The sequence below is a fragment of the Actinomadura sp. ATCC 39365 genome (assembly GCF_054392275.1).
In genome coordinates this window covers 2,867,458-3,098,143 of sequence record NZ_CP184335.1, presented here as the reverse complement: position 1 = coordinate 3,098,143, position 230,686 = coordinate 2,867,458, and the positions used below count along the sequence as shown (strand labels likewise).

The following is a 230,686-nucleotide window of genomic DNA, read 5'->3' as shown; positions in this document are numbered from 1 at the left end:
CCGGCGAGGGCCTCGGTGATCTGACGGGTGGTCTGCGCGGCGACCCTCGGGCTGACGGCGGCGTAGGCGGTGTACGCGTTCAGGCCGGTGGCAAGGGCCCAGCCGCGGCCCCTGGTCCAGGTGGCCTCGTCCACGCCGAGCGCGGCACGGAAGGCGGCCCGGCTGCCGGCCGACATCAGGGTGAAGGCGATCATCAGGTCGGCGGCCGGGTCGCCGATGCCGAGCCCGCCGAAGTCGATGACCGCGCTGACGCGGCCGTCGACGGTCAGCACGTTGCCGGTGTGGAAGTCGCCGTGGAACCAGACCGGCGCGCGGTCCCAGCCGGGGGCGCTCATGGCCGCGTCCCACAGCCCGGTCATGGCGGCGCGGTCGAACACGCCGCCGAGCGCCGCGATGGCGGCCCGCGTCGCGCGGTCACGGCCCGCCAGCGGCTGCCCGGCGAGCTCCGGGCGGGTCTGCAGCGACGGGACGGACCCGGGCGCGAACCGCTGCAGGGCGACCAGGAACTCCGCCAGCCGCTCGGCGGCCACGGACGAGTCGGCCAGCACCTCGACGGTGGCCACCTCGCCCTCCAGCCAGCGGGACACCGCCCACCGCCACGGGTAGCCGAAGCCGGGCTCGCCCACTTCCACCGGCACCGGGACGGCCAGGGGCAGCCTCGGCGCGAGCCTGGGCAGCCACTCGAGTTCCTTGTCGGCCTGCCCGACGGCGTCGGCGTGGCGGGGCAGCCGGACGGACAGCTCCTCCCCCAGCCGGTAGATCACGTGGTCGGAGCCCGCCGGGTCGAGCAGCCGCAGCGGCAACGCGGCCCACTGCGGGAACTGCGTGTCGACCAGCCTCCTGACCAGGGCGGCGTCGATCGTGGGGCGGGCGTGCGCGGTTCCCGGGACTGCCAAGGACGACTCCAGCGACGGGCCCGCTCCGTGCGGCGGGCGGCCGGACCATCACAGTGCACCGCGCGCCCGCCTGTCGACCCGATTAAGACGAGGACCGCCGGGGACGGCGGGCCGGTGGTCCGGCCCGCCGCGACCTCCGGAGCTGTCCTGTACGCGTTCCCCGGGCGGACCCGCCGGGGTCAGCCGGGGCGGTTGCCGGTCGGGATCACGATCTTGGTCTGCGCGCCCTTGGTCAGGTAGAACGTGGTCCACTTCTTGATCATCTCATCGAGGAGCCAGGCCGCGGCGGGCACCAGCGGCAACCCGATCACGCCCTCCCTGAACGCCACCAGCAGCGGCCAGGCGGTTTTGACGACCGGGTCCCACAGCGGCTCGCGCGGGATGCCGTTCCAGTCGGCGGCCTGGTTGCCGGTGAGGTACCTGGAGAACGCGTTGACGAGCGGCTTGTCGATGCTGCCGGGGCTGGTCAGCTCCGCGAGCATGTCGCGCAGGATGTCGTTCAGCTCCACGCCCTCCGGCGTCGGCCCCATGTTCCTGGGCAGGACGATGTCCGACTGGGCGTAGGAGGTGTCCCAGGTGGCGGGGATGAACTCGTCCCTGATGCCCAGCATGTGCGCCAGCAACTGCAACGAGTGCAGGTACGCCGCGGACTCGGCGGCGGAGATGCGCACCTTCCACTCGCGCATCCCGCGCATGGAGTAGGTCGCCAGGGTGTGCCAGGTGACCAGCATGTCCTCCTGGCTGATCGGGATGGGCCCCGGCCAGTGGGGGGACGACTTGAGCAGGTGCCGCACCGCCGCGTGCACCAGCCGGGTCTTGACGGCCTCGACCACGGCCGTCCCGCCGGGCCCCCAGGCGTTCTGGGGCCTGACCGCGTACGCCAGGACGTTCGTCTTGGCGACCCGGTCCTTCAGGTCGGCGCCGCCCGCGGAGTAGTAGACCGCGCGGGCCTCCTTGGGGATGGCGGTGGCCAGCATGCCGGCCCCGACGATGGTGAGGACGACGATGTAGTTGCCCTTGAGCGCGTGGAACCGCGACGCGGCGTCCAGCTTGGCCTGGTCGGCCCACGACGGGAGCCGGCGCGCCTGCTCGATGAAGGCCCGCAGGTCGGCCGGCAGCCCGGCGGGCAGGGGCTGGTCGTTGCGGTTCCAGTCGTAGAGCAGCCGGTTGACCTCGGGGATGAGCCCGCGGTCGAACAGCGAGGCGAGGAGGGGGTCGGCGACGTCGTCCCACACCCAGCGAGGGTCGGCGCCGGTGCCGGAGCCCGCGACCGAGCCGGATGAGGGCCACTCCCAGCCGTCGGCGAGGGTCTTGGCCTGGGCCGGGGAGGTGATCCCCAGCGCGCCGAGGGCTCCGAGGGCGCCGCCCGAGATCAGTATCTCGCGCCTGCTCAGCTCTGCCATGCTCTGCACTCCTTCGAGATGGGGGGTCCCGCTCAGGGCAGTCTCGATCGGCTCGCCGGAGATCCACCGAACAGGGAGCGCGTGTCGGCGCCGTCGCCGGAATCACGCCTGCTGAGTTCTCCCACGCCGCTTCCTCCTTCTCGTCCGGGGCCGAGAAGTGGGTGATACTGAGAAACAAACCATGAGTCTGTGTATCATCATGAGAGCACGTTGTGATGGACATCACAAGACCCGCCCCTGAGGCAGAATCGATCCAGGAGGTGATCGTGGAATCCGTGCTGTCCGGCTTCATGGCGCCGTCGGGCTCGGAGTCGTTGCTGGAGCGCGCCTTCGTCGACGCCGTCGAACGCGTCGGCGACCCCGACGAGTTGAGGGCACGCATCCTCGACGCGGCCTACGAGCAGTTCTGCCGGATGGGCATCAGGCGCTCCACCATGGAGGACGTCGCACGCCTGGCCAAGGTGTCGCGGATCACCGTCTACCGGCGCTTCGACACCAAGGACACGCTGGTCGAGCATGTGGTGCGCCGGGAGTTCCGCCGTTACTTCGACCAGTTCCTCATCGACATAGAGCAGGCCCACACCCCGGCCGACCGGGTGGTCCTCGGCTTCGTCAGCTCGTTGCGGGCCATCCGCGGCAACCCGCTGATCGGCGGTCTCATCGCCACCGAGCCCGACCTGCTCGTGCCGTCCATGATGACCGACGGCGGCCAGACCCTCGCCACGGTGCGGCAGTTCGTCGCCGGCCAGCTCCGCCGGGAGCAACGCGCGGGCAACGTGTCCGACGGCCTCGACGCCGACCTGGTGGCGGAGATGATGGTGCGCATCTCCACCTCCTTCCTGGCGATCCCCAGCGCCGTCATCGACCTCGACGACGACGGGCAGCTCGCCGAGGTGGCCAGGCGCTTCCTCGTGCCCATGCTCCAGCCGCCCGCCTGACCCGCGGGGCCCGGGGCCTCACCTCCCGCCGGGGAAGGCGGCGCGCAGCGCGGCGCCGCGGGTGATGACGGCGACGCCGGCCAGGGCCAGCGCCGACAGGCCCTGGAGCACGGCGTACCAGGCCGGGCAGAGTCCGGGGATCAGGTCCACTCCGATGATCGCGATCGGCACAACGGTGGACAGGGTGCGCACCCGGTCGAACGCCTTGTACGACCCCTCCGCGGCGCGGCCGGTCATCCGGTGGATCAGCGGAGCCATCGCGACCAGCACGACCCCCGGACCCACATGAAACCGGACGCCTCGCCGCCGGTGAACGCCATCACCGCGACCACGCCGAGAACGATGACACCGATGGCCCCGAAGAGCGCGACGCACTTCTTCACCGTGGCGAGGGCCTGCTGGGCACGGGGGTCGCCGAGGGCCGACGTCGCGGTCGTGGTGTCGCCGGTGTTCGTCATGATCTGTCTCCTCCGTGTCGTTGTGGCAGCGAGCTTAGGAAGCACCCACCGGGCCGGAACATGGGGTTGGCCGTACGGGTGGGTGGGGCTGGCCCCACTTCTGCCGGCGATCCCGTCCCGCCCGTCCCTCTTGACTTATTCTTTTGACCGACATATCTACTTTCCTGAAGGCATATTCCAGCCACGCAATGTTGGCCGAGCAGATGAACTCCGAGGCGATCAGGCAATTCGTCTGGGACCATGAATCGCGCGTCGTCACGTTCAGCCTTTCGCCGACCATCTGAACAGTGGAATGGAAATTCGTGATGTCCCACGCACCGGTTCCCTCCGACGCCTCCGCCTCCCCGTCCGGATCGATGTCAGGGCCGTCCCGGCGGGCCGTCCTGGCGGGTGGCGGCGCCGCGCTCGCCGCCGTGCTGGCCCCGGCCGCACCGGCGCGGGCCCGTGCGGCGCGGGACGCCGGCCGGACGGCCGTCACCTCCGGCACCGACTTCGCCGTCGCGCCCTCGCCCGACGGCCGCCTGCTCGCCCTCGACCTGCTCGGCGTCCTGTGGGTCTGCTCGTCCTCCGGCGGCGCCGCCCGCAGGCTCACCAGCGACCTGTACGACATCGCCCAGCCCGACTGGTCCCCCGACGGCGAGACGATCGTGTTCCAGTCGTACCGCGACGGCGTCTTCGACCTGTGGACGATCCGGCCCGACGGATCCGCGATCAGGAAGCTGACCACCGGCCCGTTCGACCACCGCGAGCCCCGCCACAGCCCGGACGGCCGCACCATCGCCTACTCCTCCGACGCGGGCGGCAGCTACGGCATCCACCTGCTCGACGTCGCCACCGGAGCGAGCCGCGTGCTGACCGACGGCTCGGCCGAGGAGTACGAGCCGGCCTGGTCGCCGGACGGGAGCAGGATCGCCTTCGTCGTCGCCGACACCAGGATCGACGTCGTCGAGGTCGCCACCGGCACGCGCGCCACCGCGGTCACGGTGCCCGCCGGGCAGGTCGTCCACCAGCCGTCCTGGCTGCCGAACGGCACCGACCTCGCCTATCACCACTTCCACGCGGGCGCCAACGACCTGGCCGGCACCGCGGGCGCCCTGGTCACCGGCGAGGAGGTGTTCCCGTTCCGCGCCCGGTTCGCCGCGGACGGACGCTATTACTACACCTCCGCGGGCACCATCAAGGTCCGCCGCCTCGGCTCTCCCACCGCCGGCACGGTCGGCTTCACCGCCGCGCTGACGACGACCACTCCGAAGTACCGGAAAAAAGTCCGGGTATTCGACGAGCCGGGCTCGTTCCCGGTCGTCGGAATCGGCAGTCCGGCCGTTTCACCGGACGGCTCGGCCATCGCCTTCCGCGCGCTCAACGACATCTATCTCGTGCGCGGCGACGGAACGCCCGAACCGCTTTTCCGGGACCGCTGGTGGAAAGCCGACCCGGATTTCTCCCCGGACGGGCGGCGGCTGGCATTCGTCACCGACCGCACCGGCACGCTCAACGTCTGGGTCCGCGACCTGGACACCGGCGCCGACCGGCAGGTGACCCGGCTGACCGACTCCGCCGCCCTGTCGGTCCGCTGGTCACCGGACGGGAACGAGATCGCCTACTTGGACCAGGACGGCGCCCTGTGGGTCGTGGAGGTCTCCACCGGCGACCGCCAGAAGATCTACGACGCGACCTTCGAGCCGGGCCGCCCGACCTGGTCACCCGACGGCAGGACCCTGGCGATGGCCGCGGTGGTGCCGTACTCGCGGCGTTACCGGGAGGGGCTGTCCAAGATCCTGCTCGTGGACCGGGCCACGGGCGCCGGCACGTACGTCGACCCCGCGTCCCACCGGTCCCTGCAGACCCGTGGCGACGACGGCCCCGTCTGGTCGCCCGACGGCACGATGCTCGCCTTCGCCATGGAGTCGCTGCTGTGGGTGCTGCCCGTCGACCGGACCGGCCGGCCCACCGGCGCGGCCCGTCAGGTCACCCGCGAGGTCTCCGACGCCCCCGTCTGGGCCGGCGACTCGGCCACCCTCCTCTACCTGAACGAGGGCCGTCTCAAGAGGGCGAGCCTCGACGGGAGACCCGCCCGGCCGGTCCCGGTGCGGCTGACCTGGCGCAACGACCCCGGCCCCGACCAGGTCGTCATTCACGCGGGCCGCATGTGGGACGGCGTCTCGGGCCGCGTCGTCCGTGACGTCGACATCGTCGTACGGGGCCAGCGCATCGCCGCGATCGAGCCGCACCGGGAGGGACGGCCCGGCGACCTGATCGACGCCCGCGACAGGTTCGTCATGCCCGGCCTGATCGACATCCACCACCACCGCGAGATGCAGGGCTACGCCTACGGGTCGCGGCAGGGGCCGCTGTGGCTGGCCCTGGGCGTCACCACCACGCGCTCGCCGGGCTCGCCCGCGTACCACATGGTCGAGGAACGGGAGTCGGTGCAGTCCGGCGCCCGGCTCGCGCCGCGCTACCTGGGCACCGGCGAGGCCATCGACGGGGCGCGCATCTACTACAACTTCATGCGCCCGACGTACTCGCACGAGCAGCTGCGGCTCGAACTGCGGCGGGCCGCCGCCCTCGACTACGACCTGCTGAAGTGCTACGTGCGGCTGCCGGTCGGCTGGCACCGGGAGGTCATCGACTGGGCCCACCGCCAGGGCAAGCCGGTCAGCTCGCATTACCACTATCCGGCGATCGCCATGGGCGGCGACCAGACCGAGCACGTCGGCGCCACCAACCGGTTCGGCTACTCGCGCACCGTCACGAACGTCGGCTCGGCCTACTCCGACGTCATCTCCATGTTCAACGCCTCGAAGATGGCCAGGACCCCCACCCTGTTCAACTCCTCGACCCTGTACCGGGAGGACACCTCGCTGGTCACCGACGAACGGGTGCGCCGGCTCTACCCGAACTGGCGGATGGCCGCGCTCCGGGCGACGGTCACCGCGGCGCAGACCGCCGACCCGGCGACGGTCCAGGTGGTCCGGACGAACCTCGCCAACCAGGTCGCGCAGCTCACGGCGATGATCCGGGGCGGTGGCGTGGTCACCGCCGGCACCGACGCGCCGATCGACCACCTCGGGCTCAGCCTGCACATGAACCTGCGGGCCATGGTCCGCTACGGCCTGACCCCGCGCGAGACGCTCACCGCCGCGACCAGCACGTCCGGTGCGTACCTGGGTCTCCCGCTGGGCCGGATCGCCAAGGGCATGTACGCCGACCTGGCCATCGTCGACGGCGACCCGCTGTCCCGCATCGAGGACGCGGCCAACGTCACCGCCGCCGTCGTCGGCGGCAGGCATCACACCGTCGAGCGGCTTCTCGCGCCCTACCCGTCCGCCACCGCCACCGACCAGGCGGCGTCCGCGGCCTCCGCGCCTGCCGGCGGGGTCAAGGCCCGCGTCCCCGTCCATCCGAGCACGGCGGGCCACTGGTGGAACGACCCCGCCCACCTCGACAAGGCCCGCACCGCCTGCTGCGACGGCCACTGAACGGGTCCCGCCCGCGCTGTGCCGGGGCGGCGTAGTCGCGCACGGCGTCCTCGGCCGGAGCGTGCGGTGGCTGCGGAGGCGGCCGTCTCGCCAGGTGAAGGCCGCCCGGACCAGGACAGCGGAATGTCCGTACGGCCGATCCCGGTCGGCCGTTCGGCCGATCAAGATCAACCGCACGGCCCCCTAGCGTCGGTGCCGACATCATCAGAAGAGGGGGCTTTCTGTGCGTGCACGAAAGATCGTCACAGCCGTCGCCGCGAGCGCGACCCTGGTGGCGGGGATGGCGATCACCGGGCAGGCGTCGGCGGACGTCATGCGTGCCAACGGGACCGACGGCGTGACGAGGTTCCACCGCCAGGCGCTCGCCTGGCACCGCTGCGCGACCGGTCCGGGCGACGACGCCGGCGCGGCTCTGGACGCGGCGGGCGCGCAGTGCGCCGAGGTCACCGTCCCGCTGGACTACCGCAGGCCCCGGGGGCGGACCGTGTCGGTGGCGATCTCACGGATCAAGGCGGCCGATCCCGGCGCGCGCCGGGGCGTCCTGCTGATCAATCCCGGCGGTCCGGGCGGGAGCGGGCTGCGGCAGCCGCTGCTCGGCGGGCTCATGCCCGCCGTCGCGGCCCGCTACGACCTGATCGGGATGGATCCGCGCTTCGTCGGCCGCAGCACGCCGATCCGCTGCCGGTGGACGACCGACACCCCCACCCGGTCGGCCGGCCCGACCCGCCGCACGTTCGACGAGAGCGCGACCCTCATGAAGGAGCTGGCCGCCGGATGCGTCCCGGGCAACCGTGACCTGCTGCCGCACGCCTCCACCCGCAACACCGCCCGCGACATGGACGTCATCCGCGCCGCGCTCGGCGAGCCCAGACTGTCCTACCTCGGCTACTCCTACGGCACCTACCTGGGCGCCGTCTACACGCAGCTGTTCGGTGGCCGCGCCGACCGGTTCGTGCTGGACAGCGCGGTGGACCCGGACGTCTACGGCCCCGACCTGCTGTCCGCGAACGGCCCGGCGATCGACGCCGCGCTGGGGCACTGGGCCTCCTGGGCCGCCGCCCGCGACTCCGAGTACGGCCTGGGCGCCACCGAGGCCGACGTCCTGGCCACCGTGGAGCGGGTGAACCGGGCCGCGTCCCGTCGTCCGCTGCGCGTCGGCGCGTACCGGATCGACGCCCACCACGTCCCCTACCTGCTGTTCATCCGCCTTTACGACGACAGTGCCAAGGCGTACGGCGGCCTTGCCGCGGAGGTGCGGACGCTGGCCGGCGCCGCCCGCGGCGACGCGGTCACCGTCCCGGCGTCGCTGAAGGAGACGCTCGACGGCCTGTTCACCGGGTCGGGGTCGGCCGAGGACCGGTCGGGCACCCCGATCCTCTGCGCGGACCGGGCCGCCTCCCGCGACCTGGAGTCCTACTACCGCGACATCCAGGCCCACCGCGCGGACGAGCCGCTGTTCGGGCCGATGACCCGCAACCTCGGCCCCTGCTCCTTCTGGCCGGCCGCACCGGTGGAGGCGCCCACCGAGCTCGGCAACGACGTCCCGCTGCTGGTCGTCGGGGCCGACGGCGACCCCGTCACGCCCTTCGCCGGCCAGCGGTCCATGCACCGGGCGCTGGCCGGCTCGCGCATGATCACCCTGCGCGGCGCCTTCCGCCACGGCGCCTACCTCGCCGCGGGCGACACCTGCGTGGACGCCACCGTCAACCGGTACCTGGTGGACGGCGTCCTGCCCGGCGGGGACACCACCTGCGACGAGGCCGGCCGGGGGTGATCCCGGCCGGGGATCGAGCGGCGGGGTGAGCCCCGCCGCTGGTCAGCCGGATCGGGCGCGTCGGCAGCGGGCCAGCTCGGCGCGCAGGTCGCGGCGGAGCGCCCGGTCCAGGCCGGGCTGGGCGAGCGCGTCGGCGAAGTCGCGGGCCGCCTCCTCCCAGCGGCCGAGCCGGGCCAGCGCGGTGCCCCGGTTGTAGCGCGGCTCGGGCGCGGGCGACAGGGCCACCGCCCGGTCCAGGTCGGCCACGGCGGCGCTCACCTCACCGCGTTCGAAGCGCACCGCGGCACGATTGGTCCACGCCTCGACCAGCGTCTCGTCGCCCTCCAGCGCCTGGGTGAACAGGTCTTCGGCCGGTTCGCCGCGCTCGGAGCGGATCAGGCCGAGCGTGCACAGCAGCGCGGGGTCCTTGGGGGCCAGCGCGAGGCCGGCCAGCGCGTCCCGTTCGGCGGCGTCGAGCGCGCCGCGCTCCAGGTGGGCGTTGACCAGGGCGATCCGGGCGTCCAGGTGGCCTGGGTCGATGGCGAGCGCGTGCTCCAGGTCCTCGCGGGCCCGGTCGTCACGGCCGCGTTCCAGGTGGAGCACGGCGCGGTTGTAGTAGGCCTCGGGCAGGTGCGGCCCCAGGCTGATGGCGGTGCCGTAGTCCTTGATCGCGGGCTGGACGCGACCGGCCGCGCGGTGCAGGGCGGCCCGGTCCACGTAGTACTCGCTGTTGTCCGGATCGTGGGCGATCACGCTGTCCAGGTCGGCCAGGGCCCGCTCCGGGTCGCCGAGTGCCAGGTGCACCTGGGCGCGGTTGTGCCGCAGGCGGGCCAGGTGCTGCGGGTGCTCGCCCGGCGCGAGCACCGCGGTCAGCCTGGCCAGCCCGTCGTCGACCAGCCGCAGCGCCTGGTCGGGCGCGCCTGCCTTGGCGTCCAGCAATGCCAGGCCCTGCTCGTAGAAGACGGTGGAGATCACCTGGTGGCGCGGGTCGTCCACGTCCTGTGCCAGTTCGAGCGCCTGTTCCAGCCAGTGCCGGGCCCGAGCGGGGTCCTGGCGGGCGGCCGGGAGGTGGCGGGCGTACAACATGGCGGTGGCGTACGCGGCGGACATGTTGATCTTCGGGTCGCCGGTGGCGGCGCGGGCCTCGTCGTAGAGGTCGAGCGCCTCCTCGGCGCGCTCCAGCGCCGCCAGTGCGGTGGCCAGGCCGGTGGTGCAGGCCCACCATTGCCGCAGGTCGCCGTCCGGGGTGACGAGGGCGCGTCCGTGGGCGGCGACGCGGGCCGCGTGGTGGTAGAAGCCGCGGGCCAGGCTGTCGCCGAGGGCGGCGCGGACGGCGTCCGGGGCCGTGGGGAGCGGCGGCGGCTCGGCGGGGCCGTCGTCACGCAGGTCCAGGACCAGCGGGGTGGCGGCGGTCCGCGGGACCAGGGTGTCCAGCAGTTCGGCGGTGGTCTCGTCGGCGTTCGCGACGTGGTCGAAGGTGACGGTGACCGGGCGGCGGAGGGTGCCGGCCCAGGCGGCGGCGAACTCGGCGGCGCCGTACGCCAGGCAGGCGGTGCGGCGGGCGGGGTGGAACCTGATCGGCTCCTCCTCGGCGGCCGGCCGCGCCGTGCGGTCGAGCCAGGGGGCGATCGCGTACAGCTCGACCCGATGGCGGGCGGCCAGGCGGGGACGGTCGGCGGCGATCGTGGCGAGGAATCCGGCGACCCCGGCGTAGGGCCCGTGGCCGCGATGGCAGTCGAAGCGGTTCACGGCCGCACCGGCGACCGCAGGGGCGGGCACCCGAGAGCGCCCGCCGTCTCGGCACCTACCAGCACCACTCGATCCAGAGCCGGCGGGCACCGGACATCAGGCGCTGCGTGCTCTTGCGGCGGATGGTCATCTTCTTCATGGGCGCCTCCCGGGGAGTGATCCACTTCAAGATGCCCAGAGCATAAACCGGTGTGTCCGAAATGAGTAGACCATCCGGAATTAAAGATGATCTGGCCTCAAGATTGGCGGACGGCGACACGAAGATCTTGTCGGTGGCGCGATCTATCGTCCCGGCCATGACTTCAGCGACGCAGGCGTACACGTACGCCGCGCCCTCCTCCCTCATCGACGGTCGCCTCGGGCTCGCGACCTCCGGCGGCCGTGCCCTGTCCGGCCCCGCCGTGGCCCCCCGCTTCTTCAGCGGCGTGGTGACCCAGGCCGCCCCCGCCGCGGCGGCCCTGCTCGGCGTCGCCGACGTGGCGCTGGCCCGCTACCACCAGCCGCAGGAGCGGCCCGGCTGGGTGCGCGACCCGGTGGTGACGTGCAACGGCGACCGCCTGCGGTTCGAGTCCTTCTCGGCCTGCGGCGGCGTGTACGCCCGGCTCGACCTGCTGAACGGCGCCCTCGACGGCGAGGTGTTCGACCGGGGCACCACCAACGTCGACGTGAACGCCCCGCTGCGGGAGGCGCTGGCGCGCATCGGCGCGCGCGACCCGCTGCACCTGGGAGTGGGCCTCGACGAGCTGGTCGTGACCACGACGGACGGCGCGGTGGTGGAGAAGAAGGTGCCGCTGCCCGAGCGCTGGCTGCGCGGGTTCGCCGAGGTGCAGGTCATCGCCTCGGGCATGGACCAGCGCGGCGAGCTGGCCGGCATGGCGGCGGTGCGCTTCCTGCGCGGGCTGCCCAGGAAGGGCACGGTGTGGGTGGCGCAGGCGGGGCGCGACCTGAAGGTCTCCGACCGCCGGGTGCCCGGATCCGTCCAGCTCGCCGGCCCCAACCGGCTCGCCACCCTGCTGCCGCTGCTCCGCTTCGCCAAGGCCCTGCGGGTGTACGGCCCGTCCGACGCCGCTTCCAGCGCCTGGGAGCTGGAGCTGCCGGGCATGCGCTACACGCTCACCCTGTCGCCCGAGCGCTGGCGCGGCTTCTCCGGCGAGGGCGCGGTGCTCGACGACCTGGCCACCGACGAGGCCGAGAACGACGCCGACCTGGTCGGCATGCTGCTCAACTTCGAGCCCGAGGTCGAGATCGGCCTGCTGGCCGACCGCGCCGGCATCCCCGCCGACCGGGTCCGGGCCGCGCTGACGCAGCTCGGCGTCGCCGGCCGGGTCGGCTACGACCTGGCGGAGGCCGCCCACTTCCACCGTGAGCTGCCCTACGACAAGGACAACGTGATCGTGCTCAACCCGCGGCTGGCCAAGGCGCGCAGCCTCGTCGAGGCGGGCGCCGTGCGGCTCGACGGCGAGTCGGCCACCGTCCGCACCTCGGGCGGCACGCGTCAGGTCACGCTGGCCGACGGCTCCTGCACCTGCGAGTGGTGGTGGGACCACCGCGGCTCCCGTGGCCCGTGCAAACACGTACTGGCCGCCCGGATCGTCGCCCGCGCCGCCGTGGAGGTCTCCCGATGACCGTCTGGACGGAGATCCGCGACCTCGTCGTCCGCAAGGAGGTCGGCCGCCTGGCCGACCTCCTGGTCAGGCTCACCGAGCAGGAGCGCGCCGAGCAGGCCGGGCAGCTGCCCGGCCTGCTCAAGGAGGTGCGCCGGGTCCGCACCGAGCAGGTGCGCGCCGAGCACCCCGGCGACTTCGAGGAGCTGGTCTCCTGGGAGGTCGGCGAGCTGCTCGACGGCATGGCCGGGGCGCTGCTGCTGGCCGGCGTCGGCCTCATCACCGGCCCGGCCGCCGCGGTGACGTGGATGACCGGCCGCGACGTCAACCGCCGCTGGGCGCCGGCCGTCAACGCCGGTCAGGTGTGCCGGGTGGCGGCCGCCCGTCCGCCGGAATGGCGCCGGGACGTCGCGGTCCGGCTGGCCCGGCGGGTGCGCCGTCCCGCCGACCGCATCGCGCCGCTGGCCGTGGAGCTGCTGCGCCAGTCCGGCGCGGTGCCGCCCGACCACGACCCGCTGGTGGCCGCCTGGCTGTCCCTGCCGACCGTGCCCGGTGACCCGCTGGCCCCCGTGCTGCTGCCCCGGGTCTTCGACGCCGACGGCGCCGGCCGCGTCCTGCGGGAGGAGTCGCTGCAGCCCCGGCCCTCCCGCTGGCTGGCCGCCGTCGTCCGCACGCTGCCCAGGGAGCAGGCGCTCGACGGCTGCGTGAGCCGGTTCCTGCGCGGCGGCGAGCAGCAGGACCTGCGGTTCTTCGTCCGGCTGCACACGCTGCTCGATCCCACGCCCGCGGAGTCGGCTCCCCGCCTGCGCGACTACCTGCGGTTGTTGCCGTCGGCGCCGGGCACGGTCGCCGAGCTGGCCGCCGCGCAGGTGCGCGCCGCGATGCCGCTCGACCACGCCGACCTGGTCGAGGCGGTCGACGCGCTCACCTTCCGGGCCGAGGCCAAGCTCGCCGCCACCGGCCTGCGCTGGCTCGACCAGGCGATCCGGGCCACGCCGGAGACCGCCGCCGACTTCGTCACCGCGCTGGCCACGGCGTACGCGCACACGTCCTTCGACGTGCGCAACCGCGCGGTCGAGCTGACCCTCAAACACGCCGGCCTGCTCACCGAGCACGCCGAGGCGATCCTCGACGCCGTCCGCGGCCTCCCCGCGGACCTGGGTGCGAAGCTGGCCGCGCGGTTCGGCGGGGAGATCCCGGTCGAGGAGCTGCTGGAGCCCAAGGAGTTCCCGCCGCTGCCCGAACCTGCGCAGGCGCGGCCCTTCCCCGAGCCGTCGATCTCCCCTGGCACGCACGAGCCGTGGATCGAGCAGGAGCGCTGGCTGGCGGCCTTCGTCACCGGCGTCGCCGACGACCGCGCGGAGCTGCGCAGCACGCTCGCGTTCCACGTCGAACAGGCCCACGGCCACTGGCGGCCCAGCGACGTGTGCCTCCATCCCGGCGACTGGCAGTCGGCGCTGGCCGCCGAGCTCGTCACCCCCGGCAGCGTGCCGGAGCTCCCGCCGATCCAGCCGGAGAGGTTCTGGGACCGCGCCGGCCACTCCATGGGAGTGCACGCCGTCACGCGCGGGCAGGAGCCCGAACCGGAGCCGTCGACCAGGCGGATCGTGATGGGCGGCGCCTACCGGCCCGGCCGTTTCCTCGACGACGACGCCCCGCTGCGCGCCTTCGTCATCACCTGGACCAGCGACGAGGGCCCGGCCAAGGCGGTGGCCCGCGAGGGCGACCAGGAGATCCCCTTCGCCGGAGGCCGGATCCGGCTGAACGAGGCCGATGATCCCCGCCCGGTGCGGAAGAGGCCCGGCGTCCGGTACGACGACTCCGTGGAGGCCATGCCGTACCACGTCCTCGACCACGCCTACGACCAGATGCTCGAGCTGGGCGTCGACCCCGTCCGGATCGCGGCGATGCGACTGGGGGAACCGGTGCCCCCGCCGGGCCCGGACGAGCCGCTCGCGCAGGTGACCGTCGTGTTCGTCCCGCCGCGGCGGCGTTCGTACCTGCCCGGGGCGCTGTCCGAGCAGGACGAGTGGCGGCGGCGCAACCGGCTGCCCCTCCTCGGCCGGGTCGCCCCGCCCCACGACTTCCTGCTGCACCGCTACGCGGAGCTCGCCGCGGCCCTGCGCGAGGGCACTCTCCCGCCGGTGCTGCTGGCCACGCCGACCTGGACGAGCGGCCACCTCGACCCCGACGTGCTGGTCGGCCGGCTGGAGACGTGCGCCGCCGCCGGGGTGGAGCCGCTCCCGGCCGACCTGGCGCAGGCGTTGCTGCGGCTGCCGCGGGGCCGCCATCCGGCGGCGGCCGAGCGGGCCGCCAAGGTCGAGTCGGAGGCGGCGCGGTCGGCCGCCCGCTGGCTCGCCGGTGACGGCATGGCCGACCCCGAGTGCGGCCACGTGTGGCGTCACATGGTCAACGCGTCCATGGTCGAGTTCGGCGACGGTGAGCCGGAACACTTCACCGAGGTCAGGCTGCGGCCCGTGCTGCGGGTGACGGCGCCGACCGGTCATCGGCTGATCGACGAGGTGCTGCTGCGCGAACCGCCCGACTGGATGGGCAGCGAGTCCGGCCACACGCTGTGGGCGTGGCCCGCCGTCCTGCCCTCCCACCGCGAGGTCGTGGCCGTCAACTTCCTGCCCTACCTGCTGCACGGCCACTGGGGCACCTGGCGCGCTCCGGCGGAGATCACCGGCCTGGAGATCGCCCAGGGGCCGATGGGCGAGTCCACCGCGGTGATCCTCGCCTTCCTCCTGGCCGGCGAGGTGCCCGAGATGATCCCGCTGGTCCTGCGCATGGCCGCCAGGGGCGAGCTGCCCGCCGAGGCGATCGGCCGCCAGCTCGCGCTGGTGCTGCGCCGCACCTGGCAGGAGACCACCCTCGCCATCGCGGTCCTGACCCGGCTGGCCGAGGCCGGTGGCCACCACGAGGTGTGGCGCGTCATGCGGGCCCTGCTGCCCGTGATGTTGCCCGGCGAGGGGCGGCGGGTCACCGTGAGCCACACCCGGCTCGTCGCCTTCGCCACCGACGTGGCGCTCTGGACCGGCGCGCGCGGGGAGATCCCGGTCGTCGCCGAGTTCGCGCGCAGCCGCCGGACGACCCGCTTCGCCCACGCGTGCCGGCGCCTCCACGCCCAGCTCACCGGAGCCACCTCATGACCACCGACGACATCCGCGCCGAGGTCAGGCGCCTCGTGCTCGCCCATGACACCGAGCGGCTGGCCTCGCGGTTGCCGAACCTCACCGGCGACGAGCGGGCCGCCGTCGCCGCCGAGCTGCCGGGCCTGCTCGCCGAGCTGCGCCCGCGGCTGCTCACCGCCCGCTGGGGCGCCTTCGACCAGCTCACCGGTCCCGCCGAGGCGCTGATGATGGTGGGCGCGGCGACCGTTCCCGGCCCGGCCGGCGCGGCCACGTGGCTGATGAAGCGCGACCTCGATCCGGGAACGTCCGGCGCGCCGAGCCCGCACCGGCTGGTCAGAGCGGTCTCCGGCCGCTCGGCGGCCTGGCGGGCCGATCTGGCGGTCCGGCTCGCGCGCCGCGTCCGCCGTCCCGACGACCGGGCCGCGCCGTTGGCCCTGGCGCTGCTGCGCGACGGCGCGGTCACCCCGCCCGACCACGAGCCGCTGGTGGCGGCCTGGTTGTCGGCGGCGGCCGTGGCCGACGACCCGCTGACGCCCCACCTGCTTCCGCGGATCTTCGAGGCGGCCGGCGCGGGCCGGGCGCTGGCCGACGAGAGGCTCACCCCCGAGCCGTCCCACTGGCTGGCCCTGACCGGCCGCGCGCTGCCGCGCGAGCAGGCCATCGCGGGCTGCGTGCGCCGTTTCCTGCTCGGCGGCGACACGCGTGACCTGCGCTTCTTCGTCCGGCTGCACACGCTCGTGGCGCCCACGCCGGCGGAGACGGCCGGGCGGGTGCGCGACTACCTGCGGCTGCTGGCCACCGCGCCGGGCCCGGTGGCCGAGCTGGCCTGGCGGCAGGTGCGCGGGGCCCGGCTCGACCCGGCGGACGTCGCCGAGGCCGTCGAGTCGATGACCTTCCGCCCGGAGGCCAAGCTCGCGGTGAAGGGCCTGACCTGGCTCGACCGCGACCTCGGCCCCCACCCGGAACGGGTGAACGACCACGTCACGGCGCTGACCAACGCGTACGCGCACGCCTCCCACGAGGTGCGCGACCGCGCGGTCGCCCTCACCCTCAAGTACGCCGGCCACCTCACCGACACCGCCGCGCTCCTGGAGGGGGCCGAGCTGCTGCCCCCGGCCGCGGCCCGGCGGCTCCACGAGCGCTTCGGCGCGGGCGGGACCGGCGACTTCACCCCTGGCCGACTGCCCGATGTCACCGTCCCCGGCCCGTTCCCCGTCCGCGGCCCGGAGGCCGGACCGCCGGCGGAGGCCGGCTGGATCGCCGTCGAGGCGTGGCTGGCGGCGGTCGTGCGGGAGGCCCACGCGAACCCCGGCCCGCTCCGGGAGACGCTGGCCCGGCGGTTCGGCGAGGAGCTGCGGCCGGTGCTCTACGACATGCCGGTGTGGGAGTCGCCGCGCGACTGGTGCACCGCGCTGGCCAGGGAGCTCGTCAACCCGGGCGAGGACCCGGGGCCGCCCGGCTCGCGTCCGCCGCGGCGGTGGCCGCCGTACCGGAGCGGGCCCGGCTCGCCCGACGACTTCGGGCAGGCCCTGTACGACGGCATGGTGAACCTCGCGGCCACGGCCTTCCGGCTGCTCCCCGGCCTGCGCACGATGCTCCCGCTGCACGACCTGCCCGACGACGTGCAGGAGGAGCTGCTGCGGACGGACGACGTCGAGACCGATCCCTACGACCCCGCCGCCCGACCGGCGCCCGCCGACTGGAACCGCCTCCCCCACCGGGAGGGATGCGCCGGCCCCCACGCCTTCCTGCTGTCCCGCCTCGACGAGCTGCTGCGCGCCGCGAAGGCCGGAGCCCTGCCCCCGGTCCTGCTGGCCACGCCCACCCGCACCGACGGTCACCTCGACCCCGAGACCCTGCTCAGCCGCCTGGCCGGGTGCGCGCGCTCCGGCCGCGAACCGCTGCCGTTCGACCTGGCACAGGCCCTGCTGCGCCTGCCGCCCGATCCCGCCCCCGACCTGGCCGAACGGGCGAAGGGCATCGGCTCGGCGGCCGCCGCCACGGTGGCCCGCCGGCTCGGCCGGGGCGCGCCTTCTCCCCCGCGGGTCGAGGTGACCTGGACCACCGATCCGGGCTCCGTGCCCCACGACCATGTCCTCGACCGGCGCGGGATCACCGGCGTGAGCTGGCCGCCTGCCGAGCCCACCGGCCTCGCCCACGTCGACGCCCTGCTGGCCGCGCCCTCCGGGAGGCGTGACTTCCGGCGCGGGGCACGTGACTTCTGGCCGGGCATGACGCCCCACCACCGGGAGCTCACGGCGGCCCACCTGGCGCTCGGCCTGCTCGACCACGCGGTTCCGCCCGGCATCGACGACCTGCGCGGCCTGGCGCTGGCCGAAGGCGGATCCGGCCCGGCCACGGCCCTGGTCCTGGCCTACCTGCTCACCGTGAAGGGCGACGACGCGGTGCCCCCGCTGCTCGAACTGGCGGCCAGGGGCGCGCTCCCCGCCGCTGAGACGGGCCGCCTGCTGGGCATGCTGAGCCGCCGCAACGGCTCCGGGGCCGGCCTCGCCCTGCCGTCACTGGAACTGGCCGCCCGACAGGGCGCGCACGCCGAGGTGTGGACGATCCTGCGCCACTTCCTGGCCGTCCTCCTCCCGCGCGAGGGCGAGCGGGCCCGGGGTGCGCACACCAACGCCGTCGTGCTGGCCACGGAGGTCGCCATGTGGGCCGGCGCGCGCGGCGGGATCCCGGAGGTGGCCGCCCACGCGGGCAGACGCGGCTCGACCTCGCTCACCCGGGCCTGCCGGGGCCTCCACCAGGTGCTGACCCGCGAGCCCTGAACCGGCCCGGCGCCGATCCCGCCGACCAAGCCGAACCGCCGGCGGGATCAGCCCCGGACATGCCGAAGCGGCGCCGGGGTCGGCCCGGCGCCGCTTCGGTGGTCTCGCCGGCTCAGCCGGCCACCAGCTCGTAGCCCGCCTCTTCGACGACGTCCCTGATCTTCGCGTCGTCGAGGGCGTCGGTCGAGGTGACGGTCACCTGCCCCGTGGCCAGCTCGACGTCGACCGAGGAGACCCCGGCGACCTTGCCGATCTCGGTCTTGACGGTGCCCGCGCAGCCGCCGCAGGTCATTCCGGACACCGTGTAGGTCTTCGTGCTCATCGCCTCGCTCCTCTCGTAATACCCCGGCCGGGTATGTCGAAGAGAACGTACGCCCGATCTTCCGGAAAGGCAAGCCATACGGCGGTGGGGTATATGAGACGCGCGTCACATTGCCTCACCTATACCCCCACCCGGTATCGTTGTCCCGCATGAGAACCCTTGACAAGATCGTTGTGGTCGGCGCCTCGCTGGCGGGGCTGCGGGCCGTCCAGACCCTGCGCCGGGAGGGCTTCGACGGCGTGCTCACGCTGGTCGGCGCGGAGGCGCACGTGCCGTACAACCGGCCGCCGCTGTCCAAGAGTGTCCTGCGCGGCGACGAGGACGTCACGCTCCCCGGCGCGGAGGAGCTCGGTGACGACTGGCTGCGCGGCAGGCAGGCCGTCCGCCTGGACGCCACGAGCCGCACGGTCGTCCTCGACGACGGCGCCGAGCTCGGCTACGACGGCCTGGTCGTCGCGAGCGGCGCCCGTCCCAGGCGGCTCGACGGCGTGCACACCCTGCGCACCCTCGAGGACGCCCTGGCCCTGCGCGCCGAACTGGAGTCCGGCCACGAGCACGTGCTGGTCATCGGCGGCGGGTTCATCGGGGGCGAGGTGGCGACCACGGCCAGGCAGCTCGGCCGCAAGGTCACCCTGGTCGACTCCGGCCCGCACCCCATGCACGCGGGCCTCGGCGCCGAGGCGGCGCGCTGGCTGGCCGGGCACCACGAGCGCAACGGCGTCGAACTCGTCACCGGCGTCCGTGTCACCGAGGTGACCGGCGGTCAGGTGCGGCTCGGCGACGGCCGCGTTCTCTCCGCCGACCTGGTCGTCGGCGGCATGGGCGTGACGCCCAACACCGAATGGCTGGCGGGCAGCGGCCTGGCCGTGGACGACGGCGTGCTGTGCGAGCCGACGCTGTACGCCGCCGGCTCGGTGAACGTCGTCGCGGCGGGCGACGTGGCCCGCTGGCCGCACCGTCTGTACGGCGACGCCCTGATCCGCGTCGAGCACTGGTCCAACGCCAACGAGCAGGGCGCGGTGGCCGCCCGCAACCTGCTGGCCGGGCCCGACGAGGCGCAGCCGTTCGCGGACGTGCCCAACTTCGCCACCCACGTGCACGGCGCCCGCATCCAGACGGCCGGGCTGCCCCATCTGGCCGACGAGGCGCGCGTCGTCGCCGGCGACCCGGAGGAGGACCGCTTCGCCGTGGCCTTCGCCCGTGAGGGCGTGCTGGTGGGCGCGGTCGCCGTCAACGCGCCGAAGGACCTGATCAGGCTCAAGCGGTCCATCGCCGCGGGCGAGGCGCTCTGACTACGACCGCGGGTAGCATGACCGGCATGATGCGTGGCCTTGGCGAGCTCGAATCCACGATCATGGACTGGATGTGGGCCAGGCGGCGTCCCGCCTCCGTCCGCGACGTCTTCGAAGACCTCAAGCAGCGGCGGACCATCGCCTACACCACGGTCATGACCGTGATGGACAAGCTGCACACCAAGGGCATGCTCCGGCGCGAGGCCGTCGGCCGCGCCTACGTCTACGAACCGGTCGCCTCCAAGGAGGCCTACACCGCCGACCTGATGCGCCGCGCGCTCGCGGGCAGCGGCAACCAGGCCGCCACCCTCGTGCACTTCCTCGAACGGCTCACCCCCGAGGAGGCCGCGGCGCTGGAGGCGGCCCTGCAGGTCTACCCGCACCGGGGCCGGCCCGCATGATCGCCGCCGTCGTCCTGGCCTGTTACACGGTGGTGGCGGCCCTCTGGCTGCCCGTGCTGGGGCAGCGGGCCGCGAAATGGTCCGACCGGGCGCCGCGGCTGGCGATCGCGCTGTGGCAGGCGGGGGCGGCGTCCGTGGTCGCCTCGGCCGTGCTGGCCGCGCTGGCCTTCGCCGTGCCGGCCGAGATCGTGGGCCACGGGCTGGCGGGGTTGTTCGAGGCGTGCGCCGACATGCTGGGCGACGGCTCGGGCGTGTCCCGGGTGGGGTTCGCGGCCATGCTGGCGGCCGGCGCGGTCCTGGCCAGGGTGCTCTGGTGCGGCGGGACGGTGCTGGTGAAAGCCGCCGTGGAGCGTCGCCGGCACGCCGCCATGTTGCGGCTGCTCGGGCGGCGCGACGCCGAGCTGGGCGTGGTGGTGATCGACTACGACGAGCGGCTGGCGTACTGCGTGCCGGGCCGGCGCGCGCAGACGGTCATCACCACGAGCGCGCTGCGGGCCCTGACCCCGGAGCAGATCGCCGCCGTGCTGGAGCACGAGCGGGCGCACCTGCGCGGCCGTCATCATCTGGTGCTGGCCGGGGCCGAGGCCCTGGTGCGGGCCTTCCCCAGGGTGCCGCTGTTCGAGCGGGCCAGGACCGAGATCGCCCGGCTGGTCGAGCTGCTCGCCGACGACGTCGCGGCCCGCCGCCACCCGCGCGCCCAGATCGCCGCGGCGCTGGTGAGCCTGGCCACCGGGCGCGCGCCCGCGTTCACGCTCGGGGCGGGCGGGGAGACGGCGCTCAGCCGCGTACGCCGGCTGCTCGGCCCCGAGGAACCGCTCGGCCGCCGCGAACGGCTGACCGGGCTGCTGGCGGTCAGCGCGCTGCTCGGCGGGCCCGCGGCGGTGGCGCTGGCGCCGGGGGTCGGCTCGTTCCTGGCCCACCACTGCCACTCACTGCTGTCCCTCTGACCTACTACTTTCCTTAGTTTCGGACGGCCGTCAGGCGACGCCCCACCGCGGCCAGTGCTGCACGGCACCCGCGAACGGTCGCACCGCCATGGCCGCGGCGGTGGCGGCCTTTCTCCATGCAGAGCATCGTCGCCGCGACGGCCCCCGGCCCGGCCGACCGCGTCGAGCAGCGTGACGAATGCCTGGACGAACAGCTCCGTGGAGCCACAGGGCACGGTCCAGCGCAGCCACCACGCCACCGTGCCCTCGACTGTTCATGCCCGCCCGAACGGGGGCGGGCTGTTCCTGAGACGGATCCGCGCAGGCCGTGAGGATCGGACGGCGTCGGGGCCATGCCCGCGCCCTGCACGCCAACAGGGATAGCTACTATGCAGAATAGTAGGATGGTCCGTCCGTGCGAAGCCGATTCCCGACCTCTCTCTTCGCCTACACGCCGCCGGCAGGAGGCTCACCTCCCTCTTTACCGGCATACCCCATACCCCTAAACTCGGTCACCCCACCTAAGGAGTATCACCATGGACCATAGTGGACATCACCCTCCCTCCTCCTCGTCCGAGCAACATCACGCCGCTCCGCCCGCCGCCACGTGGGCCATGGCCGCCCAGGCGACCCTGCACTGCCTGACCGGGTGCGCGATCGGCGAAGTGCTCGGCATGGTGATCGGCACCGCGGTCGGCCTGTCCAACCTCGCCACCGTGATCCTCTCGGTGGCGCTGGCCTTCGTGTTCGGTTACGCGCTGACCATGCGCGGCGTCCTGCGCGCCGGGCTGGACTTCAAGGCGGCGCTGAAGGTGGCGCTGGCCGCCGACACCATCTCGATCGCGGTGATGGAGGTGCTGGACAACACCGTGATGGTGACCGTGCCGGGCGCCATGGACGCCGGGCTGGCCAACTGGCTGTTCTGGGTGGCGCTGGCCGGGTCGCTGCTGGTGGCGTTCCTGCTGACGACGCCGGTGAACAAGTGGCTGATCTCCCGCGGCAAGGGCCACGCCGTGATCCACCAGTACCACCAGGGCCACGGCGACCACGGCGACCACGGCGGCCACGGCGGCCACGGCGGCCACGGCGGCCACCAAGGTCATGAGGACCACCAAGGTCACCAGGGCCACCACGGCCACTGACCGGCCGTCGCCCCAGGCACGACATGAGCCGACCCGCCGCCGTCCGCGATCACCCAGGGATCCCGGACGAGAGGCGGGCCCGCTCGCGGACACCCGTCCCGCCGCCATGAGCGGGCCTCTCCCGCCACCGCAAGGGCCGCCTCTCGACGCCGAGCCCGCAGAACACAACGCCCCCGGCTCGCCCGGCTCGCGGCCATGAGCCGGATTTCCTGGCGCCACCACGGGCGGTCCCCGTCCCCGACCAGGAGAGCGCGACATCCCGCCCCTCGCGACACGCAGCCCACACACCCGGCTTCCCGGCACTCAAAGCCCCCAGCCCCCCTGGACGCTTCTCCGCATACCCCTCGCCCGCACACCCCGCCCCCTGACCCGTCCCACATACCCCCACCCCGCATACTGCGCGCATACCCACGCCATCCGACACGCCCAAGGCCGCGGCCCCGTACTGCGTCCCGCACACCTGGCCCTCTTGCGCGTCACGCACCCCCCACACCGCATACGGCGCGACCTGCCCTGCACACCCCCGCGTCCCGACACGCCCCGCACACAGCCGACCGGTGACGTGTCCCACATACCCCCGCCCCGCATGCCGCGCGACTAGTCCCGCGCAACCCCGCCCCGACACGCCCCCCGCCGCGGCTCCGTGACGCGTCACCCCGCCCTCCGACGCGTCGCCATAGAGCCCCGGAGCTGCGGGTATGCGACAGTCGCCCGGCCGCCGGGAGGAATCGGCAGCGCACGTGGACCGGCCGTTCCGCGGTGTCGCTGATGCGATCTTCGGCGCGCGGACTTGACAGATACCCCCCGGTGTATGTATGTTCATCGCCAGATACCCCCTACCGGTATTTCCGAGGAACCCAAAGACCCGCCCGCATCCCCCACCGGGGTACGGCGTAGTGCTGGAGAATGCTCATGTCCGCACCATCCCCCCGGCGATGGACCGCCCTGGCCCTGATCGCCACGGCCCAGTTCATCGTCATCATGGACACGTCGATCATCGGCGTGGCCCTCCCCCGCATCCAGGAAGACCTCGGCTTCTCGCAGGAGAACCTGTCGTGGGTCTTCAACGCCTACGTCGTCGCCTTCGGCGGGCTCCTGCTGCTCGGCGGCCGGCTCTCGGACCTGTTCGGCGCACGCAAGCTGTTCAGCGCCGGCTGGCTCATCCTGCTCGCCGGCTCGCTCGTCGCCGGCATCGCCCCCGAGGTGTGGGTCGAGCTCACCGGACGTGCCGTCCAGGGCGTCGGCGCGGCCCTGATCGCCCCGTCCGCGCTGACCCTGCTGATGATGCTGTTCGGCCACGACCCCAAGGAGCTCACCAAGGCCCTCGCCCTGTACGGCGCGGCCGCCCCGGCGGGCGGCACCGCGGGCGTGTTCCTCGGCGGCGTCATCACCGAGTACCTGAGCTGGCCCTGGGTCTTCTACATCAACATCCCGATCGCGCTCGTCGCACTCTTCGCCACCCGCCCGCTGATGCCCGCCGGCCAGTCCCAGCGCGGCTCCATCGACATCCTCGGCGCGCTGACCGTCACCGCCGGTCTGGGCGCGGCCGTCTACGCCATCGTCCGGGCACCCGAGGTCGGCTGGGGCTCCGCCCAGACCTGGGGCGTGCTGGCCGCCGCGATCGCGCTGCTCATCGCCTTCCTCGCGATCCAGGCCCGCCGCCGCGAGCCGCTGATGAGGCTGTCGATCTTCCGTACGCCGAACCTCGCCGCCGCCAACCTGACCCAGCTCCTGCTCGGCGGGGCCTGGATCCCGATGTGGTTCTTCCTGAACCTGTACCTGCAGCAGGTCCTCGGCTACAGCGCCTTCCCCAGCGGCGCGGCCCTGGTGCCGATGACCGTCCTCATCATGCTCGGCATGATCGTCCTGGCGCCGCGCGCCATCAACCGGTTCGGCCCCAAGGCCGTCACGGTGGCCGGCCTCGTCCTGCTCGCCGTCGGGATGGGCTGGCTGTCGCTGATCAGCCCCGAGGGCAGCTTCGCGGTCGACGTCCTGCCCGCCAGCCTGGTGGCCGCGCTCGGCATGTCGCTGGCCTTCATTCCCTCGCTCGGCACCGCCATCTCCTCCGCCCGTCCCGAGGAGGGCGGCCTGGCCTCCGGCATCGTCAACACCAGCTACCAGGTCGGCTCGGCACTCGGACTGGCCGCCATGACGGCCGTCGCCGCCGCCAACGGCGCCGCCCAGCTCGGGAACCTGCCCGCGCTGACCGACGGCTTCTCCTCGGCCTTCGTGGGAGCCGCCGGGATCGCGGTCGCCGGCGCCCTGATCGCCGCGCTGACGCTCCGCTCGCGGGGCGCCGCACCCGCCGAGGCCGCCGACACCGCCGAGACCGCCGCCACCCGCGGCTGACCTCGACGCTCACAGCTCCGAAGGAGATCCCCATGTCCATCCTCATCGCCTACGACGGTTCACCCGACGCCCGCCACGCCGTCGAGGAGGCCGCCCGGCTGTTCCCCGGCGCGTCCGCGGTGGTGCTGTACGCCCGTCAGCCACTGGAGAGCCTCGCCGCCCACCTCGAAGGGCATCCCGCCCTGGAGGACCTGCGGGACATCGACGCCAGGACCATGGACGCCTCGGAACGGCTGGCCGCCGAGGGCGCCGACCTCGCCCGCTCCCTCGGGCTGCGGGCCGAGCCGCGGGTCGCCTCGGTCCCGGAGGAGGTCGTCGCCGCTGCCATCGTCGACGCCGCCGAGGAGGTCGACGCCTCGCTGATCGTCCTGGGCTCCCGCGGGCGGCAAGGGCTGCGGGCGCTGCTGTCGGGCAGCACGTCCACCCACGTCATGCACGCCACCGCGCGGCCCACGCTGATCGTCCCGTCCAAGCCGCTGGCCGACGCCCGTCGCGCCGCCGAGCACCGCGCGGCCCGCTGAGGTCGTCGAGAAACGCCCGGCTCCCACCGGAGCCGGGCGTTTCGGCGTTCCGGTGAACGCGCCGAACGCGGCGTGCGTATCCCCCAACGAGCCGGAACGACGGCCTGTTACGCCGGATAGTACCGGCGAAATGCCAACAAGCAGGGCGAACTTCTGTAATATTCCGCCTCAGGCATGGAGGCGTACGAGGAGGCATCGTAGTGGTCGTGGCGACGAGGCTGAGGCGAGCGGCAGTGGCCGTGACACTTGCGGCGGTCGCGGCGGTCTCCATCCCGGGCGTCGCCTCGGCCGATCCGTCGCCCGCCAAGGCCAGGGCCAGGCTGGTGAAGCTGAACGAACGCGCCGACGAGGTGGTCGAGCAGTACAACCAGGCCACCGAGGCGCACAAGAAGGCCAAGCAGAAGTACGACGCGCTCAACGCCGAGGTCGCGCGCAAGAACGCCCAGGCGGACGGGTTACGCAAAGACCTCGTCTCGGCGGTGGTCAGCGACTACCAGTCGGGCCCGCTCACGACTTGGGGCCGCTTCGTCGCCGACGGCACCCCCGACGAGGTCCTGAGCGGCATGGCCGCCCTGGAACAGATCTCCCGGGCCAGGGCGGCGAAACTGGCCGCGTTCCAGGCGACGACCAAGGACCTGCGCGCCCGGCGCGACGAGGCCCGGACCGTCCTCGCCGAGGCCGACGCGGCGCGCGACAAGGTGCGGGCGGAGAAGGCGAAGGTCGACAAGCTGGTCGAGGCGCAGACGAAGCTCCTGCGCAGGCTGGGCGCCTTCCGGGCCGGCGATCCGAACAGCGCCGGCATCAGGTACACCGGCTCGGCCTCCGGAAACGCCCGCCAGGCGTTGCAGTTCGCCTTCGCCCAGGTCGGCAAGCCCTACCAGTACGGCGCCGAGGGCCCGAACTCCTTCGACTGCTCCGGCCTCACCCAGGCCGCCTGGCGCACCGCCGGGGTCGAGCTGCCCCGCACCACCTGGACGCAATGGGCCTGGGGCGCGAGCAGACGCGTTTCGCTCGACGCGTTGCAGCCCGGCGACCTGCTCTTCAGCAAGGGGCTCGGGCACATGGGCATGTACGCCGGCAACGGAAAGATGGTCCACGCGCCCCAGACCGGGGACGTCGTCAAGGTGGTCGACCTCGACGACTACTGGCGCACCCGGCTGCTCGGGGCGGTCCGCCCCTGACCGGCGACGGCGGCGGCCATCCGCTCGACGGCCTCGGCGACCCGGGCCGGTGAGGTGGCGAAGTTGAGCCGGACGAACCCGCACCCCTCCGGCCCGAACCGCAGCCCGGACGACAGGCCGACCCTGCCCTCGTCGAGGAACACCTGGGCGGGGTCGTCGCCCAGGCCCAGCGACCGGCAGTCGAGCCAGGCGACATAGCCGCCCTGCGGCGGGTGGTGGCCGACGCCGGGCAGCAGGACGGCCAGCCGGTCGACGAGCAGCCGCCGGTTGCCGTCGAGGGCGGTGATCACGTGCTCGAGCCAGGGAAGGCCGTGGGTGAAGGCGGCCTCGGAGGCGAGCACGCCGAACAGCCCGGCCCCTTCGCTGACCGTCTCGTGGATCGCCGCCACGTCGGCGCGGGCGTCCGGCCCTGGGACCGCCAGCGCGGCCTTGAGCCCGGCCACGTTCCAGGCCTTGGACGCCGAGACGAAGGCGACGGAACGCGCCGCCGCCGGGTGGTCCAGGGACGGGAACGGCACGTGCCGGTGGCCCGGATAGGTGAGGGGCGCAAGGATCTCGTCGGTGACGACGCGTACGTCATGGCGGTCGGCCAGCACGGCGACCTGGGTCAGCTCCTCGCGGCTGAGCACCAGGCCGGTGGGGTTGTGCGGGTTGCACAGCAGGTACGCCCGCGCGCCCGAGGCGAAGCCGTGCTCCAGCCGGTCCAGGTCGAGGCGGTGCCCGCCGGGCCCGTGGGCCAGCGGGCTGGTGACCACCCGGCGGCCGATGCGTTCGAGCCAGGAGAAGGCGGGCGGGTGGCCGGGGGTGTTGACGACGACGCGGTCCCCGGGTTCGGTGACGATCCGGAGGACCTCCACGATGCCGGACATGATGTCCGGGACCAGTCGTGCCGTGGAGGGGTCGGGGCGCCAGCCGTAGCGGCGCGCCGCGAACCCGGCGAAGGCCGCGGGGAGGCGGCCGGGGAGCGCGTATCCGGTGTCGCCGCGGGTGACGGCCGTCGTCAGCGCGTCGACGACGGGCCCGGCGAGCGGGGTGTCCATCTCGGCGATGCGCATGGGCAGGACGTCCGGCGGGTGTCGCTCCTTTCGGGTGCCGGAGCGGCGGCGCTCCGGCCGGGGACGCGAAAGGGGCTCCGAGCGTCGCGCTCGGAGCCCTCTTCGCGGATGTTCAACTGTGGCGGTTGTTCACTTGAAGCGGCGCAGCCGCAGGCTGTTGCTGACCACGAACACGCTGGAGAAGGCCATCGCGGCCCCCGCGATCATCGGGTTGAGCAGGCCGAGCGCGGCCAGCGGCAGGGCGGCCACGTTGTAGGCGAAGGCCCAGAACAGGTTGCCCTTGATCGTGCCGAGCGTCCGGCGGGAGAGCCTGATCGCGTCGGCGGCCACCCTCAGGTCGCCGCGCACCAGGGTCAGGTCGGACGCCTCGATCGCGGCGTCGGTGCCGGTGCCCATGGCCAGGCCCAGGTCGGCCTGGGCGAGCGCGGCCGCGTCGTTGACGCCGTCGCCGACCATCGCCACGACCTTGCCCTCGCCCTGGAGCTCCTTGACGACGTCGACCTTGTCGGCGGGCAGCACCTCGGCGATCACCTCCTCGATGCCGACCTCGGCGGCCACCGTCTTCGCCACGGCCTCGTTGTCGCCGGTCAGCAGGACCGGGGTGAGACCGAGCGCCCGGAGCTGCTGGATGGCCTCCTTGCTGGTGGGCTTGATCACGTCGGCGACCACCAGCACCGCGCGGGCCTTGCCGTCCCAGCCGACCGCCACGGCGGTCCTGCCGCCCGCCTGGGCGGCGTGCAGAGCGCGTTCCAGGTCGGACGACAGGTGCTGGGACCACTCCTCCAGCAGCCTCGGCCGGCCGACCAGGACCGCGTGCCCCTCGACGATGCCCTGGACGCCGAGACCCTCGACGTTCGCGAAGTCCTCGGGGGTGGGCAGGTCGCCGACGCGGGCGGCGGCGCCCTTGGCGATGGCCTGGGCGATCGGGTGCTCGGAGGCGTGCTCCAGAGCGCCCGCCAGGCGCAGCACCTCGGCCTCGTCCTCGCCCTCGGCCGGTGCACGCCGGTGAGCGTCATCCTGCCCTCGGTGACGGTGCCCGTCTTGTCGAGCACCACCGTGTCGATGCGGCGGGTGGACTCCAGCACCTCCGGGCCCTTGATCAGGATGCCGAGCTGCGCGCCCCGGCCGGTGCCGACCAGCAGCGCCGTCGGGGTGGCCAGGCCGAGCGCGCACGGGCAGGCGATGATCAGCACGGCCACGGCGGCGGTGAAGGCCGCGCCGACGCCGTCGCCGGTGCCGAGCCAGAAGCCCAGCGTGCCCAGGGCCAGCGCGATCACGATCGGGACGAAGATGCCCGACACGCGGTCGGCCAGCCGCTGCACCTGCGCCTTGCCCGTCTGGGCGTCCTCGACCAGCTTGGCCATCTGGGCGAGCTGCGTGTCGGCCCCGACCCGGGTGGCGCGGACGACCAGCCGGCCGCCCGCGTTCACGGTCGCGCCGGTGACGGTGTCGCCGGGACGCACCTCGACGGGCACGGACTCGCCGGTCAGCATCGAGGCGTCGACCGCGGAGGTGCCCTCCTCGATCACGCCGTCCGTGGCGATCTTCTCGCCGGGCCGCACGACGAACCGGTCGCCCACGGCCAGCCGGTCGCTGGGGATGCGGGTCTCCACGCCGTCGCGCAGCACCGCGACGTCCTTGGCGCCCAGTTCGAGCAGGGCGCGCAGGGCGGCGCCCGCCCGCCGCTTGGAGCGGGCCTCGAAGTAGCGACCGGCCAGGATGAACGCGGTCACCCCCGCCGCGGCCTCCAGGTAGATGTTGCCCGACCCGTCGGTACGCTCGATCGTGAACGCGAAGGGGTGGGTCATGCCCGGCGTGCCCGCCGTGCCGAAGAACAGCGCCCACAGCGACCAGCCGAGCGCGGCGATGGTGCCGACCGAGATCAGCGTGTCCATCGTGGCGGCGCCGTGGCGCAGGTTCGTCCAGGCGGCCTTGTGGAAGGGCCAGCCGGCGTAGACCACGACCGGCGCGGTGAGCACCAGCGACATCCACTGCCAGTTCGTGAACTGCAACGGCGGGATCATCGCCATCGCGATCACCGGCACCGCCAGCACCACCGAAGTGATCAGCCGGCTGCGCAACGGCCGCAGCTCGTCCTCCGGCTCCTGCTCGCCCGGCTCGCCCTCGGTCCTGGGCGGCGCGGGCAGGGCGGCGGTGTAGCCGGCCGCCTCCACCTGGGCGATCAGCTGCTGCGGATCGACGCCTTCGGGGAAGGTGACCTTCGCCTTCTCGGTGGCGTAGTTGACCGTGGCGGTCACGCCGTCCATCTTGTTGAGCTTGCGCTCGATGCGGTTGGCGCACGAGGCGCAGGTCATGCCGCCGATCGAGAGTTCGACCGCGTTCTGCCGGTCATCGGTGACAGAGGTCATCACCGTTCCCCTTTCCCAGTGGCTTTCTCAGTGGCTGTGGTTGCCGTGCCCGGCGGGCGTCGGCGACGCGTCGGGGGTGGCGGGCCTCGGCCCGGCGGCAAGCGTGAAGTCGGCGGTACGGACCTCGCCCTCGTGCTGGAAGTCCAGGAACAGGCGGTAGTCGCCGCCGCTCGGCACCTCGGCGTAGAAGACGATCTCGGGGCCCGGCTGCGTCCTGCCGTCGCCCGGCTCGCCGTCGGGGTGGACGTGCAGGTAGGCCAGGTCACGGGCGCGGAGGGCGACCAGGTGGCCGAAGGCGCCGAGGTAGGGCTGCAGGTCGGTGACCGGCTTGCCGTCCTTGCTGACCTTGAGGGTGAGCTTGCTGGCCTGGCCCGGCGTCAGGTCGCCGTCGAGGGTGACCTCGTAGCCGTCGACCTTCGATGTGCGGCCGGTCTCCGGCAGCGGCTTGGGCTGGTAGTCGCCCGCCACGGCCAAGTCGGCGCCCAGCGTCAGGGCCTCGCCGCCGGTCGGCGCGAAGTCGGCGAAGGCCCGGTAGCCGCCCGCCTCGGGGAAGGTGACCTTGACCGACCAGATGCCGTCGGCCGACATCTCCGGATGGACGTGCTGGAAGCTGCCCAGGTCTCGGGAGACCACGATGAAGTGCAGCTTCTTGTCGTGCTGGACCTGGTAGTCGGTGACCGGGCGGCCGTCGGGGCCGGTCACGGAGAAGCGGAAGTCGGCGGGCTCACCGGGCTTGATCGACGTGGTGAGCGGGTTGAGGGTGTAACCGTTCTCGGACACTTGGAGCCCCCCGGGGGTATCGTTCGTCTTCGTCGTCGTCTGCTGGGCTGTGTGCTGGTTGTGGCCCGCGCTCTGCGTGGTCTCCGTGGTCTCCGTGGTGGCCGTCATGGCGCTGTGGTCGGCGGCGGGAGCGGCCCCGACCGGGCCCACGGCCTTGCCGACGCCCAGGGCGCCGCCGAAGACGACGGCCAGCCCCAGGGCGTAGGAGCCGAGCTTGGCTACGGTGTTCACGACTGGTTCGCCACTTCGTACCCGGCCTCCTCGACGGCGGCGACGATCTTCGCCGCCTCGATCGGGCTGTCACTCTCGACGGTCAGCAGGCCGGAGGCCAGATCGACCTCGACGCCGGTCACTCCGGCGACCTCGCCGACCTCTTCCTTGACCGAACTGACGCAGTGGCCGCAGGTCATGCCCTTGACGGTGTAGGTGGTGGTGCTCATATCGGTCTCTCCTTCAATCCGGTCAGGAACGAACAAGTCTGGCGATGGCGTCGGAGGCTTCCTTGACCTTGGCCTCGGCCTCCGGGCCGCCCTTCGAGGTGGCCTCGGCGACGCAGTGGGCCAGATGGTCCTCCAGCAACGACAGGGAGAACGACTTCAAGGCGCTGGTCGCGGCCGACACCTGGGTCAGGATGTCGATGCAGTACTTGTCGTCCTCGACCATGCGCTGCAGGCCCCGGACCTGCCCCTCGATGCGGCGCAACCGCATCCCTTGGTCCTGCTTGTTACTGCCGTGTCCAGCCATGCCAGCCCTCCCTCGGCTCGTTGCCGTTGAAGACACTATACCCCCCTATGGTATCCAGAAGGCAAGTGGCGGCCCCTGCGACGAGATCCGGCGGCCGGATGAGAGGCTGGCGGCATGTTCCCGGAGACTCCCGCCGCCGCGGCGGCGCTGTCGGTGGCCGGCCGTTACTGCTCGCCCGCGCTGCTCAACCACTGCGTCCGCGCCTACCTGTGGGGAGCGATGTACGGCGCGGCCCACGGCATCGCCTTCGACGACGAGCTCTACTACGTCTCGGCGCTGCTCCACGACATGGGGCTGACCGAGCCCTTCGACAGCCACCGGCTGCCGTTCGAGGAGGCGGGCGGGCAGCTCGCCTGGGTGTTCGGCACGGCGGCCGGCTGGCCGGCGGAGCGGGCCGAGCGGGCCACCGAGATCATCAGGCTGCACATGCGCGCCGACGTGTCCGCCGCCGCCGACCCCGAGGCCCACCTGCTGCAGGTCGCCACGAGCTGGGACGTGGTCGGGCGGCGGCCCGAGGAGTTCGCGCCGGACGCCAGGGCGGAGCTGCTCGCCCGCTACCCCAGGCTGGGCTTCGGCGCCGAGTTTCTGGCGTGTTTCCAGGATCAGGCCAGGCGCAAGCCGGACAGCGCCGCCGCGGCGTCGGTCCGTAACGACGCCGCGGGGCGGATCGCCGCCAACCCTCTGGACGCCGTCTGACCCGAGCCCCGGCGACTGGCCCGAGCCGCGCCGACTGACCCGAACCCCGGCGACTGATCCGAACCCCGGCGACGCCGCAGGTCAGGAACCGGGCCGCAACGAGTTCCGGTACGGCGGCATGAACCGCGTCCTCGGCATCTGGTCGGCCAGCACGCCGCCGTCCACGACCAGGGTGGCGCCGGTGACGTAGCGGGCCGAATCCGAGGCCAGGTACGCGACCGCGCCGGCCACGTCGTCCGGCCTGCCGTACCCGCCGCGCAGCGGATGCGCTCCTCCCACGCCGCCTCGAAGGCCGCGCGGTCGAAGGGGAAGTCGCCGTCGATCGGGGTGGCGATCATGCCGGGCGCCACGGCGTTGACGGTGATGCCGTGGGCGCCCAGCTCGGCGGCGAGCGAGCGGGTGATCAGCTCCAGGGCGCCCTTGGAGGCGTTGTAGTGGGCCAGCCCGGCTTCGGCCATGAGCCCGTTCTTGGAGGAGACGTTGACGATCCGCCCCCGCACGCCGTCGGCGATCATGTGCTCGGCCACCCGCTGCGCCAGGAAGAACGGCGCGTCGCAGTTGACCCGCATGACGGCCTGCCAGCCGGCCACGGTGATCTCGTTGAAGTGTTCGAGCCGGGCCACCCCGGCGTTGTTGACCAGGACGTGGATCGGCCCGTGGTCGCGGCGGACCGCGTCGGCCAGCCCGGCCAGGCCCTCGGTGTCGGCCAGGTCGAAGCCGTAGTCGCAGCCCGCACCCGGCCGGTCGACGGTGATCACCCGGTAGCCGTCGTCCGTCAGGCGCGCGGCGATGGCCTGGCCGAGGCCCCTGGCGGCCCCGGTGACCACGGCCAGTCCGGTCATGACAGCCCCAGCAGGTCGAGCGACGGGCGGTGGATCAGCTTCTCGATCTCCTCCCGGTCCAGGGGCGGCAGGCCGGGGATGCCGGGGACGGCGCCGACGGCCCGCAGCCCCGCCACCGAGGCGTCCACCGTGGTGAAGGGGTAGTCGCTGCCGAACAGGAGCTTGCCCCACACCCCGTAGTCCTGGGCCAGGCGCAGGCTGTGCCAGAGCTGGAAGGGGCGGTAGTGCAGGGCGGAGACGTCGGCGTAGACGTGGCGGTGCTTGCGGATCACCGCGATGCACTCGCCCTCGTACGGGTGGCCGAGGTGGGCCAGGACCATGCGCAGCTCCGGATGCCTGATGGCGACCTCGTCCAGGTGCACCGGCAGCGCGTAGCGCAGGGGCGCGGCCGAGACGAACGTGGTCCCGGTGTGCACGAGCAGCGGCAGGCCGTGGCGGGCGGCGTAGGCGTACAGGTCGTCCAGCTCGGGCGCGGCCGGGTCGAAACCGGCGTACATCGGCATCAGCTTGATGCCGCGCAACCCCAGGTCACGGTGGCCGTGTTCCAGCTCGTCGCGCCAGCCGGGCTGGGTGGGGTCGAGCGACAGGTAGCCGATGAGCCGGTCGGGGTGCTCGCCGGCGTAGGCGGCCACGGCGGCGTCGTCCACCCACAGGCCCGAGCGCCTGGCCTTGCCGCCCACCACGACGGTACGGGTGCCGGCGGGCGAGGTGGCGGCGTAGTCCGCCCAGCGCACGGTCAGGTCGACGTGACCGCCGTGCGCGCGGGCGGACTCGGCCGCGAACGGGTCGCCGACGTCGTCCGGGCAGGTGAACAGATGGGAGTGGACGTCAACGATCACGCTTCTCCCAGCCCTCCTTGAACATGTTCCAGAACCGGTGGGACGGCGGGTGCTCGGCGAAGACCTCGTCGGCCAGCTCGACGCCGAGGCCGGGCCGCTCCGGCAGGCCGACGTGGCCGTCGATCACCGGCAGGGCGCCCTTCAGCGCGTCGAAGACGTACGGCTCCAGCATGCCGTCGAACGTCTCCAGGACGAGCAGGTTCGGCATGCCGAGCACTGCGTGCACGGAGGCAGTGGTGCACAGCGGGGAGTTGGAGTTGTGCGGGGCGACGAGCATGGCGTGCACGTCGGCCTGCGCGGCCAGCTTCCTGATCTCGGTGAACCCGCCGGCCATCGACAGGTCGGGCTGGATGATGTCGACCGCGCCGGTGGCGAACAGCCGGGCGTACTCGTAGCGGTTGTGGAAGTGCTCGCCGCCGGAGATGGGCATGGCGGCGCGGGCCCGCAGCTCGGCGTAGCGCTCGATGTGCGTCCACGGCAGCGGCTCCTCGAACCAGCCGAGGTCGAACGGCTCCAGCTCGCGCACGAGCCGGACGGCGGTCGGCATCGCGAACCGGGCGTGCCCCTCGACGAACAGGTCGAGGTCGGGCACGGCCTCGCGGACCGCCGCGACGATGTCGACCGAGAGCCGCAGCTCGGCCCGGGACAACTCGCCCAGCCCCGCGCCGAACGGGTCGAACTTCAGCCCGGTGTAGCCGCGGGCGGCGACCTCCTTGGCCTTGGCCGCGAACACCTGCGGGTCGCGCTCGCCGGTGTACCAGCCGTTGGCGTAGACCCGCACCCGGTCGCGGCAGGCGCCGCCGGTCAGCCGGTAGACGGGCACGCCCAGCGCCTTGCCCATGATGTCGTGGAGCGCCTGGTCGACGCCGGAGACGACGATGCCGCCGACGTCGCCGCCGCGCAGGAAGTCGCCCTGGTACATCCGCAGCCAGATCTCCTCGACGTCGAAGGGATCGGCGCCGATCAGGTGGCGCTGCGCCATGGCCTCGGTCAGCGAGCAGGTCTCCCGGCCCCGGTAGGGGTGGGTGATCTCGCCGATGCCGCTCAGCCCCTCGTCGGTGTGGATGCGCACGTAGGAGAAGTCGCGCCAGGCGGTGCCCAGCGAGAGGGTCTCGACGCGGCTGATCCGGCCGGCGGGACCGGCCGGGCGGCTGGTGTCAACGGTGAGCATCGGCGCCGCCCATGGTGCTGACGTCGGTCAGGTCGAGCACGTCGCCGCGGGCGAGCCTGGCCGCGGTGGCGGCCGCCTCCAGCAGGTGGTCGGCGTCGGCGTCGGTGTGGGCGTAGGAGACGTGGCTGCGCTTGAGGTTCAGTGGCAACTCGAAGATGCCGTGCTCCAGCAGCCGGCGGCGGTACCCGATGAACATGTTGGCATCATTGCGCAGCAGGTCGTCGTAGGTGCGGGCGGGTCCGGTCATGAAGTAGCCGACGAAGACCGAGCCGTACCCGCTGACCAGCGCCGGGATGTCCAGCGAGGCGAAGACCTCGGCCAGGCCGGTCCTGATCCGCTCGCCGAGGCGGAAGACGTGCTCGTGCACCGGCTCCTCGCGCAGCTTGCGCAGCGTGGCCAGGGCGGCCGCCACGACGGCGGGGTGGCCGTTGTAGGTGCCGGCGAAGAAGGCGGGGCCGCCGGGCCGCGAGCTGAACAGCTCCATGAGATCGGCGCGGCCTCCGAGCGCGCCCACCGGGTAGCCGTTCGCGATCGCCTTGCCCATGGTGGTGAGGTCGGGGGTGATCCCGGAGATCGCCTGCCAGCCGCCCAGGTGGTGGCGGAAGCCGGTGATGACCTCGTCGAAGATCAGCACGCTGCCCGCCCTGGTGCACTCATCTCGCAGCGTCTGCAGGAACTCCTGCTCGGGCAGCAGGCAGCCGACGTTGTGCGGCACCGGCTCCAGGATGACGGCGGCGATGTCGTCGCCGTGCTCGGCGAACGCCCGGCGTACCGCCTCGGGGTCGTTGAACGGCAGGACCAGCGTGGCCTGCAGCACCTCGGGCAGGATGCCGGTCGAGATCGGGTCGTGCGTGCCGACCTTCTCCGGCGCGGAGATCACGTTGAGGCTGACCGCGTCGTGCCAGCCGTGGTAGCAACCCTGGAACTTGACCACGAGCCGGCGGCCGGTCGCGGCCCTGGCCACGCGCAGGGCGTGGAAGGTGGCCTCGCTGCCGGTGCTGGTCAGGAGCACCTTCTCCACGCTCGGCACGAGCTCGGCCAGCGTCTCGGCGAGCTCGACCTCGCCGGCGGTGACGCCGACGCCGCACAGGTCCACCGTACGGCCGGCCTCGGCGACGGCCGCGGCGACGTCGGGGTCGTTGTGGCCGAGCAGCGGCGGGCCGAAGGCGGCGTGGTAGTCGACGAACTCCCGCCCTTGCGAGTCGCGGAAGCGGGCGCCGGCGGCATGGGTGATCACCAGGTCGGTGAGCCCGGGGATGCTGCGCTGCCCGCTGTTCACGCCGCCGGGGATGACCTGGCGTGCGCGCTCGGCTAGGTGCTTCAAATCTCTCTCCTCCGACGCGCCTCCCGGCCCGGCCCGGCCAGGAAGCGCTGATCATCCGCCACAAATTCCGAACAGTGTTTGGCAATACCGAACAGACGAGGGAGATTGAAACACGAGAACGGGTGGGGGTCAACGATGAATTCCGCTAAGCTGTTCGGCTGTGACGAACACTGCTGCTGAGGAATCGCGATATTGGGTCCGCAGCGTCGCCCGCGCCGCCGAAGTGCTGGAGGTCCTGTCCCGCGTGGGGCCGGGGGGCGGCATGAGCGTGACCGAGGTCGCCGCGGCCTGCGGGCTGAGCAAGAGCGCCGCCTTCGCCACCCTCTACACGCTGCGCGGCTACAGCCTGGTCGCCGACGACGGCGAGGGCATGAACCGCCGCTACCGGCTGGGCATGGCGCTGGCCAGGCTGGGCGCCAGGGCCCAGGAGCAGCTCTCGCTGCGCGACGTGGCCCGCCCCGCGCTGGTCGAGCTCACCGAACGCACCGGGATGAACTCCCGGCTCGCGGTGCCCGAGGCCGGCCAGGCCGTCGTCGTCGACCAGGTGAGCAACGGCGAGCGCATCCAGGTCGACCTGCGGATGGGCACCAGGGAGCTGCCCCACTGCACCGGGCTGGGCAAGGCGCTGCTGGCCGAGATGGGCGACGAGGAGGTCGCCAGGGTCGTCGGCCACGTCGGCCTGCCGCGCCGGACCGGCAACACGATCACCGAGCTGCCGCTGCTGCTGGCCCACCTGAAGACGGTCAGGGAGCTCGGCTACGCGGTCGACGACGAGGAGGACGCCGACGGCATCTTCTGCATCGGCAGCGCGCTGCGCGACCACACCGGCGCCTGCGTGGGCGCGATCAGCATCACCTCGCTCAAGCGCGACCTGCCCGCCTGGCGCTACCAGGAGCTCGGCCGGGAGGTGAGAGAGACGGCGGCGATGATCTCCCAGCAGCTCGGGCATGCCACGTGACGGCTTGACATATCCCTCACCACTGTCTAGCGTCCTCGCCAATCGTTTCGGGCGAAGATCCGACTCCGAGCGCCGCGGCCCCCGGCGCCGGACGTCTGGGCCGCAGCACCGCCGCCTGCCCGCCTTCGCACGTCGCCCGGCCTTCCCATCACCCCGTTCCCGAAGGCCTCCCCCCATGAACCATGTAGCCGACGTCGCGCGCCTTCTCGCGCTCGACGCCTCCCGACTCGCCGACGGCACGCTGCTGCGTGTCGCGGGCTATCACCGCGCCGGTGACGGCGGCGGCAAGCTCGTCCGCTGGGACGCCGCCTCGACCACGCCCGCCAACGGCGGCACCGTGCTCGGCTCCGCGCCCAAGGGCCGCTGGATCCAGCTGCACGACGGCTGCCTCGACTTCCGCGCCTTCGGCGTCTTCGACACCAAGACGCCCGCCGACGCCGCGCTGGAGGCCATGGTCGGCGACCCGGCCGTCTCCAGGATCGAGGCCCACACCGACCTCAACTTCGTCAAGCGCCACACCTTCCGGCGCTCCGACCTGGTGCTCGACTTCGGCGGCCACACCATGACCACCGCCGGCATCGAGAAGAACTCCCACGACACCCCCTTCGGCGCGGTCCTGTTCTTCCAGGGCGAGCGGACCGGGACCACCGTCACCGGCACGCTCACGGCCACGATCCCCGACCTGGCCGACGTCTTCGAGGTCGATTCCGGGCGGTTCCGGGTCGGCCAGTGGTGGGCCGTGGAGGTCAATGCGCTGGCCGGCACGTACGAACGCGAGCTCCAGCGCCTGGTCCAGATCACCCAGGTCGTCGACGGCCGGCACGTCCGGGTCAACTACAAGAACGGCTGGGAGCTGGCCGCCGGCCGTACGCTGACCTGGACGCTGGTCGACCCGGTCGAGCGCGTCGACGTGCGCGACCTGCGCTTCGAGGCGGCCCCCGGCGGCGACGAGTACACCGGCTCGCACCCCGTCGCCTACGAGTACGCCGTCCACTGCGACGTCGAGGACGTGCACGCCACCGGCAGCTTCTGGCCGGTGATCATGCGACGCTGGTGCACCCACTTCCGCACCGAGCGCTGCAGCCTGAAGAACCCCCCGACCGTCATGTACGGCGGAGCCGGCTACCTGACCCAGCAGATCTACTGCCTGTACGGCCACGTCGCCGACTGCACCACCTCCAACGTCCGCCATCTCAACGACTTCACCGCCAGCGCCTACTGCACGGTCGAGAACTGCCACGGCGACGGCGACGACGAGGGCGGCAACCCCTTCACCACCCACGGCCAGTACGAGCACGACCTGGTCTTCACCGGCAACTCCGGCCTCATGGACATCGCCAACAGCGGCACCCTCTGGGGCACCAGCGCCAAGCGGATCACCGTGCGCAAGCACCTGTGCTCGTGGTTCGTCGCCGGAACGAAGATCACCGACCTGACGCTGGAGGACGTCCGGGTGATCCCGCGCTCGACGTTCGACCCGGCGGGAACGCTCCAGGTGAACGCCGACGGCCTGCACATGCGCGGCTGCTCGGCGAAGACCGTCGCGATCGGCCAGCGATCCAACCGCTCCGGACGGCCCAACGTCATCGAGGGCTGCTCCTTCGACCTGCCGAAGGACCAGGTGCTGGTGCAGACGCCGGTGAGCAACACGCTGCACTTCAAGGAGTGCGCCGTCACCGGTCTCGACGGCGCCACCCTGCGCGGCTCCGGCGCCCTGCGTTTCACCGGCTGCGTCCTGAGCGGGTCGGGCAAGGTCTCGGTGGGCTCGGCCGACGTCGTGATCAGCGGCGGCCGGCTCGACGGCGTGCAGCTCGAGCTGAGTGCCGTACGCGACCAGCGGCTGCGTCTGGAGGGCGTCGCGCTGGAGAACTCCACCGTCGGCCGGGCCGCCGGTCCGGGCGTCCTGACCTGGGAACTGGCCGCCTGCACGGCCACCGCCACCCGCGTCGAGCTGGCCACCGGCGCCAACCGCTTTCGCGCCACCGGCTCCCGGTTCACCGGCGGCCGGCTCGACCTGACCGCCGCCACCGTCCTGGTGCACACCGGCTGCACCGAGGAGGGCGTCGAGCGCGCCTTCCCGCCCGCCGGCCCCCGCGTCCTCATCGCCGACACCCTCGCACTGTAAGGAACCACCCCCATGGAACGTCGTGACATCCTGCGCGTCACCGGTTTAGCGGCTGTCGGCACCGTCCTGATGGCCAAGCCCGCGCTCGCCGAGCCGGACAAGAAGCCCAAGGACGAGGTGCACGCGGTCGCCACCGTCGCCGAGCTGCTCGCCTTCGAGGCCGCCAAACTGGCGGACGGCACGCTGGCGCAGGTCGCGGGCTATCTCAAGCCGGGCGACGGCGGCGGCAAGCTCGTCCGCTGGGACGCCGCCTCGACCACTCCCGCCAACGGCGGCACCGTGCTCGGCTCCGCGCCCAAGGGCCGCTGGATCCAGCTGCACGACGGCTGCCTCGACTTCCGCGCCTTCGGCGTCTTCGACGACAAGACGCCCGCCGACGCCGCGCTGGAGGCCATGGTCGGCGACCCGGCCGTCTCCAGGATCGAGGCCCACACCGACCTCAACTTCGTCAAGCGCCACAAGTTCCAGCGCTCCGGCCTGGTGCTGGACTTCGGCGGCCACACGATGCGCACCGTCGGCATCGAGAAGGCGGGCCAGGACGACCCGTTCGCGGCGGTCATGTTCTTCCGCGGCAAGGTCACCGCCACCACGGTCAGCCACAAGCTGAGCGCCGCGGTGCCCGACCTGTCGGACGTCTTCGAGGTCGCCGACTCCGCCGCCTTCAAGGTCGGGCAGTGGTGGAGCGCCGAGGTCAACGCGCTGTCCGGCCGCTGGGAGCGGGAGCTGCAGAAGCTGGTCGAGGTCACCCAGATCGTCGACGGCACGCACATCCGGGTCAACTACAAGAACGGCTGGGAGCTGGCCGCCGGCCGCACGATCACCTGGACCCTCGTCGAGCCGGTCGAGCGCGTGCACGTGCGCAACCTGCGCTTCGAGGGCGTCGCGGACGGCGACCAGTACACCGGCTCGCACCCGCTGGCCTACGAGTACGCCGTCCACTGCGACGTCGAGGGCATCCACGGCACGGGCACGTTCTGGCCGCTGGTCATGCGGCGCTGGGCCACCCACTTCCGCACCGAGCGCTGCACCCTGAAGAACCCCGCCAGCGTGACCTGGGGCGGGGCCGGCTACCTGACCCAGCAGATCTACTGCCTGTACGGCCACGTCCGCGACTGCCACACGGCCAACGCCCGCCACCTGAACGACTTCACCGCCAGCGCCTACTGCTACGTGGAGAACTGCCACGGCGACGGCGACGACCAGGGCCCGTTCGTCACCCACGGCCAGTACGAGCACGACCTGACCTACACCGGCAACTCCGGCCTGATGACCTTCGCCAACTCCGGCGCGGCCTGGGGCTCGGCGGCCAAGCGGATCACGGTGCGCAAGCACGTCTGCTCGTGGTTCGTGGCCCGGGTGAAGGTCACCGACCTGACGCTGGAGGACCTCCAGGTCATCGGCAAGCCGTCGCTGGAGGGCTCGGGCATGATCTGGGTCAACGCCGACGGCGTGCAGATGCGCGGCTGCTCGGCCAGCCACACGCTGATCGTCTCCCAGCAGTCGAAGTTGTCGCGCCGGCCCAACCTGATCGAGGGCTGCGTCTTCACCGTCCCGGCCAAGAGCGAGATCGTCCAGGCGAACGTGACCGCGCCGCTGCACGTCAGCCGCACCACGTTCCACGGCCTGAACGGCAACGCCTTCAACGGCGCCGACCTGCGCCTGTCCGGCTCGACGCTGAACGGCGCCGAGGGCGCGGCCCCGCTGGTCCTGGCCGGTTCGGTGTCGCTGACCGGCTGCACGGTCAAGAACGTGGGCCTGGCCGCCGCCGGCAAGGCCGACCAGCGCATCCGCCTCGACGGCGGCACCGAGCTGGCCGAGGCCGGGCTGTCGCGGGTGGCGGCCGCCGGGCTCGTCTCCTGGCAGCTGGCCGGGGTCCGCAGCCAGAACGCCGGGGCCCACGTCCAGCTCGACGCCGGCAGGAACCGCTACGCGGCGACCGGCTGCCAGTTCGGCGGCGGCCGTCTGTCGATCAAGGCCTTCGAGGTGGTCCAGCACACGGGCAACGTCGAGGAGGGCGTCGCCAGGGAGCTGCCGGCCGACGGCCCGAAGGTCCTCACATCAGGAAATCTGGTGATTTAGGTGCGAAAGATAACGCTGGCGGTCGCGGGAGCGGGCAACCGGGGGCAGACCTACGCCTCCTGGATCGCCGCGCACCCCGATCGCGCGGAGCTGGTCGCCGTGGCCGACCCCGACCCCGCCCGCCGGGCCAGGCTGGCCGGCCCCGGCGTGCGCGAGTTCGGCGACTGGCGCGACCTGCTGCGCGAGCGGGTGGCCGACGCCGTCGTCCTGGCCACCCAGGACCGCCTGCACGTCGAGCCCGCCATAGCCCTGGCGCGGGCGGGCTACGCGCTGCTCGTCGAGAAGCCCATGGCGCCGACCGAGGAGGAGTGCCGCGAGATCGTGGCGGCCGTCGGCGAGACCGGCGTGCTCCTCGCCGTCTGCCACGTGCTGCGCTACACGCCCTACACCGCGCTGGTGAAGCAGACCGTCGACAGCGGCGTGCTCGGCGAGGTCATGAGCGTCGAGCACCTGGAGCCGGTCGGCTGGTGGCACCACGCGCACTCCTACGTGCGCGGCCCCTGGCGCAGCGAGCGCCTGGCCAGCCCGATGCTGCTGGCCAAGTCCTCCCACGACCTCGACTGGCTGACCTACGTCACCGGGCTCAGGATCGAGCAGGTCGCCAGCTTCGGCTCGCTCGGCCACTTCAGGCCCGAGCGGCGCCCGGAGCAGGCCGCCGACCGCTGCCTCGACTGCGTCCTGGAGCCCGGGTGCCCGTACTCGGCTCCCCGCCTCTACCTGAACCGCGGCTACGACTGGCCGACCAGCGTCCTCGGCGAGAACGAGGAGCAGGTCATGGACGCCCTGCGCACCGGCCCGTACGGCAGGTGCGTCTACGCCTGCGACAACGACGTGGTCGACCACCAGGTGCTCGCCATGCAGCTGACCGGCGGCGCGACCGCGACGTTCACCATGACCGCCTTCACCGAGCAGACCCACCGCCAGACCAGGATCTTCGGCACCCACGGGCGGCTGATCGGCGACGGCGAGTCGGTCGAGGTCCTCGACTTCCGCGACGGCCGCAGCAGCCGGCGCAGCGTCGCCGAGACCGGCTCGAACGCCGGCGACGGCCACGGCGGCGGCGACGACGGCGTGATGGACGCCTTCGTCACCGCGCTGGCCACCGGCGACCCCGCACACGTGCGCTCGGGCCCCACCGAGTCGCTCCACAGCCACCTCGCGGTCTTCGCCGCCGAGAAGGCCCGGCACAGCGGCACGGTCGTCACCGTGCCCGCATCCTAGGAAGGAACCATCATGCGACTGCGCGCGCTGGCCGCCGCTGCGGCCGCCCTCGGCACGCTGACCGCCTGCGGCGGCGGCTCCGGAGGCGACGAGAAGCAGACCGTGACCATGTGGATCTACCCGAACATCGCCGACCAGCCCAAGCACCAGGCGTTCTGGGACGAGCAGACCAAGGCGTTCGAGGCGGCCAACCCGAACATCGACGTCAAGGTCGAGATCTACCCGTGGGCCAAGCGCGACGAGGCGCTGTCCACGGCGATCGCCGGCAACAAGGCGCCCGACGTGGTCTACCTCATCCCCGACCAGCTCCCCAAGTACGCCAGGACGCTGGAGCCGGTGGACGCCTACCTCGCCGACAAGGCCGACTACCGGGACAACGCCCTGAAGTCGGTCACCATCGACGGCAAGGTCATGGGCGCGCCGATCCTCATGTCGGCCAACCCGCTGGTCTGCAACCAGAAGGCGTTCGACGCCGCCGGCGTCACCGAGTTCCCCAAGACCTGGGACGACGTGCTCGCCCCGGCCCCGAAGTTCAAGGCCAAGGACGTCGACGTCACCAACTACTGGGCCGACCCCGCCGCCACCCTCAACCAGTCGTTCTACCCGCTGCTGTGGCAGGCGGGCGGCGACGTGTTCAGCCCCGACGGCAAGTCGGCGGCCTTCGGCGGCGCCGAGGGCGTCAAGGCGCTGACCTTCCTGAAGAAGCTGGCCGACGGCGGCTACGTGGAGAAGGACCTGCTGACCGGGCTGCCCAAGTTCGAGCAGACCAGGACCGCGCAGAACAAGGTGGCCTGCACCTGGCAGCAGCTGCCCGCCGACGTCGAGTCGTTCTGGGGCAAGGAGAACATCAAGGTCCTGCCTCCGCTGACCGACGCCAAGCAGGTCGCCTACGGCACGGTCGGCTCGCTGGCCCTGCTCAAGGCGTCCGACCACAAGGAGGCGGCGGGCAAGTGGATCGGCTTCGCCACCGGCGCCGCCCCGAGCAAGGCCTACGACCTGGCCTCCGGCTACTTCTCCCCGCGCAAGTCCACCGGCTCGCTGTACGCGGCCGACCCGGTGCAGGCCGAGGTGGAGAAGGCGCTCGACCTGACCACGGCCGGGCCGCTGCACGAGAAGGCGCGTGACGTGATGGGCGTCCTGGCTCCCGAGATCCAGGCCGCGCTGATCGGCAAGAAGACGCCCGAGCAGGCGCTCGCCGACGCGGCCAAGGCCGCGGACGCGCTGCTGGGTGGCTGATGGCGGCGATCGACGTCAGGCGGTGGGAGGCGCGGACCGGACTGCTGTTCGTCCTGCCGTGCCTCCTGCTCTTCCTGCTGTTCCGGTTCGGCCCGTCCGTCGCCGGGGTGCTGCTGGGGTTCTTCGACTCCTCCATCGGCGCCAGCCCGGAGTGGACCGGCGTGGACAACTACCGGCGGATGGCCGCCGACCCCGTCTTCTGGGAGTCGCTGCGCATCACGCTGATCTACACGATCCTGTACGTTCCGGCGTCGATGGCCGCCTCGGTGGGCATGGCGCTGCTGGTGCGCCGCGCCTTCCGCGGGGCCGCCTTCTTCCGCTCGGTCTTCTTCCTGCCCGTCGTCACCAGCCTGGTCCTGGCCGGGACGGTCTTCACCTGGCTGTTCTCCTCCGAGGGGCCGATCACCAAGCTCACCGGGCAGTCCTGGCTGGCCTCCACCACGCTGGTCATCCCGGCCCTGGTGATCGTCTCGGTCTGGTCCAGGTTCGGCTACGGCATGCTGATCGTCCTGGCCCGGCTGCAGGACCTGCCGCGGGAGCTGGAGGAGGCCGCGCTCACCGACGGCGCCTCCACCTGGCAGCGGTTCCGCTACATCGTGGCCCCGCAGCTGCGCCCGGCGCTGTTCTTCGTCGCCGTGATCGAGACGACGAGCTCCTTCCAGGTGTTCGACCTGGTCTACGTGATGACCGGCGGCGGCCCGGCGCACGGCAGCTTCACGCTGGTCATGGCCCTGTACGAGCAGGCGTTCAAGAACTTCGACTTCGGCTACGCCAGCGCCATCGGCGTCGCGCTGTTCGTCATGACCCTCGTGGTCGCGCTGATCCAGCGCCTGATGATCGGGAGGTCGAAGTGACGACATACCGCCCGTACAAGGCGCTGGAACCGACCAGGGCCGGGAAGGTCGCCAGGTTCGTCCTGCTGGCCGTCGCCACGCCGGTCACGCTGTTCCCGTTCTACGCGATGGTCGTCCTGTCGCTGAAGCCGGGCACGGCCGTGACGTTCCCGGAGAGCATGCTGCCCTGGCCGGTCGACTTCAGCGCCTACGGCGAGGTGCTGGGCGGCCGCGACCTGGTCACCTGGACGGTCAACACGCTGATCTACTCCGTGGTCAGCGTGGTGGCCGTGCTGCTGCTGGCCTCGCTGGCCGGATACGCCTTCGCCAAGAAACGTTTCCCCGGCCGCGAGCCCATGTTCTGGTCGTTCCTGGCCATGGTCATGGTGCCCTACCACGTGACGCTCATCCCGACCTTCATGCTCATCGCCGAGCTGGGCGGGGTGGACACGTACTGGGGGCTGATCCTGCCGACGCTCGCCAACGCGCAGGCGGTCTTCCTCATGCGGCAGTTCATCATGGGCCTGCCGGACGAGCTGTTCGAGGCGGCCCGGCTCGACGGCGCCTCCGAATGGCGGATCTTCATCAGGATCGTCCTGCCGCTGTGCAAGCCGATCCTGGCCACGCTGGGCGTCTTCGTCTTCCTGTGGCACTGGAACGACCTGCTCTGGCCGCTCATCATCGGCGGCGGCGCCGACATGCGCACCCTCACCGTGGGCATCGCCTCCCTGCAGACGGAGAACGTCCCGCTCAGCGTCGTGCTGGCCGGGGCCACGGTCGCGTTCGTACCGATCTTCGCCGCCTACCTGGTCGGCCAGCGTTATTTCACCGAAGGAGTCACGATGTCGGGGATCAAGGGTTGATGTTCACCTCCGTCGACGATCTGGAAGAGCACCTCACCCGCCCGTCCGAGTCGCTCGTCGCCGACCTTGCCGCCGGCTCCGGCGACCTGGTCGTGCTGGGCGCCGGGGGCAAGATGGGGCCCACGCTGTGCCGCCTGGCCCGGCGCGGCCTGGACGCCGCCGGGCGCGGCGCGGACCGCGTCTTCGCCGTCTCGCGCTGGTCCGACCGCGCGGCGGCCGGCGCGCTGGCCGGGCACGGCGTGGACGTCGTCCCCTTCGACCTGCTCGACGGCGACCTGGGCACGCTGCCCGACGCCGCGGACGTGGTCTTCATGGTCGGGGCGAAGTTCGGCACGTCCGCCGCGCCGTACCTGGCCTGGGTCGTCAACGCGGCCCTGCCCGCCCGCGTCGCCGAGCGGTACGGCGGGGCGCGCATCGCCGCGCTGTCCACGGGCAACGTCTACCCGCTGGTGCCCCTGTCGTCCGGCGGGAGCGTCGAGGGCGACCCGGTCGGGCCGGTGGGCGAGTACGCGATGAGCTGCCTCGGCCGCGAGCGCGTCTTCGAGCACGCGGCCGCCACCCGCGGCACGGCCGTGACGATCGTCCGCCTCAACTACGCCGTGGACCTGCGGTACGGCGTGCTGGCCGACATCGGGCAGCGGGTGCTGTCCGGCGCCGCGGTGGACGTGACGACCGGGCACGTCAACGTGGTGTGGCAGGGCTACGCCAACGAGGTCGTGCTGCGCTCGCTGGCCCACGCGACGGCGGGCACGCCGTTCACGCTGAACCTGACCGGCCCCGAGACCGCCTCGGTGCGCCGGGTGGCCGCCGCCTTCGGCGCGCGCCTCGGCACACCGGTGTCCTTCGAGGGTTCGGAGGCCGGCACGGCGCTGCTGAACGACGCCACGCTCTGCCACCGCCTCTTCGGCTACCCGCACGTGCCGCTGGGCACGCTGGTCGACTGGCAGGCCGACTGGCTGACCGCCGGGCTGCCGACGTCGGGCAAGCCCACCAAGTTCGCCGTACGAGACGGGAGATTCTGATGCCCACGCCGAACCCCGCGCTGTCGCGCCTGCGGGCGGGGACCGTCATCCCCGCCCACCCGCTGGCGCTGACCGCGGACCGGACGCTGGACGAGCGCCGCCAGGCCGCGCTCACCCGGTACTACCTGGCGGCGGGGGCCGGCGGCCTGGCCGTGGGCGTGCACACGACCCAGTTCGAGATCCGCGGGGCCGGGCTGCTGGAGCCGGTCCTCCGGCTGGCCGCCGACGTCGCACGGGAGTCCGCCCGTGAGTCCGCCAGTGAGTCCGCCGGGGAGCGGCCGGTGCTGGTCGCCGGGGCGTGCGGGCCGACCGCGCAGGCGGTGGCCGAGGCCGAGCTGGCCGCCTCGCTCGGGTACGACGCCGTGCTGCTCTCGCCGGTCGTGCCGGGCGCCTCCGAGGACGACCTGCTGGCGCGGGCGCGGGCCGTGGGCGAGGTGCTGCCGGTCGTCGGCTTCTACCTGCAGGCGGCGATCGGCGGGCCGGTGTTGTCGCGCGGCTTCTGGCGGGCCCTGGCCGACCAGCCCTCCACGGTCGCGGTGAAGGTGGCGGCGTTCGACCGCTACCGCTCGCTGGACGTGGCGCACGGCGTGGCCGCCTCCGACCGGGCCGACCAGGTCACGCTCTACACGGGCAACGACGACCACATCATCGGCGACCTGCTGGCCGAGCTGCCCGGCGGCCTGCGCTTCGCCGGCGGGCTGCTCGGCCAGTGGGCGGTGTGGACCCGGGCGGCGGTGGAGATGGTCGACGCCCTGCGTGACGACCCGGCGCCGTGGTGGGGCCGGGCCACGGCGCTCACCGACGCCAACGCCGCCGTCTTCGACAGCGCCAACGGCTTCGCCGGCTGCATCGCCGGCGTGCACGAGGTGCTGCGCAGGCAGGGCCTGCTGGCGGGCACCTGGTGCCTCGACCCGGACGAGGGCCTCTCCCCCGGCCAGGCCGAGGAGCTGACCCGCGTCAGCGCCGCCTACCCGTGGCTGACCGACGACGACTTCGTGGCGGAGCACCGCGATGCCTGGCTCGGCTGACTCCGCCGTGCGCGTCCTGGTCAGCGTTCCGCCGCCGCTGCGTGCGCAGTTCTTCCCCGACCCCGCCGCCCTGCTGGCCCTGGGGGACGTGCGGCTGCTCGACGACCACCGCGCGCTGCCCGAGGCGCTGCCCGGCACCGAGGTGCTGGTGACCTCGTGGGGGGTGCCGCCGCTGACCGCCGAGCTGCTCGACCGGGCGCCGGGGCTGCGGCTGGTCGCGCACACCGGAGCGACGGTCAAGCCGTTCGTCACCGGCGAGCTGTGGGCGCGGGGCGTCCGGGTGACGCAGGCGGGCGCGGCCATGGCCCGGTCGGTCGCCGAGGTGGCGCTGACGTTCACGCTGGCGCTGCTGCACCAGGTGCACCGCTTCGACCACGCCCTGCGCGGCGGCCGGCCGTGGGAGGCGGCCGAGCGGGCGCCGGCCAGGCGGGAGATCCTCGGCTGCCCGATCGGCGTCATCGGCGCCTCCAGGACCGGCCGGGCCTACCTCGACCTCGTCCGCGCGCTCGGCGCCGAGGTCACCGTCGCCGACCCGTACCACGAGGGCGCCGTGGAGCTGGACGAGCTGCTGTCCACCAGCCGGATCGTGGCCGTGCACGCGCCGGCGCTGCCGGAGACGCGCCACCTGCTGGGGGCGCGGGAGCTGGCGCTGATGCCCGACGGCGCCGGGCTGGTCAACACCGCCAGGTCGTGGCTGGTGGACGAGGCCGCCCTGCTGGCCGAGCTGGGCACGGGACGGCTGGACGCGGCGATCGACGTCTTCGACGAGGAGCCGCTGCCGGTCGGGCACCCGTTCCGCGCGCTGCCGAACGTGCTGCTCACCCCGCACCAGGCGGCCGGCACCGATTCGGGCCGGGCCCGTCAGGGCCGGCTGGTGGTCGAGGAGATCGCCCGGTACGCCGGCGGCGTCCCGCTGGCGCACGAGGTGACCCCGGAGCTGCTGGGGAGGATGGGATGACGTCCCTGCGCACCGCACGTCCCGGCGACCGGGAGGCGCTCTACGCGCTGTGGGCCGCCTGCTTCGACGCCCCGCACGTGGTGCCCCTGTACGAGACCGACCCCGGCCGGTACGGCAGGACGTTCGTCACCGGCGACGTGTCGGCCTGCGTGTACTACCTGCCGCGCCGGCTGCACGATGGCCAGGGCGGCGAGGTGCGGGCGGGCGGCGTGGCCAACGTCGCCGCCCATCCGTCGGTCCGCGGGCGCGGGCACGTCCGGCGGCTGCTGGCGATGGCGGCCGAGGCGATGGCGGCCGACGGCTGCGCCTGGTCCCTGCTGTTCACCGGCACGCCGGGGGTCTACAAGGAGTGGACCGGCTTCGAGCTGCGGACGGTGTCCGGCCCGTTGCGCCGTACCGGCCCGGCCGGGCGCGGGCTGCGCCGGATCCCCGTGGGCGAGGCGGCGATCCTGCGGGAGGTGTACGAGCGGCACAACGCGCGGCGTCCGCTGACCGCCGTGCGCGACGAGGCGCACTGGCGGGACCGGCTGCCGATCTGGTACGGCGACCCAGTCGAGCTGCTGGCCGGGGACGCCGGGTACGCCGCCGTGCGATGGGACGGCGGCGTACTCGACGTGCTGGAGGTGGCCGGAGACCTGCCCGAGGTGCTCTCCGCGCTGGCCGCCGAGGCGGCGGCCAGGGGCGTCCGCACCGGCAGGGCCAGGCTGACCTGGGCCGAGCCGGCCCTGCCGCACCTGTTCGCGAGCGTCGTCCGGGAGCGGGACCGCGCCGGGATGGCCCGCGCGATCCTGGGCGACCCGGTCCCCGTGACCGGCGCGGCGAACGCCGCCCACTGGCCGGCGGACTACTTCTAGCCGGGTTCGGACATGCGGAAGTCGTACCGGGGCGGGACGGGTTCGCCGGGGTGGACGGCCAGCCAGAGGCGGTCGAGCGAGACCTCCCCCTCTCTCAGGTCGTCCACGCGGATCCCGTCCGCCAGCAGACGGCGCAGGCGGCCGAGGTCGCCGGTCGCGTGCGCGGCCCTGGCCTCGGCCAGCCGGACGCGACCGTGGTCGCGGTACGGCAGCGCCTCGATCAGGGCGAGCGCCGCCGCGGACCGCCCGGCCACGAGCAGCGCGTCAAGGGTCTCGACGGCCAGTTCCCGCAGGTCCGGGCGCAGCCGGTGCGCCTCGATCATGAGGTCGGCCGCCTCGTCCGGCGACGCGGAGAGGAAGGCCAGGACGCGCAGCGCCCACGGGGTCCTGCGCGCCCCGACCGACCGCTCGCAGGCGTCGCGGGCCGCGTCGTCCTCGCCGTCCGCCAGGCGCATCAGAGCCAGGTGGTAGTACGCGTGCCAGTCGTCCGCGCTCCTCTCCAGCGACTCCCGCCAGCGCCGTCCGGTGATCGGGGACGCGGGCGGGTCGCAGACCGGCAGGCGGCCGGTGGCTCGCAACTCCTGCCAGGGCGACTGTTCGGGGCCCGGCGGCGGGAAGCCGGCGAGCCCTTCCAGGCCGCCCCAGCCGGAGCCTTCGGCCAGCCAATCCTCCTTCGGCCCGAACGCCGCCGCCTCCCCCAGCGCCTCCTCCAGCCGCGCCGGAGTGACGAGCCGTTCCAGGGCCTCGGCCGTCGCCGCGCACGCCTCCCGCCAGCTCCCGTGCACGGCCGCCGCGTCGACGTCGAGCCGGCCGTACGCCTCGACCCAGGACCAGGTCGCGCCGCCGGGCATCGGCAGGTGTTCCAGCTGGGTCCTGGCGAGCCCGGCCTGGATCTCCAGGTAGGGCGCGCCGGGGCCGGACAGCCACTCCTGCCACTGCCGGCCGCCGGTCGTGGTCCCCCAGCAGAACAGCTTGCGGCCGCGCAGCCTGCCGGTGGAGGTCTGGACGAGCCCCGACCCGGCCTCGTCCAGGGCCGCGATCCAGCGGCGCGCCCCCTCGGGCAGGTCCAGGAAGTAGTCGGCCGCCCGGACGGCCCGCGCCGGGTAGCTGCGGTCGGCGCCGTCCGTCCCGGGGAAGTCCACGTGCCGCAGATCGCTCACGTAGTCGAAGTGGAAGGCGTGCTCGGCCGGGGAGAGCACCCGGACCTTCTCACTCTCCGGCACGGCGATGTTGGACCACCAGTAGACCGGCGTCACCTGGTCGGCGGGGTTGTGCAGGGAGACGTGCACGTAGAGCACCGGCGACCCGGCGGGCAGCCAGGCGTCGATCCGCACGACCAGCCGCCGGAGCCGCTCGAACTCGAACATGCGCAGCACCGGCGTCCCGTCGGCGGCGGTCGCCCGGACCGCGTGCAGCGGCTCGCAGGTCAGCGGCCAGTGCCCGGTCGTGCCCAGGTTCCACTCCACCCCGCCGGCGACCCACGCGTCCCGCAGCGCGAGGTTGGCGGGCTGCAGGATCGGGTTGCGGTGCAGCAGTTCCCGGCCGCTGGGCCGGTGCACGAGTGACCACAGGCGGCCGCCGTAGCCCGGCAGGAACGTCGCTGTGAGCACGTCGTTCTCCAGGACCGCCGTGGGCAGCTCGCGTTCGGCGCGGTCGCGGCCGTACCCCCACTGCCGGGTGTACGGCAGGAGTGAGCGCGGCCGGCCGTAGACCAGGTTCCGGCGCATCTCGTCGTCCACGCCCACGCCGTCGCCGGTGGCCGGGCGCACGCCGGACAGGATCGGCAGCGTCCCGGAGACCGGGTCGGCGGCCCCCTCGACGCGGAGCCTTCCCTCGCGCAGGATCGTCATGGCGTGACCTCGACCGTCAGCCCGAACGACAGCACCGTGCCCCCCGGCAGGACGGGCCGCACCGTGAACGTGTGGGCCGAGCCCGGCACGAGTGGGCCGATCTTCGCCTTGGTCCGGTTCGCCGGGACGCGGGCGACCTCGGTGTCACCGTCGAAGACGGCGTAGCCGGTCGCGATCAGCGACCTGGGCCAGGCCAGCCGCACCGACGTCTTCTTCGTCTCGGCGGTCAGCTGGGCGCCGTCGGCCCACGGGCGCGGCACCTCCACGACGAAGGCGTCCACGATGGCGATCCGTCCGGTGTCGGCGGCGCTCTGCCGGTTCACGACGCGGATCGTGTGCTCGCCCAGTTTCAGGCCGCTCGCCCGGAACACCCGCTGCTGTCCCTGACGGACGGGGCCGTAGCAGTCGGCCGAGGCGCGCAGCTCGCCGTCCACGTAGAGGTCGACGACCCCCATGTCGGTGTAGCGCTCGGTGAGGAAGCTGATGCCGGTGCCGGTGAAGGTGAGCTCGGCGTAGTCCCCCTTCTCGGTGGAGTAGTGCACGTCGTCGCCGTAGTCGCCGAGACCGCGGTTCCGGTCCACGCCGAAGGCGCCGGAGTATTTCACCCGCTGGTCGTCGTCGTTGACGTGGGTGAGGATCAGCGCGGGATCGGTGACGGTCAGCGGGTAGCCGTCCGACAGGCCGTCGTGGATCGCCGTGATGGTCGTCGAGCCCCAGGACACCGCCTTCACCACGCCGTGCGCGTCCACCGTCGCGACCGACGGGTCCGAGCTGAGGTAGGTGACGCCGTCGGAGACCGGGACGCGGCTGCCGTCGGCGCGCACGGCCTCGACGGTGAGCGTGGCGCTCTCGCCCGCCTTGAGCGCGGTGGCGCCGGTCACGACGAGCGCCTTGGTCGCGGCGGTGCCCGCGGTGACGGTGAACGCGTCGAGCAGCAGGCCGCTCCCCTCGGCGACGATCCGGAACGTGTGCGCGCCCGCGGTGAGCTTCACCCAGGTGCCGACGGTCGTGAAGTGGCCGTCGCCGCCGGTGTCCGGCACGTGTACCGGGTACCGGTCGCCGTCCACCTCGAAGCGGAAGGAGGTGTCCTTGCCGGACGCGGCGGTGAACCCGACCCGGTAGAGCCCGGTGTGCGGCGCGAAGACGTTCTCGTATCGCAGGTAGTCACCCTCGTCCACGTGGCCGACCGCCCGCACGGGGCCGTCGGCGCCCTGGTACGGGCCCACGACCACGCCGGTGTCGGCCCCCTTCCAGGCCCATTCCTGGCCCAGGTTCCACTGCATGGTGTAGTGCTCCGCCTCGATCGTCTGCGCGGCGGCGCCCTCGAGGTCGAAGCGCATCCGGTTCCACACGATGTTGGAGTGGGCCTCCGTCCACACCACCTTGATCGCATGCCTGCCGGCGGTCAGCCTGACGACGAAGTCCTCGGTCCTGATCCGGTTGACCCCGCCCGTGTCGCGCAGGCTCAGCACGCCCGAGACGTCGGCCCCGTCGACCTCGACCCGGAATCTCAGCGGGTCGGCGTTGACCGTCGAGTACTGGAACTGCAGCAGGTAGTCGCCGTTCGCGGGGATCTCGACGTCGTCGTACCGCAGCCAGTCGCCGGTGTCGACGACGGAGACGCCGGGGGTTCCGTCGTCGCTGACCGCGTCCTCGGCGGCGAGCCAGACGCCCTCCTGCGCGGTGGGCTTCTCGGCCTGGATCGTGATCGACTCGGGCCGCTCGCGGGTGAACCGCATCCAGTTCATGAAGAACCAGCGGCCGTCCTCGCGGATGATCCGGATCGTGTGGCGGCCCTCGGAGAGGGCGAGGTCGCGCTCGACCGTCCGGTACACGTTGTAGCCGCCGGAGTCCGGCACGGTGACCGTCCCCAGCGCGTCCCGGCCGTCCACCTCGACCCGGAACCGGTTGCCCTGCTCGGACGACACCCGGAACTCGGCCCGGTAGGTCCCGCTCGCGGGCACCACGACGTTGTCGTACTCGGCCCACTCGCCGGCCTCGTCCAGGTAGACCGAGCCGAAGCCGCCCTCGGGCGGCGCCTCGACGCCGTACGCGCCCCTGGCCTCGGTGTAGTCCTCGTTCTCGACCTTGAACTGGACGAGCGGCGCCGCGAGCGCGGCCGGCGGCGTGACCCCGGGCACGACCTCGACCGTGCCGATCGGGTACACCTTGCCGGCGCCGTCCGGCATGGCCAGCTCGATGCGCGGCCTGCCGTCGGCGCCGAGCATGGCCACCGCGACGTCGTAGGTCCCGGCCGGGACGCCGGCGGGCAGCGTGAACTCCGACCGCAGCTCGCGCACGTCCCCCTTGAACCACTTCGTCTGGTCGAGCGAGTCGTCGGTGCCGCGCCACACCACCTCGCCCGTGGCGCGGTCGGTGAAGCGCACCTCCAGCGGGTACTTGCGCGGGCTGAAGCCGACGCCGTTGTTGGTCCAGGTGTGGGCGAGCGTGAACCGGCCACCGGGCGTGACCCGCGAGTCGTACGTCGCCCGCGGCATGAGGAAGCGGTAGCCGGAGTAGCGCCCGAGCGTCGTGAACCACTCGCCGTAGGCGTCCTTCATCGCCTGCCACTGCGCGAAGCTCGTGTTGTTGATGCCCTGGAGGTTCGAGTGGTAGCCCTCCAGCGCGTTCTTGACCACGAGCCGCGGGTTGTTCAGCATGATCCCGCTGTCCCAGCCCGCTCCCTCCGAGACCTGGATGAGGTCACGGCGGAGCTTGCGGTTGATCCACACGTTCTCGCTGCCGGTGCCGTACTGCATCCACGGGAACGCGCTGTTCACGGTGTCGGACCGCAGGCCCCAGTTCTCGTTGCGGGCGGCCTGCTCGTAGCCGAACGCGACGTACCGCTTGGCCTGCGTGTCGGCGTCGGGGTCGGACGCGATCACGTCGGCGCCGGGGTTCGGCATCATGACCATCGTTTCGGTGAAGGCGTCGGCGTAGATGTCGATGATCGCGCGCAGCGTCGCCGAGCGGGTGGCGTTGTCGGGCCACGGGAAGTTCATCGCGTCGTTCCAGCCCGACCATTCGCCGAACAGCGCGAAGGCGCGCAGGTCGACCCAGGCCATCCCCGGGTTCTTGTCGTAGCGGGCGGCGAAGGCGCCGACCGCCTCCTTGAGCTCGGCGAGGTAGATCGGGTCGTGGTAGATGGGCTGCCGCGACTTGTAGACCGTGTTGTACGGCGCGAGCCGGAACCCCGCGCCGAGCTCGTCGAAGAGCCAGGCGGGCGGGTACTCGTAGGCGAAGACGCTGGGGTCGTTCTCGATGTCGGGCGCCTCGGACATGAGGAGCTGGAACTCGACGGTCTTGCCCTGCTCGACGACGCGCTTCATGAACGCGTCCAGGCGGTCCCAGGTGAAGGCGTCGTCCTCGGGCTCGAAGTCGGCCCACGCGATCTGCAGCCGGACGATGTCCGCGTCGTCGGGGATCTTCTCCTTGCCGTCGACGAACGCGGTGATCGCGGGATCGTCGGTGAAGACGTAGCCGCGCCGGCCCGCGGGCTTGGGCGAGTTGATGTCGAAGGCGGTGCCGGTGTACGGGTTGCCGTGCAGCACCTCGTGCGTGTCGGTGAAGGTCACCGTCGTGCGGGGAGCCGGTGTCTCGGCGGCAGTGGCGGCAGTGGCGGCGTGGCCCGGGACGACGGCCAGGGCCGCGGCGACCGCGACGGACAGGGCGACGCCGAGCAGGCCGCGGCTCATCGGTTCCCCATCTCGAGACGCACGGGGACGGCCCCGGTCAGCGACCGGTACGCCGCCTCGACCAGCGCGACGGTGCGGTAGCCCGCCCGCGCGTCGGGCTGGCGGGCCTCGCCGGTGCGTACCGCGTCGAGGAAGGCGCGGATCAGCAGGTCGTCCAGCGGCGCGCCGTAACCGGCGGCGACCGCGCCCTTGCTGTTCCAGCCGGTGAGGACGCCGGCGAAGGGCGCGATCTCGGCCACGCCCTCGGTGCCGACGACGGTCAGCGTGACCAGGTCGCCGGCGTTGGGCCGGCCGGGCGGCCGCGACCAGGAACAGTCGATCGAGGCGATGGCGCCGTCGTGATAACGCAGCGAGACGAGCCCGGCCGTCTCGACCGGTGCGGCGGCGCCGTCGCGGCCCGGGTTCGGGATCGTGTTGGCGATCGCGTACACCTCGACGGGGTCCTCGTCCAGGAGGTCGGCGAGCAGGTCGGCCACGTGCACGACGTGGTCGGTCAGGGCGCCTCCGCCGCTGAGCGCCGGGTCGACGAACCAGCCCCGGGTGGTGGGCACGCCGCCGCAGTTCGTGGCCGCGACGGAGACGATCCGGCCGAGGTCTCCGCGCCGTACCGCCGCGCGCAGTTCGGCGTAGGCGGGGGCGAACCTGACCGGGAACGCCGTCATCAGCACGGTGCCCGCGGCCCGCGCGGCGTCGAGCATCTCGGCCGCGTCCGCGAGCGACGTGGCCAGCGGCTTCTCGCACAGCACGGCCACGCCCTCGGAAGCCGCGCGCACCGCCAGCTCGCGGTGCCGGACGTTCTCGGCGCAGATCACCACGCCGTCCGGCCGCCACGCCCAGAGGTCCTCCTCGGTCTCGAAGTAGCCGACGCCGAGCGCGTCGGCGAGCGCCCGGCCGCCGAGCTCACCGGTGGGGCGGTCGGCGTGGCCGGGGTCGCACGCCGCGATCTCGATGTCGCCGGCACGTCGCAGGGCGGCGGCGTACTCGGTCGCGTGCAGGTGGGCGAAGGAGAGGAGTCCGATCCTCATGCGGCAGAAACCTCTTCCGTGGCGGGCTGAAGGTCGACGGGCAGGCCACTGGCGGCCGAGCGGGCCACGGCGTCCGCGATGCGCATGGCCTCGAGGCCGTCGAGGGCGGTGACCCTCGGCGCGGCACCGCTCGCGATGGAGTGCAGGAAATCCGCCAGCTCGGCGCGATAGGGGCTGGTCAGCGGGGAGAAGTCAGGCAGGAGGTCCCCGCCGGGCTCGGCGCTTCCCTCGTAGCGGAAGGCGCGGCGCTCGGCGGAGTCGCCGTGCACGACGCCGTCGGAGCCCGCGACCTCGAACTGCGTGCGGAACTCGATCGGAGCCGTGGTCCAGGTCGCGGTGAGCAGCGAGATCGCGCCGCCGGCATGCGTCAGGAACGCCTGGGTGCTCTGGCTGCCGTCCACGACGTTCGTCCGGGCGAACACCCGCTCGACGTCGCCGCCGATCCAGCGGGCGATGTCGATGTCGTGGATCATGAGGTCGAGCAGCACGCCGCCGGAGCGGTGCTCGTCCAGGTACCAGCCGCTGCGCGGGCTGCGTCCCTGCCGGGTGTGGCGTTGCACGCCGACCCGGCCCACGTCGCCGCGCCGCACCGCGTGCCACAGCTCCTCGTACTCGGCGAAGTACCGGACGACGTGCGCCGGGAAGAGCGGCACCCCGGCCTCGGCGAACCGCGCGACGAGATCCTCCGCCTCCGCGAGGGTGCGGGTCAGGGGTTTCTCGCACACGGTCGGGAGGCGGTGCTCCAGGGCGGCGAGGGCCAGCTCGCGGTGGGTGTGCGTGGGCGTGCAGATGTCGACGACGTCGGCCGCGCCGAACAGCGCCGCCAGATCGGCCACGGGCCGGCCGCCGCCGTGCCGGGCGATGAGCTGCTCCGCGTCGTCGGCGACGGAGCAGACCACGACGTCGTAGCCGAGGTCGAGCCAGGCCGGTAGATGCGCGTTGGCGATGCCGCCCGCGCCGATGAGTCCGACCGTTCCGTGCATGTGGTGACCATCCGTTTCCGCGTGATTGCCGGTCATTTGCCGATGCCTTGCGTCATGCCGTTGACGATGCGGCGGCCGAACCAGAGGTAGATCGCGATCATGGGGAGCACGACGATGACGACGCCGGCGAAGAGCCCGCCCCAGTTCGAGGTGTATTGCATGTTGGAGTAGAAGTTGAGCAGCGCGACGTTCAGCGTCTGCATGCGCTGGTCGGGCACCAGCATCAGCACGATCACGGTCTCGTTCCACAGGCTGAGCACGTTCAGCACGGCCACGGTCGTGATGCCGGGCCTGGCGAGCGGGACCATGATCTGCCAGAACGTCCTGAACGGCGTAGCGCCGTCCAGGGCCGCGGCCTCCTCCAGTTCGCCGGGCAGCGACCGGAAGTAGCCGATGAGCACGAAGACGCTGAACGGCAGGCTCAGCACGACGTAGAAGAGCGCCACGGTGATGCGCGGATCCCAGGCCCCCGTGATCCAGTCGATCATGAACCGCGACAGGCCGGCGCTGATCAGCACCATCGGAACGGCGAACGCCTGGAACGGGATGCTCATGCCGACGGCGAAGAACGTCGCGACCGGCCCGCTCGACCGCCCGCCCAGCCGGGCCACCGCGTACGCGGCCGGGATGCCGAGCCCCATGATGAACGCGACCGAGACGGCCACCAGGACCACCGAGTTGAGCGTGGCGGCCCCGAGCCCCGAGGTCGACCAGGCGGTGGCGAAGTTCTCCCACATCCAGGTGCCGGGCAGCCCCACGGGGTCGGCGAAGATCGACCGCGAGGTCTTGACCGAGTTCAGCATGACCCACAGGACCATGGCCAGGTTGAGCAGCACCCAGAGCCAGAATCCGGCCCTGACCAGGAGGATCGCCGCGGAGCCGAAGGCGTCGGCCGGGCGTCGGCCCGCGGGGCCGGTCATGACCACTCCAGCCGGTCGCGCCGCTGGATGCGGCGGGACAGCACGATCAGCCCGACGGTGACGACCGTCATGACCACCCCGATGGCGGCCGCCTCACCGAGCTGGGCCAGGCCGCCGACGCGTCCGCCCGTGACCCGCAGGTACTGCTCGACGGCCAGGGTCCCGGCCTCCGGCGGCGGGGTGCCGGCCGTGCCGACGAAGGCGATGACGATCTCGAACGTCTTGATGCCGGCGATCGCCCAGAGGGCCGCGGCGGTCGCGATCATGTCGCGGGTCAGTGGCAGGGTGACGTACCTGAACTGCTGGATCAGGCCGGCGCCCTCGATGCGGGCCACCTCGTACAGGCTCGGGGGGATCCCGTCCACCGCGGACATCACCAGGACGACGTAGAAGCCGGCGGCGCTCCACACGACCCCGGCCGTGATCACCCGGAAGATGAGCTCGGGTCCGAGCCACGGCTGGCGCAGCGCGTCCAGCCCGGCCAGCCCGAGGACGCTGTTGACCATGCCGTTCGGGTTGAACAGGAACGAGACCGCGAGACCGACGGCGATCGGTGAGATCATGAACGGCAGGAAGACGGCCGACCGGATGAAGGCGCCGGCGCGGGCGGTGCGCAGCGCGACCATCGCGGCGACCGCGATCAGGAAGAGCGCCACCCCGACGACCAGCGTCAGCAGGACGGTGTTCAGGAACGACGACAGGAACATCCGGCTCGACAGGAGTTCGGCGTAATTGGCGAGGCCGGCCCAGGAGAACTCGGTGCCCAGCCCCGACCATTCGGCGAAACTGAGCACGACACCGAAGATCGACGGCACGACGAAGAAGATCAGGTAGGCGACCAGTGCCGGCAGCAGCAACGGCAGGTACAGCCGGCGGCGCTCGACGTGCAGGGCGCCACCGGCGGCCCGCACCCGCCCCCGCCGTGCCGCGGGCCGCGCCACGGTGTCCGCGACCATCAGTCGCCCAGCTCGGCGGTCTGCGCCTTGCCCTCGGCCAGGAACTTCCCGGCGTCGATCGACCCGCCGACGAGCTTGTCGTCGAGCGGGAGGAAGACGTCGTTGAACCACTTGGGCGCCACCGTGGCGACGCCGTCGAAGTCGAGGCTGACCGCCGTCGCGGTGCGGATCGACTCCTGGATCGAGGTGAGCTCCTCGGGGGCCGGGGAGTCGGAGCGCGAGGGGATGTTGTCGGCGTCGGTCGCGATCCGGTCGATGTACTTCTTCTGCATCGCGAACGCCAGGAAGTCGGAGACCGCCCGCCGGTTCGCCGACTTCGGGTTCACGCCCCAGCCGAGCGCGCCGATCGTGACCGCCGCGCCTTTCGAGGCGTCGACCGGCGGCAACGCGATGATCCGCGCCTTGACCGCCGGGGCGCGCAGCGAGGCCGTCTCGCTGCCGAGCCAGGTGCCGTTGAGGTTGAAGGTGTGGTCGCCGGCCGCCCAGGCGTTCTGCGCGTCGGGGAACTTCGTGGCCATGTGGTCGGGCTGGAAGAGCCCGGCCTTGACCAGCGATTCGAGCTCCGTCACGGCCCGCTTCACGTCGGGACGGTCCCAGGCGGCGGGGTCCTCGGCGAGCTGACGCAGCGTGCCGGGGCCCGCCGTCGAGAGCAGCAGCTGGTAGAGCCAGAACGCGTTGTAGGAGTTGACCGTGCCGTCGAGGGCGATCGGCCGGCGTCCCGCGGCCTTCTCCTTGCCCGCGAGGGCGAGGAAGTCCGCGAAGGTCCTGGGCGGCGTGGTGGCGAAGTCCGGGTGGCGGGCGGCGTCGTACCACAGGCCCACGGAGAAGACGCTGTGGGGCACGAACCCGTACCCCTTGTCGTCGCTGATCGCCTTCAGCACGCTCTTGGGCAGGACCTCCTCGATCGTGGCGTTCTCGCCGGGGATCCTGGTCCGGAAGACGTCCGACATGTCGCCGAGCGCGCCGGCGGCGCGGAACTCGGCGGTGTGGTCGATCGCCGTGTCGAAGAAGTCGGGCCCCTCGCCGGTCGCGATCGCGTTCTTGATCTGCTCTTCCTGGGCCTTGCCGAGCCACTGCACGTCGACCTTGACGCCGGTCTGCTTGGCGTAGTCGGCGATGACGCTCTCGAAGAGCGTGGCCTGCGGGGTGCCCTTGGCCCACTTCCCCCAGTAGACCAGGGGTTTCGCGGCCGAACCGGACGGGGCGGCGGAGGACTCGCCGCCTTGGAGCTTCGTGCCGCACGCGCTCAGGACGAGGAGCGCGCCGACGACGGCCGTGACACGGATGCCGTTGCGCATTGCTGTTCCCTTCTGGGGGCAGGCGTCTACGGAGTGCCGTGCGACGCGAGACGGGGCTGCGCTGCGCAATAATAAAGACAGTTTCTGTATTAATGGAAGAGCCTTGACCGTACTTCGTGCGTCATCCGGCGCCACGGGAATCGAGAGGGTTGTGGATGAGTGTGCTGATCGGACGTGAGCAGGGCCCGCTGCGCCGCGCCGGAGACCAGTCGCGGCTGCGGCGCCTGAACTCCCTGGCCGTGATCGAGGCGATCCGGCGGGAGCCGCTCACCATCCAGATGGTCGCCCAGGCCACGGGGCTCTCGAAGACCGCCGCGGACTCCGTCGTCGCCAACCTCGTCACGCTCGGCTGGGCCGCCCCGGTGGAGCCGCTGGCCCCGACCGGCGCCGGGCGGCCGGCCAGCCGCTACCGCTTCCGCGCCGAGGCGGCGGTGGTGGTCGGCATCGACATCGGCCAGCACACCACCAGGGCCGAGATCGCCGACCTGAACGGCGAGGTGCTGACCGCCGGGTCGGTCGCCTCGTCCGTCTCCGAGGCCCCCGGCGACCTCGTCGCCGCCGCCGTGCAGGTCGTCGACCGGCTGCTGGCCGAGCAGGGCCGCGGGCGGGCCGAGGCGTGGGCGATCGGCGTGGCCGTGCCCGCCGTGGTCTACCAGGACGTCATCACCAAGGGCGCGCACGGCTGGGCCGGCTTCAGCGTGCGCGCGGCGCTGGAACCGCACTTCGAGTGCCCGATCGCGGTGGAGAACGACTCGAACCTCGCCGCGTTCGCCGAGGCGTGGAAGGGCAGCGCCACCGACGCGACGTCGATGATCTACGTGCACTCGGGCAACCGCACGGGGGCGGGGCTCGTGCTGAACGGCATGGTTGTCCGCGGCGCGAACGGCGCGGCCGGCGAGATCGGCGCGCTGCCGCACGTCGGCTGGGAGCACGCCCAGGAGTTCCTGCACGACGTGCGGCTCGCCGACGGGCGGCGGCTCAACCGCGAGGAGGTGTTCGCCGCCGCGGCCGACGGCGAGGCGGCGGCCGTACAGGCGGTCGACCGGTTCAGCGGGGAGATCGCGATCGGCATCGCCGCGCTCGTGCTCGCGATCGACCCCGAGATCGTGGTGGTCGGCGGCGGCAACGCGCGCGCCGGCGACACCTTCCTGGAGCCGCTCCGCCGGCACGTCGAGGCCCTGTGCACGGTACGCCCGGCGCCGCCGATCGTCACCTCGGCGCTGAAGGAACGCGGATCGATCACCGGCGCGGCCGGGCTCGCCGCCAACACCGTCCTGGAGCAGCTCTACGCGGCGGCCTCCGGCGGGCAGACCCTGTCCAGCACCGACGTCCCGCCGTGGCGCTGGAGCGCGGCGGCGGGTGGGGCCCAGGCGTAGCGCCTTCCCGCCCTTCCGGAACAGACATCGGATGAATCGTCGCACAACCCTTGCCGACGGAACAGAGATCGGGCTACCTTTCGTCCAATCTCTCCCCCGCCTTGGAGTGGACATGGCTCGCTTACGTCGCCTTCTTGCCGTCTCCCTGCTCAGTGTCATCGGATGTCTTCCCGCTCCCGCTCAGGCCGCGACGGACGGCCCCTACGAGCCGACCGTCGAATCCCTGAACAGTCACCCGACCCCTAAGTGGTTCAACAACGACAAGTTCGGCATCTTCCTCCATTGGGGGGCGTACTCCGTCCCGGCCTGGGGCCCGCGCGGCAGTTACGCCGAGTGGTACTGGTACTACATGAACTCCCCCGGTAACGCGACCAACAGCTACCACCGGGACACCTACGGGCCGGACTTCGCCTACGACCGCTTCGCCGAGCAGTGGAAGGCCGAGAAGTTCGACGCCGCCGACTGGGTCAAGCTCTTCAACGACGCCGGGGCCAAGTACTTCGTCCTCACCTCCAAGCACCACGAGGGCGTCGCCCTGTGGGACAGCAAGGTGAGCGAGCGCGACACCATGGCGCTGGGTCCGAAGCGTGACCTGGCCAAGGAGCTGTTCACCGCGGCCCGCGCCGACGGGAAGCTGCGCGCGGGCTTCTACTACTCGCTCATGGAGTGGTACAACCCGCTGTTCACCGGCCGCCCGGCGACCAACCCGTACACCGGTCAGCCGGTGCCCTACACCGGGGCTCCGCAGAGCGGCGACTACGTCAAGGACTACATGCTCCCGCAGATGCGCGAGCTGATCGACGGCTACGACCCCGACATCCTGTGGTGCGACGGCCAGTGGGACCGCTCGGCCGCCCAGTGGCAGACCGCGGGGGTGATCGCCGACTACTACAACCAGGCGGCCAAGAAGGGCAAGGAGGTGGCGGTCGCCAACCGGTGCAAGATCGAGAGCGGCGCGCTGGAGAGCCACGAGCTGGACTTCCAGACGCCCGAGTACTCCGTCAAGCCGGACATCGACCCCGTCAAGTGGGAGGCCAGCCGCGGCATCGCGCACTCCTACGGCTACAACCAGAACGAGCCCATCGAGGACTACCTGACCTCCGACCAGCTCGTGGACTCCTTCGTGGACATCGTCAGCAAGAACGGCAACCTGCTGCTGGACGTGGGCCCGAAGGCCGACGGCACCATCCCTGACGTGCAGCGGGAACGGCTGCTGGACATGGGCTCCTGGCTGAAGGTCAACGGCGAGGCCATGTACGGCACCACGTACTGGACGCGCGCCGAGGAGAAGGGCGGCCCGGACGACGTCCGGTACACCGCCAAGGACGGCGTCCTCTACGCGACCGCGCTGAAGTGGCCGGGCGAGCGGCTCACGCTGGGCGCGGACGTGCCGGTGGGCCCCGGGACGCGGATCACGCTGCTCGGCTCCGACGCCGGCCCGCTGCCGTGGCAGCGCGACGAGCAGGGCCGGGTGGTCGTCACCACGCCCGCCGAGACCGGGCAGTACGCCTACTCGTTCAAGATCGAGACGCCCGGCGTGTCGGCCCTGCCGCGCTTCGGCACGGACCTGCCCGAGCACGTGCAGGCCGGTGAGAGCCTCACCGGCAAGGTGACCGTCACCAACCCCGGCTCCACGCCGCTGCGCGCGGCCTCGCTGACCCTCACCGCGCCCGCCGGCTGGACGGTGACCCCGGCGAGCACCCGGATCGGCCACCTGGCCGCCGGGGCCGCCGTCGAGGTGCCCGTCACCGTGACCGTGCCGCCCGGGGCCGAGCCCGCCGCGCTGGGGATCCAGGCGACGCTCAGGTCCGGACGGCTGCGCGCGCCGTACCGGATCCCCGTCTCGGTGGTCCTGCCGAACCTGGCCGAGGGCAAACCGGCCACCCAGCAGAGCACCGGCTACGACGCCCCGGCCGGACGGGCCGTGGACGGCAACACCGACGGCGGCTTCTGGAACGGCTCGGTCACCCACACCCAGGAACCGGCCAGGGAAGCCTGGTGGCAGGTCGATCTGGGGGCCTCGGCCGCCCTGGACAGCGTGGAGATCTGGAACCGCACCGACTGCTGCGCCGACCGGTTGCGGGACTACTGGGTGATGTCCTCCGAGCAGCCGATCACCGCCGACGGCCTGGAGGCGGCCCGCACTTCCCCGGGTGTGACCGCCGTGCACGTGCAGGAACAGGCCGGCCGGCCCAGCACGGTCAAGCTGCCCGCCGGCACCACCGGCCGGCACGTGCGCATCCAGCTCTCCTCCGGCACCGACCCGCTCGCCCTGGCGGAGGTACGGGTGAGAGGCCGCTAGCGCGGGCGCCGATCCCGGCCTGCCCGCCCGTGGGCGGGCCGGGACGGTCAGGGGCGGCAGGTCTGGTCGGCGGCGGGGAGTGCGCCGGTGGCCAGGTAGGCGTTGACCTTGGCGTCCACGCAGGCGTTGCCGTACTCGCCGTAGATCCCGTGGGCGATGGCGCCGCGCAGGGTGAGCAGGCGGGAGCCGGTCAGCGCCCGGTGCATGGCCTTGCTGCCCTCGTAGGTGGTGGCGGTGTCGCCGGTGGCCGACACGATCAGCGCGGGGGTGGGGTTGGCGACGTGCGTGAGCCGCTCGCGCGGCGGGTCCGGCCAGAAGGCGCAGGGCCAGATGTTGTTCTTGACCGGGCCGAAGAGCGGGTGGCGCGCCCGGCTGCGCTGGACGTCGTCCCAGTAGACGTCGGGGTCGCCCGGCGCGGCCCGGTCGCCGCAGGTGATCGCGGCGGCCGGACTCGCGAACGGCGAACCGGCGCTGGTCAGGACGAAAGCGAGGAATCCGGCGAACTCGGCGCCGGGTTCGGCCGGGCGGCCGTGCGCGGCCTCGTTCAGGGTCCGGACGGTGGCGGCGAACTCGGCTCGGGCCTCGGGACGGTCACTGGCGGAGCCGACGGAGAGCAGGTACGGAACCGCCTGGTCGTCCACCTCGTACGTGCCGACGCGCAGCGGGCGTTCCTCCGCGGCGGCGACGATCGTGTCCACGGTGGCGAGCACGCGGGCGGGGGTGGCGCCGAGCCCGTAGGCGGCGTGGCGTCCGGCGGCCCAGGCTGCCCAGGCGCGCAGCGCGCGGTCCGCCTCGTCCTCACTGCCCTGCATCGCCCGGGGGCCCCACTTGTCCGGGTTGCCCGCGCTGTCCAGGACCATCCGGTCGGTACGGCCGGGGAACATCTGGGTGTAGACCGCGCCCAGGTAACTGCCGTAGGAGTAGCCGAGGAAGGAGATCCGGCGCTCCCCCAGCGCGCGGCGCACGAGGTCGATGTCGCGGGCCGTGTCGCGGGTGTTGGCGTACGGGAGCACGTCGGCGTGCCGCCGGGCGCAGCGTTCGGCCAGGTCGCGCTGCACCGCCACCTGGTGGTCGAACCGGGCGCGGGTCGAGCCGGCCGAGCGCAGCCACAGGCCGATGGGCCAGCCGCAGTCGAGCGGCGTGCTGCGCCCGACGAAACGCGGGTCCAGGCCGATGATGTCGTACCGGGCGGCGACGTCCTTCATGGCCGCGCGCGTCCGCAGGGGCATGCCGAGCGTGCTCTCGCCGGGGCCGCCGCTGTTGAGCACCAGGGTGCCGATGCGATGGGCGCGGTCGGTCGCCGGGATGCGGGACAGCGCGAGCTTGATGGTGCGGCCGCCCGGCCTGGAGTGGTCGAGCGGGACGGCGAGCTCCGCGCAGCGCCCGCCCGCCCGGTCGAGCTGCCCGCCGACGGCGTCGTCCGGGCCCAGGGAGCAGCGTTTCCAGTCGAGCGCCGGAGGTTTCCGGCCGGTCGCCACGGACGCGCCGGCGTCGGCCCCGGCCGGGGGCGCGACGGCGACGGACAGGGCGATCAGGGCGAGGGCCGGGACCAGACGGCCGAGCGGCCGCACACGTGTCGGTTTCATGGCCGGGGACGCTATTCCGGCCGGACGCCCGGCACGATACAGCCGGCCGCAGGCCCTTGGTACAGCCCGCTGTAGTGTCCGGCCGCGGACGGTGCCGGGATACTGGTGCCCCGGTACGCAGGTCAGGAGGAGGTGCGCATGCGTGACCGTGCCTTCCCCGGCCCGATCTCCCGGTTGTTCTCCGGCTCGGCCTCCCTGTTGTCGTCCGGCTCGCTCTCCCGGTCGTTCTCCGGCTCGGTCTATCTGCTGGGCACGCTGGCCACCGCCGTGGCCACGGCGCTCGTGCTCCCGGTGCTGCTCGCGCCGGCCGCGGGGCGGGGCTGGGCGGGCTGGCACCGCCGGCGGGCCGGCCGGCTGCTCGGCGTCCCGGCCGGCGGGGTGCCGGGCGGGCGGCGGGATCTCGCCTGGGCGCTCGCGCACGTCGCCACCGGGTTCCCGCTCGGGCTGGCCGCCCTGCTGTGCCTGGGCAACATCGTGGTCGCCGCGGTGGCGATGGTTCTGTGGCAGGCGTTCCCGGCGGACACGCGTCCCACGCTGTTCTCGTTCTTCGACGTCCCCGTGGACGACTGGGTGACCGCGCTGGCCGGAGGGGCGGCGCAGATCGCCGTCCTCGGCGCGGCGGCCTGGTGGGGGCTGCCCGCGCTGGCGCGGCTGCACGCGCGGCTGTGCCTGGCGCTGCTCGCGCCGTCGGCCCGCGAGCGGCTCACCGAGCGGGTCGACGTGCTGACCAGGAGCCGGGTCGGCGTGGTCGACGCCCACGGCGCGGAGCTCCAGCGCATCGAACGCGACCTGCACGACGGGACGCAGGCCCGCCTGGTGACCATCGCCATGCATCTGGGCCTGGCCCGCGAGTCGCTCGCCGACGACCCGGACACGGTCGCCCTGCTGCTCCAGGAGGCGCACGAGACGACGGAGGAGGCGATGGCCGAGTTGCGCGCGGTGCTCCAGACGATCTACCCGCCGATCCTGGCCGACCGCGGGCTCGACGGCGCGCTGACGGCGCTGGCCGCCCGGTCGAGCGTGCCGGTCCACATCGAGCTCGCCGGCCTGGGCGCGCTGCCGCCGTCCGTGGAGACGGTGGCCTACTACGTGATCGCCGAGGCGCTGACGAACGTGACCAAGCACGCCGCCGCCACGCGGGCGTCCCTGCGGATCGAGCGCGCCGGCGACGTGCTGTCCATCGAGGTCACCGACGACGGCAGGGGCGGCGCCGACGAGGCGCGCGGCACCGGGATCCCCGGGATGCGCCGGCGGGTCACCGCCCTCGACGGCACGCTGCGCCTCGACAGCCCGCCGGGCGGCCCCACCACGCTCGCCGTCCGGATGCCGTGCGCATCGGGATCGTCGAAGGAGGTCCCGTGCGGGTCGTGATCGCCGAGGACAACGTCCTGCTGGCCAGCGGGCTGAAGCTGCTGCTGGCGGCCAAGGGCTGCGAGGTCGTCGCGGTCGTCGGCGACGGCGAGGCGTTCCTGCGCGCCGTCGCCGAGCACCGCCCCGACATCGCCATCGTCGACGTGCGGCTGCCGCCGTCTTTCCGCGACGAGGGCATCCACGCCGCGCTGCGGGCCCGCCGCGAGCACGGCGCGCTGCCGATCCTGGTGCTCTCGCAGTACGTCGAGCGCGAGTACGCCGGCGAGCTGCTCGCCGACGGCCGCGGCGGCATCGGCTACCTGCTCAAGGACCGCATCGGCCGGGTGGCCGAGTTCGTCGACGCCCTGCGGCGGGTCGCGGCCGGCGGCACCGCGATGGACCCGGAAGTGGTCGCCCAGCTCTTCGCGCGCCGCGCCGACGACCCCCTCGCCGCGCTCACCGCCCGCGAGCGGGAGTCCCTGGCCCTCATGGCGCAGGGGCACGACAACGCCACCATCGCCGAGCGCATGCGCATCTCCGACAACGCCGTCCACAAGCACATCGGCAACGTCTTCGCCAAGCTCGGCCTGGCGCCGGACGACTCCGGCCACCGCCGCGTCCGCGCCGTGCTCGCCTACCTGGACGGCACGCCGCGCCCGCCCGAGCAGGCCCCCGTCCGCGGGAACCCGCGCTGACCCCACCCCTTCCGGCGGAAACGCCCGCGCGGACGTCAGAGCAGCGCGGCGAGCTCGGCCGGCCGCGAGAACATCGGCCAGTGGCCGGTCGGCAGCTCGGCGAACGTCCACTCGGGCGCGCCGAGCGCGGCGAACACCGGGTTCCCCGAGGCGATCAGCTCGCGGATCACCGCCACCGGCGTGGTCGAGGCGACCATGGTCTTCGGCGTCGCCGGGATCCGCTCCGGCCGCTGCGCCGGCTGCACGGCCGCGCCCCACGGCTGGGGCGTCGCCCTCGCGCGGATCTGCTCCCAGCGTTCCTCGGTCAGGCCCGCGAACCTGCCCTGCCCCTGCTCGTAGGCGGGCACGTCGAGCGCGTGGCCGTCCCCGACCTGGGCGCGCCAGGCCTTCTGGGTGTCCTCGTCGTTGAAGTCGATCACCGCCGCCCCGGACGGCAGCGGCCCGGCGTCCACGTAGACGACCCGGCTGAGCCGCTCGGGATGCCGGTCGGCGACCGCGGTCACCGGGACGCTCGCCCCGCTGTGCCCGACCAGGACGACCTCGTCCCATCCGTCCATCGCCGCCAGGATGTCGGCGACATGTGTCTCCACGCCGACCTCCGGCGACAGCTCGGCGGCCCGCTCCGCCACCCCCGTCAGGGTGACCGCCCGCACCTGGTGCCCGGCGGCGCGCAGTTCGTCCGCCACCTCGTCCCAGGCCCAGGCGCCGAGCCAGAATCCGGGCACCAGCACGTAGTTCGCCATCTCGTCGTCCTTCCAAGTGAACCGATGTCGCTACGCTAAGGCCGAAAGCGGACAGAAACCGCCCGGATTAAGAGGGTGACCTGTGTCATATCCGGCGACCCGGATGCTGGCGATGCTCGAACTGCTCCAGGCCCACCACGGGCTGGGCGGCCGCGACCTCGCCCAGCGGCTCGGCGTGGACGAACGGACCGTCCGCCGTTACGCCGCCCGGCTCGCCGACCTGGGCATCCCGGTCGCCGCCGAGCGCGGCCGGTACGGCGGCTACCGGCTGATGCCCGGCTACAAGCTGCCGCCGCTGATGCTCACCGACGACGAGGCCACCGCCGTGGTCCTCGGCCTGCTCGCCGGACGCCGCCTGGGCCTGGCCGCCGAGGCCACCGAGGCCGCCCTGGCCAAGATCCGGCGGGTGCTGCCGGCCACGCTGCGGCAGCAGGCCGGCGCGCTGGAGGAGACCCTCGACTTCACCCTCGCCGCCCGCGCCGCGCGGACCCCCGCCGGCCGGGCCGTGCTGACCCTGGCCGCCGCGATCCGCGACCGCCGCCGGGTCACGCTGGGCTACCGCTCCTGGAAGGGCTCCACCACCGAACGCGAACTGGACGGCCACGGCCTGGTCTTCCACTCAGGCCGCTGGTACGTGACCGGCCTCGACCACCTGTCCGGCGAGCTGCGCACCTTCCGCCTCGACCGGATCTCCTCGGTCGTCCCCGGGACGGCCTCCTACGAGATCCCCGCGGAGTCCGACCCGGTGCGGCAGGTCACCGCGTCGCTGGCCCGGGTGCCGTACGCGCACCTCGTCGAGGTCGTGCTGCGCGTGCCCCTCGCCGAGGCGGCCCGTCGCGTCCCGCCGTCGGTGGCCACGCTCACCGAGACCCCGGACGGTGTCCTGCTGCGGATGCGCGCCGAGTCCCTGGACGGCATGGCCGCCATGCTCGCCGGGCTCGGCTTCCCGTTCACGATCCTGTCTCCGCCGGAGCTGCGCACTGCCGTCCGCCGGCTGGCCCAGGGCCTGCTGGACCAGACTCCCGAATGAGGCCGGGCGGGCGGGACCGGGCGGATGCCAGACGAGTCCGTCCGGGTCCGTCCGACCTGCTGTTGGACACCCCGGCCCGGCCGGTTGCGTGGGGTGCGAGGCGGCCGACCGGGCCGCCCGCAGCGAAGGAGAGACCCGTGAACGCATCCAGCGCACCGCGCCCCGGGACCAGTAAGGTCATGGCGGCCCTCGCCGCCACCGCACTCGCCGCCGGGCTCGGCCCGGCCGCCCTCGCCACGACCGCGTCGCCCGCCCAGGCGGCCCCCGCGACCGGCCAGCCGGGCCTGGACCGCCTGCACGCGTACTGCCAGAGCCTGGGCCACCTCAACTCGGTGGCCCAGAATCCGAAGTCGGTCTGGAGCTGGCGCTGCGTCGGCGTGGACGGCACCATGCACGGCATCAACATGCACGACGCGTGCCGCTGGCAGCACGGCGCGGCCCTGTCCCACGCCGCCTTCCACGACGAGCACAACGCCTTCTCCTGGTACTGCTACTGATCGCGGCACCACACCGGCCCGCCCGCCTTCGGTCGGTGGTCAGGCGATGGGGGCGGGCAGGACGCCGGTGCGGTGGAGATGGTGGCGGGCCGCCGCGATGGCCTCCGGCGTCGAGGCGAACACCTGACCGGCCTCGTCCAGGCGGGCGATCGCGCCCAGGGCGCGCAGCGGCCGGTGGTGGCCGTCCCGGATGCCGGAGACGTACACGGTGATGCCGCGTCGTTCCAGGCGGGCGATGGCGTCGCCGAGCACCAGGGCGCCGCTGGCGTCGATCGTGGTGATGCGGGACATGCGCAGGATCACCACCGAGACGTCGGCGACCTCCGACAGCTCCAGCAGGAAGCGGTGCGCCGCGGCGAAGAACAGCGGCCCGTCCAGCCGGTAGGCGACGATGTGCTCGGCCAGCAGCTCGTGCTCCTCGGCGCCGTGGTCGCCGGGCAGGTCGGGCTGCAGGGGCACGGTGTCCAGGCGTACGTTCCTCGCGATGGCGCGCAGCGCGAGCGCCCCGGCCACGACCAGGCCGAGGATGACGGCGGTGACCAGGTCGAGGACGAGGGTCGCGACCGCGGTCGAGGCCAGGACGACGGCGTCGGCCCGGGTGGAGCGCAGCATCGACGTCACCGAGCCGACCTCGACCATCCGCGCCGCGGTGGCCAGCAGCACCCCCGCCAGGGCCGCCAGCGGGATGCGGGCGACCAGGTCGGCGGCGGTGAACACGATGACGCCGAGGATCGCGGCGTGCGCGAGCGCGGCCAGCCGGGAGGCCGCGCCCGCGCGCACGTTGACGGCGGTGCGGGCGATCGCGCCGGTGGCCGGGACGCCGCCGAACAGCGGGGCGACCAGGTTGGCGATGCCCTGGCCGAACAGTTCGCGGTCGGGGTCGTGCCGATGGTTGACGCTCATGCCGTCGGCGACGGCGGCCGACAACAACGATTCCAGCGCCGCCAGCGCGGCCACGGCAAACGCGGGGGCGACGAGGGAGCTGAGCGCGGCGACGTCCAGGAACTCCAGGGACGGGGCGGGCAGCCCCGCGGGCAGGGCGTCGATGCGCGTCACCGGCAGCCTCGCCAGCTCCGCGACGAGCGTGGCGGCGGCGACGGCCAGCAGCGAGAACGGCACGGCGGGCCGCCGGCGTCCGCCGACCAGGATCAGCGCCGCGACCGCCGCGGTCATGGCGAGGGCGGCCCAGTCGGGACGGACGGCGAAGTCGCGTACCGCCTGCCAGGCCACGGCCAGCACCTTGTCGCCCTCAGGCGTGGGCACGCCGAGCGCGGCGGGCACCTGCTGCATGCCGATCACACAGGCGATGCCCAGGGTGAACCCCTCCACCACCGGCGCGGGCACCAGCATCATGAACCGGCCCGCCCGGGCCAGGGCCAGGCCGAGCAGCAGCAGCCCGGCCAGCACCCCCACCGTCAGCACGCCGGTGGCGCCGTGCGCGTGCATGATCGGGACGAGCACCACCGTCATCGCCCCGGTCGGCCCGGACACCTGCAGGGCCGAGCCGCCGAAGACGGCGGCCAGCGCGCCGGCCACCACCGCGGTGGCCAGCCCCGCCTGCGCGCCCAGCCCGCTGGAGATGCCGAAGCCGAGCGCGAGCGGCAGCGCCACGATGGCCACCGTCAGCCCGGCCAGCAGGTCGCGGCGCGGATGACGGCCGAACGCGGCCAGATCGGCCCGGCCGGGCAGGAGGGGGCGCAGACGGGCCCAGCCCGTCCGGAGCACTGAGGTCACCGTTCGCCGGCCTCCGACTCGAGCAGCTCGTTCAGCAATGCGTGCCGGCCGGAGAGCTTGGCCTGCAGCAGGTGGCGGGCGGCGCGCAGCAGCTCCGCCACGTCGCCGCCGGACAGCGCGTACACGACGGTCGATCCGTCGCGGCGGGCGGTGACCAGCTCCGAGCGGCGCAGCACGGCCAGATGTTGCGACAGGCCGGTCGGTTCCACCTCGATCTCGGCCAGCAGGTCGCGCACCGGCATCGGGCCGTCCTGGAGCAGCTCCAGCACGCGGATCCGCACCGGATGTCCGAGCAGCCGGAACAGCTCGGCCTTGGCCTCGTACAGGGGGACGGACATCAGGGCGATTCCCTTCCCGTCGGGGCCTCGCGGGCCGGGCCGGGGCTCCGGCCGGTGTGCACGCCGTGCGCGCGGGCCATCCGCAGCACCTCGTCCAGTCCGCCGGCGGCGGCCAGCGCGGCGTCGGCGTCGCCGTCCTCCTCGGCCGCGCGCAGCGCACCGGCCGCCTCATCCACCCGGCGCCGGATGGCCGCAGCGAACGCCTCGCTCACACTGTCCCTCGCCTTCACGCCTGCCTTGACGAGATAAGTGTTAAACGAATTGCGAAAATTCGCAACTTCTATATTGCCGGAGGCGAGCGCGGCTACCAGGCCACCGCCTTCGAATGCGTCCCGCCGTGGAGGCCGCGACCGGCGCCCGCGAACTGCTCGCCAAGGCCATCCGGGCGAACGTGGCGTTCATCGCCGCCCACTCGTCGCAGGTGCGGGCGCTCCAGCAGATCCTGCTCAACAGCGGTCACAGGCGTCCGGGCACGGCACCACACCGAGTCACTGAACCGGCCGGCCCACCTGTTCACGGACGGGCAGCGCGCCGGCGTCGATCGACAGCGTCGTCCCGCTCCTCGCCGCCGGGCTCGACCCCGGCCTCTGCGCGGACGAACCGGTCGCACTCTTCGACCGCAGTACGAGCGAGAAGCCCTGAGACCGGCCCGGAAGGGAAACGACAGCCGCCGACCGGCCACGTGCCCACCGCTCAGGCGACCGCGTCGGCGGGCTGCTTGCGGCGGAACCTGATCTCGTAGGCGAGCAGCGTGCCGCCGACGGCCACGGCGACCGCTCCGACCACGGGAAGCGCCTCGGCGGACGCGGCCACGGCGGCGAACGCCAGGACCAGCAGCGCCACCACCACGCGGCTCAGCCAGGGGAAACCCCACATGCGCAGCCGGAGCAGCTCGGGCGACTCGGCCTCCATGCGGCGGCGCAGCCGGAGCTGGCTGAGCGCCACGAAGACGTAGAGCAGCAGCACCAGCAGCCCGGCGGTGTTGATCAGCAGGTCGAAGGCGTCGTCGCCGACCGCGAACGCGCCGGCCATCAGGGCCAGCGCGAGCGCGCCGCCGCCGAGCAGCGCGGGCGCGGGCACCCCGGACGCCCGCACCCGCGCCGCCGCGGCCGGGGCGTCGCCGCGGGCGGCCATCGCGCACAGGACGCGTGAGGCGGCGTACAGCGCGGCGTTCATCACCGACACGACCGCGACCAGGATCACCCAGGTCATCAGGGTCGCCGCGCCGGGGACGCCGAGCTCGGCGATGGCGGCGGCGAACGGGCTGTCCGCGCCGTTGGCCGGGACGCGGTCCCACGGCACGACCGCCAGGATGACCAGCACCGAGCCGACGTAGAAGATCAGCACCCGCCAGACCACCCGCAGGGTGGCCCGCGCGACCTCCTTGGCCGGTTCGGCCGACTCGGCTGCCGCGATGGTGACGATCTCCGCCCCGAAGTAGGAGAACAGCACGGTGACGAGCGCGGTGAGGACCGCTCCCCAGCCCTTGGGGGCGAACCCGCCGTGCCCGGTCAGCGCGCTGAGGCCGGCGCCGCCGCCGGACGGCCACAGGCCCAGGACGTACAGCGCCCCGGCGGCGAGGAACGCCACGATCACCACGACCTTGACCGAGGCCAGCCAGAACTCGGTCTCGCCGAACAGCCGTACCGAGACCAGGTTGGCCGCGGTGAGCGCCGCCAGCAGCCCGACGGCCGTCGGCAGCACGGGGACGGCGCCGGACAGGGAGTGCAGCAGCTTGGCCCCCGCCACGCCCTCGAACGCTACCGCGACGATCGCGAACAGCCAGTAGCACCAGCCCACCAGGAACCCGGCGCGCGGCCCGAGGGCGGTACGGGCGTAGTCGGCGAACGAGCCCGCCGAGGGCCGGGCGGCGGCCATCTCGCCGAGCATCCGCATCACCAGGACGACGATCAGGCCGCCCAGGGCGTAGGCGACCAGTGCCGCCGGGCCGGTGTCGGCGATCACCTTGCCGCTGCTGACGAACAGGCCGGCGCTGATGACGCCGCCGAGCCCGATCATGGTCATGTGCCGTCGTTTGAGTCCGCGGTGGAGCGATCCCCCGCTGTCGTGCCCGGTCATGGCGTTCGGCTCCCTGCTGTTCTCGGATAGGGGAGGTCGGACCCCGGCCCATGGACGGGCCGGGGTCTGGTTGATCGCGGGGCGGTACGGGCGGCGCGGTCAGTGGCCGCGGTCAGTGGCAGCGGTCAGTCGCCGTGGTAGACGGCGGGGCGCCGTTCGACGAAGGAGCGGACGCCTTCGCGCACGTCCCGGCCGCGCAGGCAGGCCAGCAGCCCTTCGGTCTCCAGGTCGAGCACCTGTTCCAGGTCCAGCTCCCAGACCTGCCGCATGGCCCGCTTGATCAGGCGTACCGGGGTGGGCGCCGCGGCGGCGACGCGTTCGGCCAGCTCCAGCGCCGTGTCGAGCAGGTCGGCGTCGGGGACCAGCCTGCTGACCAGCCCGGCGCGGTACGCCTCGGCGGCGCCGACGGTCTCGCCGGACAGCAGCAGGTCCACCGCGCGGCCGTGGCCGATCAGGCGGGGCAGCGAGTACAGCACGCCGTTGCTCGGGAACAGACCCCGGTGCACCTCCTTGAAGGCGAACGAGGCGGCGTGGCCGGCCAGGCGCAGGTCGCTGGCGATGGCCAGCTCCACGCCGACACCGACCGCGATCCCGTTGACCGCCGAGATGATCACCTTGGGGTGGGTGGTGAAGCGGCGGGTGAGGTCCTGGAGCGCGGCGGTCCGTTCGACCAGGTCGGCGTCCGACCCGGCGGCGAGCTGCGCGCCGGCCTCCTTCAGGTCGGTCCCGGCCGAGAAGGCGCGGCCGGTGCCGGTGAGCACGAGCGCGCCCACCGTGTCGTCGCGGGCGGCCTCGTCCAGGACGGCGACCAGCTCGCCGTAGGTGCGCTGCCGGAAGGCATTGAGCACCTCGGGCCGGTCGAAGGCGACCACCAGGGCCGAGCCGGCGCGGCGCACCCGCAGATCGGTGCTCATCGGTTTCCCTCCCGGGCGTCGTAGGCGCCGTCCCGTCCGGTCGGCAGCAGGTGCTTGGCGATGCGTTCGGACGGCGTCATCGGGAACGCCTCGACGAACTCCACGAACCGCGGCGTCTTGAAGTCGGCCAGCCGCGCCCGGACGTAGGCCACCAGCTCGTGCGCCTCGACAGGCTCGGCGACCTGCACGAACGCCTTGACCTCCTCGCCGAGCAGCTCGTCGGGCACCGGCACCACGGCGGCGGCGCGCACGGCCGGGTGGCCGGTCAGCACCGCCTCCACCTCGGCGGCGGCGATGTTCTCGCTGCCGCGCCGGATCATCTCCTTGAGCCGCCCGACCAGGTGGTAGTGGCCGCGCTCGTCCCGGTGGCCGAGGTCGCCCATGGGGTACCAGCCGTCGCGCAGCAGCGGCTCGTCCCGGTTCCAGTAGCCGGTCAGCATCGGCCGGCCGCGGACCACGATCTCGCCGACCTCGCCGTCCGGGGCGTCGGTCCCGTCCTCCCGGACGATCTTGGCCTCCTTGCCGGGGACGGGCCGTCCCATCGCGCCGGTGCCGACACACGCGGTGTCCTCGGGCCGGACGGCCAGCACGACCCCGGCCTCGGTGCTGCCGTACGCCTCCCGCCAGGGCGCGCCCCAGCGCTCCTCGATCGCGGCGTGCAGGGCGGGCGCGATGCCCGAGCACAGGACGAGCCGGACGCGGTGGGCCCGGTCCAGTTCGGGGTCGGCCGGCTGCTTGAGCAGCAGCAGCGGCATCGTGCCGAGGACGTAGAAGAAGGTGGCGCCGTGCTCGCGCACCGACGGCCAGAAGCCGGAGGCGGAGAAGCGCGGCAGGATCACCAGCGGGATGCCGGTCAGCAGGCACAGCACCGTGTTCCACTGCGGGTCCATGTAGTAGAACGGCTGGGCGGTGAGGTCGACGTCGTCCGGGGTGACGGCGGCGACGTCGGCCGCGAGCTCGGCCAGGTGGAGCCAGTAGCGGTGGGTGAGCATGCAGCCCTTGGGGAACCCGGTGGTCCCCGAGGTGTACTGGAGGTTGAGCAGGTCGTCCCAGCCGACGTCGGGCAGGTCGGGGGTACCCGACGCGGCGGCCGTCTCGGCCCCCGCGTCGAAGGCGCCCGCGGGGACGGGTTCGGAGGCGGCCCCGGCGTCGGCGGGGTCGAGCAGCCCGACCTCCCCCAGGCCCTGCGCCAGCAGCGCCCCGGCCGCGGCGGCCGAACCGGTCAGGGCCAGCACCGGCGCGGAGTCCTTGACGACGTGGGCCAGGTCGGCGCTGCGATAACCGGGGTTCAGCGGGACGATCACCGCGCCCAGCTTGGCGATCGCCAACCAGGCGACCGGGAAGCCGATCCCGTTGCCCAGCATCACCGCGACCCGGTCGCCGCGGCGGACGCCGTGCGCGGCCAGCACGCCCGCCAGCCGGTCGGTCCGCTCCGCCACCTGGGCGACGGTGGTCTCGACGCCGTCGAAGCGGAACAGCACCCGGTCACCGTGGGCGGCGGCCCGGTCCCGGAGCAACCCGCCGAGGCCCCCCGCGATCAGCCCGGCCGCTCCCCCGCCGGACGGCGGCGCGGCCGTCACGCCCGCCGCCGGGTGGCCATGTCGAACATCATCACCAGCTCGGCGGCGCAGTCGGCCAGGTCGACGGCCTCCTCGTCGAAGACCCACTGGAGCATGACACCGTCGATCGCGCCCTGGACGGTGGCGGCCAGCGTGCGCGGCGAGAAGTCGCGGAAGTCGCCGCTGTCCTGGCCGCGCCGCAGGATGCCCTCCAGGTGGTGGCGGCACGGGTCGTACATGTCGGCATTGAACCGGCGCTTGGCCTCGGGCGATCCGAAGCTGCCCCAGATGTCCACCAGCGCGACGAAGTTGGCGCGGTTGGCCGCCATGAACTCGAAACTCGCCTCGATGAAGGCGCGCAGCCGGTGCGGGGCGTCCGGCGCCCGGTCCACCCTGGCCTTGATGAACCGGTTGGTCTCGGTGAACAGGGCGTTGACGACCTGCTGGATCAGCTCGTCCCGGCCGGCGAAGTGGTAGGAGATCACGCCCCTGCTGACGCCGACGTCCTGGGCGATCCGGGCCAGCGACGCCTGGGGCAGCCCGGCGCTGGCGATGGTGGAGATGGCGCCCTCCACGATCTGCCGCCGCCGGGCCTCCTCGATGAACGAGGCCTTCTTCTGGCCGTCCTGATCGATTTTTGACCGCATGGCCAGGATTCAAGCCCGGCGGACGGCGTGCGGCAAGCCCCGCTCAGCGACTGTGCGGTTTCCCCCACCCCGCGCCCGGCCGTTCCGCGGCCCGGCCGGTCGCCGCGAGGTAGTGCAGCACCGCCAGCACCCGGCGGTTGCCGGCCGCCGACGCGGGCAGGCCGAGCTTGGCGAACACCGCGGTGACGTGCTTCTCCACGGCGCTCAGCGACACGTACAGCTGGGCGGCGATGCCGGTGTTGGACCAGCCCTCGGCCATCAGGGCGAGCACTTCGCGCTCCCGGGGCAGCAGGGACTCGTCCCAGCCGGAGTCGGGCATGGCGGCACCTCCTCGGTGCGGGAAACCGCAAGATCCGGGCGAACCTCTTGTCTCACTCATACCATCTGGATTAAATCCTGGCCATGCGGTCAAAAAATCATCATCATGCCCAGAAAACCTGCTTGCTCGGCGCCGTCCTGGCCGGCGTGGTGCTCGGCGGCGGCCTCGCCGTCCCGGCCCACGCCCGGACGGCGCAGGTCCCCGCCACCGCGGCCCAGAACGCCACGGACGCCACGGACGAGCGGCTCCGCTGCCTGCTGGACGGCGTCGCCAAGCCGCCCGTGCCCGGCGCGATCCTCACCGTGACCGGCCCCGGCCGCGCCTTCGACGGCGCGGCCGGCGTGTACGAGCTGGGCGGACGGGCCCTGCGCAGCTCCGACGCCTTCCGCACGGCCAGCGTCACCAAGACGATGACCGCGGCCGTCGCGCTCCGCCTCGCCGAACGCGGCGACCTGCGCCTGGACGCTCCCATCAGCGAATACCTGGACCGGAAGCTGGTCGCGCGTATCCCGTACGGGTCGCGGATCACCGTCCGGCAGCTCCTCGACCACACCGCCGGCCTCTACGACTACGTCGGCGACGAGAAGTGGTTCCAGTACGTGCTCGATCATCCGGACAAGACCTGGAAACCGCTGGAGCTGGTGGACTGGGCGCTTCGGTCCGGCAAGCCCTACTTCGCCCCCGCCAAGGGCTACCACTACTCCGACACGGGCTACGTGCTGGCCGGGCTGGTCATCGAGAAGGCCGGGCGCGAGCCGCTGCACCGGTTGTACCGGTCGTTGCTGCTGCGGCCGCTGAAGATGGACCGCACGTACCTGGAGTGGTGGGAGCCGCACCGCGGCCCGCGCGCCCACAACTACCTCGGCGAGCGCGACACCTACGACTACAACCCGACGTTCGACACGTTCGGCGGCGGCGGCCTGGTCTCCACCGGGGCCGACCTCAACCGGTTCATGCGCGGCCTGTTCGAGGGCAGGCTCTTCAAGAGCCCGGCGACGCTGCGGACGATGCTGCGCAGCACCCCGCAGAGCGTCAAGGCCGGCTCGCCGTACGGGCTGGGCATCGCGCGGCTGACCGCGACGGGCGAAGCCGCCTACGGGCACAGCGGCTTCTTCGGCGCGTTCCAGATCTACGTGCCGAAGCAGCGGCTCGCGATGACCGGCACCCTCACCCAGTCGGAGATGGTGTCCAAGAAGCAGAACAGCGAGTTCATCGAGAACGCCCTGCGGGTGAGCCTCGGCAAGGAGCCCGCCGGCCCCTGCGGGCGCCGGTAGCCGCGATCAGGCCACGCAGGAGTCGGCCAGCTTCCCCGACGACGCCATCGCCGTCCTGGTGGGCGTGACCGACGGCCGGGCGGACGGCGTGCCCGCGGCGACGGTGGCGGGCGCGCGGTGCGAACGGACGATGGCCTTGCGGACGTCGGCACGGATGCGCGGGAAGTCCGGGTACGCCGGGTTGTACCGCGGCGGAACGATCGACAACGTCCCGACCTTGGCACCCTTGACCTTGTCGGCCAGCGGCACCAGGTCCTGCAGCAGCCCGCGCGGGATGTCGGTCCGGAACGTCTGCCGGGCCGCGCCGGCCAGCTGCTTGAACTTCAGCAGCACGTTGGCCGGGTCGAGCTGGTCGAGCATGGCGGAGATGACGCAGTGCTGGCGGCGCATCCGGGTGTGGTTGTCGCCTCCTGCGCAGTTGGAGCCGTCGTGGTCGCGAGCCCTGCCGTACCAGAGCGCGTCGTTGCCGTTCAGCCGGCGGGTGCCCGCCTTGATCACGCCGCCGTCGCTGCGGCCCACGCCGTAGCAGATGTCCTGCTCGACGTGGATGCGCACGCCGCCGAGCGCGTCGATCAGCCGGGCCACGCCCCACATGTTGACCAGCACGTAATAGTCGATCTTGAGGCCGAGGATCTCGCCCACCGCGCCCTTGACGGCCTCCGGCGCCCGGGTGGGCGAGTTGCGGAACGGCGCGGGGTGGGTGTCGGCGTAGGCCCAGACGCCGTTCAGCAGGTCCTCCGACTCCCGCCCGGCTCCCGCGATGTAGAAGCCCTTGGGCGGCGGGAACAGCCGGCCCATCACGCTCCCCCTGGGGAAGGGCGCGTTCTCCATCTCCCTGGGCAGCGCGAACAGCACGGTGTCGCCGGTCCTGACGTCGATGCTGGCGACGTTGACGCTGTCGGTGCGGATGCTCGTCCCGTTGCGGCCGCGCGCGCCGTCGCCGCCGAGCAGCAGGATGTTCACCCTCGTCCGGCCGGCCCACGGGTCGGCGTGGTCGATGGGCGTGGGCTCGGGGGCGTTGAACACGTCGGTCAGCGTGGCGTCGACCTCCGACACCGTCTGCGAGGCCACCACGAACGGCGACACGACGGCCGCGACCAGCAGCAGCGCCACGCCGTCCGACCAGACCAGCCGCCGCCGCGGCCGCAGCACGGTGTAGGAGGCGACCACCAGCAGCCCCCACGCGACGCCGACGCCGACGGCGCCACCGCTGATCGCCTTGGCCCAGGTGGCCTGGGTCGCCATGGCCATGCCGCCCGCCGAGGCCACCACGACGGCCACCGCCACGCCCGCGGCCAGGAACAGCCCCAGCAGCGCCAGCCCGAGCAGCCGGTACCCGGCCCGCAGATGGGCAGCGCCCGGAATCACGATCGACAGCGCTGCCCAGCCGATGGCTGCCCCCGCGCCCCGTTTGGTGCCCATCCGCCCTCATGATCTCTATGTGGTACGTCCCCCGAGATCATAGGTTCGGGCCTGATTACCCACGTACGCAACTTTTGACCGCATATCCAGCCGACAAAGGCGTCAGTTCACGTACGCCCACAGGTCGTAGGTGGAGGAGCCCGGGTAGCTCTGCGGATAGTGCGTGCTGCACCACCAGGTCTGCCAGCGCCCGTTCTGCCGGCCCGACTGGCCGAAGGCGACGCAGATGTCGTACGGCAGGTTGGTGTGGACGACCTGGAGCGTGGACGTGGCGTCCGCCGGCGCGCTCGTGGCCAGTCCGCACCGCAAGATCGGCCCGCGCGCGGCCCTGGCGACCAGCGCGAACGTCGCGTAGGCGATGAAAGGTTCATTCCGCCGCCCCTGACGGCGTCAGGACGCGGCGCGGCCGTGTCAGCACGGCGTCCGCGCGGTGTCAGCGCGGCCCGCGAAGGTGGACGCCATGAACACCTCGGCGATCACGGCGACTATCCGGTGTTGCTAGGTACCAGTACCTCGTGCCACTATGTAGCCAGTAGTCAGCACCACTGAGTAGTTGCGCCCACGGCGAGCCCCCCGGAAGAGAAGACAGGACCGAGTGATGACGACACAACAAGATCCGGCGATCCAGGTGCACGGCCTGGAGAAGTCGTACAAGGAACTCAACGTGCTGCGCGGCGTGGACTTCGAGGTGGCACGGGGCAGCATCTTCGCGCTGCTCGGCTCGAACGGCGCGGGCAAGACCACGCTCGTGAAGATCCTGTCCACGCTGCTCAGGGCCGACGCCGGCACGGCCAGGGTCAACGGCCTCGACGTCGCCGGGCAGGCCGCCCGGGTGCGCGAGTCCATCAGCCTCACCGGCCAGTTCGCCGCCGTGGACGAGATCCTCAGCGGGCGGGAGAACCTCGTGCTGGTCGCCCGGCTGCGGCACCTGAAGAACCCCGGCAAGATCGCCGACGACCTGCTGGAGCGGTTCTCGCTGACCGACGCGGGCGGCCGCAAGGCCGCGACGTACTCGGGCGGCATGCGCCGCCGCCTCGACATCGCGATGAGCCTCATCGGCGACCCGCCGGTCATCTTCCTCGACGAGCCGACCACCGGCCTCGACCCCCAGGCGCGCATCGAGGTGTGGCAGGCCGTCAGGGAGCTCGCCGCCCAGGGCACCACCGTGCTGCTCACCACCCAGTACCTGGACGAGGCCGAGCAGCTCGCGGACCGGATCGCGATCCTGCACGAGGGCCGGATCATCGTCAACGGCACCCTCGCCGAGCTCAAGCAGCTCCTCCCCCCGCCAAGGTCGAGTACGTCGAGAAGCAACCGACCCTGGAGGACGTCTTCCTCACCCTCGTCGGCACGAAAGCCTAAGGACCACCACGATGAGCAAGCACTTCTTCGGTGACACCACCGTCCTGCTGGGACGGTCCCTGCGCCACATCTCCCGCAGCCCGGACACCATCGTCACGACCGCGATCATGCCGATCGCCATGATGCTGATGTTCGTCTACGTGTTCGGCGGCGCGATCAGGACGGGGTCGGACTCGTATGTGAACTACATGCTGCCCGGCATCCTGCTCATCACGGTCGCCTCCGGCATCGCCTACACCGCCTACCGGCTGTTCATGGACATGAAGGGCGGCATCTTCGAGCGTTTCCAGTCCATGCCGACCGCACGCTCGTCCGTGTTGTGGGCGCACGTGCTGACCTCGCTGGTCGCCAACCTGGTCTCGCTCGTGGTCGTGATGCTCGTCGCCCTGCTCATGGGCTTCCGCTCCAGCGCGGGCCTGTCGGCCTGGCTGTCGGTCGCGGGCATCCTCATCCTGTTCACCCTGGCGCTGACCTGGATCGCCGTCATCCCCGGCCTGTCGGCCAAGACCATGGAAGGCGCGAGCGCGTTCTCCTACCCGCTCATCTTCCTGCCGTTCCTCAGCTCGGCGTTCGTGCCCACCGACACCATGCCCACCGTGGTGCGCGTCTTCGCCGAGAACCAGCCGGTGACCTCCATCGTCAACGCCATCCGCGCCCTGTTCGCCGAGCAGCCCGTCGGCAACGACATCTGGATCGCCCTCGCCTGGTGCGTCGGCATCCTGGTCGTCGCCTACGCCTTCGCCATGAACACCTACCGCCGCAAGATTTCCTAGGCCGCAAAGGACGATCATGACCGACTCCCTCCACACCGTCACGCCGATGCCCGCCGAACGCCGCTCCGGCTGCCCGTTCGACCCGCCCAAGGAGCTCGTCGAGGCCCGCGAGCACGGCCCCATCAGCCACTTCCCCTTCCCCGACGGACACCAGGGCTGGCTGGTCACCGGCTACGACCTGGTCCGCTCGATCCTGGCCGACCCCCGGTTCAGCTCCCGCAAGGAGCTCATGGCCCACCACCCGACCATCGACTACGGCGACATCGAGGTCCCCCCGGCCCCGCCCGGCGAGTTCCTGCTCATGGACGAGCCGCAGCACAGCCGCTACCGCAAGCCGCTCGTCGGCAAGTTCACCGTCCGCCGGATGCGGCTGCTGACCGAGCGCGTCGAGCAGATCACCGCCGAACACCTGGACGCCATGGAGAAGGCCGGCCCCACCGCCGACCTGGTGACCGCGTTCGCCAAGCCCATCCCCGCCATCGTCATCTGCGAACTGCTGGGCGTGCCGTACGAGGACCGGGGCCGCTTCCAGGAGAACATCGACAAGTTCCTCGGCGGCGAGGCCGGTGACGAGGAACTGATCGCCGCCTACCTCGCCACCCAGCAGTACCTGGCCGAACTCGTGGCCGCCAAGCGCGCCGCCCCGACCGACGACGTGCTCAGCGACCTGCTCGACAGCGACCTGACCGACGAGGAGCTGCAGGGCATGGCCCTGATCCTGCTGTCGGCCGGGTTCGACACCACCGCCAACATGCTGGCCCTCGGCACCTTCGCCCTGCTGCAGAACCCGGACCAGCTCGCCGCGCTGCGCGCCGACCCCACGCTCGCCGACCAGGCCGTCGAGGAGCTGCTGCGGTACCTGTCCGTCGCCAAGCAGTTCTACCGGGTCGCCCTGGAGGACGTCGAGGTGGCCGGCCAGACCGTCAAGGCCGGCACGATGGTCATCCTGTCCCTCAACACCGCCAACCGCGACCCCGAACGTTTCCCCGACCCCCACACCCTCGACCTGCGCCGGCAGGACGGCGGCCACCTGGCCTTCAGCCACGGCATCCACCAGTGCCTGGGCCAGCAGCTCGCCCGCGTCGAGATGCGCGTCGCCTTCCCCGCGCTGCTCGCCCGCTTCCCCACCCTGCGCCTGGCCGTACCGGCCGACCAGGTCGCCCTGCGGCCGGAGATCGCCGACATCTACGGCGTCAAGAGCCTCCCCGTCACCTGGGACGCGTGACCACGGCCAGGAAGCGCCCGGATCCCTGAGCTCCAGAGAGGAACCACCATGGCAGAGCTCCCGGCGGGTCCTGGGCAGCCCTCCTCACCGGCGCTGCGGGCCTCCGACGCCGACCGCGACCGGGTCACCGAGCTGCTGCGGACGGCCGTCGCCGACGGCCGGCTCGACCTGGCCGAATTCGAGGAGCGGCTGGAGGCGGCGTTGTCCGCCCGCACCGTCGGCGCGCTGGCCCCGCTCGTCACCGACCTGATCGCGGGGCCGGGCAGCGCCGGCGCGCTCGCGCTGCCGCTCCCCGCGGCTCCGGCCGCCGAACTGCTCACCATCAAGGAGAAGCACGGCTCGGTGCGCCGCGACGGCCGCTGGAGGTTGCCGCACCGGCTGGCGCTGCGCACCGCGTGGAGCGACGTGCTGCTGGACCTGACCAGCGCGGTGCGCGGCGCGCCCGAGCTGGTCATCGAGCTGCGGGTGAGCGGCGGCAGCGTGGAGCTGATCCTCGCGCCGGGCATGGTGCTGGAGAGCGACGAGCTCTCGGTGCGGCACGGCACGCTGGCGATCGGCAGGGCACCCGACGACGACGCACCGGAGGTGTTGCGCGTCCGCCTGACCGGCCGCATGCGGCACGGCCGGCTCGCCGTCCGCCGGCAGCCGCCGCGCCCCTGATCACCAGATCAGCTACTCTGTGGTACTGTGTAGCAGTACTCGGTATCACCGAGTACTTCGGAAGGGCGGAAGAAGAGCCGCGATGGACAATCTGACGGAGATGCTGAAGGGCACGCTCGAGGGCTGCGTGCTCGAGATCATCGGCAGCGAAGAGACCTACGGGTACGCCATCACGCGCCGGCTGAACGACCTGGGCTTCGCCGACGTCGTCGAGGGGACGGTCTACACCATCCTGCTGCGACTGGAGAAGAACGGGCTCGTCCAGGTGACGAAACGACCGTCCGAACAGGGCCCGCCGCGCAAGTTCTACGCGCTCAACGACGCGGGACGCGCGGAGCTGGCGACGTTCTGGGCGAAATGGGCGTACATCACATCCCGGATCGACAAGCTCAAGGAGGGCGGGAGATGAATTTCTGGGAGACCATCACCGGCAGCGATCTCACCAGGGAATACAAGGCGTTCGAAGCCCGGGCCGCGGCACTGCCGGCCGACCACCGAGCGGCATGGGACGAGATCAAGGGCCATCTCTTTCACTACTCGGACTTCACCGGCCGGAACCTGATGCCGATCTTCGACGGCGTTCTGGGGTTGCTGGAGGAGACGGCGGCCGACGGGCAGAACGTTCACGAGGTGCTGGGCGACGACATCCCGGGCTTCTGCGCGGCACTGGCCGGCGAGACCGGGGGCCGCAGCTTCCGCGACCGGTGGCGCGAGCAGCTGAACAGGAACGTCGCGAGGAAACTGGGCCGGCTGGGAGGCTGACGTGGGCATCCAGGACATCATCGAGGGCAAGAAGCAGTGGCGGGCACACCTGGCGCGGGTCAAGGCGCTGCCGCCCGACTACCAGATCGTCTACAAGGAGATGCAGCGGTACTTCTTCAAGGTCGGGCCGGTCGGGCTGACCGACGGGCCCCTGCTACCGGGGATCGTCGACTTCTTCGAGGAGGGCGTCGCGGCCGGCAAGGGAGTCCTGGAACTCATCGGCGACGACGTCGCCGCCTTCGCCGACGGCCTGATCAAGGACTCCCGCACCTACGCCGACCTCTACCAGGAGTCCGTCAGCGAGAAGACCGGCACGAAGGGGAAACCTCACCGGTCGTAGAGCCTTCGGGCCCACAGGTACCCGCCCAGCGCGATGACCGCGCTCCAGAGTGCCGCCGCCGCGAGGCTGGGCCCCGCGGGCTGCCCGGCCAGCAGCGCGCGCAGGGTTTCGATGACCGGCGTGAACGGCTGGTGTTCGGCGAACCAGCGCAACGGGCCCGGCATCGACTCCGGCGGCACCACGCCGCTGCCCAGGAACGGCAGCAGCATCAGCGGCATCGGCAGGTTGCTGGCCGTGGCCACGTTCCTGGTGACCATGCCCAGCGCGGCCGACAGCCAGGTGACGGCGAAGGTGAACATGGCCAGCACCCCCACCACCCCGAGCCAGTCCAGCGCCGAGGCGGCGGGGCGGAAGCCGATCAGCAGGGCCGTCAGCGTCACGGCCGCGATCGCGGTGAAGTTCTGCACCAGCGCGCCGAGCACGTGCCCGGTCAGGACCGAGACGCGGGCGATGGCCATGGTCTTGAACCTGGCGACGATGCCCTCGGTCATGTCCATCGCCACCGCGATCGCGGTCCCCTGCGCGGCGCTCGCGATCGTCATGATCAGGATGCCGGGAGTGACGTAGCCGACGTAGGCGGCGCGGTCGCCGCCGATCCCGGCGCCCATGATGCCGCCGAGAACGTAGACGAACAGCAGCAGGAACACCACCGGGACGCCCGCGTAGGTGAGGATCAGCGTGGGGTAACGCCACATGTGCCTGATCTGGCGGCGCAACATGGTCGCCGAGTCGGTGATCGCTCTCATCGGGTGGACTCCTCGGTCAGGGTCAGGAAGACGTCGTCCAGGTCGGGCGTGTGCATCGACAGTTCGGCGACGTCGACGGCCTGCGCGTCCAGCAGTTCCAGGAGCTCGCGCAGCCCCCTGACGCCGGTGTCGGGGAGCTGCACCGTGAGGGACTCCTCGTCGCGCGCGGTCGCCCCCACCAGGGAGGCCGCCCTGCGGTACCCGTCGAGGTCGGCGAAGCGCACGACGACGTGGCCGCCGGGGACCATGCGCTTGAGCTCTTCAGGGGTGCCCTCGGCCACCAGCCGGCCCTGGCTGAGCAGCGCGATGCGGTCGGCGAGTTCGTCGGCCTCCTCCAGGTACTGGGTGGTCAGGAAGATGGTCACGCCGTCCTGCCGGACGAGGTCCCGGACGATCTGCCACATCGTGCGGCGGCTGCGCGGGTCCAGGCCCGTGGTGGGCTCGTCGAGGAAGATGATCCTGGGCGTGCCGACCATGGTCATGGCGAGGTCGAGCCGGCGGCGCATGCCGCCCGAGTAGGCGCCCGCGGGCTTGCGCGCGGCGCCGGTGAGGTCGAAGCGCTCCAGCAGGTCGCCGGCTCGGCGGCGGCCCTCGGCGCGGCCGAGGTGCAGCAGGTCGGCCATGAGCCGCAGGTTCTCCTCGCCGGTGAGGAAGCCGTCGACCGCGGAGAACTGGCCGGTGACGCCGATCACGGCACGCACCTTGTCGGGCTCCCTGGCCAGGTCGTGCCCGGCGACCCGGATCTCGCCGGCGTCGGCCTTGATCAGGGTGGACAGGATCTGCACCGTGGTGGTCTTGCCCGCGCCGTTGGGGCCGAGCAGCGAGAAGACGGTGCCCTGCGGGATGGACAGGTCGATGCCGTCCAGGACGCGGTGGGCGCCGTAGGACTTGCGCAGCCCCGTCACCGAGACGAAGGCCCGCGACTCGTCGCGATAGTACGTGTTCATCACCATTGAAAGCTACGTTGCTTTCAGAAATTGTGTCAATCAATGGAAACACATAAGCCCAGTTCATATGCGACAAACTGATACGTTGGCGCTGAAGCTGAATGCAATGAAACGTTGCATTGTGTGCGGACGAACGCAATAGTGAGGTCGTGGCAGAAGGAAGGTTGACCCTGCACGACCGCCGGCGCATCGCGGCCGGTCTCGCCGAAGGCCGCTCCTACGCCGAGATCGCCAGGCGGCTCGACCGGCCGACCTCGACGATCAGCCGCGAGGTCGGCCGCAACGGCGGCCCCGGCGACTACCGTCCCGAGCGGGCGCACCAGGCGACGGCGCGGCGGGCGCGGCGCGGCGCCCCGGCACGTTCGGCCGCACCCCGGAGCGGTGAGGTCTTCGAGGTGGAAGAGGGAGCCGTCGAGATGGCGGTCGCGATGGGCCTGCCGAAAATGGTGGCGCGCGTGCTCATCGGCCTGTGGCTGAGCGAGGACGGCCGGCTCACCGCGGCCGAGCTGGCCCGAGAGCTGAAGGTGAGCCCCGCCTCGATCTCCACGGCGGTGGGCTACCTGACCCAGCAGGGGTTGATCAGGCGCGAACGTGATCCGCAGCGGCGGCGCGACATCTACGTGGTCGACGACGACGCCTGGTACCACTCGACGATGATCAGCGCGCGGCAGACGCTCGCGGCGGCGGAGGTCGCGAAGGCGGCGGGGCAGACGCTCGGGCTCGACACGCCCACGGGACGGCGCCTGGCCAGGGGCGGCGCGTTCCTGGAACGGATCAGCCTGGACGCCCTGGCGTCGGCCGAACGCTGGCGCCACCTCTTGCCGTGACCGGAGCGCGGCCCGCCGCGTAGAGAGGCCGTCAAGATTCGGGCCACGGCCGTATGAAAGGCGTCAAGAACGACAAAACACCCCATTTTCCGGCGTTTGCTGAACCTGCGGCCGCCCGTCAAGGGGCGGCGGCGATCTCATCATCGAGCTGAGGAGTGGGGATGGCCGACGTCATCTTCGTCGCCCTGACGATCGCGATCTTCGTGATCTTCGGGCTGGTCGTGCGGGCGGTGGAGCGGCTGTGAGCGCCGTCAACGCCACCGGTCTCATCGTGGTCGCCGGTCTGGTGATCTTCATGGTCGCGGCCCTGCTGTTCCCGGAGCGGTTCTGATGAGTACGGCCCTGGCCGGGATGATCTTCATCGTCTCCCTGATCGCCGCTCTGGCCCTGGTGCACAAGCCGTTCGGCGACTACATGTACCGCGTCTACGCCACGACGAAGCACAACGTCGTCGAGCGCGGCATCTACCGCCTGCTCGGAGTGCGGGCCGACGCCGAGCAGAGCTGGCCCGTCTACGCCCGCAGCCTGCTGGCCTTCTCGGTGATCTCGGTCCTGGTCGTGTACGGCCTCCAGCGCCTGCAGGACAAGCTGCCGCTCAGCCTCGGCATGGAGCCGGTCACCGATCACATCGCCTGGAACACCGCGATCAGCTTCGTCACCAACACCAACTGGCAGGCGTACTCGGGCGAGTCCACGATGGGCCACCTGACCCAGATGACCGCCCTGGCCGTGCAGAACTTCGTCTCCGCGGCCGTCGGCATGGCGGTCGCGGTGGCGCTCGTACGCGGGTTCGCCCGCCGTAAGTCCGGCACGATCGGCAACTTCTGGGTGGACCTGGTCCGCGGCACCCTGCGCATCCTGCTGCCGATCGCCTTCGTCGGCGCGCTGGTGCTGGTGGCGGGCGGCCTGGTGCAGAACTTCTCGGGCGTGCACGAGGTGGCCACGCTGACCGGCGGCACGCAGGTCATCACCGGCGGCCCGGTCGCCTCCCAGGAGGTCATCAAGGAGCTGGGCACCAACGGCGGCGGCTTCTACAACGCCAACTCGGCCCACCCGTTCGAGAACGCCACGAGCTGGACGAACTGGTTCGAGATCTTCCTGATCCTGGTGATCCCGTTCTCGCTCACCCGTACCTTCGGCCGGCTGGTCGGCCAGGTCCGGCAGGGGTACGCGATCCTCGCGGTGATGGGCGTGCTGGCCCTGGCGAGCGTCCTGCTCACCAACGTCTTCGAGCTGTCCGGGAACGCCACCGTGCCGCAGGCGGCCGGCGCGGCGCTGGAGGGCAAGGAGCTGCGCTTCGGCGTCTCGAACTCGGCCACCTTCGCCGCCTCGACCACCCTCACGAGCACCGGAGCGGTCAACTCCTTCCACGACTCCTACACGCCGTTCGGCGGCATGATGACGATGGTCAACATGATGCTCGGCGAGGTCGCGCCCGGCGGCGTCGGCTCGGGCCTGTACGGCATGCTGATCCTCGCCGTGATCACGGTGTTCGTGGCGGGCCTGATGGTCGGCCGCACCCCCGAGTACCTGGGCAAGCGCATCGGCGCCCGCGAGATCAAGCTCGCCTCCCTGTACTTCCTGGTCACCCCGGCCCTCGTGCTGGTCGGCACCGCGTTCGCGATGGGCTCGGCGGAGCGGCGCGCGAGCATGCTGAACGGCGGCCCGCACGGCCTGTCGGAGGTCCTGTACGCCTTCACCAGCGCCTCCAACAACAACGGCTCCGCCTTCGCCGGCCTCACCGTCAACACCCCCTGGTACGACGTGGCGCTCGGCCTGTGCATGGCCTTCGGCCGGTTCCTGCCGATCATCCTGGTGCTGGCCCTGGCCGGTTCGCTGGCGGCGCAGTCGCCCGTCCCCGAGGGCGCCGGCACGCTGCCCACGCACCGGCCGCTGTTCGTCGGCCTGGTCGTCGGCGTGACGGTCGTCCTCGTCGCCCTCACCTTCCTCCCGGCACTCGCGCTCGGCCCGATCGCAGAAGGACTGTCCTGACATGTCAACCCCCGTACTGGACAAACCCTCCCCCGCGCGGCGGGACGGCCGCGTGGGTGGCGGCCTGCTGGACCCCCGGCAGCTCGTCAGGTCCCTCCCCGACGCGGTCAAAAAGCTGAACCCGGCCACGCTGTGGCGCAACCCCGTCATGCTGATCGTCGAGGTCGGCGCGGTGTTCACCACCGTCCTGGCGATCGTCGAGCCGTCGTTCTTCGCCTGGGCGACCGTCGTGTGGCTGTGGCTGACGGTGATCTTCGCCAACCTGGCCGAGGCCGTCGCGGAAGGGCGCGGCAAGGCGCAGGCGGCGACGCTGCGCAAGGCCAAGACCGACACCCGGGCCCGCCGCCTGCGCGGCGACGCCGAGGGCGGCTGGGACACGGTCGGCGCGCCCGAGCTGCGGCAGGGCGACCTGGTGGTGGTCGAGGCCGGCGAGGTCATCCCCGGCGACGGCGACGTGGTCGAGGGCATCGCCTCGGTGGACGAGTCGGCCATCACCGGCGAGTCCGCGCCCGTCATCCGCGAGTCGGGCGGCGACCGCTCGGCGGTGACCGGCGGCACGAAGGTGCTCTCCGACCGGATCGTCGTCAGGATCACCCAGAAGCCCGGCGAGAGCTTCGTCGACCGCATGATCGCCCTGGTCGAGGGCGCCGACCGGCAGAAGACGCCCAACGAGATCGCGCTCAACATCCTGCTGGCCGCCCTGACGGTCGTCTTCCTGGTCGCCACCGTGACCATGCAGCCGCTGGCCGTCTACTCCAAGCAGATCAACCCCGGCGTCCCCGACTCGCTCGCGCTCGACGCGGACGGCGTCACCGGCATCGTCCTGGTCTCGCTGCTGGTCTGCCTGATCCCCACCACGATCGGGGCGCTGCTGTCGGCCATCGGCATCGCCGGCATGGACCGTCTTGTGCAGCGCAACGTCCTGGCCATGTCCGGCCGCGCGGTGGAGGCGGCCGGTGACGTGTCCACGCTGCTGCTGGACAAGACCGGCACGATCACGCTGGGCAACCGGCAGGCGGCCGAGTTCGTCCCCGTGGACGGGATCACCGAGGCCGAGCTCGCCGAGGCCGCCCAGCTCTCCAGCCTCGCCGACGAGACCCCCGAGGGCCGCTCGATCGTGGTGTTCGCCAAGGAGCGGTACGGCCTGCGCGAGCGCGAGATCCACGGCGCCGAATGGGTGCAGTTCACCGCCCAGACCCGCATGTCCGGCGTGAACCTGGACGGCCGCGAGGTCCGCAAGGGCGCGGCCACAACGGTCATGAAGTGGGTGCGCGACAACGGCGGCCACCCCACCGACGACGTCGGCCACATCGTGGACGGCATCTCCGCCTCCGGCGGCACCCCGCTGGTCGTGGCCGAACGGAGCCGCGTGCTCGGCGTCATCCACCTCAAGGACGTCGTCAAGCAGGGCATGCGCGAACGCTTCGACGAGATGCGCCGCATGGGCATCCGCACCGTCATGATCACCGGCGACAACCCGCTCACCGCCAAGGCCATCGCCGACGAGGCCGGCGTGGACGACTTCCTGGCCGAGGCCACCCCCGAGGACAAGCTCGCCCTGATCAGGAAGGAGCAGGAGGGCGGCCGCCTGGTCGCGATGACCGGCGACGGCACCAACGACGCCCCCGCCCTGGCCCAGTCGGACGTCGGCGTGGCCATGAACACCGGCACCTCGGCCGCCAAGGAGGCCGGGAACATGGTCGACCTGGACTCCAACCCGACCAAGCTCATCGAGATCGTCGAGATCGGCAAGCAGCTGCTGATCACGCGGGGCGCGCTGACCACGTTCTCGATCGCCAACGACATCGCGAAGTACTTCGCGATCATCCCGGCCATGTTCGCGGCCGTCTACCCCGGCCTGGACGCGCTCAACGTCATGCGCCTGTCCAGCCCCCAGTCCGCGATCCTGGCCGCGGTGATCTTCAACGCGCTGGTCATCGTCGCGTTGATCCCGCTGGCGCTCCGAGGCGTCCGGTACCGGCCGTCCAGCGCGTCCAAGCTGCTCTCGCGCAACCTGTACGTCTACGGCCTGGGCGGCATCGTCGCCCCCTTCATCGGTATCAAGATCATCGACCTGTTGATCCAGTTCCTTCCGGGGATGTCATAAATGGAACGCCTGCCAAGCCTGCTCCGCCGGCACCTCGCCGCCCTGCGCGCCGTCGCCGTCCTGACCGCGTTGCTCGGCATCATCTACCCGCTGGTCACCACCGGGGTCGCCCAGGCGCTGTTCAACGGCCGGGCCAACGGCTCGATCGTCGACGGCGGCCACGGCAGCGCCCTGATCGGCCAGTCCTTCACCGACAAGGACGGCAATCCGGTCAGGACGTACTTCCAGTCCCGCCCGTCGGCCGCCGGCGACGGCTACGACCCGACCTCGTCCGGCGCGAGCAACCTGGGCCCCGAGGACGTCGTGGACACGCTGCCGGTCGCGGGTGCGGAGGGCCGGCAGTCGCTGCTCACCCAGGTCTGCGCCCGTTCCAAGGCGGCCGGCGAGCTGGAGGGCGTCAGCGGCGCCCGCCCGTACTGCACCCCGGACGGGGTCGGCGCGGTGCTCAAGGTCTTCCCCGACCGGGCCGTCAGCGTCAACCAGGCCTGCCCGGCCACTCCGTTCGTCGCGACCTATCAGGGCAGGCGGGTGGAATGTGCCAAGCCGGGTGAGGACTACGCCGCCGGGCGCACCGTCCCCGTCCGGGGGAACGCGACGGCGGTCGTCCCCGCCGACGCGGTGACCGCGAGCGGCTCCGGCCTCGACCCGCACATCTCCGTCGCCTACGCCGACCTCCAGGCGCCCCGCGTCGCCAGGGAACGCGGCCTCGACCGGGCCGAGGTCGAACGGCTCGTCAAGGAGCACACCACCGGCCGCGTCCTCGGCTTCATGGGCGAGCCTGCGGTGAACGTGCTCGAACTCAACCTCGCGCTCGACAAGGCATGAGGTGAGGGGCCGGTTGCGGGTCTACCTCGGGGCGGCGCCCGGGGTCGGCAAGACGTACGCGATGCTCGGCGAGGGCCGCCGCGCGCGGGAACGCGGCCGGGACGTGGTCGTGGGCCTGGTCGAGACCCACGGCCGCCCCCGCACCGCCGCCCTCCTGGAGGGCATGGAGATCGTCCCGCGCCGGACCGTCGTCCACCGCGGGGCCACCTTCACCGAGCTCGACGTGGACGCCGTCATCGCCCGCCGGCCGAAGGTGGCGCTGATCGACGAGCTGGCCCACACCAACGTGCCCGGCTCGAAGAACGTCAAGCGCTGGCAGGACGTCGACGAGATCCTGGACGCCGGCATCGACGTCGTCTCCACGGTGAACGTCCAGCACCTGGAGTCGGTCAACGACGTCGTCCAGGAGATCACCGGCGTGCCGCAGCGCGAGACCGTGCCCGACGAGGTGGTGCGCCGCGCCGACCAGATCGAGCTGGTGGACATGTCACCGGAGGCGCTGCGCCGCCGCATGGCGCACGGCAACGTGTACGCGCCCGAGAAGGTCAGCGCCGCCATGTCGAACTACTTCCGCGTCGGCAACCTCACCGCGCTGCGCGAACTCGCGCTGCTGTGGGTAGCCGGCAAGGTGGACGACCAGCTCGACCGCTACCGCGCCGATCACGGCATCGCCACCACCTGGGAGACCCGCGAGCGGGTGGTGGTCGCCCTGACCGGCGGCCCCGAGGGCGACACACTGGTCCGCCGGGCCGCCCGCATCGCCGCCCGCACCAAGGGCGCCGACCTGCTGGCGGTGCACGTCACCAGCGCCGACGGGCTGGCCGGCGCCGACCCGGCCAGCCTGGCCCGCCAGCGCACGCTGGTGGAGGACATGGGCGGCAGCTACCACCAGGTCGTCGGCGACGACGTCCCGCGGGCGCTGCTCGACTTCGCGCGCGGCGTCAACGCCACCCAGCTTGTCCTCGGCGCCTCGCGCAGGGGGCGGTTCGCGCAGGTCCTCTCCCGGGGCGTCGGCGTGGAGACCACCGCCCGGTCCGGCTCGATCGACGTCCACATGATCACGCACGAGGAGGCCAAGCAGGGACGCCGAAGGCCCGCCCGCACGCGCGCCGCGCTCACCCGCACCCGGCGGGCGAGCGGCTGGGCGCTGGCGGTGGCCGGGATGCCGCTGCTGACGGCCGCGCTGGCGCCGTTCCGCGACATGTTGTCGCTGCCCAGCGAGATCCTGTTCTTCCTGTGCCTGACCGTCGGGGTGGCCCTGGTGGGCGGCATGTGGCCGGCCATCACCGCGGCCGTCGGCGGTTCGCTGCTGCTCAACTGGTTCTTCACCGCGCCGGTCGGCGAGTTCACCATCGCCGCCCCGGAGAACCTGTTCGCGCTGGTCGTGTTCGTGCTGGTGGCGGCGGCGGTGAGCACGATCGTGGACATCGCCGCCCGCCGGACGCGAGAGGCCGCGCGGGCCGGCGCCGACGCCGAGCTGCTGTCCACCATGGCCGGACACGTGCTGCGCGGCGAGGCCGCGGTGTCCTCGCTGCTGGAACGTATGCGCGAGACCTTCGGCCTGACCTCCGTCACCCTGCTGGAACGGCGGCCCGAGGCCGCGCGCGTGCCCGACCAGCAGTCCGACCCGGACGCCTGGCGGATCGTCGCCACCTCCGGCGGCGCACCCGCCACCTGCCCAGGACGGTCCGACACCGACGTCGTCATCGACGAGGAACTGGTCCTGGCCGCCAGGGGCGAGCCGCTGGAGGCCGCCGACCGCACGGTGCTGGAGGCGTTCGCCGCCGAGACCGCCGTCGCGCTGCGCCAGGAACGCCTGCAGCAGGAGGCCGAACGCGCCCGCCCGCTCGCCGAGGCCGACCGCATGCGCACCGCGCTGCTGGCCGCCGTCAGCCACGACCTGCGCACGCCGCTCGCCTCCGCCAAGGCCGCCGTCGAGAGCCTGGGCAGCACCGAGGTCGCCTGGTCGGAACGGGACCGGTCCGAGCTGCTCGCCACCGCCGAGGAGTCGCTGGACAAGCTGGACCGGCTGGTGGCGAACCTGCTGGACATGAGCCGCCTGCAGGCGGGCGTGCTCGGGGTGAGCGCGCAGCCGCTGGCGCTCGAAGAGATCGTGCCGCGTGCCATCGACGACCTCGGCCCGCTGCGGGACCGCGTCGAAGGCGACGTCTCCGTCGAGCTGCCCGACGTGCTGGCCGATCCCGCGCTGCTGGAACGCGTCCTGGTCAACCTCATGTCCAACGCCGTGCGCTTCAGCCCGCCCGGCCGGACCGTGCTGATCACCGCGAGCGGGCACGGCGACCACGTCGAGATCCGGGTGATGGATCGCGGCCCCGGCATCCCGCCGGAGGCGCACGACCGCGTCTTCCAGCCGTTCCAGCGGCTCGGCGACCGCGACAACCACTCCGGCGTGGGGCTCGGGCTCGCCCTGTCCCGCGGACTCGCCGAGGCCATGGGCGGCACACTCGTGCCCGACGAGACCCCCGGAGGCGGCCTCACCATGATCCTCACCCTCCCCGCCGCCCCCGGACGGTGAGTTCCTGCCCGGGGCCGGTCAAGTGAGCCCCTGGCAGCGTGGCCAGGGGCTCCATGTGGCGGGCCGGATCACGTTCGTGGCACCGCCGGGCGGACTGTCGGCCGCGGGTGCGCCAAGTTCTCAGGAGTAGCGACGGAAGCCGGTGATCGAGCCCGGGTAGTTGATGGAGTCGTAGCGGACCCCGGTGGCACTGTTGAGCGCATTGATGATCTCGTCGTTGCCGACGTAGATCCCTACGTGGCCAGGCAGGGCACCGTTGTAGAACACCAGGTCACCGGGCTGCAGGCTTGCCCTGCTGACCGCCCAGCCCTGCTGGTACTGGCCCTGGCTGGTGCGGTTCAGGCCGATCCCCACGCTCTCGTAGGCCTTGAGCGAGAGGCCGGAGCAGTCAAAGGCGTTGGGCCCGGTCGCCCCGTAGACGTAAGGCTTGCCGACCTGCCGGCGGGCGAAGGCGACCGCGCCCGCGGCGGCCATCTTGTTGGCTCCTCCGTTCGTGTACGTGGTCCAGAAGGGGCCCGACGCGCCGTAGGCGACCACGTTTCCGTCGTCCTGGATGACCAGCGTCCCACCGCCGGTGGCGTGGCTCCGGCTGGCCCAGACCACGCTGCGATCCGGCCGGTAGATCACCAGGTTGCCGTCGCCCTGGTTGGCGAGGTAGGCGCCGTTGTTCTCGGCGGCGTTGGTGTACGTGGCCCACAGGACGCCGCTCGGCCCGTAGAGTGCGAGGTTGCCGTCACCCTGCATGACGAGCCGGTAGGCGTGGTTGGGTGACTCGATCCAGTCGGTCGAGCCTAAGTTCGTCACGCCGATGCGGTCGCCCCTCGACTGGGCGTCCGCCGGTGACGTGGAGAACACCAGCAGGAACACGCTGAAGGCGGCGAGCAGCGCGGATGTCCCGCGGAGCCGGAAGCGGAGTGCCGCCGGCAGCTTGCCGCCGCCACCGTGTGGGTCGTGTGCCGGGATGTTCATGATTGCTCCTTCGGTTCGTCCGTGCCGTGAGAGGTGGTCTCAGCGGTAGTGAAGGGCGCCCGCCGCCGGCCGGACAGTGCAGCCCCGCACCCGTCCGGCAGGGGTGCCTGCCACGTGATGCCGACCGGAATTTCTCGCGCCGCACAGCCGAATCCCGGCCGGCTTCCGCGTGGAAGTTTTTTCGTTGTTCCGCAACTCGGCGGCGTATACCGGGCGCTATTCTCTGGGTGGCCGGTGGTCGACAAGATTGGCGATCAATCGCCGAAAGGCGGCCCTGCAAGATGGAGAATGCGCAGACCGGCGAGGCACCGGCGCCGGGCGAGCCCGTACTCGTGACGTTCGACGGCGAACAATGGCGAATATCTCGCGGACAGTTGCTGACGTTGGGCCGGAGCCGGGCATGCAATGTGCGTTTCCCGGACGATGATCACCTGTCGCGGCGAGCGGGTTCGCTGATCGTCCTCAACGACTGCGTCCTGATACGCAATGACTCACACCACAAACCGCTCGTCGTCCGGCCGCCGGTCGGTGAGGACCGGCTGGTCGAGCCGGGGGCGGCGGTCACGTCACTCCCGTTCCCGACCTTCAGCGTCGTCTTCGCCGGTCGTACCGGCTCGACGGTGACTGTGCGGGTGGACGCCCGTTCGCTGACGCCGGGCGCGGACCGGCGCGGGGACGCGGCGGTGAGCCGCGCGCCCAGGACCGTCACCTCGCCGATGGCGCTGACCAGGGGCCAGCGGCTCGTGCTCGCCGCACTGTGCGAGCCGTTGCTGGTCAGGGCCGGACCACAGGCGGTCCCGGCGACGTACGCGCAGATGGGAAGGCGGCTGGGCCGGCAGCCCCAGTACATCCGCAATGTCGTCAAGTCGCTGCGGGAGAGCCTGTCCGGGCACGGCATCCCGGGCCTGACCACGGACGACAAGGAGATCCCGCACGACGACTTCCGGTGGGCGCTGGCGCGTTGGGCCGTGCGCACCGGTGTCGTCAGAGCGGAGGATCTGCACGCCCTGCCGTCCGAACCCGAGGCCGGCCAGAACGATGGATCCTGACAACGCCCGGCCGGACGACGAGCCGGTCACCCGCGGCGCGCCGGATCCGCCGCATCCAGCGCCCGTCGGCGGCATCCGAGGCGGCGCGCCGAGCAGGATCGGCGTTCCGGCCGACGAGCCCAACGGGTTGTTCGTCGGCCCGCCGGAGGCACCCGACCGGCACGAGTTGCTGGGCGACGGGATACCGGGCGGTGAGGGGATCACCTGGAAGGCCCGCTATCAGGGTGAGCTGACCTCACCGCTCCCGCTGGCGATCAAGCTGCTCAGCCCGCCGCGCGACGCCGGGCCTGATTGGCCCTCAGCGCGTGATCTGCAGCGCTGGCGCGACCATGCCGTGCTGCTGCGACACCTGAAGCTGGACCATGTGGTCCGGCTCGACGAGGTGTTCCTGGGCGCCGCTCCCCATCCCGCCGGAAGCGCGCGAGCGGGGCACGCCCCCTCGACCGAGTCGATGGCGTACCTGGTCATGGAGTGGGTCGAGGGGCCGACGCTGCACGCGCTGCTGGCCGGCGTCCCGGCGAGTGGCGACACGATCCGCCGGCGCCTGGAGTACGTGGCCGAGGCCGGCGAGGCACTTGCCGGCCTCGCCTCCGTGACGCGCTCCGGCGGGAACCCGAGCCTGCACCGGGACGTGAAGCCCACCAACTGCATCGTGCACCCGGAACGTGGCCTGGTGCTCATCGACGTGAGCACCCTGCGGCTCATCGACGACGGGCACGACCTCGCCGGATGGCACACGCCCGCCTACACCGCCCCCGAGGTCCTGGCCGCACCGCAGCTGCCCCGGGCCGTGGCGGCGGACGTCTACTCGCTCGGCGCGCTCGCCTGTTTCTGCCTCACGGGCCAGGACCCGCCGGTCGCTGACGCCGCCGGCGCCTCGGCGCACATCGAGCGCGAGTTGCAGGCCGTGGCCGAGGGCGCCGGAGTGACCGATCCCGGGCGCCTCACGTCGCACGTCCTGACCGCCCTGGACGGCGACGCGTCCCGCCGCCCGGCCGACCTGCGAAGCTGGAGCCGCGGCCTGCTGGAGGCGGCCGTTCTCACAGGTGCCGAGCCGGCGGCCGGCGACTCCGGCGAGCCGGCCGGCGGTGCACCGGTCGACGGCGAGCCGGTCAGTCACCCGACTTCCCCGACGCGGCCACGCCGGCGATGGCCCCCCGTCGTGGTGGCCGCGGCGAGCCTGGTCGTCGCCGCGGGCGGGGCGTTCCTGCCGGGGCTGCTGACACGTACCCCCGGGGCCGGCAACCCCGGTCAGACCGCACCGCCCTCGCTCACCGGCGGCACCGGTACGGCGCCGACGCGCCCCACGCCGAGCCGCACCACCGGCGACGCGGCGAAAGCCACCGGAGCCATCACTTCGCCGGCCGACGGTGCGGGCGTGAAATATTGCTCCTACTTCTCCGGCACCGCCTCGCTGCCGCCCGGCACCACCTTGATCCTGGCGAAGCAGAATATCGTCAACGGCGATCCCACCAAATACGTCGAGGTCGTCTTCGGTTACCGGAATCCCAGCGCGCTGGCCACCTGGAAAGGCGCTCAGTATTTCGGCGGAGAAAACGAGGGCGGCGTGGGACAGGTTTTCCGCATCCAGTTGATCGCGGTGAAACTGGAGCGCGCCGTACGCTTCCACGACACGCAACTCACGGTCGGCGAGGTTCAGGCCCTGGTGAAGTCCGGAACCGTGTTGGCCAGTGTCAAAGTGCACCGGATCGCCGCCGGCGGGACCCCGGACCAGTGCCCCGGGCCACCCGCCTAGATCGCGACCGGGCCTTCTCAGCGGCGGCATCCGGAGCGGTACCCCCAGGAACAGCCCGGCCGACAGTGCAGTCCCGCACTGTCGGCCCGGCCGGTCGCGGCCTTCACTGCTCGAAGGAGCACACGCCGACTTCGAACCGAGTGGGAGTCCGCCATGAAGCATCCCCGTCTCCGGCCGCACCTGACGGCGATCGGCAGCGCCGTCGTGACGCTGGCCTCTGTCATGACCGCCGCAACCCCGCTGCCCGCCGCCGCCACGACCAACGCGTGCACCAACCCGGTGCTGGCCGCCAACCTCAATGGCTGGGGCCCTCTGGACGGCGGCTGGGTCACCCGCGACCCGGTCGGCGACCTGTCCGGGGCGAACTGGGCGTTCGACACCGGCGGACGCTCCTTCTACATGCCGCAACTCGCGGTAACCGCCGGCCAGACCTGGACCTTCTCCGCACAGGACCGGGTCGTGTACGGCTCCGGCACCGCCCGGATCGTGGTCGAGTGGTACGACGACAGTGGTCACTACCTCAGCGAGCAGCCGGGGCCGATCGCCGCTCTGCCGGCCTCCACCGAGACCGGCGGCACGTGGACCCCCGTCACCGCCACGCTCACGGCACCGACCGGCGCCACCTCGGCGCACGTGCTGCAGGAAGGCGACTTCGGCACCGCGACGGGCACCGACTTCAAGGCCACCAAGTGCGACTACCGGCTCGGATCGGCCGCGCCGAGCGACCTCGCGTCGGTCCGCCACGGCTGGGGCACCCCGGTGGCCGGTCAATCCGACGAGTACAACGGGACATCGGTGGACCTGGCCAAGTGGGGCCTGTTCGGCGCCGACCCCGGCCAGTCGACCGGATGCTCGCCGGGCTACAACGGCCACGGTCAGCGATGTGCGTCACAGACCACAGAGGGCGGCGGACACCTGTCGGTCACCGGCACCGCGGACGGCAGGACCGGTGGCCTCTACAGCCGGATGCGACCCTTCAAGTACGGGCGGGTCGAGGTCAGGGAACGTGCGGTGCCGCTGGCCGACAACGGCGGACAGCGATACCACGCGGTGCCGCTGCTGTGGCCGGAGAACGACGCCGACTACCCCCGGGCCGAGATCGACTTCGCCGAACGCGACGTGGCCTCGCCCACCGTCGACCTGTTCGTCCACCATGACGGCACCCAGAGCAACTGCTCGTTCGCCGTGGACTCGACGCAGTTCCACAACTACGCCGTCGACTGGCAGCCGAACTCGGTGAAGTGGTACGTCGACGGCAACCTGATCTGCACGGTCAACGCCGCGATCGACTACTTCAACACCACCAACGGCGGGGCCCAGATGGACATGTTCGCCGCGACCGGCACCTTGATGCGCCCGGCCCGGCAGGACGTCGACTGGATCCGCATGTACGCCACCGCCTACACCCAATACCACTGAGGGCCGCGCGGGGCGGTGCCTCTCGGCGGGCGGCCGGGCCGAGGGCGAGGGGCCATGAGGAGCGATCGCCCGGAGGTCAGTGGCGGGGGCGTGGGGCGGCGGCCGACTGAGCCAGACGGAGCAGCGACAGCAGCGTGGTTCGCTGGTCGTCGTCGAGCACCGAGATGATCGGCGCCCGCTCGAAGAGGCGGCCCAGGAGGCGGCCGCGGAGTTCTCGGCCGGAGTCGGTGAGGACGAGCCGCTTGGCCCTGCGGTCGTCCGGGTCCGGCTCCCGGCGCAGGAAACCGCACTGTTCGAGCGCGTCCGCGATTCCGGTCACGTGGGAGGGCTCGCAGTGCAGCTGGCAGGCTATCTGGCCCATGCGCAGCGGTTGGCCGAGCTGAAGCAGGGTGTGGGCCTGCGGCACGGTGAGACCGACCGCGGCGGCCGTCTCGTCGAAATGTGCCCGCAGGGCGGCGTCCGCGGCGAACAGGCGTTCCACGATCTCCTGGCCCTCGGGGTCCGGCCAATCGATCTCCAGCTCCGCCACGACTCCCCCGCTGCCCACACTGTTTCAGCTCTTGAACTATATGCCCGACGGGCGCGACGCCAGGCGTCACACAGCGGCCGGTACGGCGGGCCCGGCCACGCGGTGCCGGCCGTCGGCCGCACGGGAGGCGCGCGACACCCGGGCCATCGCCAGGAAGGAGACCAGCAGGCAGGCGGCGCCCAGCGGCATGAGGTCCTTCTCCACGAACGGCACCATGACGTCGGCGACCACCAGGACGGGCGTCCACGCCTTGACGCGGCGCTGGACCGCGAGCTGGAGGACCAGGCCGATCTGGGCGACGAAGAACAACATCGGCCCGAAGTCGTAGACCACCTGCTGCACCCCGGGAACCGACTGGACCTGGTCGAAGAGCACGCCCATCGCGGCGTGGTCGGCCGAGCGGAACCCCACGACGATGTCGATGGCGAACTGGGCGATCAACGTGGTGATGCCGACATGTCCGGCGACGGCCAGCCCGGTCGCCAGGCGGCCACGACCGGCCAGCCTGCGCATCTCGTGGAAGGTCACGGCGAAGAACGCCAGGGCGCCGATGAAGGCCAGGTGCCCGGTCGTCCAGGCGAGGCCGGGGCCGCGGCTGCCGTCCAGGCCGTCCAGGATGCGGATGACGCCGTAGGTGAAGGTGAGGACGGGGGCGGCGACGAAGGCGATGCGGGGGTTCATCTCGTTGGCTCCTTAGCGGTGATGACCTCCCTAATCCTGGTTTTCCACGGCCTTACGGACATCGCCGGGACGGGCGAAGTCCCGTCTCGCTCTTGAGTGGGATGCGGGACCTCATCTCCCTCCCGAGAGGGATCATTCCCCGCCCAGGCCGACGAGGCCGAGCTCGTAGGCGAGCACGGCCGCCTGGGTGCGGTCGCGGGCGCCGAGCTTGTCCAGCAGGTTGCCGACGTGTGTCTTGACCGTCTCCCTGGTGACGTGCAGCGCGGCGGCGATCTCCGCGTTGCTTTGCCCGAGCGCGATGTGCCGCAGGACGTCCAGCTCGCGCGGTGTCGGCTCGACGGGCAGTCGCTGGCGGGCGCTGCCCACGTGCGGCGAGGCGATGCGGCGCAGCGCGTCGGGGAAGAGCACCGCGTCGCGCCGGTGCACCAGGCGGACCGCCTCCACCAGCTCGCCGGCGGGCGAACGTTTGAGCACGTAGCCGGCGGCTCCCGCGCGCAGGGCGCCCCAGACGAGCTGGTCGCTCTCGAACGTGGTGACCATGACGACGCGCGTCCTCGGCGAGCGGCGGGCCAGCTCCCGGGTCGCCGCCAGACCGTCCATGACGGGCATGCGGATGTCCATCAGCACGACGTCCGCGCCGGCGCCGGCCGTGACCGCCGCTCGTCCGTCGGCGGCCTCGGCCGTCACCTCGATGTCGTCGTGCAGGCTGAGCATGGTCGCCCAGCCCGAACGGATGAGCTGCTCGTCGTCGGCCAGGACGACCCGGATCACAGCGGCAGGCTCGCCCGGACGCGCCACGTTCCGCCCACCTCCTCCCAGGTGCACGTCCCGCCGGCGAGCCGGGCCCGCATGCGCATGCCGGTCAGGCCGCGCCCCGGCTCCCCCGGCCTGCTCAGGGTCGCGTTGTCCATGGTCAGGGTCAGTTCGGCGGCAGCGGCGACGGTGAGCGTGACCGGGCCGTGCCCGTGCCGCAGGGCGTTGGTGAGCGCCTCCCTGGCGATCGCGAACGCGGCCCGCGAGGTCGCGGGCGACACCTTGCCGAGGTGGCCGACGCTGACCCGGACGTCGAGGCCGCGGGTGAGCGTGCCGAGCGCCTCCAGGGTGGGCGTCCGGCCGGCCGCGCCGTCGTCGAGCACGCTGAGCAGCACGTCGAGCTCCTGCTGGGCGTTGCGGGCGGTGGTCGTCAGGTGGCCGAGCGACTGCGCGGCGAGCTCGGGGGCGGCGCGGCGCAGCGCCGCCTCGGCCGCCATGGCCTGCACCAGGACGACGCTGAGGGCGTGGCCGACGGAGTCGTGCAGTTCCAGGGCGAGCGACTGGCGGCGGTCCAGCTCGTCGATCAGCCGGGACGGCTCAGAACGCAGCAGCCGCCGCGCGACCCAGCGCTGGCCGAGCCCGGCGGTGACCATCGCGGCCAGCACGACGGCGGTGAGCAGCAGCACCTCGGCCACCTGGCCGGGCGCCGCCTGCCACGCCCGCGGCAGCAGCCCGGGGGACAACGCCAGGACGGCCGCGCTGAGCGTCCCGCCGACGTACAGGTGCAGGCTGGTCAGGGCCACCAGGTAGAGGCGGTCACCGCGCTCGGGCACGTCCACGTCGAGCAGGTCCGACAGCGCGATCACCTCCAGACGGCGGGTCAGCGGCAGCAGCGCGAGCAGCACCGAGGCGGGCAGGCACGCCGCCCACAACACCAGCAGGCGGCCCGGCGTCAGCTCGGCCAGGATCGGCAGGCCGAGCCCGGCGGCGACCGGAGCCAGCAGCGCGGCGCCCAGGAACTGGTAGACCCCGGCCCGCACGGCCTGGGCGAGAGGGCGTTTCACGTGGACCGACGTTAGCCGACGCCTCCGTGGCCGCACTCCCCCACCGGGGGGAGGCAGGGCGGCCCGGTCGTTCCTAGCGTGGGGCGCCATGACGAGAACTGATCGTTCGCGCGGCGCCGCGACGCCGCTCCCCGTGGCCGCCGCGACCGCGGGATCGCCGGTGACCGGCGGGCGGCTGCGCACGGTGTGGCGGGCCGCCCACGCGCCGGTGGCCGGGGTGCCCCGCTGGGCGCGGATCGCCGCCTACGCCGTGCCGTTCACCGTGCTGCCGTCCAGCTTCTGGCGGTTGCCCGCGGCGTTCGACCGCGGGATCGGGGTCGGTGAACGGCTGTACGTCGTGTGCCTGTCGATCGTGTCGGAGCTGGTGGCGTTCACCGCCGTCGGGCTGGTGGCCGCGTGGGGTGAGCGGTTTCCCCGCTGGATCCCCGGGTTGCGTGGCCGGCGGGTGCCGCCGCCGGCCGCCGTCGTTCCGGCGGCGTCGGGCGCCGTGCTCCTGACGGTCCTGTGGACGTACGCCTTCGTGACCCAGCTCGCCGGGGTGACCATGCGCGGCGAGCCGATCCCGCCGGACTTCCCCAGCCGGGCGGGCGGCTGGGAGGCCGCGATCTTCGCCGTCTGCTACCTTCCGCTCCTGCTGTGGGGGCCGCTGCTCGCCATCGTCACCTACGCCTACCACCGGCGCCGGAACCCGCGCCCCGGCGTGCCCGCGCCCGCTCTCAGTGGGACAGGGCGGCGGTGAGCCGGTTGCTGAAGCGGGCGAGCAACCCGCTCTGGGACGTCTCGGAGACCATCCGGCCGACGAACGGGGGGATGCGCCAGTTGGCGGGGCTGCGCCTGGCCAGCCTGGACACCAGGTTGACGTGCGGGTAGCGGGCCCGCTCGTAGGCGCGCAGCCGTTGCGCCGGGTCGCCGCCCTTGGCCAGCTCGCGGCCGAGCACCCACACGTCCTCCAGGGTCTGGTTGGCGCCCTGTCCGAGGGTGGGCGGCATGAGGTGGGCGGCGTCGCCTATCAGGGTGACGCGGCCCTTGCCCCACTCCCGGCGCACCTTCTGCCAGTGGTGGCCGAAGAAGTCGAGGTCGGCCTCCGACGCCTGGGCCAGCAGCTCGGGGACGGGCGACGCCCAGTGACCGAAGCGGCGCCGCAGCTCGGCCAGGGGCGCGGCCGGGCGCGGCTCGCCGGGGGCCCAGCGCACGTCGAACCACCACTGGAGCTTGCCGTCACCGGCGGGGATGATCCCGCACGCACCCTCCTTCCCGGTGATCATGAGGTGCAGATGGGTGCGGGCGAGGTCGATGTCGATCCGGCTCAGGGCCTGCCAGGTGCCGAACGTGGCCGTCCGGATGGGGACGTCGCCCCACAACTCGCGCCGGACGGCCGAGTGGTGGCCGTCGGCGCCGATCAGCAGGTCACCGGTGGCCGTCGAGCCGTCGTCGAAGGTCACCGTCACCCCGTCGCCGTCCTGGGTCACGGTCCGGCAGGCCGTGCCGTAGCGGATCAGGTCGCCGGGCAGCCCGTCGGCCAGCCGTTCCAGCAGGAGGCGGCGGGAGATCGACTTGTTCGGGAAACCGTAGAGCGCGGCCGCGTGGGCCATGTCGGAGGTGAGCCGCAGCCGGCCGTCCGCCGTCAGCGCGTCGATCCGGTCGAACCGGCCGCCGACGCCGTCGAGGCTGACACCGAGGTCGTGCAGCACCGCGGCGCCGTTGCTGAAGATGCTCAGCCCGGCGCCGCCCGTCCGCATCGCGGTGGCCTGTTCGTAGATCCGCACCTGGTGCCCGGCGGCGAGCAGGCTGCGCGCGACGGCCAGACCGCCCACGCCGGCGCCGATGACAACAACGTCCATTTTATCTCCAAAACGAAGTTACTTCGATTCAAAGATACATCGCTGTGAAGTACATTGGGGCGAGTGACCGACAACCACCCGGAAGAGGACGTCTACCGCGAGTTCCTGATCGCGGTCATGCTGCACATCGAGGCGATCGCCGACCGGCTCGGCGTGCACCATGTGGACGTGGCCGCGCTCATCCTGCTGGAGATGCGCGGCCCCCTCCCCGTGGGGGCGATCTCCGAGGAGCTGGGGCTTCCGTCCGCGTCCGCCACCCGGCTCATCGACCGCCTGGAGAAGGCCGGCTACGTGCGGCGGGTACGCGGCGAGCGCGACCGGCGCATGGTCACGGTGGAACTGCTGGAAGGCGGCATGGCCGAGTACCACGCCACCCGCATCACCTCCGAGCGGCACCTGGGGCGGATCCGCGGGCAGTACACGCAGGAGCAGGTGCCGTTGATGCTGGGCATCCTCGCCGGCGTCGCCCGCGCCTACCGCTCGGCCACCAGGGAGATACGCGAGCAGTCCGACTGAGGCGCCCCGGCGGGCCCGCGGGCCCGCCGGCGCTCAGCCCGCCGGGTCGTGGCGTCAGGACGCGTCGCCGGCGCGGTCGACCTCGTCGACGAAGGCGAGCACCCGGGCGTTGACGCGGTCGGGGAACTCACCGTTGAGGGCATGGGAGGCGTCCGGCCACAACTCGACGACGCCGCGGGCGAGCAGGCGGCGGGCACGCAGGGCGGCCTTGCGCGGGTCGTGGATGATGCTGCGCCCGGCGATCAGGGCGAGCACCGGCACGCCGAGCCCGGCCACCTGGTCGTCCGTGGGGTACGTGGGCGGCGGCAGGAAGGCGGTGAAGTCCCGCATCCCGGCCGAGATCAGGTTGGCGACGGGTTCGTCGTCGGAGGCGTCGGCCCCACCGGAGATCCAGCTCAGCAGCTTCCGGCGCCACGACTCGGGGAAGAACGGCACCACCGAGCCCAGCGAGAAGACGACGACCTTCCAGGTGATCCGGCCGAAGAGGTTGGCGGGATCGAGCACGCTCACCGAGGCGATGCGCTCCGGCACCCGCAGGGCCAGGTGGAAGGCGCTCCACCCGCCGATGGACACGCCGAGGAGGTGCACCCGGTCGAGGCCGAGCCGGTCCAGCAGTTCGGCCAGCCAGGCCGCTTGGTCGTCCGCACCGGTGAACGCCCGGGTCTGCACCGACAGGCCGGGCTCGCCCAGCAGGTCGACGGTGTAGACCGGCCGCCGGGCGACGAGGCCGGCCAGGTTCGCCTCCCACATCGGGGTGGCCGAGGTGCGCCCCGGCAGCACGAGCAGCGGCACGCCGTCGCCGCCGCCGAAGCGGTAGACCCGGACGGATCCGAAGCCGGTCACCACGTCGTGGGTCTCGCCGGGTTCGGGAAGCCGGGCCATGGCGTCGTCGTAGGCGGCGCGGTAGCGCGCGAAGGCGGGCGCGTCGCGGAAGTGGCCGAGCCGCCGCGCGCGGAACGCGGCTCCGATGTTGGGTTCGACAAGGTCGTTCACGTGCGGGATCCTTCGTTCGCCCTTCGCGATACGATCGTATCGCAACAACGTCACGATACACTCGTATCGCAAAGAAGGGGGGCCGTGCCGAAGCAGGTGGACCACGCGGCGCGGCGGGCCGAGATCGCCCATGCCGCGCTCAGGCTGTGCGCTCGTGACGGCCTGGCCGGTGTGAGCATCGGAGGGGTCGCCCAGGAGGCCGGCGTCTCCAAGGGGCTGGTGCAGCACTATTTCGGGGCGAAGGCCGACCTGCTGCGCGCGAGCGCGCAGCTGCTCAGGCAGGAGATCGAAGGCCATGTCCGCGCGGCGCTGCGGGAGGCCGCCGGGCCGGCCGACACGCTGCGGCGCACGCTGCTCGCCGTCGTCGAGCTGGGCTCGCGCGCTCCCGTGCTGCTGCTCGCCGGACACGCGTTCCTGGCCAGGGCCGTCGCCGATCCCGACGTACGCGAGCTGTACCGCGCGGGCGGCGACGCGGTGCACCGCGAGATCGCCGCGCTCGTGGCCGCCACCGCCGCAGACCCCGGTGTCGAGGCGGGCGCCGAGGCCCACGTGCTGCTCGGTCTCGCGCGCGGGCTGGCCGACGGGGTGCTGGTCGGAGACCTGGACATCGCGGAGGCGACCGCGGTCCTCGACCACCAGCTCCGCCGGCTCGGCCGGCCGGCGGGCACCTGACGGAACGGCGCGGGCGGCCCGGGGAGATCCTCCTCCGGGCCGCCCGCGGCGCTCTCACCCGCCGATCGCGGGCATGCCCTCCGGTACGGCCTCCGCCGCCGCGTCCGGCCTGGCAGCCGCGAGCAGCTCCACCAGCCGGTCCGCGATCGCGGAGATGGTGGGCTGCTGCCACAGCAGGGTCGCGGGAAGACGGCAGCCGAAGCGCTTGTCCAGGCGCCGCCGGACCATGACCGTCATCACCGAGTCCAGCCCCTGCTCGACCAGGGGACGGCGGACCGCCAGGTCCTCGGGGGCCAGCCGCATCACGGCCGCGATCTCCGCCCGCACCTCGGGCAGGACGCGGTCGCGCAGGTCCTCCGCCGTCAGGCCGGCGAACGACTCCGCGGGCCCGCCCAGCTCCTCCTCGGCCGGGACGGGCGCGTCGATCACCGGGTAGCGCAGCCCCGTGAGGTGTCCCACCACCCGGCCGTCCAGGTCGGCCAGGAGCGCCCGCACGGTGTCGTCGGCGGCCCGGTCCACGGCCGCGTCGATGACCACCGTCGCGGGCGGGGCGCCGGTCAGCACGACCTCGTCGATGTGCACGACCATGCGCAGCACCGGATCGCCGGGGAACACGCAGGGCGCCACGGACATCGCCGCGTCCAGCGCCGGGGCCCAGCTCTCGGCGTCCCCGGTGCGGACGGTGGCGCGCAGCGCGCCGTCGCCGCCCAGCAGCGTCTCGATCGTCCAGTCGAAGCCCGTCGAGGGCACGCCGACGGCGGCCAGCCGCCGGTGCACGAACCCGGGGTCGATCGCGGTCAGAGCGCCGGCGTCGGGCAGCACGTCGGGCTTGACCTGGCCGGGAGCGGCCACGTCCGCGGTGACGTGCACCAGCCAGGCCGGTTCCGGCTCGCCGGGGCCGGCCGGCGTACGGGCGGCGAGCCGGACCGCCGGAGGTTCGTGCACGACCTGGACCTGCCGGCGTTCCGCGGTCATCAGCGGATGCGTCATCTCCACGCCGGTGAGCGTGGTGTCCTCGTCCTCGGCCGCGTGCAGGAACGTGTTGACCAGCACGGCGGCGGGCACGATCTCGACCCCGTTGAGGGTGTGGCTGCCCGGGTAGGGCCGGTTGGCGTCCTCCAGGCTGGTCCGCCACACCCGGGTCCGGCTGCCGGCGAGGCTGGTCCCGGCTCCGAGCAGGGTGTGGGAGCGCACGTCGTGCCCGCGGTTGTCGTCGTCGCCGGAGTCCTCCCGCCAGTGGCGGCGGTGTTGCCAGGCGTACGGCGGCAGCTCGGTGAGGCCGCCGTACGGCTGCAGCCGGTTCCAGTCCACCTCGACGCCGTGACAGTGGGCCGTGCCGACCGCGGCGAGGAAGGCCGGCAGCTCCGGCTGGTTCCGGCGCAGCGTAGTGCCGACGAACACGTCCTCGAACCCGTTCTCCGACAGCGTCTCGGTGACGGAGTGCGCGACCACCGGGTGGGGGGAGATCTCCAGGAACACGCGGTAGCCGTCCTCGGCCGCGACCGTCGTCGCCGCGGTCAGCCGCACGGGGTCCCGGAGGTTCGCAGCCCAGTATGCGCCGTCCAGCACGGGCGCCGCCCGGGGGTCGGCCAGCGCGGTCGAGTACATGGGGATGCGGGGCGCGCCGAACGACAGGTCGGCGGTGGCCGCGGCCAGCTCGACGGCCAGCGCTTCCATGTGCGGGCTGTGGAAGGCGACGTCCGAGGCCACCCGCCGCACCACGATGCCCTCGGCCGGCCAGTCCTCGACCACCGCCTCGACCGCGGCGACGTCGCCGGACAGCACGGTGGAGACCGGCGACGACGAGATCGCGGCCACCAGGTCGGTCCGGCCGGCCAGCCGCTCCGCCGCCTCCTCGAAGGACAGGCCGACCATCACCATGGCCCCCTTGCCCTCGGCCTGCCGCAGCAGCCGCGAGCGGCGGCAGATCAGGCGGGCGCCGTCGGCGACGGTCATCGCGCCGGCCGTCACCGCGGCCGCGATCTCGCCGACGGAGTGGCCAATGACGGCCCGCGGAGCGACACCGTACGCGTTCCAGAGCCGGGCGAGGCCCAGCTGCATCACGAAGATCATGGTCTGCACGCGGTCGATCGTGTCGAGATCGCCGTCGGCCAGGACCTGCCGCGGCGAGAAGCCGATCTCCGCGGCGAAGATCGGCTCCACCTCGTCGACCAGGGACGCGAAGTCCGGCACGGCGAGCAGCTCCCGCCCCATCCCGCGCCACTGGCAGCCCTGCCCCGAGAAGACCCAGACCGGCCCGGGGCCGAGCTCGGGCAGCACGTCGCCGGTGAGGACCGCCTCGGCCGGCACGTCCTCGGCGAGCCTGCGCAGGTGGGCCGCCAGCTCGTCGCCGTCCGTCCCGATCACGACGGCGCGACGGGCCAGATGGGTGCGCCGCAGCGCCAGCGTGTGCCCCGCCGACGCCGGGTCGACGCCCGTCCCGAGGTGGTCGGCGAGCCGGCCCGCGTACTGCCGAAGGGCCTGCTCCGAAGCGGCCGACAGCGGGAACAGCCGCTCCGCCCGGGGAGGCGTCTCCTCCTCGGCGGGCGCGTGCCGGGCCGGCGGGGCCTGTTCGAGCACGATGTGCGCGACCGTGCCCCCGTACCCGAAGCTGGAGACGCCCGCCCGGCGCGGGTGGTCGCGCTCCGGCCAGGCCGACGGCCGCGTCACCACCCGCAGGCCCGAGGTCTCCCACGGGACGGCCGGGTTGAGGGCGGACAGCACGCTCGGCGGGATCTCCCCGCGGTCGAGGGCGAGCACCGCCTTGATGACGCCGGCGATGCCGGCGGCGCCTTCGAGGTGGCCGATGTTGGACTTGACCGAGCCGATCAGGCACGGGTCGCCGGGGGCCGCCCCGCGCCGTACACCGAGGACAGCGCGCCCGCCTCCAGCGGGTCGCCGAGCCGGGTCCCGGTGCCGTGCGCCTCGACGTAGTCGACGGTGGACGGTGCGACGCCCGCCTGCCTGCAGGCGCGGGCCATCACGTGTTCCTGGGCCTCGCCGCACGGCGCCATGATGCCGTTGGTGTGCCCGTCCTGGTTCACGGCGCTGCCGATGACCAGCGCGAGCACGCGGTCGCCGTCACGCTGGGCGTCGGACAGGCGCTTGAGCACGACGACGCCGCAGCCCTCGCCGCGGCCGTAGCCGTCGGCCGCCGCGTCGAACGACTTCGACCGGCCGTCGGGCGCCAGGGCTCCGGCGGTGCCGAGCGTGAGCGTCTGGCCGGGGGTGACCAGCAGGTTGACGCCGCCGGCGAGGGCGACGTCGCTCTCGCCGAGCCGCAGGCTCTGCGCGGCCAGGTGCAGCGCGACCAGCGACGCCGAGCAGGCGGTGTCGATCGCCATGCTGGGGCCGCGCAGGTCGAGGGAGTAGGAGATGCGGTTGGCCACGGCGCAGGTCGCGGCGCCGATCCCGGTCCATGCCTCGATCTGGGGCAGGTCCTCCAGCAGCCGGCCGCCGTAGTCGGCCGTGCAGACGCCGACGAACACCCCGGCGTCGGTCCCGGCCAGCTCGTGCGGCGGCAGGCCGGCGTGCTCCAGGGCCTCCCACGCGGTCTCCATCAGGATCCGCTGCTGCGGGTCCATCAGCTCGGCCTCGCGGGGCGACAGGCCGAAGAACTCCGCGTCGAAGCCTTCGATGTCGCTCAGGAAACTGCCGTGCCGTACGGCGTCGCGCAGCGCGGCGGCGTCTTCGGGGCTCCGGGTCTCGTACCGGCGCCAGCGTTCGGCGGGCAGCGGCCCGGTCGTGTTGCGGCCGGCGCACAGCAGGTCCCAGAACTCGTCCGGTGAGTGGACGTCGCCGGGAAGACGGCATCCGATCCCGACCACCGCGACTGGTTCCACCCGGGCTCCGCGCGGAGTGTCGACCATCTGCGTTCGTTTCCCTTCGATGTCAGGCCCAATGAGGAGTTTCGAGGATTTCGAGCACGGCGCCGGAGACGGTCACCCCGGGCCCGGTGCCGAGCATGAGCAGGTGGTCGCCGGGGCCCAGCTGCCCGGTCGCGAGCAGGTGGTCGAGGGAGAGGACCTGGTCGCCGGCCCCGCAGTGGCCGATGGCGCGGCCGTAGTCCCAGGTGGAGCGGGACATGGGCAGGTCGACCACGGCCATGCACCGCTGTTCGACGATCTCCTCGGAGTAGTTCATGAACGCCACCCGGGTGAGGTCGCGGGCCTCGATCCCGCTCTCGTCCAGCACGCGTTCGACGATCTCCACCAGCGCCCGCTGGATGTTGAACAACGCCGCGCTGGTCTCGCCCCTGGGCATGACCTGCTGCCGGAACTGCTCGTTGCGGGCCGCGAAGCTCATCCGGCGCCCGACCGTGACGCCCGGCGGGAACAGCGGTTCGCTGCCCCGGTGCAGTTCCTCGGCCTCGGCCACCGTCGTCGTGCAGACCGACGCCAGCCGGGCGAATCCGCGGTCCTTGGTGAGGACGAGCGCGGCTGCGGCGTCCCCGCCGATGTAGCCGGGGCCCATCCGCCACCGGTCCATCAGCGGGGTGCCGTAGTTGTCGGCGGCGACCAGCAGGGCGGCCTGCCGGGCGGGAGCGGCGGCCAGGTGACCGGCCGCGAGTTCCAGGGCGATGAACATCCCGTTGCAGCCCTGCCGGATCTCGGTGGCCAGGACGTCCCCGCCGACGAGATGACGTTGCAGGTAGGAGTGCGGAGGCCAGCCGTCCGGGCCCTGGTGCCAGGTCGAGGCGTACAGGAGGAGATCGAGGTCGCCCGGCGCCCGGCCGCTGCGCTTGATCGCGCTGCGCGCCGCGTGCAGGGCCATCTCCGGGGCCGGCACGTCGCCGGCGACCACCGTCCCCGCCAGGTTGTGCAGCTCCGCTTCCTCCGCCGGGTACCAGCCCTTGGCGACGGCTTTCTCGACGCTGACGACGGTCCGGGGCAGGTAAGTTCCGACGCCGCTGATGTAGGTGTCCGCGTACCGCATGACTTCCGTCCTCGTCCCGGCTAAGCGGATCGGAGTTCTCTGACCATCGTCACGATGGTCGCGACGTCCCTGAAGTTCTCGGGGTCGAGCATGGCGGCGGTGATCCGGACGCCGACGTCCTTGCGGAGGAAGTTCACCAGCCGCGCCGTGCGCAGGGAGTCCAGGAGGCCCGACACGAGGAGCGGGGTCGTCTCGTCGACCTTGACGTCGTCGCCGTCCAGGACCAGGTTGTCCTGGATGAAGTCGACCAGCCGCCGCGTGATGTCGTCGCTCACGCGTGTGCCCCTCTCGTGACGGGAGCGGTGGACAGGACCCGGAACGCCGCCGCGGCGACCGACGTGCCGGAGCCGAAGCCGACCATGAGCAGGTGGTCGCCGGGCACGAGCCCGCCGGTCGCGATCAGGTGCTCGAAGGCGATGAACTGGTCGACCGCGCCGCAGTGGCCGACGCGCCGGCCGTAGTCCCAGGTCGTCTGGTCCTCGTCGATGCCCAGCCAGGACATCTGCCCGTCCAGGTCCTCGCGGCGGCCGTGCGGGAACGCCACCCGGGTGATGTCGGCGAAGTCGATGCCGGCCTCGTCCAGGGTCTGCTCGACCTGCTGCATCATCGTCTTCTGGATCGTCAGGTGGATGCCGGTGCCCTGCGCCTTGAGCAGCCGCTGGCGGAACTCCTCGTGCCGGTCCCCGAAGCTCAGCCCCCTGCCGACGGTGGCGTCCGGGGGGAAGAGCGGGTAGGCGCCGTCGTTGACCGCGTCGGCCTCCGGGATCACCGTCACGTTCACCGACAGCAGCTCGGCCATGCCGTAGTCCTTGCCGAGGACGAGCGCGGCCGCGGCGTCGCCGATCAGCGCCCCGGGGGTCATCCGCCAGCGGTCCACCAGCGGCGTGCCGTGGTTGTCGGAGGAGACGACCATGGCCGTCTCCCGGTCGGCGGCGGCCTGGAGGTAGCTCGCCGCCAGCTCCAGCGAGCTGATCATCCCGACGCAGCCGCTGCGGATCTCGAACGCCGGCACGCCGCCGCCGAGGAGGTGCATCTGCAGGTAGTGCTGGGGCTGCCAGCCGTTGGGGCCCTGGTGCCAGACCGACGGGTAGAGCAGCAGGTCGAGATCGCGCGGGGAGGACTCGCCCCACCGCTCGTACGCGTCCAGGACCGCGAGCCGCGCCATCTCGGGCGCCGGCATGTCGCCGGCCACCGCCGCGCCGATCTGCCGGAACTTCTCGGCGTCCGCGGCCGGGTACCAGCCCTCACGGACGGCCTGCTCGACGCTCACGCTGTCAGGCACGTAAACGCCCAGGCTCCTGACGAACATGTTGGGTGTACGCACACGCCTCCTAACTCATCGACGAATCCCGGACAACGGCCTTCGGCAGGGAAAAGCGCTTATCCGATTTATTTCAGGCCAGGAGTCATGCGGCCCCCGGCCGGTCGGGAAATACGACGTGAAATGAGCCGGCGGGCCGTCCCGGGTAAGGATAGGGGCGGCCCGCCGAATAAAGCAATATCGTGGTCCGCGACCTTCCGTGACCGACGTTCGACGGAACGTGTCGCAATAAGGGAAAGCCGCTATTCAGCTCACCGCCGGGGATTCGCCGAATAAAATTCGGGAATCCGCCCGGATTGCCGAATAAAATTCTGGAATCCGGGCGGCCGGGAGACCCGCGCCGGGCCGTCGCCATTCGGTTCCGTCCCGGCGCGCGTCGTGTCAGGGCACTCTCGTGCAGACGAGGTTGTTGAGCTTGAACTGGGCGGGAATGTCGTTCGTCCCGGTGACGGTCGCCGAGAAGCCGAGGCTCTGGCTGGAGCCGGGGCCGATGTAGGAGTTGGTGCCGGCGTCGCGGGCGGTCACCTGCGTGCCGGTCTGGGTCACCGCGGTGTCCCAGGCGTAGGTGATCTGCTGGTTGCCCGACCAGGCCCACGTGGCGGTCCAGCCGTTGATGGGCGTCGTGCCGGTGTTCCTGATGGTCAGGTGGCCGTTGAACGCGCCGGGCCAGACCTCGGTGGTGTAGGTGACCTCGCAGGAGGTGCCCATCTTGAGCCCGCCGCGCAGGAAGGTCGTGAAGTTGGGCCAGGTGGGGTCGAGGGTGCCGGTGCCGACGGTCTCGCCGCAGTTCTTCGTGGTGCGGACGGTCTGCGTGCCGTAATGGGCGGGGTCCATGACCTGGGGCATCATGTGGTCGGCGCCGGGCACCGAGACGAAGGTGGCGGACCCGCACTGAGCCTTGATCTTGTTGTAGAGCAGGACGCTCTGCCCGTGCGGCACGAGGAAGTCGGCCTGGCCGTGCAGGAACATCAGCGGCGGGTCGTTGCCGTCGACGTACGTCATCGGGTTGGCCTGGGCCACCGTGGCCGGGCAGGTCTGGATCGGACAGCCGACCAGGAGGGACTCCGGCGAGGCCGGAGAGTTGTGGTCCAGCCCGCCGGTCGGCAGGTTCTGGGCGTTCATCTGCAGGAAGTCGGTCGGGCTGTAGAAGGCGAGCCCGGTCTGCACGGAGCTGGAGACGCCGGTCGTGCCGAGGGTGCCCTCCAGCGCCGACACGCCGCCGGACAGCGTGGCCATCTCCGTCAGCCAGCCGCCCGAGGAGTCGCCCATGATCGCGAATCGGTTGGGGTCGAGCTGGTACGTGGCGGCGTTCGCGCGCAGCCAGCGGATCGCCGCCTTGATGTCGTGCACCTGGGCCGGGAAGATCGCCTGGGCGCTGGAGCGGACGCTGACGCCGGCCACGGCGAAGCCCAGGGGGTTGAAGATCGCGGCGATGGCGTCCGCGCCGGCCTTGCCGTCGTCGCTGCTCCACGCCGAGCCGGTGTGCCAGATGATCAGGGGGCGGGGCGTGATGCCGGTGGCGGGCAGGTAGAGATCCAGCAGATGCCCTCTGCTGCCGGCCGGTTGTGCGGGCGCGTAGGCGATGTCGGTGATCGTCTGCGTCGCGTGTGCCGGCGGCGCGAAGGCCGCCGGCACACCGACGGCGGCCAGCACGGTCATCGCCAAGCCGACGGCGGCCGTGCGGATTCGAGCTTGCATGGTGCGACTCCGGTTGGTCGGATGGTCGCCGCTTCCCCGGGTGGCCGTCCGTGTCTCGTTCGATGGCAGGGCGGCCGTGATGAGCACGCCGACCTGTAGCGCCTGTGAGAACAACGTCCTGTTCGAGTGTCGCGGCTCACATCGATATGGGCGGGGAGACGATATGACACCTACGCGACGATGGTCAAAGTTTTCGTAGTTTCGTTTCCAGTAGAACGGGAAAGCGGCATAAATCGTACTTTGGGGGCGTAAGGCGCGGAGACGGCCCCAGATCATCCATGGCATGCACAGGCGGTCGGATACACCCCCACGGCGTCTTTCACGCCGATGAAAGTTTCATGACCCGGCGGCCGGCGATTCCGGCGCGACAATCCCACCGGAGCCGTTAGTGATAATGTCCACCGACATGATCTCCCCAGTCGCAGGAGGACGAATGCGAAAGGCACGCGCTGTTCTCGTCTCGGCCGTCATGGTCCTTGGAGTGTCGCTGACGATCGGCGCCGCCCCGGCGAACGCCGAGAAACTGGCCGGCGTCTTCAGGGAGCACGCGGAGTGCGAGCGGATCGGCACCCAGGGCATCGACCAGAACTGGTGGGACGACTATTCATGCCAGTGGGAGAGCAAGTACAGCTACTACTTCCTCTACGCCTGACCCGGTGAGACGCACGCCCCCCGGGCCCGCGGATCGAACCGGGGGCGCGTGCGCCTACCGGGTCACGAGCGCGCCGGCGGGGTTCTGGTCCGCGGCGAGGCGGCGCTCGCATGCGGAGGCGCGGTCACGGAGGCCCGTCGTCCGCCCGGCATGCCGAGCGCGACCAGCACGCCGACGAACGCGAACACGGCGACCGCGCCCATGCCCGCCGCGAAACCCGCGCTGAACTCCTCGGCGGACGCGTAGCCCCCGGCAGCGCCGAACACCGCGACCGTGACCGCGACGCCGAACACCCCGCCGAAGATGCGCAACATCATGAAGACGCCGGACGCCTGGCCGATCTCTTGCGGCCGCACGGCGCCGACCGCCGCCTTCTGCGCCGCCGGCATGGCCATGGTGACCCCGGCCGACCCGATGACCAGCGCGGGCAGCAGTTCGAGATAGCCGGTGCCGGGGCCGGCGACCAGGGCGATCCAGCCCATGCCGACGGTCTGGAGCAGTAGCCCGCCCACGACGAACGTCCGCTCGCCGACCCTGTCGACCAACCGGCCGGCGATCGGCGCGCACACCATCAACGTCCCGGTCCACGGCATCAGCCGCAGGCCGGCCATGAGCGGCCCGTCCCCGTGCACGACCTGGAAGTACTGGGCGAGGAAGAACATCGTGCCGTACAGCGAGGCGAACACGAGGAAGTTGGCCGGGTTGGCGGTGGCGAACACCCTCGACCGGAAGAACCGCATGGGGAGCATCGGCGCCTTCGCACGTCGTTCCCAGAGCACGAAGGCGGTCACCAGAGCGACGCCGAGCGCCAGCGCGCCCAGCACCTCCACACTGCCCCAGCCCGCCGCGTTCCCGCGGACCAGACCCCAGACGAGGCCCAGCGCGCCCGCGGTCACGAGCACGACCCCGCCCAGGTCGAACCGGTTGCCGGGGCCATGGCTCTCGCCGACGCGCCGCGCCGTGAGCAGGATCGCGACCAGGCCGATCGGCAGGTTCAGCCAGAAGATCCACTGCCAGGCCAGCCCCTCGGCGACGGCGCCGCCGACGAACGGGCCGGTGAACGTCGCCAGCCCGGTGATGCCCAGGTACAGCCCCATCGCCCGGCCCCGCTGGTGCGGCGGGAACGCCGTGCTGATGAGAGTGAGTGACAGCGGCAAGACCATCGCGGCACCGGCGCCCTGCAACGCCCGCGACACGATCAGCGTGCCGATGTCCGGGGAGGACGCGCAGGCGGCCGACGCGACCGTGAAGACCGCCAGCCCGGCCGTGAACATCCGGCGGCGGCCGAACCGGTCACCCAGCGCCGCCCCGGTCAGCAGCAGCACCGCGAACGTCAAGTTGTAGGCGTTGACGGTCCACTCAAGTGCTTCGATCGAGGCCGCCAGGTCGCCCCGGATCGTGCTCAGCGCCGTCGTGACGACCAGACTGTCCAGGGCCATCATGAACGACGCCAGTGACGCGAGCGCCAGCACCCATGCCTGGCCGGACGTCATCCTTCTCTCGCCGGTGCTCATCGTTCTCCTTCTACGCGTGTCTTCTCCCGCACGGGTGATCAGGGCCGCAGCGAGCGCGGGAGCCCGAACCCCGGCAGGAGGGAGTTGTCGTGGAACCGGGTCAGCGCGGAGACGCGCTCCCCGGTCAGGGTCAGGACGAGCAACCCGTGTGCGTGCAGGATCGGCGTCCGCGGGTCGCGCAGGTAGCAGCCGAAGGCCGGCTGGCCGTTCGCCCGCGTCGGAACCAGCACGTACCTGCGCCCGTCACGCAGCGCGACCGTGGTCAGGAAGTGCCCGATCGCGTCCGTGCCCTGGTATTCGAGCGGCAGCGGCGGCATGGTCAGCCACGCGTCGTCCGTCAGGACGGCCACGATCGCGGCGACGTCCCCGGCCTCGAACGCGCGGCTGAAGTCGGCCGCGATCCGGCGTTCCTGCGGTGAGTCCGGCAGCGGAGCACTCTCCCGGCCGGGACCGGGAAGATCGCGTGCCAGCGCGGCCCGTGCGCGTCTCAGCGCCATGGTCACGGCGTTCCCGGTCGCGCCGAGGACGGTCGCCACCTCGGCGGCCCGGAATCCCAGGACGTCCCGCAGCACCAGCACGGCACGCTGCCTGGGCGGCAGTCGTTGCAGCGCCGCGAGGAAGGCCAGCGACACCGACTCCCTGGCCTCGTACCGGGCTTCCGGCCCCGGCACGTCGTCGGGGATCTCGGCGAGCAGCGCGTCGGGGTACGGCTCCAGCCAGCTCGGTTCCTCGCGGCGACGCGACGGCTCGGGCATCGGGATCTCCGCTCGGTAGGCCGCGTGCTCGTGCGGACGGCGGGCGCCGGCACGCAGTGCGTTGAGGCAACGGTTGGTGGCGATCCGGTAGAGCCACGTGCGTAACGACGCACGCTCCTCGAAGTCGCCGATCCCGCGCCAGGCCGCCAGCAGTGTCTCCTGCAGCAGATCCTCGGCGTCGTGCACGGAGCCGAGAATGCGGTAGCAGTGCACCTGGAGCTCATGACGGTACGGCTCGACCAGGCCGCGGAACGCCTCCCCGTCCCCTGCGCGGGCCGACGCCAGCAGGTCCCCGGGCGTGCGCCGGTCATGGTCCGGGTCGCCGGTCCCCCAGGACGACGGGGTCCCTCGCATGTCGGCTCCTTTCGTGGGTCCCTCTCGAATGGTCAGACACCACTCGTCGCGGAAAGGAGTCGCTGCCCGGCCGATTCCTCAGGAGCCGGAAGGCCGTCTCAGCGAAGGGCGGCCAAGGTGGTGAGGGGGTTGTCCAGGAGGCCGGCGAAGGCGAGTTCGGCGGCTCCGGCGAGCGTGGTGTCGTCGCCCAGGGCCGTCACGGCCAGGCGGACCCGTTCCCGCGACACCGGCAGCACGTGCGCGTCGATCCGGGCACGGACGCGTGGCTCGGCGCCCGGGTAGACATCGCGCAACATCCCGCCGAAGACCACGAGCGCCGGGTTGAACAGGTTGATGAGGTTGACGACGCCGACGCCGAGCCAGTCGCCGACGCGGTCGAGGGCGTCCCGCGCCCTGGCGTCACCGGCCCCGGCGAGGGCGACGACGGACCGGATGCCGTCGCGGCCGACGAGGTCGCCGGACCGTCCCGCGTAGTCGAGCAGGGCCTCCTCCCCCACCTCGGCCTCCAGGCAGCCGCGCGACCCGCACAGGCAGGGCCGCCCGTCGAACGGGTTGACCAGCATGTGCCCGAGTTCGCAGCCGTAGCCCGTGTCGCCGTCCAGGAGTTCGCCGCCGACGATGATCCCGCCGCCGACGCCGACGTCCCCGTGCAGGTAGACGAGGTTGTCGGCGTCTCGTCCCGCGCCGCGCACGTGCTCGGCGATCGCACCCAGGTGCGCCTCGTTGCCCACCTCGACGGGCAGCCCGAGGCCGAGCCCGGCGCCGAGTTCCGCGCCGAACGCCTGGTCCACCCAGCCGAGGTGCGGCCCGTACCGCACGGTGCCGTCGGCCCGCCTGATCAACCCGCAGTACGAGGCGCCGACCCCCACGCACAACGAGCCCGGCCCGGCCCCGGCGACCAGCTCGCGGCCGAAGGCGGCCAGGACCCCGACGACGTCCGCCAGGTCGACCCCGGCGCGGGCGCGGACGCGCTCCCTGCGGTCGAGGACCTGGCCGCCCAGCCCGACGCGGGCCGCGATCAGCCGGTCCACGGCGACGTCGAACGCGAGCCCGTACACCGTCCCCTGCTCGGGCATGACGACGATGGACGGCCGCCCCGCCCGGCCCCGCCCGGCGGGCACGCCCTCGCGGACCAGCCCGGCCGCGGCGAGTTCGGCGGTCAGATCCATGATGGTGCTGCGGTTGAGGCCCATCCGGCGGCCGAGCGCGGCGCGTGACACCGCCCCGTCGTGGTGGACGCGCCGCAGCACCTCGCTCAGGTTCCGCTGCCGCATCTGCTCCTGCGTCCGCACGCCCACCGCCGATCCCGCCATCCCCGTCACCCCTTAGGACGTGCCCTCACCCGATCACGGTCGTGTCGGCAGGCGCAAGGTGAAGGTGGTGCGGACGCCCGGGGTGCTGGCGGCCGTGGCGGTGCCGCCGTGCGCCTCGGCCAGGTCGCGGACGATGGCGAGGCCGAGGCCGCTGCCGCCGGTGCGGCGGTTGCGGGACTTCTCCGCCCGCCAGAACCGGTCGAAGACGTGCGGAAGGTGCTCGGCGCGGATGCCGATCCCCGTGTCGGTCACCTCGATGACCACGTGGTCGCCGTCCTGGCGGGCGCCCAGCGTGACGTGCCCGCCGGTCGGCGTGTAGCGCAGGGAGTTGGTGACGAGGTTGCCGATGGCCTGGCGGAGCCGTACGGGGTCGGCGGTCAGGGTGGGGGCGCCGGTGATGCCGGTGGCCAGGGTGAGCCCGGCGGCCTCGGCGCGGCCTCGGTGGGCGGTGGCCACCTGGTCGAGGAGGTCGCCGAGGTGCACGGGTTCGAGGTGCAGGCGCAGCTTGCCCGCGTCGGCGAGGGCGAGGTCCTGGAGGTCGTCCACGATGTGCTGCAGCAGCAGGAGCTCCTCGACCAGGGAGGCGATCAGCGCGGGGTCCAGCTCGGCGACGCCGTCCTGTGCCGCCTCCAGCCAGCCTCGCAGGTTGCTCAGTGGCGTGCGCAACTCGTGGGAGACGTCGCTGACCATGGCCTTGCGCTGCTCCTCCATGCGCTGGAGGTGCTCGGACATCTCGTTGAACGCCGTGGCGAGCTCGCTGATCTCGCCGGTCGTCCTGACCTGGACGCGGGCGGAGCTGTCCCCGTCGCGCATCCGCCGGGCGGCGTGGGTCAGCGCGTTGACCGGGCCGACCAGGCGTCGGGCCGCCATGACGCTGACGCCGACGGTCAGCACGAGCACGAGGAGGGCGGCGCCGGCGATCGAGGGCAGCGGGATGCGCGGGCCGGTGGCCTCGGCGGGCGATCCGATGTACAGGTACGCGGCGGGGGCGACGTAGGGATCGAGCTGTTCCTTGCGGGCGGTGACGATGCAGGAGGAGATCGTCTGGCCGGGTTCGGCGGCAGGCGCCGGCCGCTTCTCCTTGGAGATCCAGGTGAAGTCGAGGCCGACCGAGCCGCGTTCCGCGCCCTTGCCCTTCAGACATCTGCCGACCAGGAGGTTGAGCTGCTTCAACGCGGACTTCTCGGTGCGCGTCGGCGTGTTGAAGGTGACGGCGTCGCAGGGGGCCGTCACGGCCGGTGCCGGGCTCGGCTCCCGCGGGACGCCCTCGCCGGTCGTCGTCACGAAGGGCCTGCCGGTGTGGGAGACCGTCGTCCGTACGGCTTGACCGGTGCGTCTCATGCAGACGGCGTAGGCGTCGGCGGCCTTCCCCAGCCGGACACGATCACGGTCGGGCAGCAGGAAGGGGCCCACCGCGCGCGGATCGATGCGGTCCTCGGCCGCCCCCGGCACCAGCGTCACGTCCACGGCCAGCGGATCGACGACGGCCGACACCCTGGCGGGCAGCGGGGTCCCGGCGGCCGCCGAGTCCGCGATGAGGGCGCCCTTCTCGGTGGTCAGCGCGATGCGGCGGCTGTTGGCGGCGGCGAGGTCGCGCACGGTGGCGGCGACGCCGGACCAGTCGGGGTGGCGGGAGGCGTAACCGAGCAGGCTGTTGTTGATCTGGGCGTCGCTGGCCAGCGTCTGGCCCTGCTCGCGCTGGATTGCGCCGGAGGTGCTGTTGGCGGCCAGCCACGCCGTCGCCGTGATCGAGCAGACCGCCACGACGGCCGAGCTCGTGAGCAGCCTGACGAACAGCGACCTCATGCCTGGGTCAGCTTGTAGCCGACGCCGTACACGGTCAACAGCCGGGACGGGCGGCGCGGGTCGGGCTCGATCTTCTTGCGCAGGTTCATCACGTGCACGTCGACCGTGCGTTCGGTGATGAACCGGTCGAAGCCGTGGATGCGCTCCAGCAGCTGCTTCCTGGTGAACACCCGTTCCGGCTCGGCGGCCAGCGTCTCGATGATCCGGAACTCGGCGAGCGTGCAGTCGGCCGGCGTGCCCGCCACGGTGACGGTGTGCCTGACCGGGTCGACGACGAGGTCGCCCGCCCGGAACAGCCGGCCGGCCTCCGGCGACCTGCCCGTACGGCGCAGCAGCGTCCGCACGCGGGCCATCAGCTCGCGCGGGCTGTACGGCTTGGTCATGTAGTCGTCGGCGCCGAGGTCGAGCCCGAGCAACAGGTCGTCCTCGGTGGACCTGGCCGTCAGCATCAGGATCGGCAGGTCGGACTCGGCGCGCAGCACCCGGCAGACGTCCAGCCCGTCGACCTTCGGCATCATCACGTCGAGCAGCACGAGGCCGGGATCACCCTGCCGGGCCTCGTCGATCGCCGAACGTCCGTCGTGCACGACGCGGACCTCGTGGCCCTCCCGCTCCAGGTAGCGCCTGAGCAGTTCGGCCTGCTTGGGGTCGTCCTCGGCGACCAGCACGTACGCGCACATGGCCCGAGGTTATGCGCACTCCACGAGTGCATACGGGATCCGCATGACAGGCAAACAGGTTCCACACATTCTGCCGCCAGGCTGCGCCGGGTGAGAACCAACCTGCTTCGTACGGCCGCGGCGACGGCACTCGCCCTCCTGCTGGCGGGCTGCGCGGGCAGCGCAGACGGTGCCGTACGCCCCGACCCCGTGAACACCCCGGTGAACACCCCGGCGGGCGGCGCCAGATCGAAGATCGCGAGCGTCAAGGGGGCCCGGATCACGATCTACCGGGACAGACAGGGCGCGCCCCAGCGGACGATCACCAGTCCCAACGACTACGGCACGACGCGCGTCTTCCTGGTGGAACGCGACGAGGGCGACTGGCTCCAGGTGCTGCTGCCGATCCGGCCGAACGGCAGCAAGGGCTGGATCAAGGCCGCCGACGTGACGCTCGCCGAGACCTCCCACCGCGTGGAGATCGACCGCGGGGCGTTCCGCTTCACGGTCTACGACGGCGACCGGCCGGTCAGGACGGGCAAGGTCGCGACCGGCGAGGCCGGGACGCCGACGCCTCCGGGCCGCTACTTCTTCACCGAACTGGTGAAGCCCACCGGTGACGGCGGGGCCTACGGCGCCTACGCCTTCGGGCTGAGCGGCTTCTCGCCGGTGCTGAAGAGCTTCGCCGGCGGCCCCGGCCAGCTGGCGATCCACGGGACGAACAAGCCTTCCGCCATCGGCACGCGGGCCAGCCACGGCTGCGTCCGGGTCGGCAACGACGACATCACCTGGATGGCGAAGAACCTGGCGATCGGCACTCCGGTCGTCGTCAAGGGCTGAGGCCCTGCTCGAAGGATGAGAGGAACCCTATGAAGATCAGGACCATGCTCGTCGGCGCCGGCGCGGCGCTGGCCCTCGCGGCCGGCCTCGCCGGGTTCTCGGGGACGGCCTCGGCCGAGCCCAAGAAGCCCGCCGCAGTGCCAGCCGCGGTGCCCGCCGCAGTGCCCGCCGCAGTGCCCGCCGCCGTCCCCTCCGCGGCGCCCTCCCCGGTGCCCGCGGAAGGCCGGCCCACGGTCGAGCGGACGGCGGGCCCGAAGGAGCCGGTCGCCGTCAAGCCGCGCTACACCGGCTGATCACGGCACGTCGCCGCCGCGTGACGTCCCTCCTCTCCCGCCCGCCGGCCGCGTCAGCGGCCTGGCCATCGCGGGCGGGAGCAGGACCCGGACGCCGCGGCGCCACGTGCGGGCGGCGAGCGGGGCGGCCACGCCGTCCCCGACCACGCACGGCACGGCGTCCGTGACGCCGCCCCTCCCCCGCCGGGGCCCGACCCCGGCGGGGGCCTTCTTCTTCCGAGCCATCCTCTGCGCCAACGCCTGAGGACCGGGCCTTTCCCGTCGCGCTCCCGACGTCACCGTCCCGCGCCGGATGTGCTTGCCCGTCCGCGTTTTCTGTTGCGCTGAGTTGACGAGCGACTCCCCTACGTTCCGCCCTCTTTGCGCCTTTCGACCCCGTTTGCGAGACGGCCCCGGCGAAGAGGATCATTCAGTCTGGCGTTCCGGAGCAGTGGCGAGAAGGCCGCACTCCTCGCCCACGTCCGGAGCCCAGGGTTTGCCTGTCGCCGGCCCAGGAGGTTCGCGCGCTCCGGCCGACGCTGGGCACCGGGACGTCGCTGACCACCCGCCAAGCCGTCGCGCCGATCGGCCGATGGCGCGCCCTCCTGCAAGCAAGATCATGGCAGGTTCCAAGTCAGCGGCAAGCCGGGTCGCCGATGCTGTTGTGCGGACGACTGTGGGCGAAAGGAGCACGTAACCGCAGAACACGACATATGCCGCGAACGCCCCCCGCCACACCCGCCGACCGCGCGACACTGAACCGCCCGCACGACCCCGCACGACCCCACGCGCCCAGCGACGACCTCGCCCGGGCCCGCGTGCCGTCCCCGAGGAACGGGCCGTTCCCGACCGCCCACCCGGGCACGTTTGACCTTTGCTGGAAAGAGGACACATGAATACGGATGTGACGGGCGCGAACCGCCCTCCCACCGACTCGCCGGGACGCCTCCACGAGGCCCTGGAGGCGCAGTGCCGGCGGACGCCCGATCGCCTCGCCGTCGTCGCGGGCACGAGCCGGATGACCTACGCCGAACTCGACCGCAGGGCCAACGGGATCGCCAACGCCCTGGCCGCGCGGGGTGTGGGACGCGGCGACCTGGTGGGGATCTGCCTCGACCGCGACGAGTGGCTGGTGCCCGCGCTGATCGGGGTGCTCAAGGCGGGCGCGGCCTACGTGCCGCTGGATCCGGCCTATCCGGCGGAGCGCTTACGTTTCATGGCCGAGGACGCCGCCATGAACGCGGTGGTCACCTCGGCGGCGCGGCGCGAGACCGCGGCGCCGACCGGCGCGGACACCGTGCTCGTCGACGACGTGACGCCCGCCGCGCACGGGCCCGAGGTGCCCGGCGAGCCGGGCGACGCCGCGTACCTGATCTACACCTCCGGCTCCACCGGCCGCCCCAAGGGCGTGGTCGTGGAGCACCGCAACACCCTGAACCTGGTGCGCTGGGAGGCGTCCGCCTACACCGCCGAGGAGCTGAGCGGCATGCTCGCCGGCTCCTCCATCTGCTTCGACGCCTCGATCACCCAGATCTTCACGCCGCTGTTCGCGGGCGGGACCGTGATCATGGCGGACAACGTGCTGGCGCTGCCGACGCTGCCGGCCCGCGACGAGGTGCGCACGGTCTTCGGAGTCCCGTCCGCGCTGTCGGTGCTGCTGCGCGAGCCGCTGCCGGACGGCGTGCGCATGGTGCTGTCCGGCGGCGAGCGGCTGACCGCCGCGCTGGTCGCGCGCGTGTACGCCAACCCGGGCGTGCGCCGGGTGCTCAACATGTACGGCCCCACCGAGTGCACCACCGGCTCCACCCTGTTCGAGGTGAGCCGCGACCACCGGGGCGACCCGCCGCTGGGCGGGCCGATGGCGGGCGCGCTGCTCAGCGTGCGCGACGCCGCCGGCAGCCCGGTCCCGGACGGGGAGGTCGGCGAGTTGTGGATCGGCGGCCCGAACGTGACCCGCGGCTACCTGGGCCACGACTCGCAGGCGTTCGGCACCGACCCGGACGGCACCCGCGTCTACCGCACCGGCGACCTGGTCCGACGGGTGGACGGCGAGCTGCGCTACGTGGGCCGCGCCGACGACCAGGTCAAGATCCGCGGCTACCGGGTGGAGCTGGGCGAGGTCGAGTCGGCGCTGGACCGCCATCCCGCGGTGCGCCGCGCCGTCGTCCTGGCGCACACCGACGACGACGGCATCGCCTACCTCGTCGCGCACGTGGCCGCCTCCGGCGTGACCGAGCCCGAGCTGCGCGACTGGCTGCGTGACCGGCTGCCCGACCACCTGGTCCCGGCCAGGATCGGCGTGACCGGCGACCTGCCGATCGCCCCCACCGGCAAGGTGGACCGCGCGGCCCTGCCCAAGCTGGGCGCCGCCCGGACGGGGAGCGCGGCGCCGGTCGCGCCCCGGACGGACGACGAGCGCCAGGTGGCCGAGGTGATCGCGGACGTGCTGGGCCTGCCGGAGGTGGGCGTGCACGACCGGTTCGCCGACCTGGGCGGGCACTCGCTGGCCGCCGCCCGGGTGGTGACCGAACTGTCCCGGCGGCTCGGGCACACCGTGCCCCTGGCGACGTTCCTGACCGAGCCGACCGCCGCCGGGCTGGCGGCGCGCCTGGGTGAGCCGGGATCGGCTCCCGTGCGGCGGACCGGCCGGACCCGGCACCCGCTCACCGCCGCGCAACGCGAGTTCTGGACGTTGCGCCAGCTCCACCCGCACAGCCCGGTCACCACCGTGTCGATCCGGCTGCGCGTGCGCGGCCTGAGCGGGAGCGCGCCGCTGCGCCGGGCGCTGGACGCGGTCCTGCGCCGGCACGAGGCCCTGCGCAGCACGATCTCCGCCGGCGAGGACGGCGTCCCGTACGCGGTCGTGCACCCGCCCGTCGCCGTCCCCCTGGCCGAGCATCCGGCGGGCGCGGACCCGGTGAAGGTGGCCCGGGCCGCGGTGGAGCACGTGTTCGACGTGACGACCGAGGTGCCGTTGCTGCGCGCGAGCCTGTGCCCCGTCGGAGAGGGCGTGGCCGAGCTGGTGCTCGTGACGGACCACATCGCCTTCGACGGCGGTTCGACCGGCGTGCTGATGGACGAGCTGGCCGCCGAGCTGGCGGGTGAGCCCGTGCCCGAGCCGGCGGTGCAGCTCGGCGACGTCGCGGTGCGCGAGCAGGAGGACCGGCCCGACCTCGCGCGGCTGCGGGAGTTCTGGCGCGGCGAGCTGGCGGGGGCGCCGGTGGCGGGACCGCCGCCCGGCGACCTGACGACGTGCCGGGTGATCAGGCCGCTGACCGAGGAGTTCACGGACGACGTGGCCGCGCTGGCCCGCGCGTGCGGGGCGACCCCGTACGCGGTGTACCTGGCCGCGCTCGCCCTGGCCGCCGGGGAACCGGACACCCTGGTCGGCATGGTCGCGGCACGGCGCGCCCGGCCGGAGCTGGCCCGGGTCGTCGGGCCGCTGATCGACACGGTGCCGGTACGGCTGCGGCCGGACGCCGCGCCGACCTTCCGCGACCTGGTCCGGCAGGCCGGGCAGGCCGCCACGCGGGCGCTGGTCCACCAGGAGGTCCCGCCCGCCGACGTGCCCCGCGCCCCGGTGCTGCTGGCCATGCAGCACGCCGAGGTGCCGGTGCGCGCCGGCTGCCTCGAACTGCTGACCGAGATCGGCCCGGGCGCGGCGGTGCACGAGTTCAGCGTGCTCGTCAACCGCACGGCCGCCGGCGCCGAGCTGCACCTGGAGTACGCGGTCGCGCTGCTCGGCCGGGAGGCGGCCGGGGCGTACCTGGACCGGCTGCTGTGGCTGCTGCGGCGCGTGGTGGCCGAGCCGGACCTGGCGATCGCCACGTTCGAGCCGGTCACCCCGGACGAGCGCGCCGCGTTGCTGGCCCGCGCGGCCGGACCGCGGCTGCCGGACGACCTGCCCCCGGTGCCGCTGTCGCTCGCGGCGAACGCGGGCGGCACGGCGGGCACGGCGGTGGTCGGCCCGGACGGCGCCGCCCTGACCCACGCCGAGCTGAACGACCGCGCCGACCGGATCGCGGCCGGGCTGCTGGCGCACGGGGTGTCGCGCGGCGACGTGGTCGGCGTCCACGTGCCGCGGGACGAGATGCTGGCCGCGGTGCTGCTGGGCGTGTGGCGGGCGGGGGCGGCGTACCTGCCGCTGGACCCGGAACACCCGGCCGGGCGGCTGCGCCTGCTGGCCGTGGACGCCGGCGCCCGCGTGGTCCTCACCCGCGGCGAGACGCCCCTGGAGACGGCACCCGACAACGACGGGCCGGTGACGCTCGACGCGGACCGGCTCGCGGCGGGCCCCCGCGCGGACCTGCCCGAGGTGCACGCCGCGGACCTGGCGTACGTCACCTACACCTCCGGTTCCACCGGCGCCCCCAAGGGGGTCGAGGTCACCCACGGCGCCCTGGCCGCCCTCGTGGCCGGGATGATCTCGACGCTCCGCCTCGGCCCCGCCGACGTGCAGCCCGCGGTCGCGCCGCTGAGCTTCGACGCCTCGGCCTCCGAGCTGTGGAGCGTCCTGGCCGCCGGTGGCACGTCGGTGGTGGTGGACAGGGCCACGGCCACCGACGGGCACGCGCTGGCGGAGCTGATCACCACGAGCGCGGCCACGGTGATCGACTTGGTGCCGACCGCGTACCGGATGCTGATCGCGGCCGGGTGGGCGGGTGACCCGGCGCTGCGCGCCGTCGCCGGCGGGGAGGCGCTGGACCCGGCGCTGGCCGAGCAGATCCTGCTGCGCGTCGGCGAGTTGTGGAACGCCTACGGGCCCACCGAGACCACCGTCACCTCGACGCTGCACCGGGTGCGCGCGCACGAGGGCGACCGGGTGCCGATCGGGTCGCCGATGCCGGGCGAGCGGGCGTACGTGGTCGACGCGCGGCTGCGGCTGGTGCCGCCGGGCGCGGTCGGCGAGCTGCTGCTGGGCGGCGCCGGGGTGGCCCGCGGCTACCGGGGCCGTCCTGACCTGACCGCGACCGCCTTCGTGGCCGACCCGTTCACGCCGGACGGCCGCTGCTACCGCACCGGTGACCTGGCCCGCTGGCGGCCGGACGGGACGCTGGAGTTCCACGGCCGCCGCGACCACCAGGTGAAGGTCCGCGGTTACCGGATCGAGCTGGGCGAGATCGAGGCCGTGCTGCGCGAGATCGCCGAGGCCGCGGTGACCGTGGCGGGCACGGACGCGCAGGCCCACCTGGTCGGCTACGTCGCGCCGGAGACGGCGGACCTGGCCGCGGTCGAGCGGCACGCCCGGTCCCGGCTGCCCGGCCACATGGTGCCGCGCCGCTGGGTCGCGCTGCCGGCCCTGCCCATGCTGCCCAGCGGCAAGGTCGACCGCCACGCGCTGCCCGAGCCGGACACCGGCCCGGCCCCGGCGCGGGTCGAACCGGCCACCGAGGCCGAGCTCCTGGTGGCCGCCGTCTGGGCCGAGGTGCTCGAACGGCCCGAGGTCTGGGCCGGCGACGACTTCTTCGCCCTCGGCGGAGCCTCGTTCGCCGCGACCAGGGTGGCCGCCCGCCTGCGCGAGATGTTGCAGGTCACCGTGCCCGTGCGGCTGGTGTTCGACCGGCCGGTGCTGGCCGACTTCGCCGCCGCGCTGGAGGAACTGCTGGCCGCCGACCTGATGGAGGGGATCGAGGGATGACCGAGGTACGTGAGGACCGGATCGCCGAACTCGTCCGGTCCAGGCTCGCCGCCGCCCTGAAGCAGAAGGAGCAGGCCGCCGTCCCCCGGATCCCGGCGACCTCGGCCGCGGACATGCCACTGTCGCCGGCTCAGGAGCGGCTGTGGTTCCTGGCCCAGCTGGAGCCCGGCACGCCCACCTACAACGTGCCGCTGACGCTGCGGCTGCGCGGCCCGGTGGACGTCGCCGCCCTCACCGGCGCGGTGGCGGACCTGGCGGAGCGGCACTGGATCCTGCGCGGCGTCATCGACGACGGACGCGTGCGGCCGGTCGCCGCCGTGCCGGTGCCGGTGGTCGACATGGCGGCCGCCGGCCCGGCGGAGCTGGAGCGGGAGCTGGCCGAACACGCCTGGCGGCCGTTCCGGCTGGACGCCGAGCCGCCCCTGCGGGCCACGGTGTTCCGGCTCGGCGACGAGGAGTGCGTGCTCGCGCTCACCCTGCACCACATCGCCACCGACGCCTGGTCGGAACGCGTGCTGCTGGACGATCTCGCCCACCTGTACGCCGCCCGCCTCGGCCTGGAGCCGCCCCCCGCTCCCCCGCCCTGCAGTACGCGGACGTGGCCGCGTGGGAGGCCGGGCGGCCCGACGCCGACCTCGACTGGTGGGCCGGTCACCTGGCGGGCCTGCCGCCGGTGCTCGACCTGCCGCTCGCCCGCCCGCGCCCGGCCGTCCCCACCTGGGAGGGGGCGGCGGTCGCGGTGGAGGTGCCCGAGGCGCTGTCGGCGAAGGTGCGCGCGGTGGCCGGGACGTCGCCGTTCATGGTGTTCCTGGCCGGGCTGCAGGCGTTGCTGAGCCGCCTGTCCGGCGTCGACGACATCGCCGTCGGCGTGCCGCACGCGGGCCGCCACCATCCCGACGCCGAGCGGGTCGTCGGCTGTTTCATCAACACGCTGGTGGTGCGCGGCGACACCGCGGGCGACCCGACCGGCGCCGAGCTGCTGGCACGGGCGCGTACGGCGGCGCTGGACGCGTTCGCGCACGCCGGCACGCCGTTCGAGCGGGTCGTGGAACGCCTGCAGCCGGAGCGGAACCTCGCGGTCACGCCGCTGTTCCAGGTGATGCTCAACGTCTACGACACCGGCGCGCCGCTGTCGCTGCCGGGGCTGGAGGTCGAGGCCGGGTCGCCGCCCGCGCCGACCGCCAAGTTCGACCTGAACCTGGAGCTGGGCGACGACGGCACCCGCTTCTCGGGCGAGTTACGCTTCCGCACGGACCTGTTCGACGAGGCCACCGTGCGCCGCCTCGCCGGCTGGTACCTGGAGCTGCTGGACGGCATGCTCACCGACCCCGGCGCGCCGGTGCGGCTGCCGGCCGGCGACGACCTGCGCGGCCGGGACGCCGACCTGCCCGTGGACGTGCCGCTGCACACGCTGGTCGAGCGGATGGCCGACACCCGGCCGCACGCGGTCGCGGTCGGCTCGCTCAGCTACGCGGAGCTGGACCGCCGCGCCAACCAGGTGGCCCACTGGCTGCTGGAGAGCGGGGCGCGGCCGCAGGAGCCGGTCGGCGTGCTGCTGGAGCGGCGGCCCGAGCTGGTGGTCGCCATGCTCGGCGTGCTCAAGGCGGGCGCCGCCTACCTGCCGCTCGACCCGGTCTACCCGGAGCGGCGCAACCAGGCGGTGGTGGCCGACGCCGGAGCGCGGATCGTGCTCACGGGTACCGAGCTCGCCGCCGCGGCGGAGGCGTCCGGCGAGCGTCCCGGTGTGGCGGTGCGGCCGGAGCACCTGGCGTACGTCATCTACACCTCGGGCTCGACCGGGCGGCCGAAGGGCGTCGCGGTCGAGCACCGGCACATCACGCACTATCTCGGCGCGGTGGCCGAGGTCGTCCCCGCGGGGATGACGTCGTTCGCGCTGGTCTCCACCGCCGCCGCCGACCTGGGCATGACGAACGTGTGGTGCGCGCTGACCACGGGCGCCACCCTGCACCTGATCGACCACGAGACGGCCACCGACCCGGCCGCGTTCGCCGCCCGCCTGTCGGCGCACCCGGTGGACGCGATCAAGATGGTGCCCAGCCAGCTCGAACTCCTCGGCACGGCCGCGCTGCCCGGCAAGCTGCTGATCCTGGCCGGCGAGGCGGTGCCGGCGGACCTGGTCGCGCGGGTCCGGGCGGCACGGCCGGACCTGGAGGTGCAGATCCACTACGGCCCCACCGAGACCACGGTGTCGGTGCTGGCCTGCGACGCGGGCGAGGCCCTGGCCGAGCTGGGACCGGGCCGGGCGCCGCTGGGCCGGCCGCTGGCCGACGTGGTGTGCCGGGTGGCCGACCCGTCCGGACGGGCGCTGCCGCCCGGCGTGCCCGGTGAGCTGTGGATCGGCGGGCCGAGCGTGGCCCGCGGCTACCTGGGCCGTCCCGACCTCACCGCGGAACGTTTCACCGGCGGCTGGTACCGCACCGGCGACCGGGTCCGGGTGACCGGGGACGGGCTGATCGAGTTCCTGGGGCGGATCGACGACCAGGTGAAGGTGCGCGGCTTCCGCGTCGAGCTGGGCGAGGTCGCCGCGGCGTTGCGGGCCCTGCCGCAGGTCGCGGAGGCGTACGTGCAGCCGGTCGGCGACGGCCTGGAGCGCCGCCTGGCCGCCTGGGTGACGCCCGCGACGGTGGACGTCGCCCAGGTGCGGTCGGCGCTGCGCGAGCGGCTGCCCGACTACATGGTGCCGGCCGCGATCGGCGTGCTGGAGTCGTTGCCGCTGACCCCGAACGGCAAGGTGGACCGGGCGGCGCTGCCCGTGCCCGAGGCGGGGCCCGCGGTGCGGGTGCCGCTCGGGACACCCGCCGAGCGGCTGGTCGGCGAGGTCTGGGCCGACGTGCTCGAACTCGCGGAGGTGTGGGCGGACGACGACTTCTTCGCCCTCGGCGGGCACTCGTTCGCGGCGACCCGGGTGGCCGGGCGGCTGCGGGAGCGGCTGGGCGCGGCGGTGCCGGTGCGGCTGCTGTTCGAGCACCCGGTGCTGGCCGACCTGGCCGCCGCGCTCCCCGCCCGGCCGCCGCCGCGCGCGTGCGGCGCGCGCCGGCGGACGGGCCGGTGCCGCTGTCCGGCGTGCAGGCCAGGCTGTGGTTCCTGGCGCAGCTCGAACCGGACAGCAGCGCCTACAACGTGCCGGTGGCGCTGCGGCTGCGCGGCCCGCTGCGCTCGGAGGCGCTCCTGGACGCGGTACGCGACCTGGCCGGACGGCACCACGTGCTGCGCGGCGTGGTCGACGACTCCGGCCCCGAGCCGGTCATGGTGGTGCGGGACGCCGCTGAGGTGCCCGTCTCCACCGCGCGCGTGGACCGGTCCGAGGTCGAGGACGTGCTGGCCGGGCACCTGGCGACGCCGTTCGCGCTGGACCGCGAGCCGCCGATGCGGGCGGTGCTGCTCGCCGTCGGCGAACCTGGGGACGACGACGAGCACGTGCTCTCGCTCACCTTCCACCACATCGCCACCGACGCCTGGACGCGCGGGCTGCTGCTGTCGGAGCTGTCCGGCCTGTACGCCGCCCGCCTCGGCCTGCGCCCGCCGCTCGACCCGCCCCCGGCGCAGTACGCCGAGGTGTCGCCGGTCCCCGACCCGGCCGACCTGGACTGGTGGGCCGGGCACCTGGACGGCCTGCCGCCGGTGCTCGACCTGCCCACCGACCGGCCGCGCCCCGCGGTGCCCGACCCGGGCGGAGCCGCGCTCGACCTGGTACTCCCGGCGGAGCTGAGCGAGCGGGTCAGGGCGGTGGCCGCCGCCTACCGGTCCACGCCGTTCATCGTGCTGCTGGCCGGGTTGCAGGCGCTGCTGGCCCGGCTGTCGGCGAGCGCGGACATCGCGGTCGGCGTGCCGGTCTCCGGCCGCGACCACCCCGACACCGAAGGCGTGGTCGGCTGCTTCCTCAACACCGTGGTCGTGCGGACCGACGTGGGCGGCGACCCGACCGGGCGCGACCTGCTGGCCCGCGCGCGGGAGTCCGCCCTGGGCGCGCTCGCGCACGCGGGCACGCCGTTCGACCGGGTGGTGGACCGGCTGCGGCCGGAGCGGAACCTGGCGGCCACACCGCTGTTCCAGGTGATGCTCAACTACGTCCCCGGCGTGGCCGGGGCGGAGCTGCCCGGCCTGGAGGCGTCCGAGATCCACCTGCCGGAGCTGACCACCAAGTTCGACCTGAGCTGGCACGTCGTGGACGACGGGCCGGGCGCGCCGCTGCGCGGCGGGCTCGCCTACCGGACGGACCTGTTCGAACCGGGCACCGCGGCCAAGCTGACCCGCTGGTACGCCGCCCTGCTCGACGGGCTGCTCGCCGACCTGGACGCGCCGGTGGGCGCGGTGCCGCTGGAGCCGGTGACCGGCCCGGCGGTGGCCGGCGGACCGGCGCCCGAGCCGCCCGCCGGGGCGGTGCACCACCTGATCGAACGCTGGGTGGACGAGACTCCCGGCGCCCCGGCCGTGGTGGGCGCCGACCGTGCCCTGACCTACGCGGAGCTGGAGGCGGCCGCGAACCGGATCGCCCACTGGCTGCTGGCGGCAGGGGTGAGCGCCGACGAGCCGGTCGGCGTGCTGCTGGAGCCGGGCGCGGACCTGGCGTGCGCGTTGTTCGGCATCCAGAAATCGGGCGGCGGCTACCTGCCGATGGACCCGGCGTACCCGGCGGCGCGGATCGCCGCGATGCTGGAGGCCGCCGGGGTGCGCGCCGTGGTGACGGTGAGCGAGTTCGCGCCCCTGATCGGGGACGGCAGGCAGGTGCTGGCGCTGGACCGGCCGCCGTCCCTGCCGGACACCCGGCCCCGGGTCGAGGTGCTGCCGGAGCACCTGCACCACGTGATCTTCACGTCGGGGTCCACCGGCACGCCCAAGGCGGTGGCCGCCGAGCACCGTGGCGTCCTGAACTACCTGGGCGGCATGCTGCCGCGCATCGGCGTGCCCGGCGGGTCGTTCGCGGTGGTCTCCACGCCCGCCGCCGACTTCGGCCTGACCTGCGTGTTCGGCGCGCTGACCACCGGCGGGACGGTGCACCTGGTGCCGCGCGAGACCGCGATGGACCCGGCCGCGTTCGCCGGTTACCTGGCCGAGCACCGGGTGGACGTCGTCAAGTGCGTCCCGAGCCACCTGGAGCTGCTGGCCTCGGGCGGCGACCTGGCCGCCGTGCTGCCGCGCGCGCTGCTGATCCTGGCGGGCGAGGCGTGCCCGTGGGACCTGGTGGAGCGGGCCCGCGCGGCCCGGCCCGCGCTCAGGATCCAGAGCCACTACGGCCACACCGAGTCCACGATGATCTGCCTGGTGTGCGACACCGAGGAGATCCCCGCCGACCGGCGGACCGGCATCGTGCCGCTGGGCCGTCCGCTGCCCGGCGTGTACGGGCACCTGGTGGACGCCGAGCTCCGGCCGGTGCCGCCCGGCGTGCCCGGCGAGCTGGTGGTCGGCGGCCCCGGGGTCACCCGCGGCTACATCGGCCGGCCCGAGCTGACCGCCGAGCGGTTCGTCCCCGACCCGCTGACCGGGCAGGGACGCTGCTACCGCAGCGGCGACCTGCTGCGCGTCACCTCCGACGGGCGGATCGAGTTCCGCGGCCGGGTGGACGACCAGGTAAAGGTCCGCGGCTACCGCGTGGAGCTGGGCGAGGTCACCACCGCGCTGCGGGCGCTGCCACAGGTCGCCGAGGCCGTGGTGCTGCCCGTCGGGGAGGGCAAGGCCAGGCAGCTCGCCGCGTGGGTGACGCCCGCGACCGTGGAGGCCGCGGCCGTGCGCTCGGCGCTGCGTGAGCGGCTGCCCGACTACATGGTCCCGGCGCACGTCGTGGCCCTCGACCGGCTTCCGCTGAACCCGAACGGGAAGATCGACCGGGCCGCCCTGCCCGAGCCGGTGGCCGAGCAGGCCGCGTACGCGGCGCCCTCGACACCGAACGAGGAGCTGGTCGCCGGGGCCTTCGCCCGGGTGCTCGGCGTGGAGCGGGTCGGGGCGGGCGACGACTTCTTCGCCCTCGGCGGCGACTCGTTCGCCGCGGTGCGCGCGGTCAAGGAGATCGGCCGCGGGCTGCGGGTGATCGACCTGTTCACCCGGCCCGCCGTGGCCGAGCTGGCCGCGTACCTGGGCCGCGAGGACGGCGGCGGGCTGCTGCACCGCCTGGGCGGCGGCCGGACCGCCGAGTTCACGCTGGTGTGCGTGCCGTACGGCGGCGGGTCGGCGGCGGTGTACCAGCCGCTGGCCCAGGCGCTGGGCGACCGGGTGGAGGTGCTCTCCGCCGAGCTGCCCGGCCACGATCCCGCCCGCCCCGACGAGTTGCCGCTTCCGCTGGAGGAGCTGGTGGACGTGCTGGCCGCCGAGGTGGCGGCGACCGCGTCCGGCCCGGTCGCGATCTACGGCCACTGCGTGGGCTCCGCGCCCGCCGTCGCGCTGGCGCGGAAGCTGGAGGCGGACGGCGTGCCCGTGCTGGGCGTGATCGCCGCCGCCAGCTTCCCGGCCGCACGGCTGCCCGGAATGGTCAGGCGGCTGTTCGGCGGCGACCGCTGGGTGTCCGACCGGATGTTCCGCGACGCGCTGCGCGCCTCCGGCGGGCTGCTCGACGACATGGACGAGGCCGCCAAGCGCACCGCCGTACGCGCCATGCGGCACGACGCCGACCAGGCGCAGGAGTGGTTCGGCCAGGAGCTGGCCGGCGACGGCACGCCGCTGCGCGCCCCGATCCTGAGCCTGGTCGGGGAACGCGACCGCGCCACCGAGCTGCACGAGGAGCGCTACACCGAGTGGGCGGCGTTCGCGCCGCGGGTGGAGCGGGCCGTGCTGCCCAGGGCCGGCCACTACTTCCTGCGCCACCAGGCCGAACCGCTGGCCGCCGTCGTGCTGGCGCACCTGACCCGCTGGGCGGCCGGAACGCTGCCCGACCCGGTGCGCCCACCCGAACGCACCAAGCTGGGGTCCTTCTACACCGTCGCGGGCGGGCAGATCGTCTCGGCGCTGGGGACGGCGCTGAGCTCGTTCGCGCTCGGCGTGTGGGCCTACCAGCGCAGCGGCGAGATCCTGGATCTGGCGCTGGTCACGATGCTGGCGCAGATCCCGGCCGTGCTGCTCACCCCGCTGGGCGGCGCGCTGGCCGACCGGGTGGACCGGCGCAAGATCATGCTGGCCTGCGACGCGCTGTCCGGGCTGGCCATGGTGGCGCTGGTGCTGCTGCTGACCACCGATCGGCTGGAGTTCTGGAACGTCTGCCTCATCGTGGGCGTGACCTCGGTCGTGTCGGCGTTCCAGCAGCCCGCCTGGCTGGCGGCGATCGCGCAGCTGGTGCCCAAACCGTACCTGCCGCAGGCGAACGCGCTGGCCAACGTGGGCTTCGGCGCGGGCAACGTGGTCGCGCCACTCGCGGGCGGCGCGCTGATCGGCCTGTTCGGGCTGTCGGCGGTGGTGGCCGTGGACGTGGCCACGTTCGCGGTCGGCGTGCTGACGCTGCTGCTGGTGCGCTTCCCCGACCGGCTGTTCCACCGGCGCGAGGAGACGTTCATGGCGGCGCTCACCGGCGGGTGGCGCTTCCTGCGCCGGCGGCGTCCGCTGCTGGTGATGGCGCTCTACTTCGCGGTGGTGAACTTCTGCACCGCGCTGATGTGGGTGCTGGTCACCCCGGTCGTGCTGGCCATCGGCGACTCGGCGGACCTCGGCGCGGTGACCGCCGTCGGCGGCGTCGGCGCGGCCGTGGGCACCGGCGTGGTGCTGGTGTGGGGCGGCACCCGGCGGCGGGCCACCGGCATGATCGGCTTCGTCGTCGGGTCCGGGCTCGGCGTGGTGCTGATGGGCGTGTGGCCGGTCGTGTGGCTGGTCGCGGCCGGGTTGTTCGTCCGGCTGGCGTGCATGAGCATCGGCAACGCGCACTGGCTGTCGATCATCCAGGTCAAGGTGGGTCCGGAGCTGCAGGGGCGGGTGCTCGCGGTGAACATCATGATCGCCACGGCCATGCAGCCGATCGGCTTCCTCTCCGCCGGCCCGCTGGCGGACTGGGCCGGACGGTTCGCCGGCGGGCCCGGCGGGGGCGCGGGGTTGGTGCTGCTCGCCAGCGGCGTGTTCCTGGTGCTGTGGGGGCTGCTGGGGCTGCGGCACCGGCCGCTGCATCACCTGGAGGACCTCGTCCCCGACGCCGCCCCGCCCTCGGAGGCCGCGGCCGACCTGGACGCCATCCAGGAAAGGGTGCTGAGCGCATGAACGAGAGCACTGAACTGATGGACGACGGCGCCGGGCGCAAGGACGGCGGCGCTGGACATATGGACGGCGGCGCTGGGCGTCCGGGCGCGGCGGGGGTGGCGGGGGCGCGGCTTGTCGCCGCCGACGACGTCCGGGCGGCCGGTGAGCGCATCGCGCCGTACGTCCGGCGCACGCCGCTGCTGCGCCTGCCCGGCGAGCGGCTCTGGGTCAAACCGGAGAACCGGCAGCCCACTCGCTCGTTCAAGGTACGCGGCGCGGCCAACGCCGTGGGCCGGCTGGCCGGGCGCGGCGTCCGGCACGTGGTCGCGCAGTCGTCGGGCAACCACGCCCAGGCCATCGCCTACGCCGCAGCCGAACACGGGGTGCGGGCGACCGTCGTCCTGCCGGACACGGCGCCGGAGCTGAAGGTACGCGCCGCGCGCCGGCTCGGCGCCGAGGTGGTGATCGTCCCGCCCGCACTGCGGGAGGAGGCGTGCCTGGCGCTGGCCGACCGGTTCGGCGCGACGGTGATCGGCTCCGACGCGTTCGACGTCATCGCCGGGCACGGCAGCGCCGGGACCGAGATCTGCCTGGACCTGCCGGACGCGGGGGCCGTCCTGGTGCCCGTCTGCAACGGCGGGCTGCTGGCCGGGATCGCGGTGGCGGTCAAGGCCGCCGACCCGGCGATCCGGGTGATCGGCGTCGAGCCCGAGCTGGCCGCCGACGGGACGGCCAGCTTCCGCTCGGGCGCGCGTACGGCGTGGCCGGTGGAACTGACCTACCGCACCCGGGCCGACGGACTGCGCGCCCCGGTGCTGGGCGCCCTGGCCTGGGAGCACATCCACCGGTACGTGGACGACATGGTGACCGTGACCGAGGACGCCATCGACGCCGCCGCCGGCCTGCTCCAGCGGGAGCTGGGGGAACGCGCCGAACCCAGCGGCGCGGTGGCCACCGCCGCCTACCTCACCCACCAGGCGCACCTGCCGCCGGGGCCCGTCGTCGCGATCCTCTCCGGCGGCAACGTCGCGATCGGCACGGAGGCCGGTCAGGAGCCACTGGCACGCAGCACGTGATCACGCCCTTCCGCCGTCGCGCCCCCGCCTGACGCGGGTGCTCTCGACGGCCGGAGGCGCGTGACGGCTGTGGTGGCGGCGCCCGCGAGCGCCGCCACCACGCCCCACGTAAGTACTTCCTCTCCCGAGACTCCGCAGCGCCGTCACGTCATGCGGACGGCATCCGGCACCCCGGATAACCCCGCGAACCGGCCCTAACCGAGACGCTCCCGCCCCTTGTCCGTCAACGACGCCAGGTGCACTCCCACGCCGAAGCTGGTGAAGCCCGACCTGGCCGCCTTCGTGAACTCCGCCACCACCACGTCCGACGGAAAGTCCTTGACCAGGACGTCGTAGGCCGCGAATCCGTGGTCCCGGACGGCGGCGAGAACCATGTCCGTGGTCAGCTCGGGGTGTTCCACGATCTCCTCCAGCAGGTCGCCCTGCCTTCACAGTCGCACCCTTGCCGCCACCTGTCACCCGCAACGGCTCTTTCGGTCCCCGGGCCCAGCTCTCCGCGGCCGAGCGGGCGTTGGGGTACAGATACGGCAGATACTACGATCAGCGGCACATGCAGCCGGCCGAGCGTGAAGGTGTCCTGGTGATGGCGCGACGTCCCTCGTTCAGGGGCCAAGACCCGGGTCACGTCGTGCTCGGCGTCGCCCTCTTCGTCACGATCACGTTCCTCGGACAGGCAGTCACCGACTACGTCATCGACGGCTTTCTGACGGCGGCATACATGGCCGCGCGTGCCATTGTGCTCGTCACCGCGTGGCTCGTGGCTTCGCTGCTCGCCACCTGGCTTCATCGATCGCGCCAATGACCTTCATCAGGGAAGGCTCTCCCGGGCACGACCGCCGACTGGTCGCGGGAGCCTGAGGTGTACAAGGAGTTCGACTGGCTGGCCACGTACGGCCCGTTCTATGAGGTCTCGTGTGTGTCCTTCGCCCGATCCCTCACCCCTCGCGAAGCGCTGACCCGCCTCGGCGCGGGGCCCGACGACATCGAGCAAGTGACCTTCGACGGTCTCCAGGAACGAACGATGGAGTGCATCGACGTCGCCAACCTGCGCAGTGAAGGTGACTACGTGGGCGCACTTGAGACAGCGGGCTGGACGGTGCTCGTCCAACTCTGGACAGGATCAGTCGCTTTCAACCGCCTGCTGCCGAGTCTCTCCCGAGGGACGAAGGTCGTGTCGATCAACCGAAACCTCCACGCCCCCTTTCAGCGATCGTTCGCGTTGGCGAAGAAGCTCACCGGCGTCGCCTTCTCCCAGAGCATGCTGGACATGCGATTCCTCGCCGCCGTGATCAGAGACGAGTGATCACCCCCAGCCGCCCGCCTCGTCCGGCGACGTGGACAGCGACCGCCTCTACGGATTCGCCCCGCGTAACCGGGCGTGCAAGTTGTCGATGCGCCGGTACAGCACCTGGTGGTCGGGCGGTTGGGTGCTCTTCCACAACCGCACCTTCCTGTCGGCGCCCGCTGTGGCGAGCAGATGGCCGTGCGGGTGGAAGGCGATGGCCCGGACGGGACCGGTGTGGCCGTCAAGAGGCCGCCCCGCTGGTTCTCCGGAATCGAGATGCCACAACCGGACCAACCCGTCATCTCCGGCGCTGGCCACCAGGTCCGCCCCCGGGTGGAAGGCCACCGACCGGACCGGGCCGATGTGGCCGACGAAGGGGTCCGCCGTGGCACGTGCCGATGCGGGATCCCACAACCGTACCGTTTCGTCGTCGCCGCCGCTGGCCAGGATGTGCCCGTCCGGATGGAAGGCCACCGTCACGACCGCGCCGCTGTGACCCGCCAACGGCTCACTGACCGGCTGCCCGGACGTCGTGTTCCACAACCGGACCATGCCGTCGTCCCCGCCGTTGGCCAGCAGGTGCCCGTCGAGGTTGAAGGCGAGGGCCCAGCCGGCGCCGTCATAATCGGTCAGCGGACCCCTCAACGGCCTTCCCGTAGTGGTGTCCCACAACCTCACGGTCCCGTCTATGCCGCCGCTGGCCAGGATGCGTCCGTTCGGGTGAAAGGCCACCGACCAGACAGTGCCGGCATGGCCGTGCAACGGTTCCCCCACCGGTCGCAGCCCGTCGATCGTCCACAGGCGTACCGTCTTGTCGCTGCCGCCACTGGCCACCAGATCCCCATCGGGATGGAAGGCCACCGCCACGACGGCACCCGCATGGCCCAGCAGCGGCTCCCGCCACGGCCTCGCCGTCACCGTGTCCCACAGCCGCACGGTCCCGTCGCCGCCGCCGCTGGCCAGGATGCGTCCGTCCGGATGGAAGGCCACCGACCAGACGGCGCCGGAGTGACCTTCCGTCCTCGCCCCGTCCACCGGCCGGTACAGCTCATGCAGTGGCTCGGGGACCGCTCCTTGAGCGTCCTGGATCATGGACCCGATCTCGGGATCCGGCGGGCGACCGCGCTGCGAACGCATGTTGTGGGCGGCGATCCACAGAGCCTTGAACTCCATGACGTCGCCCTTCAACGCCTCCACCACGAGCTCCAGGTTGCCCCATCGAGGCAGGCTGACGCAGCGGATCACCCCGTGCGCGGTGGAGTGGCTCATCGCGCCCGTCTGCTTGGCCAGAGCCCGGCTGCTGGGCTCGCCCGCGTAGAGATGCAGGTCCCGCAGGCGTTCACGCAGAACGGCCAGGGGATCCTCCGGCAGGGGGGCTTGCGGAGACATGGTGATGTCAGGATTCCAGAATCCCGGAGAACGCAAACCCGCCCATGACGGATCTCTTCGCGTCGGCATCCGGGCCGGGCGCTGTCCGTTTCTGTCAGCCGATGTACGGGTTCATCGGATCACGTAAGACCTTGGCAGAGATCGTCAACGGCTCTTCGGCGCGCCACATCCTGATATCGCGCCCTCGGCAACGGCCGAGGTGATGCCGAACCCTCGAAGGGAAGCTCCATCATGATGCTGCCCCACCTCGCCGCACTGGTCGTGACGAGCGCCGCGCTGGTGACACTCCCCGCCATGATCTACATGTTCTCGGCCGACTCAGGCCGCCGCTCCCGAGCACTACGCCTGCTGCGCCTGCTGCTGCGCCGTTGACGCCGGTGGTGCGGGGCGGCCTCAGCGACGCCTATCTGCCGCACATGGCGGTGCCGAAGGCTTCGAAGATGTGGGCGTCGTTCTTCGGGGTGCCGGTCACGTAGAGGGTGACCGCGCGGCCCGAGCGGTCTCTGCCGCTGAGGACGCGGGTGCCGGGCAGGCCGCCGTCGTGCATCCAGGCCGGGCCGCAGGCGAACGGGTAGGAGTAGACGCCCAGGCCGTAGTCGGCCTTCGGCGGGTCGTTGGCGGGGACGGTCCGGGCGAGCATGGTCTTGATCGTGGAGGTGGGGAGGGACTGCCAGAAGCGATTCAGGTCGTCGGGGGTGGAGATCAGGCCGCCCGAGGCGCCGAAGAGGTAGCCGGGCTCCAGGGTCGTGTCGACCACCTTGCCCTGGCTCTTCGGGTCGAACGGGTTCACGCCGTAGGTGTGGGCGTGCCTGCCGCGGATGTCCAGCTCGTTCTGACGCGGCCAGTAGGTGTGCCGCAGGTTCTTCAGAACGCCCTGGCGGGTGGCCGTCCGGAAGTCCTTGCCGGTGACCTTCTGGATGAGCATGCCGGCCACCAGGTAGTTCGTGTTGGAGTAGGCCCACTTCTCGCCGGGTTCGCCGGTGGGCTCGGCGTCCAGGGCCAGGCGCAGGAAGTCGGCGTCGGTGCCGAGGCGGGCCGGATCGATCAGCATCAGGTACTCGGGCAGGCCGCTGGTGTGCGTCAGCAGTTGCCGCACGGTGATCGGCCTGCCGTCGAGCAGACCGGGCGCGTACCGCTCCGCCTGGGCGTCCAGATCGATCTTGCCCTGGTCCGCCAGGCGCGTCACGGTGGCCGCGACGACCGACTTGGTCACGCTGGCGATGCGGAAGTGCGCGTCCGCGCCGACCATCGGCCGGTCGGAGCCGCGTTCGGCGACGCCGGACGTCCACGTCCTGACCCGGCCGTCGGGCTCACGCACCGACACCAGCGCACCCGCCAACCCGTCCTGCCGGGTCAACCGGTCAACCTGCTGTTGCAGGGTGGGCGACGACGGCTTGGCGACGGCCAGCGCCGGGGACGCGGCGCCCAGCAGGACGACGGCGGCCGCAGCTGCGGCAAGATACTTACGCATGTTTCCGGCAACTCCCTTGGATGAGGTGATGTGCCCATCCTGTGGCTGCCGAGCGCCGGAATCGATCATGCCGCCCGGTCTCCGGATGGTGGGGACCGCCCTACCGGGCCCGGAACTTCCTGACCACGGCGCGAAGCCCGTCACGCACGTCCTGAACTGCGATCGAGCAAGGCGGACGGGTCGGCTGCTCACACCCGGGGACGACGACGAAGCGCCGGTCGTCGATGCCGATCAGCACCGGGCCGCACGGGCCTGATCGCCACGGGCCCGGACTGCCGCGCCCCCGCAAGCTCGGGCGGTCTGCGCCAAGGGCAACGGAGTTTCAGATAGTTTGCCCCGTGATGTTTTGTTCGATCAAGGAGGAAGACAGATGCCTGACAGGCTGACCCGACGCGATTTCGGCCGGACGATGGGCCTGGCCGGGCTCGGATTGGCCGGCGCCGGGCTCGTCGCCGGTCAGCCGGGCCGGGCACACGCCGCCGCCGCGACGTGGAGGACCACCGGCACCCTGCCGGCCGGGCTGGGCAGCTTCGACAGCACGATGAAGGCTTTCATGCAGGCCCGGAACCTGTCCTGCGGATCGCTCGCCGTCGCCCGCAAGGGCAAGCTCGTACTGGCCCGTGGCTACACGTGGACGACCAGCACCACCCTGAAGACCCAGCCGACCTCGCTGTTCCGGATCGCCAGCCTGAGCAAGCCCATCACCGGCGCGGCCATCCTCAAGCTGGTGCAGGACGGCAAGCTCAAGCTCACCGACCGGCTGCCCGACCTGCTCCCCCTGACGCCGCCGTCCGGCAAGACGGTGGATCCGCGGCTGAAGGACGTGACCGTCCTCAGGTTGCTGCAGCACCTGGGCGGCTGGGACTCCTCCATCACCGCCGATCCGATGTTCAGCGACCTGGCGATCTCCAGGGCGCTCGGCTCGGCGCTGCCCGTCCGCCAGGCCGACATCATGCGGTACGCCAGCGGCCTCGCCCTGGACCACGACCCCGGCAGCACCTACGCCTACGCCAACTACGACTACCTGCTGCTCGGCCGGATCATCGAGAAGGTCAGCGGCATGCCGTACGGCACGTACGTGCAGCAGAAGATCCTCGGGCCGCGCGGCATCACCCGGACGAGGCTCGGGCGCACGCTCAAGGCCAACGCCGTCGCCGGCGAGGTGCCGTACGCCTCGAAGTACACGGGAAAGACGGTGTTCGACGCCTCCGGCACCTCCGTACCGGCTCCGTACGGTTCGTTCAACCTGGAGAACATGGACGCGCACGGCGGCTGGCTGGGTACGGCGGTCGACCTGGTGCGCTTCGCCGGGATCTTCGACGCCGCAAGCTCAGTGCTCACCTCGACGTCGATCTCCCGGGCCTTCGCCCAGCCCGAGACCGGCGTCAACGGCGACGGCTGGTGGTACGGCTGCGGCTGGTCGGTCCGCAACGTCACCGGCGGCCGCAACACCTGGCACACCGGCAGCCTCCCCGGCACCTACACCATCCTGGTGCGCCGGTATGACGGGCTGACCTGGGCCGCCCTCTTCAACCAGCGCGACGACGCCTCCGGCCTGAACTACGCCGACATCGACCCGGCCCTCCACAAGGCCGCCAACGCGGTGACGACCTGGCCCACCGTAGACCTGTACGGCACCTACCTCTGACAAGAACGCACCGTTGACCGGCCCCGACACCTGAAGCCGTCGGGAGCGGAACCTTCGCCTGCTCGGACGGCGATCGGGTCCTCGGGGCCGGTAGAGACGAATGGGCGGCGATCAGAGCCGCCAAGCCGCACCCGCCACCGGCCGTGCCGCCCTTCGCCGTGCCACACCGCCCCGGCGAGCATGCCGACCGGCGCGTTGCAGGGGGCCGCGCCGCGGGTCGCTCGACTGCGCCTACCGCAACGTGCGGATCGCCGCCCACTACGTCCGTTGATCAGGGGATGTACACCTCGTAGTAGAAGCCCGGCAGGTAGGGGCCGCCTCCGCGGAACCAGTGGCAGTAGACGAGCCCGGTGTATTGGCCGTTCTGCGCCGCGTCCTCGTAGGCGAGGTCGCAGGCGGCCAGGGTCGAGTAGGGGCCCTGCAGGTACCAGTCCGGTGTCGGCCAGCCCGCACTGGCCACGGACGCACTGGTCTGGGTGGCAGCGGAAGCGGGTGTGGCACCAGCCAGGACGCCGACGCTCAGCGCCAGGGCGAGTGCAGCGGAAGGTAATCGGCGGATCTTCATCGCAGGAGACTCCTCACGCTCGGGAAGGAGAACACCTTCAGGTGAGCACCGGCCACGAGCAATCGTCAAGACCTGGCATCGACACCGCATCTCTTTGCCTCCCCAGTGCGCCGGACGCGAAGCCCATCCACGAGTTTCAGGACTTGCGAGAATCGGGTCGCCGCGCCAAAATCCAACCCTGAATCATCCGTCCACGTCATTACTCAGCGATGGCTTCACGTCCTCCCAATGGAATCCTCATCCGGGCGCGGCTGGTGTGGTTTGAATAGTCCGGCTGGATTCATGATTTGCGGCGGGCTCAAGCCGGGCGTCCACTTCCCGCCCGGAGGCCGCACGTGAGGCCCCGTGCGATGGCGTCTCCGAGTAGAAGGCGGACCAGAAGGGCGATCTCCACCGTTGCCGAGAGGCTTGTGATGAACAGAGTCACGTACCGTCGCCGACGCCACATACGCTCTCCTTCGATCCTCGCCGCGATCGTCATGTTCGCGCTTTCCGGCTGCAACCTGGCGCCGCGTGGTGATTCCGCGCCTCGCCCCTTGGCCATCGGGCGCACCGACGACGGCCGGTTCAGGTTCGTCGTGCCGCTCTGCGAGGGAGAGAACGTCCTCTCGTTCGAGGTGCAGGATCATCAGACCGAACGGCTCGTGTGGCGGGTTTCGCAGCCGACCCGATCGACAGAACGCGAAGGATCGATCACCTTGGGTGACGCGCAGGGGTTCACGACGGAAGAGTCGCCGTTGTTGTCGCCCCTGCCGTCCAATATCAGCGTTGACGTGCAGGTGACGAGCGGCGCCCCAATCGGGCAGGGTTTCCTGTTCGGTGCGGCGCCAACGGAAATGAGCGGCACGGATCTGGTGGCGGCCCCCAGTGGGGCGAAGATCTCGGAAAAAGAATTCCGGCAGAAGACAATTGCCGAGTATTGCTGACGACGGCAGAAGCAAGCAGGAGCAGGCGAGTGGCCATGAGGAGGCACCGCCGCTGAATCGGACCCACCCGACGCGACCGACCTCCGGCGGACCATCAGCGCCCAGTTGAACGCCAGACACACCCTGGAACCCGCGACGCTCGCCGGCAGGGGGGCGCCCGCGCCTACGGCGGGCCCACAGGCCGGTTCCTCCTCGCCACCACCGCGCCTGTCACCCCCGCGTCGAACAATCTGCGGGCATGGATTCCGCAAGACGCGCTGTCACCCCGGAAGTCCCGACCAGGCCGACCTACGCTGCCCGCATGGCTTTTGTTATCCCAGAGATCAAGGTCGGCCTGGCCGAGCTCGGTGGCGGGCCTGACGCCTGGTGCTCGAAGTGCGGCAAGCGTGCGACCCTGTACTGCGTCGATCCGGCGACCGGCAAGCCCACGTACGTCTGCACGGCCGACGCCGGTTCCGAGGTGGAGGCAATGCTGCTGCGCTCCCCCGACTAGGTGGATCACCACCGCGATGTCAGCCCTTCAAGCCTCCGCGCTGAAGGACGAGGTGTTCCTCGGCGCCATAGAACCGCGCCCGTGCCCACGAGTGTTCGCCCCCGGGCAACGGGCGCCCCATGCCGTCCGAGCGTCGCTCCCGCCGGACGACGGCGTTCGTCATGGACAAGCCTTCAGCCCCTCCCGTTCAGCCGGACGAGGCCTTGAGCCGCATGGGCCGGACGCTTACGCTCGCGCCATGCCCATGATCACCATGTTCTCCGTGTTCTCCGCGCTGCTGGTCGTTGTCGTGTTCGTCGCCAGGCGACGGCTGGCGGTGGTCACCGTGCGGGGGGAGAGCATGGTGCCGACGTTGCGGCCCGGTGACCGGTTGCTGGTGCTGCGCGGGAAGGTGGTCAGGCGCGGGCAGATCGTGGTGCTCGAGCCGATCGGGCCGGGGATGCGCTGGCGGGACGGGCCGCTGCCCGCGGTCGCGGCCGCCGACTGGGTGGTCAAGCGGGTCGCGGCGCTGCCGGGCGAGCCGGTCCCGCCGCAGTGCCCCGGGCTGCCCGCCACGGTGCCGCCCGGAAAGCTCGTGGTGCTGGGCGACGGGGAGGTCAGCGCGGACTCGCGGTTGTGGGGCCTTGTCCCGGCCGACCGGGTTCTGGGGGTCGTCCTACGCACCCTTGTTAGTACGTCTTAACAGCCGCATACTCCAATATGTCCGGACATTTCCTGACAACGGGGCTGGGATATGCGTCTGGTCTTTTCTGCCGCAGGACTGGCCGCGACCACCTTCACCATCTCCCCGCTGCACCACACCCTGTTCGCCGCCCTGTGCCTGCATCATCCCGGCTTCGCCGTACCCGGATCGCCGTGGCGGGACCTGGCGCGCAGGACGCCCGCCAGAGCCATGCCGTTCGTCCGACGTGTGCACCACGCGCCGCACAGCGTGTCCGGCTTCCTCTGGGCCGACCTGCCGCTGCCGCCCGGGGCGGGCACGCTCAACGACGAGCTCGACGTCCAGCCCGGTCTCGGTGACGTCGCCGACGCGCTGCGCGCCTTCTACGTCAGCTGCGTGGCCCCCGAGTGGGACGCGATACACCGCCGCCTGAGCGCGCACGTGAACCGCTACTCCGAGCTGATCTGCGTGCGGGGCTTCGGCCGTACGCTGCCCAGGCTCACCCCCAGGCTGAGCTGGTACGGCTGCGCCCTGCAGATCGACACCTCGGACCTGTGCCCGTCGCCGGTGGAGCTCGGCGACGGGGGCGTGGCGTTCTCGCCGCTGATGTGCGCCAGCCGCTGCTTCCTCGCCCTGTCGCCGCCCCGCGGCGACAGCAGGGCCGTCATCGCCTATCCGGTCAGCGACGAGGGCCCCCGGGGCCCCGGGTCGGTGGACGCCCTGGCCCAGGTCGTCGGCCAGGCTCGCGCCAGGGTCCTGCGCTCGATCGGCGGCGGATCGGCGACCGGCGAGCTGGCCAGGTCGCTGGCGGTGAGCGCCTCCACGGTGTCCGAGCACGTGACGGCGTTGCGGCTGGCCGGGCTCGTGAACACCTACCGCGAGGGCCGGGCGGTGCGGCACGTGCTCACCTCGCTGGGGCACGAACTCCTCGAATACAGTGCCTGATTTGTCGCATTTCGGTGGCGGTCCGAAAGGATTGCCCCTTTCCTGACTCGATGGTGATGATCAGGCGAATACAGCCCCTCTCACCCAGGAGGTCGGATGACTCGCACACTGAAGGCGTTGGGCGACCGGATGCTCGGCGCCCTGCTGCCCGCCAGCACCGCGGACGCCAGAGGGTGCCCCTACGAGTGCTGGTGCTACCACTGGCTCGACCACACCGCGTGGACCTGCGTGCGGCCGGACTGCACGACCTACGTGTCCTGCTACGAGTGCTGCTGACCCTCCACACCCCGCCCACGGCCCCTCCGCAGAGGGTCGTGGGCGGACCCACCCGTGAAGGAGTGCCATGCCGTACATAGAGCCGTACATAGAGCTGGGCTGCAGGGCCGTGCTCTGCCTGGTCTTCCTGGCCGCGCTGGCGGGCAAGGCCACCGGCTGGCGCGCCTTCGTGTCCTCCGTCCCCGGTCTGGCTCCCGGCCTGCCCGCCGCGCCGGTCGCGGTGGCCGTGCCAGCCGGCGAGAGCGCCGCCGTGGTGCTGCTCGTCCTGGGCGAGCGCGCGGGGTTCGTGCTGGCCGCCGTGTTGCTCGCGGCCTTCGCCGCCGCGATTCTGCTGGCCCTGCGCCGTGGCACCACCGCCACCTGCCGGTGCTTCGGCGTCGCCGCCGCTCCGCTGAGCCGCGTCCAGGTCGTGCGCAACCTGCTGCTGATCGCGGTGGCGGTCACCGGCTGGGTGATGCCGGGCGGGCACGTCGAGCTCGCCGGGGTGGCGCTGGCGCTGGTCGCCGCCGCGGTGCTCGCCGCCGTGCTGGTGCTCTTCGACGACCTCGCCGACCTTCTCCTGGAGAGGAACCTCTGATGCCGTACGTCATCGCAGCCCTGGTCATCGTGGGCGTCATGAGCGCGCTCAACCTGGTGCTGACGTTCGCGGTGATCCGCCGGGTGCGCCATGCCGAGCAGCACGCCGCGCCCTCGGGGCCGCCGTTGCTGCCGGTGGGCTCGACCGTCCCCGACGTGCGCGGGATCGGCCGGCCCGCGGTGATCGGCTTCTTCGACACCGAGTGCCAGGCCTGCCCCGGGCAACTGCCGCCGTTCCTCCAGCTCGTCGCCAATGCGGGCTACTCCCCCTCGCAGGTGCTTGCCGTCGTGTCCGGCCCCGGCGGGGAGAGCTACACGGACGCGCTGCGCGGCAGCGCCACCGTGATCGCCGAGCCCGCCAACGGGCCGGTCTGCCTGGCCTTCCCCAACGCCGCCTTCCCCGCCTTCTACCTGCTCGACGACTCCGGCCGGGTCCGGTCGCGCGCGGTCACCGTGGCCGGGCTCGGCGCCCCCGTCACCGCATGACAGACGAGGTCTCGCCCGGCGTGCTGCGGCTGGCCGGGCGGGCCGTGACGGTGTGGGGGCTGGCCTGGCGGGCCGCTCCGCTCGCCGCCGTCTGCTCGGTGCTCGCCGTCGTCGCCGGTGGCACGATGCCGGTGGCCGCCGCCTGGTGCACCAAGCTGATCCTGGACGGCCTGGCGGGCGGCCGTGCCGTACTGGCGCCCACGATCATGCTCGGCGCGGTCGGCCTGGTCGCCGCGCTGCTGCCGCATCTCACCGAATACACCGACGGACGGCTGCGCCGCGGCATGGACCTGCTGACCCGCGAACGCCTGTTCACCTCGGTCAACGCCTTCGTCGGCCTCGGCCCGTTCGAGAACCCCCGCTTCCGCGACCGGCTCAGACTGGCCGAGCAGGCCGGGACGGGCGCGGCCAACCTGATCCTGGCCCCCGGCCTGTCGCTGGTGCGCGGGCTGGTCACGCTGGCCGGGTTCGTCGCCGCGCTCATGGCACTGAGCCCGGTCATGACGGCGATCGTCCTGCTGTCCGCGCTGCCGTCGCTCGGGGTGCAGCTGTCGCTGAGCAGGCGCAAGGTGCGTCTCACCTGGCAGGTCAGCCCGGCGATGCGCCGCCAGATCTTCTACGCCGACCTGCTCACCGAGGTCGAGACGGCCAAGGAGGTGCGGCTGTTCGGGCTCGGCGCGTACCTGCGCGACCGTCTCCTCGGCGAGATCCGCGCGGTCAACCACCAGGAGCAGGCCCTGGAACGGCGCGCGCTGGCGGGACACGGGCTGCTGGCCCTGCTCGGCGCGGCGATCGGCGGCGCGGGACTGATCTGGGCGATCGCCGGCGGCCGTCTCGGCGTGGGCGACGTGGCCGTCTTCGCCGCCGCCGTCGCCGGGGTGCAGGGCGCGCTGTCGGGCGGGGTCACCCAGCTCGCCCGGCTGCACCAGGCGCTGCTGGTCTTCGGACACTACCGCGCCGTCGTCTCCGCCGCCCCGGACCTGCCCGTACGTCTCCCGCCCCGCCCGCTGCCCGCGCTCCGCTCCGGGATCGAGGTACGAGACGTCTGGTTCCGCTACGGCGAGGGGCGACCGTGGGTGTTGCGCGGAGTGGATCTCACCATCCCGCACGGCGCCTGCGTCGCGCTCGTGGGCCTCAACGGCGCCGGCAAGTCGACGCTGGTCAAACTGCTGTGCCGGTTCTACGACCCGTCGCGCGGAGCGGTCCGCTGGGACGGGACCGACCTGCGCGACGCCGACCCCGCCGAGCTGCGCTCCCGGCTGACCGCGGTCTTCCAGGACTACGTGGCCTACGACTTCAGCGCGGCGGAGAACATCTCGCTCGGCTCGCTCGGCGCCTCACCCGAGCAGGTCAGGGCGGCGGCGCGGCTGGCCGGGGTGGACGCGGCGCTGGACGCCCTGCCGCACGGCTACGACACGTTGCTGAGCAACCGCTTCCTCGACGCGGCCGAGACCTCCGGCGTCGTGCTGTCCGGCGGCCAGTGGCAGCGGCTCGCCGTGGCCAGAGCGTTGATCAGGGGCGAACGCGACCTGCTCATCCTGGACGAGCCGAGCGCCGGGCTCGACGCGGAGGCCGAGCACGCCATCCACCGCAGGTTGCGCGAACATCGGGCCGGCCGCACCAGCCTGCTGATCTCCCACCGGCTGAGCGCCGTCAAGGACGCCGACCTCATCGTGGTGCTGGCGGAGGGCAGAATCGCCGAACAGGGCACCCACACCGCACTGATGGCCGCAGGCGGCGAATACGCCCGCCTGTTCACCCTCCAGGCCAGCGGCTACACCGTCGAGATCGGCTGAAAGCACCGAACGCGGCGAAACGGGCTCCGATGTCGACACAGGTTCATGCGCAGGTTTCGGGCCAGCCCTGGTCGACCCCAGCAGGCCCGCGAACTGCCTGACCAGTCGCTTCGTGTCCGGCACTGCCGCTCTGACGGCCGACGGCGGCACCTCGTCAACCGGGAAGGTGTTGCTCCGCCGTCCGAAGGCCCCGTGGAAGCGGCCGCCCGACCGAGCGCATCGACAGGCCACCCTGCCCAAAGGGATGATCAGGGCGGAAATCGCCTCCGAGGGAACCGCCTCAGTCGAGACGGCCGAGGCTTGAGCCATCAGGGCCAACGCCAGAGGCCCGTCCATGACTCTGCGAATTCAGGTTATGTATGGCAATCTAAGCAGATCCGGGCGAAAAGTCCTGGGCAATCTGTTTGCTGGAGATCAGATGCATAGGACGTCAGGTGGCGATGGCGGACGCATCAAGTCGGCGAAGCCCGTAGCCGCAGGGCACGAGAACGAATCAGCTGACAATCCCTGTCCCAAAATGGCAGGTAGCTGAAATCGTGATCCTCACCTGGAACTCGGCCTCCCGCGCCTATCTCGGATCCGCGCGCCGACACATCGTGGACGACATCTGCACGGGCCCTTTCCTGTTCGCGATCGCTGACGGCCACAGGGGACGAGTTGCCGGCGACATTGCCAGCCGTCTCGTGATCGAAACCTTGCAGAAGTACGATCGCGAAACCGATCCAGCAGATTTGACAGCCGTTCTCGAGCACGCGATCGACGCCGCGAACGAATCCATTCAGCAGAAAGTCGAAGCTCAACCCGAACTGGCGGGCATGGGCGCCGATCTGGTGGCCATGGCGTGGTCCGGGACCACGGCGGCCTTGGCCAACACAGGCGATACACAGGCGTATGTCGCACGCCGAACCGACAGCGGAGCCCTTGAACTCATCTGGACGACCGAGAGTCGTGCCCACGGCACGGCCGAGGCCGACAGCGCGCCGAGTTCACCGGAGCACATCTCGGGCCTCCTCGATGGACGACCCCGGAAGCACGCCCCTGACCTGGTAACCCTCAGCCTGCACGCCGGCGACCGGATCTTGCTGTGCACCCGTGGACTCGGCGCGGCGGTTCCTCACACACTTCTGATGGACGTTCTGAGCGAACCCGGCGGATCGGCGGAAGTGGCTGATCGCCTCGAAGCCCTTGCCGTGGAGCACGGCGGTCCGGACAACATCACCCTGGTCGTCGTCGAATTCGTCGACTTCGAGTTGCACCGGGAGGAATACACGTTCATCGAATAGCCTCCGTCACCTGAACCGCTGACGCGCGACGCCGGAGCCGGCAGCGTCAGGCCCGGCACGGAAAGGCGGCCCCACGTGAAATTCGTGAGGCCGCCCCGGCTTGGAGCCTAATGACTCTCGTTATACCAGTAGCTGATCACCTTGCCGTCCTTGGTGATCCCTCCTTGCCCACCGGTGGGACTCGTCAACTTGATTCCCCGCGCCCCGTCGGCTTGATATTGTGCCGGCGTCTTGTTGAGCGGCTTGGCGTGGTTTGTCGTAGTGGTACTGAAAGCTGTCTTCGAGGGTCTTGTTCGGAGACAGCCAGACCGCAGTGAGTTCCCGGGGGCCTGGAATCCACGACGGTGAGGTGTTGTGCACCAATACCGATGCTGCGCCGGCAAGCACATAGTACGTATGGAAATCCGCGACAGTCAGGTTGTGGACACGCTGATGTGCGGTCCACTTCCTGATCCCCTGCACCTGGGCATACGTGCCGGCCGACATGCGAAGGAACATCCCCTGCTTGAGCTCCTCCGCACTCGACCAGGTCGCGATGCCCCTGATTGTTCATCCGAACGCTGCGTCCATCCGCGCGCAGGCCGATTTCAGGGGGCGTGGGGGCGACGAAGTTCTTGCCCTCATAAAATCATGGTCCAATATTCGCCTCGATAGTCGATTGTGCCATCCGACTCTCGGACTGATTCGATCCTGTCGAACCGAATCTCTATATCGAACTTCTTTTCCTCGGCTGGCTGATAGCCACAATGATGGCACCCCTGCTCTACGCCTTCGGCGAATACGTGCGATTCTCCCGGGAACCCTTCTCGACGCCCCTCGGTTTTCCAGGCAATGGTGGAGCCGATCTCATAGCGCGCCAGAAGCAGGGGGCCGTACATAAACTGAACCCACCAGTAGTCCTCGATGTCACATTGAGGACAGATGGTCTTACTCTCCGGCCGCACCAGATTGAACATCCCCATGAGATCGGCTCCCTCCTCTGGCTAGACTAATAGGGGCGATATTCTACAGGATAGCCTACTGCGCGTAAGGAGTTGGCGAACCTCCGATCGTAGGTGAGTATCGGTAGCCACCCTTCTTGAGCCGCCTCCGACAGGACCGCTGCATCCCCATCGTGCAGTACGCGAGCTTGCGGCTTCATGTCAGCACCTTTTTGCTGCCAACCCTTTCATGTCTTCCAGGTTTGCCAGCGTCGCCCCCATCCTGCCCTTGAACGTCTCCAGGAACTTGTTGAGCAGTGGACTTGTTTTTACCGGATCCTTTTCTGTGTATTCCCGTGCTACCTGTGGGACAACTACGGGCCGCCTGTTGGCAAGCCATGACGCGATCTCGGCCTGGCGTCCATTTTCCATTGCGGCAGCGATGATATTGGTGTCTACTACTACTTCCTGTTGGTCGTCCTGCTTTGTTTCAGTTTTCGGCCGTTCCTCACACCCCGCAGCGCCAGGGCTATCTCCACATGTCATCGTCAGGATGGTGAGCAGCGTTAGGCCGAAGCTGACCACCGAGCCGATGCCTCGCGCGACCGCTCCAACCGGTTTCGCACCGAGGGAGGTGGGAGACTTGGGTACGTATCCCGGGGGATAATATTGGAACGAACGGTCAGGTGAGCCCGAAGTAGAGCACGAACCATCAGCGCAGCGCGATGACGGAAGGTTCACATTCGTGTTTCGCGGCTTGGTACCTGCAGGATCGCACTCTGCACCGTAATTTCCGGCACATTGCGATCCGTCGTACTTGGGGTTGTGCCATGGACGCGGCTCGTGCCCATCAAGCTCAATTCCATTGATGGGGTTGCCGCCGGTGAAGGCGTAGCGGTTGGCGGTCCAGGGATCGAGGCCGAGGCTCAGGTCGTCGAGGGCGCCGTTGTGGGAGTCGAGGTTGAGGAAGCGGTTGAGGCCGGGGTTGTAGTCGCGGAACCCCATGTCGTACATGCCGGTGGAGTTGTCCCAGCGCTTGGCGTTGAAGCGGTAGGGGTTGTACTCCTCCTTGGCGGTGGGGTCAGCGGGGTCAGGTTTGTCGACGCCGGTGAAGAGTTTGTCGTCGTTCTTGCCGTAGGCGGTGTAGCCGTAGGTGGCGCGGGTGTCACCGGTTTCGCTGGTGATCTGTTCGACGTCGGTGTGCGGGTTGTAGCCGTAGTAGGAGGACTCCTCCGAACTGTCGGCCTTCACCTTTACCTGTGACAACCGCTCGCCCCAAGGCGAGTACTGGAAGGACTTGGTGAGCTTGCCGGCCACCTCTTCGTCCAGGACCTCGCCGGACAGGCCGAGGTAGGAGTAGGTGGTGGTCTTGGCGGAGGCGGTGCCTTCCTTCTCGGTCTTGGTGCTGGTGCGGTCGAGCGGGTCGTAGGTGTAGGTGGTGACGGTGTTGGTCGTGCCGTCGCTGCCGAGCTTCTCGTGTTTGGTGACGTGGTCGAAGCCGTCGTAGGTGTACTTCTCCCAGGTCTTGCCGCCGCCCTGGATGGTGCGCGGCCGGCCGTTAGGGTCGTAGGTGAAGGTGGTCTTCTTGCCGAGGACCTCCTCCTCCCAGCGTCACGAGACTCAGATGCCGCGCTGCCGTCGGTGGGCTGTGCTCTGAACCCGATCATCGGGCGCAGGGCGTCGAAGGATCCGAGGCGAGTCGGCGCGCACTTGTGGCATGGTCCGCGCAAGAACGAACGGTTCGAGGCACGCCGACAAGACTGACCCTGGGGAGCCCTTCACGATGACTCACATGCACCTTGAGCTGCATGAGCGCAATGTCGGCGGCTTCAGGTTACGATGCACGGACCCCTGCCCGGTGGATCACGACGAGCGCCGAACCATGCTGACGGCGTTGGACCGGCCGCGACAACGCTGCCTGACATAGTCGACGACGATGATCCCAGCGGTGTCGGCCGCCGGCCCTCGTGTTGGCGTGCTGTTCCTACGCATGGGGTGACCACGACCCTGGGCCTCCAGGGGCTGGTCACTGCGAGATCCCCCTTCGGCCGTCACGGTGACGCCAGGCGGCTGCAAACTCTCGAGCAGCTCCCACGCAGTTGACGTCATCCGGGACAGAGTCGCGGTCACATGTCGCCAGGCGAGACTGTTATCTGGAGCCGCTATTCGGACGGATTCTTCGCTCGCTCGATCCATGCTTTCATGATGTCGACGGCGAGCCAATGACCGCAGTCCTCCGCTTCGGCGAGAATGGTTTTCCCCCCGATGACCCTCAACGGATTCGCACCCCGCGCAAGAAGGTAGGCGGTGACGTTGACGCGCAGGGGGTCGCGGGTTTGAACATGACTGTCCCACTCGATGTCGATTGCGTGCCGGAGCAACGTCCAGCCGCTCTCGCACCCCTGCTCATCCTCAACGTCATGACCGGAATCGAGCAGTTCACGCAATCTCGGCAGGTCTTCCAATTCCACGGCGACATGAGCTGGAGAGTCGGTCAATGGAAAGCTCCTCAAGTATATTCACCCTGAATGAACAGAACAACGTTATTGTACACCCGTGCCACTCCAGGGCCGACGGGATCAACGGGAGACCGAGAGGGCAAAGTGCCCTGCTTCTGCACGCGGTAACAGCAGAAACAGGGCACATGGCCTCATGAAGTCATTGCGTCCTCACATTCACTCTGATGTCGGGGAAGCGTTTGATGAACTGAGCAAGCACTCCAGTGCATTCTGAACAGATCGCACGCTCAGAATAGATGGTGAGAGTGCCCTTGGAAGTCGGCTTAAGCGACTTGGCGAGCTTCTCGAGTATCTTCCACTCCGAGTCGGCGTCCTTCCACCCTCGGTCGAAGATCGGATCGGTCGGCATCTCCACTGAGCCCGGATACTGATGCTTCCCGCTGACGCCGACGAGCTGCCCGCGCATATCGTCGATATCGTACTGTGCCACGGCGGCGTTCCGGCCTTTGCCTACCTGGTATTTGGCCTTGTATTCCGCCACGAAATCCTTGAGTGGGCAGCTCGTGTTGTGAACGAGTACGGCTGCGGCGCCGGCCGCCACATAGTACGTGTGGATGTTGGCGACCGTCATGTTGTGAACGGTCTGAACGGCGGTCCATCGCTTTACCGCCTGCACCTGCACGAACGTTCCCGCAGAGGTGCGGAGCCACATGCCGGACTTGAGCTCGTCGGCAATGACCCATTTCCGCAGCTCAGGCGCCCAGAATGGATGGTGATCAGTGGCGACCAGGGAGCTGCGCTCGTCGTCCTTGTCAGCTGCGTCGACGCTGATCTGGACGAGATGTTTATCGCCCTTGCTGGTCAGAACTGCGGTGACAGGCTCTGCTCTGGTTTCTCCGGTCTCAGGATCGGTTGCCAGTACCTTATCCCCGACTTTCACTTCCTCGATAGGCTTCTGACTGCCGTCCGCCAGGAGGACTTGCGTGCCCGGCACGAAGCTGTCACAGGGAATCGACTTGGATTCGTGGGGAGTGTCTGGGGTGTGGGGCCTGTTCTTGAACCTGGCGTCGAGTGCAGTATCCAGACAGGCTTCAGCATCCCCCTCCTGCATGCAGGTGGTAGCCGTTTTGGTGTTGTTCAGCCAGCTCCACATGATCAGGATGTAGGTCTTCTCCCAGATGTTGAATCCCTGTCGACACTTCTCTCCCGAACAATCCAGATATACGGTCGGAGTATTAGCGTCCTCTCGTTTCTTGAAATTCTTGAGCATTTGGTCATGCCCGTCGCGGTTTTCCTTGTTCGCTGCCCTGATCTCTTTCTCAGTTCGCGGACAGTTGACGCCCGGCTGACAGTGACCAGGACGCGGCTCGTGCCCGTCGATCTCAATGCGTGAGATGGGGTTGCCGCCGGTGAAGGCGTAGCGGTTGCTGGTCCAGGGATCGAGGCCGAGGCTCAGGTCGTCGAGGGCGCCGTTGTAGGAGTCGAGGTTGAGGAAGCGGTTGAGGCCGGGGTTGTAGTCGCGGAACCCCATGTCGTACATGCCGGTGGAGTTGTCCCAGCGCTTGGCGTTGAAGCGGTAGGGGTTGTACTCCTCCTTGGCGGTGGGGTCGATGGGGTCGGGCTTGTCGACGCCGGTGAAGAGTTTGTCGTCGTTCTTGCCGTAGGCGGTGTAGCCGTAGGTGGCGCGGGTGTCACCGGTTTCGCTGGTGATCTGTTCGACGTCGGTGTGCGGGTTGTAGCCGTAGTAGGAGGACTCCTCCGAACTGTCGGCCTTCACCTTTACCTGTGACAACCGCTCGCCCCAAGGCGAGTACTGGAAGGACTTGACCAGCTTGCCGGCCACTTCCTCGTCCAGGACCTCGCCGGACAGGCCGAGGTAGGAGTAGGTGGTGGTCTTGGCGGAGGCGGTGCCTTCCTTCTCGGTCTTGGTGGTGGTGCGGTCGAGCGGGTCGTAGGTGTAGGTGGTCACCGTCGAGGTGGCGCCGTCGGCGCCGAGCTTCTCGTGTTTGGTGACGTGGTCGAAGCCGTCGTAGGTGTACTTCTCCCAGGTCTTGCCGCCGCCCTGGATGGTGCGCAGCCGGCCGTAGGGGTCGTAGGTGTACGTACTGGTCTGGCCGCCGCTGACGGAGGTCATCAGGCGGTTGCGGTCGTAGGTGAAGGTGGTCTTCCTGCCGAGGACTTCCTCCTCCCACACGTTGCTGTTGGGGTCGTGGGAGTAGGTCTCGGTCTCGACCGGGCCGCCGCCGGTCGGGGTCTTGACGGTCTTGGCGATGCGGTCGCGGGGGTCGTAGGTGTAGGCGTAGGTGTTGTCGAGGTAGGCGCCGGGGCTGTCGGCGTTCTGGATCTTGGCGTGGTCGCTGGCCCGTTGCAGGTTGCCCTGGTAGCCGATGGTGTGCTCGGCGACGATCGCGGCGTTCGGCTTCTTCTCCACCGAGTGGCGCAGGACGCCGGACAGGAAGTAGTCGTAGGTGACGGTGTTGTTGTTGGCCTTGGTCTCGCTCTGGCGTTCGGCGCGCGGGGTGTAGGTGTAGGCGGTGGTCTTGGGTGAGGGGTCGCTGGCCGTCTTCTTGTTGACCACCTGGTTGACCAGGTCACGCACGTCGTAGCCGTAGGTGGCCACCGTCTTGTCGTGGGTGCGGACGGTGACGGCGCTGTTCTCGTTGTAGTCGTAGGTGGTGGTGTTCTTCAGGGCGCCGTCGAGCTTTTCCTGGATCTTCTGGATCTGGTTGAGGTTGGTGTAGGCGATGTCCCACAGGTCGATCTTGGCCGTGGGTGAGTTGTCGTCGATCCGGGTCAGGTTGGCGTTGGCGTCGTAGGCGTAGGAGAAGTCCTTCTTCTCGGTGTCGCTGGCGCCGCCGGTGTCGCGGACGAGTTTGACGGCGTCGGCGGCCAGGGTGCCGTTGGCGGCGTCGGTGAGGGTGATGCTGTGGGCGGTGCCGGCGGTGAAGGTGTAGGAGCCGAGCTCGACCCAGGTGCCGGCGTTCTTGGTCTGGTCGACGACCACGTCGGCGGTGCCGCCGTCGTGCTTGACGGTGTACTTGGCGTTGGTGGCGGTGGCGCCGGAGGGGTACTGGACGGCGACCTTGTAGGTGCCGGCGGTGGGGGTGGTCAGGTTCCAGGTGAAGCTGCTCTGGCCGGTGCCGGCGGGGGCGGTGGCGTAGTCGTAGCCGACGAACCCGGTGGAGGCGGCGACCTGCGGACCAGTGATGTTGGCGGCTGAGGTCGGTGTCCAGGAGCCGGTGGCGACGACCTGGCCGGTGTCGGAGTTGTCCTCCAGGACGACGTCCAGGCCGAGCGGGACGCCGTTGTCGGAGTGGGTCTTGAGTTTGCCGTCGGGGTAGTAGTCCCAGTCCAGCGCGCGCTGGGAGGAGCCGCCCGCGGAGGTGACGGTGCGGTTGGTCTGCAGGCCCAGCTTGTTGTAGTCGTAGGTGGTCTTGATGTCCCACGGGTCGGTGGTGGTCCTGGACCAGCCGTTGTCCCAGTAGGTCATCGTGGTGATGTTGCGGACGGTCTGACCGTGGGAGGGCGGGGCGGAGATCTCCTTCAGCCGGGAGACGTCGTCATAGGCGTAGGTGGTGCTGTCGGGCTTGTTGTAGACAGGGTCGTCCTTGTCGAAGGGGTAGATCTCCTCGATCGGACGGTTCAGCTTGTCGTACCTGGTCTCGGCGATGAAGTCGGTGTCGTCGTCGGCGGTCTCCACGCCGCGCGGGGTGATGGTCTTGGTCCTGTTGCCGACCCAGTCGTAGGCGAACCGGGTGGTGATGTACTTGATGTCGCCGCCGTTGTCGGCGTGCGGGACCTGGGTCTCGATCACGGCGCCGCGCTTGTCGTAGGTGGTGATCGTCTTGTTGTTCTCCTGGTCGGTCTGGCTCACCACCAGCCCGTCCAGGTCGTAGTCGACCGCCGTCACGAACCCGGCCGCGTCCTTGGACGTCCTGAGCCGGTGGTTGAGGTCGTAGGTGGAGGTGGCGGTGTAGTCGGCCGTGTCGGCGGTGGCGTTCTTACGCGGGTCGACGACCTTGACGGTGTTGCCGACGTTGTCGTACGTGTAGGTGATCTTGTGCTGCTTCGCGTTGAGGACGTCGGTCAGCTGGTAGATCGGGTCGTAGACGTAGGTGGTGGTGAAGTCCGCCGCGGTCGCGCCGGACAGGTTGCCCTTCGGCTCGGTCTGGGTCTTGAGGTTGCCGGCCAGGTCCCAGGTGAAGGTGGCCTTGCGCTCCGGTCCGGTGTCGCTGTCCTTGGGCAGCAGCGACTCGGTGAGCTGGTCGGCCGCGTCGTAGGCGGCGGTGGCCACGGCGCCGTTGGGCGCGGTGGACTTGGTGACGTTGTCGTTGCGGTCGTAGACGGGGGCCGAGGTGACGACGAAGTCGTTCTTGTCCTGGTCCTTGGGGACCTTCGACTCCAGCGGGCGCTTGAAGACGTCGTAGGTCTGGCTGCTCTTCTTGCCCAGCGCGTCGGTCACCGACAGGACGTTGCCGCGCACGTCGTAGACCGTTGCGGTGGCCTTGTCGTAGGCGTCGGTGATCGTCTTGGGGTAGCCGGAGGGGTCGTAGTCGCCGAACGTGGTGGCGTTCTGGTTGGCGTCGGTCGACTTGGTCAGCTGGCCGAGCGGGTCGTAGTCGTACTTCGTGGTGTAGTCGTCGACTGCCGCCGTCTCGACGCCGAGCGGGTCGGTGACCGTCTTGAGGTTGCCCTTGGCGTCGTAGCCGAACTTCCACCTGCGGCCCTCGGGCGAGGTCTTCTCGGTCAGGTCGGCGACGTAGCCGTTCAGACCGGACTGGTAGACCAGCGTGGTGGGGTTGGTGCCGTTCTTGTTGGCCTCGGCGTCCTTCAGCTCGAGCGGGAAGCCGGTCTTCTGGTCGAACGTCCAGGTGGTGTACGCCTGGTTGGCCTCGGTCAGCTTGGTGACGTTGTGGTCGGGGTCCCACTCCAGCCTGGTGGGCTCGTTCTTGGCGTTGGTGATCGTCTCGGGCCGGCCGTAGGCGTCCAGCACGTACTTGGTCTGGTTCTGGAGCGGATCGGTGATCGTGGCGTTGATCACGCCGCCTTGGGGGCCGTCCGGGTCCACGTAGTCGAACCTGGTGACGCCGTCGAGCCGGTCGGTCAGCGTCTCGACCTTCCACAGGTCCTTGGGGTCGACCGGAGCCTCGTAGTACTTCAGGTCCGTGTCGTTGCCGCGCGGGTCCGTGACGGTCACGAGCTTGACGTTCTTGTTGCCCTGGGTGGCGTCGTAACGGAAGCCGAACGTCTTGGCGCCCTCGTCGCCGGCACCGTCGATCATGCGGGCCATCAGGCCCTTGTCGGTGTAGGCGAAGGTGACCTTGCGGCCGGCGATGTCGGTGATCGACTCGACGTTGTCGATGATGTGCGGGTTGGTCAGCTTGGTGTCGTCGACGGGCTTCCAGGTCGTGTCGTCGATGTAGGTGTAGTCCTGGCCCTTGGCGTAATAGTCCAGGGTCAGCGTCTTACGACCGGCGGCGTCGGTGATGAACTGCAGGAACTTGGTGGGCTTGTTGTTGGACTTGCGCCGTTCGTAGGTGAACGACATGGTGTTGCCGTTCTTGTCGACGATCGCCGACTGGAAGCCCTCGTCGTCGAAGAAGAACTGGGTGCGGTCCGGCTTGGTGAACACCCACTGGCGGGCCGGGTCGCGCGAGTAGCGATCGGGCGAGGCCGCCGATTCGGGCACGCGCTGCAGGTACAGGTGCACGCCGCGGGGGTGCTTGTAGTCGCAGGTGTTGGGCAGGCAGCTGGTGTTGCCGTGCTTGTCCAGCGTCCAGACATGCGTGGTGCCGTCGCCGTCGGTCAGCCGCACCTGCTCCGGCCATCTCTGGCCGGGCGGCTGGAACTGCAGCTGCGAGCCCAGCTTGGTCAGCGTCGAGGTCTGCAACGACCAGCCGTAGCCGAGCGCGGCGGCGGAGGTGTCCAGGCTGTTGTAGGTGGTGCGGACGAACGTCTGCGCGCCCCGGGAGGGGTTGGAGAAGGCGTTGTAGTTCCACACCACGTTGCCCGCGTACGGGTTGACCAGGGCGGTCGTCCCGGCGCCGGTGTTCTTGCCGGTGTAGGCGTAGAACTTCTCCAGCCCCAGCAGGTCGGAGGTGGGCGAGTCGATGCGGATCTGCTGCGGCAGTTCCGGCAGGTGGTGGGTGGCCGACTTCCAGTTGTTGGTGACCGTGTCCTGGACGTCCCACACCAGTTGAGCGCCCTCGGCCAGGTTGCGCGCGGTCGTGGGGGCCTTGACCTGGGCGTCCACGCTGATGCTCGCACCTGGCGGCAGGTCCGGCAGCGTGGTCCTGAGCTGGGTGTCGGCGGTGGAGATGTCGGTGCCGTCGGGCAGCTTCCAGTGGTACGACAGCTTGGTCGAGGCGCCGGGCCAGGTCTCGGCGGTGGTGTTCTTCACCATGACCGAGATCACGGTGGTCGCGCCGACGTCCAGCCGCTCCGGGGTGCCGGGCGCGTAGAACGAGCTCACCGAGCCGCTCTCGGCGTAGGTGACGGCCAACTTGGGCCGCAGCAGCGGCTCGCTGGTCTCGCTGGACAGGAACTGGGCCGACTGCTTGGCCGTGCCGGCCTCGTTGCCGACCTTGATCAGCAGGCCGTGGTTGGCGCTGGGCGTGGCGGTCCAGGCCTTGGCGGCGTCGGTGACCGTCCAGGGCCGCCAGCCGGCTGTGTCGGTCAGCCCGGTGACGCTGCCCAGCGTGGCCGCGTCGATGTCGCCGCCGGGCGTGGTCCACGGGCTGGTCCAGGTCGCGTTCTCGTCGGATGCCCGGGTGAGCCGGTGTGCGGTGAACGAGGCCCCGGTGCCGGTGGCGGTCGCCTGCCACAGCGACAACTGGGCCTGGCTGATCTGCGCGTCGGCGGGGATCTGGGTGGCGTAGTCGTCGAACCTGATCACGGCGCGGGTGTTGGCCAGGGTCGTGGCGGTGTTACCGGCCTGCAGCCGCTTCTGGCCGCCCACCACGTCGTGCCCGGTCGCCGGCTCGCCCGAGGCCAGGGTGGTGTCGGCCGTGGCGTACAGGGTCTTGGTGACGTAGCCGGGCTTGGGCAGGAACACCCGCACCTTCTGCGAGGGCACCACCTGCCCGTTCTTCAGCACCGCCTCCACCCAGTAGTCGGCTCGGTGGGTGTAGTCCGGGTTGGCGCCGTCTTCCGCGGTGGCGCCGCTGCTGGTGTCGACGTACGAGGTGACCTCCGGCGGCAGCGTCACCACCAGGTCGTCGTAGTCTCCGCTGCTGTTGTTGGAGCTGCGGTTGCAGGCCGACGGGCACATGTGACGCAGCCGGTACTCCACCAGGTCGTCGGCGCTGTCACCGGGGGTGGGATCGGCATAGGCGCTCCATGACAGCGACGCGCCCACCGAGGTGGCCAGCGTCGGCTGCTCCAGCCGCACCGACGGCTTGCCGAACGTCACCAGCAGTCGCGGGTGCGCGAGGGGGTCCACCGTCAGCGGATTGACCGCACCGAAGTCGTCGATCGCCTGGTAGGCCACCCCGCCCACCGGGGCGGTCTTGGCCTCGTTGGCCGCCTTGACCAGAATGCCGCCCATCGGGGCCTCGACGCTGGAGTACCAGCCGTTGACCATCGCGGTCACGTCGAAGGTGTGCCAGCGCGACAGCTCGCCCGGCTGCCGGGTCACGGTCGAGGCGGCGGTGGCGGCGTAGCCCGGCTGGTTGTTCCATGTCGTGCCCAGTGGGTCCCACGTCCAGGAGTCGTCGGTGATCTCGTGCGCGGCCAGCGTCACCGCCGCGCTCTCACCCAGCGCCTGGTCGAAGTACATCTCCAGCGAGGCCTGATCGATTCTGGTGCCGATCGGCAGGGTGCTCGCATCCGGCGCGCCGAAGTACAGCAGCGCCCGGTTCAGCCCCGCCGCCGTCTTGCCGACCGGCAGCTTCCAGGAGTCCGCGTAGTTGGTGGTGGCCGAGGCGTTGCTGACGTAGGTGTCGTAGACCGAGATCGCCCAGTCGTTGACCTTGAGCGTGGGGTCGATCAGCACCGGCCAGGCGCGCTCGGGCGCGGCCAGCCACGCCGCGTCCGGCTTCAGCGTGATCGTCGCCTCGCCGCCCGGGCCCTGGACGAGTTCCTGGGTGATGGCGCCGGTGCGCTTGCCGTACGGCGAGGCGGCGTCGTCCTGACTGTCGATCATGAACGGGCGCGGGATCGTGAAGGCCCGCCTGCCGTTCTGGCCGGCGAACGAGATCGACCCGTCGCCGTTCTGCGTGGCCCGCAGGTCACCGCCGGTTTTGACGGTGAAGGCGAAGCTCGTTCCGGCGGCGGGCGGCTTGGTCAGCCGCAGGTGCTCGGTCACCCCGGAGGCGGTGACCGTGTAGATCAGGTCGGCGCCGTCCCACATGCCGGGATAGGTGACGGTCGAGCCCTTCACCTGCGGGCTGATCTGCCGCGCGTCACCCGGCACGCCGAAGGTGACCTGCCCCTTGCCCAGTGCGATCCGGGCCAGCTTGTCACTCTTGTCACCGAAGCGGGTCTGGAAGCCCGTCCTGTCGTTGCCGTGGACGAACCCGTCCCCTTCGGCCGCCCCGACGCTGGTGTCGATGGGCTGCCACGTCCCGGACGAGTCCTTGAAGTACACCGGCCGGGTGGAGATCTCCGCCTGCGAGCGGCCGTCCTCCAGCTCGTACACGGTGCCGAAGCGGGATCGCTTGCCCGTCAGCTCCTTGACCCGCTTGCCCGGCGGCGGCGCCACCGGCTTCTGCTGAGCGGCCGTATCCCGGCCCGGCAGGGCGACCGGGGTCCGTGCGGGGCGGATCTCGCCCTTCGGATCCTCGGTGAACCAGTCCGCCACCTGGCCGGTCAGCCAGGAGGCCGCCCGGGAGAACAACCCGGGTTCGGTGGGAACGGCCGCCGACGACTGCGCCAGCACCGGCGCCGGCGGAGCCAGGGAGGCCATGAGTACGAGCGTGACCAGCACGGCGACGTGCCGCCGTAACCGATCGTGACGACGGCGGGATCGCGGCTGGACAGGCCGCTCGGGGGATGACCGCGACACAGACACTCCACTTCCGTACGGCCACGAAGGCCGCACATAAAGAGCACCTAAAGGCTCTGCAGAGCAAAACATCCGAATCACGCCACAAAGCGACACAAATGGTCAATAAACACGGAACGCGACTTACCGAAACTTCCGAACAAGCGCTCGCATACGGCCGACACGCGCTCCCCGCTGGGAAGATCCACCCGACGGACGCGATCCAGTCGGCGAACCGTCAAGGTGACTGCCTGTAAACAGCGCAGGTCGTGATCAGCTGTGCGGAGAACCGCGCGATCGGACTCCCAGCAAACTCACAGCAAGCCGGTTCCATCGCCAGGAGGCCCCCAGAGCCCGTCCCACCTGCACGAACGAACCGCCGCTCTCGGCAGGGCCAGTCACACCTGGACGCGAGAGGCGTTGCGCGACGACGTCCCACCGCGACCGAACGCCGGATCGACCTGGCGCCGGTTGCCATAACGGTCAGATCACAGTTGACGGACCGCCCCGCCGATGCGGCAGGAGTTGGCACCCCAGGTCAGCACGACGTTCCGACATGCGATGCGCGTACGCCTTCGCGCGGCGGGATCTTGACGACTTCTGACATCCATGTCTAGATCAATCCGATTTGCCCAGAAAGCGCGGAGGTTGGCCATGACACCGAAGCCGTCCGTACACACGTGACATCCCAGCACTCCCCCACTGCCACAGACCGTGACAGCCGCCGAGCCCAGGCAGCGAAGATCTGCGCAGTCCTGACCGGCATCCTGCTGCTGGGTCTCGCGATCAGCCTGACCGCCCTCCCCGGCATCTCCACCACACTCGACGAGATCAACGACCCAGGCGACACCGCCACCATTCGCCAAGCCGCCAGTGATCTCCACCGCGTGCCCTCGTCGGCCACGCCGACACCACGGGCCGTCGCCGCAGCCGGACCCAGATCGCCGATCGCGTCGCCGCCGGCCACACGATCAGCAGCCAGACCGCGACCGACCACCACCACCAGAACTCCGCGAACCACACACGCCGCCCCGCCCACCGGCACGCACAGCACCAGGACCAGGGCCACCCAGCCGCCCGCCGTCACCGCTCGCCCGACACACCATCGTCACGCCGCTCCGCCCGCAACCGGATCCTCGTCCAGCCCGGCCACACCTCCGCCCGACGTCCCGCGCAAGGCCACCCCGCCGGGACAGACCAGAGAGCCCCCGGGCCAGACCTCGGACAAGACCCACGGCCCGAAGAACGCCTCCACCGACAGCGGCCGTCATCCCTCGAACCAACCGAACTCCCGTGGACGGGAGGACGTCACGTCAGGGACGCCGCCGAGTTTCCCGAGGTGACGCGCGGCATCTGGCGACTGCGGGGAGTACCCCGATCGCGGGGCTCGTCCTCTTCCACGGGGTCGTCACTGGCCTGGAAGCGCAGCCCGTCCATCAGGTGATCGGGCGCGTGCGGGTCGCTGCCCTGCCTGGAGTCGGGCCAGGTGGGCCGGAAGGAGACGATGGCGTTTCCGTCCCGGATGTACTTGAAGCGGTCATGGCCGTTGATGTCCATGCTGAAGCTGAGGGCGTGACGGCCTCCTTCGGTCAGCGACAGCAGGAAGGCATCGTCCGAACGTGCCGGCAGGATGCCCGTCCAACCTCCGGCCACCCGACCGTCGACGAGCAGCCCCTTCCCCGGCACTGCAACGGAACAGGAACTCCATCAGTTCGCCGTCGGACTTCGGGTCGGGGCTGGTTCGGGGTGGACGACGACCGGCATGCCGGCCCGCATCGCGCCGGAGCCATGGATCGATCGGCCGTCATGAGCCTTCCGGAACTCCAGGTGGTGGGTGCCCGCCGGCACACTTCCCCACTTGTAGTACTGCCAGGAGTCGCAGCTGAACCGCGCGGTCGCGCCTGCGGGCCGGAGCGCCCCCCAGTAAGTGGTGGTGCCGTCCGGGCAGGAGTTGTTCCACCACAACTCGACGTCACCGGCCGAGGTCTGGGTCCACTCCCGCGAAAGGACGCGGAAGGCCATGCTGTCTATCCGCGTGGCGAACCCGTATCGGGGATCAGGTGCGGGCGGCGGGGTGTCCATGGCGACGGCCGCTTGCTCTCCCGGCCCCCGAAGGAGGACGAACCCGAGGCCGGCCATCAGCACACCCCCCGCACCGGCGGCGAGGACGAGCCGCCACCCTGGCCTTCGTGGGCCCGCCGTCTCCGCCGCCGGGCGTCCTTGATCTTCGGGGCCAGGCCGGCTGAGCACGCGCCAACGTTCCTCCCACGGCCCGCTCTCGGCCCGCACGCCGTCACGTAGGACTCCACGAACCGCCACGCGGGCAGCTCTGCCGGGTTCAACCGCCGCGAAACGGTGCTGGAGTGATAGCCCATCCGACGGCCGATCTCCTGCAGGGACACCCCGCCCCGCAGCCTGCGCAGGTCGTCCACGAACTCGGCGGTCGGCCCCTGCGACCGGTCGATGGGCTGATCCTTGCGGCCGCCCCGCGCCATCCGAAGCTCCTTTCACCCGCCGGACGTTGTTGCGGTTGTTGCTGCCTTCGTTGCGCAGCTCGAAGCCGCTGACAGGGCTCTCGGCAGGATGTCAGCCTCTGGTTGCGACACGACTGCGGTCGTCGTCTTCCCACCCCCGTCCCGCGAAAGAGGATCACCCATGCCCGAACTGTCGTTCGCCGCCCGTGCGGCCTCCGTCATGGCCATGACCGAGCTCAACCTGGGAGCAGAAGTCCGGCACGACCGTCCTCTCCATCACAATGTGCAACGTCTGGACCGGAAAGCTCAACGTCGGACTCGTCCGCTCACGCTGGGGACGCGATACGCGCATGGACGGCCGCACCCTGACGTGCGCCAAGGGGCAGCGAACCACCTTCAACGTACCCATGGACGGCACGTACTACTTCGTCTTCACCAAGCTGGACGACGACAGGTACTACACGGGAAGCGCCACCATCACCTACCCCGCCTGAACCGCCCCGCCCCTCGGACACCGCACCCACCGCTCACGCCGGGACACGCCGGCCTGTTACGGCCGCTGGTTCAGCGTCTGTGGCTTGAACCAGTCGGGCTACAACAAGCGTCCGCACAAGGCGCTGCTCCCCGAACATCGACGAACGCCGGGTACTCATGGTGATCACCGAACGGCCCGCCCTGCTGATCACCGCGCCGGAAGCTACGTCTTCGTCGAACTGGACGCCTTCCTGGCCGGGCGCGGGGCGCGGCTGCTGCGCCCGTCATGCCGCAACCGCACACCCGGCCCGGACGAGCACCTGCCGGCTTGCTCGTCTAGGTGCTGGTGATCATGATTGCCGCTACTAGTGCGAGGCAGATCCCGGCTATCTGGATCCTGCCCAGCCGCTCGTCGAGAAAGACCCCCGCCAGCAGTAGCGTGCTCACCGGATACAGCGAGGAGAGGGTCGCGACGAGGCTCAGCATGCCCTCCTGTTTGGCGAACAGGAAAAGGATGTTGGCCGCGATGTCGAGCGTTCCCGCCGCGACGATCGGACGGAGGGCCGGGCCACGAGGGCGCATCCCGCGTAGGCCGCCGGAGAGGACCACCAGCAGGAGGATCAGGGTGACGGAGCTGCCCCGGGCCGCCAGCAGCGGCCACAGCCCGCCGGTCGGCGTGGTGGGGATGAGCACGAAGAAGCCGCCGAACCCCGCGCCCGCGGCCAACGCGGTGAGAACCGCCTTCCCCTTCCGGCCCGGCACCTCACTTTCGGGTTTCTCCTTACTGATCAGGACGATGGCGAGGACGGCCATCGCGACCCCGACGAGCGAGAGGGGGTTCGGCCGTTCACCTGCGGCCAAACCGTAGATCGCCGGGACACAGGCGGAGGTCGCCGACGTCACGGCGGCGGTCACCGAGATCGCTCCCATGGTCATCGCGCGGTAGAAGAGGGCCAGCCCCAGGCCGCTGGCCAGGCCGGCCAGGGCGCCTTGGGCGAGCGTCCACGCCCCTGGGGGGCCGGCGGTGAACACGAGCAGCAGAGCGACGGTGGCCGCGCCGGACAGATGGGAGAAGAGCGCCACCGTCAGGGCGGAGACCCTTCTCGCGGCGACACCGCCGAGATAGTCGGCGGTCCCGTAGAGAACGGCGGCGCTCGTTGCCAGAAGGGCAGCCAGCATCAACGCTCGCCTTCCGACCAGAGCGAGTCCATGGTCTCGTGGGTGATGTCCTTGTCCGCGTCGGCGGCGGAGGCGTAGGCCATGTTGATGATCGTCCGGCGGCCGCTTCTGATCTCGTGGACCCGGTGGAGCGTGGTGTCCGTTCTCATCAGATAGAGGTCTCCGGGCATGAGCTCCATGGAGTAGATGGGATTGTCCACCAGCGCCCGGTTGATCTGCGGATTCTCCTTGTTCCACGTGGTACCGGGCACGCATTGAACGAAGCCACCCTCTTCGAGTGGCGGGCACTCGATCACCCAGACCAGCGCGTAGCTGTAGTCGTCCCAGTGCCAGCCGTGGGTGTCACCGTTCCTTTCCAGGACGGTGATGACGAACTGTTCTGGAAGGTAGGGGCACGGCAGGACGCGCTCGCCGGCGATCGCGCCCAGTAAGTCTCTGAGCTCCTGGGACTCGTAGAGCCGGGGAATGACTGTTCCGCGTTCTCCGATCTCGTGCCGTGTCACGTTCCGCATGCGCCGTGGGGTGTGTCCGGTTTCCTTGAAGGACACGTCGCGCCGTACCCCCACCTCGTCGACGAGGGCGAGCGCTTCGCGAGCCACGAGTGCTTTGACGCCGTCCGGCACGAGGAAGGGGGTTTTCGCGTAGCCGAAGCGGTGGAGGTGCTGGCCTGCTCTGATGATGTCGTCCGTGTCGACGGAACGCGGCCGTTCGATGACCGTCGCCTCCTTTCCATGGTCAGGGTTCAGTAGTGCGGCAGAGGGAAGTCGGCGCACAGTCGCGCGACGGCCGCAGAGGCGGAGGACTTCGCGTCCTGGTCGAGCACGAATGCCCGGTCGCCCCGGGCAGTGACGGCCGACAGCACCTGGTCCACCAGCGCCGCGCTGGTTTTCATCTCGGTGGCGCCCATTCCGCGCTGCGATGCGATGGTGCTGCCCAGCCGTACTCCGCTCGCTATGGACGGGGCCCTGCTGTCCCCCGGGATGACGTTTCTGTTGACCAGCACGCCGCACTGTTCCAGCGCGCGTTCCGCCACATATCCGCTCATGCCTTTGCCGACGATGTCGATCATGATCATATGAGTGTCCGTGCCGCCGCTGAGCAGATGGAAGCCACGCCAGGAGAGCTCGTCCGCCAGGGCCTGGGCGTTCGCGACGATCCGCAGGCACGTCTGCCGGAAGCGCGGCTGGACGGCCAGGTCGAACGCCCGCGCCTTGGCCGCCATCGCGCCGGGGTTCGGCGTTCCCTGCGTCATGGGGAACACCGCGCGCTGCACGCTCTCCGCGAGGGTGAGCCCGCTGCTCTCCACCGGCGTATCCGCCTCTCGCCCCAGCAGGATCAGGCCGCCGCGTGGCCCGCCGAGCTGCTTGTACGTGCTCGTCGTCGTCACATGGGCCAGGTCGACGGGGCTGGGATGGCAGCCGGACACCACGAGCCCCGCAATGTGGGAGATGTCGGCCAGCAGGTAGGCCCCCACCGAATCCGCGATCATGCGCATCCGGCCGAAGTCGACGGTCCGCGGGTACGAACTCGACCCGGCGATGATCACCCCTGGCCGATGTCTCAAGGCCAGTTCGTGCGCCGACTCGTAGTCGATGAGCCCCTGATCATCGAGCCCGTAGTGGACGGCCCGGTAATGCCGCCCGGTGATGGAGGCCCGGGCGCCGTGGGTCAGGTGCCCACCCGAGTCGAGTTTGAGGCTCAGCAGCGTGCCACCGGGCGGCAGCAGGCAGGACAGCACCGCGAGATTCGCCGCCGACCCCGAGTACGGCTGCACGTTGGCGTACTGCGCGCGAAACGCGAGGCGCGCGCGTTCGACGGCCAGGCTCTCCACGCAGTCGACGTCGATGGAGCCGGAATGGAACCTCGCGCCCGGATAGCCTTCCACCGTGACGTTCGACAGGCTCGTACCCGCGGAGACGAGGACCGACGGATCGGCGAGGCTGACCGAGGCTACGAGGTTGAGCGTGTTCTTCTGCCGGGCGAGGTCGCGGCCCAGCGCGGCCGCGAGCACGGCGTCGTCCTGGACCAGCCGCTCGTAGCCGTGCTGCAGCAGTTCACTGATCTGCGACAGCTCAGTGAGAACCCGCATGATGCTCCTGTTCGTCGTGGGCGAGGCCGATCGGCCTGAGGGAGAAGCCGCCGTCCATCACCGCGGCCGTGCCGGTGCAGAACGAACCCGTCTCACCGGCGAGGAACGCGACCAGCCGTCCTAGCTCCTCAGGAACGCCGAGCCGGCCGAGCGGTGTGGCGCGCGTGCGCCGACGCAGGACGGAGGCGGTGTCGCCGGATGTCGCTGCCGCTTCCCAGCTGCTGATCTCCAGTGATCTTTCCGTGGCGAACGGGCCGGGCAGCACGCAGTTCACCCGGACACCGTCCGCGGCCACCTCCTCCCCCAGCGTCCTGGCGAATCCCAGCAGGGCCGGTCGCAACGCGTTGGACAGCGCGAGTCCCTGGATCGGCTGGATCGCGGACGTACTGCCGACGCAGATGACAGCCCCGCCGCGCTGCGCCCGCATCAGCGGGATCACCCGGCGGCACCCTCGGACCACGCTGAGCAGCACCGAGTGGAACGCCTCCGTCCAGTCGTCATCCGTCAGCGCGTCCCCGGCCGCCGCGCCGGGCTTCGGACCGCCGCAGTTGGTGACGAGCACGTCCACGCCGCCGAGCATGGTGATCGCCGCGGAGAGGAAGGCGTCGAGCTGGTCCGCGTCCCGCAGATCGCAGGGCAGGGCCGTGACGGCGGGGTGCTTCGTGGAGGAGGAGGTCACGGACCTGCCGCAGACCACGACCTCGCATCCTTCCTGCGCGAGCGCGTCGGCCGCGCCCCAGCCCAATCCACGGGTTCCGGCGAGCACGATCGCCCTTTTCCCGGCCAGGCCGATATTCACAATCTCGACACCCTTTCTCGGAATAGCAGGCCAACACTAAAGGATCAATACCGAAGGCGGCCGCATTCCGGCAGACCAGTGCACGCAAACGGCACAGGTCCGCCAGCCATCAGGCAGCCCGGGAAAAGCGGCGCCGACCTACGATTCCCCCATGTATTCAGCTGATCGCGGTGACGTCGAGGCCACCCTCACTTCACTCACTCCTGCGCAGCGCGCTCGATTGGAGAAGGACCTCGGCCTGGTGGCGCCGCGCGCGGCCAATGGGTCCGCCGCCATTCGACGGCGCGACGGGGACCACCGAGTTCCACTGTCGTCTCCGCAGCGCAGGCTGTGGTTTCTCGACCAGCTCAATCCCGGCGACCCGACATACAACTGCACGTACGCCTTCCGGCTCTCAGGTCCAGTGAATGCGAATGTCCTGGAAACCGCGATCAATCGAATCGTCGAGCGGCACGAAGCATTGCGCACGACTTTCGCGGAAAAGAACGGCGAGCCTTATCAGGTGGTGCACGACACCCTGGAAATCAGGCTCACGCGTGAGGACGCCGACGCATGGCACAGCCATTCGGTCACCGAGGAAGCCGGAATACCTTTCGATCTGGAACGCGGCCCGTTGCTGCGGGCGCGGATCCTGAGGCTCGCTGAGCGCGACCACGTCCTGCTGCTGACCCTGCACCACATCGTGGTCGACGGCTGGTCGATGATGGTCTTCTTCTCCGAGCTCGAACGCTGGTACGACGCCGGAATGGAGCAGTACGAGCCCGTCCTGGAGCCGCTGAGCGTCCAGTACCCGGACTTCTCCGCCTGGCAGCAGACCCGGCAGGAGGCCGAGCAGTTCGCCTACTGGCGGGAGGCTCTCCACGGCCTGACCCCGCTTGATCTACCCACCGACGGTGTCGCCGCCCTGCTGCCGGATTCCGCCGGCGCCGAGCATGTGGCCGAGCTGCCCCGCGACCTCGTCGACGACCTGCGTGAGCTCTGCGGCTCCATGGGCGCCACCCTGTTCATGGGGTTGATGACCGTGTTCAAGGTGCTGCTGGCGCGCTACAGCGGCAGCAGGGACATCGCCATCGGCGCCCCCATGCATGGCAGGACCAGACCGGAGCTCGAGCCGCTCATCGGGTTCTTCATCAACACGGTCGTCATGCGGACGGACGTGTCGGGCGATCCGACCTTCCGTGAGCTCCTCGGCCGTGTGATGCGGACGTGCGTCAACGCCTACGAGAACCAGGAGGTCCCGTTCGAGCGGCTGGTCGGTGAACTCGGCTCGGCGGGAGGCAGGGGCGCCTCCCCGCTCACCAGGATCCTCATGCAGATCACCCAGCGCGATGACGTGCTGCCGCGGCTGGCCGGAGTGACGGCGCAGCGTATCGACGTGCCCGCGCGGACCGCGAAGTTCGACCTGTTGCTGGATTTCCGCCGCCACGGCGACACGTTCCGATGTCACGTCCAGCATCGGACCGAGGTCTTCAGCGAAGCGTATGTGAGCAGGTTCATGGCGCACTACGTGACGCTGCTGCGGAGTCTCGTGGCCGCCCCTGACGGTAGGGCACTCGCCGCGCCGATGCTGACGTCCGCCGAGCGCGAGCGGGCGGTACGCGACTGGAACGACACCGCGGTCGACTTCCCCAGGACGTCGACCTTGCACGGGCTCTTCGAGCGACGTACGGCAGCCGACCCTGACGCTCTGGCGGTCATATCAGGGGATCGGCGGGTGACCTACGGCGAACTCGACCGCCTGGCCAACGGCCTGGCCAGACGGCTCGAACAAGCCGGCGTGCGCCGAGGTGACCCCGTGGGGCTGCTGCTCGACAGGTCGGCGGATCTGGTCGTCGGCATGCTCGGCGTGCTGAAGGCGAACGCCGCATACCTGCCGCTCGACCCTGCCTACCCCAAGGCCAGGCTCGACACCATGCTGGCGCAGGTACCGGTGGCGGCCATCGTCGCCGGCCCCGAACGGGTGGGCGAGGGGGGCATCGACGTCGGGGCGGACGGGAGCGGCGCTCCCACCCCGCCGCGGCCGACGGCCGGTCCTGCCGATCTCGCCAACGTTCTGTTCACCTCGGGCTCGACCGGTGTGCCCAAGGGCATCCTGCTCGACCATCGTGGGCGGGTCGCCAACGTCACCGACTACAACCGGCGCTACGGCGTGGGCCCTGAGGACCGGCTGTTCGCCATCTCCTCCCCCACGTTCGACATGTGCACGTACGACGTATTCGGCACCCTCGCCGCGGGCGGCACCGTCGTGATGCAGGACGCGGAGACTTCCCGCGACCCCAAGCGCTGGCTGAAGACGCTGCGCGAGGAGCGGGTGACCATCTGGCACTCCGCCCCGCCGCTGCTCGGCCTCCTCGTCGACCAGGCGGAACGCGACGGGACCACCCTGCCGGACCTACGCCTGGTGTTCCTGGGCGGGGACTGGATTCCGCTCTCGCTGCCCGATCGCATCCGCGCGATCGCTCCGCACGCGACCGTGGTGAGCGCGGGCGGCGCCACCGAGGTGTCGATGGACTCCACCATCTACACCGTCGGCGAGGTCGATCCCGCGTGGAAGAGCATCCCGTACGGCCGTCCTATGGCCAACCAACTCGCCTACGTGGTGGACGAGGCCGGCGAGCCCGCTCCCGAGTGCGTGCCGGGCGCGCTGTACCTGGGCGGCATCGGAGTCGGCTGGGGCTACCACGGCCGTCCTGCCCTGACCGCGGAGCGTTTCGTGCCCAACCCCTTCTCCGGGGTCCCCGGCGATCGTATGTACGACACCGGGGATGTGGCCAGGTACGGCCCCGACGGTCTGCTGGAGCTCCTCGGGCGCAGCGACTTCCAGGTCAAGATCCACGGCGTCCGGATCGAGCTGGGCGAGATCGAGGCACAGCTGCGCAAGAGCCCCGACGTGGTGGACGCGGTGGTCATGGCCCCTGGCACGATCGAGCGCCGCCTGATCGGCTACGTGCTCGCCGCCCCCGGTCGCACCGCGGATCCCGCGCGGCTGCGGACCGAGTTGACGCGAGCGCTCCCGCAGGCGATGGTGCCGTCGGCGATCGTGGTGCTCGACCGGTTCCCGCTCACCCCCAACGGCAAGCTCGACAGGCGTGCTCTCCCGGAGCCACCCACCGCACAGGCCACCGCGCCGAGCCGGGAGATGACGGACACCGAGCGGAAGGTCCACGACATCTGGTGCCGGTTGCTCGGGCATGAGGAGATCGGTCTGGAGGAGGACTTCTTCGACCTCGGCGGGGACTCCTTCCTGGCGATCAGGGCGGTTCGCGAGTTCCATCCCGACCTCCCCGTCGCCGCGCTGTTCACCAGCCCGACCGTCGCCGCGCTCGCTGCGCGGGCGGACAGCGAACAGCCGCAGCAGACACCGCTGCTCCTGCCTCTGCGCACCTCGACGGCGCCCCGGCTGACCATCGTCGCCGTGCCGTACGGGGGCGGCAACGCCATCTCCTACCAACCCCTGGCGCGGGCGCTGCCCGACGGGGTGGCGTTGACGGCCGTCGCGATCCCCGGACATGACTTCACCGGTCAGCAGCTCGCCGAGGTGGCGGACGTCGCCGGGCAGGTGGTCCGCGAGCTGGCACGGACGCCGGGTCCGATCGCCGTGTACGGCCAGTGCGTCGGCTCCGCCCTGGCGGTGGCGATCGCCCGAGGACTGGTGGATGCCGGCCGTCCTCCGCAGGCGGTCTTCCTCGGCGGCTCGCTCGTCGTCCGTGATCCGCTCGCTGCGCTCGCACGGGACGAGTCCCTGTCCGACGATGAGCTGGCGGAGTTCCTCGGCTCGCTCGGCGGCATGGACGGTGACGTGCTGCCACTCGACCGCGCGGAGATGCTCCGGCTGGTCCGCCACGACCAGCGACAGGCCGGACGCTACTTCAGCGCCGCGCCGGACGCTCCGCTTCCCGTTCCGGCGTTCTGTGTGCTCGGTGGCGCCGACCCGACGACCGCTGACGACGGTGCGCAAAGGTACCGCGACTGGCTCAGGCACTTCTCGTCGGTACGGCTCGAAGTGCTGCGGGACGCCGGCCACTACTTCATCAAGGACGACGCGAGCGCCCTGGCGGACGTGCTGGTCCGCAGCATGCGCTCGCTGAGTGAGGAAAGGCGGCCGGCATGACGGACGAGGCCACCACGGCGGAGTTCCCGCTGACCCCCATCCAGGAACTCATGCTCGCGCACAGCGTGCGCGACCCGCTGTCGCCCGCCGTCCTGGTGCAGTACGCCCTGCGCTGCACCGGCCCCTTCGACCCCCTCCGGTACGGCGAAGCCTGGCAGCGCCTTGTAGACAGGCACACGGCGCTGCGCACCTGTTTCGTCCGGCTGGACGGCGCCGCGCCCGTCCAGCGGATCAACCGCTCGGCCGAGTTGCCCGTGACGATCACCGATCTGGCGGGCACGGACCCGGGAGCAGCACTCGCCGAACTGGCCAGAGCCGACGGGAAGCGGGAGTTCAGGCTGGACAAGGCTCCGCTGCTGCGGCTTTCCATCGGGCGGTTGTCGCCAGGCGAGCACGTCATTCTGGTGACGATGCATCACCTGATCGTCGACGGCTGGTCCGCCGAGCTGATGCTCGAAGAGGCGGCCTGGCACTACAGGGAGCCCCGCACGCCTCGCGAGCCGACCGACTTCGGCGTCTACCTCGACTGGCTCAAGGCCCAGGACGACGTACACGCGGAGAGCTACTGGCGTGGCGAACTGGCGGAGGCGACACCCGGCTGCGGGCAGTTGGGCGCGCTGCTGCGTCCGTCACACCACGCGGGCGTATCGCATCCGCAAGAGGTCCGCAGCGCGCTGACCTCGGCCACCGCGGAGGCACTCGTCCAGCGGGCGCGTCGCGCCAGGGTGACGCCGAACGTGCTGACCCGGTCGTTGTGGGGACTTCTGCTGTCGCGCTACAACGGGCGGGCAGGAACGATCTTCGCGGTCACCATGGCGGGCAGACCGTTCGAGATCGACGATGTGGACCGGCTGGTCGGGCCGTTCCTCAACAACGTCCCCGTGCTCGTCGCCGGCCCCGGTGACGAGCCGCTGGACGCCTGGCTGCTCGATCTGCAGAGGCGGCAGGCGGTCGGAGCCGACTACCAGTGGTGCTCACCCGGACAGATCCACGGCTGGAGCGGGAAGAGCCTGTCCGCGACCACCTGCGACAGCCTGTTCGTCTTCCAGAACTACCCCGGCGACCTCGAGCTCGCCCCGCTGGGGGACGGCGTCGCCGTTCATCGCGAGGCTGTGCCCGGGGCAAGCATCCGCACCGGATATCCCCTCACCGTCACCGTCACGCTCGCGGGAGAGCTGACGCTGCGGACCACGCACGATTCCGGTGTGGTGTCACGGCCGGGAGTGGAACGGCTGCACGAGGACTTCGCGGGGGTGCTCACCGCCTTCGCCGAGGGTGCGCGGACCGTCGCCGACCTGCCCCTTCCGCCGCTGTGGACACCGCGGGCCGACGTACGCGGGGAACGGCCGGCGGCCCGCCCCTACACGGCGCCGGAAACCGAGGTGGAGCGCAGGATCTGCGCACTGACGGCAGAGGTCTTGGACCTCGACGACTTCGGCCTGCATGACGACGTGTTCGAGGCGGGGTGCAACTCGGTCGCCGCGATGTACCTGGCGCGGAAGCTTCAGGAAGACTTCGACGTGCCCGTCCCCGTTGCCGAGGTCTTCCTGAACCCCACTCCCGCCCAGCTCGCGATCACCATCCTGGCGGCGGCGCTGCGCCGGGCCCGGCAGTAGTCTGCTCAGCTCAGGGCCCGCACGATCTGGGCCCTGTGCTCACCCTCGTCGAGCGCGATGTCGTCGGCGCGTACATGCTGGGCGAGAGTGCGCAGGGCCGCGGCCGCCTCCTGGGGGCTCGCCCCCTCCAGCCACAGCCCGCGGACCTGGAGCACGCCGTGCTGACGGTCGAGTTTGAGGTCCGCGCGCCCGCCCAGGGCACCGCGAGCCAGGAGCGGGAGGACGTAGTAGCCGTAACGTCGGCGCTCCGCCGGAACGTAGATCTCGAAGGTGTGCTCGAAGGAGAAGACCCGCTGGATACGTTTCCTGTCCCACAGCAGGTTGTCCAGCGGTGACAGGAAGGTGGGCGGGTGGTCGGGAAGCGTCTTGGGGCCGTCCAGGCAGGCGGGGTCCGCGTAGGCGTGGCCTCGCCAGCCTGGGATCTTGAGCTCGGTGACCCTGCCGTCGGCGACCGCCCGCGCGAGCGCCTCCCGCCAGGGAGCCGGCCACTTGTGCAGCCGGTAGTAGTCGGCCACCTCCCGTGCCGTTCCGATCCCCATCCTGGCGACCGCCCTGACGATCAACTCGTAGGCCGCCCGTTCCTGGCCGGGGTTGCGGGTGTCTGTGCGCGGCGGCAGGACCCGCTCGGCGCGGTCGTATTGCCGCGCGAACCCCTGGGTCCTGCCTGCGCACATGAGGACGCCCTGGTCGAAGAGGTCCTCCAGGACCTGTTTGGCGGGTTTGAGCTTCCACCATCCGCCCGATCCGGCGCCGGAGAAGTCGGCGGCGCTGACCGGGCCCTTCGCGTCGACCATGTCGAGGACGTGCGCATAGAGCTCGGCGTGCTCGTCGCGGACCTCCTTGTTGACCGTGCTGGCCCCACGGCCCGACTCCCTCAGGTGCTCGACCCTGTGCAGGAATAACGGGTAGTCGGCCAGGTCGATCCAGCTCATGGAGTGACCCCAGTATTCGAAACCCGTGCGATCGTCGTAGACCTGCTGGTTCAGGTGCAGGGGGTCATAGGCGCCGTACCTGGAGAAGACGGTGAGTTCGTGGCTGCGGGCCAGGACGTCCACCGAGTCGAGCTGGATCACGCCCAGACGCTTCAGCACGTCGACCGGGCGTCGGTAGCTCTCTCCGAAGCCCTGGCCACGCAGAGCCAGGGCGCGGATCTCTTCTTCTGTCAGCAAGTCTGTGGTTCTCCTATCGGATGGTGAATCCGGCGTCCACCGGAAGAATGGTGCCAGTGCAGCGCGCGGCGGCGGGTGAGGCCAGCCACAGGGTCGCGGCCGCGACGTCCTCCGCGTAAGCGAGCGTGTTCAGAGGATGCAGGGCGTGCGACACCTCCTCGTAGCTCGCCGCGCCGACACCCATCATGGTCGCTACCCCGGACAGCATGCCGGGCCCTTCACCGGGGTCCTCGTAGATCGACGTGGGGCTGACGGCGTTCACCCTGATGCCGTAGGGCGCGTAGTCGACCGCCAGGGCCTTGGTCAACCCGATCAGCGCGTGTTTGGCCGTGACATAACCGGAGAACGACCGGAAGGCGATGTGACCCGCCGTGGAGGCGATGTTGACGACGCTGCCACTCCTGCGGTCGACCATCGAGGGAAGGACGCTCTTGGCGCAGTGCCAGGCGCCTGTCACGTTGACGTCGAGCAGGAGGTTCCAGTCGGCCTCCGCCATGTCGTGGGCGAGGACCCCGGCGGGTCCGACGATTCCGGCGTTGTTGACCAGGACGTCGATCCCGCCGAACTCCGCCAGGGCGCCTCCCACTCCTTCCTCGACGCGGAGCGGATCCCGGACGTCGGCCTCGATGGTGACGACACGGGCGCCGAGGTCGCCACACCGCCGTGCCGTACTCTCCAGCTGGTCGGGACGGCTCATCGGGTAGGGGCAGCCGGGCAGATCCGCACAGACGTCCAGGAGGACGAGGTCCGCTCCCGCCTCCGCGAAGGCGACGGCGACGGCCCTGCCGACGCCCCGGGCCGCGCCGGTGACCATGACCACGCCCCCTGAAGGCCAGGTCATCGTGCCTCGCCCGCCGGGGTGAGTGCGGCATCCTCCGCGTCGGTCAGCGCGATCAACCGAGAGGGGAGCAGCCAGACAGCCGGCAGCAGCCCGCCGATCGCCCCGATCAGCAGCGTCGGCCACAGCCCCACGGCCTCGCCCAGCGCGCCGCCAGCGACATAGCCGAGCGGCACGGTCCCCCAGACGAGGAAGCGCATACTGGCGCTCATCCGGCCGAGCAGTCGATCCGGCGTGATCCCCTGCCGGAGGCTGACCTGGTTGATGTTGTAGACGGGGTTGGAGAAACCCCAGACGAACATGCTCACCAGGAGCACGGGCACGGTCAGCGAGCCGAGTGCGGGGGCCGCGGGGATCAGCAGCAGCGCGGCGTTGCCGATCAGCAGACCCCAGGCGATCGTCCGCCCGAGGCCGAACGCCAGGGTGCCGCGCTCGGTCAGGAAGGAGCCGAGCACCGACCCGGCGCCCGAGACGGCGAAGCTGAGGCCGACCATGCTGGGGGCCAGCCGCAGGTCTTCCGTGAGGTAGAGCACGTAGACGGTGAACAGGATGCGGCCGAAGAAGTTGCTGGTCGCCGTCGTGGCCGCGATGACCCGGAGGTAGCGGTTGTGCAGGACGAAGGCCAGGCCCTCGCGGACCTCCCTGAGCAGATTGCGGCCTGCGGGGTCCGGTGGCACCGGCTCTTCCCGCTTCTTGATCAGCGCCAGGCCCAGGGCGGAGAGGAGGAAGGAGGCCGCGTCGATGATCATGGCGGCGGGAGCGGTGACAATCTGCACCAGCACACCCGCCGCACCAGGACCGGACACCTGGGCGATGGTGGCCGTCGCGGTCATCTTGGCGTTGCCCTCCGTCAGCTCCTCCCGGCCGACCAGCGTCGGCAGGTAGGACTGGTAGGCCACGTCGAAGAACAGGCCGAGGGTGCCGAAGACGAAGACGATGACGTAGAGATGCTCGATCAGGAGCAGGTCGAGCGCCGCCAGCAGCGGGACCAGACCGATGCACACCGCGCGGAGGACCTCAGAGATGATCATCAGCGGCCGCCGGCGTAACCGGTCGACCCACACCCCGGCGACCAGACCGAAGACCAGGTAGGGCGCGAACTGGGCGGCGCCGAGGATCCCCAGCTCGGCCGGGGAGGCGTGGAGCACGAGGATCGCCAGGAGCGGCATCGCGATGGTCGTGACCTGGTTGCCGATCTCCGAAACGGTGTCACCGGTCCAGAGCTTGAGAAAGTCACGGTTCTTCCAAAGAGACATGGTCAGAGCTTTCGTGTCGTGGTCGCGGAGCGGGCTGTGGCGCTCAGGTCGGCGATCGTTGCCAGGGTGGCGGCTGCCAGTGCGGCGGCCGTCGCTGAAGCGGTTCGTAGATCGTGGGTCCAGGTCAGCCGCAGCGTTCCCGACACGACCTCGGTCTCGACGGACAGCAGGCGCGTTCGCGGTGACACTCCTGCCCTGTCGTTCGCGCTCAGGCCGTAGGGACGGGGGACGCGAGCGAACGCCGGCCCATCGCCTTCCGCCTCCAGGCGGTGCCCGAGGTAGTTGAAGGCGACCTCGGGTTCGGTGAGCGCGGCCAGCTCCTCGCGTACGGGCGCGGGGCCCAGATGGCGCAGGGCGGCGTACCTGGCCCCGCGGTTCGGCACGCCGTCCAGGACGGAGGCGACGTGGCCGAGCGTCTCAGCCGCCGTGGCCCAGGTGAGATCCACTGTGACGGGGAAGATCGCGGTGAGCCACCCGACAGTCCTGGTGAGATCGCCCTCCTCGCGCAGGGGCTCCCTGCCGTGCCGCTCGACGTCGACCTTGAGTGCGGACGCTCCGCACCATCGACGGATCGCCAGCGCGGTACAGGTCAGCAGGAACGCCTCGAAGCTGACCCCTGCCGCTCGGGCCGCTTGTGCCGCCAGGCTCGTGGCCTCCCTGCTCAGCTCCCGCCGTACGGTCGCCGCGCCCGCCTCGGTGGCGGACTGTTCCGGGTGGTCGACAGGCAGCGCGTCGGTGGCGACGCCTCCGGTGACGGTCCAGTAGACGATCTCGCTCCTCGCCTGCGCGCTGTGGGCGTAGGCGGACAGTTCCGCGGCGAACGCGGCGGCGGAGTCGGTCGGAGCCGGGCGCGGGCGGTCGGCGTAGGCGGCGGCGAGGTCCTGCAGCAGGATCTCCCACGACACGGCGTCCACGACGAGATGGTGGGCGACGAGCGCCACGAGCGGCCCGTCCGGCAGCCCGTGCAGCACCAGGGCACGAACCAGCGGGCCGCGCTCCAGGTCCAGGCCGGTCTGCGCGTCGTGCAGGGCCTTGCGTACCCGGTCCGCGCGATGACCGCCCGGCACGGTGCCGAGGTCGAACACCCTGACGAGCTCCGGGCCGGGCTCCTTGGCGCTGCCGGGCAGCCCGTCGCCGGTCAACGCAGGATGAACGCGCAGCACCGTCCGCAGCGCCGTGTCGAATCGGCCGACGGACCAGTCCTTTCGCGGGCTGAGCCAGACGCTCTGGTTCCAGTGCGCCGGCTGCGGCATCCCCTGTTCCATGAACCATTGCTGCATGGGGGTCAGCCCGCGGCCGGTGGGGGCGAGCGTCGCCGGGCTCGGTGCGGGCACGTCGAGCATGGCCGCCATGCCTTGCGCGCTCTGCCCGATCAGCACGTCGCCTGGCCGCAGGCGCAGCCCCGCCGTACGCGCGGCCGTCGCCACCCGCATGGCGATGATCGAGTCGCCGCCCAGCTGGAAGAAGTTGTCGGTGACCCCGACTCGCTCCAGGCCGAGCGCCTCGGCGAGCAGCCCGGCGACCACCTCTTCCACCGTGCCGACCGCGGCGTTCTCCCGCTCCTCCGCTGGGACGGCGAACTCGGGCAGTGCCTGAGCGTCCAGCTTCCCGTTGGCGGTCATGGGAAGCGCGTCGATGACACCGATCTTGGCCGGGATGGCATGCGCGGGCAGGATGGTTGCCAGATGCTCGCGCAGTTCGCGGGAAGCGGGGATGGCCTGACGGTCCGCTGCCACCACGTAGGCGACCAGGTGAGTTCCCCGGTGCTCGTCGTGGCGGACGACGAGCGCGGCGTCCGCCACCGCTGGGTTGGTGCGCAACGCGGCCGCGATCTCCCCCGGTTCGAGGCGGAAGCCGCGAATCTTGACCTGCTCGTCAACCCGGCCCAGGTAGCAGAGATCCCCTTCGGCGGTACGTACGGCGAGATCGCCGCTCCGGTAGAGGCGCTCGCCCGGCGTGGCGGCGAAGGGGGATGGCACGAAGCGCAGCGCGGTGGTTCGTGGATCGCCCGCGTAGCCGTGGGCCAGACCCGCGCCCCCGACGTGAATCTCACCCGGCGTACCGTCGGGCACGGGCAGGCCGTCGTCTCCGAGGAGATGGATCGACAGGTCCGCGAGGGGCCGGCCGATCAGGCTGCCCGCCCCGGACTCCACGTCGTGCTCGGTGACTTCCCGGTAGGTGACGTGCACGGTCGTCTCGGTGATGCCGTACATGTTGATCAGTGTCGTCCGGCCCTGGGGAACGTGGTCGTACCAGTCCCTGAGCTTGCCGTGGTCGAGCGCCTCGCCGCCGAAGATCACGGTCCGCACGCTCTGCGGATGGCGCCCGCGTGCCTTGACCGCGGCAGTGAGCTGGGAGAAGGCGAGCGGTGTCTGGTTGAGCACGGTGACCTGCTCGGCATCCAGGAGCTCCAGCAGGTCCTCGGGCGACCTGCTGACCTCGTAGGGAACGATGACCAGGGCGGCCCCGTGGCTCAGCGCGCCCCAGATCTCCCAGACGGAGAAGTCGAAGGCGAAGGAGTGGAACAGCGTCCAGACGTCGTTCTCGGTGAAGCGGAACAGCGTCTCCGTCGTGCTGAGGAGCCGGTCGACGCAGGCGTGGCTGATGACACAGCCCTTCGGCGCGCCCGTGGAACCCGAGGTGTACATGAGATACGCGGGTGCGGCGGGGTGGATCGGCGGGCCATCCAGCGGTTCGGGGGAGAATCCGGGGGCCTCGTCGAGGGGGATCGAGGGAAGCCGGGTGCCGGAGAGCGCGCCCAGGATCAGGCGGGCCCGCGAGTTCCGCAGCAGGAGCCGGAGCCGTTCGGGTGGGTAGGTGGGATCGAGCGGCAGATAGGCGCAGCCCGCCTTGAGCACGGCGAGGAGACCGGCGACCAGTTCGGCGGATCGTCCCGCCACGAGGCCCACGACCTGCCCCGGCTCCGCGCCCTGTTCGACGAGCCGCCTGGCCAGCCGGTTGCTCCAGGCGTCCAGAGCCCGGTAGGAGATCCGCCGGTCCCCGCAGATCACCGCCGTCCTGTCGGGATGGCGCTGGACGCTCTGTGCGAAGCGCGCGGTGAGATCACACGACGGCTGCGGATCTCGCGCGCGCACAGGCTCGGGCCGCGGAAGCAGGTCGCGCAGGGTGCGGTCAGGCTCGGCGAGCGCGGCCCACAGGATCTCCTCCCACAGGCCGACGAAGCGTGCGGCGGCCGACGGTGACAGCAGCGAGGTCCGGTAGATCAGTGCACCGGAGAACACCTCGCCCTCGTCGGACATGTAGACGTTCACGTCGAATTTCGCCGTGCCGGTGTCGATGCCTTCCGGGGTTCCGACTGCGGCGCCGAGCCTGACCGGCTCCGACGACTGCGCGTCCACGTTCAGGACGACGGTCGGCACCCATGTCCCACCGAGCGCGCGGGCGGCCGCCAGCACCTGTGCCAAGGGGATCGTGTGGTCCTCGAAGGCGTCCAGCCACGATTCGCGGGTGCGGGCCAGCAGCTCGCGGAACGTCAGGCCGGCGTCGACGTGCTGGCGTACCGGAAGAAGGTTGACGAAGAATCCCAGCACGTCCTGGAGGTCGGGCCGGTCGCGGCCGTCCACCGGCACCGCGAGCACGAGATCGTTCTGCCTGCTGTTCAGCCAGGTGACAATGAACAGGCTCGCGAGCAGGACGGTGAAGGGCGTGCATCTCGAGTCGGCTGCCGTGCTCCTGATCCGCGCCGTCAGCTCAGGGGGAAACGCACGGGAATCTCGCCGCTCGTTCTGGCTTCAGCACCGCCCCGCCGGTCGCCGTACACGCGCACCGGTTCGGCCCCCGACAGGTCGGCGGCCCGCCGGGCGATGCCCGCCGCCCAGGCGCCCGACTCCGCCGCCGCCCGTTGGCGGCGGGCGTAGGCCAGATAGCCGGCAGCCGGGCCGGGGATCGCCGATCCCTCGTAGGCGGCCGTCAGTTCCCTGAAGAACACGCGGAACCAGCCGTCGCCGGCCAGGTGGTGGATCACCACGACCAGGACACACCTGTCGTCGCCGAGCCGCAGCAGTGCCACCCGGAACGGTGGTCCTTCGGCGAGGTCGAACGTCTGCTCCGCGTACGCCGACACCATGGCGTCGACCTCGCGGGCGCTGACGTCCCTGACGTCGACGCGCACGGGCAACCGGGAGTGCACGCGCTGAACGGGCCCGTCGTGGAAGGTCGTACGCAGAACGCTCTGCCTGGCGGCGACCGCCACGAGTGCCTGTTCAAGGCGGATCGGGTCGACGGTTCCCGCCAGCTCCACCTTCATCGCGCTGTTGTAGGCGGCGTTCGCCAGCCACAGCCGTTCCTGCTCGAAAGACAGGGGGGCGTCGGCCGTCACCGCCTGGCGCCGGACGCCCTTGTACCGGAGGTCATCGGCCATCGGTCAGCTCTTCGATCGCGTGGGCGAGGGTGGTGATGGTGGGAGTGTCGAAGATCTGCCGCAAGGGAAGATGAACGCCGAAAGCCTGCCTGATCTCAGCAGTGGCCTGCGCGACAAGCAACGAATGACCCCCCAAGGCGAAGAAGTCGTCACTCGCGCCGACACCCTCCACACCAAGGATCCGGCCGAACAGATCAGCCAGCCACAACTCGGTGACACCCCGAGGCGCGACCAGCCGCGTGGACAGATGCGGACGCCCACCACCCGGCAACGGCAAAGCCGCCACATCAACCTTCCCATTGGACGTCAACGGGAAAACAGACACCGGCACGATCACCGCAGGCACCATCTCCGCAGGCACCAGCGAACGCACATGCTCCAGCAGAAGATCCGCCGCAACCGGCTCCGTGGTCGTCACATAACTGACCAGCCGACCCTCCACCACCATCGTGTGAGCGTTGACCACCCGCGAATGCCGCGCCAGCGCCGTACTGACCTCCTGCGGCTCGACACGGAACCCACGAACCTTCACCTGATCATCGATCCGCCCCAGATACTCCAGCACCCCACCCGCCATGAAACGAGCCAGATCCCCCGTGGCGTACAAACGCTCACCCACCGCACCCGGATGCGGCACGAACCGCTCCGCCGTCAACCCAGGAGCACCCAGATAACCCCGCGCCACCTGCACCCCACCGACGAAGACCTGCCCGGCATGACCCACCGGCACCGGATCCAGACGATCATCCAGCAGATGCACCTCGACACCCGGAACCGGCGACCCGATCGGCACCGGCCCGGTGTGCGGATCGTCCCGAGTCACCTCGTGGACGCAGCAGCCCACCACGGTTTCCGTAGGACCGTACTCGTTGATGACCCGCAGTTCCGCGTCGCCCTCCCTCCATGCCTCGATGGACTCGTACGTCAGCTGCTCCCCGCCCATGACAAGAAGACGGGCGGCACCGGCCAGTTCGCTGACCTGAGCCGTCTGGTTGATCGCGGTCAGTGTGGACGGCGTCAGTTTGAGCAGGCTGAGACGCGGCCGGCTCCTGAGCACCTCGATGAGCGGATCCACCCGGCCCAGCCCGCAGCTCTCGGACAGGAGCGTGATGGGCTGGCCGGCCACGAGCGGCGCGAGCAGGCTGGTCACCGTCAGGTCGAACGTCACAGGGGAGTCGACGACCGCCCCGCTGAGTCCGGCGGTCACATAGCGTCCCGCGGCGAAGGTGACGTAGTTCGTCAGACCCGCGTGTGTCACCATCACACCCTTCGGCCGGCCGGTGCTCCCGCTGGTGTACATCACGTACGCCAAGGCGGCCGGATGCGGTGGGGCGCACTCGGGCGCGACCACCTTCCGCATCTCCCCGACGTCGAGCGTGATCCCCTGGTGGCCTGGGACGGGAGCGCCATCGGTGACGCAGATGTCCGGGCGGGCGTCCCCGATCACGTACGCGGTGCGATCGGCCGGGTGCGCAGGGTCGAGCAGGACGTAGGCGGCGCCGGCCCGCAGGATGCCGAGCATCGCCATGACCAGGTCGGCGGTCCGTGGCAGATACACGCCGACCAGATCACCCGGGCTGACACCCCTGTCGACGAGGGCGGCGGCCACGGCGCGGATCCCGTCGGCGAGCCGGCCGAACGTGGTGGTCGGTCCGCCTGGCGACAGGATCGCGGGCTCGTCCGGACACCGGTGCGCGCGTTCGAGGACGAGGTCCGCGACCGTTCCCGTGGGAAGGTCGGTGACCGGGGGGTTGAACGCCGCCCGCTGCTCCCGCGCGCGTTCCGACATCAGGTCGAGGCGTCCCAGCCGGGTCGTCGGCCTGGCCAGTGCATCGCTCACCGCCTGACGGAACTGGTCGGCGATCTCGGCCGCCAGCGCCGGGTCGATCGCATGGTGGTCGGCGATGATCCGCATCGCCACTCGATCGCCCGTCCGTACCGCGGACAGCCGGAGCGCGTGCGGCTCGCCGGCGTCGACGAGGTTGTCCACCTGCCAGGCGGGTGGCACCGTCACCATGCTGAAGGCGTACGGCCACGGCCGATCCCCGAAGTCCAGTGCCGCGTGTTGCGCGCGGAGCGCCTCCCAGTCGGCGTCGATCACTCGTACGTCGTCCGCCGAGGTCCGTGTACCGTCGTACGGGGTGAGGAGCGGGAGGTAGCGGGCCAGCGGCCCGGCCGCCGCCGCCAGATCGGCCTGGTCGCGGCCGTCCACCGCGACGGCCACGGGAACCGTGCATCCCGCCATGCGGCTCAGCACGGTACGCCAGCAGGACAGCAGGAGCGCCGCCGTCTCAGGCCCCTGCCATTCCATGTCCGGCAGATCGATCACGGCGAGCGCGCGGACGACGGCTTCCCCTACGGCCAGCCGCAACGCGGCGGTGGCCAGCAGCGGCCCGGTCACGCCGAGCACCGACTCGGCGGCGGCCCACCCCTCCTCGTCCAGCACCTCGTGCAGCCACTGCGCGAGATCGGCGTACTGCGGCCGCTCGCCCGTCAGGTCGAGCTCGGCCAGGACGAGGAGCAGGGTCTGCTCGTCCGCACACCAGGTGGGGGCGGACAGGAAGAGGAGCTCCGAGGTACGCGCGGCGACGAACCCGCCGTGCTCCACTGCCATGGCCATCTCGCTCCTGGACAGCGCGTCGCGGTCGCCGTCAGGGAGCACCCTGAGCACCTGGTCGGGCACCGTCCCGATGATCTGCGCCGACTCGGCCATCCCCGGCAGCGCCCGCAGGGAGGTGCGGAGAATCTCGTGCCTCGCCACGACGTCACGGAAGGCTCTGCTCAGCCGCGCGGAGCCGATCCCGGCGGGCAGCCGGGCGCGGAGGTGCACCACGGGCGGCTCACCCGCGAAGAGTCGGGCGTGGGACAACGAACGCTCCTGCATCGGAGACGATCGAAACGCGTGAACCGCCGCTTCCTCAGACATCCACCGATTCCTTCACCAGCTGATCCGCACTGAAAGGCTGCGCCATGGTCACCAGAAGCCGCCGGGAGCCGGTGTACGGCACGCGGCCATGGGCGACCAGCATGTTGTCCACGATCAGGACGTCACCGCGTTCCCACGTGAACGCGAGCGCCTCTGCCTCGTACGCGGCCCGCAGTTCCGCGAGCACGTCGGGTTCGAGGTCGGAGCCGTCGCCGTAGTAGGTGTTGTTCGGCAGGCCGTCCTTGCCGTACTCGGACAGAAGGGCGTCGGCGACGGCGGTCGGCAGGGACGAGACGTGGAACAGCACCGCGTGGTTGAACCAGGTGAGCTCACCCGTGCGCGGATGCCGGACGATGGCAGGTCCGACTCTGCTCAGGTGTAACCGGTCGCCATGCCAGCGGTACGCGTAACCGGCGGCCTCGCACGCCTGCTCCGCCCGGGCTCGGTCGTCGGTCTGGAAGACGGTCCGCCAGTCCAGTCCGAGGCCGCCTCCGAGGTTGCGCACGTAGCGCACGCCGCGTTCGGCGAACCTGGCGCGCACCTCCCGGCTGAGCCTGACGAGCACCCTGCGGCAGTCGGCGATGGGCGTCTGACCGCCGGTGGCCGCCGGAGTGAGGCTCCAGAACATCAGCCGCAGCGGCCAGGTGTGCGCGTAGGAGTTCTCACAATGCAGGGGGATGTGCTCGCTCGCCGGATACTCGGTCGAGGTGTAGACGCGGTCGTGGACCGCTGTTCTGGGCGTCGACCGTTCACGGTATTCCAGCGGTTCGCCGGCCGCGACGGACACCAGGTCCTGGAATCGCTCGGCGGATGACAGGTCGAAACCGCGGAAGAGCACGGCGCCGTGCTCGTCGAGCCAGCCGTCGAGCCGCTGACGGTTCGCCGCGGTCCATCCGGTGAGGCTCACCCCCGGCGTGCTCGGCCGGACGAGCGGGAGCCGGCCGTCGCAGCCCGGTACGGTGGACAGGTCGATCGGGTCGCCGTCGGACAGTGCACGGCGCCGATGATCGGAGAATCTCTGCGTCATCCCGTCTCCTACGAATGGGTGCTGAAGAGCGGCTTTCGGCGGGTCGCACCGGGGTTGGCGCGGACCACTGCCGCTCTTTGCCGGTCGAGCCTGTGTACCTCCGCGACCAGCTCGTCCACACTGGCGTCGGGCCGCTCCATGATCTGGTCGAGGATCGTCTGGTAGGCACGGATCAACCTGCGAATCTCACCGGCGCGGTACAGATCGGTGCTGTACTCCCACTCCAGGACGTAACCACCCTCCCGCCCATCGATGGGATCGGCGGGCTCTCTGATGCCGGTCACGTTCAGATCGAACTTGGCCGACTCCCCCGCGAGGTATTCCACGCGGCCGGCCAGGCCGGGGAACTCCAACGTCGGCAGCGGGGTGTCGTGGAAGGCGAAGGAGACCTGGAAGAGCGGGTTGGCACGCACGTCCCTGGTCGGCGCCAGCTCCCTGACCAGGAGCTCGAACGGGTACTCGGCGTGGTCGAAGGCGCCGAGCACCGTTTGCCTGGCCCGGCCGAGCAGGTGGGTGAAGGACGGGTTCCCGCCGACGTCGATCCTGAGCACCAGCGGGTTGACCATCATGCCGAGTACGGGCTCCAGCGCGCGGAGCGGCCGGTTGGCCGAGCTGGATCCGATCACGACATCGTCGGTTTCGCTGAACGCCCGGCAGGTGATGGCGAACACCGTGTACAGGATCACGAACAGGGTGGTCTCGTGCTCCCTCCCGAGGCTGGTGAGGCGCTCGCACACGGCCGGCGCCAGACGCAGCCGCTCGACCGCGCCCCTTACGCTCGGTTCTGCCGTCCTGGACCGCTTACCCAGCAGGTTCAGTGCTGGGAGCGCTCCGCCGCTGAGCTGCTCGCGCCAGTAGGCGAGCTGGTGGGCAAGGTGACCGTTCTCGACGAGCTGCCGCTGCCACAGGGTGAAGTCCCCGTAATGGACCTCCAGTGGCGGCAGGTCATGCGGTCGTCCTTCGCTGAACGCCCGGTAGATGGCCTTGAGCTCGGCCAGGAACAACCCGATGGACCAGCCGTCGTGGACGAAGTGGTGCTCGACCTGGAGGAGCACGTACTCGTCGTCGGTGAGTCTCGCCAGCCGCCATCGAAACAGCGCTTCGCTGTCCACGTCGAACGGGACGTTGAGCTCGGCCAGCAGGTCGTCCAGCCGCTGCTGCCGCCGCTGCGGATCCAGTGCGCGCAGGTCGAGGACGGGCAGCTCGACCGTCCACGGGCGGCCGACCCGCTGCAGCGGCCTGCCGCCTTCGACGTGGAACGACGAGTACGCGATCTCGTGCCTGGCGATGATCTCGGTGAGCGCCCTGGCGAGCGTCCGCGGGTCGAGGTCGCCTCGCCAGCGCACCGCCAGCGACACGTTGTAGGCGACGGAGTGGGGCGACAGCTCGCTCAGAAACCAGATCATCTCCTGCGAGTACGACAGCGGCAGGTCGAGCTCGCTCCGTTCCCTGGGGCGCACCGCGGGGATCGGGTGTGCCGTGGAGGCGTCGTGCCGGTCGATCGCGTGGGCGAGGGTGGTGATGGTGGGAGTGTCGAAGATCTGCCGCAAGGGAAGATGAACGCCGAAAGCCTGCCTGATCTCAGCAGTGGCCTGCGCGACAAGCAACGAATGACCCCCCAAGGCGAAGAAGTCGTCACTCGCGCCGACACCCTCCACACCAAGGATCCGGCCGAACAGATCAGCCAGCCACAACTCGGTGACACCCCGAGGCGCGACCAGCCGCGTGGACAGATGCGGACGCCCACCACCCGGCAACGGCAAAGCCGCCACATCAACCTTCCCATTGGACGTCAACGGGAAAACAGACACCGGCACGATCACCGCAGGCACCATCTCCGCAGGCACCAGCGAACGCACATGCTCCAGCAGAAGATCCGCCGCAACCGGCTCCGTGGTCGTCACATAACTGACCAGCCGACCCTCCACCACCATCGTGTGAGCGTTGACCACCCGCGAATGCCGCGCCAGCGCCGTACTGACCTCCTGCGGCTCGACACGGAACCCACGAACCTTCACCTGATCATCGATCCGCCCCAGATACTCCAGCACCCCACCCGCCATGAAACGAGCCAGATCCCCCGTGGCGTACAAACGCTCACCCACCGCACCCGGATGCGGCACGAACCGCTCCGCCGTCAACCCAGGAGCACCCAGATAACCCCGCGCCACCTGCACCCCACCGACGAAGACCTGCCCAGCATGACCCACCGGCACCGGATCCAGACGATCATCCAGCAGATGCACCTCGACACCCGGAACCGGCGACCCGATCGGCACCGTCAGACCGGCGTCGAGATCCTCGATCGTCTGGATGGTCGCCGCGATCGTGGTCTCCGTGGGGCCGTAGCCGTTGACCAGCCTGATGTGTCGCAGGCGCGCGTCGGACAGCCATGTCTGGACCGGCCCCGACCTGGCCTTCTCGCCACCGATGAGCACGAGGCGGAGAGATCGGGGAACGGGCGCGCCGGCCGCCAGCACTCCGACGAGCTGGTGCCAGAACTCCGTCGGCAGGTTCACGACGGTGATACCGAGCCGATCGCAGGCGGTCAGCAGCTGGGCGGGATCGAGCATCTCGTCGGTGCGCGGCACGAGCGCGGCGCCCGACGTCAGCGTCAGCACGACGTCCTCGATGCTGGCGTCGAAGCTGGTCGACGAGAACTGCAACCACCGATCGTCGGGACATATGCCGTACTCCGCCTTCATGGTGGCGGCGTAGGCGCCGATGGCGGCGTGGTTGATCATAACGCCCTTGGGCCGGCCGCTGCTTCCACTGGTGTAGATCAGGTAGGCCAGCTCGGCGGGGTGCGTGACGACCTCCGGTGCGGTCCGGTGCGGCAGATCCTGCGGAAGCTCGTCCAGGACGATCGCGCATTCGGCGTCCGCCACGATCTGGGCCGTCCGCTCGGGCGGATACGCGGGATCGATCGGCACGTAGGCCGCGCCCGCCCGCAGGACGCCGAACATCGCCGTGATCAGTTCTGGGCCACGCGGTAGCCGGACCCCCACCAGATCACCCCGTCCGACGCCGCGGGCGGCAAGCCATCCGGCCAACGCGGCGGTGGCGAAGTCGAGTTGCCGGTAGGTCAGGTGGCTCCCGTCCGTGCCGAGGATCGCGGGCGCCTGCGGGCGGGCCGCGGTCTCGGCGAGAAACATGCGGACAATCTCCGGCTGGCTCAGCCTGGTCAATCGCGCCTCCCTGAGTTCGCGATGAAAGAAAGCGACCGGGCCATATCTTTTCGGAATCCAGGGAGAGGAGATAGGGCAAGCATCGGCAGAGGTGTGCCAGGAACCTGGCAGAGATATTCGCGTGTGCTGGCGCGGTCACGCCGGTTGACTTCTACGAACGTTGCCGAGGGTAAACCGAGGCTGATATCAACAGGGCGTGGGACCGAGGAGTTCCATGCTCAAGGGGAAAGTCGCGGATGCGTACACTTCTGATTGACAACTACGATTCGTATACATTCAATCTCTTTCAGATGCTGGCCGAGGCCAACGGCTGCGAACCGACCGTCATTCACAACGACTCCACGACGTGGCGTGAATTGTCAGCCATGCGGTTCGACAACATCGTGTTGTCCCCCGGCCCCGGCCACCCCGCACGGCCCGGCGATTTCGGCGTGTGCGCGGAGGTCCTGCGACAGGCCGACATTCCCGTTCTCGGCGTGTGCCTCGGACATCAGGGAATGGCGGCCGTGGCGGACGGCATGGTCGAACTCGCACCGGAGCCGATGCACGGCCGGCTGAGCCGTGTCTGGCACGACGGCGGCGAGTTGTTCGCCGGCGTTCCCGCTGGTTTCCGGGTGGTGCGCTACCACTCCTGGATCGTCTCCGAGCCCCTGCCCGCCTCGTTGGAGGCGGTCGCGTGGACGTCGGACGGGCTGGTGATGGCGTTGCGGCACCGGTTCAGGCCGCAGTGGGGCGTGCAGTTCCACCCGGAGTCCATCGCGACGGAGCACGGGATGCGGTTGCTGGAGAACTTCAGAGACCTGAGCAGACCCGCCGGAGCCGCCCGCGGCCCGCGTCCGCTTCCCGCCGACACGAGCGGGCCGGAGCCGGCGCCTCCGCCGTACCACGCGCACGTGGCGACGCTACCGGAATGGCTGGACCCCGAGACGGTGTTCTCCGCATTACACGAGACGACTCAGGTGGCGTTCTGGCTGGACAGCAGCCGCGCAGAATCCGGGCGGGCCCGGTTTTCCTTTGTCGGCGCCCACGGCGGCCCACTCTCCCGACTGGTCGAATACCATGTCGGGCGCGAAGAAGTGCACGTCCGGTCCGCCAGAGAAAAGAAAGTCGAGCGAGGCACGCTCTTCGAGTATCTGAAACGCTCGCTGGCGAGAGGCGTGGTCCACGAAGAACTGCCCTTCGATTTCGTCGGCGGATTCGTCGGCTATTTTGGCTATGAATTGAAGGCCGACTGCGGCGGTTCGGCCAGACATCGTTCGCCTCATCCTGACGCCTGCCTGGTTTTCGCTGACAGGTTCGTCGCATTCGATCACGAAGAGCGACGGGTCTATCTTGTCGCGTTGAGCGAGGACGGCGTGGCGGACGCCGCCCGGACCTGGTTCGACGAGACCGGCCGGCTGCTGGCGGCGGCGGTCCGGCCGACGGAGCCGGGCCCTCCTGCCGACATCCATCCGGACCCCGTCCGGCCGAGCATGGGGCGGGCGGCCTACCTCGCCGCCGTCCGCGCCTGCCTGGAGGAGATCCGAGGGGGCGAGAGCTACGAGATCTGCTTCACCGGCCGCGTGCGTACCGAACCGCTCGATCTTCCCTCGCTGGACGTCTACCGGGTCCTGCGGCGGATCAATCCCGCGCCGTACGCCGCGTACCTGCGCTTCGACGAGGTCGAGATCCTCTCCTCCTCCCCTGAGCGATTCCTGCGCGTCGACCGGGAGCGCTGGATCGAATCGAAGCCGATCAAGGGAACCATGCCACGCTCCGCCGACGCCCAGACCGACCTGGACAACGCGCGGGCGCTGACCTTGGACGAGAAGACCAGGGCGGAGAACCTGATGATCGTCGACCTGGTCCGCAACGACCTGGGCAGAGTCAGCGCGATCGGGAGCGTTCACGTGCCCGAGCTCATGTCCGTCGAGAGCTACGAAACCGTTCACCAGCTCGTCTCCACCATCCGCGGCCACCTTCGCCCTGAGCTCACCTCGGTTGACGCCCTGCGGGCGGCGTTCCCGGCCGGCTCGATGACAGGCGCGCCCAAGGTGCGCACCATGCAGATCATCGACCGGCTGGAGGACAGCGCCCGCGGGGTGTACGCCGGCTCCATCGGGTTCCTGTCGCTCAACGGCACGGCCGACCTCTCCGTGGTCATCCGCACCGTGGTGGCCGACCGCTCGGGGACCACCATCGGCACCGGCGGCGCCATCGTCGCCCAGTCCGACCCCGACGCCGAGTACGACGAGGCCGTGCTGAAGGCCACGGCACCTGCCAGGGCGGTGGCCATCTCCAGGCACCAACGGGACATCACCACGACGTACGCGGAAGCGAGGCAAGCGTGAACGGGTCGGTGCGCCACGTCACCCCGGAGGACGTCCCCTATCTCGTCGCCGCGGTGCAGAGCCTGGTCGGCGAGCTCCGTGGCGAGCCGACGGTGATCCCGCAGGCTTCGCCGGCGGCCCATGACCTGGTCGTCCGCAAGGAGGCGGGAGTGGCGCTGATGGCGGTGGACGACGAGGGGCGACCGCTGGGTGTGGCGACGGCCAGCTACCAGCTCGCCATACGAACGGGCGGACCGTACGCCGTCATCCAGGAGCTCTGGGTCGAGCCCACCGCGCGCGGCCGAGGGGTGGCAGCCGCCCTCGTGTCAGCCCTGTCCGAAGAGGCCAGGGCTCATGGCTGTGCCGTCGTCGAGGTGGGCCTGCCCCGGCCGGAGTCGGCGTCCTTCGCGAACGCCCATCGGAGCTACCTGTCCTGGGGCTTTCAGGATCTTGGGCTGCGCATGAGGAAGGTGATCACCGATGCTGACGGTTGAGCAGATGGGCACGCCTCCCGCCCAGCCCTGGACCCTGAACAAGCAGGGTGGGCGGGTGGCCGGCGCCGAGGACGACGGGCGCACGGCGGAGATCGCCAACGGGCTGAGGCGTTCGGGCTGGGGTACGGCCACGGCCGGCGCCTCCGACGATGACCTGGACGAGGTCCTGTCCGCCGTCCACGCCCCGGGCTACCTTCGCTACCTGGAAACGGCCAGCGCCCGACTGCCCGAGGGTGAGTACCTCGTCCCCGAGAATCGCGCCGCACCCGGCGTCGTACAGGACACTCCGCTGCAGGCGGGCACCTACCAGGCAGCCCGGGAGGGGGCACGGACGGCGCTGACGGCCGCCGCGCTCGTCGCCGAGGGCGGGCAGGCCGCCTACGCGCTCTGCCGGCCGCCCGGTCACCACGCGGGCCCCGCCTGGCTGGGCGGCTACTGCTTCCTGAACAACGCCGCCGTCGCTGTCGAAGCCTTGGCCAGGCATGGTCGCAGTCCCGGCGTCTTGGATCTCGACTTCCACATCGGCAACGGAACAGCGGCCATTCTCGCCGCGCATTCCGGGCGCCCCTACGCGTCCGTCCACGCCGCCACGCTGGAGCACTACCCGTGGACCGACGACCTCGTGGGGGTCTCCGCCGACCTCTGCTTCGACATGACGGAGGCGCCGTCCGAGCAGGAGTACGTGACCGCGGTGGCCGAACTGACGCGGCGCCTGGCCGACGAGGGCACCGACACGCTGGTCCTGTCCCTCGGCTTCGACACCCTGACCGGTGATCCGCACGGCGGCTGGACCCTTACGCCGCAGGTGTACGGCCTGGTGGCCGAGGCCGTCGCCGCTCCCGGCTGGCCGATCTGCATCGTGCAGGAAGGCGGATACCGGCGCGGCTTCCTGAGCGAATGCGCCGCGGAATTCGGACAAGGACTATCCGGCGATCTGCCCAGAAAGTGTGGTGCCCATGGATGAGCTGACCCGGCTACGCGAGCGTATCGACGTGCTCGACGAGGAGATCGCCACCCGGCTCGCCCAGCGGTTCGAGGTGGTCAGGAGGGTCGGCGAGCTGAAGCGGGCGGAGTCCATCCCGATGATGCAGGCCGACCGGGTCACGCATGTGCACGAGCACTACCGCAGACGCGGCGCGGAACAGGGCACGCCGCCCGACTTCACCCAGTCCTTCGTCGACCTGCTGCTCCAGGCCACCTGCGGGCTCGAAGACACGATCATCGACGCGCCAGGGGAGATCAGGTGACCACGTTCGTCACCCTCGGTCCGGAAGGGACCGACCACGAGTACACACTCCGCCGGTATCTGGCCTTCCAAGGCATCCCCGAGGCACGGATTCTCCTGGTGGACGACCTGCTTGACGGCCTGGAGACCGTACGGGGCACCGAGGACTGCTTCCTGCTGCAGAACACCGCCCACCCCGACGTCGCGACCGTGACCGAGCGGTACTGGGCCGAGGTCAGGGTCGTGGACTGCTTCGTCGCCCCGACCAAACCGATGGCGATCCTCCGCCGCGCGGACGTTCCCACCCCCGTAGCCTCGCGGTCATGCCGGCCACGGTCGGCTACCTGCGTCCGGGCGAGTGGTCGGAACTGGTCTCCGTACGCGCCAAACCGCTGATCGGCCAAGGCCTGCTGACCGGCCAGTACGAGGCGGGGCTCACCCACCTGTCCTGGGCGCATGAGAACCCGGACCGGTTGGTCGTGATCGAACGCATCGGCCCGGTCGACACCGGCTGGCTGGTCTACGGGCGGGCGCTGGAGTACCGCGACGAGCTGACCGGACTCGTCCGCGCCGACCTCTACGCGAGCGCGCGGTCATGAGCCCCGTCGACGCACTGGTATGGCACGACGGCACTGTCAAGCACGCCTCCGAGGCGACCGTGCCCATCATGAGCCACGCCCTGCATTACGGCACCACCGTCTTCGAAGGGCTGCGCGCCTATGAGGGGCGGCTCGGCTGCGCGCTCTTCCGGCTGGACGATCACCTCGACCGGCTGCGACGCTCCGCCGAGGCGTACGGCATGCGGCTGCCGCTGTCGCCGCAGTCCCTGCGCACCGCGGTGCACGAGGTGGTGCGCGCGCACGGCGGCGGAGATCTGTACGTGCGTCCGATGGCGTTCAGAGGGCCGGGATCCATGGCCCTGGACAGTACGGGGAGCACCCTCGACGTGGCCGTCGCCGCCTGGCGGCTCGACCACTACTTCGCCGGCTCGCACGGCGTCCGCGTCACCGTCTCCCCGTGGACGCGGATCTCCCCCGCGTCACTCGTGCCGCGTGCCAAGGCGGCCGGCCATTACCTGAACTCTCTGCTGGCCAAGTCCGAGGCCGCCGAACGGGGCTTCGACGAAGCGATCATGCTCGATGAGCGCGGGCTGGTCTGCGAGGCCAGCGCCATGAACGTCTTCGTGGTCCATGGCGGTCGCCTGCTGACCCCGATCGCGGACGATCACCTGCTGGACGGGATGACCCGCGACACGATCCGTACGATCGCGACCGGCCTCGGCGTCGATGCCGCCGAACACCCCCTATGCCCCGCGGACCTCCATGAGGCGGACGAGATCCTGCTCACCGGGACGGGCGCGCGCATCGTCCCGGTCAGGCAACTGGACGGCTCAACCTTCCACGCTCCGGGCCCGGTGACGGCGGCCCTGGCGGAACGCTTCGAGGACGTGGTCCGCGCTCGCGTGCCTGAACACCACGACTGGCTGGACGCGGTCGCCGACGTCAGAGTGGGGGCGCGGTGAACGGCCCGGCCGAGCGGCCGCTGCGGATCGCGCTCATCTCCCCGATCTGGCAACGCACCCCTCCTGTCGCGTACGGTGCGACCGAGCTGATGGTCAGTGTCCTCACGGAGGAGCTGGTACGCCGAGGGCACGACGTGACCCTGTACGCGCCAGGCGATGCCGTGACCAAGGCCCGGCTGCGCAGCTTTCTCCCTCAGGCTCCTGGCTGGGAGAAGTCCCTGGAGGACCCGACACTCGAACTCCACCATGTGGTGCACGCATATCGGGACGCCGGGGAGTTCGACGTCGTTCACGATCACACTGACCCCTTCGGCCCGGCGATCGGAGCGTTCGCCGCGACCACCCGCCCGGTGGTGCACACCGTGCACTCCACACCCGCGGAAGAGCCACTCAGATCGCTTTACCGCATGGTCCACGAGCAGGTGGGCCTGGTGGCCCTCAGCGCGGCCCAGCGGGCGACCACACCAGAGCTCAGGTACGCCCAGGTCATCCACCACGGGCTGGACGTCGAGGGGTTCCGCTTCCAGCCGCTCAAGGGCGACTACGCGCTCTTCATCGGGCGGATGATGAACGGCAAGGGCGTCGACCTGGCGATCCACGCCGCCAGGAAGGCCGGGCTGCGACTGCTCATCGCCACCAAGGAGGTGCAGTTCGGATACGAGGCCCGCTACCTGCGCGACAAGGTCAAGCCCTTGCTCGGCGACGACGTGGAACTGGTCGGCGAGGTCGGTTTCGAGGCCAAGGTCGAGTTGTACGGCAACGCGCGCTGCACCCTCGTCCCGACCAACTGGGACGAGCCCTTCGGCTTGACCGTCATCGAGTCCCTGGCCTGCGGCACACCGGTCGTCGGACTGCGAAGAGGAGCGACGGCCGAGATCGTCGAGCACGGTGTGACGGGCTTTCTCGCCGCGGACGTGGACGAGCTCGCCCACTTCGCCGGGCGGACGGAGGAGATCTCACCGACCGCCTGCCGAAGAGCCGCAGAAGATCGGTTCTCGGCCGCGCTGATGGCCCGGCGCCATGAGGCGCTCTACCGGCGGATGATCGCCGCCCACGAGAAGGGGTGACATGTTCGAGCTATCCGAGACGCAAACATATGTGGTCAACCTGCGCAGACGGCCCGACCGGCGGGCACGGATGGAGCACATGCTGCCGGCAGAGATGACGGCGATATTCACCTCCGACTGGACAGGCCCCTTCGACGGGCACGGCCTTTCCCCCGATGTGCTCGAACGCCACTCCGTGTCACCCTTTCCGTGGCAGATCGAGTCGACCAACCCTTGGTGGAACCGGCCGCTCAAGCTCGGCGAAATCGGCTGCACCCTCAGCCATCTCGCCTGCTGGCGCCACGCTCTGACCACCGGCAAGTCCCATGCGCTGATTCTCGAGGACGACGCCGTCCTGGCCGACGGTTTCGTCGACCGGTTGACGGCGGCCACGGCTGCGCTGGGCAGTGCCGATGAGATCGGCCTGGTCTATCTCGGCCGAGTCCCGCTGGAGCAGGACAGGCCATATCTGCCGGGAATGGTCAGCCCCGGTTACAGTCACTGCACATACGGGTACATCCTGAGCCGCCCGGCGATCATCACACTTCTGGCGGCGAAACTGGAAAAGGCCATCATCCCCATCGATGAGTTCCTGCCCGCCATGTATGCCGACCATCCCCGCACGGACGTCAGGGCGCGGTTCCCACGACGCATTTCCGCGCTCGCCTTCGACCCTCCATTGGTGGAGCAGCTCGACAAGGACGAGGCGGGCAGTGATACGGAAGATTCGGCGTTCCTGCCTCCCACAACGGCCACAACCTGGTCAAACGCGACTTCTTGACAAGATCCACAGCCCCTGCCTACCATCCTTCAGGGCCGATGAAATAGTACATTACACACGGAGCATGGAGGCTCAATTGCGCGAGCTCCTGTATATCGAACTAGGTTTCAGCGATTACGCTTCCTATGGCGCGGCACTTGCCCTTTCCCAGGGCCGGCCCATTCGATTAGCGGCCCAGTATCCCGACAAGAGCATGGATTTCGAGTTCCAGACGACCCCGAAACCGCTGGCCGCGGAATTGGACCTGTTCCACCGATTCAGCGGTGTCGACGCGGTCAGCACCATGAGCCTGCCCGATCTGCTGACGCGCTATTCAGGGCACGATCTCGCGGGTGTGATCTCCTACAGCGACGCGCACCTCATGAACGCCGCTCTGCTGGCCCAGCACCTGGGCCTGCCGGGCGCCGACCCCACCGGCATCGAGAACTGCGTCTTCAAGGACCGCGCCCGTGAGATGACCAACCCGCTCGGCCATCCGGTCACCTACGCCGTACGGGTCGCGGAGAATGCCGGGGACACCTCCCCCGTCGGCTACCCATGCGTCGTGAAGCCGGTGGTGGGGCGGGCCAGCTACGGCGTGTCGGTCTGCCACGACGACGCGAGTTACGTCGCCGCCGTGGACGAGGCGATCATCTACTACCGGGCGACCAGCGGCGGCGCCGAGAGCGTCCCCTCGATCCTGGTGGAGGAATACGTCGAAGGACCCGAGTACAGCGGCGAACTGATCTGGGACGACATCGAAGGGCGCTGGCGGTTGCTGGGCGTGACCAACACCGCCCTGATGACCCCGCCCCCCGTCCGCAGGGAGATCGGGCACATCTTCCCGTGGAGCTTCGGGTCCGAAGTCGACGACACCGTCGAGGAGACCCTCATCGCCTGGTTGAACGCCGTCGGACACCGAAGGGGCGCCGCCCACATCGAGTTCAAGATGGAGGCGAACCGCCCGGCGCTCATCGAGATCAACCCGCGCCTGCCGGGGGTGGACTCAGAAGGCTTATCCAGCTCGCCACGGGGTTCGACGTCGTCGACGCCTACCAGCGGATCTACCTCGGCGAGCCCCGGCCATGGCCGGGGCCGCTTCCCCACCACGGCTACTCCGTGTTGCGCGATCTGCTCACCGACCGCAGTGGACGGGTCAAGCGGATCACGGAGCCCGCCGTCACCGCGTCGACGGTCGTCGAAACCGCGACCCGCGACCCCGAACGGCTCCCTCCGCTGCCGCGCGACTCCCACCTCGCCTACGCGATCTCACTGGCGCCCACCCAGGAAGCCGCCCTGGACGCGGCCTCCGCGCACGTCGACGCCATTCAGGTGGAGTACGCCGACGGGCAGTGACACGCCCACAGCACAAGGACAGGAAGGGCCGGCACGTGACAGACGCAGAAGCGGAGATGACCCGTGTGGTCATGGAGATCTGGGAAGACACCCTGCGCAGGACCGACTTCCGCGCGGAGGATGACTTCTTCGAGCTGGGCGGCGACTCCATGGACGCGGCAAGGACACTGGCGGCCCTGCGGAAGCGCACAGGCGCCCTCATCAGCCTGAGCGAGATGTTCCAGCAGCCGACCTGCGAAGGCATCGGCAAGCTCATATCCGGACGGGTCAACGGACATTCGTGAAACCGCAACACCCGGCAGGCCTTTCGTACGCCTGCGCGCCAGGAGGAAGAGTGACAGAGAACGAGACGACCACCCGCTACAAGGTCGTTTTCAACGACGAGCAGCAATACTCCATCTGGCCGGCCGATCGAACGAACCCATTGGGCTGGCACGACGAGGGCACCAGCGGCTCGAAAAGCGAATGCCTGGACAGGATCGAAGTGGTCTGGACGGACATGCGCCCGCTCAGCCTGCGCATCGCGATGGGTCAGCAGCATTCATGACCGTTCTCGTTCACGACCTGGACGGCCTCATCACGGCCAGGCACCAAAGCGTCACAGTGATCGACTCCGTACCCGCCGCGGCTCGCGGGATGGCCTCGCTACTCCGAGCCCAAGGCTACGAAGTGCACGAATACTCCACGATTCCTCAGTCGGCCGGTGAGGACGCCGACCCCCTTCTCCTCGCCCTGCGAGACAGCGCCGACTGGGATTTCCTGCTCCACTGCGCCAGGGCGGCCAAGAACCGCTGCATCGTCGCGGTTCTGGTCGATCCCGACCCGGCCACCTACAGCCGAGCCCTTCGCTGCGGTGCCCGGTCGGCGGTCGATCACCGAGCTCCTGTCGAGGAAATCGCCCGGGTGCTCGAAGCGGCCATGAACGACTACACGCTGTTTCCCGCCCCCATCGCATCAGAACTTGCCGAGAACCGCCGGTGCGGCCCGCCGCCCGGCATCGAGCTCAGCTCCATGGAACTGCAGTGGATCGCGGCGCTCGCCGGCGGATCGACCATCGCGGAACTCGCCGTGAGAGCCTGCTACTCGCAGCGGGAAATGTACCGTTCGCTGCGCGAGCTGTACGACCGGATAGGCGCGCGCAACCGGACGGAAGCGGTGGTGATGGCCGCACGCTGGGGGCTCTTCGAATTCACGCCTCGGGGGGTTGCCCGCAAACGCGCCAGCTGATCATGGCCCATCGGACGGGGGCCCACCACCGCCCGTCCGATGAGCAGATGACCGGCACTCCGCACGAGGCGCGAGCAACCACGCCGAGCAGAGGGCAACGGTGCGGGAGCGATCGCCGAGCATGGGGTCATGACGGCTGTCGCTCCCAGGAGGCGTCATGGAGACGGTCAGCACGGCGAAGGTTCCTGAGTAACGACGCTCCTCGACGCGTTGCAGGACGAGGACAGCACCCACTACGTGGGACATGAAACAGAGCAGGCTGCGGATCCCTGACGGCATGAATCGTCATGGCCATGCTGGAAGCTTTCGGTACATGATCTCTGGACCTGCTGCGATGCAGGTCAGCGTGGCGGTCAGCCCGTCCAGGATTTCCCGCGACTCCCCTTGCTGACCGCCCTGACGGGCATGCCTGCGACGCACCGCCCCTCAAGGGGCAAACATTGTCAACCGGACCAGGCCCCTGACCTCTGTATACGGCTCCCCACTTTCCCATCAGGGAGCCCATCCCGCCTATATCCCGTATGGCTGTTGATCGGACTCGGCAGCCATACTGACCTGCGTACGACCGCTCAGCCTTGTTTGGTCGGTTGTGGCTGGCACAAGCCTTCTGGCGGTACGACTTCGACGGTTTGCCAATAGCTGGGACTGCCGAACTTGGAGTTTTTCGAAAGATTCTGCTATGTAGTCGGTGAACTCTTGAGGGTAGGGAATCAAGCTGAACAGCTCTGCATGCTCGCCGGCCTCCCATCGAGCCAGGACGACCTCGTAGCCTCGGACGTGGGTGAAGTACTTCATGGCACATTCTGGCATCGTCTCATCCAGCAGCAGATGAGCATGCGTCAACAGGAGATCGCACACCTTACGAGACGTCGGCTGGAGTACGCTGGTCATCCATAGGCGGTATATCTCACGCTGGTTCGCGTCGATCCGCTTAATGCTTTCTGATGTCCGCTGATCGAACAGTCCCTCGGGGTCGTATCGATCCCGCATGGCTCGGTAGGCGATGCCATTCGACTGAGTCATGGCGTACATCGGTCCATACAACTGACTCAGTTGAGTCTGCACCCGGGCCAGCTGGTCACGGTGACGGCCGTTCCGGACAGCGCTCCAATGGGTCAACATGAATCCGATTCCTACCGCGAGAATGCTGGCGGCAGCAGTGATCAGAGCTGTGTTCACACAAGCCCCCTGGTGAAGCAGTTCGGCAGGTTGCCAGCCGTTTGCTCAGGAACCTGACGTCTTGAGGTCCGGCGACCCGCTACTGACGGCAGAGTACCTCTCAGGTTTGCTCCATTAGGGCCAGATCTCGTCATCGGGCCTATACGGCCACAACGGCGATCAGCTCACGAGCTCCAACTCCATCACCCGAAGGGACGCGAGCCTTGATCTTTCTCGAATGAATTCCAGCCATGGCTCTCCGCCAGGCCGCCACTCTCGTGTGATCGTTGCTTCACCAGTGTGGAAGAGCTCGGCTCGTGATCCTCTGACGTGTTCCGGCTCTGGTCGGATGCGATGCGGGCCCCACCCTCGAGTACCCGCGCTTCCCCGCCCTCGTGATCATTGCACGCACGATGCATGGCTCTCAGAGACCGCGCTGTGTGAACCGCGCCGGGTTTGTTGGAGACCGGGTTATGTGGCTGGGGTGAGAGTAGCTGAGTTGATCTCTGCGCGGTAGAGGGCTTCGTATTCGGCGGGTGGAAGGTCCTGGCAGGCGCTGTGGAGTCGGCGGTTGTTGTACCAGTCGACCCATTCCATGGTGGCGAGTTCGACGTCGTCCAGGCCCTTCCACGGGCCGCGGCGGTGGATCAGTTCGGTCTTGTACAGTCCGATGGTGCTCTCGGCCAGGGCGTTGTCGTAGCTGTCCCCGCGCGAGCCGACCGAGCTGACCGCGCCGGCGTCGGCGAGCCGGTCGGTGTAGCGGATGGATAGATATTGGCAGCCGCGGTCGGAGTGGTGCACCAGCCCGTTCAGCGTGTCGGTCTGGCCGCCGCGGCGCCACAGGGCCATCTCCAGCGCGTCCAGTGGCAGGTCGGTACGCAGGTGGTCGGTCAGCCGCCAGCCGACGATCATCCGCGAGTAGACGTCGATGACGAACGCGGCGTAGACGAACCCGGCCCAGGTGTGGATGTAGGTCAGGTCGGCCACCCACAGCCGGTTCGGCGCCGGCGCGGCGAAGTCCCGCTCGACCAGGTCGGCCGGCCGCGGACACAGCGGCTCAGCGATGGTGGTGCGGCGCTTGTGATCGCCCCGGACCGCGCCGGACAGCCCTAACCTGCGCATCAACCGGGCGACCGTGCAGCGGGCCACGGCCACGCCCTGGCGGTTGAGCGCCTTCCACATCTTGCGCACCCCGTACACCTCGAAGTTGTCGTTCCACAGCCGGATGATCTCGGCCGACAGCTGCTCGTCGCGTCGCTGCCGGGCCGAGGGCGGCCGGTTGCGGGCCGCGTAGTACGTCGCCGGCGCGAGATCGAGCACCTGGCAGATCGGTTCGACACCGAATTCGTCGCGGTGGGCGTCGATGAAGGCGACTATCTGGGCGGTCGGGGGTCGAGTTCCCGGGCGAAAAAAGCGGCCGCCGACTTCAGGATCTCATTGGCCCGGCGCAGTTCACGGATCTCCCGTTCGAGCTCGGCGATCCTCTGCGCATCGGCTGTCGAGGTGCCCGGCCGCTGTCCTCCGTCGACCTCGGCCTGCCGGACCCAGCTGCGCAACGCTTCGCGGTGGACGCCGAGCTGCTGGGCGACCCGGGCGATGGCGCCTGGCGCGTTGCCGGTCTGCTCGCGGACCTCGAACACCATCCGCACCGCGCGCTCACGTACTTCCTGCGGGTACTTCCTGGGGGCTGGCATCGCGTGTGATTCTCCCTTCCGCCAGCACGATCATGCTGGCTTCAGGGCCTCCAAGAAAGTCGGTGCGGTTCAGTGCGTAGGCTGCGTTCGTGGATGGAGAAAGGCTCGTTCAACTCCTCGACAGCGCAGGAGGGGACGCGGGTCATGCCTGTCTTCGGGCGCTCGCGGCTGGAGCCCGCTTCGAAATATGGCCGGACCCGGTCGAGGCGCTCCAATTGACCAGGACTTACCGGCGTCGCACGCGTCTTGTCCACCGGCTGGAGATCCCATCCCTCGGCTTCGAGGAGACGGTCGCACAGCTCAGCTCCTGCGGACTTCAGCACCTCATCCTCGGCATCGTCGAAAGCACAGAGCCCGCCTACCATTTTCAGCTTTTCCTGTCTCCCGACGCATCGCGTGCAGTCGCTTGCCTTGGCGTCGGCCGGCGTGTCCACAAGCCTCACCAACACTGACCGAGATCACCCGGCTGCAGGCCGCGCCGGCGGCATAGCCATACCGCCATGGACGCGTCATATGCCGCCCACGCTCGCAGGATCTGGCAGTGCCATGTACCACGTCGAGGCCAGGCGGACACCGTCCAAGGCGAGCTGCTGCGCGCGGTCGAGAAACTTCGAGATGAGGCTCAGCGCAACGGCAACATCAACTGGGACGAGCACCATGAACGTCTCCTGGCCTACCTGCGAGAGACGCTCACCAGGTCTGGGCTGTTCGCCAAGGAGACCTTGGCGGAATTGGCCATGGACCTGGATCACGTGGCCGACTTCGAACGCCCCCTCATCAATGACGCGCCCTTCGACCGCATCACGTGCCGCGTCGTGGACTGGTGCCGCGCCCAGCCCGCGACATGGGGCCTTCCCCTTGAACGTGGACACCTTGGAGACTGGACCTTGAGCTCCAGGGGAAGAGATGTCACTGATGGTGATGAAGAACTACCCGGCCGAGTTCAAAGCCGTCTGGACGGGGTGGTGTTTCACAGCGACAACGGGGCGCAGTACTGCTCCCGGGAGTTCGCGCGGGCCTGTCGCCGGCTCGGTGTCACCCGCTCGCGCGGTGCGGCCGGCACCAGCGCCGACAACGCGGCGGCCGAGTCCTTCGATGCGAGTCTGAAGCGCGAGACGCTGAAGGGCGCGCCCGGCCGGCCCGGCGCCCGCACCGCCCGTCTGGCCGTGTTCGGCTGGATCACCCGATACAACACGGTCCGGCGGCACTCCCGGTTCGGCCGGCTCAGCCCGATCGCCTACGAGAAGACGGCAGACAGCGTGAAGTCTGCCGCTTGAAATCGGTGTCCACGTCTATGGCGGGAAGCCCCTTACCTGGACCGTCCTTGACATTGCGCCTGCCGATAGTTCCATCCGTCCAGGCCAAGCGGCATGTAAGTACTCGTGCAGGATGCCGCCTAACCCGTCTCGTCAGCGTATGTTCAAGTCGATGGTTCGCTCGGGATCGATGATCGGATCAGGAGCAGTGCGCAGCGGAGCCGCTTGGCCCAAGGCCCGCGCCGGGTCTCCCGAACCCGGCGGCGGGCTGTGCCCCTGCTGATCGACTCGTTCGACGACGGCAGGGTCCACTCCGTCATCGGCCGCCTCGTCCGCGACCTGCGCTGACACCGTCAGCGCGACAACGACTGCAGTGACCCGGCGATCCAGTGCCCGGCCCAGCGCTTGATCTTGCGCAGCGCCACCGGCCGGCTCGCTGCCCGGTCGAGCCGGTAGTACAGCCGCGGCGGCATGTACGACAGCAGTGGCGAGTGCCGCTGGCCGAGCAGCGCGAACATCTGCGCGGGCTCCAGGCGCAGGTAGCGCGGCAGGTCCTCGTAGAATCGCGCGCTGTAGCGGGCGGCGCTCTGGACCGGCAACAGCGCGGCCTTGCGCTCCCGCTCGTAGGCCGCGAGCGCGGGCGCCAGGGCGGGGTGGCGCTCGATCGCGCCGGCCAGCGCGATGGCGTCCTCGATCGCGAGCGTGGTCCCGGCACCGATGGAGTAGTGCGTGGTGTGCGCGGCGTCGCCGAGCAGGACGAGGTTGCCGCGGTGCCAGGAGCGGTTCGTCACGGTCTGGAAGCGCAGCCACTGCGCGACGCCCTGCCCGCGCCCGATGAGCCGATGCCCGTCGAGCAGGTCGACGAACAGCTTCTCCAGCAGCTCCAGGTTGCCCGCCTCGTCGGCGCGGTCGAGCCCGAGCCCGCGCCACGTGGCGGGCGTGCACTCGATCACGCAGGTGCTGCGCTCGTCGTCGAAGCGGTAGCCGTAGCACCAGATCCAGCCGTGCTCGGTCTCCACGAAAGCGAAGGTGAAGGCGTCGAAGACCCTGGTGGTCCCGAGCCAGATGTAGGTGTTGCCCCCAGTGGCGATCTCGGTGCCGAAGTCGTGGCGGCCGCGCAGCGGGCTGTTCACCCCGTCGGCGGCCACCACCAGGTCGGCGTCCGGGACCTCGCCGAGGATCTCGCGCTCGAACTCCACCCGCACGCCGAGCGCGATCGCCCGGTCGGCCAGGATGCCGAGCAGCCGGTGGCGGCCGATTCCGAAGCCCTCGTCGCCGCGGTGCGTGGTGGTGCGTCCGCCGATGAGGGCCATCCCGTCATGCCACCGCACGGACGCCTCGCCGATGGCGCGGGCCGACTCGGGGTCGCTCTCGTGCAGCCGGTCGAGCAGGCTGCCCCAGTACGTCACGCCCCAGCCGTACGTCGAACCCGCTGGATCGCGCTCGAAAACGGATATGTCACACGAAGGATCGCGCAGCTTCATCAGGATCGCGAAATACAGGCCAGCGGGCCCGCCACCGACACAACTCACCTTCTGTACTTCATTTGGCACAGAGTAGTTATACGCGCACCGTGCGCCACCGTGCGCGCTACGCCACGCCGGACCCGAGCCGGCTGTTCGCACGGATCGACGAGCATCAGTCGGGGTGGGTGGCACAAGAGCACCCAGCAGTACGGGCATGGTCGCCAATCCCGACACCATGCTCGTCCCTAAGCTGATGCCGGCGGTGCTGTGGCCCGGCGCGCCTGTACAGGGCAAACCCGCCGGCGACAAAGGAGATCTGGACCTGCTGCCGATCGCCGAACGCGCCCCGATGCAATCCGGCATCAGCGTCGCCGGCAACGACGTCGACAAGAGCGTCGAGAAGCCGAACTCGGTGACAGTGGAAGACCACCGCCATATCGGCCCCGTTCCCGAGGCCGCGCTGCCGAACCTCGTCACCCGGTGGGAACTGCCGCCGTCGCCGCCCAGGTACCTCACCGGACCGTCGTCAGGCTCTAGGGAACGGCCTTGAGCAGCCAGAGCTCGTTCTCGTCACGACCCTGGTCGAACTGCACCACGCGCGCGCCCGGGTCGGTGGAGGCGTTCGCGACTGCCAGCACCTTGCCTGAGTGCTTGGCGATGAGCCGGTAGACGCCCGGCTCCTGCTCCTTGAGGTACCAGATCTGGCTGGGGCTGCCGTTGATGCTCCACTGCATCGCGAAGTCGGAGTTCTGGTTCGCCAGGGTGACGTCCAGGGCCTTGCCGGAGTGTTCGGCGATGAACTTGTAGCCGCCCTCGGCGGGTTCCAGGCGGAAGATCTGGTTGGTCCGGCCGTGCGGGGTCCACTGGATCGCCCAGCCACCGTCGGCCATGTCGCATTGTGCGATGTCGAGGGCGAGCCCGGACTTCTTGTTGATCAGGGTGGCTCGGACCGGGATGTCCATAAAGGTCCTCTCGAACGGGAGCGGGAGGTGGCGGTGCGCCGCCTCGTCTCCATAAGAGACGATCACGCACGCGAAATCACCCTCCGGCCATGACCACTTCCGGACAGAGGTCCCGCCGCAGAAAGGCGGCGGTAGCCCCCTCGACCACCGCTCCCCCACCGCTCCCCCGCGCCCACCGCCCGGCGGGCCTGAAGTCAGTCGACGATCGCGCCGCTGGTCAGGTTGGCGATCGTGCCGGTCATGGCCCCCGCTCGATCCGAAGCCAGTGGTCGAGGCGGGCGTCCTCAACGGCGGCCGAGCAAGGAGCCGTCCGATCGGAGCGGCTATTCCGTGACCCGGAAGGGGCTCGACCTGGCACCCGTGATCATCGCGCTGACGGAGTGGGGTGATCGATGGGCGGCGCCCGACGGTCCGCCCATTCTGTATCGGCACACCCGTTGCGGCGGGGCGATCACCGAGCAGACCACCTGCGACACCTGCGGGGAGGTCACCGAACTCACGCAGATCCACGTCATCCACGGCCCCGGCTTCCCCGAAGCCCTCTTGGCCTCGCGAAAGAATCGCCCGGATGTCGCCGACCACGGCAGCCCGGCAGCGTCCGACGGGCGCCCGGGGACATAGCGGCGACCTGCTCGTCACGGAGAGAAGCTCGCCGCGCTTCAGGACGCCCGCGTCCAGAAGTGTCCGGGCGGGGCGTATGTGACTGCCGCGATGGCCGGAAGCGGCCACCGTCGCACGTTGACCAATCGCTTGGTTTGGATCACCGTCATGGGTGCTTCGGTAGGCGAGAAGGGTGGGCATGGCGGCTGGGGATGCGATGGTCAAGATTTACGGTGACCGCGCTTACAGGTACGTGGCGATGGTTCGCCATCAGGGCACCACAGTGGCGTTCGCGATGGACGCGAACCGGCGGATCGTCTACAACGTCCTGAATCTGGCCAAACAGGATCCGGCCAAGGGAGAGCTCGACGCGGCCTACTGGGCCGCCAACCCGGCCGAACTGCCGTTCCCGCGCGAGATCACCGAGGTCGGCTACGCGATCGCGGGCGCCACGGCGATGCCCACGGTCAAGCGCGTCACGTTCAAGGGGAGGGGGCGACCTTCGGCCTGGACGCGACCCTCGGCGGCAGCACCTCGGTGACGCGCTCCAAGAGCAAGGACGCCAGCCGCAGCTTCGGCCTGACCGTCGAGTGCGCGCCCTCGGGCGACCTGCAACGCTACGACAACGGCAAACCCGTCTTCAACGCCCAGGGCAAGCCCGTGCTCGTGCCCGGAAAGGTGGACGCGTACCGGTTCCTCACCTTCTACCTCGGTGAGAGCAGCGCCAACTTCGACGACTTCTACAACAAGGTCGTCGACCCGATGTGGCTGACCAACAGCAGCGAGGCCAACGCCGCCGCGCTGCGTCAGGCTCGCCAGTCGGTCGCCAAGCCGCCCTGCTGGCGGGTCATGCACCGGGTCACCTACATCAGCCGGGTGCTCCCGCCCGTGCCGCCGCCCGGCGCGCCGCCGCTGGAGAAGGCGATCAGGGCGGAGAACATCGACAGCAACTACGAACTGATCCAGCGCCTGGACCCCCACGTCCGCACCTCCGCGACCCGCGCGTCGGACCTGGCCGTCGCCACCCGGGCGGCGCTCGCCGCGCGCCTGCCCGAACTGCTGCCCCACGCCGACGACGTCATCGCCTATCTCGCCCAGTACTACGGGCTGGACCTCTGAATCCCGTCACCTGCCGCCCCGCCCGTCCGGAGGGCGGCAGGTGACGTCTCCACAGCGGCCAGGCACCGGGCGCATCGGCGCGCGGGCAAGCCGTCGTGGCGTCGGTTCCCCCGACTCCGGCCAGGCGCCCGTCGCCGCCTTGGCAGAGGGATCGCCACGTCGGCGTTCCGAGGTCTCCGTCGTGCCCTGCTCCCCTTCGCCGGAGGAGACCTGTCCCACCCGATCCAGCGGCGCATTCCCCTCCATCGACAGGAAGGTGATCATGGCATTGAAAGCAGCAGACCTGGCGGCACTCGGCAACTCCCCCATCACGATCCGGTCCGGGGCCTTCCACAGCGTGTATCTCCGCATGGACGGCCGAGCGGTCACCGCCTTCAGCAATTCCGGCGGTGGAACGGTCAACTGCCAGTACGGACCCACGAGTTCGTCGGAGAGATTCCGGGTCCGCCGCCAGGCCGACGGTTCGGTCGCCCTGGAATCGGCCGCCTTCCCGAGCGTGTACCTGCGCATGGACGGCTACCTCGTGAACGCGTACTCGACCGCGGGAAGCGGGACGGTCAACTGCCAGTACACGGGTGACGGGCCGAGCGAGATGTTCGTCCTGGACACGGTGGACGAACAGCGGCTCGACTTCGCGATGCAGTACCAGGAGCAGACCTACTGGTGCTGGTCGGCCACCGCGGTCAGCGTCGCGGCCTACTTCAACCCGGCCACCGCGTGGACCCAGTGTTCCATGGTCAACGCCGAGTTCGGCCTCAACACCTGCTGCGGTCCGGCCGCCTCCGACACCGGCAGCTGCAACAAGCCCTGGTACACGGACAAGGCGCTGACCCGGGTCGGGTACTACCGCGACTCGCAACCGGGCGCCCTGAGCCTGGGCCAGATCCGCGCCGAACTGCAGACCCCAAGCGCGATCGGGGTACGAGTGCAATGGCGCGGCGGCGGCGGGCATGCCGTGGTCGTCCGCGGATGCTACAACTCCGGCGGGGTCGATTACGTCAGCGTGGCCGACCCCTGGTACGGCACCTCTGAGGTGCCCTATGACACCTTCCGCAACTCCTACCAAGGCTCGGGAGCCTGGGACGCCACGTACCGGACCAAGCGGTAAGGAGACCGCGAATGCCCTTGAACCTGCCCACGCCCCCGTCCAACGTGCCCGAGACCGTCCGGGCCAGGCTGCACGCCCTGGCCGCCGACGGGCGCTTCTCCACCCCGGCGTTGCGCCTGGCCCAGCGGGACCAGCTTGAGGTGTCCACGCCGCACCAGGTCTTCACGATCGGTCTCGACGACATCGCGTCCGGCGCCGGCCTGGCCGCGGCCCAGCCGGTGGGCTGGCGCTACCTGATCACAGCGGGCGGAGAGGTGGTCGCCAGCGCCGAGACCGCCCAGGCCCCGGACGGCACCCCGCGACCGCCGCAGTTCAACGAGGGCCGGTTCGCGGCCGCCACCGCCGCCGCCGTCAACGCCGCGCGGGCTCTGCCGGTTCTGCAGCTGGCCGCCTTCGAGCTCCGGCTGCTCCAGATCCCCTCGCTGTACCTGATGGCGCTATGGCTGCACTCGCCGGTCACGGATCTGCTGGTACCGCTGGCGCCCTCACCTATCGGCAGGGAGGGCCAGGCCGTGCCGCCGGCGCAACTGTTCGGCGATCTCGCCCGGCAGGCCCGCGCCCGCCCGGCGGCCGCGCCTGAACAGCCCGGGGACGCTGGACCGCCCGTTCCTTGATCGATGAAGCGGGATCCGGGGGCCCGGGCGGCAAGGACACGATGGTGGCACCTACGCCCGAGCCGGATCGACGCCACCCGTGCCGTCGACCGCGATCCCCTTCTCTTGTGAGCGGAGTCGGGCGACCTCCCCGGGTTCGCCGACGAGCAGTGGTTACGCGAGCGGGGCCCGTGATGGCGGGAACGGGTAGTCCTCGACGGTCATGGAGTTGTGAAGGCGCGCGCTCCTCGTGGTGAGGCGAAGGAGGGCGCGGCCGATCCCGGACGGCAGGCCGGAGATCAGCCGAGCTCCCTGCGCCAGTCCCGCCACCCCGAGTCGTGTAGGTTTGGCGCCCGGACAGCCATACCGATAGAACCTTCTGCAGATCTTGGTGGCCGAGTACGACCAGTGTCACGGTGGTGCCCGCCAGGCCCAAGCACGCCATCCTGACGAAGGTCCTCGACCGCATGGAACCAGCGTGTCACGGTGTGTGTCCACGGCAGGGCATGTCCCGGAGAATCGATGCGCGCCCGATGGAAGACACCCGTTGGCGAGATGCCCGCCCGCCGTCCTTCGACCCAGACGACTACCGCGCCCGCTCAGCCGGGGCGGTGTATGAGGGGGCGAGGGCCACGGTCGAGCTGGCCTGGCCGACACCCGGGAGCGGCGTGACGTGACCGCCCCCTGCCGGCGCGGGCAAGGGCCTGCCCATCGCACTGGCCTGTGAAGTGCCGCAGGCAGACCCCGGTCAGCCACGTCCGGCATCCGCGCCGTCCGGCGCGCCGACCGCATCGTCTCTCGACGGCGGCCGGATCGTGGAGGAAGGCAGCCACGACGAACTGCTCGCCCAGGGCGGCCGTTACGCCGGCTTCTGGAACATCTCCATGGCTTCCGCCGCGCGGGAATGAGCCCGCGGTCACCATCATGTCATCCGGGTCGATCTCCCGGGTTGCGGCCAGTCCCCACCCGCGCCGTCGTACGACGTGCCCGCGCAGGCGGGTCAGGTGGCGGCGCTGCTGGACGACCTCGGGCTTCGTCACGTCGCCGTGGCCGGGCACTCCAGCGGCGGCTACGTCGCCACCGCGCTGGCCGAGCAACGTCCCGACCTCGTGGGTTCGCTTGCGTTGATCAGTAGCGGCCCGAGTCCGGATGCGCTCCTGCGGCAGCCGTTCATCCGCCGGGTGCTGCTGGCCCCGCGGTTGCTGGAGGTCCTGCCCGCCCATCGTCGCTGCCTGCCCTGGCGCGCGGCGCGGGCTGGTGGGGTGGGCCCTACCAAGATGTAGCCGTCCATGCCAGTGAGCATTGGGCAGCTGGCCGGATCGTTTACTGTGATCGCCGCCCATAACGTGATGACCAGCGCCGATACGGCGCTGCATCACCATTCGGGAGAAGTCACTTCATGCGCATCACGTCCAAGCCCCTCGTCCTCGCTCTCGCCGCCGCCACCGCCGGCACAGTCCTTGCCACCGTCCCGGCGCACGCCGCCCAGGCCACGACGCCGAGCACAACCGCCTCGCTGCAGAAGGCGATGGACGCACTGGTGGATACCGGCAACGTGACAGGAGTGCAGGCCAGGCTCACCGAGGCCGGCAACCAGCACGTGCTGCGCGCCGGGACGGCCCGGATCGGCGACAGCCGCCCCGTCCCGGCTGACGGGCTGTTCCGCATGGGCAGCGCCACCAAGGTCTTCACCGCGGCCACCGTGCTGCACCTGGCCGGCGAGGGACGCATCAAGTTGGACGAGCCCATCGCCACCTACCTGCCCGGGCTGCTGCCACGCGAGAACGACATCACGGTGCGGATGATCCTGCAGCACACCGCCGGGATCCCCAGCTACACCGACATGCCGGAGTTTCCCACCGTCGGCGAGCCGTACCTGAAGCTGCGCCTCACCCGGTTCACCGACGAGCAGCTGGTGGCGGCCGCGCTGGCCAAGCCGCTGAACTTCGAGCCCGGCACGCGCTTTTCCTACTCCAACACCGGCTATCTGGTGGCCGGGATGCTGATCAAGGCGGTGACCGGTAACAGCTGGCAGAGCGAGGTCACCAAGCGCATCATCAAGCCGCTGGGCCTGCGGGACACCTCCGCTCCCACCTACTCCACCTCCATCCCCGGGCCGCACGCCCACGGCTACATCAAGAAGAGCACCGGCCAATACGTCGACATCAGCCGACTCAACCCGAGCATCGCCAGCGCCGGCGGCGCGATGATCACCACCACCAAGGACCTGACGACCTTCCTCCACAGCCTGGCCACCGGCAAGGTCCTCAAGCCCGCCCAACTCACCGAGATGAAGAAGGGCCTGTTCGTCAACTCCCAGATCGGCGCGTACGGCCTGGGCCTGAGGGTGCAGTCCACCAGCTGCGGCAAGCAGATCATCGGCCACACCGGAGGCATCCCCGGCTACCTCACCGCCGCCTACACCACCCCCGACGGCCGCACCACGCTGGCCCTGTCGATCAACGAGAAGCAGCCGCAAACCGACCAGGCTCCCTTCGAGAAGGCGATCGACGCCGCCTTCTGCGCCTGAGACCGGCCCTGCCCCGAGGGTTCGACCTCGGGGCAGGGTGCGCGTGCGACGGCATCCAGGGCGGAGGAACCTGCGGGCAGCCGTCAGCACGAGCAGGATCTTGCGGCGACACGGGCTCAGGGCCACGTCCCGCCCCCGCCGTCAGCCCGTGCCCGGGACACGTTCCCCAAGAGCCGGCGCAGCCGCCATCTTTTCCCCACCCGTGCACATCCCGATCGCAGGTTCCTCACCCCCTCCCGTCACACCACACCGTCACCAAGGAGACCGATGTCGCCGTCCCACCCCACCAGAGCCGCCCTCACGCCCCCGCCGGCCACCCCCCGATGGCGCCGCGCCCTGGCCCCGGCCACCGCGGCCGCCGTCGCCCTCAGCGCCCTGGGCCTGGCCGCCGTCCCGGCCGCCGCCGAGGCCGTCGGGCGGGCCCGCCCGCCCGACGCCGTACAGACGGCTCTGGAAGACCTGGTCGGCACCGGCGGCTTCCCGGGCACTCTGGCCTCGACGCGGGACCGCGGCGGGCGCGTGCGCGACTACACCGCAGGCGTGGCGGACCTGGCCAGCCGGGCGAAGGTCCCCCGCAACGGGAAGGTACGCATCGGCAGCACCACCAAGACCTTCCTCGCCACGCTCGTCCTGCAACTGGCCGGAGAGGGCAAGATCGACCTCGACGCCCCGGTCGAGACCCATCTGCCCGGCCTGATCCGCGCCAATGGCAACGACGGCCGCCGCTTCACCGTCCGCCAGGCGCTCCAGCACACCGCCGGCCTGCCGGACTACGAACACGATCTGCTCGGTTCCTGGCCATCGTGGACCCAGGCCCGCCACCGCTACTTCGAACCCCGCGACGTGCTCGACGTGGGCCTGACCCGCCAGCCCGCCTTCGCTCCCGGCACCGGCTGGGCCTACAGCAACACCGGATACATCGCGCTCGGCCTGCTGGTGCAGAAGATCACCGGCCGGCCCCTCGGTGAGGAGATCACCAACCGGATCATCACTCCACTCCGGCTGCGCGACACCTACTGGCCAGGCGTCGGCGAGCAGAACATCCGCGGCCCCCACCCCAAGGGCTACCGGGCCAAGACCAACGAGCCGGGCGCCGAACTGGCCGAGGTCACACAGCTGGACCCGTCCTGGGCATGGGCGGCCGGACAGATGATCAGCACCCCCCGCGACGTCAACCGCTTCCTGGGCGCACTGCTCGACGGCCGGCTCCTCAAGCCCGACCTGCTGCAGCAGATGAAGCAGACCGTCGCCGCACCCGGATTCCCGAAAGGCTGGAGCTACGGGCTCGGCCTGATGAAGATCGAACTGAGCTGCGGCGGCCACGCCTGGGCCCATGGCGGCGACATCTCCGGCTACGAGGTTCGCAACGGCGCCACCGAGGACGGACGCGCGGCCACCGTCGCCGTCACCGCGATGCCCTACACCAAACCCGCCGCCGACCAGGTCAACGCCGCCCTGGACACCGCCCTGTGCGCCGAGCGATAGCAGGCGCCGCAACGCTCGAAGCCCTCTGGTGGCAAGGGCGGGAACTGGCCGGGCCACAAGTTCGACCGGCAGTGATCTGAGCCGCCGAATCCGGGATACCAGCGAGCGAAGCCGTCGGCGAGGTCGTCGTCGAGGGCGAGCTTGCCAAGCTCATCGGCGAGGGCGTCGTCTTCGAACCGGTCGGCGCCGGCATGCCGTCAGCGTCGGCCCGCTCGACACGCGCAACCACGCCGATGTCGGACCAACGCATGCCGAACAGGGACTTCCCGTCGAACACGGCAGCCAGGGCATGTCGTCGGGACCTGTGCAGTGAGCGTTCACCTCGACCACGTGCACGCGAACCCACCGCGGTTCGGGGAAGAAGTCGCTCCCGGGCCGCCCCACAAGACATCAACGTGGGGGCGGCCCGCCGCACTGCACGCGCTGGAGTGCGTCCTGTGCGACAAGCCGATCGAGGTGACATCCGCGGCCGAGGTCAACCTCGGGCCGGCGATCTCGCAGACGGGCGGCGGGCCAGACGCTCCTGGACTGCTACTCCCGGCATGGACCCATCCGGCCTGCGGCCGGTCGACCTGACGCGCGGCGCCATCGATGAGATCACGGGGTGGCAGGTGCGGATGGAGCGCGGCCGCGTCGACGTCGTCCCCCCGATGTGGTTCGCCGGGCACGATGAGGCCCGCCGCAACTTCGTCCGCTGGTTCGGGGAGTACGACGGGCCCATCGCGCTGGAGACCCGCGAGTTGGTCGTCGCGGCGGGCGTGGACGTCGCGTTCGCGCACATGCTCCACCTGGACAGCGGGAAACGCCGGAACGGCCTCCAGACGTCGATCTGGGTGAGATCGTCCCTTGGGTTCCGGCGGGTGGGGGGACGGTGGTTGATCACCCATGAGCACGTCTCGGTGCCGATCGACCCGCGGACCCTGCAGGCGTGGCTCCCGCCGGAGGGCTGAGGTGGTGCGGGGACGATGGGAGCTGCGGACACTCAAGTGAGAACCCGCGTCTCCGGGAACCGGCGGACAGCCGTTGGCGCGGAGAACGATCAGGAAGCGCTCGGGTCTCCCATGTCTCGTTCATCGAGGTGTCATCGCTGGACGGCGACGCTGCGGCGGTCACCCGAAGCCTGGAGGCCGAGGCGATCGACGACGCCCTCGATCTGAGCGCGCTGCCGATGGTCACCAGGCTGATCAGCCCGGCCCGTCGCAAGTCCGCCGACGAACGTGCGGATGCTACCCCGGCCTGAGCGGGTCCTGCGTCCAGGCATCGCTGCAATCCCGGGGAAGTCTCCAACGGAATACACAAGGATCATTGTGCAACAGATCTTGTACATATACGGTCCATCGTATGATCACCGATTCGCGGGTGCTCGCGGCCATGGCGCATCCCCTGCGCCGCCGCCTGCTCGACCTGCTGAAACTGGAGGGCCCTGGCACTGCCAGCAGCCTGTCGGGGCACACCGGCGAGGCCGTCGGCAACCTAAGCCACCACCTGCGGGCCCTGGCCGCCGCAGGGCTGATCGAGGAGGCCCCTGAGCTGGCCCGCGATCGGCGCGAGCGGTGGTGGCGCCGTACCACCCCCACGCTGCGCTGGTCCTCGGCCGACTTCACCGGCGACGCCGCCGGGGAGACGATCGCCCGCGCCCTGGAGTCACTCAACCTGGAGCGGCAGACCGGGCACGTGCGGCGCTGGGCCGACCAGCCTCAGGAGGAGCAGGAGCGCTGGCCGCTCGGCCCGTTCTCCACGGAAGGGTGGCTGCGGGTGACCGACGAGGAGCTGGCCGACTTCGCCGCGGAGCTGCAGACCGTCATCGACAGGTGGGCCGGGCGTGAGCTGCCCGACGACGGCCGCGAGCGCGGTACGGTCTTCACCTTCGCCAGAGCCGTGCCGGGGCGTCCGTGACCCGTACTCCGGGGAGCCGGTTCGGCCTGCTCCAGCACAGGGACTTCCGGCTGTTGTGGATCGGCGAGAGCGCCAGCAGCCTGGGCAGCGCCGTCACCACCGTGGCACTGCCCCTGGTCGCGGTCACCGTCCTGGGAGCCTCGGCGTTCGAGGTCAGCCTGCTGTCGGCGGCCGCCTGGCTGCCGTGGCTGCTCATCGGGCTGCCCGCAGGCGCCTGGATCGACCGCCTGCCGCGCCGCCGGGTGATGCTCGCCGCGGACTGGGTGTCGCTGGCCGCCTTCGTGAGCGTGCCGCTGGCGGCGGTGGCCGGCCGGCTGACGGTCGGCCAGCTCCTGGCCGTCGCGCTGGTCGCCGGGGTCGCCAAGGTCTTCTTCGCCACCGCCTACCGCGCCTACCTGCCCTCCCTTGTCGCGAGGCACGACCTGCTGGAGGCCAACGCCAAGCTGCAGGGCAGTGAGCAGGTGGCCAACCTGATGGGTCCCGGCCTGGCCGGGCTGTTCGCCCAGCTCCTCTCGGCGCTCGGCGGGCTGGTCGTCGACGCCGTGACCTTCGCCGTGTCGGCGCTCTGCCTGTCACGCATCAGGCATGCCGAGCCCGTCCCCGAGCGGTCGCGGCGCCGGCTGCTGCCGGAGATCCGTGAGGGGGCGCGCACGGTCGCGCACGACCCCCTGCTACGCGGCAACACCCTGTACGGCTGCGTCGCCAACCTGGCGCTGACCGGCTACCAGTCGCTCCTGGTCGTCTTCCTGGTCGGCGAGATCGGCGTGAGCCCTGGCGTGACGGGGGTGCTGATCGCGGCCACCAGCCTGGGTGGGGTCGTCGGCGCGGCGGTGGCGCGGCGGATGGCGACGCGTTTCGGCAGCGCGCGGGCGACACTGCTGGGCAAGGCCGGGCTCGCCCCGGTCGGGCTGCTGATCCCGCTGGCCGACCAGGGGGTGGGGCTGGTGGTGTTCGTCATGGCCGGGGTCGTGATCGTCGCGGGCATCGTGGCCGGCAACGTCGTCTTCTCCGGGTTCGTGCAGGCGTACGTGCCCGATGCGTTGATGGGCCGGGTCTCGACGAGTGTGCAGGTGGTGAACTTCGGCGCCATCCCGTTGGGAGCGGTGCTGGCTGGGGCGCTGGCGGAGGCGTTCGGGGTGCGGGCGGCGCTGTGGGCGATGCTGGCGGTGTTCGCGCTCAGCGGGCTGATCCTGCTCGCCAGCCCGCTGAGGCGCCTGCGCGACCTGCCCACCGGCCGGTTGCCCGGCCCCGAGACCACCGAACCGGGCGTACGCGTCTCAAGTTCGTCCAGTCCGTGCTGAGGCACGCGCGACAGGCGACCACGGCGGATGTCTACACGCATGTTCTCGCCGAGGTCCAGAACGGCGCGGCCGACAAGATGGACGGCGTCCGCACATGTTCCGGATCTTGCTTGCCTGGACGACCGCCTTCAGCGCGCACCCGACCCTGATGGAACCGCCCATACGTCCTCGTCCTTGACGGGCATCCCCTGGGCGCGGAGATGTTCGGGATCCGGCGCGGGCATCCCCGTCAATCCTCGTCATCAGAGTCGTCGGCGTCAGGGTCGCGCAAGGCGAGGGACGGCGGGGTATTCAGGCTGGCGCTGTGGATCTTTTCAGGACTTCGCCAATCCGGCTGGGGTGCACAGCGGGCGATTACGGTATGAATAGTGATCTATGGAAGGACTTTCTCATGGTATCCGTTAAGCAGATTCAAGTCGCCTTCGATTGCGCTTCACCTGAGCGTGTCGGTCGCTTCTGGTGCGAGGTGTTGGGGTACGTCGCGCCGGTACCGCCTGAGGGGTTCGCCAGTTGGGACGACTTCAATTGCTCGCTGCCGCCCGAGCAGCGGGACTCAGGGTTCGCATGCAGCGACCCCTCGGGTGTCGGTCCGCGGCTGTACTTCCAGCGCGTCCCCGAAGGCAAGGTCGTCAAGAATCGGCTGCACCTTGATGTGCGGGTCGGCACCGGACTCGTCGGTGCAGAGCGCCTGGCAACTCTGGAGGCCGAATGCGCACGATTGATCCCTCTCGGCGCGAAACGCGTGCGGCTCCTGCCCGCCGATGAAGAAAACGAGTCGTGCCTCGTGATGCAGGACATCGAGGGCAACGAGTTCTGCCTGAGCTGACGAACGTCTACCTCGTTGAACGCGACACAGACCTGACTCGCTGATCGGCTCCCACAGGAAGGCTGTCCTTCAGCTCTCCCTTCGCACCGCGCCGCTGTTGATCAGACGTTCCTCGGTGAGCCAGGGTGAGGAACGAACCCTGGATCGTCGATCGCCCCCAATCATGTGCGGCGTCCAGCCATGCAGTGGCGATCGTAGGGCTGTATCTGTACGACGGCACGGCAACCCCGGTCGGCGCGTTCGGGAAGTGCGGCGGGGCCGGCGTGCGGTGCCCGGCCCGGTGTCCCGCCGCCGTCCGGGATCGGCCCCCAGGCCGCACGCCCGGACGGAGGGCGGACGGAGGGCCGGGGTACGGCGGCGCGCCGCGCCGCCGCTTGATACCTGAGAGAACAACTTGGCAAGCCCACATGAAGGCCCTCGTTTGCACTCAGTCGAGCAGGTCAGGACGGCGCGCTCTGGACACCGACACCGTCCAGGTCCTGCGCGCCCACCGGCAGCAGCAACTGCAGGAACGCCTGGCCATGGGCGAGGCATGGGTCGACACCGGGTTCGTGTTCACCCAGCCTGACGGCAACCGCCTGCACCCCCAGCACGTCCCCGACCAGTTCCTGTGGCTGGCCTGCCGCCCATCAGGCTCCACGACCTCCGCCATGGCGCCGCCTCGCTGATGCTGGCCGCCGGAGTGGAGATGAAGGTGGTGCAGGAAACGCTGGGCCACACCTCCAGCGCGTTCACCGCTGACACCTACACCTCTGTCTACCCGCAGGTGGCCACGGCCGCCGCCGAGAAGACCGCTGCCTTGCTGTTCGGCAAGGAAGAGCAGGGCGAGAGCGGGAGAGTGGTCTCGTTGAGGAGCTGACAGTCGGATAAAGCATCCGGCCCCGCATGCGCCGCCTGCTCGCGGCGAGGCGGGGCCGCTGCTTTCGCGCCACAGGACCGGGAACGCCGGATGATCATGGTGTGTGCAGGGTTGGTGCAACCGAGCACGCACGGAGCACGCAACCGCTAGACGAAAATTCTAGAACGCGTCCGATCCCGCATCACCGCAGGTCAGGCCATGCTTCCTGGGAGCCCGGCCACCACTGATCCCCAGCAGCGACTCGAACAGCCCAGAACGAGGGTCTGGCGAGGGCTGACGGGCGGCGAGTTGCACCGCGCGCCGGGCAGGGTGGGCCGCTGACTCCTCGCATGGGGCGCCTTGGCTCTACGCTTCTTCGCAACGGCGCCGATCCTACGGTGCCTCATGGGCCAGGAAGGGCTCGTTCGCGCGGCTGAGGCCGGACCTCGGGTCATACTCTGAATCCTGTGCGGGAGGAGTTGCGGGCGTTCGTCGAGTGGTGGCGGAAGCCGGAAGCTCACCCGGACGGGGAAACTGATGCTGTCGGACGCGCGGGCGCTGGTGGCGCTGCTGGAGACCGGTGACGAGATCACCCCGAAGATCGGCGACCGGGTGTTCCGGACGAAGATCAGCGCCGGACTGCCCGGACTGGACCTCGTGGAATGGGCCAGGGGAGCCCGGGCGACCGGGTCCACCTCCTGCACGCCGTACAGAACCTGCACCAGCACCAGCCCGGCCAGGGCCGGCACCATCGATGCGATGGAGCCTCGTGCACATGATCGAAAGAACCGGCCGACAGGCCGGCCATGCCGACGTCCTCCGCGAGCAGATCAATGGTCCACCGGCCGCTGACAACCCGCCACCGGTGCGCAGCGCACGCCCTGATGCACCGATTCGCCGAACAGCGCGGCAGTGTGGTGACCGTACGGCGAGATTCACCTACTATCTGCGAACATCTCCCACCAATGGCGCCACGGCACTCTCTCCGGTCAGGAAAACTGGCACCATGGCCTCCCCGTCTGACGAGCATCAGCCTTTCGCTCACCTGGGCGCTCCCAATGCTCCCCTCTACCGGGAGATCCTGCGCGTCTTCGCCCGGGCGAAGGAACGTTTCATCGTGCATCTGCGACCGGAGGACGTGGCGGCGGAGCTGCGGCGGGACAACGACGATGCGCTCGCGCAAGCCCTGGAGAAGCTGCGGGAGTGGGGCAACCTGCGGGCCGACGCGGACACCGGCAGGGTCACCTCTGTGGAGGATTTCCACCGCAAGCGGTTCCTGTTCCAGCTCACCCCTGCGGGGCAGGCGGCCGAGCAGGCGATCGACTTCTACGAGGAGGCGATCGGGAGGCGTGGGGTGCTGCAGTCGGTGGCCCTGGGCGACATCGCCGAACAGCTGCAGGCGCTGACCCTTCTGGCTCAGGAGCAGGATCCTGACCCGGCCAGGGTTCATCTGCTCCTGCTCTCCCTCGCCGAGCGCTTCTCGTCGCTGGCGGACAACGCCCAGGCGTTCATGGCCTCGCTGCGCCGGGCGATCGATTTCTCCGATGGCGACGTGGCGGGGTTCGTCGCCTACAAGGAACGGCTGATCGAGTACATCAACCGGTTCATCGCCGACCTTGCCAACTCCGGCGCGCGAATAGCGACCCTGCTGGCCCGGCTGGAGACGTGCGGGCACGAGGAACTGCTGAGACTGGCCGCGCGCAGGGAGGCCGCCGACGCGGTGCCCGACCGGGCGGAAGCCGGGGAGGCGTACGGGAGGGCCGAGGAGGCGGCGTACTCCTCGTGGCTGAACCGCTGGCGAGGACTTCGGGACTGGTTCGTCTCCACGGATGTGGGCCGGCCGTCACAGGCGCGGTTGCTGCGCCAGGCGGCGATCACGGCGATCAAGCAGCTCATCGACGCGGTCGGGCTGCTCAACGAGCGGAGATCCGGACGCTCCGACCGATCCGCGGACTTCCGTGCCCTGGCTCGCTGGTTCGCCGAGGCGCCCGACGAAGCGGCGATGCACCGCTTGTGGCGGGCGGCCTTCGGCTTGACCCCGGCCCGCCACCTGACGGTCACCACCGCCACCCTGGACGAGTGGCGGGAGGTCGGAGCCGGGACTTCCTGGCAGGACGCACCGCCGATCAGGATCTCTCCCCGGCTCCGGCGTACCGGCTCCTACGAGCGGCGCGGCAAGCCCAACAAGGTGGCCGACCGCAGCCAGGCGCGCAGGCTGCTGATGGAGCAGGCCGAGCGGGAGGCGGCCGAGACCGCCGCGGCCCGAGCTCGGCTCCGCACGGACGGGCCGGTGCTGCTCTCGGAGCTGAACGTGCTGGACCCGCGGGCGTTCCGGCTGTTCCTGGGGCTGCTGGGTGACGCGCTGGCGGCGCGGCGGCCCGGGGAGACGGAAGTGAAGACGGTGACGGGCGACGGCTCGATGGGGGTGCGGCTCACCCTTGTCGCCGATGGCGGCGAGGTCGAGATCCACACCGAGGACGGCGTTCTCACCGGACCTGAGCACGTGGTGGAGATCTCCGATCTCATGGTGGTCCGATGACGCCCGAGGAGGAACTGGCCCAGCGGCGCGCCGCACTGCGCGCACTGCTGGCCAAACCACTGCTGACGGCCGAGGACGACGCCGAGGCGCTGGTGCTGGTCCGCCGCCATCTGACCGAGCTGCGCGAGTGGCTCTCCCGGGAGACCGGCTGGCGCCTGACGGTGGATTCGGGCGCCGCGCGGCTGTTCAAGGGCGTCGCGGACACGTCCGACGCCACCCACCCCGCCAGGGGCAAAGCGGGAGAGCCGTACGGCCGGCGCCGCTACGTCCTGTTGTGCCTGGCGCTGGCCGTGCTGGAGCGGGCCGACGCGCAGACCACGCTCGGCCGCCTGGCCGAGGAGGTGCTGTCGGCGGCGGCGGAGCCCGAACTGGACTTTCACTTCACCCTTGACGGCCGGGCCGAGCGGGCCGATCTGGTGACCGTGGTGCGCACTCTGCTCGGCTGGGGCGTGCTGCGCAGAGTCTCGGGCGATGAGGAGGCATATCTGACCTCGACCGGTGACGTGCTGTACGACGTGCGCAGGCCGGTCCTGGCCGCGTTGCTCACCGGAACGCGGGGCCCATCGACGATCACCGCGGAGTCGTTCGAGGAACGACTGGCCGAGCTCACCGCCGAGCCTGTCCCCGACACCGACGACCTGCGCAACCAGGCACTTCGCCGCAGGCTGACCCGCAGGCTGCTGGAGGACCCGGTGATCTACTTCGCCGACTTGGACGAGGCGGAGCGTGCCTACCTGACCTCCCAGCGGCATGCGATCACCCGCCGGATCGTGGAAGCCACCGGCTTGGTGGCAGAAGTACGCGCGGAGGGCATCGCGATGGTGGATCCCGCCGACGAACTGACCGACGTGCGCATGCCCGAACAGCGCACCGACGGCCACGTGACGCTGCTGGTGGCCGAGCACCTCGCCAGCCGCGGGGCATCAAGCATGGATGATCTGAGGGCTTTCGTCCGGCAGACCGCCCGTGACCATGTGTCGTTCTGGCGCAAGGGCGTGACCGAGCCGGGCGCCGAGGACGGACTGCTGGCCACGGCCCTGGGCAAGCTCACGGCGCTGCGGCTGGTCCACGTCACGGAGGACGCGGCCGTGGGGCTGCCCGCCATTGCCCGTTACGCGCTGGACGAACCCGTCATCAAAGGACAGTGATGCTGCCTTCTCCGACCTCCGAACGCTGGAAGCCGCTGCGCGCCGGGCTCGTCGACATGTTCTACTACGACGTGGAGGAGTTCCACTTCCACGACGGCCGTCTGCTGCTGCGCGGCAACAACGGCACGGGCAAGTCCAAGGTGCTGGCCCTGACTCTGCCGTTCTTGCTCGACGGCGAGCTCGCCCCGCACCGGGTCGAGCCTGACGGCGACCGGCAGAAGCGCATGGAGTGGAACCTGCTGCTGGGCGGCAGGCACCCGCACCCCGAGCGGCTGGGGTACGCGTGGATGGAGTTCGGCCGCCGCGCCGCCGACGGGAGCGAGGAGTTCCGTACGATCGGCTGCGGGCTCAAGGCGGTCAAGGACCGCGGCATCGTCCGGCACTGGTTCTTCGTCACTCCCCAGCGCATCGGCCGTGATCTCCACCTGCTCACCTCCACTGGAGTGGTGTTCACCAGGGAGAAGCTGCGGGAGGCGATCGAGGGCCACGGCATGGCCTACGACCGGGCCGCCGATTACCGCAGGGCGGTGGACGAAGCGCTGTTCGGGCTCGGCGAGCACCGCTACGAGGCGCTGGTGAACCTTCTCATTCAGCTGCGGCAGCCGCAGTTGTCCAAGAAGCCCGACGAGAAGCTCCTGTCGCGGGCCCTCACCGAGGCGCTGCCGCCGCTCAACCCCGCTCTGATCGCCACGGTCGCCGAGGCGTTCCGCGGCCTTGACGAGGAGCGGGACGCGCTGCGCGGGCTGGAGGAGGCGCGCGGGGCGGCGGCCGACTTCCTCGTCCATTACCGCCGGTACGCCGCGATCGCGGCCAAGCGCAAGGCCGCCGTCCCCCGCCTGGCGCAGAGCCGGTACGAGCACCTCGGCCGCGACCTCGGCGAAGCCGAGGCCCGCCACGCGGCCGCGGACGTGGAGCTGGCCGCGGCCCAGCAGGTGCTGGAGGAGCTGGCAGCCCAGCGGAACCTGCTGGAGGCACGCAAGGAGGCGCTGCGGCAGAGCCCCGAGATGCGTGACGCCGAGCGGCTCAAACACATGGGAGAGGAAGCCGGCCGGCTGGACTCCCACGCGCGCCGGTACGAGCAGGAGCGCGACCGCCTCACCGGCGAGACCCAGCGCCGAGGGCAGCGGGCGAGCACCGCCCTCGGCAAGGCCGAGGAGGCGGACCGGGAGCTGGACGAGGCCAGGGAGTCCGCGCTCGCGGCCGCCCGCGCGGCGGCGTTCGAGGCGGGGCACCTCGCCGTCATCGACTGGCACGCACTCGGCGAGCCGTCGGAGCAGGCCAGGGCCCGGCGGGAGGCCGAGACGCTGGCCGACCGCCAGGATCAGGCGATCAACGAGCTGGAGCGGCTCATCGACACCGTGCGGCAAGCTCGGTCCCGGCTCGCCACGGCCCGTACGGAGGTGGACCGGCTGACCGGCGAGCTGCAGTCCGCCGCCGAGCGCGTCGAAGCCGCCGAGCAGGCCACCGGCGCGGCCACGGCCGGGCTGGTCCACGAGTACGCCCTGTACCTGGCCGGCCTGACCGAGCTGCGGCTGGACGACCCTGACGAGATGCTCGCGACGCTGGAGGGGTGGGCCGTCTCCGTCGATGGTCCCAACCCAGCCGCGACAGCGGCCGACGACGCGGCCAGGAACGCCACCGACGCGCTCGGCCGCTTGGGCGCCGGACTGGAGGCGGAGCTGCGCGAGGCGAGGCGGGCCGCCGCGTCCTTGACGGAGGAGATGGCCCGGCTGGAGGCGGGCGGACACGACGCTCCGCCCACCTCGCACACGCGCGCCTCAGACGCCCGGCTCGGCCGTCCCGGCGGCCCGCTGTGGAAGGTGGTGGACTTCGCTGAGGCAGTGCCGGCCGCGCATCGGGCCGGGCTGGAGGCAGCCCTGGAGGCCGCGGGCATCCTGGACGCGTGGGTCACGCCCGACGGGCGGCTGCTTGCCGAGGACGACACCTTCATCGTGACCGGCGAGCCGCCGGCCGGGGCGTCGTGCTCCGCCGTCCTGCGTCCTGCCCTCGACCGCGCCGACCCGCAGGCCGCGGCCCTGTCCGACGCCGCCGTCGAGACGGTGCTCAAGAGCATCGCGCTCGGCCAGGGTGGTGGGACGTGGGTGACCGTCGACGGACGGTGGGCCAACGGCGTGCTGGCAGGCTCATGGCGCAAGAATGACGCCCACTACATCGGCGAGGGCGCGCGAGAAGCGGCGCGGCGTGCCCGGCTGGCGGCTCTCCGAGCGGAGCTGGACCAGGTCGCCCAGCGGATCCATCGCCTCGGCGCCGACCTCGACGCGCTCGCCGCCCGGCGCGAGAGGCTCGCGGCCGAGCACCGGGCGCTGCCCCCGGACGTGCCGCTGCGCGAGGCCCACGTCAAACTCGCCGCCGAGCACGAACGCCGGCGCGAACTCGCCGCCCAGCACACCGCCGCGACAGGGGTGGCGCTCCAGCGGCAGAGCGAGCTGGAGACCGCCGGCAACCGGGCCGCCGAGTTCGCCGGCGACGTCGGCCTGCCTGCCGAACCGCAGGCCTTGGCCGAGGTCACGAGCGGAGTCGCCGGGTACCGGCTGGCACTGGCCCGGTTCTGGCCCGCCGAACAGGCGCGGCGAGCCGCGCACGAGGCCGCCCACGAAGCCGCCGACGACCTCGAACGAACCCGGAGCCGGCTCGACGACGCGGCCGATCTGGCGGTGGGGGCACGCGGCGAGGCGGACGCCGCGGCGGAGACCTATCGCGCACTGGTGGAAACCGCCGGCGCCGCGGTCGAGGAGCTGTTCCGCCGGCTCGACCAGGTGGAACGAGAACTGCGCGAACGCACCTCAGCCGAGGGCGAGACCCGCCGCAGAGAACAGGCGGCCCTGCAGGAACGAGGCAAGGCCGAGGGCGTGCGCGACGCCCTGCGCGGCCAGATCGACGAGGCGACCACGGCACGTGACACCGCCATACGGGAGTTCCAGGCGTTCGCCGCCACGGGACTGCTGCACGTCGCGCTCCCCGCTCTGGACGTGCCCGACCCGGACGGCCAGTGGGCGGCCACCCCCACGGTGCTCCTGGCCAGGACGGTCAACGCCGAGCTCGACACCGTGGACGACGGCCACGGCCCCTGGGACCGGGTGCAGAAGAAGGTGGCCGAGGAGCACAAACTGCTGTCGGACGCCATGGCCAGGCACGGGCACTCCGTCGGACTGACCCTGCGGGACGGGGTCATGATCGTGGACGTGCTGTTCCAGGGCCGCAGCAGGGACGTTCCCGGCCTCGCCGAAGCGCTGGCGGAAGAGACCGGGCACAGAGCCCGGCTCCTGTCGGCCAAGGAACGCGAGATCCTGGAGAACCACCTGCTCAACGAGGTCGCCGGAACGTTGCACGAGCTGATCGCCGCGTCCGAGTCCGAGGTCCGGGAGATGAACGCCGAGCTGGAGTCCCGCCCCACCTCTACCGGCATGCGCCTGCGCCTGGTCTGGAAGATCGCCAGGAACGCTCCTGAAGGGCTGGAGCGGGTCCGCGACAAGCTCCGGCAGACGGTGGACGCCTGGTCCGTCGCCGACCGATCGGCCGTGGGCGCGTTCCTCCAGGACAGGATCGCCCGCGAGCATGCCGACAATGCTGCCGCCGGATGGACGGAAGCGCTGACCCGGGCCCTGGACTACCGCGTCTGGCACGAGTTCGCGATCCAGCGGCTGCAGGACGGGCAATGGCGGGCCGCCACCGGGCCGGCCTCCGGCGGTGAGAGAGTGCTCGCCGCGTCCGTGCCGCTGTTCGCCGCCGCGTCGGCCCACTACAAATCGGCGGGCAACCCGTACGCTCCGCGGTTGGTCGCCCTGGACGAGGCGTTCGCGGGCGTGGACGACGACTCCCGCGCCAAATGCCTGGGCCTGCTGGCCACGTTCGACATGGACGTGGTGATGACGAGCGAGCGCGAATGGGGTTGCTACCCGCAGGTCCCGGGGCTTGCGATCTGCCAGCTGTCCCGTCGCGACGGCGTGGACGCGGTGCTGGTCACCCCGTGGCGTTGGGACGGGCGCGAGCGGCGGCGAGCGGAGCGCCCGGTCACCGCGATGCCGGCCTCTGACGTGGCCGTGGCACAGGACGGCCTGTTCGCATGAGTGTCCAGGATGAGCGGTTGGGGCGGCTGCTCGGCGGTGACGAGACCGCCTGGCTGGTCGATCGGGCACGCCGCCGCCTGGAACAGGGCAAGCCGCTGACCGGGACGGTCACGCTCTCGGCCGCGACTTCCGCGCAGCGCCGCGCGGCCGAGGTGCTGCTCGGCCGCCGTGCTGGAGCCGGTTCTTCCCTGTCGGTCTCCTTGGACGAGGTGGACCGCATCCTGCGAGCGGGGGGCGTCACCGCGGACGGGCTGCGCGAAGCCGTCGTACGCCTGCGCGGCCCGATCCGAGACCAGGCCGGCGAGAAGGCCGCGCAGGCGGCGGCCTGGGAACGGGCCTTCGCCAGGCTCGACGCTCTCATCGCCGGCCGGCCCGAGCTGTCCGGGTGGCGATCATGGTTGGAGTCCACCGGACTGGTCAGAAGGCTCGCCGTCACAGCCCAAGAAGCACGTATTCTGCTCGACCGGTTGAGCGCCGTGCTGGAGCGCCTGCCGTCACCGGGCACGCCCCTCGGCCGGCTCGCCGCCGAGACCTGCGCAGACGCACACGCTCTGGACGAAGGACGCCCGCTGGCCACCCTCGCCCTGTCCGCAGCCCGTGCCCTGTCCGGTCTGCCGCACGCGGGCGAAGGCGGCGCGGACGCCCGCCGCTCGGCCTGGGCCGCGGTCGGCGTGCACCTCGATGACCTGTCCTCCCTCGTCCTCTCCCTGGGGCTGCCAGGTGACGACCACTCCCCCACCGGACGCATGCTCAGCGCCGCCAGGGCTGCGGGCGAGCCGTGCGTGCTGACCCTGCGTCAACTCCGCCGTCACGAAGCACCGCTGCGCGCGGACCTGGTCAGGATCTGCGAGAACCCGGTCGTGGTCGCCGCGGCGGCCGACGAGCTGGGAGCCTCCTGCCCACCCCTGGTATGCGGCGGCGGCCGGCCGTCGGCGGCCGTCTGGCGGCTGCTGGACCTTCTCGCGGCCGGCGGCGCGGCGTTCGCCTACCACGGGGACTTCGACTGGGGCGGAATCGCCATCGCCGCCGCCGTCCACGAGAGGGTCGGGTTCCTGCCGTGGCGCTTCGATACCGCCTCCTATCAAGCCGTGCCCTCGTCGGCGCCACTGTCAGGGCAGGTGCGCCCGACTCCCTGGGATCCGGACCTGGGCCTGGCGATGGAGCGACGAGGCCTACGGGTCGAGGAGGAGCTCGTACTCGCCGAGTTGATCGCCGACCTGGTCCCGAAGGGAGGTGCCAGGCACTGACGCCCAGACTTTCTTGTGATCAACGACCTGACGGTCAGGTAGTCTCAGCCGCCCGGCACGTGTCCTCCGACCTACGGGACGGGGGCAAGCGTCGGACGCCCGTGGACCAGTAACCGAACAAGCCCGGCGAAAGCACGGGCTCGAAGAAGAAACAGCGCTGTCATGGACGCCATCAAGCACGCCGCGGCCCTCAAGGAGCGGCTGGTCAACTTCGCCCTCTCGCCCCAGTTCACCCGCGAACTCGACGCAGCCTTCGAGCGGAGCCGTCCCGACGACCTCGCCGACAGCGAGGTGACCGCCAGCATGATCGTCGATCACTTCGCCCTGCAGCACCGGCTGGCCTCCGGTGACACGGTCATCGACCGCTTCCTGCGTGCCCACCCCGGCCTGAGCCCGCAGGAGCGGGCGATGCTCCTCGGCTGGAGGGACGTGGTCGAAGGCATCTTCGAGGTCCAGGGAAAAGAACAGGACGCCGTGGTCCTGTTCAACCTCGTGGACGAGCTCACCTATCGCGCCCGGTCCAACATGGGCAAGTCCGCGTTCCGCCCCATCGAGAGGGGCATGTTCCTCATCTGCCGCCTGGTGCCGCTCAGGGAGGGCTGGCTGGTCAGCGCGCACATCAGCCTCTTCCCCGCCGAGGCCCGTGACCAGCTCCTCACCCAGGCCGCGGACATCGGCCTGCGCAACCCCAAGCTGGTCTTCCGCAACCCGGACAAGCTCGCCACCGCCCGCCGGATGCTCGCCGCACAGCGAGAGGTCTTCCTCGACCTGTACGACGCCGAATACATCGTGGTTACGGGAGAGGACGTGGTCCCGCGACACGATGCGTTCATGCGGGCGTGCATGGACCGTACCCAGCCCGGCAGCACCTTCCCTCTGCCCGGCTTCACCTATCCCGAGGAGGTGCTGGACGCCGAAACGGTGGCCATCCACTT

Annotated in this window: 191 protein-coding genes, 7 pseudogenes and 1 other annotated feature (2 of these 199 running past the window's edge); of the genes and pseudogenes, 113 read left to right on the top strand and 85 right to left on the bottom strand. The window is 71.1% G+C overall.

All coding sequences use genetic code 11. The features are described 5' to 3' along the window. Both ACNF49_RS15445 and ACNF49_RS15440 read right to left on the bottom strand, forming a co-directional pair. Nucleotides 1-896: the 5' portion of an aminoglycoside phosphotransferase family protein gene (locus ACNF49_RS15445; protein ID WP_482944131.1), read on the bottom strand. It extends 4 nt beyond the left edge of the window; only the first 896 of its 900 coding nucleotides appear in the window; the start codon lies at nt 894-896; the stop codon falls past the left edge of the window. Between the two features lie 179 nt (nt 897-1,075). Next, the gene (locus ACNF49_RS15440; RefSeq protein WP_482944130.1) at nt 1,076-2,299 is read right to left on the bottom strand and encodes an oxygenase MpaB family protein; all 1,224 of its coding nucleotides are present in this window, start codon (nt 2,297-2,299) and stop codon (nt 1,076-1,078) included. A 290-nt stretch (nt 2,300-2,589) separates the two neighbouring features. Between ACNF49_RS15440 and ACNF49_RS15435 the strand changes: the two genes are divergently transcribed. After that, on the top strand, nt 2,590-3,237 hold the full coding sequence (locus ACNF49_RS15435) for a TetR/AcrR family transcriptional regulator (RefSeq protein WP_482945534.1): 648 nt from the start codon (nt 2,590-2,592) through the stop codon (nt 3,235-3,237). Nucleotides 3,238-3,255: 18 nt separating this feature from the next. On the opposite strand, the gene ACNF49_RS15430 is transcribed toward ACNF49_RS15435, so the two are convergent. Together ACNF49_RS15430 and ACNF49_RS15425 are read right to left on the bottom strand one after the other, a co-directional pair. Next, a complete protein-coding gene (locus tag ACNF49_RS15430) occupies nt 3,256-3,495 on the bottom strand; it encodes a hypothetical protein (protein WP_482944129.1) in 240 nt (79 codons plus the stop codon). Then, a complete protein-coding gene (locus tag ACNF49_RS15425) occupies nt 3,483-3,695 on the bottom strand; it encodes a hypothetical protein (protein WP_482944128.1) in 213 nt (70 codons plus the stop codon). The genes ACNF49_RS15430 and ACNF49_RS15425 overlap by 13 nt, the downstream gene beginning before the upstream one ends. A gap of 305 nt (nt 3,696-4,000) precedes the next feature. Between ACNF49_RS15425 and ACNF49_RS15420 the strand changes: the two genes are divergently transcribed. Both ACNF49_RS15420 and ACNF49_RS15415 read left to right on the top strand, forming a co-directional pair. Next, nucleotides 4,001-7,177, top strand: a complete 3,177-nt coding sequence (locus ACNF49_RS15420; RefSeq protein WP_482944127.1) for an amidohydrolase family protein — start codon at nt 4,001-4,003, stop codon at nt 7,175-7,177. Between the two features lie 223 nt (nt 7,178-7,400). Further along, nucleotides 7,401-8,951 (top strand): alpha/beta hydrolase, encoded by a 1,551-nt coding sequence (locus tag ACNF49_RS15415; protein ID WP_482944126.1) that lies wholly within the window; start codon nt 7,401-7,403, stop codon nt 8,949-8,951. A 42-nt stretch (nt 8,952-8,993) separates the two neighbouring features. On the opposite strand, the gene ACNF49_RS15410 is transcribed toward ACNF49_RS15415, so the two are convergent. Continuing rightward, on the bottom strand, nt 8,994-10,679 hold the full coding sequence (locus tag ACNF49_RS15410; protein ID WP_482944125.1) for a tetratricopeptide repeat protein: 1,686 nt from the start codon (nt 10,677-10,679) through the stop codon (nt 8,994-8,996). A gap of 55 nt (nt 10,680-10,734) precedes the next feature. Next, nucleotides 10,735-11,001 (bottom strand): hypothetical protein, encoded by a 267-nt coding sequence (locus ACNF49_RS15405; protein WP_357972357.1) that lies wholly within the window; start codon nt 10,999-11,001, stop codon nt 10,735-10,737. Here ACNF49_RS15405 and ACNF49_RS15400 point away from each other — a divergent pair. Genes ACNF49_RS15400 through ACNF49_RS15390 form a run of 3 tightly spaced genes read left to right on the top strand, consistent with a single transcriptional unit; the run spans nt 10,976 to nt 18,200 of the window. Next, nucleotides 10,976-12,304, top strand: coding sequence for an SWIM zinc finger family protein (locus tag ACNF49_RS15400; RefSeq protein WP_482944124.1), 1,329 nt, complete (start codon nt 10,976-10,978; stop codon nt 12,302-12,304). The genes ACNF49_RS15405 and ACNF49_RS15400 overlap by 26 nt on opposite strands. Further along, a complete protein-coding gene (locus tag ACNF49_RS15395) occupies nt 12,301-15,435 on the top strand; it encodes a hypothetical protein (protein ID WP_482944123.1) in 3,135 nt (1,044 codons plus the stop codon). The genes ACNF49_RS15400 and ACNF49_RS15395 overlap by 4 nt, the downstream gene beginning before the upstream one ends. Then, on the top strand, nt 15,432-18,200 hold the full coding sequence (locus ACNF49_RS15390; protein ID WP_482944122.1) for a hypothetical protein: 2,769 nt from the start codon (nt 15,432-15,434) through the stop codon (nt 18,198-18,200). The genes ACNF49_RS15395 and ACNF49_RS15390 overlap by 4 nt, the downstream gene beginning before the upstream one ends. A 112-nt stretch (nt 18,201-18,312) precedes the next feature. Here the strand turns inward: ACNF49_RS15390 and ACNF49_RS15385 are convergent, their stop codons facing one another. Then, on the bottom strand, nt 18,313-18,522 hold the full coding sequence (locus tag ACNF49_RS15385; protein ID WP_352329364.1) for a heavy-metal-associated domain-containing protein: 210 nt from the start codon (nt 18,520-18,522) through the stop codon (nt 18,313-18,315). A 149-nt stretch (nt 18,523-18,671) separates the two neighbouring features. Between ACNF49_RS15385 and ACNF49_RS15380 the strand changes: the two genes are divergently transcribed. From ACNF49_RS15380 to ACNF49_RS15350, 7 genes are all read left to right on the top strand, one after another. Further along, entirely contained in the window at nt 18,672-19,814 is a 1,143-nt protein-coding gene (locus ACNF49_RS15380) for an NAD(P)/FAD-dependent oxidoreductase (RefSeq protein ID WP_357972369.1), read from the top strand. Nucleotides 19,815-19,840: 26 nt separating this feature from the next. Further along, nucleotides 19,841-20,215, top strand: a complete 375-nt coding sequence (locus ACNF49_RS15375; RefSeq protein WP_357972372.1) for a BlaI/MecI/CopY family transcriptional regulator — start codon at nt 19,841-19,843, stop codon at nt 20,213-20,215. Continuing rightward, nucleotides 20,212-21,162 carry a M56 family metallopeptidase gene (locus ACNF49_RS15370; RefSeq protein ID WP_358002588.1) on the top strand — a complete coding sequence of 317 codons (951 nt, stop codon included), beginning with the start codon at nt 20,212-20,214 and terminating at the stop codon, nt 21,160-21,162. Before ACNF49_RS15375 ends, ACNF49_RS15370 begins: the two co-directional genes overlap by 4 nt. 515 nt (nt 21,163-21,677) lie before the next feature. Then, on the top strand, nt 21,678-22,283 hold the full coding sequence (locus ACNF49_RS15365; protein WP_482944121.1) for a DUF4396 domain-containing protein: 606 nt from the start codon (nt 21,678-21,680) through the stop codon (nt 22,281-22,283). 912 nt (nt 22,284-23,195) lie between these two features. Continuing rightward, nucleotides 23,196-24,632: an MFS transporter gene (locus ACNF49_RS15360; RefSeq protein ID WP_357972381.1), complete on the top strand. Its 1,437-nt coding sequence runs from the start codon at nt 23,196-23,198 to the stop codon at nt 24,630-24,632. A 32-nt stretch (nt 24,633-24,664) separates the two neighbouring features. After that, complete coding sequence (locus ACNF49_RS15355) at nt 24,665-25,153, top strand: universal stress protein (RefSeq protein ID WP_352356013.1); 489 nt, start codon at nt 24,665-24,667, stop codon at nt 25,151-25,153. Nucleotides 25,154-25,386: 233 nt separating this feature from the next. Then, nucleotides 25,387-26,334, top strand: a complete 948-nt coding sequence (locus ACNF49_RS15350) for a C40 family peptidase (protein ID WP_357972384.1) — start codon at nt 25,387-25,389, stop codon at nt 26,332-26,334. Here the strand turns inward: ACNF49_RS15350 and ACNF49_RS15345 are convergent. From ACNF49_RS15345 to ACNF49_RS15325, 5 genes and pseudogenes are all read right to left on the bottom strand, one after another. Beyond that, nucleotides 26,295-27,389 (bottom strand): MalY/PatB family protein, encoded by a 1,095-nt coding sequence (locus tag ACNF49_RS15345; RefSeq protein WP_482944120.1) that lies wholly within the window; start codon nt 27,387-27,389, stop codon nt 26,295-26,297. The genes ACNF49_RS15350 and ACNF49_RS15345 overlap by 40 nt on opposite strands. 129 nt (nt 27,390-27,518) lie before the next feature. After that, nucleotides 27,519-29,758: pseudogene (locus ACNF49_RS15340) on the bottom strand (heavy metal translocating P-type ATPase). Between the two features lie 27 nt (nt 29,759-29,785). After that, nucleotides 29,786-30,769 carry a DUF8832 domain-containing protein gene (locus tag ACNF49_RS15335; RefSeq protein WP_482944119.1) on the bottom strand — a complete coding sequence of 328 codons (984 nt, stop codon included), beginning with the start codon at nt 30,767-30,769 and terminating at the stop codon, nt 29,786-29,788. After that, nucleotides 30,766-30,978, bottom strand: coding sequence for a heavy-metal-associated domain-containing protein (locus ACNF49_RS15330; protein WP_357972396.1), 213 nt, complete (start codon nt 30,976-30,978; stop codon nt 30,766-30,768). The genes ACNF49_RS15335 and ACNF49_RS15330 overlap by 4 nt, the downstream gene beginning before the upstream one ends. Nucleotides 30,979-31,000: 22 nt before the next feature. Beyond that, nucleotides 31,001-31,282, bottom strand: a complete 282-nt coding sequence (locus ACNF49_RS15325) for a metal-sensitive transcriptional regulator (RefSeq protein ID WP_357972399.1) — start codon at nt 31,280-31,282, stop codon at nt 31,001-31,003. A gap of 114 nt (nt 31,283-31,396) precedes the next feature. Here ACNF49_RS15325 and ACNF49_RS15320 point away from each other — a divergent pair, with 114 nt between their 5' ends. Beyond that, the gene (locus ACNF49_RS15320) at nt 31,397-31,978 is read left to right on the top strand and encodes an HD domain-containing protein (RefSeq protein WP_357972402.1); all 582 of its coding nucleotides are present in this window, start codon (nt 31,397-31,399) and stop codon (nt 31,976-31,978) included. Between the two features lie 81 nt (nt 31,979-32,059). On the opposite strand, the pseudogene ACNF49_RS15315 reads toward ACNF49_RS15320, so the two are convergent. The 4 genes and pseudogenes from ACNF49_RS15315 to ACNF49_RS15300 all read right to left on the bottom strand — a co-directional run bounded on the left by ACNF49_RS15315 (nt 32,060) and on the right by ACNF49_RS15300 (nt 36,154). Next, nucleotides 32,060-32,820: pseudogene (locus tag ACNF49_RS15315) on the bottom strand (SDR family NAD(P)-dependent oxidoreductase). Next, entirely contained in the window at nt 32,817-33,659 is an 843-nt protein-coding gene (locus ACNF49_RS15310) for an amidohydrolase family protein (protein WP_358002618.1), read from the bottom strand. The pseudogene ACNF49_RS15315 and the gene ACNF49_RS15310 overlap by 4 nt, the downstream one beginning before the upstream one ends. Beyond that, a complete protein-coding gene (locus ACNF49_RS15305) occupies nt 33,649-34,830 on the bottom strand; it encodes a mandelate racemase/muconate lactonizing enzyme family protein (protein ID WP_358002621.1) in 1,182 nt (393 codons plus the stop codon). Before ACNF49_RS15305 ends, ACNF49_RS15310 begins: the two co-directional genes overlap by 11 nt. Next, nucleotides 34,817-36,154: an aspartate aminotransferase family protein gene (locus ACNF49_RS15300; RefSeq protein WP_357972414.1), complete on the bottom strand. Its 1,338-nt coding sequence runs from the start codon at nt 36,152-36,154 to the stop codon at nt 34,817-34,819. Before ACNF49_RS15300 ends, ACNF49_RS15305 begins: the two co-directional genes overlap by 14 nt. 160 nt (nt 36,155-36,314) lie before the next feature. On the opposite strand from ACNF49_RS15300, the gene ACNF49_RS15295 reads away from it, so the two are divergent. The 11 genes from ACNF49_RS15295 to ACNF49_RS15245 all read left to right on the top strand — a co-directional run bounded on the left by ACNF49_RS15295 (nt 36,315) and on the right by ACNF49_RS15245 (nt 49,331). Next, nucleotides 36,315-37,112 carry an IclR family transcriptional regulator gene (locus ACNF49_RS15295; RefSeq protein WP_357972417.1) on the top strand — a complete coding sequence of 266 codons (798 nt, stop codon included), beginning with the start codon at nt 36,315-36,317 and terminating at the stop codon, nt 37,110-37,112. Between the two features lie 175 nt (nt 37,113-37,287). Beyond that, nucleotides 37,288-39,237 carry a putative phage tail protein gene (locus ACNF49_RS15290; protein WP_482944118.1) on the top strand — a complete coding sequence of 650 codons (1,950 nt, stop codon included), beginning with the start codon at nt 37,288-37,290 and terminating at the stop codon, nt 39,235-39,237. A 12-nt stretch (nt 39,238-39,249) separates the two neighbouring features. Beyond that, the gene (locus ACNF49_RS15285) at nt 39,250-41,316 is read left to right on the top strand and encodes a putative phage tail protein (protein WP_498702480.1); all 2,067 of its coding nucleotides are present in this window, start codon (nt 39,250-39,252) and stop codon (nt 41,314-41,316) included. Further along, on the top strand, nt 41,317-42,537 hold the full coding sequence (locus tag ACNF49_RS15280; RefSeq protein ID WP_357972426.1) for a Gfo/Idh/MocA family protein: 1,221 nt from the start codon (nt 41,317-41,319) through the stop codon (nt 42,535-42,537). It begins immediately after the preceding gene. Nucleotides 42,538-42,549: 12 nt separating this feature from the next. Next, on the top strand, nt 42,550-43,773 hold the full coding sequence (locus ACNF49_RS15275) for an ABC transporter substrate-binding protein (RefSeq protein ID WP_482944116.1): 1,224 nt from the start codon (nt 42,550-42,552) through the stop codon (nt 43,771-43,773). After that, nucleotides 43,773-44,627, top strand: coding sequence for a carbohydrate ABC transporter permease (locus ACNF49_RS15270; RefSeq protein ID WP_482944115.1), 855 nt, complete (start codon nt 43,773-43,775; stop codon nt 44,625-44,627). Before ACNF49_RS15275 ends, ACNF49_RS15270 begins: the two co-directional genes overlap by 1 nt. Then, a complete protein-coding gene (locus ACNF49_RS15265; RefSeq protein ID WP_344207377.1) occupies nt 44,624-45,469 on the top strand; it encodes a carbohydrate ABC transporter permease in 846 nt (281 codons plus the stop codon). The genes ACNF49_RS15270 and ACNF49_RS15265 overlap by 4 nt, the downstream gene beginning before the upstream one ends. Further along, a complete protein-coding gene (locus ACNF49_RS15260; protein WP_482944114.1) occupies nt 45,469-46,491 on the top strand; it encodes an NAD-dependent epimerase/dehydratase family protein in 1,023 nt (340 codons plus the stop codon). Before ACNF49_RS15265 ends, ACNF49_RS15260 begins: the two co-directional genes overlap by 1 nt. Then, nucleotides 46,491-47,519, top strand: coding sequence for a dihydrodipicolinate synthase family protein (locus ACNF49_RS15255; RefSeq protein WP_482944113.1), 1,029 nt, complete (start codon nt 46,491-46,493; stop codon nt 47,517-47,519). The genes ACNF49_RS15260 and ACNF49_RS15255 overlap by 1 nt, the downstream gene beginning before the upstream one ends. Next, entirely contained in the window at nt 47,503-48,477 is a 975-nt protein-coding gene (locus ACNF49_RS15250) for a hydroxyacid dehydrogenase (RefSeq protein WP_482944112.1), read from the top strand. Before ACNF49_RS15255 ends, ACNF49_RS15250 begins: the two co-directional genes overlap by 17 nt. Further along, complete coding sequence (locus ACNF49_RS15245; protein ID WP_482944111.1) at nt 48,474-49,331, top strand: GNAT family N-acetyltransferase; 858 nt, start codon at nt 48,474-48,476, stop codon at nt 49,329-49,331. Before ACNF49_RS15250 ends, ACNF49_RS15245 begins: the two co-directional genes overlap by 4 nt. Here ACNF49_RS15245 and ACNF49_RS15240 read toward each other — a convergent pair. The 7 genes from ACNF49_RS15240 to ACNF49_RS15210 are packed head-to-tail and all read right to left on the bottom strand — an operon-like array spanning nt 49,328 to nt 60,058. Continuing rightward, nucleotides 49,328-51,181: a DUF5107 domain-containing protein gene (locus ACNF49_RS15240; RefSeq protein WP_482944110.1), complete on the bottom strand. Its 1,854-nt coding sequence runs from the start codon at nt 51,179-51,181 to the stop codon at nt 49,328-49,330. The two genes, ACNF49_RS15245 and ACNF49_RS15240, sit on opposite strands and share 4 nt — an antisense overlap. Continuing rightward, nucleotides 51,178-54,876 carry a carbohydrate-binding protein gene (locus ACNF49_RS15235; RefSeq protein ID WP_482944109.1) on the bottom strand — a complete coding sequence of 1,233 codons (3,699 nt, stop codon included), beginning with the start codon at nt 54,874-54,876 and terminating at the stop codon, nt 51,178-51,180. Before ACNF49_RS15235 ends, ACNF49_RS15240 begins: the two co-directional genes overlap by 4 nt. Continuing rightward, the gene (locus ACNF49_RS15230; RefSeq protein ID WP_482944108.1) at nt 54,873-55,901 is read right to left on the bottom strand and encodes a Gfo/Idh/MocA family protein; all 1,029 of its coding nucleotides are present in this window, start codon (nt 55,899-55,901) and stop codon (nt 54,873-54,875) included. Before ACNF49_RS15230 ends, ACNF49_RS15235 begins: the two co-directional genes overlap by 4 nt. Beyond that, nucleotides 55,898-56,884, bottom strand: coding sequence for a Gfo/Idh/MocA family protein (locus tag ACNF49_RS15225; protein WP_357972452.1), 987 nt, complete (start codon nt 56,882-56,884; stop codon nt 55,898-55,900). Before ACNF49_RS15225 ends, ACNF49_RS15230 begins: the two co-directional genes overlap by 4 nt. A 32-nt stretch (nt 56,885-56,916) precedes the next feature. Continuing rightward, nucleotides 56,917-57,804, bottom strand: a complete 888-nt coding sequence (locus ACNF49_RS15220; RefSeq protein WP_482944107.1) for a carbohydrate ABC transporter permease — start codon at nt 57,802-57,804, stop codon at nt 56,917-56,919. Next, nucleotides 57,801-58,760, bottom strand: coding sequence for a carbohydrate ABC transporter permease (locus ACNF49_RS15215; RefSeq protein ID WP_482944106.1), 960 nt, complete (start codon nt 58,758-58,760; stop codon nt 57,801-57,803). Before ACNF49_RS15215 ends, ACNF49_RS15220 begins: the two co-directional genes overlap by 4 nt. Further along, nucleotides 58,760-60,058 (bottom strand): ABC transporter substrate-binding protein, encoded by a 1,299-nt coding sequence (locus ACNF49_RS15210; RefSeq protein ID WP_357972460.1) that lies wholly within the window; start codon nt 60,056-60,058, stop codon nt 58,760-58,762. Before ACNF49_RS15210 ends, ACNF49_RS15215 begins: the two co-directional genes overlap by 1 nt. 155 nt (nt 60,059-60,213) lie before the next feature. Between ACNF49_RS15210 and ACNF49_RS15205 the strand changes: the two genes are divergently transcribed. Both ACNF49_RS15205 and ACNF49_RS15200 read left to right on the top strand, forming a co-directional pair. After that, nucleotides 60,214-61,434 (top strand): ROK family protein, encoded by a 1,221-nt coding sequence (locus tag ACNF49_RS15205; protein WP_482944105.1) that lies wholly within the window; start codon nt 60,214-60,216, stop codon nt 61,432-61,434. A 112-nt stretch (nt 61,435-61,546) separates the two neighbouring features. Continuing rightward, complete coding sequence (locus ACNF49_RS15200) at nt 61,547-63,736, top strand: alpha-L-fucosidase (protein WP_498702473.1); 2,190 nt, start codon at nt 61,547-61,549, stop codon at nt 63,734-63,736. Nucleotides 63,737-63,783: 47 nt separating this feature from the next. Here ACNF49_RS15200 and ACNF49_RS15195 read toward each other — a convergent pair whose 3' ends face one another. Then, nucleotides 63,784-65,322, bottom strand: coding sequence for an alpha/beta hydrolase (locus ACNF49_RS15195; RefSeq protein WP_482944103.1), 1,539 nt, complete (start codon nt 65,320-65,322; stop codon nt 63,784-63,786). A gap of 138 nt (nt 65,323-65,460) precedes the next feature. Here ACNF49_RS15195 and ACNF49_RS15190 point away from each other — a divergent pair, with 138 nt between their 5' ends. Both ACNF49_RS15190 and ACNF49_RS15185 read left to right on the top strand, forming a co-directional pair. Then, nucleotides 65,461-66,693, top strand: a complete 1,233-nt coding sequence (locus tag ACNF49_RS15190) for a sensor histidine kinase (protein ID WP_482944102.1) — start codon at nt 65,461-65,463, stop codon at nt 66,691-66,693. Beyond that, a complete protein-coding gene (locus ACNF49_RS15185) occupies nt 66,681-67,367 on the top strand; it encodes a response regulator transcription factor (protein WP_357972475.1) in 687 nt (228 codons plus the stop codon). The genes ACNF49_RS15190 and ACNF49_RS15185 overlap by 13 nt, the downstream gene beginning before the upstream one ends. Nucleotides 67,368-67,402: 35 nt before the next feature. On the opposite strand, the gene ACNF49_RS15180 is transcribed toward ACNF49_RS15185, so the two are convergent. After that, complete coding sequence (locus ACNF49_RS15180) at nt 67,403-68,110, bottom strand: alpha/beta fold hydrolase (protein WP_482944101.1); 708 nt, start codon at nt 68,108-68,110, stop codon at nt 67,403-67,405. 82 nt (nt 68,111-68,192) lie between these two features. Here ACNF49_RS15180 and ACNF49_RS15175 point away from each other — a divergent pair, with 82 nt between their 5' ends. Together ACNF49_RS15175 and ACNF49_RS15170 are read left to right on the top strand one after the other, a co-directional pair. Then, nucleotides 68,193-69,140, top strand: coding sequence for a helix-turn-helix transcriptional regulator (locus ACNF49_RS15175; protein WP_357972481.1), 948 nt, complete (start codon nt 68,193-68,195; stop codon nt 69,138-69,140). A 137-nt stretch (nt 69,141-69,277) separates the two neighbouring features. Further along, a complete protein-coding gene (locus ACNF49_RS15170) occupies nt 69,278-69,637 on the top strand; it encodes a hypothetical protein (RefSeq protein ID WP_482944100.1) in 360 nt (119 codons plus the stop codon). 39 nt (nt 69,638-69,676) lie between these two features. Here ACNF49_RS15170 and ACNF49_RS15165 read toward each other — a convergent pair whose 3' ends face one another. From ACNF49_RS15165 to ACNF49_RS15130, 8 genes are all read right to left on the bottom strand, one after another. After that, complete coding sequence (locus ACNF49_RS15165) at nt 69,677-71,371, bottom strand: SulP family inorganic anion transporter (protein ID WP_482944099.1); 1,695 nt, start codon at nt 71,369-71,371, stop codon at nt 69,677-69,679. Then, nucleotides 71,368-71,709 (bottom strand): ArsR/SmtB family transcription factor, encoded by a 342-nt coding sequence (locus ACNF49_RS15160; RefSeq protein ID WP_352327141.1) that lies wholly within the window; start codon nt 71,707-71,709, stop codon nt 71,368-71,370. The genes ACNF49_RS15165 and ACNF49_RS15160 overlap by 4 nt, the downstream gene beginning before the upstream one ends. Then, nucleotides 71,709-71,921 (bottom strand): hypothetical protein, encoded by a 213-nt coding sequence (locus tag ACNF49_RS15155; protein ID WP_482944098.1) that lies wholly within the window; start codon nt 71,919-71,921, stop codon nt 71,709-71,711. Before ACNF49_RS15155 ends, ACNF49_RS15160 begins: the two co-directional genes overlap by 1 nt. A gap of 481 nt (nt 71,922-72,402) precedes the next feature. Continuing rightward, the gene (locus ACNF49_RS15150) at nt 72,403-73,734 is read right to left on the bottom strand and encodes an amino acid permease (protein WP_482944097.1); all 1,332 of its coding nucleotides are present in this window, start codon (nt 73,732-73,734) and stop codon (nt 72,403-72,405) included. 179 nt (nt 73,735-73,913) lie between these two features. Further along, on the bottom strand, nt 73,914-74,702 hold the full coding sequence (locus tag ACNF49_RS15145; RefSeq protein WP_357972495.1) for an enoyl-CoA hydratase/isomerase family protein: 789 nt from the start codon (nt 74,700-74,702) through the stop codon (nt 73,914-73,916). Next, on the bottom strand, nt 74,699-76,282 hold the full coding sequence (locus ACNF49_RS15140) for an AMP-binding protein (protein ID WP_482944096.1): 1,584 nt from the start codon (nt 76,280-76,282) through the stop codon (nt 74,699-74,701). The genes ACNF49_RS15145 and ACNF49_RS15140 overlap by 4 nt, the downstream gene beginning before the upstream one ends. Next, on the bottom strand, nt 76,279-76,908 hold the full coding sequence (locus ACNF49_RS15135) for a TetR/AcrR family transcriptional regulator (RefSeq protein WP_357972505.1): 630 nt from the start codon (nt 76,906-76,908) through the stop codon (nt 76,279-76,281). The genes ACNF49_RS15140 and ACNF49_RS15135 overlap by 4 nt, the downstream gene beginning before the upstream one ends. A 43-nt stretch (nt 76,909-76,951) precedes the next feature. Beyond that, nucleotides 76,952-77,227: a response regulator transcription factor gene (locus ACNF49_RS15130; RefSeq protein ID WP_482944095.1), complete on the bottom strand. Its 276-nt coding sequence runs from the start codon at nt 77,225-77,227 to the stop codon at nt 76,952-76,954. A 122-nt stretch (nt 77,228-77,349) separates the two neighbouring features. Here ACNF49_RS15130 and ACNF49_RS15125 point away from each other — a divergent pair, with 122 nt between their 5' ends. After that, nucleotides 77,350-78,501 (top strand): serine hydrolase domain-containing protein, encoded by a 1,152-nt coding sequence (locus tag ACNF49_RS15125; protein WP_482944094.1) that lies wholly within the window; start codon nt 77,350-77,352, stop codon nt 78,499-78,501. 6 nt (nt 78,502-78,507) lie between these two features. Here ACNF49_RS15125 and ACNF49_RS15120 read toward each other — a convergent pair whose 3' ends face one another. Together ACNF49_RS15120 and ACNF49_RS15115 are read right to left on the bottom strand one after the other, a co-directional pair. Further along, on the bottom strand, nt 78,508-79,923 hold the full coding sequence (locus tag ACNF49_RS15120) for an LCP family protein (RefSeq protein ID WP_482944093.1): 1,416 nt from the start codon (nt 79,921-79,923) through the stop codon (nt 78,508-78,510). A gap of 102 nt (nt 79,924-80,025) precedes the next feature. Further along, complete coding sequence (locus tag ACNF49_RS15115) at nt 80,026-80,232, bottom strand: hypothetical protein (protein ID WP_482944092.1); 207 nt, start codon at nt 80,230-80,232, stop codon at nt 80,026-80,028. 289 nt (nt 80,233-80,521) lie between these two features. Here ACNF49_RS15115 and ACNF49_RS15110 point away from each other — a divergent pair, with 289 nt between their 5' ends. The 7 genes from ACNF49_RS15110 to ACNF49_RS15080 all read left to right on the top strand — a co-directional run bounded on the left by ACNF49_RS15110 (nt 80,522) and on the right by ACNF49_RS15080 (nt 85,045). Beyond that, nucleotides 80,522-81,319, top strand: a complete 798-nt coding sequence (locus ACNF49_RS15110; RefSeq protein WP_482944091.1) for an ABC transporter ATP-binding protein — start codon at nt 80,522-80,524, stop codon at nt 81,317-81,319. After that, nucleotides 81,297-82,058 carry an ABC transporter permease gene (locus tag ACNF49_RS15105; protein ID WP_357972520.1) on the top strand — a complete coding sequence of 254 codons (762 nt, stop codon included), beginning with the start codon at nt 81,297-81,299 and terminating at the stop codon, nt 82,056-82,058. Before ACNF49_RS15110 ends, ACNF49_RS15105 begins: the two co-directional genes overlap by 23 nt. Before the next feature lie 16 nt (nt 82,059-82,074). Further along, complete coding sequence (locus ACNF49_RS15100; protein WP_482944090.1) at nt 82,075-83,283, top strand: cytochrome P450; 1,209 nt, start codon at nt 82,075-82,077, stop codon at nt 83,281-83,283. A gap of 48 nt (nt 83,284-83,331) precedes the next feature. Beyond that, nucleotides 83,332-83,943 carry a DUF1707 SHOCT-like domain-containing protein gene (locus tag ACNF49_RS15095; RefSeq protein ID WP_482944089.1) on the top strand — a complete coding sequence of 204 codons (612 nt, stop codon included), beginning with the start codon at nt 83,332-83,334 and terminating at the stop codon, nt 83,941-83,943. Between the two features lie 82 nt (nt 83,944-84,025). Then, a complete protein-coding gene (locus ACNF49_RS15090) occupies nt 84,026-84,352 on the top strand; it encodes a PadR family transcriptional regulator (protein WP_357972529.1) in 327 nt (108 codons plus the stop codon). Continuing rightward, the gene (locus tag ACNF49_RS15085; protein ID WP_357972532.1) at nt 84,349-84,705 is read left to right on the top strand and encodes a DUF1048 domain-containing protein; all 357 of its coding nucleotides are present in this window, start codon (nt 84,349-84,351) and stop codon (nt 84,703-84,705) included. Before ACNF49_RS15090 ends, ACNF49_RS15085 begins: the two co-directional genes overlap by 4 nt. 1 nt (nt 84,706) lies before the next feature. Next, nucleotides 84,707-85,045, top strand: coding sequence for a DUF1048 domain-containing protein (locus tag ACNF49_RS15080; RefSeq protein ID WP_482944088.1), 339 nt, complete (start codon nt 84,707-84,709; stop codon nt 85,043-85,045). On the opposite strand, the gene ACNF49_RS15075 is transcribed toward ACNF49_RS15080, so the two are convergent. After that, nucleotides 85,033-85,791, bottom strand: a complete 759-nt coding sequence (locus ACNF49_RS15075; protein ID WP_357972538.1) for an ABC transporter permease — start codon at nt 85,789-85,791, stop codon at nt 85,033-85,035. The genes ACNF49_RS15080 and ACNF49_RS15075 overlap by 13 nt on opposite strands. Continuing rightward, nucleotides 85,788-86,738: an ATP-binding cassette domain-containing protein gene (locus tag ACNF49_RS15070; protein ID WP_482944087.1), complete on the bottom strand. Its 951-nt coding sequence runs from the start codon at nt 86,736-86,738 to the stop codon at nt 85,788-85,790. The genes ACNF49_RS15075 and ACNF49_RS15070 overlap by 4 nt, the downstream gene beginning before the upstream one ends. 149 nt (nt 86,739-86,887) lie before the next feature. Here ACNF49_RS15070 and ACNF49_RS15065 point away from each other — a divergent pair, with 149 nt between their 5' ends. The 6 genes from ACNF49_RS15065 to ACNF49_RS15040 all read left to right on the top strand — a co-directional run bounded on the left by ACNF49_RS15065 (nt 86,888) and on the right by ACNF49_RS15040 (nt 95,025). Next, nucleotides 86,888-87,565 carry a helix-turn-helix domain-containing protein gene (locus ACNF49_RS15065; protein ID WP_482944086.1) on the top strand — a complete coding sequence of 226 codons (678 nt, stop codon included), beginning with the start codon at nt 86,888-86,890 and terminating at the stop codon, nt 87,563-87,565. A gap of 241 nt (nt 87,566-87,806) precedes the next feature. Next, a complete protein-coding gene (gene kdpF / locus ACNF49_RS15060) occupies nt 87,807-87,896 on the top strand; it encodes a K(+)-transporting ATPase subunit F (protein ID WP_357972546.1) in 90 nt (29 codons plus the stop codon). Further along, nucleotides 87,896-89,557, top strand: coding sequence for a potassium-transporting ATPase subunit KdpA (gene kdpA / locus ACNF49_RS15055; protein WP_357972549.1), 1,662 nt, complete (start codon nt 87,896-87,898; stop codon nt 89,555-89,557). The genes kdpF and kdpA overlap by 1 nt, the downstream gene beginning before the upstream one ends. 1 nt (nt 89,558) lies before the next feature. Further along, nucleotides 89,559-91,664 carry a potassium-transporting ATPase subunit KdpB gene (gene kdpB / locus ACNF49_RS15050; RefSeq protein WP_482944085.1) on the top strand — a complete coding sequence of 702 codons (2,106 nt, stop codon included), beginning with the start codon at nt 89,559-89,561 and terminating at the stop codon, nt 91,662-91,664. Then, nucleotides 91,665-92,489, top strand: a complete 825-nt coding sequence (locus tag ACNF49_RS15045) for a potassium-transporting ATPase subunit C (protein ID WP_357972555.1) — start codon at nt 91,665-91,667, stop codon at nt 92,487-92,489. Nucleotides 92,490-92,550: 61 nt separating this feature from the next. Next, the gene (locus ACNF49_RS15040) at nt 92,551-95,025 is read left to right on the top strand and encodes an ATP-binding protein (RefSeq protein ID WP_482945533.1); all 2,475 of its coding nucleotides are present in this window, start codon (nt 92,551-92,553) and stop codon (nt 95,023-95,025) included. 120 nt (nt 95,026-95,145) lie between these two features. Here the strand turns inward: ACNF49_RS15040 and ACNF49_RS15035 are convergent, their stop codons facing one another. After that, entirely contained in the window at nt 95,146-95,994 is an 849-nt protein-coding gene (locus tag ACNF49_RS15035) for an NlpC/P60 family protein (RefSeq protein ID WP_482944084.1), read from the bottom strand. 407 nt (nt 95,995-96,401) lie between these two features. Between ACNF49_RS15035 and ACNF49_RS15030 the strand changes: the two genes are divergently transcribed. The 3 genes from ACNF49_RS15030 (at nt 96,402) to ACNF49_RS15020 (ending at nt 100,218) form a co-directional block, all read left to right on the top strand. After that, entirely contained in the window at nt 96,402-97,043 is a 642-nt protein-coding gene (locus tag ACNF49_RS15030) for a hypothetical protein (protein ID WP_498702461.1), read from the top strand. Between the two features lie 127 nt (nt 97,044-97,170). Beyond that, nucleotides 97,171-98,799 carry a serine/threonine protein kinase gene (locus ACNF49_RS15025; RefSeq protein WP_498702459.1) on the top strand — a complete coding sequence of 543 codons (1,629 nt, stop codon included), beginning with the start codon at nt 97,171-97,173 and terminating at the stop codon, nt 98,797-98,799. Between the two features lie 153 nt (nt 98,800-98,952). Next, a complete protein-coding gene (locus ACNF49_RS15020) occupies nt 98,953-100,218 on the top strand; it encodes a glycoside hydrolase family 16 protein (protein WP_357972569.1) in 1,266 nt (421 codons plus the stop codon). Between the two features lie 76 nt (nt 100,219-100,294). On the opposite strand, the gene ACNF49_RS15015 is transcribed toward ACNF49_RS15020, so the two are convergent. The 4 genes from ACNF49_RS15015 to ACNF49_RS15000 all read right to left on the bottom strand — a co-directional run bounded on the left by ACNF49_RS15015 (nt 100,295) and on the right by ACNF49_RS15000 (nt 103,245). Further along, nucleotides 100,295-100,747, bottom strand: coding sequence for a MarR family winged helix-turn-helix transcriptional regulator (locus tag ACNF49_RS15015; RefSeq protein WP_482944082.1), 453 nt, complete (start codon nt 100,745-100,747; stop codon nt 100,295-100,297). A 66-nt stretch (nt 100,748-100,813) separates the two neighbouring features. Further along, the gene (locus tag ACNF49_RS15010) at nt 100,814-101,428 is read right to left on the bottom strand and encodes a hypothetical protein (RefSeq protein ID WP_482944081.1); all 615 of its coding nucleotides are present in this window, start codon (nt 101,426-101,428) and stop codon (nt 100,814-100,816) included. A 132-nt stretch (nt 101,429-101,560) separates the two neighbouring features. Further along, complete coding sequence (locus ACNF49_RS15005; RefSeq protein ID WP_482944080.1) at nt 101,561-102,199, bottom strand: response regulator transcription factor; 639 nt, start codon at nt 102,197-102,199, stop codon at nt 101,561-101,563. Further along, nucleotides 102,196-103,245, bottom strand: a complete 1,050-nt coding sequence (locus ACNF49_RS15000) for a sensor histidine kinase (RefSeq protein ID WP_482944079.1) — start codon at nt 103,243-103,245, stop codon at nt 102,196-102,198. Before ACNF49_RS15000 ends, ACNF49_RS15005 begins: the two co-directional genes overlap by 4 nt. Before the next feature lie 88 nt (nt 103,246-103,333). Between ACNF49_RS15000 and ACNF49_RS14995 the strand changes: the two genes are divergently transcribed. After that, nucleotides 103,334-103,984: a hypothetical protein gene (locus ACNF49_RS14995; RefSeq protein WP_482944078.1), complete on the top strand. Its 651-nt coding sequence runs from the start codon at nt 103,334-103,336 to the stop codon at nt 103,982-103,984. Here the strand turns inward: ACNF49_RS14995 and ACNF49_RS14990 are convergent. After that, on the bottom strand, nt 103,962-105,086 hold the full coding sequence (locus ACNF49_RS14990; RefSeq protein WP_482944077.1) for an FAD-dependent oxidoreductase: 1,125 nt from the start codon (nt 105,084-105,086) through the stop codon (nt 103,962-103,964). The genes ACNF49_RS14995 and ACNF49_RS14990 overlap by 23 nt on opposite strands. A gap of 63 nt (nt 105,087-105,149) precedes the next feature. Here ACNF49_RS14990 and ACNF49_RS14985 point away from each other — a divergent pair, with 63 nt between their 5' ends. Beyond that, nucleotides 105,150-105,602: a MarR family winged helix-turn-helix transcriptional regulator gene (locus ACNF49_RS14985; protein ID WP_357972590.1), complete on the top strand. Its 453-nt coding sequence runs from the start codon at nt 105,150-105,152 to the stop codon at nt 105,600-105,602. A 54-nt stretch (nt 105,603-105,656) separates the two neighbouring features. Here ACNF49_RS14985 and ACNF49_RS14980 read toward each other — a convergent pair whose 3' ends face one another. Next, nucleotides 105,657-106,595: an alpha/beta fold hydrolase gene (locus ACNF49_RS14980; protein WP_357972593.1), complete on the bottom strand. Its 939-nt coding sequence runs from the start codon at nt 106,593-106,595 to the stop codon at nt 105,657-105,659. A gap of 84 nt (nt 106,596-106,679) precedes the next feature. Between ACNF49_RS14980 and ACNF49_RS14975 the strand changes: the two genes are divergently transcribed. Continuing rightward, nucleotides 106,680-107,267 (top strand): TetR/AcrR family transcriptional regulator, encoded by a 588-nt coding sequence (locus ACNF49_RS14975; protein WP_357972596.1) that lies wholly within the window; start codon nt 106,680-106,682, stop codon nt 107,265-107,267. Nucleotides 107,268-107,321: 54 nt separating this feature from the next. On the opposite strand, the gene ACNF49_RS14970 is transcribed toward ACNF49_RS14975, so the two are convergent. The 6 genes from ACNF49_RS14970 to ACNF49_RS14945 all read right to left on the bottom strand — a co-directional run bounded on the left by ACNF49_RS14970 (nt 107,322) and on the right by ACNF49_RS14945 (nt 115,221). Further along, nucleotides 107,322-110,027, bottom strand: coding sequence for an acyltransferase domain-containing protein (locus tag ACNF49_RS14970; RefSeq protein ID WP_482945532.1), 2,706 nt, complete (start codon nt 110,025-110,027; stop codon nt 107,322-107,324). 68 nt (nt 110,028-110,095) lie between these two features. Further along, entirely contained in the window at nt 110,096-111,109 is a 1,014-nt protein-coding gene (locus tag ACNF49_RS14965; RefSeq protein WP_482944076.1) for a beta-ketoacyl [acyl carrier protein] synthase domain-containing protein, read from the bottom strand. A 49-nt stretch (nt 111,110-111,158) separates the two neighbouring features. Continuing rightward, complete coding sequence (locus tag ACNF49_RS14960) at nt 111,159-112,202, bottom strand: ketoacyl-ACP synthase III family protein (protein ID WP_498702453.1); 1,044 nt, start codon at nt 112,200-112,202, stop codon at nt 111,159-111,161. A 20-nt stretch (nt 112,203-112,222) separates the two neighbouring features. Next, nucleotides 112,223-112,477: an acyl carrier protein gene (locus ACNF49_RS14955; protein ID WP_482944074.1), complete on the bottom strand. Its 255-nt coding sequence runs from the start codon at nt 112,475-112,477 to the stop codon at nt 112,223-112,225. Beyond that, the gene (locus ACNF49_RS14950) at nt 112,474-113,526 is read right to left on the bottom strand and encodes a ketoacyl-ACP synthase III family protein (protein WP_498702452.1); all 1,053 of its coding nucleotides are present in this window, start codon (nt 113,524-113,526) and stop codon (nt 112,474-112,476) included. Before ACNF49_RS14950 ends, ACNF49_RS14955 begins: the two co-directional genes overlap by 4 nt. A gap of 378 nt (nt 113,527-113,904) precedes the next feature. Further along, nucleotides 113,905-115,221 carry a cellulose binding domain-containing protein gene (locus ACNF49_RS14945; RefSeq protein WP_482944072.1) on the bottom strand — a complete coding sequence of 439 codons (1,317 nt, stop codon included), beginning with the start codon at nt 115,219-115,221 and terminating at the stop codon, nt 113,905-113,907. Between the two features lie 433 nt (nt 115,222-115,654). Between ACNF49_RS14945 and ACNF49_RS14940 the strand changes: the two genes are divergently transcribed. Then, nucleotides 115,655-115,873, top strand: a complete 219-nt coding sequence (locus ACNF49_RS14940) for a hypothetical protein (RefSeq protein ID WP_357972614.1) — start codon at nt 115,655-115,657, stop codon at nt 115,871-115,873. 62 nt (nt 115,874-115,935) lie between these two features. On the opposite strand, the gene ACNF49_RS14935 is transcribed toward ACNF49_RS14940, so the two are convergent. The 5 genes from ACNF49_RS14935 to ACNF49_RS14915 all read right to left on the bottom strand — a co-directional run bounded on the left by ACNF49_RS14935 (nt 115,936) and on the right by ACNF49_RS14915 (nt 122,295). Then, nucleotides 115,936-117,387, bottom strand: coding sequence for an MFS transporter (locus ACNF49_RS14935; RefSeq protein ID WP_482944071.1), 1,452 nt, complete (start codon nt 117,385-117,387; stop codon nt 115,936-115,938). 38 nt (nt 117,388-117,425) lie between these two features. Then, nucleotides 117,426-118,496, bottom strand: coding sequence for a sigma-70 family RNA polymerase sigma factor (locus tag ACNF49_RS14930; protein ID WP_482944070.1), 1,071 nt, complete (start codon nt 118,494-118,496; stop codon nt 117,426-117,428). Between the two features lie 98 nt (nt 118,497-118,594). Then, on the bottom strand, nt 118,595-119,809 hold the full coding sequence (locus ACNF49_RS14925) for an ROK family transcriptional regulator (RefSeq protein ID WP_357972617.1): 1,215 nt from the start codon (nt 119,807-119,809) through the stop codon (nt 118,595-118,597). A gap of 33 nt (nt 119,810-119,842) precedes the next feature. Further along, nucleotides 119,843-121,615 carry a sensor histidine kinase gene (locus tag ACNF49_RS14920; protein WP_357972620.1) on the bottom strand — a complete coding sequence of 591 codons (1,773 nt, stop codon included), beginning with the start codon at nt 121,613-121,615 and terminating at the stop codon, nt 119,843-119,845. Then, nucleotides 121,612-122,295, bottom strand: a complete 684-nt coding sequence (locus ACNF49_RS14915; RefSeq protein ID WP_358002800.1) for a response regulator transcription factor — start codon at nt 122,293-122,295, stop codon at nt 121,612-121,614. The genes ACNF49_RS14920 and ACNF49_RS14915 overlap by 4 nt, the downstream gene beginning before the upstream one ends. Before the next feature lie 90 nt (nt 122,296-122,385). Between ACNF49_RS14915 and ACNF49_RS14910 the strand changes: the two genes are divergently transcribed. Both ACNF49_RS14910 and ACNF49_RS14905 read left to right on the top strand, forming a co-directional pair. Continuing rightward, nucleotides 122,386-123,114, top strand: a complete 729-nt coding sequence (locus tag ACNF49_RS14910) for a L,D-transpeptidase (RefSeq protein WP_482944069.1) — start codon at nt 122,386-122,388, stop codon at nt 123,112-123,114. 29 nt (nt 123,115-123,143) lie between these two features. After that, entirely contained in the window at nt 123,144-123,407 is a 264-nt protein-coding gene (locus ACNF49_RS14905) for a hypothetical protein (protein ID WP_482944068.1), read from the top strand. Here the strand turns inward: ACNF49_RS14905 and ACNF49_RS14900 are convergent, their stop codons facing one another. Then, nucleotides 123,408-123,632 carry a hypothetical protein gene (locus ACNF49_RS14900; RefSeq protein WP_357972632.1) on the bottom strand — a complete coding sequence of 75 codons (225 nt, stop codon included), beginning with the start codon at nt 123,630-123,632 and terminating at the stop codon, nt 123,408-123,410. It lies immediately after the preceding gene. A 646-nt stretch (nt 123,633-124,278) separates the two neighbouring features. Between ACNF49_RS14900 and ACNF49_RS14895 the strand changes: the two genes are divergently transcribed. From ACNF49_RS14895 to ACNF49_RS14865, 7 genes and pseudogenes are all read left to right on the top strand, one after another. After that, nucleotides 124,279-129,024, top strand: a complete 4,746-nt coding sequence (locus tag ACNF49_RS14895; RefSeq protein ID WP_482944067.1) for a non-ribosomal peptide synthetase — start codon at nt 124,279-124,281, stop codon at nt 129,022-129,024. Next, a pseudogene (locus tag ACNF49_RS14890) lies at nt 129,021-129,542 on the top strand (condensation domain-containing protein); the annotation flags it as partial. The gene ACNF49_RS14895 and the pseudogene ACNF49_RS14890, both read left to right, overlap by 4 nt. Next, a pseudogene (locus tag ACNF49_RS14885) lies at nt 129,482-130,309 on the top strand (condensation domain-containing protein); the annotation flags it as partial. The pseudogenes ACNF49_RS14890 and ACNF49_RS14885, both read left to right, overlap by 61 nt. Before the next feature lie 30 nt (nt 130,310-130,339). Then, a pseudogene (locus ACNF49_RS14880) lies at nt 130,340-131,551 on the top strand (amino acid adenylation domain-containing protein); the annotation flags it as partial. After that, nucleotides 131,528-131,983 (top strand): annotated as a pseudogene (locus ACNF49_RS14875) (AMP-binding enzyme); the annotation flags it as partial. The pseudogenes ACNF49_RS14880 and ACNF49_RS14875, both read left to right, overlap by 24 nt. A 110-nt stretch (nt 131,984-132,093) precedes the next feature. Next, nucleotides 132,094-137,214 carry a non-ribosomal peptide synthetase gene (locus tag ACNF49_RS14870; protein WP_482944066.1) on the top strand — a complete coding sequence of 1,707 codons (5,121 nt, stop codon included), beginning with the start codon at nt 132,094-132,096 and terminating at the stop codon, nt 137,212-137,214. Beyond that, nucleotides 137,211-138,269, top strand: a complete 1,059-nt coding sequence (locus ACNF49_RS14865) for a threonine ammonia-lyase (protein ID WP_482944065.1) — start codon at nt 137,211-137,213, stop codon at nt 138,267-138,269. Before ACNF49_RS14870 ends, ACNF49_RS14865 begins: the two co-directional genes overlap by 4 nt. A gap of 194 nt (nt 138,270-138,463) precedes the next feature. Here ACNF49_RS14865 and ACNF49_RS14860 read toward each other — a convergent pair whose 3' ends face one another. Next, entirely contained in the window at nt 138,464-138,670 is a 207-nt protein-coding gene (locus ACNF49_RS14860; protein WP_357972643.1) for a hypothetical protein, read from the bottom strand. Nucleotides 138,671-138,819: 149 nt separating this feature from the next. Between ACNF49_RS14860 and ACNF49_RS14855 the strand changes: the two genes are divergently transcribed. Together ACNF49_RS14855 and ACNF49_RS14850 are read left to right on the top strand one after the other, a co-directional pair. After that, the gene (locus tag ACNF49_RS14855; protein WP_357972646.1) at nt 138,820-139,071 is read left to right on the top strand and encodes a hypothetical protein; all 252 of its coding nucleotides are present in this window, start codon (nt 138,820-138,822) and stop codon (nt 139,069-139,071) included. 57 nt (nt 139,072-139,128) lie between these two features. Beyond that, nucleotides 139,129-139,572, top strand: coding sequence for a DUF6461 domain-containing protein (locus ACNF49_RS14850; protein WP_482944064.1), 444 nt, complete (start codon nt 139,129-139,131; stop codon nt 139,570-139,572). 48 nt (nt 139,573-139,620) lie between these two features. Here ACNF49_RS14850 and ACNF49_RS14845 read toward each other — a convergent pair whose 3' ends face one another. Further along, the gene (locus tag ACNF49_RS14845; protein ID WP_482944063.1) at nt 139,621-140,943 is read right to left on the bottom strand and encodes a WD40 repeat domain-containing protein; all 1,323 of its coding nucleotides are present in this window, start codon (nt 140,941-140,943) and stop codon (nt 139,621-139,623) included. A 231-nt stretch (nt 140,944-141,174) separates the two neighbouring features. Here ACNF49_RS14845 and ACNF49_RS14840 point away from each other — a divergent pair, with 231 nt between their 5' ends. Next, nucleotides 141,175-141,315: a hypothetical protein gene (locus tag ACNF49_RS14840; protein WP_482944062.1), complete on the top strand. Its 141-nt coding sequence runs from the start codon at nt 141,175-141,177 to the stop codon at nt 141,313-141,315. A gap of 31 nt (nt 141,316-141,346) precedes the next feature. Here the strand turns inward: ACNF49_RS14840 and ACNF49_RS14835 are convergent, their stop codons facing one another. Further along, nucleotides 141,347-142,414: a serine hydrolase domain-containing protein gene (locus tag ACNF49_RS14835; RefSeq protein WP_482944061.1), complete on the bottom strand. Its 1,068-nt coding sequence runs from the start codon at nt 142,412-142,414 to the stop codon at nt 141,347-141,349. Nucleotides 142,415-142,784: 370 nt separating this feature from the next. On the opposite strand from ACNF49_RS14835, the gene ACNF49_RS14830 reads away from it, so the two are divergent. Beyond that, nucleotides 142,785-144,062, top strand: coding sequence for a serine hydrolase domain-containing protein (locus tag ACNF49_RS14830; protein ID WP_482944060.1), 1,278 nt, complete (start codon nt 142,785-142,787; stop codon nt 144,060-144,062). Nucleotides 144,063-144,333: 271 nt separating this feature from the next. On the opposite strand, the gene ACNF49_RS14825 is transcribed toward ACNF49_RS14830, so the two are convergent. Continuing rightward, on the bottom strand, nt 144,334-144,522 hold the full coding sequence (locus tag ACNF49_RS14825) for a hypothetical protein (protein ID WP_357972664.1): 189 nt from the start codon (nt 144,520-144,522) through the stop codon (nt 144,334-144,336). A gap of 518 nt (nt 144,523-145,040) precedes the next feature. Here ACNF49_RS14825 and ACNF49_RS14820 point away from each other — a divergent pair. From ACNF49_RS14820 to ACNF49_RS14780, 9 genes are all read left to right on the top strand, one after another. Further along, nucleotides 145,041-145,553 (top strand): hypothetical protein, encoded by a 513-nt coding sequence (locus ACNF49_RS14820; protein WP_482944059.1) that lies wholly within the window; start codon nt 145,041-145,043, stop codon nt 145,551-145,553. Between the two features lie 301 nt (nt 145,554-145,854). Next, nucleotides 145,855-146,046, top strand: coding sequence for a hypothetical protein (locus ACNF49_RS14815; protein WP_357972669.1), 192 nt, complete (start codon nt 145,855-145,857; stop codon nt 146,044-146,046). 238 nt (nt 146,047-146,284) lie between these two features. Further along, nucleotides 146,285-146,728, top strand: coding sequence for a S26 family signal peptidase (locus ACNF49_RS14810; RefSeq protein WP_482944058.1), 444 nt, complete (start codon nt 146,285-146,287; stop codon nt 146,726-146,728). 51 nt (nt 146,729-146,779) lie between these two features. After that, nucleotides 146,780-147,652 (top strand): ArsR/SmtB family transcription factor, encoded by an 873-nt coding sequence (locus tag ACNF49_RS14805; RefSeq protein ID WP_482944057.1) that lies wholly within the window; start codon nt 146,780-146,782, stop codon nt 147,650-147,652. 96 nt (nt 147,653-147,748) lie between these two features. Continuing rightward, entirely contained in the window at nt 147,749-147,928 is a 180-nt protein-coding gene (locus ACNF49_RS14800) for a hypothetical protein (RefSeq protein ID WP_125645566.1), read from the top strand. A 67-nt stretch (nt 147,929-147,995) separates the two neighbouring features. Then, the gene (locus ACNF49_RS14795) at nt 147,996-148,505 is read left to right on the top strand and encodes a MauE/DoxX family redox-associated membrane protein (RefSeq protein ID WP_357972679.1); all 510 of its coding nucleotides are present in this window, start codon (nt 147,996-147,998) and stop codon (nt 148,503-148,505) included. Further along, on the top strand, nt 148,505-148,990 hold the full coding sequence (locus tag ACNF49_RS14790) for a hypothetical protein (protein ID WP_357972682.1): 486 nt from the start codon (nt 148,505-148,507) through the stop codon (nt 148,988-148,990). The genes ACNF49_RS14795 and ACNF49_RS14790 overlap by 1 nt, the downstream gene beginning before the upstream one ends. Next, nucleotides 148,987-150,786, top strand: a complete 1,800-nt coding sequence (locus ACNF49_RS14785; protein ID WP_482944056.1) for an ABC transporter ATP-binding protein — start codon at nt 148,987-148,989, stop codon at nt 150,784-150,786. Before ACNF49_RS14790 ends, ACNF49_RS14785 begins: the two co-directional genes overlap by 4 nt. Before the next feature lie 536 nt (nt 150,787-151,322). Then, a complete protein-coding gene (locus ACNF49_RS14780; protein WP_482944055.1) occupies nt 151,323-152,069 on the top strand; it encodes a PP2C family protein-serine/threonine phosphatase in 747 nt (248 codons plus the stop codon). 120 nt (nt 152,070-152,189) lie between these two features. On the opposite strand, the gene ACNF49_RS14775 is transcribed toward ACNF49_RS14780, so the two are convergent. The 8 genes from ACNF49_RS14775 to ACNF49_RS14740 form a co-directional block, all read right to left on the bottom strand. Beyond that, nucleotides 152,190-152,606, bottom strand: coding sequence for a polymorphic toxin-type HINT domain-containing protein (locus tag ACNF49_RS14775; RefSeq protein WP_498703817.1), 417 nt, complete (start codon nt 152,604-152,606; stop codon nt 152,190-152,192). An 83-nt stretch (nt 152,607-152,689) separates the two neighbouring features. Then, entirely contained in the window at nt 152,690-153,031 is a 342-nt protein-coding gene (locus ACNF49_RS14770) for a hypothetical protein (protein WP_482944054.1), read from the bottom strand. A gap of 180 nt (nt 153,032-153,211) precedes the next feature. Continuing rightward, on the bottom strand, nt 153,212-154,306 hold the full coding sequence (locus ACNF49_RS14765; protein WP_482944053.1) for an RHS repeat domain-containing protein: 1,095 nt from the start codon (nt 154,304-154,306) through the stop codon (nt 153,212-153,214). Between the two features lie 845 nt (nt 154,307-155,151). Further along, nucleotides 155,152-155,487 carry an ankyrin repeat domain-containing protein gene (locus ACNF49_RS14760; protein WP_357972691.1) on the bottom strand — a complete coding sequence of 112 codons (336 nt, stop codon included), beginning with the start codon at nt 155,485-155,487 and terminating at the stop codon, nt 155,152-155,154. Between the two features lie 160 nt (nt 155,488-155,647). Next, nucleotides 155,648-164,353 carry a DNRLRE domain-containing protein gene (locus ACNF49_RS14755; protein WP_482944052.1) on the bottom strand — a complete coding sequence of 2,902 codons (8,706 nt, stop codon included), beginning with the start codon at nt 164,351-164,353 and terminating at the stop codon, nt 155,648-155,650. Between the two features lie 1,386 nt (nt 164,354-165,739). Continuing rightward, entirely contained in the window at nt 165,740-166,117 is a 378-nt protein-coding gene (locus ACNF49_RS14750; RefSeq protein ID WP_482944051.1) for a DUF6461 domain-containing protein, read from the bottom strand. Between the two features lie 21 nt (nt 166,118-166,138). Further along, complete coding sequence (locus ACNF49_RS14745) at nt 166,139-166,453, bottom strand: hypothetical protein (RefSeq protein ID WP_357972821.1); 315 nt, start codon at nt 166,451-166,453, stop codon at nt 166,139-166,141. Nucleotides 166,454-166,569: 116 nt separating this feature from the next. After that, complete coding sequence (locus ACNF49_RS14740; protein ID WP_482944050.1) at nt 166,570-166,926, bottom strand: helix-turn-helix domain-containing protein; 357 nt, start codon at nt 166,924-166,926, stop codon at nt 166,570-166,572. 329 nt (nt 166,927-167,255) lie between these two features. On the opposite strand from ACNF49_RS14740, the gene ACNF49_RS14735 reads away from it, so the two are divergent. Next, nucleotides 167,256-167,399 carry a hypothetical protein gene (locus ACNF49_RS14735; protein WP_482944049.1) on the top strand — a complete coding sequence of 48 codons (144 nt, stop codon included), beginning with the start codon at nt 167,256-167,258 and terminating at the stop codon, nt 167,397-167,399. A gap of 316 nt (nt 167,400-167,715) precedes the next feature. Here the strand turns inward: ACNF49_RS14735 and ACNF49_RS14730 are convergent, their stop codons facing one another. From ACNF49_RS14730 to ACNF49_RS14715, 4 genes are read right to left on the bottom strand one after another with little or no spacing between them, the layout of a single operon-like run. Then, complete coding sequence (locus ACNF49_RS14730) at nt 167,716-168,558, bottom strand: EamA family transporter (RefSeq protein WP_482944048.1); 843 nt, start codon at nt 168,556-168,558, stop codon at nt 167,716-167,718. Then, entirely contained in the window at nt 168,558-169,331 is a 774-nt protein-coding gene (locus ACNF49_RS14725) for a HalD/BesD family halogenase (protein ID WP_482944047.1), read from the bottom strand. The genes ACNF49_RS14730 and ACNF49_RS14725 overlap by 1 nt, the downstream gene beginning before the upstream one ends. After that, nucleotides 169,301-170,647, bottom strand: coding sequence for a serine hydroxymethyltransferase (gene glyA, locus ACNF49_RS14720; RefSeq protein WP_482944046.1), 1,347 nt, complete (start codon nt 170,645-170,647; stop codon nt 169,301-169,303). The genes ACNF49_RS14725 and glyA overlap by 31 nt, the downstream gene beginning before the upstream one ends. After that, nucleotides 170,631-171,446, bottom strand: a complete 816-nt coding sequence (locus ACNF49_RS14715; protein ID WP_498702448.1) for an SDR family oxidoreductase — start codon at nt 171,444-171,446, stop codon at nt 170,631-170,633. The genes glyA and ACNF49_RS14715 overlap by 17 nt, the downstream gene beginning before the upstream one ends. Nucleotides 171,447-171,597: 151 nt before the next feature. Here ACNF49_RS14715 and ACNF49_RS14710 point away from each other — a divergent pair, with 151 nt between their 5' ends. Together ACNF49_RS14710 and ACNF49_RS14705 are read left to right on the top strand one after the other, a co-directional pair. Next, the gene (locus ACNF49_RS14710) at nt 171,598-175,557 is read left to right on the top strand and encodes a non-ribosomal peptide synthetase (RefSeq protein ID WP_482944044.1); all 3,960 of its coding nucleotides are present in this window, start codon (nt 171,598-171,600) and stop codon (nt 175,555-175,557) included. Beyond that, a complete protein-coding gene (locus tag ACNF49_RS14705) occupies nt 175,554-177,173 on the top strand; it encodes a condensation domain-containing protein (RefSeq protein ID WP_482944043.1) in 1,620 nt (539 codons plus the stop codon). The genes ACNF49_RS14710 and ACNF49_RS14705 overlap by 4 nt, the downstream gene beginning before the upstream one ends. A 5-nt stretch (nt 177,174-177,178) precedes the next feature. On the opposite strand, the gene ACNF49_RS14700 is transcribed toward ACNF49_RS14705, so the two are convergent. Genes ACNF49_RS14700 through ACNF49_RS14665 form a run of 8 tightly spaced genes read right to left on the bottom strand, consistent with a single transcriptional unit; the run spans nt 177,179 to nt 191,958 of the window. Then, a complete protein-coding gene (locus ACNF49_RS14700) occupies nt 177,179-178,342 on the bottom strand; it encodes a winged helix-turn-helix domain-containing protein (protein WP_482944042.1) in 1,164 nt (387 codons plus the stop codon). A 13-nt stretch (nt 178,343-178,355) separates the two neighbouring features. Next, a complete protein-coding gene (locus ACNF49_RS14695; RefSeq protein WP_482944041.1) occupies nt 178,356-179,183 on the bottom strand; it encodes an SDR family oxidoreductase in 828 nt (275 codons plus the stop codon). Beyond that, the gene (locus ACNF49_RS14690; RefSeq protein WP_482944040.1) at nt 179,180-180,436 is read right to left on the bottom strand and encodes an MFS transporter; all 1,257 of its coding nucleotides are present in this window, start codon (nt 180,434-180,436) and stop codon (nt 179,180-179,182) included. Before ACNF49_RS14690 ends, ACNF49_RS14695 begins: the two co-directional genes overlap by 4 nt. A 2-nt stretch (nt 180,437-180,438) precedes the next feature. Beyond that, the gene (locus ACNF49_RS14685) at nt 180,439-184,134 is read right to left on the bottom strand and encodes a non-ribosomal peptide synthetase (RefSeq protein ID WP_482945530.1); all 3,696 of its coding nucleotides are present in this window, start codon (nt 184,132-184,134) and stop codon (nt 180,439-180,441) included. An 8-nt stretch (nt 184,135-184,142) separates the two neighbouring features. Then, nucleotides 184,143-184,817, bottom strand: coding sequence for a condensation domain-containing protein (locus ACNF49_RS14680; protein ID WP_482944039.1), 675 nt, complete (start codon nt 184,815-184,817; stop codon nt 184,143-184,145). Further along, the gene (locus tag ACNF49_RS14675) at nt 184,807-187,743 is read right to left on the bottom strand and encodes an amino acid adenylation domain-containing protein (protein WP_482944038.1); all 2,937 of its coding nucleotides are present in this window, start codon (nt 187,741-187,743) and stop codon (nt 184,807-184,809) included. The genes ACNF49_RS14680 and ACNF49_RS14675 overlap by 11 nt, the downstream gene beginning before the upstream one ends. Then, a complete protein-coding gene (locus ACNF49_RS14670) occupies nt 187,736-188,770 on the bottom strand; it encodes a TauD/TfdA family dioxygenase (RefSeq protein ID WP_482944037.1) in 1,035 nt (344 codons plus the stop codon). The genes ACNF49_RS14675 and ACNF49_RS14670 overlap by 8 nt, the downstream gene beginning before the upstream one ends. A gap of 8 nt (nt 188,771-188,778) precedes the next feature. Then, the gene (locus ACNF49_RS14665) at nt 188,779-191,958 is read right to left on the bottom strand and encodes a non-ribosomal peptide synthetase (RefSeq protein WP_482944036.1); all 3,180 of its coding nucleotides are present in this window, start codon (nt 191,956-191,958) and stop codon (nt 188,779-188,781) included. Nucleotides 191,959-192,194: 236 nt separating this feature from the next. Here ACNF49_RS14665 and pabB point away from each other — a divergent pair, with 236 nt between their 5' ends. The 12 genes from pabB (at nt 192,195) to ACNF49_RS14605 (ending at nt 201,897) form a co-directional block, all read left to right on the top strand. After that, a complete protein-coding gene (pabB, locus tag ACNF49_RS14660; RefSeq protein WP_482944035.1) occupies nt 192,195-194,288 on the top strand; it encodes an aminodeoxychorismate synthase component I in 2,094 nt (697 codons plus the stop codon). After that, on the top strand, nt 194,285-194,761 hold the full coding sequence (locus tag ACNF49_RS14655) for a GNAT family N-acetyltransferase (protein WP_482944034.1): 477 nt from the start codon (nt 194,285-194,287) through the stop codon (nt 194,759-194,761). Before pabB ends, ACNF49_RS14655 begins: the two co-directional genes overlap by 4 nt. Continuing rightward, complete coding sequence (locus ACNF49_RS14650; RefSeq protein WP_482944033.1) at nt 194,748-195,725, top strand: arginase family protein; 978 nt, start codon at nt 194,748-194,750, stop codon at nt 195,723-195,725. Before ACNF49_RS14655 ends, ACNF49_RS14650 begins: the two co-directional genes overlap by 14 nt. After that, complete coding sequence (locus tag ACNF49_RS14645; RefSeq protein ID WP_482944032.1) at nt 195,718-196,008, top strand: chorismate mutase; 291 nt, start codon at nt 195,718-195,720, stop codon at nt 196,006-196,008. The genes ACNF49_RS14650 and ACNF49_RS14645 overlap by 8 nt, the downstream gene beginning before the upstream one ends. 301 nt (nt 196,009-196,309) lie before the next feature. Continuing rightward, nucleotides 196,310-196,585 (top strand): hypothetical protein, encoded by a 276-nt coding sequence (locus ACNF49_RS14640; protein ID WP_482944031.1) that lies wholly within the window; start codon nt 196,310-196,312, stop codon nt 196,583-196,585. Continuing rightward, nucleotides 196,582-197,508: a branched-chain amino acid transaminase gene (locus ACNF49_RS14635; RefSeq protein WP_482944030.1), complete on the top strand. Its 927-nt coding sequence runs from the start codon at nt 196,582-196,584 to the stop codon at nt 197,506-197,508. The genes ACNF49_RS14640 and ACNF49_RS14635 overlap by 4 nt, the downstream gene beginning before the upstream one ends. Continuing rightward, nucleotides 197,505-198,575: a glycosyltransferase family 4 protein gene (locus ACNF49_RS14630; RefSeq protein ID WP_482944029.1), complete on the top strand. Its 1,071-nt coding sequence runs from the start codon at nt 197,505-197,507 to the stop codon at nt 198,573-198,575. The genes ACNF49_RS14635 and ACNF49_RS14630 overlap by 4 nt, the downstream gene beginning before the upstream one ends. Before the next feature lies 1 nt (nt 198,576). Further along, nucleotides 198,577-199,335, top strand: a complete 759-nt coding sequence (locus tag ACNF49_RS14625) for a glycosyltransferase family 25 protein (protein WP_482944028.1) — start codon at nt 198,577-198,579, stop codon at nt 199,333-199,335. 76 nt (nt 199,336-199,411) lie between these two features. Next, nucleotides 199,412-200,794: an ATP-grasp domain-containing protein gene (locus ACNF49_RS14620; protein WP_482944027.1), complete on the top strand. Its 1,383-nt coding sequence runs from the start codon at nt 199,412-199,414 to the stop codon at nt 200,792-200,794. Continuing rightward, a complete protein-coding gene (locus tag ACNF49_RS14615; RefSeq protein ID WP_498702444.1) occupies nt 200,727-200,954 on the top strand; it encodes a phosphopantetheine-binding protein in 228 nt (75 codons plus the stop codon). The genes ACNF49_RS14620 and ACNF49_RS14615 overlap by 68 nt, the downstream gene beginning before the upstream one ends. A 50-nt stretch (nt 200,955-201,004) precedes the next feature. Then, nucleotides 201,005-201,217, top strand: a complete 213-nt coding sequence (locus ACNF49_RS14610) for an MbtH family protein (RefSeq protein WP_482944025.1) — start codon at nt 201,005-201,007, stop codon at nt 201,215-201,217. Continuing rightward, nucleotides 201,214-201,897: a hypothetical protein gene (locus tag ACNF49_RS14605; protein ID WP_482944024.1), complete on the top strand. Its 684-nt coding sequence runs from the start codon at nt 201,214-201,216 to the stop codon at nt 201,895-201,897. Before ACNF49_RS14610 ends, ACNF49_RS14605 begins: the two co-directional genes overlap by 4 nt. A 510-nt stretch (nt 201,898-202,407) precedes the next feature. Here the strand turns inward: ACNF49_RS14605 and ACNF49_RS14600 are convergent. The 3 genes from ACNF49_RS14600 to ACNF49_RS14590 form a co-directional block, all read right to left on the bottom strand. Then, entirely contained in the window at nt 202,408-203,076 is a 669-nt protein-coding gene (locus ACNF49_RS14600) for a hypothetical protein (RefSeq protein WP_482944023.1), read from the bottom strand. 450 nt (nt 203,077-203,526) lie between these two features. Further along, nucleotides 203,527-204,749, bottom strand: a protein-coding gene (locus tag ACNF49_RS14595; protein ID WP_482939532.1) for an IS3 family transposase whose coding sequence is annotated in 2 segments (ribosomal slippage) — nt 203,527-204,470 and nt 204,470-204,749 — 1,224 coding nt in all. Because the reading frame shifts where the segments join, the coding sequence is not laid out codon by codon here. Beyond that, nucleotides 204,358-204,471: a sequence feature (AL1L pseudoknot), on the bottom strand. (Overlaps the previous gene by 114 nt.) A gap of 41 nt (nt 204,750-204,790) precedes the next feature. Further along, entirely contained in the window at nt 204,791-205,183 is a 393-nt protein-coding gene (locus ACNF49_RS14590; RefSeq protein WP_482944022.1) for a hypothetical protein, read from the bottom strand. 66 nt (nt 205,184-205,249) lie between these two features. Between ACNF49_RS14590 and ACNF49_RS14585 the strand changes: the two genes are divergently transcribed. Beyond that, nucleotides 205,250-206,026, top strand: a complete 777-nt coding sequence (locus tag ACNF49_RS14585) for an integrase core domain-containing protein (RefSeq protein ID WP_482944021.1) — start codon at nt 205,250-205,252, stop codon at nt 206,024-206,026. Between the two features lie 332 nt (nt 206,027-206,358). On the opposite strand, the gene ACNF49_RS14580 is transcribed toward ACNF49_RS14585, so the two are convergent. Continuing rightward, nucleotides 206,359-207,414, bottom strand: coding sequence for an FAD-dependent monooxygenase (locus ACNF49_RS14580; RefSeq protein WP_482944020.1), 1,056 nt, complete (start codon nt 207,412-207,414; stop codon nt 206,359-206,361). A 271-nt stretch (nt 207,415-207,685) separates the two neighbouring features. Here ACNF49_RS14580 and ACNF49_RS14575 point away from each other — a divergent pair, with 271 nt between their 5' ends. Further along, entirely contained in the window at nt 207,686-208,021 is a 336-nt protein-coding gene (locus tag ACNF49_RS14575; RefSeq protein ID WP_482944019.1) for a hypothetical protein, read from the top strand. Here the strand turns inward: ACNF49_RS14575 and ACNF49_RS14570 are convergent. Then, entirely contained in the window at nt 208,005-208,433 is a 429-nt protein-coding gene (locus ACNF49_RS14570; protein WP_364101027.1) for an RICIN domain-containing protein, read from the bottom strand. The genes ACNF49_RS14575 and ACNF49_RS14570 overlap by 17 nt on opposite strands. 240 nt (nt 208,434-208,673) lie before the next feature. On the opposite strand from ACNF49_RS14570, the gene ACNF49_RS14565 reads away from it, so the two are divergent. The 22 genes and pseudogenes from ACNF49_RS14565 to ACNF49_RS14460 all read left to right on the top strand — a co-directional run. Next, nucleotides 208,674-209,054: a winged helix-turn-helix transcriptional regulator gene (locus ACNF49_RS14565; RefSeq protein WP_498703815.1), complete on the top strand. Its 381-nt coding sequence runs from the start codon at nt 208,674-208,676 to the stop codon at nt 209,052-209,054. A 178-nt stretch (nt 209,055-209,232) separates the two neighbouring features. Next, nucleotides 209,233-209,574, top strand: coding sequence for a hypothetical protein (locus tag ACNF49_RS14560; protein ID WP_482944018.1), 342 nt, complete (start codon nt 209,233-209,235; stop codon nt 209,572-209,574). Continuing rightward, nucleotides 209,571-210,152: a hypothetical protein gene (locus tag ACNF49_RS14555; RefSeq protein ID WP_482944017.1), complete on the top strand. Its 582-nt coding sequence runs from the start codon at nt 209,571-209,573 to the stop codon at nt 210,150-210,152. Before ACNF49_RS14560 ends, ACNF49_RS14555 begins: the two co-directional genes overlap by 4 nt. Before the next feature lie 262 nt (nt 210,153-210,414). Continuing rightward, nucleotides 210,415-211,260 (top strand): fascin domain-containing protein, encoded by an 846-nt coding sequence (locus ACNF49_RS14550; protein WP_482944016.1) that lies wholly within the window; start codon nt 210,415-210,417, stop codon nt 211,258-211,260. An 11-nt stretch (nt 211,261-211,271) separates the two neighbouring features. Further along, complete coding sequence (locus ACNF49_RS14545) at nt 211,272-211,874, top strand: hypothetical protein (protein WP_482944015.1); 603 nt, start codon at nt 211,272-211,274, stop codon at nt 211,872-211,874. Nucleotides 211,875-212,581: 707 nt separating this feature from the next. Then, nucleotides 212,582-212,761, top strand: a complete 180-nt coding sequence (locus tag ACNF49_RS14540) for a hypothetical protein (RefSeq protein WP_482944014.1) — start codon at nt 212,582-212,584, stop codon at nt 212,759-212,761. Between the two features lie 21 nt (nt 212,762-212,782). Beyond that, the gene (locus ACNF49_RS14535; protein WP_482945529.1) at nt 212,783-213,136 is read left to right on the top strand and encodes an alpha/beta fold hydrolase; all 354 of its coding nucleotides are present in this window, start codon (nt 212,783-212,785) and stop codon (nt 213,134-213,136) included. A 116-nt stretch (nt 213,137-213,252) separates the two neighbouring features. Next, nucleotides 213,253-214,383, top strand: a complete 1,131-nt coding sequence (locus ACNF49_RS14530) for a serine hydrolase domain-containing protein (RefSeq protein WP_482944013.1) — start codon at nt 213,253-213,255, stop codon at nt 214,381-214,383. Nucleotides 214,384-214,650: 267 nt separating this feature from the next. Further along, nucleotides 214,651-215,868, top strand: a complete 1,218-nt coding sequence (locus ACNF49_RS14525) for a serine hydrolase domain-containing protein (RefSeq protein WP_482944012.1) — start codon at nt 214,651-214,653, stop codon at nt 215,866-215,868. A gap of 542 nt (nt 215,869-216,410) precedes the next feature. Continuing rightward, on the top strand, nt 216,411-216,818 hold the full coding sequence (locus tag ACNF49_RS14520) for a YybH family protein (RefSeq protein ID WP_482944011.1): 408 nt from the start codon (nt 216,411-216,413) through the stop codon (nt 216,816-216,818). 128 nt (nt 216,819-216,946) lie between these two features. Next, entirely contained in the window at nt 216,947-217,108 is a 162-nt protein-coding gene (locus ACNF49_RS14515; protein ID WP_482945740.1) for a hypothetical protein, read from the top strand. 101 nt (nt 217,109-217,209) lie between these two features. Further along, nucleotides 217,210-217,764, top strand: a complete 555-nt coding sequence (locus ACNF49_RS14510; protein ID WP_482944010.1) for a winged helix-turn-helix domain-containing protein — start codon at nt 217,210-217,212, stop codon at nt 217,762-217,764. Next, nucleotides 217,761-219,065: an MFS transporter gene (locus ACNF49_RS14505; protein WP_482944009.1), complete on the top strand. Its 1,305-nt coding sequence runs from the start codon at nt 217,761-217,763 to the stop codon at nt 219,063-219,065. Before ACNF49_RS14510 ends, ACNF49_RS14505 begins: the two co-directional genes overlap by 4 nt. A gap of 391 nt (nt 219,066-219,456) precedes the next feature. Beyond that, nucleotides 219,457-219,891 carry a VOC family protein gene (locus tag ACNF49_RS14500; RefSeq protein ID WP_482944008.1) on the top strand — a complete coding sequence of 145 codons (435 nt, stop codon included), beginning with the start codon at nt 219,457-219,459 and terminating at the stop codon, nt 219,889-219,891. Nucleotides 219,892-220,298: 407 nt separating this feature from the next. Further along, on the top strand, nt 220,299-220,559 hold the full coding sequence (locus tag ACNF49_RS14495) for a hypothetical protein (RefSeq protein ID WP_482944007.1): 261 nt from the start codon (nt 220,299-220,301) through the stop codon (nt 220,557-220,559). Next, nucleotides 220,559-220,750, top strand: coding sequence for a hypothetical protein (locus ACNF49_RS14490; protein WP_482944006.1), 192 nt, complete (start codon nt 220,559-220,561; stop codon nt 220,748-220,750). The genes ACNF49_RS14495 and ACNF49_RS14490 overlap by 1 nt, the downstream gene beginning before the upstream one ends. Before the next feature lie 694 nt (nt 220,751-221,444). Then, nucleotides 221,445-221,567: pseudogene (locus ACNF49_RS14485) on the top strand (mycothiol transferase); the annotation flags it as partial. 168 nt (nt 221,568-221,735) lie between these two features. Next, complete coding sequence (locus ACNF49_RS14480; RefSeq protein WP_482945528.1) at nt 221,736-223,268, top strand: TIGR02677 family protein; 1,533 nt, start codon at nt 221,736-221,738, stop codon at nt 223,266-223,268. Continuing rightward, on the top strand, nt 223,265-224,416 hold the full coding sequence (locus tag ACNF49_RS14475) for a TIGR02678 family protein (RefSeq protein ID WP_358004966.1): 1,152 nt from the start codon (nt 223,265-223,267) through the stop codon (nt 224,414-224,416). The genes ACNF49_RS14480 and ACNF49_RS14475 overlap by 4 nt, the downstream gene beginning before the upstream one ends. Then, nucleotides 224,416-228,504, top strand: coding sequence for a TIGR02680 family protein (locus ACNF49_RS14470; RefSeq protein ID WP_482944005.1), 4,089 nt, complete (start codon nt 224,416-224,418; stop codon nt 228,502-228,504). The genes ACNF49_RS14475 and ACNF49_RS14470 overlap by 1 nt, the downstream gene beginning before the upstream one ends. Continuing rightward, the gene (locus ACNF49_RS14465; RefSeq protein WP_357972779.1) at nt 228,501-229,751 is read left to right on the top strand and encodes a TIGR02679 family protein; all 1,251 of its coding nucleotides are present in this window, start codon (nt 228,501-228,503) and stop codon (nt 229,749-229,751) included. The genes ACNF49_RS14470 and ACNF49_RS14465 overlap by 4 nt, the downstream gene beginning before the upstream one ends. A gap of 162 nt (nt 229,752-229,913) precedes the next feature. Beyond that, a protein-coding gene (locus ACNF49_RS14460) for a DUF7986 domain-containing protein (protein WP_482944004.1) crosses the window boundary here: on the top strand, nt 229,914-230,686 show its 5' portion. Its footprint extends 364 nt past the window's final position; the window shows 773 of its 1,137 coding nt (coding positions 1-773); its start codon is at nt 229,914-229,916; its stop codon lies off the right edge, out of view.

What these genes read in the sequence shown, in the direction of transcription:
- ACNF49_RS14835 (WP_482944061.1), bottom strand. Translation starts at nt 142,414, where the DNA reads ATGCGTAAGTATCTTGCCGCAGCTGCGGCCGCCGTCGTCCTGCTGGGC.
- ACNF49_RS15345 (WP_482944120.1), bottom strand. Translation starts at nt 27,389, where the DNA reads ATGCGCATCGCCGAGATGGACACCCCGCTCGCCGGGCCCGTCGTCGAC.
- ACNF49_RS15425 (WP_482944128.1), bottom strand. Translation starts at nt 3,695, where the DNA reads ATGACGAACACCGGCGACACCACGACCGCGACGTCGGCCCTCGGCGAC.
- ACNF49_RS15120 (WP_482944093.1), bottom strand. Translation starts at nt 79,923, where the DNA reads ATGGGCACCAAACGGGGCGCGGGGGCAGCCATCGGCTGGGCAGCGCTG.
- ACNF49_RS15215 (WP_482944106.1), bottom strand. Translation starts at nt 58,760, where the DNA reads ATGGTCGCGGACACCGTGGCGCGGCCCGCGGCACGGCGGGGGCGGGTG.
- ACNF49_RS15180 (WP_482944101.1), bottom strand. Translation starts at nt 68,110, where the DNA reads ATGGCGAACTACGTGCTGGTGCCCGGATTCTGGCTCGGCGCCTGGGCC.
- ACNF49_RS14675 (WP_482944038.1), bottom strand. Translation starts at nt 187,743, where the DNA reads ATGTCTGAGGAAGCGGCGGTTCACGCGTTTCGATCGTCTCCGATGCAG.
- ACNF49_RS14840 (WP_482944062.1), top strand. Translation starts at nt 141,175, where the DNA reads ATGATGCTGCCCCACCTCGCCGCACTGGTCGTGACGAGCGCCGCGCTG.
- ACNF49_RS14930 (WP_482944070.1), bottom strand. Translation starts at nt 118,496, where the DNA reads ATGCGAGGGACCCCGTCGTCCTGGGGGACCGGCGACCCGGACCATGAC.
- ACNF49_RS14735 (WP_482944049.1), top strand. Translation starts at nt 167,256, where the DNA reads ATGGACGGCCGCACCCTGACGTGCGCCAAGGGGCAGCGAACCACCTTC.
- ACNF49_RS15035 (WP_482944084.1), bottom strand. Translation starts at nt 95,994, where the DNA reads ATGAACATCCCGGCACACGACCCACACGGTGGCGGCGGCAAGCTGCCG.
- ACNF49_RS15360 (WP_357972381.1), top strand. Translation starts at nt 23,196, where the DNA reads ATGTCCGCACCATCCCCCCGGCGATGGACCGCCCTGGCCCTGATCGCC.
- ACNF49_RS14545 (WP_482944015.1), top strand. Translation starts at nt 211,272, where the DNA reads ATGCCCTTGAACCTGCCCACGCCCCCGTCCAACGTGCCCGAGACCGTC.
- ACNF49_RS15200 (WP_498702473.1), top strand. Translation starts at nt 61,547, where the DNA reads ATGGCTCGCTTACGTCGCCTTCTTGCCGTCTCCCTGCTCAGTGTCATC.
- ACNF49_RS15305 (WP_358002621.1), bottom strand. Translation starts at nt 34,830, where the DNA reads ATGCTCACCGTTGACACCAGCCGCCCGGCCGGTCCCGCCGGCCGGATC.
- ACNF49_RS15045 (WP_357972555.1), top strand. Translation starts at nt 91,665, where the DNA reads ATGGAACGCCTGCCAAGCCTGCTCCGCCGGCACCTCGCCGCCCTGCGC.
- ACNF49_RS14480 (WP_482945528.1), top strand. Translation starts at nt 221,736, where the DNA reads ATGGCCTCCCCGTCTGACGAGCATCAGCCTTTCGCTCACCTGGGCGCT.
- ACNF49_RS15010 (WP_482944081.1), bottom strand. Translation starts at nt 101,428, where the DNA reads ATGAACCCCCGCATCGCCTTCGTCGCCGCCCCCGTCCTCACCTTCACC.
- ACNF49_RS14640 (WP_482944031.1), top strand. Translation starts at nt 196,310, where the DNA reads ATGCCGGCCACGGTCGGCTACCTGCGTCCGGGCGAGTGGTCGGAACTG.
- ACNF49_RS14530 (WP_482944013.1), top strand. Translation starts at nt 213,253, where the DNA reads ATGCGCATCACGTCCAAGCCCCTCGTCCTCGCTCTCGCCGCCGCCACC.
- ACNF49_RS14650 (WP_482944033.1), top strand. Translation starts at nt 194,748, where the DNA reads ATGCTGACGGTTGAGCAGATGGGCACGCCTCCCGCCCAGCCCTGGACC.
- ACNF49_RS14755 (WP_482944052.1), bottom strand. Translation starts at nt 164,353, where the DNA reads ATGGCCTCCCTGGCTCCGCCGGCGCCGGTGCTGGCGCAGTCGTCGGCG.
- ACNF49_RS14795 (WP_357972679.1), top strand. Translation starts at nt 147,996, where the DNA reads ATGCCGTACATAGAGCCGTACATAGAGCTGGGCTGCAGGGCCGTGCTC.
- ACNF49_RS14710 (WP_482944044.1), top strand. Translation starts at nt 171,598, where the DNA reads ATGTATTCAGCTGATCGCGGTGACGTCGAGGCCACCCTCACTTCACTC.
- ACNF49_RS14960 (WP_498702453.1), bottom strand. Translation starts at nt 112,202, where the DNA reads ATGCGGTACGCGGACACCTACATCAGCGGCGTCGGAACTTACCTGCCC.
- glyA (WP_482944046.1), bottom strand. Translation starts at nt 170,647, where the DNA reads ATGCGGGTTCTCACTGAGCTGTCGCAGATCAGTGAACTGCTGCAGCAC.
- ACNF49_RS14625 (WP_482944028.1), top strand. Translation starts at nt 198,577, where the DNA reads ATGTTCGAGCTATCCGAGACGCAAACATATGTGGTCAACCTGCGCAGA.
- ACNF49_RS14500 (WP_482944008.1), top strand. Translation starts at nt 219,457, where the DNA reads ATGGTATCCGTTAAGCAGATTCAAGTCGCCTTCGATTGCGCTTCACCT.
- ACNF49_RS15420 (WP_482944127.1), top strand. Translation starts at nt 4,001, where the DNA reads ATGTCCCACGCACCGGTTCCCTCCGACGCCTCCGCCTCCCCGTCCGGA.
- ACNF49_RS15150 (WP_482944097.1), bottom strand. Translation starts at nt 73,734, where the DNA reads ATGACCATGATCGGGCTCGGCGGCGTCATCAGCGCCGGCCTGTTCGTC.
- ACNF49_RS14770 (WP_482944054.1), bottom strand. Translation starts at nt 153,031, where the DNA reads ATGGGGATGTTCAATCTGGTGCGGCCGGAGAGTAAGACCATCTGTCCT.
- ACNF49_RS15095 (WP_482944089.1), top strand. Translation starts at nt 83,332, where the DNA reads ATGGCAGAGCTCCCGGCGGGTCCTGGGCAGCCCTCCTCACCGGCGCTG.
- ACNF49_RS14570 (WP_364101027.1), bottom strand. Translation starts at nt 208,433, where the DNA reads ATGGACATCCCGGTCCGAGCCACCCTGATCAACAAGAAGTCCGGGCTC.
- ACNF49_RS14790 (WP_357972682.1), top strand. Translation starts at nt 148,505, where the DNA reads ATGCCGTACGTCATCGCAGCCCTGGTCATCGTGGGCGTCATGAGCGCG.
- kdpB (WP_482944085.1), top strand. Translation starts at nt 89,559, where the DNA reads ATGTCAACCCCCGTACTGGACAAACCCTCCCCCGCGCGGCGGGACGGC.
- ACNF49_RS14695 (WP_482944041.1), bottom strand. Translation starts at nt 179,183, where the DNA reads ATGACCTGGCCTTCAGGGGGCGTGGTCATGGTCACCGGCGCGGCCCGG.
- ACNF49_RS15070 (WP_482944087.1), bottom strand. Translation starts at nt 86,738, where the DNA reads ATGAACACGTACTATCGCGACGAGTCGCGGGCCTTCGTCTCGGTGACG.
- ACNF49_RS14575 (WP_482944019.1), top strand. Translation starts at nt 207,686, where the DNA reads ATGGTCGCCAATCCCGACACCATGCTCGTCCCTAAGCTGATGCCGGCG.
- ACNF49_RS15240 (WP_482944110.1), bottom strand. Translation starts at nt 51,181, where the DNA reads ATGACGATCCTGCGCGAGGGAAGGCTCCGCGTCGAGGGGGCCGCCGAC.
- ACNF49_RS15105 (WP_357972520.1), top strand. Translation starts at nt 81,297, where the DNA reads ATGAGCAAGCACTTCTTCGGTGACACCACCGTCCTGCTGGGACGGTCC.
- ACNF49_RS14920 (WP_357972620.1), bottom strand. Translation starts at nt 121,615, where the DNA reads ATGAGGTCGCTGTTCGTCAGGCTGCTCACGAGCTCGGCCGTCGTGGCG.
- ACNF49_RS14645 (WP_482944032.1), top strand. Translation starts at nt 195,718, where the DNA reads ATGGATGAGCTGACCCGGCTACGCGAGCGTATCGACGTGCTCGACGAG.
- ACNF49_RS14935 (WP_482944071.1), bottom strand. Translation starts at nt 117,387, where the DNA reads ATGAGCACCGGCGAGAGAAGGATGACGTCCGGCCAGGCATGGGTGCTG.
- ACNF49_RS15090 (WP_357972529.1), top strand. Translation starts at nt 84,026, where the DNA reads ATGGACAATCTGACGGAGATGCTGAAGGGCACGCTCGAGGGCTGCGTG.
- ACNF49_RS14865 (WP_482944065.1), top strand. Translation starts at nt 137,211, where the DNA reads ATGAACGAGAGCACTGAACTGATGGACGACGGCGCCGGGCGCAAGGAC.
- ACNF49_RS14925 (WP_357972617.1), bottom strand. Translation starts at nt 119,809, where the DNA reads ATGGCGGGATCGGCGGTGGGCGTGCGGACGCAGGAGCAGATGCGGCAG.
- ACNF49_RS14995 (WP_482944078.1), top strand. Translation starts at nt 103,334, where the DNA reads ATGACGAGAACTGATCGTTCGCGCGGCGCCGCGACGCCGCTCCCCGTG.
- ACNF49_RS14810 (WP_482944058.1), top strand. Translation starts at nt 146,285, where the DNA reads ATGCCCATGATCACCATGTTCTCCGTGTTCTCCGCGCTGCTGGTCGTT.
- ACNF49_RS15225 (WP_357972452.1), bottom strand. Translation starts at nt 56,884, where the DNA reads ATGCACGGAACGGTCGGACTCATCGGCGCGGGCGGCATCGCCAACGCG.
- ACNF49_RS14990 (WP_482944077.1), bottom strand. Translation starts at nt 105,086, where the DNA reads ATGGACGTTGTTGTCATCGGCGCCGGCGTGGGCGGTCTGGCCGTCGCG.
- ACNF49_RS14805 (WP_482944057.1), top strand. Translation starts at nt 146,780, where the DNA reads ATGCGTCTGGTCTTTTCTGCCGCAGGACTGGCCGCGACCACCTTCACC.
- kdpA (WP_357972549.1), top strand. Translation starts at nt 87,896, where the DNA reads ATGAGTACGGCCCTGGCCGGGATGATCTTCATCGTCTCCCTGATCGCC.
- ACNF49_RS15355 (WP_352356013.1), top strand. Translation starts at nt 24,665, where the DNA reads ATGTCCATCCTCATCGCCTACGACGGTTCACCCGACGCCCGCCACGCC.
- ACNF49_RS14940 (WP_357972614.1), top strand. Translation starts at nt 115,655, where the DNA reads ATGCGAAAGGCACGCGCTGTTCTCGTCTCGGCCGTCATGGTCCTTGGA.
- ACNF49_RS15135 (WP_357972505.1), bottom strand. Translation starts at nt 76,908, where the DNA reads ATGCGGTCAAAAATCGATCAGGACGGCCAGAAGAAGGCCTCGTTCATC.
- ACNF49_RS15145 (WP_357972495.1), bottom strand. Translation starts at nt 74,702, where the DNA reads ATGAGCACCGATCTGCGGGTGCGCCGCGCCGGCTCGGCCCTGGTGGTC.
- ACNF49_RS15195 (WP_482944103.1), bottom strand. Translation starts at nt 65,322, where the DNA reads ATGAAACCGACACGTGTGCGGCCGCTCGGCCGTCTGGTCCCGGCCCTC.
- ACNF49_RS14785 (WP_482944056.1), top strand. Translation starts at nt 148,987, where the DNA reads ATGACAGACGAGGTCTCGCCCGGCGTGCTGCGGCTGGCCGGGCGGGCC.
- ACNF49_RS14565 (WP_498703815.1), top strand. Translation starts at nt 208,674, where the DNA reads ATGGCCCCCGCTCGATCCGAAGCCAGTGGTCGAGGCGGGCGTCCTCAA.
- ACNF49_RS14895 (WP_482944067.1), top strand. Translation starts at nt 124,279, where the DNA reads ATGAATACGGATGTGACGGGCGCGAACCGCCCTCCCACCGACTCGCCG.
- ACNF49_RS14585 (WP_482944021.1), top strand. Translation starts at nt 205,250, where the DNA reads ATGGACGCGTCATATGCCGCCCACGCTCGCAGGATCTGGCAGTGCCAT.
- ACNF49_RS15385 (WP_352329364.1), bottom strand. Translation starts at nt 18,522, where the DNA reads ATGAGCACGAAGACCTACACGGTGTCCGGAATGACCTGCGGCGGCTGC.
- ACNF49_RS15075 (WP_357972538.1), bottom strand. Translation starts at nt 85,791, where the DNA reads ATGAGAGCGATCACCGACTCGGCGACCATGTTGCGCCGCCAGATCAGG.
- ACNF49_RS14670 (WP_482944037.1), bottom strand. Translation starts at nt 188,770, where the DNA reads ATGACGCAGAGATTCTCCGATCATCGGCGCCGTGCACTGTCCGACGGC.
- ACNF49_RS15435 (WP_482945534.1), top strand. Translation starts at nt 2,590, where the DNA reads ATGGCGCCGTCGGGCTCGGAGTCGTTGCTGGAGCGCGCCTTCGTCGAC.
- ACNF49_RS15290 (WP_482944118.1), top strand. Translation starts at nt 37,288, where the DNA reads ATGAACCATGTAGCCGACGTCGCGCGCCTTCTCGCGCTCGACGCCTCC.
- ACNF49_RS14740 (WP_482944050.1), bottom strand. Translation starts at nt 166,926, where the DNA reads ATGGCGCGGGGCGGCCGCAAGGATCAGCCCATCGACCGGTCGCAGGGG.
- ACNF49_RS15400 (WP_482944124.1), top strand. Translation starts at nt 10,976, where the DNA reads ATGACTTCAGCGACGCAGGCGTACACGTACGCCGCGCCCTCCTCCCTC.
- ACNF49_RS15130 (WP_482944095.1), bottom strand. Translation starts at nt 77,227, where the DNA reads ATGCCCGACTCCGGCTGGGACGAGTCCCTGCTGCCCCGGGAGCGCGAA.
- ACNF49_RS14690 (WP_482944040.1), bottom strand. Translation starts at nt 180,436, where the DNA reads ATGTCTCTTTGGAAGAACCGTGACTTTCTCAAGCTCTGGACCGGTGAC.
- ACNF49_RS15190 (WP_482944102.1), top strand. Translation starts at nt 65,461, where the DNA reads ATGCGTGACCGTGCCTTCCCCGGCCCGATCTCCCGGTTGTTCTCCGGC.
- ACNF49_RS15110 (WP_482944091.1), top strand. Translation starts at nt 80,522, where the DNA reads ATGACGACACAACAAGATCCGGCGATCCAGGTGCACGGCCTGGAGAAG.
- ACNF49_RS14475 (WP_358004966.1), top strand. Translation starts at nt 223,265, where the DNA reads ATGACGCCCGAGGAGGAACTGGCCCAGCGGCGCGCCGCACTGCGCGCA.
- ACNF49_RS14680 (WP_482944039.1), bottom strand. Translation starts at nt 184,817, where the DNA reads ATGGCCGATGACCTCCGGTACAAGGGCGTCCGGCGCCAGGCGGTGACG.
- ACNF49_RS15160 (WP_352327141.1), bottom strand. Translation starts at nt 71,709, where the DNA reads ATGTCCGTCCCCCTGTACGAGGCCAAGGCCGAGCTGTTCCGGCTGCTC.
- ACNF49_RS15375 (WP_357972372.1), top strand. Translation starts at nt 19,841, where the DNA reads ATGATGCGTGGCCTTGGCGAGCTCGAATCCACGATCATGGACTGGATG.
- ACNF49_RS14900 (WP_357972632.1), bottom strand. Translation starts at nt 123,632, where the DNA reads ATGGCTCGGAAGAAGAAGGCCCCCGCCGGGGTCGGGCCCCGGCGGGGG.
- ACNF49_RS15245 (WP_482944111.1), top strand. Translation starts at nt 48,474, where the DNA reads ATGACGTCCCTGCGCACCGCACGTCCCGGCGACCGGGAGGCGCTCTAC.
- ACNF49_RS15370 (WP_358002588.1), top strand. Translation starts at nt 20,212, where the DNA reads ATGATCGCCGCCGTCGTCCTGGCCTGTTACACGGTGGTGGCGGCCCTC.
- ACNF49_RS15205 (WP_482944105.1), top strand. Translation starts at nt 60,214, where the DNA reads ATGAGTGTGCTGATCGGACGTGAGCAGGGCCCGCTGCGCCGCGCCGGA.
- ACNF49_RS15270 (WP_482944115.1), top strand. Translation starts at nt 43,773, where the DNA reads ATGGCGGCGATCGACGTCAGGCGGTGGGAGGCGCGGACCGGACTGCTG.
- ACNF49_RS14815 (WP_357972669.1), top strand. Translation starts at nt 145,855, where the DNA reads ATGGCTTTTGTTATCCCAGAGATCAAGGTCGGCCTGGCCGAGCTCGGT.
- ACNF49_RS15285 (WP_498702480.1), top strand. Translation starts at nt 39,250, where the DNA reads ATGGAACGTCGTGACATCCTGCGCGTCACCGGTTTAGCGGCTGTCGGC.
- ACNF49_RS14745 (WP_357972821.1), bottom strand. Translation starts at nt 166,453, where the DNA reads ATGGCCTTCCGCGTCCTTTCGCGGGAGTGGACCCAGACCTCGGCCGGT.
- ACNF49_RS15330 (WP_357972396.1), bottom strand. Translation starts at nt 30,978, where the DNA reads ATGAGCACCACCACCTACACCGTCAAGGGCATGACCTGCGGCCACTGC.
- ACNF49_RS14705 (WP_482944043.1), top strand. Translation starts at nt 175,554, where the DNA reads ATGACGGACGAGGCCACCACGGCGGAGTTCCCGCTGACCCCCATCCAG.
- ACNF49_RS14615 (WP_498702444.1), top strand. Translation starts at nt 200,727, where the DNA reads ATGACCCGTGTGGTCATGGAGATCTGGGAAGACACCCTGCGCAGGACC.
- ACNF49_RS15250 (WP_482944112.1), top strand. Translation starts at nt 47,503, where the DNA reads ATGCCTGGCTCGGCTGACTCCGCCGTGCGCGTCCTGGTCAGCGTTCCG.
- ACNF49_RS14560 (WP_482944018.1), top strand. Translation starts at nt 209,233, where the DNA reads ATGGCGGCTGGGGATGCGATGGTCAAGATTTACGGTGACCGCGCTTAC.
- ACNF49_RS14520 (WP_482944011.1), top strand. Translation starts at nt 216,411, where the DNA reads ATGGACCCATCCGGCCTGCGGCCGGTCGACCTGACGCGCGGCGCCATC.
- ACNF49_RS14550 (WP_482944016.1), top strand. Translation starts at nt 210,415, where the DNA reads ATGGCATTGAAAGCAGCAGACCTGGCGGCACTCGGCAACTCCCCCATC.
- ACNF49_RS15230 (WP_482944108.1), bottom strand. Translation starts at nt 55,901, where the DNA reads ATGAGGATCGGACTCCTCTCCTTCGCCCACCTGCACGCGACCGAGTAC.
- ACNF49_RS15210 (WP_357972460.1), bottom strand. Translation starts at nt 60,058, where the DNA reads ATGCGCAACGGCATCCGTGTCACGGCCGTCGTCGGCGCGCTCCTCGTC.
- ACNF49_RS14525 (WP_482944012.1), top strand. Translation starts at nt 214,651, where the DNA reads ATGTCGCCGTCCCACCCCACCAGAGCCGCCCTCACGCCCCCGCCGGCC.
- ACNF49_RS14490 (WP_482944006.1), top strand. Translation starts at nt 220,559, where the DNA reads ATGCTGGCCGCCGGAGTGGAGATGAAGGTGGTGCAGGAAACGCTGGGC.
- ACNF49_RS14730 (WP_482944048.1), bottom strand. Translation starts at nt 168,558, where the DNA reads ATGCTGGCTGCCCTTCTGGCAACGAGCGCCGCCGTTCTCTACGGGACC.
- ACNF49_RS14800 (WP_125645566.1), top strand. Translation starts at nt 147,749, where the DNA reads ATGACTCGCACACTGAAGGCGTTGGGCGACCGGATGCTCGGCGCCCTG.
- pabB (WP_482944035.1), top strand. Translation starts at nt 192,195, where the DNA reads ATGCGTACACTTCTGATTGACAACTACGATTCGTATACATTCAATCTC.
- ACNF49_RS15325 (WP_357972399.1), bottom strand. Translation starts at nt 31,282, where the DNA reads ATGGCTGGACACGGCAGTAACAAGCAGGACCAAGGGATGCGGTTGCGC.
- ACNF49_RS15380 (WP_357972369.1), top strand. Translation starts at nt 18,672, where the DNA reads ATGAGAACCCTTGACAAGATCGTTGTGGTCGGCGCCTCGCTGGCGGGG.
- ACNF49_RS15235 (WP_482944109.1), bottom strand. Translation starts at nt 54,876, where the DNA reads ATGAGCCGCGGCCTGCTCGGCGTCGCCCTGTCCGTCGCGGTCGCCGCG.
- ACNF49_RS14915 (WP_358002800.1), bottom strand. Translation starts at nt 122,295, where the DNA reads ATGTGCGCGTACGTGCTGGTCGCCGAGGACGACCCCAAGCAGGCCGAA.
- ACNF49_RS14830 (WP_482944060.1), top strand. Translation starts at nt 142,785, where the DNA reads ATGCCTGACAGGCTGACCCGACGCGATTTCGGCCGGACGATGGGCCTG.
- ACNF49_RS14465 (WP_357972779.1), top strand. Translation starts at nt 228,501, where the DNA reads ATGAGTGTCCAGGATGAGCGGTTGGGGCGGCTGCTCGGCGGTGACGAG.
- ACNF49_RS15365 (WP_482944121.1), top strand. Translation starts at nt 21,678, where the DNA reads ATGGACCATAGTGGACATCACCCTCCCTCCTCCTCGTCCGAGCAACAT.
- ACNF49_RS15220 (WP_482944107.1), bottom strand. Translation starts at nt 57,804, where the DNA reads ATGACCGGCCCCGCGGGCCGACGCCCGGCCGACGCCTTCGGCTCCGCG.
- ACNF49_RS15260 (WP_482944114.1), top strand. Translation starts at nt 45,469, where the DNA reads ATGTTCACCTCCGTCGACGATCTGGAAGAGCACCTCACCCGCCCGTCC.
- ACNF49_RS15430 (WP_482944129.1), bottom strand. Translation starts at nt 3,495, where the DNA reads ATGGCTCCGCTGATCCACCGGATGACCGGCCGCGCCGCGGAGGGGTCG.
- ACNF49_RS14510 (WP_482944010.1), top strand. Translation starts at nt 217,210, where the DNA reads ATGATCACCGATTCGCGGGTGCTCGCGGCCATGGCGCATCCCCTGCGC.
- ACNF49_RS14495 (WP_482944007.1), top strand. Translation starts at nt 220,299, where the DNA reads ATGAAGGCCCTCGTTTGCACTCAGTCGAGCAGGTCAGGACGGCGCGCT.
- ACNF49_RS14820 (WP_482944059.1), top strand. Translation starts at nt 145,041, where the DNA reads ATGAACAGAGTCACGTACCGTCGCCGACGCCACATACGCTCTCCTTCG.
- ACNF49_RS14605 (WP_482944024.1), top strand. Translation starts at nt 201,214, where the DNA reads ATGACCGTTCTCGTTCACGACCTGGACGGCCTCATCACGGCCAGGCAC.
- ACNF49_RS15390 (WP_482944122.1), top strand. Translation starts at nt 15,432, where the DNA reads ATGACCACCGACGACATCCGCGCCGAGGTCAGGCGCCTCGTGCTCGCC.
- ACNF49_RS15040 (WP_482945533.1), top strand. Translation starts at nt 92,551, where the DNA reads ATGCTCGGCGAGGGCCGCCGCGCGCGGGAACGCGGCCGGGACGTGGTC.
- ACNF49_RS15440 (WP_482944130.1), bottom strand. Translation starts at nt 2,299, where the DNA reads ATGGCAGAGCTGAGCAGGCGCGAGATACTGATCTCGGGCGGCGCCCTC.
- ACNF49_RS14905 (WP_482944068.1), top strand. Translation starts at nt 123,144, where the DNA reads ATGAAGATCAGGACCATGCTCGTCGGCGCCGGCGCGGCGCTGGCCCTC.
- ACNF49_RS15255 (WP_482944113.1), top strand. Translation starts at nt 46,491, where the DNA reads ATGCCCACGCCGAACCCCGCGCTGTCGCGCCTGCGGGCGGGGACCGTC.
- ACNF49_RS14945 (WP_482944072.1), bottom strand. Translation starts at nt 115,221, where the DNA reads ATGCAAGCTCGAATCCGCACGGCCGCCGTCGGCTTGGCGATGACCGTG.
- ACNF49_RS15320 (WP_357972402.1), top strand. Translation starts at nt 31,397, where the DNA reads ATGTTCCCGGAGACTCCCGCCGCCGCGGCGGCGCTGTCGGTGGCCGGC.
- ACNF49_RS15275 (WP_482944116.1), top strand. Translation starts at nt 42,550, where the DNA reads ATGCGACTGCGCGCGCTGGCCGCCGCTGCGGCCGCCCTCGGCACGCTG.
- ACNF49_RS15100 (WP_482944090.1), top strand. Translation starts at nt 82,075, where the DNA reads ATGACCGACTCCCTCCACACCGTCACGCCGATGCCCGCCGAACGCCGC.
- ACNF49_RS14635 (WP_482944030.1), top strand. Translation starts at nt 196,582, where the DNA reads ATGAGCCCCGTCGACGCACTGGTATGGCACGACGGCACTGTCAAGCAC.
- ACNF49_RS14470 (WP_482944005.1), top strand. Translation starts at nt 224,416, where the DNA reads ATGCTGCCTTCTCCGACCTCCGAACGCTGGAAGCCGCTGCGCGCCGGG.
- ACNF49_RS15085 (WP_357972532.1), top strand. Translation starts at nt 84,349, where the DNA reads ATGAATTTCTGGGAGACCATCACCGGCAGCGATCTCACCAGGGAATAC.
- ACNF49_RS14845 (WP_482944063.1), bottom strand. Translation starts at nt 140,943, where the DNA reads ATGTCTCCGCAAGCCCCCCTGCCGGAGGATCCCCTGGCCGTTCTGCGT.
- ACNF49_RS15020 (WP_357972569.1), top strand. Translation starts at nt 98,953, where the DNA reads ATGAAGCATCCCCGTCTCCGGCCGCACCTGACGGCGATCGGCAGCGCC.
- ACNF49_RS15395 (WP_482944123.1), top strand. Translation starts at nt 12,301, where the DNA reads ATGACCGTCTGGACGGAGATCCGCGACCTCGTCGTCCGCAAGGAGGTC.
- ACNF49_RS14855 (WP_357972646.1), top strand. Translation starts at nt 138,820, where the DNA reads ATGCAGCCGGCCGAGCGTGAAGGTGTCCTGGTGATGGCGCGACGTCCC.